254 protein-coding genes, 1 tRNA gene, 1 other RNA gene, 7 pseudogenes and 1 riboswitch (2 of these 264 only partly in view) are annotated in these 216,926 nt (G+C 70.7%); of the genes and pseudogenes, 104 read left to right on the top strand and 159 right to left on the bottom strand.

The features are described from left to right. On the top strand, window positions 1-1,886 hold the 3' portion of the coding sequence (locus tag OG594_RS09925; RefSeq protein WP_266597291.1) for a PIG-L family deacetylase. Its footprint begins 181 nt before the window's first position; 1,886 of the gene's 2,067 nt are visible here — the last part of the coding sequence; the start codon falls outside the window, past its left edge; the stop codon is at window positions 1,884-1,886. A 33-nt stretch (window positions 1,887-1,919) separates the two neighbouring features. Here the strand turns inward: OG594_RS09925 and OG594_RS09920 are convergent. Together OG594_RS09920 and OG594_RS09915 are read right to left on the bottom strand one after the other, a co-directional pair. After that, window positions 1,920-2,719, bottom strand: a protein-coding gene (locus OG594_RS09920; RefSeq protein ID WP_266602755.1) for an IS5 family transposase whose coding sequence is annotated in 2 segments (ribosomal slippage) — window positions 1,920-2,381 and window positions 2,384-2,719 — 798 coding nt in all. Because the reading frame shifts where the segments join, the coding sequence is not laid out codon by codon here. A 47-nt stretch (window positions 2,720-2,766) separates the two neighbouring features. Beyond that, window positions 2,767-3,306 carry a hypothetical protein gene (locus OG594_RS09915; protein ID WP_266597289.1) on the bottom strand — a complete coding sequence of 180 codons (540 nt, stop codon included), beginning with the start codon at window positions 3,304-3,306 and terminating at the stop codon, window positions 2,767-2,769. Between the two features lie 209 nt (window positions 3,307-3,515). Here OG594_RS09915 and OG594_RS09910 point away from each other — a divergent pair, with 209 nt between their 5' ends. Next, window positions 3,516-4,274 (top strand): hypothetical protein, encoded by a 759-nt coding sequence (locus OG594_RS09910; protein ID WP_266597287.1) that lies wholly within the window; start codon window positions 3,516-3,518, stop codon window positions 4,272-4,274. A 62-nt stretch (window positions 4,275-4,336) separates the two neighbouring features. Here OG594_RS09910 and OG594_RS09905 read toward each other — a convergent pair whose 3' ends face one another. Continuing rightward, window positions 4,337-5,698, bottom strand: coding sequence for a glutamine synthetase family protein (locus OG594_RS09905; protein ID WP_030717411.1), 1,362 nt, complete (start codon window positions 5,696-5,698; stop codon window positions 4,337-4,339). Between the two features lie 172 nt (window positions 5,699-5,870). On the opposite strand from OG594_RS09905, the gene OG594_RS09900 reads away from it, so the two are divergent. The 4 genes from OG594_RS09900 (at window position 5,871) to OG594_RS09885 (ending at window position 8,386) form a co-directional block, all read left to right on the top strand. Beyond that, window positions 5,871-6,275, top strand: coding sequence for a hypothetical protein (locus OG594_RS09900; RefSeq protein WP_266597285.1), 405 nt, complete (start codon window positions 5,871-5,873; stop codon window positions 6,273-6,275). Between the two features lie 58 nt (window positions 6,276-6,333). Continuing rightward, window positions 6,334-7,035 carry a DUF3105 domain-containing protein gene (locus OG594_RS09895; protein ID WP_266597283.1) on the top strand — a complete coding sequence of 234 codons (702 nt, stop codon included), beginning with the start codon at window positions 6,334-6,336 and terminating at the stop codon, window positions 7,033-7,035. Between the two features lie 125 nt (window positions 7,036-7,160). Next, window positions 7,161-7,805 carry a DUF305 domain-containing protein gene (locus OG594_RS09890; RefSeq protein ID WP_266602753.1) on the top strand — a complete coding sequence of 215 codons (645 nt, stop codon included), beginning with the start codon at window positions 7,161-7,163 and terminating at the stop codon, window positions 7,803-7,805. Window positions 7,806-7,966: 161 nt separating this feature from the next. Then, a complete protein-coding gene (locus OG594_RS09885) occupies window positions 7,967-8,386 on the top strand; it encodes a CBS domain-containing protein (RefSeq protein WP_030013439.1) in 420 nt (139 codons plus the stop codon). Here OG594_RS09885 and OG594_RS09880 read toward each other — a convergent pair. After that, the gene (locus tag OG594_RS09880; RefSeq protein ID WP_266602751.1) at window positions 8,371-9,225 is read right to left on the bottom strand and encodes an alpha/beta fold hydrolase; all 855 of its coding nucleotides are present in this window, start codon (window positions 9,223-9,225) and stop codon (window positions 8,371-8,373) included. The genes OG594_RS09885 and OG594_RS09880 overlap by 16 nt on opposite strands. A gap of 128 nt (window positions 9,226-9,353) precedes the next feature. Next, window positions 9,354-10,055, bottom strand: a complete 702-nt coding sequence (locus tag OG594_RS09875) for a DUF998 domain-containing protein (protein ID WP_266597280.1) — start codon at window positions 10,053-10,055, stop codon at window positions 9,354-9,356. Window positions 10,056-10,139: 84 nt separating this feature from the next. On the opposite strand from OG594_RS09875, the gene OG594_RS09870 reads away from it, so the two are divergent. From OG594_RS09870 to OG594_RS09855, 4 genes are all read left to right on the top strand, one after another. Continuing rightward, the gene (locus tag OG594_RS09870; RefSeq protein ID WP_266597278.1) at window positions 10,140-10,595 is read left to right on the top strand and encodes a hypothetical protein; all 456 of its coding nucleotides are present in this window, start codon (window positions 10,140-10,142) and stop codon (window positions 10,593-10,595) included. A gap of 92 nt (window positions 10,596-10,687) precedes the next feature. Further along, the gene (locus OG594_RS09865; protein ID WP_266597276.1) at window positions 10,688-12,301 is read left to right on the top strand and encodes a multicopper oxidase family protein; all 1,614 of its coding nucleotides are present in this window, start codon (window positions 10,688-10,690) and stop codon (window positions 12,299-12,301) included. A gap of 176 nt (window positions 12,302-12,477) precedes the next feature. After that, entirely contained in the window at window positions 12,478-13,860 is a 1,383-nt protein-coding gene (locus OG594_RS09860; protein ID WP_266597274.1) for a DUF4352 domain-containing protein, read from the top strand. A gap of 71 nt (window positions 13,861-13,931) precedes the next feature. Beyond that, the gene (locus tag OG594_RS09855) at window positions 13,932-15,686 is read left to right on the top strand and encodes an NAD+ synthase (RefSeq protein ID WP_266597272.1); all 1,755 of its coding nucleotides are present in this window, start codon (window positions 13,932-13,934) and stop codon (window positions 15,684-15,686) included. A gap of 107 nt (window positions 15,687-15,793) precedes the next feature. Here the strand turns inward: OG594_RS09855 and OG594_RS09850 are convergent, their stop codons facing one another. Next, window positions 15,794-16,822: an endonuclease/exonuclease/phosphatase family protein gene (locus tag OG594_RS09850; RefSeq protein WP_266597270.1), complete on the bottom strand. Its 1,029-nt coding sequence runs from the start codon at window positions 16,820-16,822 to the stop codon at window positions 15,794-15,796. A gap of 288 nt (window positions 16,823-17,110) precedes the next feature. Between OG594_RS09850 and panB the strand changes: the two genes are divergently transcribed. The 3 genes from panB (at window position 17,111) to OG594_RS09835 (ending at window position 19,973) form a co-directional block, all read left to right on the top strand. Next, entirely contained in the window at window positions 17,111-17,980 is an 870-nt protein-coding gene (gene panB, locus OG594_RS09845) for a 3-methyl-2-oxobutanoate hydroxymethyltransferase (RefSeq protein WP_266597268.1), read from the top strand. Between the two features lie 119 nt (window positions 17,981-18,099). Further along, on the top strand, window positions 18,100-19,125 hold the full coding sequence (locus OG594_RS09840) for an ATP-binding cassette domain-containing protein (protein ID WP_266597266.1): 1,026 nt from the start codon (window positions 18,100-18,102) through the stop codon (window positions 19,123-19,125). Beyond that, entirely contained in the window at window positions 19,122-19,973 is an 852-nt protein-coding gene (locus OG594_RS09835) for an ABC transporter permease (RefSeq protein WP_266597264.1), read from the top strand. Before OG594_RS09840 ends, OG594_RS09835 begins: the two co-directional genes overlap by 4 nt. Before the next feature lie 56 nt (window positions 19,974-20,029). On the opposite strand, the gene OG594_RS09830 is transcribed toward OG594_RS09835, so the two are convergent. Next, window positions 20,030-23,398: a BTAD domain-containing putative transcriptional regulator gene (locus OG594_RS09830; RefSeq protein WP_266597262.1), complete on the bottom strand. Its 3,369-nt coding sequence runs from the start codon at window positions 23,396-23,398 to the stop codon at window positions 20,030-20,032. 72 nt (window positions 23,399-23,470) lie between these two features. Between OG594_RS09830 and OG594_RS09825 the strand changes: the two genes are divergently transcribed. Both OG594_RS09825 and OG594_RS09820 read left to right on the top strand, forming a co-directional pair. Continuing rightward, window positions 23,471-24,271 (top strand): site-2 protease family protein, encoded by an 801-nt coding sequence (locus tag OG594_RS09825; protein ID WP_266597260.1) that lies wholly within the window; start codon window positions 23,471-23,473, stop codon window positions 24,269-24,271. A gap of 195 nt (window positions 24,272-24,466) precedes the next feature. Continuing rightward, on the top strand, window positions 24,467-26,134 hold the full coding sequence (locus OG594_RS09820; RefSeq protein ID WP_266597258.1) for a VCBS repeat-containing protein: 1,668 nt from the start codon (window positions 24,467-24,469) through the stop codon (window positions 26,132-26,134). Window positions 26,135-26,179: 45 nt separating this feature from the next. Here the strand turns inward: OG594_RS09820 and OG594_RS09815 are convergent, their stop codons facing one another. Beyond that, window positions 26,180-26,371 carry a hypothetical protein gene (locus OG594_RS09815; RefSeq protein ID WP_266597256.1) on the bottom strand — a complete coding sequence of 64 codons (192 nt, stop codon included), beginning with the start codon at window positions 26,369-26,371 and terminating at the stop codon, window positions 26,180-26,182. A 150-nt stretch (window positions 26,372-26,521) separates the two neighbouring features. On the opposite strand from OG594_RS09815, the pseudogene OG594_RS09810 reads away from it, so the two are divergent. After that, window positions 26,522-27,199 (top strand): annotated as a pseudogene (locus OG594_RS09810) (TerD family protein); the annotation flags it as partial. 68 nt (window positions 27,200-27,267) lie between these two features. Here the strand turns inward: OG594_RS09810 and npdG are convergent. Beyond that, a complete protein-coding gene (gene npdG / locus OG594_RS09805; protein ID WP_266597254.1) occupies window positions 27,268-27,972 on the bottom strand; it encodes an NADPH-dependent F420 reductase in 705 nt (234 codons plus the stop codon). A gap of 94 nt (window positions 27,973-28,066) precedes the next feature. Between npdG and OG594_RS09800 the strand changes: the two genes are divergently transcribed. Beyond that, window positions 28,067-28,678 (top strand): hypothetical protein, encoded by a 612-nt coding sequence (locus tag OG594_RS09800; RefSeq protein WP_266597252.1) that lies wholly within the window; start codon window positions 28,067-28,069, stop codon window positions 28,676-28,678. A 3-nt stretch (window positions 28,679-28,681) separates the two neighbouring features. Here OG594_RS09800 and OG594_RS09795 read toward each other — a convergent pair whose 3' ends face one another. Continuing rightward, window positions 28,682-28,936 carry a hypothetical protein gene (locus OG594_RS09795; RefSeq protein WP_266597250.1) on the bottom strand — a complete coding sequence of 85 codons (255 nt, stop codon included), beginning with the start codon at window positions 28,934-28,936 and terminating at the stop codon, window positions 28,682-28,684. Window positions 28,937-29,008: 72 nt separating this feature from the next. On the opposite strand from OG594_RS09795, the gene map reads away from it, so the two are divergent. Further along, complete coding sequence (gene map, locus OG594_RS09790) at window positions 29,009-29,866, top strand: type I methionyl aminopeptidase (protein ID WP_266597248.1); 858 nt, start codon at window positions 29,009-29,011, stop codon at window positions 29,864-29,866. 100 nt (window positions 29,867-29,966) lie between these two features. Here map and OG594_RS09785 read toward each other — a convergent pair whose 3' ends face one another. From OG594_RS09785 to OG594_RS09765, 5 genes are all read right to left on the bottom strand, one after another. Then, window positions 29,967-30,614, bottom strand: a complete 648-nt coding sequence (locus OG594_RS09785; RefSeq protein ID WP_266597247.1) for a heme oxygenase (biliverdin-producing) — start codon at window positions 30,612-30,614, stop codon at window positions 29,967-29,969. 128 nt (window positions 30,615-30,742) lie between these two features. Continuing rightward, entirely contained in the window at window positions 30,743-31,060 is a 318-nt protein-coding gene (locus tag OG594_RS09780) for a hypothetical protein (protein WP_266597245.1), read from the bottom strand. An 87-nt stretch (window positions 31,061-31,147) separates the two neighbouring features. Beyond that, on the bottom strand, window positions 31,148-31,813 hold the full coding sequence (locus tag OG594_RS09775) for a PhzF family phenazine biosynthesis protein (RefSeq protein ID WP_266597243.1): 666 nt from the start codon (window positions 31,811-31,813) through the stop codon (window positions 31,148-31,150). 19 nt (window positions 31,814-31,832) lie between these two features. After that, complete coding sequence (locus tag OG594_RS09770; protein ID WP_266597241.1) at window positions 31,833-33,284, bottom strand: HtaA domain-containing protein; 1,452 nt, start codon at window positions 33,282-33,284, stop codon at window positions 31,833-31,835. Between the two features lie 49 nt (window positions 33,285-33,333). Next, window positions 33,334-34,746 carry an HtaA domain-containing protein gene (locus OG594_RS09765; protein WP_266597239.1) on the bottom strand — a complete coding sequence of 471 codons (1,413 nt, stop codon included), beginning with the start codon at window positions 34,744-34,746 and terminating at the stop codon, window positions 33,334-33,336. 115 nt (window positions 34,747-34,861) lie between these two features. Between OG594_RS09765 and OG594_RS09760 the strand changes: the two genes are divergently transcribed. The 6 genes from OG594_RS09760 (at window position 34,862) to efeU (ending at window position 41,637) form a co-directional block, all read left to right on the top strand. After that, window positions 34,862-35,875 carry a hemin ABC transporter substrate-binding protein gene (locus OG594_RS09760; RefSeq protein ID WP_266597237.1) on the top strand — a complete coding sequence of 338 codons (1,014 nt, stop codon included), beginning with the start codon at window positions 34,862-34,864 and terminating at the stop codon, window positions 35,873-35,875. Continuing rightward, window positions 35,872-37,206, top strand: a complete 1,335-nt coding sequence (locus OG594_RS09755; RefSeq protein ID WP_266597235.1) for an iron ABC transporter permease — start codon at window positions 35,872-35,874, stop codon at window positions 37,204-37,206. Before OG594_RS09760 ends, OG594_RS09755 begins: the two co-directional genes overlap by 4 nt. Further along, window positions 37,203-38,054 (top strand): heme ABC transporter ATP-binding protein, encoded by an 852-nt coding sequence (locus OG594_RS09750; RefSeq protein ID WP_266597233.1) that lies wholly within the window; start codon window positions 37,203-37,205, stop codon window positions 38,052-38,054. Before OG594_RS09755 ends, OG594_RS09750 begins: the two co-directional genes overlap by 4 nt. A gap of 201 nt (window positions 38,055-38,255) precedes the next feature. Next, window positions 38,256-39,410 (top strand): iron uptake system protein EfeO, encoded by a 1,155-nt coding sequence (efeO, locus tag OG594_RS09745; protein ID WP_266597231.1) that lies wholly within the window; start codon window positions 38,256-38,258, stop codon window positions 39,408-39,410. Between the two features lie 35 nt (window positions 39,411-39,445). Further along, window positions 39,446-40,753, top strand: coding sequence for an iron uptake transporter deferrochelatase/peroxidase subunit (efeB, locus tag OG594_RS09740; protein WP_266597229.1), 1,308 nt, complete (start codon window positions 39,446-39,448; stop codon window positions 40,751-40,753). Between the two features lie 26 nt (window positions 40,754-40,779). Further along, window positions 40,780-41,637 (top strand): iron uptake transporter permease EfeU, encoded by an 858-nt coding sequence (efeU, locus tag OG594_RS09735; protein ID WP_266597227.1) that lies wholly within the window; start codon window positions 40,780-40,782, stop codon window positions 41,635-41,637. Window positions 41,638-41,678: 41 nt separating this feature from the next. On the opposite strand, the gene OG594_RS09730 is transcribed toward efeU, so the two are convergent. From OG594_RS09730 to OG594_RS09720, 3 genes are all read right to left on the bottom strand, one after another. Next, on the bottom strand, window positions 41,679-42,242 hold the full coding sequence (locus OG594_RS09730; protein ID WP_266597225.1) for a GNAT family N-acetyltransferase: 564 nt from the start codon (window positions 42,240-42,242) through the stop codon (window positions 41,679-41,681). A 70-nt stretch (window positions 42,243-42,312) separates the two neighbouring features. Continuing rightward, window positions 42,313-43,176, bottom strand: a complete 864-nt coding sequence (locus tag OG594_RS09725; RefSeq protein ID WP_266597223.1) for a PhzF family phenazine biosynthesis protein — start codon at window positions 43,174-43,176, stop codon at window positions 42,313-42,315. Between the two features lie 64 nt (window positions 43,177-43,240). Further along, complete coding sequence (locus OG594_RS09720) at window positions 43,241-44,002, bottom strand: SDR family oxidoreductase (protein ID WP_266597220.1); 762 nt, start codon at window positions 44,000-44,002, stop codon at window positions 43,241-43,243. A 109-nt stretch (window positions 44,003-44,111) separates the two neighbouring features. On the opposite strand from OG594_RS09720, the gene OG594_RS09715 reads away from it, so the two are divergent. Both OG594_RS09715 and OG594_RS09710 read left to right on the top strand, forming a co-directional pair. After that, window positions 44,112-45,443 carry a Bcr/CflA family multidrug efflux MFS transporter gene (locus OG594_RS09715; RefSeq protein WP_266597218.1) on the top strand — a complete coding sequence of 444 codons (1,332 nt, stop codon included), beginning with the start codon at window positions 44,112-44,114 and terminating at the stop codon, window positions 45,441-45,443. A gap of 87 nt (window positions 45,444-45,530) precedes the next feature. After that, window positions 45,531-46,529, top strand: a complete 999-nt coding sequence (locus tag OG594_RS09710; protein ID WP_266597216.1) for a small ribosomal subunit Rsm22 family protein — start codon at window positions 45,531-45,533, stop codon at window positions 46,527-46,529. A 7-nt stretch (window positions 46,530-46,536) separates the two neighbouring features. Here the strand turns inward: OG594_RS09710 and ddaH are convergent, their stop codons facing one another. After that, complete coding sequence (gene ddaH / locus OG594_RS09705) at window positions 46,537-47,409, bottom strand: dimethylargininase (protein ID WP_353962629.1); 873 nt, start codon at window positions 47,407-47,409, stop codon at window positions 46,537-46,539. An 81-nt stretch (window positions 47,410-47,490) separates the two neighbouring features. Between ddaH and OG594_RS09700 the strand changes: the two genes are divergently transcribed. Both OG594_RS09700 and OG594_RS09695 read left to right on the top strand, forming a co-directional pair. Continuing rightward, window positions 47,491-48,102, top strand: coding sequence for a TetR/AcrR family transcriptional regulator (locus tag OG594_RS09700; protein WP_266597212.1), 612 nt, complete (start codon window positions 47,491-47,493; stop codon window positions 48,100-48,102). A gap of 170 nt (window positions 48,103-48,272) precedes the next feature. Beyond that, complete coding sequence (locus OG594_RS09695; RefSeq protein ID WP_266597210.1) at window positions 48,273-49,022, top strand: bifunctional DNA primase/polymerase; 750 nt, start codon at window positions 48,273-48,275, stop codon at window positions 49,020-49,022. A gap of 161 nt (window positions 49,023-49,183) precedes the next feature. Here the strand turns inward: OG594_RS09695 and yaaA are convergent, their stop codons facing one another. Further along, entirely contained in the window at window positions 49,184-49,987 is an 804-nt protein-coding gene (yaaA, locus tag OG594_RS09690) for a peroxide stress protein YaaA (protein WP_266597208.1), read from the bottom strand. Between the two features lie 112 nt (window positions 49,988-50,099). Here yaaA and OG594_RS09685 point away from each other — a divergent pair, with 112 nt between their 5' ends. Beyond that, window positions 50,100-51,539 carry an RNB domain-containing ribonuclease gene (locus tag OG594_RS09685; protein WP_266597206.1) on the top strand — a complete coding sequence of 480 codons (1,440 nt, stop codon included), beginning with the start codon at window positions 50,100-50,102 and terminating at the stop codon, window positions 51,537-51,539. Here the strand turns inward: OG594_RS09685 and OG594_RS09680 are convergent. Together OG594_RS09680 and OG594_RS09675 are read right to left on the bottom strand one after the other, a co-directional pair. Then, window positions 51,536-52,375 carry a hypothetical protein gene (locus tag OG594_RS09680; protein WP_266597204.1) on the bottom strand — a complete coding sequence of 280 codons (840 nt, stop codon included), beginning with the start codon at window positions 52,373-52,375 and terminating at the stop codon, window positions 51,536-51,538. The genes OG594_RS09685 and OG594_RS09680 overlap by 4 nt on opposite strands. After that, the gene (locus OG594_RS09675; protein WP_266597202.1) at window positions 52,372-53,106 is read right to left on the bottom strand and encodes a MerR family transcriptional regulator; all 735 of its coding nucleotides are present in this window, start codon (window positions 53,104-53,106) and stop codon (window positions 52,372-52,374) included. Before OG594_RS09675 ends, OG594_RS09680 begins: the two co-directional genes overlap by 4 nt. 87 nt (window positions 53,107-53,193) lie before the next feature. On the opposite strand from OG594_RS09675, the gene rnpB reads away from it, so the two are divergent. Together rnpB and OG594_RS09665 are read left to right on the top strand one after the other, a co-directional pair. Then, an RNA gene (gene rnpB, locus OG594_RS09670) (RNase P RNA component class A) lies at window positions 53,194-53,595 on the top strand. 170 nt (window positions 53,596-53,765) lie between these two features. Next, window positions 53,766-54,113: a hypothetical protein gene (locus OG594_RS09665; RefSeq protein WP_266597200.1), complete on the top strand. Its 348-nt coding sequence runs from the start codon at window positions 53,766-53,768 to the stop codon at window positions 54,111-54,113. A gap of 80 nt (window positions 54,114-54,193) precedes the next feature. On the opposite strand, the gene OG594_RS09660 is transcribed toward OG594_RS09665, so the two are convergent. From OG594_RS09660 to OG594_RS09650, 3 genes are read right to left on the bottom strand one after another with little or no spacing between them, the layout of a single operon-like run. Next, on the bottom strand, window positions 54,194-55,513 hold the full coding sequence (locus OG594_RS09660) for a bifunctional RNase H/acid phosphatase (protein ID WP_266597198.1): 1,320 nt from the start codon (window positions 55,511-55,513) through the stop codon (window positions 54,194-54,196). Next, window positions 55,513-56,256, bottom strand: coding sequence for a zinc ribbon domain-containing protein (locus OG594_RS09655; RefSeq protein ID WP_266602749.1), 744 nt, complete (start codon window positions 56,254-56,256; stop codon window positions 55,513-55,515). The genes OG594_RS09660 and OG594_RS09655 overlap by 1 nt, the downstream gene beginning before the upstream one ends. Further along, window positions 56,253-57,113 (bottom strand): Nif3-like dinuclear metal center hexameric protein, encoded by an 861-nt coding sequence (locus OG594_RS09650; RefSeq protein WP_266597196.1) that lies wholly within the window; start codon window positions 57,111-57,113, stop codon window positions 56,253-56,255. Before OG594_RS09650 ends, OG594_RS09655 begins: the two co-directional genes overlap by 4 nt. 422 nt (window positions 57,114-57,535) lie before the next feature. Here OG594_RS09650 and OG594_RS09645 point away from each other — a divergent pair, with 422 nt between their 5' ends. Further along, entirely contained in the window at window positions 57,536-58,612 is a 1,077-nt protein-coding gene (locus OG594_RS09645; RefSeq protein WP_266597194.1) for a hypothetical protein, read from the top strand. Between the two features lie 50 nt (window positions 58,613-58,662). On the opposite strand, the gene OG594_RS09640 is transcribed toward OG594_RS09645, so the two are convergent. From OG594_RS09640 to OG594_RS09630, 3 genes are read right to left on the bottom strand one after another with little or no spacing between them, the layout of a single operon-like run. Next, window positions 58,663-59,604 (bottom strand): 3-oxoacyl-ACP reductase, encoded by a 942-nt coding sequence (locus tag OG594_RS09640; RefSeq protein ID WP_266597192.1) that lies wholly within the window; start codon window positions 59,602-59,604, stop codon window positions 58,663-58,665. 24 nt (window positions 59,605-59,628) lie between these two features. Next, window positions 59,629-60,705, bottom strand: a complete 1,077-nt coding sequence (locus tag OG594_RS09635; protein WP_189747839.1) for a Zn-dependent alcohol dehydrogenase — start codon at window positions 60,703-60,705, stop codon at window positions 59,629-59,631. Window positions 60,706-60,763: 58 nt separating this feature from the next. After that, window positions 60,764-61,618 carry a MaoC/PaaZ C-terminal domain-containing protein gene (locus OG594_RS09630; RefSeq protein WP_266597189.1) on the bottom strand — a complete coding sequence of 285 codons (855 nt, stop codon included), beginning with the start codon at window positions 61,616-61,618 and terminating at the stop codon, window positions 60,764-60,766. 253 nt (window positions 61,619-61,871) lie between these two features. Between OG594_RS09630 and OG594_RS09625 the strand changes: the two genes are divergently transcribed. The 4 genes from OG594_RS09625 to OG594_RS09610 all read left to right on the top strand — a co-directional run bounded on the left by OG594_RS09625 (window position 61,872) and on the right by OG594_RS09610 (window position 63,961). Beyond that, window positions 61,872-62,225, top strand: a complete 354-nt coding sequence (locus tag OG594_RS09625) for a DNA-binding response regulator (protein ID WP_266602747.1) — start codon at window positions 61,872-61,874, stop codon at window positions 62,223-62,225. A 208-nt stretch (window positions 62,226-62,433) separates the two neighbouring features. Further along, on the top strand, window positions 62,434-62,988 hold the full coding sequence (locus tag OG594_RS09620; protein WP_266597187.1) for an RNA polymerase sigma factor: 555 nt from the start codon (window positions 62,434-62,436) through the stop codon (window positions 62,986-62,988). Then, complete coding sequence (locus OG594_RS09615; RefSeq protein WP_266597185.1) at window positions 62,975-63,259, top strand: hypothetical protein; 285 nt, start codon at window positions 62,975-62,977, stop codon at window positions 63,257-63,259. The genes OG594_RS09620 and OG594_RS09615 overlap by 14 nt, the downstream gene beginning before the upstream one ends. 273 nt (window positions 63,260-63,532) lie before the next feature. Next, window positions 63,533-63,961, top strand: a complete 429-nt coding sequence (locus OG594_RS09610; protein WP_266597183.1) for a hypothetical protein — start codon at window positions 63,533-63,535, stop codon at window positions 63,959-63,961. Window positions 63,962-63,994: 33 nt separating this feature from the next. Here OG594_RS09610 and OG594_RS09605 read toward each other — a convergent pair whose 3' ends face one another. The 3 genes from OG594_RS09605 to OG594_RS09595 form a co-directional block, all read right to left on the bottom strand. Beyond that, the gene (locus OG594_RS09605; RefSeq protein WP_323185182.1) at window positions 63,995-64,510 is read right to left on the bottom strand and encodes a YcxB family protein; all 516 of its coding nucleotides are present in this window, start codon (window positions 64,508-64,510) and stop codon (window positions 63,995-63,997) included. Between the two features lie 180 nt (window positions 64,511-64,690). Next, on the bottom strand, window positions 64,691-65,878 hold the full coding sequence (locus OG594_RS09600) for a lipid-transfer protein (protein ID WP_266597181.1): 1,188 nt from the start codon (window positions 65,876-65,878) through the stop codon (window positions 64,691-64,693). Window positions 65,879-65,890: 12 nt separating this feature from the next. Then, complete coding sequence (locus OG594_RS09595; protein ID WP_266597179.1) at window positions 65,891-68,023, bottom strand: acyl-CoA dehydrogenase; 2,133 nt, start codon at window positions 68,021-68,023, stop codon at window positions 65,891-65,893. A gap of 109 nt (window positions 68,024-68,132) precedes the next feature. Here OG594_RS09595 and OG594_RS09590 point away from each other — a divergent pair, with 109 nt between their 5' ends. From OG594_RS09590 to OG594_RS09575, 4 genes are all read left to right on the top strand, one after another. Beyond that, entirely contained in the window at window positions 68,133-68,870 is a 738-nt protein-coding gene (locus OG594_RS09590; RefSeq protein WP_266597177.1) for a VOC family protein, read from the top strand. A 117-nt stretch (window positions 68,871-68,987) separates the two neighbouring features. Beyond that, on the top strand, window positions 68,988-69,611 hold the full coding sequence (locus OG594_RS09585; RefSeq protein WP_266597175.1) for a histidine phosphatase family protein: 624 nt from the start codon (window positions 68,988-68,990) through the stop codon (window positions 69,609-69,611). A 206-nt stretch (window positions 69,612-69,817) separates the two neighbouring features. Next, complete coding sequence (locus OG594_RS09580) at window positions 69,818-70,195, top strand: peptidase inhibitor family I36 protein (RefSeq protein WP_266597173.1); 378 nt, start codon at window positions 69,818-69,820, stop codon at window positions 70,193-70,195. Window positions 70,196-70,320: 125 nt separating this feature from the next. Then, window positions 70,321-71,148 carry a hypothetical protein gene (locus OG594_RS09575; RefSeq protein ID WP_266597166.1) on the top strand — a complete coding sequence of 276 codons (828 nt, stop codon included), beginning with the start codon at window positions 70,321-70,323 and terminating at the stop codon, window positions 71,146-71,148. On the opposite strand, the gene OG594_RS09570 is transcribed toward OG594_RS09575, so the two are convergent. The 6 genes from OG594_RS09570 to OG594_RS09545 form a co-directional block, all read right to left on the bottom strand. Further along, entirely contained in the window at window positions 71,149-72,126 is a 978-nt protein-coding gene (locus OG594_RS09570) for a hypothetical protein (RefSeq protein ID WP_266597163.1), read from the bottom strand. Next, the gene (locus OG594_RS09565) at window positions 72,123-74,654 is read right to left on the bottom strand and encodes a hypothetical protein (protein ID WP_266597157.1); all 2,532 of its coding nucleotides are present in this window, start codon (window positions 74,652-74,654) and stop codon (window positions 72,123-72,125) included. Before OG594_RS09565 ends, OG594_RS09570 begins: the two co-directional genes overlap by 4 nt. A 521-nt stretch (window positions 74,655-75,175) precedes the next feature. Then, window positions 75,176-75,637, bottom strand: a complete 462-nt coding sequence (locus tag OG594_RS09560) for a hypothetical protein (RefSeq protein ID WP_266597152.1) — start codon at window positions 75,635-75,637, stop codon at window positions 75,176-75,178. Between the two features lie 47 nt (window positions 75,638-75,684). Beyond that, the gene (locus tag OG594_RS09555) at window positions 75,685-77,319 is read right to left on the bottom strand and encodes a serine/threonine-protein kinase (RefSeq protein WP_266597150.1); all 1,635 of its coding nucleotides are present in this window, start codon (window positions 77,317-77,319) and stop codon (window positions 75,685-75,687) included. 34 nt (window positions 77,320-77,353) lie between these two features. Next, complete coding sequence (locus tag OG594_RS09550) at window positions 77,354-77,620, bottom strand: DUF397 domain-containing protein (RefSeq protein WP_266597148.1); 267 nt, start codon at window positions 77,618-77,620, stop codon at window positions 77,354-77,356. Beyond that, window positions 77,580-78,428, bottom strand: a complete 849-nt coding sequence (locus OG594_RS09545) for a helix-turn-helix transcriptional regulator (protein WP_266597146.1) — start codon at window positions 78,426-78,428, stop codon at window positions 77,580-77,582. Before OG594_RS09545 ends, OG594_RS09550 begins: the two co-directional genes overlap by 41 nt. Window positions 78,429-78,635: 207 nt before the next feature. Here OG594_RS09545 and OG594_RS09540 point away from each other — a divergent pair, with 207 nt between their 5' ends. The 6 genes from OG594_RS09540 (at window position 78,636) to OG594_RS09515 (ending at window position 85,184) form a co-directional block, all read left to right on the top strand. After that, the gene (locus OG594_RS09540; RefSeq protein WP_266597144.1) at window positions 78,636-80,474 is read left to right on the top strand and encodes a serine/threonine-protein kinase; all 1,839 of its coding nucleotides are present in this window, start codon (window positions 78,636-78,638) and stop codon (window positions 80,472-80,474) included. 94 nt (window positions 80,475-80,568) lie between these two features. Beyond that, a complete protein-coding gene (locus OG594_RS09535; protein ID WP_266597142.1) occupies window positions 80,569-81,210 on the top strand; it encodes a class I SAM-dependent methyltransferase in 642 nt (213 codons plus the stop codon). Between the two features lie 150 nt (window positions 81,211-81,360). Then, window positions 81,361-81,975, top strand: coding sequence for a hypothetical protein (locus tag OG594_RS09530; protein WP_266597140.1), 615 nt, complete (start codon window positions 81,361-81,363; stop codon window positions 81,973-81,975). Window positions 81,976-82,069: 94 nt separating this feature from the next. Next, a complete protein-coding gene (locus tag OG594_RS09525) occupies window positions 82,070-83,083 on the top strand; it encodes an N-acetylmuramoyl-L-alanine amidase (RefSeq protein ID WP_266597138.1) in 1,014 nt (337 codons plus the stop codon). Between the two features lie 153 nt (window positions 83,084-83,236). Continuing rightward, on the top strand, window positions 83,237-84,073 hold the full coding sequence (locus OG594_RS09520; RefSeq protein ID WP_266597136.1) for a hypothetical protein: 837 nt from the start codon (window positions 83,237-83,239) through the stop codon (window positions 84,071-84,073). Between the two features lie 100 nt (window positions 84,074-84,173). Beyond that, the gene (locus OG594_RS09515; protein ID WP_266597134.1) at window positions 84,174-85,184 is read left to right on the top strand and encodes an LLM class F420-dependent oxidoreductase; all 1,011 of its coding nucleotides are present in this window, start codon (window positions 84,174-84,176) and stop codon (window positions 85,182-85,184) included. Window positions 85,185-85,193: 9 nt separating this feature from the next. On the opposite strand, the gene OG594_RS09510 is transcribed toward OG594_RS09515, so the two are convergent. Both OG594_RS09510 and OG594_RS09505 read right to left on the bottom strand, forming a co-directional pair. Continuing rightward, window positions 85,194-85,580: a hypothetical protein gene (locus OG594_RS09510; RefSeq protein WP_266597132.1), complete on the bottom strand. Its 387-nt coding sequence runs from the start codon at window positions 85,578-85,580 to the stop codon at window positions 85,194-85,196. A gap of 774 nt (window positions 85,581-86,354) precedes the next feature. Further along, window positions 86,355-86,924, bottom strand: a complete 570-nt coding sequence (locus tag OG594_RS09505; protein ID WP_266602743.1) for a hypothetical protein — start codon at window positions 86,922-86,924, stop codon at window positions 86,355-86,357. Between the two features lie 191 nt (window positions 86,925-87,115). On the opposite strand from OG594_RS09505, the gene OG594_RS09500 reads away from it, so the two are divergent. Further along, window positions 87,116-87,418, top strand: coding sequence for a hypothetical protein (locus OG594_RS09500; RefSeq protein WP_266597130.1), 303 nt, complete (start codon window positions 87,116-87,118; stop codon window positions 87,416-87,418). Between the two features lie 13 nt (window positions 87,419-87,431). Here OG594_RS09500 and OG594_RS09495 read toward each other — a convergent pair whose 3' ends face one another. The 3 genes from OG594_RS09495 to OG594_RS09485 all read right to left on the bottom strand — a co-directional run bounded on the left by OG594_RS09495 (window position 87,432) and on the right by OG594_RS09485 (window position 90,630). Further along, the gene (locus tag OG594_RS09495) at window positions 87,432-88,514 is read right to left on the bottom strand and encodes a prenyltransferase (RefSeq protein ID WP_266597128.1); all 1,083 of its coding nucleotides are present in this window, start codon (window positions 88,512-88,514) and stop codon (window positions 87,432-87,434) included. Continuing rightward, complete coding sequence (locus OG594_RS09490; protein ID WP_030012203.1) at window positions 88,511-89,245, bottom strand: class I SAM-dependent methyltransferase; 735 nt, start codon at window positions 89,243-89,245, stop codon at window positions 88,511-88,513. The genes OG594_RS09495 and OG594_RS09490 overlap by 4 nt, the downstream gene beginning before the upstream one ends. 65 nt (window positions 89,246-89,310) lie before the next feature. Next, window positions 89,311-90,630, bottom strand: a complete 1,320-nt coding sequence (locus OG594_RS09485) for a glycosyltransferase family 4 protein (RefSeq protein WP_266597125.1) — start codon at window positions 90,628-90,630, stop codon at window positions 89,311-89,313. A gap of 228 nt (window positions 90,631-90,858) precedes the next feature. Between OG594_RS09485 and OG594_RS09480 the strand changes: the two genes are divergently transcribed. After that, a complete protein-coding gene (locus OG594_RS09480) occupies window positions 90,859-91,482 on the top strand; it encodes a TetR family transcriptional regulator (protein ID WP_030012830.1) in 624 nt (207 codons plus the stop codon). A gap of 39 nt (window positions 91,483-91,521) precedes the next feature. Here OG594_RS09480 and OG594_RS09475 read toward each other — a convergent pair whose 3' ends face one another. After that, window positions 91,522-91,893 carry an alpha/beta fold hydrolase gene (locus tag OG594_RS09475; RefSeq protein ID WP_266597119.1) on the bottom strand — a complete coding sequence of 124 codons (372 nt, stop codon included), beginning with the start codon at window positions 91,891-91,893 and terminating at the stop codon, window positions 91,522-91,524. Between OG594_RS09475 and OG594_RS09470 the strand changes: the two genes are divergently transcribed. After that, window positions 91,879-92,142, top strand: coding sequence for a helix-turn-helix domain-containing protein (locus tag OG594_RS09470; protein ID WP_266597117.1), 264 nt, complete (start codon window positions 91,879-91,881; stop codon window positions 92,140-92,142). The genes OG594_RS09475 and OG594_RS09470 overlap by 15 nt on opposite strands. Window positions 92,143-92,259: 117 nt before the next feature. On the opposite strand, the gene OG594_RS09465 is transcribed toward OG594_RS09470, so the two are convergent. Then, the gene (locus tag OG594_RS09465; protein ID WP_266597116.1) at window positions 92,260-92,685 is read right to left on the bottom strand and encodes a MarR family winged helix-turn-helix transcriptional regulator; all 426 of its coding nucleotides are present in this window, start codon (window positions 92,683-92,685) and stop codon (window positions 92,260-92,262) included. Between the two features lie 127 nt (window positions 92,686-92,812). Between OG594_RS09465 and OG594_RS09460 the strand changes: the two genes are divergently transcribed. After that, complete coding sequence (locus OG594_RS09460) at window positions 92,813-94,273, top strand: MFS transporter (RefSeq protein WP_266597115.1); 1,461 nt, start codon at window positions 92,813-92,815, stop codon at window positions 94,271-94,273. Window positions 94,274-94,415: 142 nt separating this feature from the next. Here OG594_RS09460 and OG594_RS09455 read toward each other — a convergent pair whose 3' ends face one another. Together OG594_RS09455 and OG594_RS09450 are read right to left on the bottom strand one after the other, a co-directional pair. After that, a complete protein-coding gene (locus OG594_RS09455) occupies window positions 94,416-94,649 on the bottom strand; it encodes a ferredoxin (protein WP_030011023.1) in 234 nt (77 codons plus the stop codon). Further along, the gene (locus OG594_RS09450; RefSeq protein WP_266597113.1) at window positions 94,649-96,127 is read right to left on the bottom strand and encodes an aldehyde dehydrogenase; all 1,479 of its coding nucleotides are present in this window, start codon (window positions 96,125-96,127) and stop codon (window positions 94,649-94,651) included. The genes OG594_RS09455 and OG594_RS09450 overlap by 1 nt, the downstream gene beginning before the upstream one ends. 194 nt (window positions 96,128-96,321) lie before the next feature. On the opposite strand from OG594_RS09450, the gene OG594_RS09445 reads away from it, so the two are divergent. The 7 genes from OG594_RS09445 to OG594_RS09415 all read left to right on the top strand — a co-directional run bounded on the left by OG594_RS09445 (window position 96,322) and on the right by OG594_RS09415 (window position 104,437). After that, a complete protein-coding gene (locus OG594_RS09445) occupies window positions 96,322-97,455 on the top strand; it encodes an MBL fold metallo-hydrolase (protein ID WP_266597111.1) in 1,134 nt (377 codons plus the stop codon). A 79-nt stretch (window positions 97,456-97,534) separates the two neighbouring features. Further along, window positions 97,535-97,614, top strand: a riboswitch (cobalamin riboswitch). Between the two features lie 129 nt (window positions 97,615-97,743). Next, window positions 97,744-98,997, top strand: a complete 1,254-nt coding sequence (locus OG594_RS09440) for a prenyltransferase/squalene oxidase repeat-containing protein (RefSeq protein WP_266597109.1) — start codon at window positions 97,744-97,746, stop codon at window positions 98,995-98,997. Continuing rightward, window positions 98,997-99,656 carry an SCO2322 family protein gene (locus tag OG594_RS09435; protein WP_266597107.1) on the top strand — a complete coding sequence of 220 codons (660 nt, stop codon included), beginning with the start codon at window positions 98,997-98,999 and terminating at the stop codon, window positions 99,654-99,656. The genes OG594_RS09440 and OG594_RS09435 overlap by 1 nt, the downstream gene beginning before the upstream one ends. Beyond that, window positions 99,653-101,080 (top strand): energy-coupling factor transporter transmembrane protein EcfT, encoded by a 1,428-nt coding sequence (locus OG594_RS09430; protein ID WP_323185301.1) that lies wholly within the window; start codon window positions 99,653-99,655, stop codon window positions 101,078-101,080. Before OG594_RS09435 ends, OG594_RS09430 begins: the two co-directional genes overlap by 4 nt. Beyond that, the gene (locus OG594_RS09425; RefSeq protein ID WP_266597105.1) at window positions 101,077-102,828 is read left to right on the top strand and encodes an ABC transporter ATP-binding protein; all 1,752 of its coding nucleotides are present in this window, start codon (window positions 101,077-101,079) and stop codon (window positions 102,826-102,828) included. The genes OG594_RS09430 and OG594_RS09425 overlap by 4 nt, the downstream gene beginning before the upstream one ends. Next, complete coding sequence (locus tag OG594_RS09420; RefSeq protein WP_266597103.1) at window positions 102,825-103,724, top strand: ECF transporter S component; 900 nt, start codon at window positions 102,825-102,827, stop codon at window positions 103,722-103,724. The genes OG594_RS09425 and OG594_RS09420 overlap by 4 nt, the downstream gene beginning before the upstream one ends. A 308-nt stretch (window positions 103,725-104,032) precedes the next feature. Then, entirely contained in the window at window positions 104,033-104,437 is a 405-nt protein-coding gene (locus OG594_RS09415; RefSeq protein WP_266597101.1) for a transglycosylase SLT domain-containing protein, read from the top strand. 125 nt (window positions 104,438-104,562) lie between these two features. On the opposite strand, the gene OG594_RS09410 is transcribed toward OG594_RS09415, so the two are convergent. After that, complete coding sequence (locus OG594_RS09410) at window positions 104,563-105,732, bottom strand: steroid 3-ketoacyl-CoA thiolase (RefSeq protein WP_030390693.1); 1,170 nt, start codon at window positions 105,730-105,732, stop codon at window positions 104,563-104,565. A 242-nt stretch (window positions 105,733-105,974) separates the two neighbouring features. Between OG594_RS09410 and OG594_RS09405 the strand changes: the two genes are divergently transcribed. Next, window positions 105,975-107,219 (top strand): cytochrome P450, encoded by a 1,245-nt coding sequence (locus tag OG594_RS09405; protein ID WP_266597099.1) that lies wholly within the window; start codon window positions 105,975-105,977, stop codon window positions 107,217-107,219. Between the two features lie 491 nt (window positions 107,220-107,710). On the opposite strand, the gene OG594_RS09400 is transcribed toward OG594_RS09405, so the two are convergent. Beyond that, window positions 107,711-108,316, bottom strand: coding sequence for a PaaI family thioesterase (locus tag OG594_RS09400; RefSeq protein ID WP_266597097.1), 606 nt, complete (start codon window positions 108,314-108,316; stop codon window positions 107,711-107,713). A 108-nt stretch (window positions 108,317-108,424) separates the two neighbouring features. Here OG594_RS09400 and OG594_RS09395 point away from each other — a divergent pair, with 108 nt between their 5' ends. After that, window positions 108,425-109,366 carry a GlxA family transcriptional regulator gene (locus OG594_RS09395; RefSeq protein ID WP_266597095.1) on the top strand — a complete coding sequence of 314 codons (942 nt, stop codon included), beginning with the start codon at window positions 108,425-108,427 and terminating at the stop codon, window positions 109,364-109,366. 89 nt (window positions 109,367-109,455) lie between these two features. On the opposite strand, the gene OG594_RS09390 is transcribed toward OG594_RS09395, so the two are convergent. Further along, a complete protein-coding gene (locus OG594_RS09390) occupies window positions 109,456-111,456 on the bottom strand; it encodes a bifunctional glycosyltransferase 87/phosphatase PAP2 family protein (RefSeq protein ID WP_266602741.1) in 2,001 nt (666 codons plus the stop codon). Between the two features lie 137 nt (window positions 111,457-111,593). Between OG594_RS09390 and OG594_RS09385 the strand changes: the two genes are divergently transcribed. The 3 genes from OG594_RS09385 to OG594_RS09375 all read left to right on the top strand — a co-directional run bounded on the left by OG594_RS09385 (window position 111,594) and on the right by OG594_RS09375 (window position 112,526). Beyond that, window positions 111,594-111,731 (top strand): hypothetical protein, encoded by a 138-nt coding sequence (locus OG594_RS09385; protein ID WP_266597093.1) that lies wholly within the window; start codon window positions 111,594-111,596, stop codon window positions 111,729-111,731. Between the two features lie 27 nt (window positions 111,732-111,758). Beyond that, the gene (locus tag OG594_RS09380; RefSeq protein ID WP_266597091.1) at window positions 111,759-111,962 is read left to right on the top strand and encodes an antitoxin; all 204 of its coding nucleotides are present in this window, start codon (window positions 111,759-111,761) and stop codon (window positions 111,960-111,962) included. A gap of 222 nt (window positions 111,963-112,184) precedes the next feature. Continuing rightward, the gene (locus OG594_RS09375) at window positions 112,185-112,526 is read left to right on the top strand and encodes an antibiotic biosynthesis monooxygenase (protein WP_266597089.1); all 342 of its coding nucleotides are present in this window, start codon (window positions 112,185-112,187) and stop codon (window positions 112,524-112,526) included. 150 nt (window positions 112,527-112,676) lie between these two features. On the opposite strand, the gene OG594_RS09370 is transcribed toward OG594_RS09375, so the two are convergent. Then, on the bottom strand, window positions 112,677-113,072 hold the full coding sequence (locus tag OG594_RS09370; protein ID WP_266597087.1) for a nuclear transport factor 2 family protein: 396 nt from the start codon (window positions 113,070-113,072) through the stop codon (window positions 112,677-112,679). 107 nt (window positions 113,073-113,179) lie between these two features. Between OG594_RS09370 and OG594_RS09365 the strand changes: the two genes are divergently transcribed. Then, entirely contained in the window at window positions 113,180-113,692 is a 513-nt protein-coding gene (locus tag OG594_RS09365; RefSeq protein WP_266597085.1) for a GNAT family N-acetyltransferase, read from the top strand. Window positions 113,693-113,731: 39 nt separating this feature from the next. Here OG594_RS09365 and OG594_RS09360 read toward each other — a convergent pair whose 3' ends face one another. Beyond that, on the bottom strand, window positions 113,732-115,801 hold the full coding sequence (locus OG594_RS09360; RefSeq protein WP_266597083.1) for an MFS transporter: 2,070 nt from the start codon (window positions 115,799-115,801) through the stop codon (window positions 113,732-113,734). Window positions 115,802-115,990: 189 nt separating this feature from the next. Between OG594_RS09360 and OG594_RS09355 the strand changes: the two genes are divergently transcribed. Together OG594_RS09355 and OG594_RS09350 are read left to right on the top strand one after the other, a co-directional pair. Continuing rightward, the gene (locus OG594_RS09355; RefSeq protein WP_266597081.1) at window positions 115,991-116,872 is read left to right on the top strand and encodes a peptidoglycan-binding protein; all 882 of its coding nucleotides are present in this window, start codon (window positions 115,991-115,993) and stop codon (window positions 116,870-116,872) included. Window positions 116,873-117,005: 133 nt separating this feature from the next. Further along, the gene (locus OG594_RS09350) at window positions 117,006-117,689 is read left to right on the top strand and encodes an HAD-IA family hydrolase (RefSeq protein ID WP_266597079.1); all 684 of its coding nucleotides are present in this window, start codon (window positions 117,006-117,008) and stop codon (window positions 117,687-117,689) included. A gap of 2,010 nt (window positions 117,690-119,699) precedes the next feature. Here the strand turns inward: OG594_RS09350 and OG594_RS09345 are convergent. Then, the gene (locus OG594_RS09345) at window positions 119,700-120,227 is read right to left on the bottom strand and encodes a DinB family protein (protein WP_266602739.1); all 528 of its coding nucleotides are present in this window, start codon (window positions 120,225-120,227) and stop codon (window positions 119,700-119,702) included. Window positions 120,228-120,424: 197 nt separating this feature from the next. Continuing rightward, window positions 120,425-121,006, bottom strand: a complete 582-nt coding sequence (locus tag OG594_RS09340) for a TMEM165/GDT1 family protein (RefSeq protein ID WP_266597077.1) — start codon at window positions 121,004-121,006, stop codon at window positions 120,425-120,427. Between the two features lie 731 nt (window positions 121,007-121,737). Between OG594_RS09340 and OG594_RS09335 the strand changes: the two genes are divergently transcribed. The 4 genes from OG594_RS09335 (at window position 121,738) to OG594_RS09320 (ending at window position 125,741) form a co-directional block, all read left to right on the top strand. Continuing rightward, window positions 121,738-122,382 carry an HNH endonuclease family protein gene (locus OG594_RS09335; protein ID WP_266602737.1) on the top strand — a complete coding sequence of 215 codons (645 nt, stop codon included), beginning with the start codon at window positions 121,738-121,740 and terminating at the stop codon, window positions 122,380-122,382. A gap of 95 nt (window positions 122,383-122,477) precedes the next feature. Further along, window positions 122,478-124,136 carry an alkaline phosphatase D family protein gene (locus tag OG594_RS09330; RefSeq protein ID WP_266597075.1) on the top strand — a complete coding sequence of 553 codons (1,659 nt, stop codon included), beginning with the start codon at window positions 122,478-122,480 and terminating at the stop codon, window positions 124,134-124,136. 244 nt (window positions 124,137-124,380) lie between these two features. After that, the gene (locus OG594_RS09325; RefSeq protein WP_266597073.1) at window positions 124,381-125,007 is read left to right on the top strand and encodes a DedA family protein; all 627 of its coding nucleotides are present in this window, start codon (window positions 124,381-124,383) and stop codon (window positions 125,005-125,007) included. 173 nt (window positions 125,008-125,180) lie between these two features. Continuing rightward, the gene (locus OG594_RS09320; protein ID WP_266597071.1) at window positions 125,181-125,741 is read left to right on the top strand and encodes a hypothetical protein; all 561 of its coding nucleotides are present in this window, start codon (window positions 125,181-125,183) and stop codon (window positions 125,739-125,741) included. A gap of 70 nt (window positions 125,742-125,811) precedes the next feature. Here the strand turns inward: OG594_RS09320 and OG594_RS09315 are convergent, their stop codons facing one another. The 3 genes from OG594_RS09315 to OG594_RS09305 form a co-directional block, all read right to left on the bottom strand. Next, a complete protein-coding gene (locus OG594_RS09315; RefSeq protein ID WP_266597069.1) occupies window positions 125,812-126,036 on the bottom strand; it encodes a DUF2277 domain-containing protein in 225 nt (74 codons plus the stop codon). A gap of 15 nt (window positions 126,037-126,051) precedes the next feature. Then, a complete protein-coding gene (locus tag OG594_RS09310) occupies window positions 126,052-126,711 on the bottom strand; it encodes a hypothetical protein (RefSeq protein ID WP_266597067.1) in 660 nt (219 codons plus the stop codon). Between the two features lie 337 nt (window positions 126,712-127,048). Continuing rightward, complete coding sequence (locus OG594_RS09305) at window positions 127,049-127,516, bottom strand: ArsI/CadI family heavy metal resistance metalloenzyme (RefSeq protein WP_266602735.1); 468 nt, start codon at window positions 127,514-127,516, stop codon at window positions 127,049-127,051. Window positions 127,517-127,687: 171 nt separating this feature from the next. Between OG594_RS09305 and OG594_RS09300 the strand changes: the two are divergent. The 3 genes and pseudogenes from OG594_RS09300 (at window position 127,688) to OG594_RS09290 (ending at window position 129,267) form a co-directional block, all read left to right on the top strand. Continuing rightward, window positions 127,688-128,029, top strand: a pseudogene (locus OG594_RS09300) (ArsR/SmtB family transcription factor). Window positions 128,030-128,082: 53 nt separating this feature from the next. Then, complete coding sequence (locus tag OG594_RS09295; RefSeq protein ID WP_266597065.1) at window positions 128,083-128,823, top strand: aquaporin; 741 nt, start codon at window positions 128,083-128,085, stop codon at window positions 128,821-128,823. Between the two features lie 27 nt (window positions 128,824-128,850). Next, window positions 128,851-129,267, top strand: a complete 417-nt coding sequence (locus OG594_RS09290; RefSeq protein WP_266597063.1) for an arsenate reductase ArsC — start codon at window positions 128,851-128,853, stop codon at window positions 129,265-129,267. 28 nt (window positions 129,268-129,295) lie between these two features. Here OG594_RS09290 and OG594_RS09285 read toward each other — a convergent pair whose 3' ends face one another. The 5 genes from OG594_RS09285 to OG594_RS47040 form a co-directional block, all read right to left on the bottom strand. Continuing rightward, on the bottom strand, window positions 129,296-130,093 hold the full coding sequence (locus tag OG594_RS09285; protein ID WP_266597061.1) for a hypothetical protein: 798 nt from the start codon (window positions 130,091-130,093) through the stop codon (window positions 129,296-129,298). Between the two features lie 358 nt (window positions 130,094-130,451). Then, window positions 130,452-130,925, bottom strand: coding sequence for a hypothetical protein (locus tag OG594_RS09280; protein ID WP_266597059.1), 474 nt, complete (start codon window positions 130,923-130,925; stop codon window positions 130,452-130,454). Between the two features lie 554 nt (window positions 130,926-131,479). Further along, a complete protein-coding gene (locus OG594_RS09270; RefSeq protein WP_266597057.1) occupies window positions 131,480-132,115 on the bottom strand; it encodes a hypothetical protein in 636 nt (211 codons plus the stop codon). A gap of 117 nt (window positions 132,116-132,232) precedes the next feature. Continuing rightward, entirely contained in the window at window positions 132,233-132,523 is a 291-nt protein-coding gene (locus OG594_RS09265) for a hypothetical protein (protein ID WP_266597055.1), read from the bottom strand. A 353-nt stretch (window positions 132,524-132,876) separates the two neighbouring features. After that, window positions 132,877-133,029 carry a hypothetical protein gene (locus OG594_RS47040; protein ID WP_323185181.1) on the bottom strand — a complete coding sequence of 51 codons (153 nt, stop codon included), beginning with the start codon at window positions 133,027-133,029 and terminating at the stop codon, window positions 132,877-132,879. A 431-nt stretch (window positions 133,030-133,460) separates the two neighbouring features. On the opposite strand from OG594_RS47040, the gene OG594_RS09260 reads away from it, so the two are divergent. Further along, complete coding sequence (locus OG594_RS09260; RefSeq protein WP_266597053.1) at window positions 133,461-133,910, top strand: hypothetical protein; 450 nt, start codon at window positions 133,461-133,463, stop codon at window positions 133,908-133,910. A 60-nt stretch (window positions 133,911-133,970) separates the two neighbouring features. Here OG594_RS09260 and OG594_RS09255 read toward each other — a convergent pair whose 3' ends face one another. Then, on the bottom strand, window positions 133,971-134,726 hold the full coding sequence (locus OG594_RS09255; RefSeq protein ID WP_266597051.1) for a GntR family transcriptional regulator: 756 nt from the start codon (window positions 134,724-134,726) through the stop codon (window positions 133,971-133,973). Window positions 134,727-134,804: 78 nt separating this feature from the next. Between OG594_RS09255 and OG594_RS09250 the strand changes: the two genes are divergently transcribed. From OG594_RS09250 to OG594_RS09235, 3 genes and pseudogenes are all read left to right on the top strand, one after another. After that, a complete protein-coding gene (locus tag OG594_RS09250; RefSeq protein ID WP_266597049.1) occupies window positions 134,805-135,083 on the top strand; it encodes a hypothetical protein in 279 nt (92 codons plus the stop codon). A 117-nt stretch (window positions 135,084-135,200) separates the two neighbouring features. Continuing rightward, complete coding sequence (locus OG594_RS09245; protein ID WP_266597047.1) at window positions 135,201-135,338, top strand: hypothetical protein; 138 nt, start codon at window positions 135,201-135,203, stop codon at window positions 135,336-135,338. Window positions 135,339-135,541: 203 nt separating this feature from the next. Then, window positions 135,542-135,676 (top strand): annotated as a pseudogene (locus tag OG594_RS09235) (GntR family transcriptional regulator); the annotation flags it as partial. 489 nt (window positions 135,677-136,165) lie between these two features. On the opposite strand, the gene OG594_RS09230 reads toward OG594_RS09235, so the two are convergent. The 6 genes and pseudogenes from OG594_RS09230 to OG594_RS09205 all read right to left on the bottom strand — a co-directional run. Then, window positions 136,166-136,567, bottom strand: a complete 402-nt coding sequence (locus tag OG594_RS09230) for a hypothetical protein (RefSeq protein ID WP_266597045.1) — start codon at window positions 136,565-136,567, stop codon at window positions 136,166-136,168. Window positions 136,568-137,429: 862 nt separating this feature from the next. Beyond that, window positions 137,430-138,098, bottom strand: coding sequence for a PspA/IM30 family protein (locus OG594_RS09225; protein WP_266597043.1), 669 nt, complete (start codon window positions 138,096-138,098; stop codon window positions 137,430-137,432). 22 nt (window positions 138,099-138,120) lie between these two features. Further along, window positions 138,121-138,528, bottom strand: coding sequence for a hypothetical protein (locus OG594_RS09220; RefSeq protein WP_266597041.1), 408 nt, complete (start codon window positions 138,526-138,528; stop codon window positions 138,121-138,123). A gap of 350 nt (window positions 138,529-138,878) precedes the next feature. Further along, a pseudogene (locus OG594_RS09215) lies at window positions 138,879-139,511 on the bottom strand (replication initiator); the annotation flags it as partial. Between the two features lie 56 nt (window positions 139,512-139,567). Then, window positions 139,568-139,693: pseudogene (locus tag OG594_RS09210) on the bottom strand (DUF2637 domain-containing protein); the annotation flags it as partial. Between the two features lie 78 nt (window positions 139,694-139,771). Continuing rightward, window positions 139,772-140,419 (bottom strand): annotated as a pseudogene (locus tag OG594_RS09205) (FtsK/SpoIIIE domain-containing protein); the annotation flags it as partial. Here OG594_RS09205 and OG594_RS09200 point away from each other — a divergent pair. The 3 genes and pseudogenes from OG594_RS09200 to OG594_RS09190 all read left to right on the top strand — a co-directional run. After that, window positions 140,406-140,996 (top strand): annotated as a pseudogene (locus OG594_RS09200) (replication initiator); the annotation flags it as partial. The pseudogenes OG594_RS09205 and OG594_RS09200 sit on opposite strands and share 14 nt — an antisense overlap. Continuing rightward, window positions 140,969-141,157: a helix-turn-helix domain-containing protein gene (locus OG594_RS09195; protein ID WP_266597039.1), complete on the top strand. Its 189-nt coding sequence runs from the start codon at window positions 140,969-140,971 to the stop codon at window positions 141,155-141,157. The pseudogene OG594_RS09200 and the gene OG594_RS09195, both read left to right, overlap by 28 nt. Next, on the top strand, window positions 141,157-142,308 hold the full coding sequence (locus tag OG594_RS09190; protein WP_266597037.1) for a site-specific integrase: 1,152 nt from the start codon (window positions 141,157-141,159) through the stop codon (window positions 142,306-142,308). Before OG594_RS09195 ends, OG594_RS09190 begins: the two co-directional genes overlap by 1 nt. 1,049 nt (window positions 142,309-143,357) lie before the next feature. Here the strand turns inward: OG594_RS09190 and OG594_RS09185 are convergent. The 4 genes from OG594_RS09185 to OG594_RS09170 form a co-directional block, all read right to left on the bottom strand. Then, the gene (locus tag OG594_RS09185; protein WP_266597035.1) at window positions 143,358-143,714 is read right to left on the bottom strand and encodes a hypothetical protein; all 357 of its coding nucleotides are present in this window, start codon (window positions 143,712-143,714) and stop codon (window positions 143,358-143,360) included. 54 nt (window positions 143,715-143,768) lie between these two features. Next, window positions 143,769-144,410, bottom strand: a complete 642-nt coding sequence (locus tag OG594_RS09180) for a hypothetical protein (protein WP_266597029.1) — start codon at window positions 144,408-144,410, stop codon at window positions 143,769-143,771. Window positions 144,411-145,093: 683 nt separating this feature from the next. Beyond that, window positions 145,094-145,771, bottom strand: a complete 678-nt coding sequence (locus tag OG594_RS09175) for an ATP-binding protein (protein WP_266597027.1) — start codon at window positions 145,769-145,771, stop codon at window positions 145,094-145,096. Next, a complete protein-coding gene (locus OG594_RS09170; protein WP_266597025.1) occupies window positions 145,768-146,526 on the bottom strand; it encodes a GntR family transcriptional regulator in 759 nt (252 codons plus the stop codon). The genes OG594_RS09175 and OG594_RS09170 overlap by 4 nt, the downstream gene beginning before the upstream one ends. A gap of 245 nt (window positions 146,527-146,771) precedes the next feature. Here OG594_RS09170 and OG594_RS09165 point away from each other — a divergent pair, with 245 nt between their 5' ends. From OG594_RS09165 to OG594_RS09105, 13 genes are all read left to right on the top strand, one after another. Further along, entirely contained in the window at window positions 146,772-147,041 is a 270-nt protein-coding gene (locus OG594_RS09165; RefSeq protein ID WP_266597023.1) for a DUF6284 family protein, read from the top strand. Then, window positions 147,038-147,364, top strand: coding sequence for a DUF6303 family protein (locus OG594_RS09160; RefSeq protein WP_266597021.1), 327 nt, complete (start codon window positions 147,038-147,040; stop codon window positions 147,362-147,364). The genes OG594_RS09165 and OG594_RS09160 overlap by 4 nt, the downstream gene beginning before the upstream one ends. 62 nt (window positions 147,365-147,426) lie before the next feature. After that, the gene (locus tag OG594_RS09155; RefSeq protein ID WP_266597019.1) at window positions 147,427-148,560 is read left to right on the top strand and encodes a conjugal transfer protein; all 1,134 of its coding nucleotides are present in this window, start codon (window positions 147,427-147,429) and stop codon (window positions 148,558-148,560) included. A 120-nt stretch (window positions 148,561-148,680) separates the two neighbouring features. Continuing rightward, window positions 148,681-149,073 carry a DUF3307 domain-containing protein gene (locus OG594_RS09150; RefSeq protein WP_266597017.1) on the top strand — a complete coding sequence of 131 codons (393 nt, stop codon included), beginning with the start codon at window positions 148,681-148,683 and terminating at the stop codon, window positions 149,071-149,073. 23 nt (window positions 149,074-149,096) lie between these two features. Further along, window positions 149,097-149,276: a hypothetical protein gene (locus OG594_RS09145; protein WP_266597015.1), complete on the top strand. Its 180-nt coding sequence runs from the start codon at window positions 149,097-149,099 to the stop codon at window positions 149,274-149,276. Between the two features lie 26 nt (window positions 149,277-149,302). Continuing rightward, the gene (locus tag OG594_RS09140; RefSeq protein WP_266597013.1) at window positions 149,303-149,680 is read left to right on the top strand and encodes a DUF6251 family protein; all 378 of its coding nucleotides are present in this window, start codon (window positions 149,303-149,305) and stop codon (window positions 149,678-149,680) included. Window positions 149,681-149,757: 77 nt separating this feature from the next. Further along, window positions 149,758-149,991, top strand: coding sequence for a DUF6257 family protein (locus tag OG594_RS09135; protein WP_266597011.1), 234 nt, complete (start codon window positions 149,758-149,760; stop codon window positions 149,989-149,991). A 92-nt stretch (window positions 149,992-150,083) separates the two neighbouring features. Next, on the top strand, window positions 150,084-152,210 hold the full coding sequence (locus tag OG594_RS09130) for an ATP-binding protein (RefSeq protein ID WP_266597009.1): 2,127 nt from the start codon (window positions 150,084-150,086) through the stop codon (window positions 152,208-152,210). A 295-nt stretch (window positions 152,211-152,505) separates the two neighbouring features. Then, the gene (locus tag OG594_RS09125) at window positions 152,506-153,390 is read left to right on the top strand and encodes a bifunctional DNA primase/polymerase (RefSeq protein WP_266597007.1); all 885 of its coding nucleotides are present in this window, start codon (window positions 152,506-152,508) and stop codon (window positions 153,388-153,390) included. 2 nt (window positions 153,391-153,392) lie between these two features. Next, window positions 153,393-154,868, top strand: coding sequence for an ATP-binding protein (locus tag OG594_RS09120; protein ID WP_266597005.1), 1,476 nt, complete (start codon window positions 153,393-153,395; stop codon window positions 154,866-154,868). A 460-nt stretch (window positions 154,869-155,328) separates the two neighbouring features. Continuing rightward, window positions 155,329-155,526: a helix-turn-helix domain-containing protein gene (locus OG594_RS09115; RefSeq protein WP_033225951.1), complete on the top strand. Its 198-nt coding sequence runs from the start codon at window positions 155,329-155,331 to the stop codon at window positions 155,524-155,526. Beyond that, the gene (locus tag OG594_RS09110; RefSeq protein ID WP_266597002.1) at window positions 155,526-156,674 is read left to right on the top strand and encodes a tyrosine recombinase XerC; all 1,149 of its coding nucleotides are present in this window, start codon (window positions 155,526-155,528) and stop codon (window positions 156,672-156,674) included. Before OG594_RS09115 ends, OG594_RS09110 begins: the two co-directional genes overlap by 1 nt. Window positions 156,675-157,234: 560 nt before the next feature. Beyond that, entirely contained in the window at window positions 157,235-157,429 is a 195-nt protein-coding gene (locus OG594_RS09105) for a helix-turn-helix domain-containing protein (protein WP_266597000.1), read from the top strand. 258 nt (window positions 157,430-157,687) lie between these two features. On the opposite strand, the gene OG594_RS09100 is transcribed toward OG594_RS09105, so the two are convergent. Next, window positions 157,688-157,876 (bottom strand): hypothetical protein, encoded by a 189-nt coding sequence (locus OG594_RS09100; protein ID WP_266596998.1) that lies wholly within the window; start codon window positions 157,874-157,876, stop codon window positions 157,688-157,690. A gap of 83 nt (window positions 157,877-157,959) precedes the next feature. Here OG594_RS09100 and OG594_RS09095 point away from each other — a divergent pair, with 83 nt between their 5' ends. The 4 genes from OG594_RS09095 (at window position 157,960) to OG594_RS09080 (ending at window position 159,521) form a co-directional block, all read left to right on the top strand. Beyond that, window positions 157,960-158,715 (top strand): helix-turn-helix domain-containing protein, encoded by a 756-nt coding sequence (locus tag OG594_RS09095; protein WP_266596996.1) that lies wholly within the window; start codon window positions 157,960-157,962, stop codon window positions 158,713-158,715. 9 nt (window positions 158,716-158,724) lie between these two features. Next, entirely contained in the window at window positions 158,725-158,871 is a 147-nt protein-coding gene (locus OG594_RS09090) for a hypothetical protein (protein ID WP_266596994.1), read from the top strand. 9 nt (window positions 158,872-158,880) lie between these two features. Beyond that, window positions 158,881-159,108, top strand: a complete 228-nt coding sequence (locus tag OG594_RS09085; RefSeq protein ID WP_266596992.1) for a hypothetical protein — start codon at window positions 158,881-158,883, stop codon at window positions 159,106-159,108. Window positions 159,109-159,281: 173 nt separating this feature from the next. Continuing rightward, a complete protein-coding gene (locus OG594_RS09080) occupies window positions 159,282-159,521 on the top strand; it encodes a hypothetical protein (protein WP_266596990.1) in 240 nt (79 codons plus the stop codon). Window positions 159,522-159,588: 67 nt separating this feature from the next. Here the strand turns inward: OG594_RS09080 and OG594_RS09075 are convergent, their stop codons facing one another. From OG594_RS09075 to OG594_RS08915, 34 genes are all read right to left on the bottom strand, one after another. Next, entirely contained in the window at window positions 159,589-160,389 is an 801-nt protein-coding gene (locus OG594_RS09075; protein ID WP_266596988.1) for a hypothetical protein, read from the bottom strand. Window positions 160,390-160,451: 62 nt separating this feature from the next. Then, the gene (locus tag OG594_RS09070; RefSeq protein ID WP_266596986.1) at window positions 160,452-161,468 is read right to left on the bottom strand and encodes a hypothetical protein; all 1,017 of its coding nucleotides are present in this window, start codon (window positions 161,466-161,468) and stop codon (window positions 160,452-160,454) included. Next, window positions 161,465-161,917 (bottom strand): DUF6221 family protein, encoded by a 453-nt coding sequence (locus tag OG594_RS09065; RefSeq protein WP_266596984.1) that lies wholly within the window; start codon window positions 161,915-161,917, stop codon window positions 161,465-161,467. Before OG594_RS09065 ends, OG594_RS09070 begins: the two co-directional genes overlap by 4 nt. Window positions 161,918-162,060: 143 nt before the next feature. Then, window positions 162,061-162,372, bottom strand: coding sequence for a hypothetical protein (locus OG594_RS09060; protein ID WP_266596982.1), 312 nt, complete (start codon window positions 162,370-162,372; stop codon window positions 162,061-162,063). Between the two features lie 16 nt (window positions 162,373-162,388). Then, window positions 162,389-162,721, bottom strand: a complete 333-nt coding sequence (locus OG594_RS09055; RefSeq protein WP_266596980.1) for a hypothetical protein — start codon at window positions 162,719-162,721, stop codon at window positions 162,389-162,391. Beyond that, on the bottom strand, window positions 162,711-163,145 hold the full coding sequence (locus OG594_RS09050) for a hypothetical protein (RefSeq protein ID WP_266596978.1): 435 nt from the start codon (window positions 163,143-163,145) through the stop codon (window positions 162,711-162,713). The genes OG594_RS09055 and OG594_RS09050 overlap by 11 nt, the downstream gene beginning before the upstream one ends. Continuing rightward, entirely contained in the window at window positions 163,146-163,505 is a 360-nt protein-coding gene (locus OG594_RS09045) for a hypothetical protein (RefSeq protein ID WP_266596976.1), read from the bottom strand. It abuts the gene before it with no gap. Window positions 163,506-163,507: 2 nt separating this feature from the next. Continuing rightward, a complete protein-coding gene (locus OG594_RS09040) occupies window positions 163,508-164,329 on the bottom strand; it encodes an N-acetylmuramoyl-L-alanine amidase (RefSeq protein ID WP_266596974.1) in 822 nt (273 codons plus the stop codon). Window positions 164,330-164,384: 55 nt separating this feature from the next. Further along, on the bottom strand, window positions 164,385-165,035 hold the full coding sequence (locus tag OG594_RS09035) for a hypothetical protein (RefSeq protein ID WP_266596972.1): 651 nt from the start codon (window positions 165,033-165,035) through the stop codon (window positions 164,385-164,387). 19 nt (window positions 165,036-165,054) lie between these two features. After that, window positions 165,055-165,657, bottom strand: coding sequence for a hypothetical protein (locus OG594_RS09030; RefSeq protein ID WP_266596970.1), 603 nt, complete (start codon window positions 165,655-165,657; stop codon window positions 165,055-165,057). Next, entirely contained in the window at window positions 165,654-166,754 is a 1,101-nt protein-coding gene (locus tag OG594_RS09025) for a DUF5047 domain-containing protein (RefSeq protein ID WP_266596968.1), read from the bottom strand. The genes OG594_RS09030 and OG594_RS09025 overlap by 4 nt, the downstream gene beginning before the upstream one ends. Then, window positions 166,754-168,985, bottom strand: coding sequence for a hypothetical protein (locus OG594_RS09020; RefSeq protein ID WP_266596966.1), 2,232 nt, complete (start codon window positions 168,983-168,985; stop codon window positions 166,754-166,756). The genes OG594_RS09025 and OG594_RS09020 overlap by 1 nt, the downstream gene beginning before the upstream one ends. 3 nt (window positions 168,986-168,988) lie before the next feature. Beyond that, window positions 168,989-172,348 (bottom strand): phage tail tape measure protein, encoded by a 3,360-nt coding sequence (locus OG594_RS09015; RefSeq protein ID WP_266596964.1) that lies wholly within the window; start codon window positions 172,346-172,348, stop codon window positions 168,989-168,991. 82 nt (window positions 172,349-172,430) lie between these two features. Beyond that, entirely contained in the window at window positions 172,431-172,763 is a 333-nt protein-coding gene (locus OG594_RS09010; RefSeq protein ID WP_266596962.1) for a hypothetical protein, read from the bottom strand. An 83-nt stretch (window positions 172,764-172,846) separates the two neighbouring features. Next, a complete protein-coding gene (locus OG594_RS09005) occupies window positions 172,847-173,191 on the bottom strand; it encodes a hypothetical protein (RefSeq protein ID WP_266596960.1) in 345 nt (114 codons plus the stop codon). Between the two features lie 4 nt (window positions 173,192-173,195). After that, window positions 173,196-173,543: a hypothetical protein gene (locus OG594_RS09000; RefSeq protein WP_266596958.1), complete on the bottom strand. Its 348-nt coding sequence runs from the start codon at window positions 173,541-173,543 to the stop codon at window positions 173,196-173,198. Window positions 173,544-173,615: 72 nt separating this feature from the next. After that, window positions 173,616-174,380, bottom strand: coding sequence for an Ig-like domain-containing protein (locus tag OG594_RS08995; protein WP_266596956.1), 765 nt, complete (start codon window positions 174,378-174,380; stop codon window positions 173,616-173,618). Window positions 174,381-174,443: 63 nt separating this feature from the next. Beyond that, window positions 174,444-174,653 (bottom strand): HNH endonuclease signature motif containing protein, encoded by a 210-nt coding sequence (locus OG594_RS47350; RefSeq protein ID WP_353962628.1) that lies wholly within the window; start codon window positions 174,651-174,653, stop codon window positions 174,444-174,446. 659 nt (window positions 174,654-175,312) lie between these two features. Continuing rightward, window positions 175,313-175,741 carry a hypothetical protein gene (locus tag OG594_RS08990; RefSeq protein ID WP_266596954.1) on the bottom strand — a complete coding sequence of 143 codons (429 nt, stop codon included), beginning with the start codon at window positions 175,739-175,741 and terminating at the stop codon, window positions 175,313-175,315. Continuing rightward, complete coding sequence (locus tag OG594_RS08985; protein WP_266596952.1) at window positions 175,738-176,019, bottom strand: hypothetical protein; 282 nt, start codon at window positions 176,017-176,019, stop codon at window positions 175,738-175,740. Before OG594_RS08985 ends, OG594_RS08990 begins: the two co-directional genes overlap by 4 nt. A 9-nt stretch (window positions 176,020-176,028) precedes the next feature. Then, the gene (locus OG594_RS08980; RefSeq protein ID WP_266596950.1) at window positions 176,029-176,373 is read right to left on the bottom strand and encodes a hypothetical protein; all 345 of its coding nucleotides are present in this window, start codon (window positions 176,371-176,373) and stop codon (window positions 176,029-176,031) included. After that, window positions 176,373-176,924: a mobile element protein gene (locus OG594_RS08975; protein ID WP_266596948.1), complete on the bottom strand. Its 552-nt coding sequence runs from the start codon at window positions 176,922-176,924 to the stop codon at window positions 176,373-176,375. The genes OG594_RS08980 and OG594_RS08975 overlap by 1 nt, the downstream gene beginning before the upstream one ends. Continuing rightward, window positions 176,914-177,147: a hypothetical protein gene (locus OG594_RS08970; protein WP_266596947.1), complete on the bottom strand. Its 234-nt coding sequence runs from the start codon at window positions 177,145-177,147 to the stop codon at window positions 176,914-176,916. Before OG594_RS08970 ends, OG594_RS08975 begins: the two co-directional genes overlap by 11 nt. A 113-nt stretch (window positions 177,148-177,260) precedes the next feature. Then, window positions 177,261-177,473 carry a hypothetical protein gene (locus OG594_RS08965; protein WP_030901014.1) on the bottom strand — a complete coding sequence of 71 codons (213 nt, stop codon included), beginning with the start codon at window positions 177,471-177,473 and terminating at the stop codon, window positions 177,261-177,263. 10 nt (window positions 177,474-177,483) lie between these two features. Continuing rightward, complete coding sequence (locus tag OG594_RS08960) at window positions 177,484-178,800, bottom strand: phage major capsid protein (RefSeq protein ID WP_266596943.1); 1,317 nt, start codon at window positions 178,798-178,800, stop codon at window positions 177,484-177,486. Between the two features lie 8 nt (window positions 178,801-178,808). Beyond that, a complete protein-coding gene (locus OG594_RS08955; RefSeq protein ID WP_266596941.1) occupies window positions 178,809-179,663 on the bottom strand; it encodes an HK97 family phage prohead protease in 855 nt (284 codons plus the stop codon). 2 nt (window positions 179,664-179,665) lie between these two features. After that, entirely contained in the window at window positions 179,666-181,633 is a 1,968-nt protein-coding gene (locus tag OG594_RS08950) for a phage portal protein (protein WP_266596939.1), read from the bottom strand. A gap of 1 nt (window position 181,634) precedes the next feature. Continuing rightward, window positions 181,635-181,847: a hypothetical protein gene (locus tag OG594_RS08945; protein ID WP_266596937.1), complete on the bottom strand. Its 213-nt coding sequence runs from the start codon at window positions 181,845-181,847 to the stop codon at window positions 181,635-181,637. A gap of 13 nt (window positions 181,848-181,860) precedes the next feature. Further along, window positions 181,861-183,603, bottom strand: coding sequence for a terminase large subunit (locus tag OG594_RS08940; RefSeq protein ID WP_266596935.1), 1,743 nt, complete (start codon window positions 183,601-183,603; stop codon window positions 181,861-181,863). Then, a complete protein-coding gene (locus OG594_RS08935) occupies window positions 183,572-184,027 on the bottom strand; it encodes a phage terminase small subunit P27 family (RefSeq protein WP_266596933.1) in 456 nt (151 codons plus the stop codon). The genes OG594_RS08940 and OG594_RS08935 overlap by 32 nt, the downstream gene beginning before the upstream one ends. 92 nt (window positions 184,028-184,119) lie before the next feature. Continuing rightward, entirely contained in the window at window positions 184,120-184,365 is a 246-nt protein-coding gene (locus OG594_RS08930; protein ID WP_266602732.1) for an HNH endonuclease, read from the bottom strand. 288 nt (window positions 184,366-184,653) lie between these two features. Next, window positions 184,654-186,342, bottom strand: a complete 1,689-nt coding sequence (locus OG594_RS47035) for a collagen-like protein (RefSeq protein WP_323185179.1) — start codon at window positions 186,340-186,342, stop codon at window positions 184,654-184,656. Between the two features lie 19 nt (window positions 186,343-186,361). After that, complete coding sequence (locus OG594_RS08920; RefSeq protein WP_266596932.1) at window positions 186,362-186,493, bottom strand: hypothetical protein; 132 nt, start codon at window positions 186,491-186,493, stop codon at window positions 186,362-186,364. A 121-nt stretch (window positions 186,494-186,614) separates the two neighbouring features. Next, window positions 186,615-186,848 (bottom strand): DNA-binding protein, encoded by a 234-nt coding sequence (locus OG594_RS08915; RefSeq protein ID WP_266596930.1) that lies wholly within the window; start codon window positions 186,846-186,848, stop codon window positions 186,615-186,617. Between the two features lie 130 nt (window positions 186,849-186,978). On the opposite strand from OG594_RS08915, the gene OG594_RS08910 reads away from it, so the two are divergent. Together OG594_RS08910 and OG594_RS08905 are read left to right on the top strand one after the other, a co-directional pair. Further along, window positions 186,979-187,419 carry a DUF6221 family protein gene (locus tag OG594_RS08910; protein WP_266596928.1) on the top strand — a complete coding sequence of 147 codons (441 nt, stop codon included), beginning with the start codon at window positions 186,979-186,981 and terminating at the stop codon, window positions 187,417-187,419. A gap of 48 nt (window positions 187,420-187,467) precedes the next feature. Further along, window positions 187,468-187,653 carry a hypothetical protein gene (locus OG594_RS08905; protein WP_266596926.1) on the top strand — a complete coding sequence of 62 codons (186 nt, stop codon included), beginning with the start codon at window positions 187,468-187,470 and terminating at the stop codon, window positions 187,651-187,653. A 1-nt stretch (window position 187,654) separates the two neighbouring features. Here the strand turns inward: OG594_RS08905 and OG594_RS08900 are convergent, their stop codons facing one another. The 15 genes from OG594_RS08900 to OG594_RS08830 all read right to left on the bottom strand — a co-directional run bounded on the left by OG594_RS08900 (window position 187,655) and on the right by OG594_RS08830 (window position 194,583). Next, window positions 187,655-187,828, bottom strand: coding sequence for a hypothetical protein (locus tag OG594_RS08900; protein ID WP_266596924.1), 174 nt, complete (start codon window positions 187,826-187,828; stop codon window positions 187,655-187,657). 58 nt (window positions 187,829-187,886) lie between these two features. Continuing rightward, window positions 187,887-188,027, bottom strand: coding sequence for a hypothetical protein (locus tag OG594_RS08895; RefSeq protein ID WP_266596922.1), 141 nt, complete (start codon window positions 188,025-188,027; stop codon window positions 187,887-187,889). Between the two features lie 14 nt (window positions 188,028-188,041). Then, window positions 188,042-188,506, bottom strand: coding sequence for a hypothetical protein (locus tag OG594_RS08890; RefSeq protein ID WP_266596920.1), 465 nt, complete (start codon window positions 188,504-188,506; stop codon window positions 188,042-188,044). Between the two features lie 233 nt (window positions 188,507-188,739). Continuing rightward, window positions 188,740-190,734: a sporulation protein SsgA gene (locus OG594_RS08885; protein ID WP_266596918.1), complete on the bottom strand. Its 1,995-nt coding sequence runs from the start codon at window positions 190,732-190,734 to the stop codon at window positions 188,740-188,742. Window positions 190,735-190,748: 14 nt separating this feature from the next. Further along, window positions 190,749-191,285: a plasmid transfer protein TraA gene (gene traA / locus OG594_RS08880; protein ID WP_266596916.1), complete on the bottom strand. Its 537-nt coding sequence runs from the start codon at window positions 191,283-191,285 to the stop codon at window positions 190,749-190,751. Next, window positions 191,282-192,583 carry a hypothetical protein gene (locus OG594_RS08875; protein WP_266596914.1) on the bottom strand — a complete coding sequence of 434 codons (1,302 nt, stop codon included), beginning with the start codon at window positions 192,581-192,583 and terminating at the stop codon, window positions 191,282-191,284. The genes traA and OG594_RS08875 overlap by 4 nt, the downstream gene beginning before the upstream one ends. 19 nt (window positions 192,584-192,602) lie before the next feature. Then, a complete protein-coding gene (locus tag OG594_RS08870; protein ID WP_266596912.1) occupies window positions 192,603-192,785 on the bottom strand; it encodes a hypothetical protein in 183 nt (60 codons plus the stop codon). Then, window positions 192,785-192,997, bottom strand: coding sequence for a hypothetical protein (locus tag OG594_RS08865; protein ID WP_266596910.1), 213 nt, complete (start codon window positions 192,995-192,997; stop codon window positions 192,785-192,787). Before OG594_RS08865 ends, OG594_RS08870 begins: the two co-directional genes overlap by 1 nt. Window positions 192,998-193,015: 18 nt before the next feature. Next, on the bottom strand, window positions 193,016-193,165 hold the full coding sequence (locus tag OG594_RS08860; protein WP_266596908.1) for a hypothetical protein: 150 nt from the start codon (window positions 193,163-193,165) through the stop codon (window positions 193,016-193,018). Between the two features lie 30 nt (window positions 193,166-193,195). Beyond that, window positions 193,196-193,411 carry a hypothetical protein gene (locus tag OG594_RS08855; RefSeq protein WP_266596906.1) on the bottom strand — a complete coding sequence of 72 codons (216 nt, stop codon included), beginning with the start codon at window positions 193,409-193,411 and terminating at the stop codon, window positions 193,196-193,198. 38 nt (window positions 193,412-193,449) lie between these two features. Next, entirely contained in the window at window positions 193,450-193,638 is a 189-nt protein-coding gene (locus OG594_RS08850; protein WP_266596904.1) for a hypothetical protein, read from the bottom strand. 9 nt (window positions 193,639-193,647) lie between these two features. After that, complete coding sequence (locus tag OG594_RS08845) at window positions 193,648-193,809, bottom strand: hypothetical protein (RefSeq protein WP_266596902.1); 162 nt, start codon at window positions 193,807-193,809, stop codon at window positions 193,648-193,650. Further along, window positions 193,809-194,021 (bottom strand): hypothetical protein, encoded by a 213-nt coding sequence (locus tag OG594_RS08840; protein ID WP_266596900.1) that lies wholly within the window; start codon window positions 194,019-194,021, stop codon window positions 193,809-193,811. The genes OG594_RS08845 and OG594_RS08840 overlap by 1 nt, the downstream gene beginning before the upstream one ends. Next, window positions 194,018-194,362: a hypothetical protein gene (locus OG594_RS08835; protein ID WP_266596898.1), complete on the bottom strand. Its 345-nt coding sequence runs from the start codon at window positions 194,360-194,362 to the stop codon at window positions 194,018-194,020. Before OG594_RS08835 ends, OG594_RS08840 begins: the two co-directional genes overlap by 4 nt. Next, window positions 194,359-194,583: a helix-turn-helix domain-containing protein gene (locus OG594_RS08830; protein WP_266596896.1), complete on the bottom strand. Its 225-nt coding sequence runs from the start codon at window positions 194,581-194,583 to the stop codon at window positions 194,359-194,361. The genes OG594_RS08835 and OG594_RS08830 overlap by 4 nt, the downstream gene beginning before the upstream one ends. Before the next feature lie 274 nt (window positions 194,584-194,857). Between OG594_RS08830 and OG594_RS08825 the strand changes: the two genes are divergently transcribed. Beyond that, complete coding sequence (locus tag OG594_RS08825) at window positions 194,858-195,619, top strand: GntR family transcriptional regulator (RefSeq protein WP_266596894.1); 762 nt, start codon at window positions 194,858-194,860, stop codon at window positions 195,617-195,619. A gap of 46 nt (window positions 195,620-195,665) precedes the next feature. On the opposite strand, the gene OG594_RS08820 is transcribed toward OG594_RS08825, so the two are convergent. From OG594_RS08820 to OG594_RS08645, 36 genes are all read right to left on the bottom strand, one after another. Then, complete coding sequence (locus OG594_RS08820; protein ID WP_266596892.1) at window positions 195,666-196,268, bottom strand: hypothetical protein; 603 nt, start codon at window positions 196,266-196,268, stop codon at window positions 195,666-195,668. Between the two features lie 31 nt (window positions 196,269-196,299). After that, window positions 196,300-196,572 carry a hypothetical protein gene (locus OG594_RS08815; protein ID WP_266596890.1) on the bottom strand — a complete coding sequence of 91 codons (273 nt, stop codon included), beginning with the start codon at window positions 196,570-196,572 and terminating at the stop codon, window positions 196,300-196,302. Next, window positions 196,569-196,784: a hypothetical protein gene (locus OG594_RS08810; RefSeq protein ID WP_266596888.1), complete on the bottom strand. Its 216-nt coding sequence runs from the start codon at window positions 196,782-196,784 to the stop codon at window positions 196,569-196,571. Before OG594_RS08810 ends, OG594_RS08815 begins: the two co-directional genes overlap by 4 nt. Beyond that, window positions 196,781-197,050, bottom strand: a complete 270-nt coding sequence (locus tag OG594_RS08805) for a hypothetical protein (RefSeq protein ID WP_266596886.1) — start codon at window positions 197,048-197,050, stop codon at window positions 196,781-196,783. The genes OG594_RS08810 and OG594_RS08805 overlap by 4 nt, the downstream gene beginning before the upstream one ends. After that, window positions 197,047-197,250, bottom strand: coding sequence for a hypothetical protein (locus OG594_RS08800; protein ID WP_266596884.1), 204 nt, complete (start codon window positions 197,248-197,250; stop codon window positions 197,047-197,049). The genes OG594_RS08805 and OG594_RS08800 overlap by 4 nt, the downstream gene beginning before the upstream one ends. Next, complete coding sequence (locus OG594_RS08795) at window positions 197,247-197,537, bottom strand: hypothetical protein (protein WP_266596882.1); 291 nt, start codon at window positions 197,535-197,537, stop codon at window positions 197,247-197,249. Before OG594_RS08795 ends, OG594_RS08800 begins: the two co-directional genes overlap by 4 nt. 114 nt (window positions 197,538-197,651) lie before the next feature. Continuing rightward, window positions 197,652-198,008 carry a helix-turn-helix transcriptional regulator gene (locus OG594_RS08790; protein WP_266596880.1) on the bottom strand — a complete coding sequence of 119 codons (357 nt, stop codon included), beginning with the start codon at window positions 198,006-198,008 and terminating at the stop codon, window positions 197,652-197,654. Then, the gene (locus OG594_RS08785) at window positions 198,005-198,139 is read right to left on the bottom strand and encodes a hypothetical protein (protein ID WP_266596878.1); all 135 of its coding nucleotides are present in this window, start codon (window positions 198,137-198,139) and stop codon (window positions 198,005-198,007) included. The genes OG594_RS08790 and OG594_RS08785 overlap by 4 nt, the downstream gene beginning before the upstream one ends. 179 nt (window positions 198,140-198,318) lie before the next feature. Further along, window positions 198,319-198,489, bottom strand: coding sequence for a hypothetical protein (locus OG594_RS08780; protein ID WP_266596876.1), 171 nt, complete (start codon window positions 198,487-198,489; stop codon window positions 198,319-198,321). A gap of 40 nt (window positions 198,490-198,529) precedes the next feature. Then, window positions 198,530-199,276, bottom strand: coding sequence for a site-specific DNA-methyltransferase (locus OG594_RS08775; RefSeq protein WP_323185178.1), 747 nt, complete (start codon window positions 199,274-199,276; stop codon window positions 198,530-198,532). 58 nt (window positions 199,277-199,334) lie between these two features. Beyond that, window positions 199,335-199,670: a hypothetical protein gene (locus OG594_RS08770; RefSeq protein ID WP_266596874.1), complete on the bottom strand. Its 336-nt coding sequence runs from the start codon at window positions 199,668-199,670 to the stop codon at window positions 199,335-199,337. Next, complete coding sequence (locus OG594_RS08765) at window positions 199,667-200,125, bottom strand: DUF4326 domain-containing protein (protein WP_266596872.1); 459 nt, start codon at window positions 200,123-200,125, stop codon at window positions 199,667-199,669. The genes OG594_RS08770 and OG594_RS08765 overlap by 4 nt, the downstream gene beginning before the upstream one ends. After that, on the bottom strand, window positions 200,122-200,442 hold the full coding sequence (locus OG594_RS08760) for a hypothetical protein (RefSeq protein ID WP_266596870.1): 321 nt from the start codon (window positions 200,440-200,442) through the stop codon (window positions 200,122-200,124). The genes OG594_RS08765 and OG594_RS08760 overlap by 4 nt, the downstream gene beginning before the upstream one ends. Continuing rightward, the gene (locus OG594_RS08755; protein WP_266596868.1) at window positions 200,439-201,176 is read right to left on the bottom strand and encodes an ATP-binding protein; all 738 of its coding nucleotides are present in this window, start codon (window positions 201,174-201,176) and stop codon (window positions 200,439-200,441) included. Before OG594_RS08755 ends, OG594_RS08760 begins: the two co-directional genes overlap by 4 nt. A 2-nt stretch (window positions 201,177-201,178) precedes the next feature. After that, window positions 201,179-202,054, bottom strand: a complete 876-nt coding sequence (locus OG594_RS08750; protein ID WP_266596866.1) for a hypothetical protein — start codon at window positions 202,052-202,054, stop codon at window positions 201,179-201,181. Between the two features lie 72 nt (window positions 202,055-202,126). Next, window positions 202,127-202,990 carry a hypothetical protein gene (locus OG594_RS08745; protein ID WP_266596864.1) on the bottom strand — a complete coding sequence of 288 codons (864 nt, stop codon included), beginning with the start codon at window positions 202,988-202,990 and terminating at the stop codon, window positions 202,127-202,129. Beyond that, window positions 202,987-203,670, bottom strand: a complete 684-nt coding sequence (locus tag OG594_RS08740; RefSeq protein ID WP_266596862.1) for a hypothetical protein — start codon at window positions 203,668-203,670, stop codon at window positions 202,987-202,989. The genes OG594_RS08745 and OG594_RS08740 overlap by 4 nt, the downstream gene beginning before the upstream one ends. A gap of 198 nt (window positions 203,671-203,868) precedes the next feature. Continuing rightward, complete coding sequence (locus tag OG594_RS08735; RefSeq protein WP_266596860.1) at window positions 203,869-204,690, bottom strand: hypothetical protein; 822 nt, start codon at window positions 204,688-204,690, stop codon at window positions 203,869-203,871. Continuing rightward, window positions 204,687-204,944, bottom strand: coding sequence for a hypothetical protein (locus tag OG594_RS08730; RefSeq protein WP_266596858.1), 258 nt, complete (start codon window positions 204,942-204,944; stop codon window positions 204,687-204,689). The genes OG594_RS08735 and OG594_RS08730 overlap by 4 nt, the downstream gene beginning before the upstream one ends. After that, complete coding sequence (locus OG594_RS08725; RefSeq protein WP_266596856.1) at window positions 204,941-205,309, bottom strand: hypothetical protein; 369 nt, start codon at window positions 205,307-205,309, stop codon at window positions 204,941-204,943. The genes OG594_RS08730 and OG594_RS08725 overlap by 4 nt, the downstream gene beginning before the upstream one ends. A 76-nt stretch (window positions 205,310-205,385) precedes the next feature. Beyond that, window positions 205,386-206,336: an AAA family ATPase gene (locus OG594_RS08720; protein WP_266596854.1), complete on the bottom strand. Its 951-nt coding sequence runs from the start codon at window positions 206,334-206,336 to the stop codon at window positions 205,386-205,388. 8 nt (window positions 206,337-206,344) lie between these two features. After that, a complete protein-coding gene (locus OG594_RS08715) occupies window positions 206,345-207,199 on the bottom strand; it encodes a YqaJ viral recombinase family protein (RefSeq protein WP_266596852.1) in 855 nt (284 codons plus the stop codon). Next, a complete protein-coding gene (locus OG594_RS08710; RefSeq protein WP_266596850.1) occupies window positions 207,196-207,447 on the bottom strand; it encodes a hypothetical protein in 252 nt (83 codons plus the stop codon). The genes OG594_RS08715 and OG594_RS08710 overlap by 4 nt, the downstream gene beginning before the upstream one ends. A gap of 105 nt (window positions 207,448-207,552) precedes the next feature. Continuing rightward, complete coding sequence (locus OG594_RS08705) at window positions 207,553-208,047, bottom strand: hypothetical protein (protein WP_266596848.1); 495 nt, start codon at window positions 208,045-208,047, stop codon at window positions 207,553-207,555. Next, window positions 208,044-208,427, bottom strand: coding sequence for a hypothetical protein (locus tag OG594_RS08700; RefSeq protein ID WP_266596846.1), 384 nt, complete (start codon window positions 208,425-208,427; stop codon window positions 208,044-208,046). The genes OG594_RS08705 and OG594_RS08700 overlap by 4 nt, the downstream gene beginning before the upstream one ends. A 116-nt stretch (window positions 208,428-208,543) precedes the next feature. Then, a complete protein-coding gene (locus tag OG594_RS08695; protein ID WP_266596844.1) occupies window positions 208,544-208,762 on the bottom strand; it encodes a hypothetical protein in 219 nt (72 codons plus the stop codon). After that, window positions 208,759-209,076 carry a hypothetical protein gene (locus tag OG594_RS08690; protein WP_266596842.1) on the bottom strand — a complete coding sequence of 106 codons (318 nt, stop codon included), beginning with the start codon at window positions 209,074-209,076 and terminating at the stop codon, window positions 208,759-208,761. The genes OG594_RS08695 and OG594_RS08690 overlap by 4 nt, the downstream gene beginning before the upstream one ends. Further along, the gene (locus tag OG594_RS08685) at window positions 209,076-209,603 is read right to left on the bottom strand and encodes a hypothetical protein (protein ID WP_266596840.1); all 528 of its coding nucleotides are present in this window, start codon (window positions 209,601-209,603) and stop codon (window positions 209,076-209,078) included. Before OG594_RS08685 ends, OG594_RS08690 begins: the two co-directional genes overlap by 1 nt. Before the next feature lie 93 nt (window positions 209,604-209,696). Next, complete coding sequence (locus OG594_RS08680; RefSeq protein WP_266596838.1) at window positions 209,697-209,879, bottom strand: hypothetical protein; 183 nt, start codon at window positions 209,877-209,879, stop codon at window positions 209,697-209,699. Continuing rightward, window positions 209,879-210,085, bottom strand: a complete 207-nt coding sequence (locus tag OG594_RS08675) for a hypothetical protein (protein WP_266596836.1) — start codon at window positions 210,083-210,085, stop codon at window positions 209,879-209,881. The genes OG594_RS08680 and OG594_RS08675 overlap by 1 nt, the downstream gene beginning before the upstream one ends. Further along, window positions 210,082-210,600, bottom strand: a complete 519-nt coding sequence (locus OG594_RS08670; protein WP_266596834.1) for a hypothetical protein — start codon at window positions 210,598-210,600, stop codon at window positions 210,082-210,084. Before OG594_RS08670 ends, OG594_RS08675 begins: the two co-directional genes overlap by 4 nt. Continuing rightward, window positions 210,597-210,848 carry a hypothetical protein gene (locus OG594_RS08665; RefSeq protein WP_266596832.1) on the bottom strand — a complete coding sequence of 84 codons (252 nt, stop codon included), beginning with the start codon at window positions 210,846-210,848 and terminating at the stop codon, window positions 210,597-210,599. Before OG594_RS08665 ends, OG594_RS08670 begins: the two co-directional genes overlap by 4 nt. Next, on the bottom strand, window positions 210,845-211,084 hold the full coding sequence (locus tag OG594_RS08660) for a hypothetical protein (RefSeq protein WP_266596830.1): 240 nt from the start codon (window positions 211,082-211,084) through the stop codon (window positions 210,845-210,847). Before OG594_RS08660 ends, OG594_RS08665 begins: the two co-directional genes overlap by 4 nt. Then, a complete protein-coding gene (locus OG594_RS08655) occupies window positions 211,081-211,455 on the bottom strand; it encodes a hypothetical protein (RefSeq protein WP_266596828.1) in 375 nt (124 codons plus the stop codon). The genes OG594_RS08660 and OG594_RS08655 overlap by 4 nt, the downstream gene beginning before the upstream one ends. Before the next feature lie 104 nt (window positions 211,456-211,559). Further along, a complete protein-coding gene (locus OG594_RS08650; protein ID WP_266596826.1) occupies window positions 211,560-211,856 on the bottom strand; it encodes a hypothetical protein in 297 nt (98 codons plus the stop codon). Beyond that, window positions 211,853-212,059, bottom strand: a complete 207-nt coding sequence (locus OG594_RS08645; RefSeq protein ID WP_266596824.1) for a helix-turn-helix domain-containing protein — start codon at window positions 212,057-212,059, stop codon at window positions 211,853-211,855. Before OG594_RS08645 ends, OG594_RS08650 begins: the two co-directional genes overlap by 4 nt. Before the next feature lie 210 nt (window positions 212,060-212,269). Between OG594_RS08645 and OG594_RS08640 the strand changes: the two genes are divergently transcribed. The 3 genes from OG594_RS08640 (at window position 212,270) to OG594_RS08630 (ending at window position 214,486) form a co-directional block, all read left to right on the top strand. After that, entirely contained in the window at window positions 212,270-212,755 is a 486-nt protein-coding gene (locus OG594_RS08640) for a helix-turn-helix transcriptional regulator (protein ID WP_266596822.1), read from the top strand. Between the two features lie 110 nt (window positions 212,756-212,865). After that, a complete protein-coding gene (locus OG594_RS08635) occupies window positions 212,866-213,072 on the top strand; it encodes a hypothetical protein (RefSeq protein WP_266596820.1) in 207 nt (68 codons plus the stop codon). Window positions 213,073-213,136: 64 nt separating this feature from the next. Beyond that, window positions 213,137-214,486: a hypothetical protein gene (locus tag OG594_RS08630; RefSeq protein WP_266596818.1), complete on the top strand. Its 1,350-nt coding sequence runs from the start codon at window positions 213,137-213,139 to the stop codon at window positions 214,484-214,486. Window positions 214,487-214,581: 95 nt separating this feature from the next. Here OG594_RS08630 and OG594_RS08625 read toward each other — a convergent pair. Continuing rightward, a tRNA-Val gene (locus tag OG594_RS08625) sits at window positions 214,582-214,656 on the bottom strand. A gap of 105 nt (window positions 214,657-214,761) precedes the next feature. On the opposite strand from OG594_RS08625, the gene OG594_RS08620 reads away from it, so the two are divergent. Both OG594_RS08620 and OG594_RS08615 read left to right on the top strand, forming a co-directional pair. Further along, complete coding sequence (locus tag OG594_RS08620; protein ID WP_266596816.1) at window positions 214,762-216,006, top strand: hypothetical protein; 1,245 nt, start codon at window positions 214,762-214,764, stop codon at window positions 216,004-216,006. A 400-nt stretch (window positions 216,007-216,406) separates the two neighbouring features. Further along, on the top strand, window positions 216,407-216,926 hold the 5' portion of the coding sequence (locus OG594_RS08615) for a DUF4383 domain-containing protein (protein ID WP_266602728.1). It continues 47 nt past the right edge of the window; 520 of the gene's 567 nt are visible here — the first part of the coding sequence; the start codon lies at window positions 216,407-216,409; the stop codon falls past the right edge of the window.

Below are 216,926 nucleotides of genomic sequence, written 5' to 3'. Positions count from 1 at the left end.
CCGACGACGACCTGTTCTTCATGAACCCGGACCTCAGCCGGTCCCTGCTGTCCGGCACCCAGGTCACCACCGCCTACCTCACCTCCGGCGAGTCCGACGGCCGCAACGAGGCCCGCGGCGGCGCCGCCTCCGACCCCGAACAGCCCGCCGACCGCGCCCACTACGCGGAGGCCCGGCAGAACGGCATCCGCTCCGCGTACGCACAGATGGCCACCGGGGACCGCACCAGCGCGTGGAAGCGTACGGTCATACCCACCGTCGGGGGCGGGCAGGCCGAACTCGACGTCCTCATGGCGAAGCCGCAGGTCAACCTGGTGTGGCTGATGCTGCGGGAGGCCCGCAGCACCGGTGGGGACACCCCCGAGAGCCTGCGCGGCCTGTGGAACGGGCGGATACCCGCGCTCGACGCCCAGCTCAGCTCCGGCACCCCGGTCAAGCAGCCGTTCACGTACACGAAGGACCAGCTCGTCCAGGCGATAGCCGAGGTCCTGGACCGCTACCGGCCGACGACGATACGGATGCAGGACCCGACGCCGAACCGGTACGGCGAGAACGGGACCGGCCGGTACACCGACCACCAGGACCACATGTACGGGGCCCGCTTCGTGCAGGCCGGCACCGCCGCCTACGCCGCCCAGGTCAGCCGACGCCCGCACTTCACGGTCCAGAGCTACCTCGGCTACCACAACAGCACCCTCCCGCACGCGCTGGACCCGCAGACCGCCGAGACCAAGACCGGCTTCCTGAAGACCTACGCCTGGCAGGACCACCAGGACTACTGCGGCAGCCCGTCGGGCTGCGGCGACCGCAAGGTCGCGGGCAACCCGACCGGGCGCAACTGGGCCCAGTCGCTGCGCTACACCCGCGCCGACCACACCTCCTGGCTAACCGAGGGAACGCCCGGCCGCCTGTGGGCCTTCGCGACGCTGGACGGCCAGGGCGCGTACTGGTCCCGCAGCGCCGGCGGCGACTGGGCGGGCCCGATCTTCATCCCGGGGACGGGCATCGACCCGGGCGCCACCGCCGCCCGCCTCCCCGGCGGCCGCATCGCCGTCCTCGCCACCCGCACCACCTTCGGCTCGACGCCCGCGGAGTACCGGCGCGAGGTCGTGTACGCCGTCCAGCCCGCGCCCGACGGCCCGTTCGGCCCGTGGCAGTCGCTCGGCACCCCGGAGCGCACCGACGACGAGGGCACCTCGGCGATCAGCGCGCCCGCGGCGTCCGTGGACGCGCGGGGCCTGCTCACCGTCTACCTCCGCGACTCGCGGCGCACCCTGCGCGCGAGCACCCAACAACCGGACGGCGGCTTCTCCCCGTGGGAGCGGCTCGGCGGCGAGGACCTGCAGGGCGACCCCGTGACGGCGATCGACGCGGCCGGGCGGCGCCACGTGTACGCGACCACCACGACGTCCGTCCTGGCCTGGACCCAGCGCACCCCGGACACCCCGCTGCTCGGCCCCGCACCGACGGGCCTGCCCGCCACCACGGTCCCCCTCTCGGCCGCCCCGGACGGCGCGGGCGTCCGCCTCTTCTTCCGCCGCCCGGACTCGGGCGTCGTCCGCACCGCCCTGGTCACGGCGGGCCCCTCGGTCCGGCCCCAGGTCTCCAGCGTCACGGAGGCGGGCGGCCGCGCGGGCTACGGCGCGGTCGGCGCGGCGGGCCGCCTCATGGTGGGCCGCGCGGACAGCGGCACCATCAGCACCACGGGCCTCGGCGGACCCCCGGCATGGGTCGAATCCGGCATGCTCTTCGCGGGCGCCCCGTCGGCCGTCCTCGAACCCTCGGGCACCATCACGTCGGCGGTCCTGGGCCTGGACGCCGAACTCCACACGACGACGACCCCCACCACCCCCAACCGCCCCACCTGGCGCCGCGCGGTCCACTGAGGCGGCCGGGGACCTCCGTACTAAGAGGTCATCTCATTTGGTGAGTCTTCGGTAGCAGATGAGGGTGCAGGCGATGCTGGCGAAGGCGAGGAAGTGTTCGGCTTTGCGTTCGTAGCGGCGGTGGAGGCGGCGGCAGCCGGCGAGCCAGGCCATGGTGCGTTCGATGGTCCAGCGGTGGCGGCCCAGTCGCTGTGAGGACTCGATGCCTCTGCGGGCTATGCGGTGCTTGATGCCGCGTCCGCGTAACCATCGTCGCAGGTGGGCGTAGTCGTAACCCTTGTCTGCGTGGAGCTTGGCGGGCTTGCGTCGTCGGCGTCCGCGGCGTGAACGGATGGGCGGTATGCCGCGGACGAGGGGTTCGAGGGCCTGGCTGTCGTGCAGGTTCGCGCCCGAGATTCCGACGGACAGGGGCAGACCGGTCCGCTCGGTGATCAAATGGATCTTTGATCCGAACTTGCCCCTGTCGACAGGATTCGGACCTGTCAGGTCCCCCTTTTCAGGGCCCGCATGTTCACCGAGTCGATCGCGCAGCGGGACCAGTCCAGCTCACCGCGGGCGCCGAGCTCGTCGAGGACCAGGCGGTGGAGCTTGGCCCACACCCGGGCCTTGCTCCACTCGGAAAAACGCCGGTGAGCCGTCGCCCCCGACGGCCCGAACGACGCCGTCGGCAACTGTTGCCACGTACAGCCCGACGTGGCAACGAACACGATCGCGGCGAGTACTTCCCGGTCGCCATGCCGACGCCGACCACCGCCCTGCGGTCGCGACGGCGCCTCCGGCACGACCCGCTGGAACAGTACCCACAACTCATCCGGCACCAGCCGGTCAACAATCCCCACCACGATCGACAGCCTACCCAATCCTCCAAATGAGATGACGTCTAACCGCGCGGGCCGCGGGTCGCTTCGGCGCGGCGGAAGGCCTCTTCACAGGTGCGGCCGGATCGGGTGGCCACCAGCGAAAAGTTGTCGAGGAGGCCGCCGTTGGTGAACTGCAGGCGCCAGGATCCGCTCTTGAGGGCCACCTTCGGAGCGGGCCCGCCCTGGCGGGCCGTGACCTGCCAGCCGCGTTCCTCCAGAGCGGTTTCGAGGGCCGCCAGCCGGCCGTCGTCGGCGGGGCCGTCGCCCCTCCAGTCAGCGATGCAGTCGGCGAGCTCGCCCTCCTCCGGGGGGAATGCGTCACCCGGGGCGAGCCCGGCCGCAGCCGCGGCGGCGGCGAGCTCCGCCGTGACCGTGCCCCGCGACGGATCTCCCCCGGCGCGGGCCGCGACCTCCGCCCCGGCGGGCTCCCGCACCCAACTGCCGTCGAGACCGTCCTCCTCCCCCGAAGCCAACACGGCCCCACCGACCACGAGCACCCCGGCGAACACCGCGACCCCCACGACCGCCGCCCCCACGCCCCAGCCCTTGCTCCTGCTCACGCCACCCCTTCCACCGCGCACGACCCGCCGCCAACCCGTCGCACCCGACGACAGCCACATGCTAGGCGCCGCCACCCCGGATGACGCACACGCTGACCTGCGGCTACAGCACCGGGAGAGGCTTTCGCGGACCTCGAAGGCCATGACCTCTGTCAGAGCCGGCGGATACGGTGCAGCCACGATGGGACATTGCGGATGGGGGAGGAACATTGGGAGCCAAGACCGGTCTGCTCGTGTATGCCGATGGAGATGTGCCGGCCCTGCTCCTCCAGGTGGGTGCGGCGGACTGGGAGCAAACGTCCCGCATGGTGCGGCGCCTGTATGCGGGCTGTGAGATCGAAGGAGCTCGGGGTTCGGTCCTGGGGGAGGGCGTCTATCCCCCCGAGGGAACGACGTATGCGGCGAGCTGGCCGGGCGTGGAGGTCATCTGCGATCGGCGCGTGATGATCGATTTCCCGTCACGGCTTCCCGAGCACCTCGTGGCAGCGAGTGCCGGCCGACGATTGGTCCTGCATGCCATGCACAGCGTGGTCGACTGGCTGGCGTTCGCCGTCTGGGAGGACGGACGCCTCATCCGCTCCCTGAGCTTGTCCCCGGACGACGGAATCATCGAGAACATCGGGGAACCGCTCTCCTTCGAGCTTCCCTACTGGGCCGGGGACCGCCCGGCGGACGTCATTCCTTGGCCTGGCGAGGAAGAGGAACCGTACGCATTGCCCTTCCACCCCCTGGAGCTCGGAGAAGACGCACTGCGTTCGCTCTGCGGCTTCATCCAAGAGGGCCTTCCCGAGCCCGCGGACGTCGACGCCGACAGCATCGAACTGCACGGCTTTCGCATATCGGACCCACACGCCCCCGACCCCGCCGAAAAGGAAGCGGCTCTGCGGCAGGCCACAGAAAGAATGGGCACGCCACGGATCTACACGCTGGCCCCTGACGGCTCACTGATAGAGCGCGACGGCCTCTGAGACGACTCCGGGCCGGTGGTCGTCGACCACCGGCCCGGAGTGACGCGCGCGCTGACCTGCCCTTACAGCACCGGGAGGTTCTTGCGGAGTTCGAAGGCCGTGACCTCGCTCCGGTATTCCTCCCACTCCTGCTTCTTGTTGCGCAGGAAGAAGTCGAAGACGTGCTCGCCGAGGGTTTCGGCGACCAGTTCGCTGCGTTCCATCAGGGAGATGGCCTCGCCGAGGTTCTGCGGGAGGGGTTCGATGCCCATCGCGCGGCGTTCGGCGTCGGAGAGGGCCCAGACGTCGTCGTCGGCGCCCGCCGGGAGTTCGTAGCCCTCTTCGATGCCCTTGAGGCCGGCCGCGAGGAGGACGGCGTAGGTGAGGTACGGGTTGGCACCCGAGTCGATCGAGCGGACCTCGACGCGCGAGGAGCCCGTCTTGCCCGGCTTGTACATCGGGACGCGGATCAGGGCCGAGCGGTTGTTGTGGCCCCAGCAGATGTACGAGGGGGCCTCGCCGCCCGCGCCGGCGCTGCGGGAGGAGCCGCCCCAGATGCGCTTGTACGAGTTGACCCACTGGTTGGTGACCGCCGCCGTCTCGGCGGCGTGCTTCAGCAGGCCCGCGATGAAGGAGCGGCCGACCTTGGAGAGCTGGTACTCGGCACCCGACTCGTAGAAGGCGTTGCGGTCTCCCTCGAAGAGGGAGAGGTGGGTGTGCATGCCCGAGCCGGGGTATTCCGAGAACGGCTTCGGCATGAAGGTGGCCTGCACGCCCTGCTCGAGGGCCACCTGCTTCATGACCAGGCGGAAGGTCATGATGTTGTCGGCCGTGGAGAGCGCGTCGGCGTAGCGGAGGTCGATCTCCTGCTGGCCGGGGGCGCCCTCGTGGTGGCTGAACTCCACCGAGATGCCCATCGATTCGAGCATGGTGATCGCCTGGCGGCGGAAGTCCATGCCCACGTTCTGCGGGGTGTGGTCGAAGTAGCCGGAGTTGTCGGCCGGGACCGGGCGGGTGCCGTCCAGCGGCTTGTCCTTCAGCAGGAAGAACTCGATCTCCGGGTGGGTGTAGAAGGTGAAGCCCAGGTCGGAGGTCTTGGCCAGGATGCGCTTGAGGACGTAGCGCGGGTCCGCGAAGGACGGCGAGCCGTCCGGCATCAGGATGTCGCAGAACATCCGGGCGGTCCCGGGGGCCTCCGCGCGCCACGGCAGTATCTGGAACGTGCTCGGGTCCGGCTTGGCGATCATGTCGGACTCGTAGACCCGCGCGAAGCCCTCGATCGCGGAGCCGTCGAACCCGATGCCCTCGTCGAAGGCCTGCTCCAGCTCCGCCGGTGCGACCGCGACGGACTTGAGGAAGCCCAGTACGTCGGTGAACCACAGGCGCACGAAGCGGATGTCTCGCTCCTCAAGCGTCCGGAGGACGAATTCCTGCTGCTTGTCCATGCCTTCATCCTCGCAGTTCAGACGGCCTGTGCACCACCGCCTCGACCGTCGGGGCACAGTCGGGCGCGCCCAGTATCGCCAGTCGTGGTTTCCGCCACATTACGCACACGGGAAAGCTCGCGGCACCCCCGCACTGACCTGGGAGCAGTCATGAGCATTACCATCTGCGCCCATGGGGGGCCGGCAGCACACGCAGTCGGGGCGTCGCGGACGTCCCGGGCTCCGGCGTGCCGTCCTGTTGGTCGTCTTCGCGGTGCTGGCCGGCACGGTGCTGCTGTGTACGCGATCGGGCGAGTCGCACGTCCCGTCGCCGGGTGCGCAAGTACAGCAGGCAGGGGCGGGAGCGGGGGCCGGGGCGCCGGCGCACGCCGTCTGCGTGTCTCCGTACGACCTGCCCGGCTGCTCGCCGCGCACGCGCATCACTCCGGGCGTGCTGCCCGTTCCGCCGCCCGCCGTGACCGGCCCCGTGGGTGCGCCGGCGCCCGCCGCGATCGCCTCCGGGGCATCGCGGATCCGGCTGTACGGGGCTCCGCCGCGCGCCCCTGACCTGTTTGCCCTCCAGGTGCTGCGGACCTGAGCGGTCCGGTTCGGTTTCGCGTTCATCCACCCCCCTCAGCAGAAGGAAACCAGGGCACATGGCCAGCAAGTCCGGCAGGACCAACCAGAACACCGACCCGAACTCCCGTCAGGCGCGCATAGCCGAGATGCGCCGCGCCGACCAGATCCGGGAGCGGCGCAACAAGGCCATCGCGATCACGGCCGCGTCGGCCATCGTCGTCGGCCTCGTCGGCTTCGGCGCATGGGTGCTGATCGAGCAGAAGCAGGACGAGCAGCGCAAGCAGGCGGCCGCGGAGAAGATCCGCAAGGAGGCCGAGGAGATCCGCAAGCAGCCGGTCGCGGGCGAGCAGCTCTGGGACGCGAAGACGCTGGGCCGCAACCACGTCGAGACCCCGGTGAAGTACGAGATGAACCCGCCGGTCGGCGGTGACCACCACCCCCGCTGGATGAACTGCAACGGTGACGTCTACAAGAACCCGGTGCCGGAGGTGAACGCCGTGCACTCGCTGGAGCACGGCGCGGTCTGGGTGACGTACAACGAGAAGGCCCCCAAGGCCGACGTGGACAAGCTCGCCGCGACCGTCGGCAAGATGCCGTACACGCTGATGAGCCCGGTCAAGGAGCAGACCGGCTCGATCGTGCTCAGCGCGTGGGGCAAGCAGCTGGCCGTGGACAGCGCGGACGACCCGCGGGTGTCGCAGTTCTTCACGAAGTACGTGCAGGGCGAGCAGACCCCGGAGCCGGGCGCGGCCTGCACGAGCGGGGTGGCCGGCAAGTGAGCCGCCCGGTCCCCCCGACCGACCCGGTCCCCCCGACCGACCCGGTCTCCACGGCCGAGCCCGTCCGCCCGGCACGCCCGGACCGTCCCGTCCCCCGTACGTACTGGGTCGCGGGCACGGCCGTCCTGCTGGCCCTGCTGTTCGCGGCGGCCGCCACGGTGGCCGCCGCGAACGGCGGCGGTTCCGCCGGTTCCGGACCGTCGGACCGTACGGCAGCGCCCCGCACTCCGGAGCTCCGGTCGCCGGACGCGGGCTTCGCCCGCGACATGGCGGTGCACCACCAGCAGGCGGTGGAGATGTCCTTCATCGTCCGCGACCGCACCCAGGACGAAGCGGTGCGCACCCTCGCCTACGACATCGCCAACACCCAGGCCAACCAGCGGGGCATGCTGCTCGGCTGGCTGGACCTGTGGGGGCTACCGAAGGTGGTGGCCGGCGAGCCGCCGATGTCCTGGATGGGGGCCGCGGGCGGTCACGGCGGCCACGCGGGGCACGACGCAGCGAAGCCCGGCGCGCTGATGCCGGGCATGGCCACCAAAGAGGAGCTGGACCAGCTGGGCGCCGCCTCGGGCCGGGACGCGGAAGTGCTGTTCCTCCAGCTGATGACCGACCACCACAAGGGCGGCGTCACGATGGCCGAGGGCTGTGCGCAGCAGTGCGAGACCCCGGTCGAGAAGGCGCTGGCGCAGGGCATGGTCGACGCGCAGCGCTCGGAGCTCACCTTGATGGCGGACATGCTGCGGCAGCGCGGAGCCGCGCCGCGCGGGTGACGGGACACGCCCGTACCGTGGTGAGAGGCGCCCTCTCACCCGTACGGGCGTGTGCTCGGCCGTGTGGCCGCCGTGGGGGACCCGTACCGGCCCGTGGGGGACCGCGCCGCGCCGGACGCGTCCGCGCCCGGTGTCGAACGGTGTGCTCAGGAGGTTCAGCGATGACCACTGCCGCAGACATCATGCACCCCGGGGCCCAGTGGATTCCCGCCACCGAGACCCTCGACCGGGCCGCCCAGCTGATGGCCCGGCTCAATGTGGGCGCCCTGCCCATCAGCGACGCCGAAGAGCGGCTGTGCGGCATCATCACCGACCGCGACATCGTCGTGAACTGCGTGGCGAAGGGCCACGACCCGGCGAAGGTCACCTGCGGTGACCTGGCCCAGGGCACCCCGCGCTGGATCGACGCGGGCGCGGACGTCGGTGACGTGCTGGAGGAGATGCAGAGCCACCAGATCCGCCGGCTGCCCGTGATCCGGAACAAGAAGCTGGTGGGCATGATCAGCGAGGCCGACCTCGCCCAGCACCTCTCCGACGACCAGATGGCCACCTTCGTGGAGAAGGTCTACGCGCGGGTCTGACCCTGCCGGGTCTGACCCTGCCCGGCCGTTGCCAGGACCGCCCGGGCCACCTGGCCCGGGCGGTCCAGCATGACCAGGTGGCCTGCGGGTTCGGCGACCTCGAAGCGGGCGCCGAGCAGGTCGGCGAGGTCCGCCTGCCGGGACAGCCAGCGCAGGGCCGGGCGCCCGGCCGAGCCGTCGTGACCGGCCAGGACGGTGGTGGGGGCGGCCAGCGGGTGCGTCCCGCGCAGGGCCTGTAGCTCGGCGGCCATGTCCAGGTAGCGGCAGTTCTCCAGCAGGGCGCCGCGCCAGACCCGGCCGGTGCGGTAGCAGCGGCGTACGAGCTCCCGTGCGGCCGGGTCGGAGCCGCCGGTGCGGGAGGCCCGTACGGTGACGCGGCGGGCCAGCGGTCCCAGCGCGGCCGGCAGTCCGGCGGCGGTCACAACCCGGCCGAGGGCACGGGCGGCCCCGGTGCGCAGTGCGACGGGCAGGGTCGTGTGCGGGGCCTCCTCGGTGCTGCCGTCGACCAGGACGAGCGCGGCGGTGCGCTCGGGGTACAGGCGGGCGAAGGCTTCGACGTGGAAGGCGGCGATGGAGTGCCCGACGACGGTGACGGGTCCGGCGGCGCGGGTGCCGAGCCCCAGCGCGTCCAGCAGTCCGGCGATGCGGTGGGCCTCCCCGGCGGTGGTGGGCGGCTCGGTGGCGGGGCCGCTGAGGCCGTGTCCGGGGCGGTCGAAGCGGACGACGGTGCGGCCCGCGGCGACGAGTGGTGCGACGACCTGGTCCCAGTCGAACCAGGCCATGGCGAGCCCGGCGCTGAGGACGCACACGGGCCCCCGGCCTTCGACGACGACGTGCAGCGGGACCCCGTCGACGCGGTGGACGCCCTCGCCCCCTTCGCCCCCGGCGACCCCTGAGACCCCCGAGACCCCCGAGACCCCTTGGACACAGTCGACGTGGTCGACGCGGACGAACCGGCCGGTGACGCTCACGTACGGCCTTCCTTGTGGACGGAGTAGGCGAGCAGGCCCAGCCAGAGCGCGACGAGGAGCACCTGGAGCCGCTGGCCGGCGCCGAGGGCCCAGGTTCCGCGCCCGGCCGTGAACAGGGCGATCGCAGACAGGGTCCAGACGGTGGCGAGCAGTTCGAGGGCGACGAGGGCGGGGCCGTAGCGGGCGAGCGGGGCGAACCAGCCGTAGCGGCGGGCGGCGACCGTGAGGGCCACCAGGCCGACGAGGGCCCCGGTCATGGCGAGGCTGCTGCTGACGGCGTGGGCCCGGTGGGTCGCGGGGACCAGCCCGGCGGTCTCCAGGGCGGCGCATTCGGGGTCCACGGTGGGCTGGCAACTCAGCGGCAGCCAGGCGTCGGCGGCGGTGGCCGCGCCGAAGAGGGCGACCCCGGCCCAGCCGATGACCGCCCAGGCGCGGCGGGACTCCGCGTACTTCAGCAGCCGGGAGAGCGCCAGGAGCCCTCCGGATAAGGCGAGCAGCCCGGCGGTGAAGTCGGTGGCCCGGAAGAGGCCGCCGAGCGGCTGGTCCTGGGCGGCGAGTTCACTGACGTACGTCTCGATGGGGTTGAGGCCCGTGGAGAGGACGACTTCGAGCACCCACGCCGTGTAGGCGGCCGCGGCGAGACCGATCAAGGTGGCGACCGGCCACGCGGTCCGCGGCGAGAGTCCATGTGGGGACACTTGTGGGGACATAGTGTGACTAATCCTAAGCAGATGCGGGGTCGGTCCTCCGATCGGATACCCACCCCCGGTAGGGTTCCCGGCATGACGCGCAGTGCTCAGCGAGGCGCCCCGGGGGCCCGGTTGCTGCTGCTCGCCGCGCTGCTGCTGGGCATCGTCACCATGCACACCCTGGGCCATCCGACTGAGTCCCACGTCGTGCAAGACGTGCCTGCGGCTCACTCCGTTGCCTCGGCGGGGCAGCCCGCCCCGGCCGAGCGGGGTGGCACGCGCCACACCTCGGCCCCGACCACCGACGCACCCTCCCCCACGGTCCCCTGGTGGGGGCACGCGGTGCCCGCGACCGAGGGGGACCCCACGTCGGTCTGCCTCGCCGTGCTGGCGGGGCTCGTCGTGCTGCTCATCGGCGCCGGCCGGACCGGATCCCGACGCACCGCGCCGCTCGGGGGCGCGGCCCGCATACCGGTCCGGTCCGGCGGTGGTCCGGACCCGCCCTCGCCCCGCGAGCTCCTCACCCGGCTGGCGGTCCTGCGGGCATAGGCCGACGCCGCCGCCCCGCATGCCCGCGCATGCCCGGGGCGGCGCCGATCCGAGCCCTTGCATCCGTAACACCACACCCATGAGGTGCTCCCATGCGCTCTCTTCCCACCCGTCGCACCGTGCTCGGCACATCCGCGGCCGTCCTCGGCTCCGGGCTGCTCGCCGCCTGCTCCGGCTCCGCTGGTTCGGCCGGCCCCGCCGGTTCCGGCCACGGCTCGATGCACCACGGCGGCTCCGCCGCGGACGTGCCCGAGGGGTACGTGGACCCGGCCGGGCCCGAGGTGCGGGCCGCCGAGGCCGCCCGCAAGGCCACCGGCCCCCTCACCGAGGTCAAGGTGACCGCCACCGCCACCCCGCTCGACCTCGGCGCCGGCATCACCGTCCGCTCCTGGGCGTACGGGGACAAGCTGCCGGGCCGGGAGGTCCGGGCCACCGCGGGCGGCACGCTCGCCCTCACCCTGGCCAACAACCTCCCCGAGGCCACCTCCCTGCACTGGCACGGCCTCGCGCTGCGCAACGACATGGACGGGGTCCCGGGGCTGACCCAGCGGGACATCGCCCCGGGGGCGTCCTTCCCGTACAAGTTCGCCGTCCCCCACCCGGGCACGTACTGGTTCCACCCGCACACCGGCGTCCAGCAGGACCGCGGCCTGTACGGCGCGCTCATCATCGAGGACCCCAAGGAACCCCTCTCCTACGACAAGGAGTGGGTGGTGGTCCTGGACGACTGGATCGACGGGGTGGACGGAGCCACCCCGGACGCCGTCCTCGCCGAGCTCCGCAAGGGCATGAACGGCAACGGCGGAGCCCACGCGACCCACCGCCGGAGCGCCTCCCCCGCTGCCTCCGCCTCCCCCGGCGGCGCCGGGAAGCGCTCCTACGTCGCCATGGGCGGCCACAGCGACTACCTCGGCGGGGACGCGGGCGACGTCGTCTACGCCCACTACCTGATCAACGGGCGGGTGGCGGACGACCCTTCGGTCCTCACCGCCGAACCCGGCGACCGGATCCGGCTGCGCATCGTCAACGCCGGCGGGGACACCGCGTTCCGGATCGCCCTCGGCGACCACGAACTGACGGTCACCCACGCCGACGGCTACCCGGTGGAGCAGACGAAGACGGGATCGCTGCTGCTGGGCATGGGCGAGCGGTACGACGTCCTGGTCACCGCCAAGGACGGGGTGTTCCCCCTCACCGCGCTGGCCGAGGGCAAGGAGGGCTCGGCGCTCGCGGTGCTGCGCACCGGATCGGGGACGGCGCCGACGGCCGCGACCCGGCCCGCCGAACTGGACGCCCCGCCGCTGATGGCGGACGCGCTCAGGGCCGCCGAACCGGTCGCGCTGACCCCGCGCGACCCGGATCGTACGGTGCGGCTGCGGCTCACCGGCAGCATGACCAACTACAACTGGGCCTTCGACGGCAAGCCCTACACGCCGGACCAGCGGCACCCGGTGAAGGCGGGCGAGCGGGTCCGGTTGGAGTTCGCCAACGCCACGCCGATGTGGCACCCGGTCCACCTGCACGGGCACACCTTCGCGCTGGGCGGGCAGGAGGGCGGGGCGCGCAAGGACACCGCGATCCTCCTGCCGGGGCGCAGGCTGACGGTGGACTTCGACGCGGACAACCCCGGGCTGTGGATGACGCACTGCCACAACGTCTACCACTCGGAGTCCGGGATGATGACGGTGCTCGGCTACCAGCGATAGACCACGCCCGGCCCGCCCGACCCCCGGCCCCGGTCCGGGAAGCGGGCGAGCCCAACCGGGCCGGGAAGCGGGCGAGCGAGCGGCACACGGGCGGGAATTGGGGCGGGCCCCCGGGCACGGGCATGGCACCCTTGCGGTGATCACGACTGCCGCGACAAAAGGACGCCCCCGCCGGTATGAGCACCCCGCCGAACCCGCCCAGCACTCCCGCCGGTCCGCCGGCCGAGCCGGCGGGCACCCCGACACCCGAGACGGACTCCATACCGGCGCCCGCGCAGCCGCTCTCGCTGGAGAAGGCCCCGACCACCCCGGCCGCTCCCGAGGCACCGGAGACCTCCGAAGCACCCACGGAACCGCTCTCACTCGACAAAACCCCGACCACCCCGGCCACTCCCGAGACACCAGAGACCTCCGAAGCACCCACGGAACCGCTCTCACTCGACAAAACCCCGACCACCCCGGCCACTCCCGAGACACCAGAGACCTCCGAAGCACCCACGGAACCGCTCTCACTCGACACGACCCCGACCATCCCGACGCCCCCCGAGACACCGGCGGCGACCCAGGCACCCCAGGCACCCCAGGCGCCCGCCGCAGCCGCCCCGGAGCCGGCTCGCGCCCCGTCGCCGTTCGCCCCGCCGTCACCGTCCGCCCCCACTCCCGCCCCGGCAGCCGCAGGCTTCGGCACACCCGGCGCGCCCAGCCACCCGTGGGGCGAGCCCACCCCCGGCTACCCCGGAACCACGTACCCCGGTTACCCCGGATACCCGCAGGCCACCCCGAACAACAACGGCCTGGCGGTCGCCGCCGTCATCACCGGCGGCTTCGGCATCTTCCTGGGCATCATCCCGTTCCTCTTCTGGGCCGGCACCCTGACCGCCGCCGTCGGCGTGGGCCTCGGCATCGGCGGCATCGTCCGCGCCAACAAGGGCGCCCCGAGGAAGTCGATGGCCGTCGTCGGCACCGTGCTCGCCGTGTTCGGCCTGCTCGCCTCGGTCGGCGGCTTCTTCCTCACCGTCCTGGTCGTCGATCGGGCCGACAGCCGCATCGACCGGCAGGTCGAGGAGGACTGGGGGCCGGACGGCGACTACCCCAGCAGCGAGCCCTGGCCCTCCAAGTCCTCTTCGCCGTCCAAGTCCCCTTCGCCCTCCCAGGTCCCCGGCCTGACCAGCGCGCTGCCGTTCGGCCAGACCTTCACCTACCCGAACGGCGTCAAGGTGAGCCTCGCGACCCCGACGAAGTACGAGGCGAAGGACGAGCTTTCCCGCAAGAGGTTCAAGAACGCGGTCCAGCTCACCATCACCATCACCAACACCTCGAACGCGCCGCACGAAGTGATCTACGCCATGCCCAGCGTCCGCGACGACCAGGGCATGACCGCCGACATGGTCATCGACAGCGGCGGCGTGCCGAAGATGATCAGCGGCGCGATCATGCCGGGCGAAACCGCCAGCGGGATCGTGGCCTTCGAGCTCCCCAAGGGCACCAAGAGCATCACCGCGGACATCTCTGCCGGGAGCGGGCTGAGCAACGTGAGGTTCGCGGGCCCGATCGGCTGACGGAACGTCACCGGGCAGGAAACAGGCGGGGTCCAGGACATCGCGTCAGAAAGACGATTACACTGGGCCCCGTGCCTCAACTTCGACTCGCTCTGAATCAGATCGACTCGCACGTCGGCGACATCGCCGCCAACGCCGACTCGGTCGTCCACTGGACCCGGCACTCCGCCGAGCAGGGCGCCCACCTGGTGGCGTTCCCGGAGATGATGCTGACCGGGTACCCCGTCGAGGACCTCGCCCTGCGCGGTTCCTTCGTGGAGGCCTCCCGTTCCGCGCTGCGCGAGCTCGCGGAGCGCCTGGCGGCCGAGGGCCTGGGCGAGCTGCCGGTCGTCGTCGGCTACCTCGACCGCACCGAGCGGGCCACGCCCCGCCTGGGCCGCCCGGCCGGCTCCCCCGAGAACGCGGCCGCCGTGCTGCACCGCGGGCAGGTCGTCCTGCGCTTCGCCAAGCACCACCTCCCCAACTACGGCGTGTTCGACGAGTTCCGGTACTTCGTGCCGGGCGAGACGCAGCCGGTGATCCGGGTGGGCGGGGTCGACGTGGCCCTGGCCATCTGCGAGGACCTCTGGCAGGAGGGCGGCCGGGTCCCCGCCACCCGCTCCGCCGGGGCCGGGCTGCTGATCTCCGTGAACGCCTCCCCGTACGAGCGCAACAAGGACGACCTGCGGCTCGAACTGGTCCAGAAGCGGGCCCAGGAGGCCGGCTGCACCCTCGCCTACCTGGCGATGATCGGCGGCCAGGACGAGCTGGTCTTCGACGGGGACTCGATCGTCGTCGACGCCGACGGGCGGGTCATCGCCCGCGCCCCGCAGTTCTCCGAGGGCTGCGTCCTGGTCGACCTCGACCTGCCGGCCGCCCGCGCCGACGCGCCCGAGGGCCTCGTCGACGACGGGCTGCGCATCGAGCGCGTGATCCTCTCCGAGGAGCCCGTGGAGCCGTACGAGCCGGTGGTCACCGGCGGTTACGCCGACCGGCTCGACGACGACGAGGAGGTCTACGACGCGCTGGTCGTGGGGCTGCGCGCCTACGTCAAGAAGAACGGCTTCCGTTCCGTCCTGATCGGGCTCTCGGGCGGCATCGACTCCGCGCTCGTCGCCGCCATCGCCTGCGACGCGATCGGCGCGCAGAACGTCCACGGCGTCTCGATGCCCTCGAAGTACTCCTCGGACCACTCCCGCAGCGACGCGGCCGACCTGGCCGAGCGCACCGGGCTGAACTTCCGGACCGTCTCCATCGAGCCGATGTTCGACGCGTACATGGGCTCGCTGGGCCTGTCCGGCCTGGCCGAGGAGAACCTCCAGTCCCGGCTGCGCGGCACCCTGCTGATGGCGCTGTCCAACCAGGAGGGCCACATCGTGCTGGCCCCGGGCAACAAGTCGGAGCTGGCCGTCGGCTACTCCACGCTGTACGGCGATTCGGTGGGCGCGTACGGCCCGATCAAGGACGTCTACAAGTCGGACGTGTTCCGGCTCGCGGAGTACCGCAACCGGGCCGCCGCCGAGCGCGGTGAGGTCCCGCCGATCCCGCAGAACTCGATCGTGAAGCCGCCGAGCGCCGAACTGCGCCCGGGCCAGGTGGACACGGACTCGCTGCCGGACTACCCGGTGCTCGACGCGGTCCTGGCCATGTACGTGGACCGCGACCAGGGCCTGGACGCGATCGTGGCGGCCGGCTTCGACCCGGAGCTGGTGGCCAGGACCCTGCGGATGGTGGACACGGCGGAGTACAAGCGCCGCCAGTACCCGCCGGGCACGAAGATCTCCGCGAAGGGCTTCGGCAAGGACCGCCGGCTGCCCATCACGAACGGCTGGCGCGAGCGGGCGTAGCCGCCACGGGACACCCCCGAACGCCCCGGGGACACCCCCGGCGGACACGGCGCGGCCCCGGTCGCCCTCCGAGGAGAGCGGCCGGGGCCGTCGTGCGACGGCGTCCGTCAGGGCTTGACGGTGACCCGGGCCGCAACGGGAAGGTGGTCGCTGCCGGTGCGGGGCAGGGTCCAGGAGGCCTCCGGCCGGATGCCGCGGACCATGATCTGGTCGATCCGGGCCATCGGGAACTGCGCCGGCCAGCTGAAGCCGAAGCCGTCGCCCGCCGCGCCCTGGGTGGAGCGCATCTGCGAGGTGACCTCGGACAGGGCGCGGTCGTTCATCGTTCCGTTGAGGTCGCCGAGCAGGATGACCTTCTTCAGCGGTTCGGCGGCGAGCGCGGCGCCCAGCGCGCCGGCGCTGTCGTCGCGCTGGTTGGCGGTGAAGCCGGCGTTCAGCTTGACCCGGACGGAGGGCAGGTGGGCGACGAAGGCGGCGACCGGCCCCTGGGGGGTGGTGACGGTGGCGCGCATGGCCCTGGTCCAGCCCATCCGGATGTCGACGGGCGCGCTCGCGCTGATCGGGTACTTGCTCCACAGGCCGACGGTGCCCTCGATGGAGTGGTGCTTGTACACGGCCGCGAGGGCCTTCTCGTAGACGGGGACGGCGCTGCCCTTGAGCTCGGTCAGGGCCAGGACGTCGGCCCCGGACCGGGCCACCGACTCGGCGGTGCCGCGCGGGTCGGCGTTGTCGGCGTCGACGTTGTGGGTGGCCACCACCAGGTTGCCGCCGGAGCCGGACTTGTCGCTGACCAGGCCGCCGAAGAGGTTCGCCCAGACCGCGGCCGTCAGCGTTACCGCGAGGAGCGCGGTGGCGGACTTCCGGTAGACGGCCCCGGCCAGCAGGAACGGGACGGCCAGGCCCAGCCAGGGCAGGAAGGTCTCGGTGAGGCTGCCGAGGTTGCCCACGTCGTTGGGCAGCTCCGCGTGGAAGATCATGACGAGCGAGATCACCACGGCGATCCCGGCGAGGACCCGGCCCCGCCGCCAGATTCCGGGGTCCTTGCGCAGTACGGTCAGCCGGCGCCGAAATCGGGTCCCGGAGGGCTCGGACTCCGAGCCGCCGTTCCCCGACTCCGTCATGTACGCCTGTGCCATACCACTGCCCTCACTGCCGTGCTCGCGCTCCGTCCCCGCCCCTTGACCCTAGGCGATGAACGGGAGCCTTCCGTGCCGTACGTCACGACCGTCGGTCACGGTCGTACGTCCGGGAGGACGAACGGTCGTGCGCAGAGGGTTCCGCTTGTCACGAAACGCGCACATTGGATCCCGTGGCCAGGCTCGCACTACGGACCACTTCCGCCTTTGCCCGCGTGGATGCCACCATGGGGGGTGAGTCCGGGGACGTCGTAAGGGCGCCTCGAGATGACACAAGGAGCAGTTGCAATGACGCCTGCCGTTTCGCCTGCCCGCGAACCCGCATCCGCGGCCTCCGCCACCCTGTACGGGGGCACGGGCACCCGGCGCATCACCGTCCGCGACCTGGCCCTCGCCAAGGAACGCGGCGAAAAGTGGCCCATGCTCACCGCCTACGACGCGATGACCGCCTCCGTCTTCGACGAGGCCGGCATCCCGGTCATCCTCGTCGGCGACTCCATGGGCAATTGCCACCTCGGCTACGACTCCACGGTCCCCGTGACGATGGACCAGATGACCATGCTCTCGGCGGCCGTCGTACGCGGCACGCGCCGCGCGCTGGTCATCGGCGACATGCCGTTCGGCTCGTACCAGGAGGGCGCGGTGCAGGCCCTGCGCAGCGCCACCCGCCTCGTCAAGGAGGCTGGGGTCGGCGCGGTGAAGCTGGAGGGCGGCGAGCGCTCGCTGGCCCAGACCGAGCTGATCGTGCAGTCCGGCATCCCCGTCATGTCCCACCTGGGCCTGACCCCGCAGTCCGTCAACGCGATGGGCTACCGGGTGCAGGGCCGCGGCGACGAGGCCGCGCACCGGCTGCTGCGCGACGCGAAGGCGGCGCAGGACGCGGGAGCGTTCGCGGTGGTGCTGGAGCTCGTCCCGGCCGAGCTGGCCGCCGAGGTCACCCGGTCCCTGCACATCCCGACGGTCGGCATCGGCGCGGGCGCGGAGTGCGACGCGCAGGTGCTGGTGTGGACCGACATGATGGGCCTGACCGGCGGGAAGATGCCGAAGTTCGTCAAGCAGTACGCGGAGCTCCGCGAGACCATGACCGGCGCGGCGAAGGCCTTCGCCGAGGACGTGGTCGGCGGAGCGTTCCCGCAGCCGGAGCACGCCTTCCACTGATGGGGTGAGCGACGGACCGACAGCCCGCCGACCGCGTGTCGGCGGGCTGTCGTACGTCTGTCGTACGTTTGTCGGTCGGCTGTCGGTGCTTTGTCAGTGGCGGCTGGTCCCATGAGGGCATGACGCGAAACGACAACAAGCCCAACGCCGTGGAGGTACGGGGGCTCGTCAAGCACTACGGCGAGACCAAGGCCCTCGACGGTGTCGACCTGGACGTACGGGAGGGCACGGTCCTCGGGGTCCTCGGCCCCAACGGCGCCGGCAAGACCACCCTGGTGCGCTGCCTCTCCACCCTGATCGTCCCCGACGCCGGCACCGCGACCGTCGCCGGCTTCGACGTGGTCCGCCAGCCGCGGCAGCTGCGCCGCACCATCGGCCTCACCGGCCAGTACGCCTCGGTCGACGAGAAGCTCTCCGGCTGGGAGAACCTCTACATGATCGGGCGGCTGCTCGACCTCTCCCGCAAGGACGCCCGCCGGCGTGCGGACGAGATGCTGGAGCGGTTCTCCCTGACGGAGGCGGCCAAGAAGGCCGCCATGAACTACTCCGGTGGCATGCGCCGCCGGCTCGACCTCGCCGCCTCCCTGATCGGCAACCCGGCCGTGCTCTACCTGGACGAGCCGACCACCGGTCTCGACCCCCGCACCCGCAACGAGGTGTGGGACGAGGTCCAGCGCCTGGTCGCCGAGGGCGCCACCGTACTGCTCACCACCCAGTACATGGAGGAGGCCGAGCAGCTCGCCAGCGAGCTGACGGTCATCGACCGCGGCAAGGTCATCGCCAACGGCAAGGTCGACGAGCTGAAGGCGCGCGTCGGCGGCCGCACCTTGAAGATCCGTCCCGTGGACGCCTCGGACCTGCCGGGCATGGCCCGCGCGCTGGCCGAGGCCGGACTGGACGGCGTGGCCGGCAGCCAGGCCGTACCGGACGAGGGCGTGCTGCTGGTCCCGATCCTGAGCGACGAGCAGCTGACGGCCGTCGTCGGTCTGCTGGCCGCCCGCGGGTACGCGATCGCCGACCTCGGCACCTACCTGCCCAGCCTCGACGAGGTGTTCCTGGCCATCACCGGCCAGAAGCCCGTCTCCGTCGAGGCGACGACACCTGCGGGCGTTCCCACCGAGAAGACCGAGGAGGTCGCGGCATGAGCACCGTAACCACGACGAAGCCCGCTCCCGCCGCGCCCGGTCGGGCCCCGGTGGCCGAGACGCACGGCGAGGGCCGGATCGGCCCGCGGGGCAACCTGCGGCACATCGGCGCCCTGGTGCGCCGCAACGCCCTGCAGATCAAGCAGGATCCCGAGTCGATGTTCGACGTCGTGTTCATGCCGATCATCTTCACGCTGCTGTTCGTGTTCGTCTTCGGCGGCGCGATCTCCGGCAAGGGGAACCAGTCGGAGTACGTCAACTACGTGGTCCCGGGCCTCATGGCCATGATGGGCATGAACATCGCCATGGGCGTCGGCACCGGGGTCAACGACGACTTCAAGAAGGGCGTCATGGACCGGTTCCGGTCGATGCCCATCGCCCGGTCGTCGGTGCTCATCGCCAAGATCGTCGTCGAGCTCGGCCGGATGATGGTGGCCATCGCCATCCTGCTCGCCGTGGGCTTCCTGCTCGGCCTGTCGATCAAGGGTTCGGTGCTGGGCCTGTTCCTCGCCATCGGGCTGTCGGCCGTCTTCGGCGCCTCGCTGATGTGGATCTTCGTTCTCCTCGGCCTCACCCTGAAGACCCCGCAGGCCGTCCAGGGCATGGCGATGATGGTCCTGATGCCGCTGCAGTTCGGCAGCTCGATCTTCGCCCCGCCCACCACGATGCCGGGCTGGCTCCAGTCCTTCACGGACTACAACCCGCTGTCGAACCTGGCGGACGCGGCCCGCTCCCTGATCAACGGCCTTCCGGTCGGCGACTCGGTGTGGATGACCCTGGTCTGGTCGCTGGCCATCACGGCGGTCACCATGCCGCTCGCGGTACGGAAGTTCCGCCAAAAGACCTGATCCGCGGACCGATCCGTTCGGATCGCGTCCCGGACGGACACCGGCCGGGGGCCGGATCAGATGAGGGCGGTGGCCTCCTCCAAGGAGAGGCCACCGCCTTCGGCGTACGCCTTCTCGTAGACGGCGTCGCCCAGCGCGGCCCGGATCAGCTCCTGCGCGAGGGCGTGGTCCTCGCGCTCCGTCGTGACCGGGAAGTGCGCGGGCGGCAGCTGCGCCCGGTAGGCGCCCAGCAGCCTGGCGGCGTCGTACTCCCGGCGCGGACCGCCGAGCGAGACCAGCGAGACGGCCGCTATCAGCAGGTAGACCGCGGGCATCTGCGGGGACACCATCCGCGCCATCGGGTCCATGACGGTGACCATGCCCCGGCGCAGCTGATCGAGGGCCTCCTCGTACAGCCCCTGCCGGTTGTCGAGCCAGGCCATCGTGCCGAGCAGGAAACCGTCGAAGATGGCGAACGCGCCGAAGGCGAACTCCTCCCGCAGGAGTTGCAGCTGGCGGCGCGCCTCGGCGAACCGTCCCGTGCGGCCGAGGACGCCCGCGAGGAACATCCGGGCGGCGGGCATGGCCTCGTTGCCGAACCGCTGCGTGGTCGCGCTGATCTCGGTGAGGATCTGCTCGGCCTCCTCGATCCGGCCGGCCTCGATCAGGCTCCCGGACATCCGTACGCGCAGCACCGTCACCTGGGCCATGGCGCCGAGGCGTTCGGCGTAGGCGATGGCCTCCAGGTAGTCGCGGGCGGCCAGTCCGTACTCGCCGCGCTTCTCCCGGGCCTCGGCGCCGGCGGACAGGGCCTCGGCGCAGCCCCAGGCGTCGCCGAGTTCGCGGAACAGGGCCAGGCTCTCGTCGGCGTCGCGCGAGGCGTCCCCGGCCCAGTCGGCGCGGTTCGCGAGGATGTTGGCGCGCAGCTGGAGCGCGGAGGCCAGCTCCCAGCGGTAGCCGAGCTCACGGGCGGTCGTGACGGTCGCGTCGATGACCCGCTGGAGCAGTCCGGGGTCGCCGGCGATCATGACGGCGTAGATCCACAGGGAGGCGGGGGTCCGGCAGGTCTGCGGCAGTCCGGGCCGGTAGGTGGCGAGGACCCCGTCGATCAGGGCACGGACCGAGGGGGTGCTCCAGGTCTCGTTGGTCTGGTCGCGGGAGGCGAGCAGGACCAGGTTGAGGGCGCGCCAGCCCTCGGTGCGCGTTTCCTCGGAGTAGGGCGGCGGCGTGTCGACGAGCCGTTCGTAGACCGGCTCGGCGGGGACGTAGGGCGGCTCGAAGGGGTTGGGGCCGAGCGCGGCGGCGGCCTCGGCCCAGTGCCGGGACTCGGAGCGCAGGTCGTGCATGTGCCAGTACCAGCCGAGCGAGTGGATCAGGCACAGGACCTCGTCGGCGTCGCGGACGGCGACGGCCCGGCGCAGGGCAGTGCGCAGGTTCTCGTACTCGGTGGCGAGCCGGTCGGTGGCCGCCCGCTGGCCGTGGCCGCGCAGCAGCGGCTCGGTGGTGCGGGCGAGCTCCCGGTAGTGGACGAGGTGGCGGTGCTCGGCGGCCTCGCGGTCGCCGGCGGCCTCGGCGAGGCGTTCGGCGGCGTACTCGCCGACCGTCTCGAGCAGGCGGTAGCGCATGCCGCGGCCGTCGGGTCCGGGGGTGGCCACGACGAGGGACTTGTCGACGAGGGAGCCGAGGACGTCGGCGGGGTCGTACGAGGCGTCGCGGGCGGGGAGGGACGGGTCGGACGGGTCGGACGGGTCGGCGCAGACGGCCTCGGCGGCGGCGAGGTCGCAGCCGCCGGCGAAGACGGACAGCCGGCGCAGGACGGTGCGCTCGGCCTCGTCGAGCAGCTCCCAGGACCAGTCGACGACCGCGCGCAAGGTCTGCTGGCGGGGCAGGACGGTACGGGCGCCGCTGGTCAGGAGCCGGAAGCGGTCGTCGAGGCGGTCGGCGATCTGGCGCGGGGTGAGCAGCCGCAGCCGGGCCGCGGCCAGCTCGATCGCCAGCGGCAGACCGTCGAGTCGGCGGCAGATCTCGGCGGCCGCGGCCGGGTCCTCCTCGATGGTGAACCCGGCGCGGGCGGCGGCCCCCCGGTCGCCGAGCAGCCGTAGCGCGATCGGGTCGGGCAGCGGTTCCACCGGGCGCAGGGACTCCCCCGGGACGCCGAGGGGTTCGCGGCTGGTGGCCAGGATCCGGACGTCGGGGCAGTGCGTGAGGAGGCGTTCCGCGAGGGCGGCGGCCGCGCCGATGACGTGCTCGCAGTTGTCGAGCAGCAGCAGGAGCCGGCGCCGTGCGCAGTGCTCGGCGAGCCGGTCGAGGGGGTCGTCCCCGGCGCGTTCGGTGAAGGCGCGCATTTCCTCGGCGGCGGCGCCGCGCAGTTTGGTCTCCCGCGCCCCGAGCGCGGCGAGGGCGGCTTCGGCGACGTCTTCCGGGTCGCCGGGTCCGTCGATGGGAGCGAGTTCGACGAGCCAGACGCCGTCGGGCCAGGCGCTCTCGTCCTGGGCCTCGGCGGCCTCCTGGGACAGCCGCGTCTTGCCGGCGCCGCCGGGGCCGAGGAGCGTGACGAGGCGGGCCCGCGCGAGGTCGTCCCCGATGGCGCGGATGTCGTCCTCGCGGCCGACGAAGGTGGTCAGGCGCGCCCGCAGGTTCCCCGCGGCCGCGGGGGCGACCGGGGGCGCGTCGGCGACGGCCGTGATGGTGGCGGCGGTGGCCGTCGCGGTAGCGGTAGCGGTCGGCGGCTGCGCGTCCGAGCTCAGCAGTTCGGCGTGCAGGGCCCGCAGTTCCGGGCCCGGGTCGGTGCCCAGCCGGTCGGACAGCTCCCGGCGGAGGCTGTCGTACTCGGCCAGCGCCTCCGCGGGGCGGCCCGCGTCGCGCAGGGCCCGGATGCGCAGGGTGTGCAGCGGCTCGTCCAGCGGCTGCTGCGCGCACAGCGCGGTCAGCTCCGGCAGGCACCGCTCCGCCTCGCCCATGGCCAGGGCCGCCGCGAGCCGTCCCCGGCGCGCGTCCATCCGTACGGCCTCCCAGCGCGCGGCCTCGGCGGCCGGGTCCGGCAGGTCGGCGAGGGCCGGTCCGCGCCACAGGGCGAGGGCCTCCTCGTACAGGGCCGCCGCCTCGGCCGGGTCCGACGCCCGGCCCCCGGCCCGGACCAGCCGCTCGAAGCGGTACAGGTCGACGTCCTCCCGTTCGGCGGCCAGTTGGTAGCCGCCCTCGGCGGACCGCACGGCCGCGTGCCCGAGCGCCCGCCGCAGCCGGGCGACCAGCGCTTGCAGGGCCGCCACCGCGTCGGCCGGCGGAGCGCCGTCCCACACCTCGTCGACGAGCAGCTGGGCGGGCACCACCCGCCCCGGCCGCAGCGCGAGCGCCGTGAGGAGCGCGCGAAGGCGTGCTCCGCCGACGGCGACGGGGGTCCCGTCGTCGTGGATGGCCTGGGCGGTTCCGAGGATCGCGTAACGCACCGGCCCATTGTCCCCGTACCCGGCCAGGGACCCGCACCGTTTTCCGTTCGGCCTGCGGGATAGGTTGCCCGCATGGGTCATCAGGGCAGCCGCGGAGAGCGGCAGATCAGTTCGGTATTCCTCGGCATCTTCGCGATCATGGCCGTCACCGGCTGGGCGGTGTGGACGGGGTACGCGGCGAGCCCCGGACTGGCCGTGTTCCTGTTCGTGACGTCGGCGTGGATCGTCTCCCTGTGCCTGCACGAGTACGCGCACGCCCGCACCGCCCTGCACGGCGGTGACCTCAGCGTGGGCGCCAAGGGCTATCTGACGCTGAACCCGCTCAAGTACACGCACGCCCTGCTCAGCATCGTGCTGCCGGTGATCTTCGTGATCCTGGGCGGCATCGGCCTGCCCGGCGGCGCGGTGTTCATCGAGCGGGGGCGGATCCAGGGCCGCTGGAAGCACAGCCTCATCTCGGCGGCGGGCCCGCTGACCAACGTGGCCTTCGCCGTGGTGTGCACGGCCCCGTTCTGGCTGGACGCCCTCGACGGGGTGCCGCTGGCGTTCCGCTACGCGCTCGCCTTCCTCGCCATGCTCCAGGTCACGGCTGCGATCTTGAACTTCCTGCCGGTACCGGGCCTGGACGGCTACGGGGTCATCGAGCCCTGGCTGTCGTACCGGGTGCGCCGCGAGATGGAGCCGCTGGCGCAGTTCGGCCTGCTGGCCGTGTTCGCCCTGCTGTGGATCCCGGGGGTCAACGCGTTCTTCTTCGGCGCGGTGGACGGTCTGATGTCCGCGCTCGGCGTGTCGGACCTGGAGACGTACTGCGGCCGCGACCTCTACAGCTTCTGGCGGGACACCGACGGCTTCTGCGCCGTCCCGCAGGACTGAGCACGCCGGGCAGCCGCACGGTCGAATGGCCGAATGGCCGAATGGCCGAATGGCCGAATGGTCGGAATTCTTGCCGTTCGACCGACCCCGCGCCGCTCGCCCGATCAAATGTCAGTGCGAACTGCTATCCCTTTCGGAAAGACTGCGACTGATCCGACCGGTCAACAGCAGTAGTCCCAGGGGGATTTCGCACACATGACACCCAGAACGCCCTTGCGCGCCCTGCCCGCGGCGGCCCTGTCGCTGGCGCTCGGCCTGGCCGCCGCCGCGCCGGCCTCGGCCGCCGCCGACCCGGCGGCACCCAAGGTCACGGCGCCCGTCACCAGCCCGGCCCCCGGTTTCGCCGGCGAGGAGCAGTACTCCGACTGCTACACCGACCCGCATGCAGGATCCGGAGCCGGCTGGATCGGCCTGAACGACGTCACCACCAAGGTCACCGCCACCTCGGCGTCCCATGCCCAGCTGCAGACGACGTTCCAGCTGTGGGACACCTCGTACGGGGGCGCGCGCACCGACTTCCCGACCTCCTGGTCCACCTACCCCCAGGCCGCCACGGTCTTCTCCCGCACCCTGCTGAAGGACGGCGGCCAGTACGCATGGCGGGCCCGGGCCACCGACGGGAAGCTGACCGGTCCGTACACGGCCTGGTGCTACTTCCGCGTGGACCACACCCGGCCCACCGCCGAGGTCACCACGGACGAGACCCCCAAGAAGGTCGGCGAGGAGGCCACCTTCACCCTGAAGGGCACCGACGGCGGCTCGGGAATCGCCTGTGCCCGCTGGCAGACGAGCCCCACCTTCCCGGTCGGCTGGAGCTGCGCGGACGGGGCGACCGACTCGCGCGTCGTCCGGCTGACGGACGGTTCGGCCGACATCAAGATCAAGCCCGCCACCTGGGGCAGCCAGGCGGTGTACCTCCAGACGAGGGACAACGCCGGCAACCTCGGCGAGGCGCAGGCGTACTACTACGCGCAGCCCACCACCAAGCCGGCCGCCTTCGGCGACATCGACGCCGACGGAAAGCCGGACGTCCTCGTCCCGGACGCCGCGGGCAACCTCCGCAAGTGGGGCGCGAACCCGCTGGACCCCGCGAACGCCCGCCACCTGGCCGCCCCGGGCGACGGCGAGAGCTGGGCCGGCGTCCAGTACACCCACCGGGGACCCTTGGGTGAGACGGCGGTCGACGACCTGCTGGCCCACGCCCCCGGCGGGGAGTACATCTACCGGTTCAACAACGACGGCGCGGGCCACTTCACGGACCAGAGCCCGATCCACATGAACAAGCCCGCCACGTGCCTGGACACGGCAGGTTCCGTCATCGACTGCGCCCAGCACGGGTTCGGTTCGGACTGGTCCAAGGTCACGCAGATCGCCGCGTACGGATCGCCCACCGGCGACAGCACGGTCGACGGCCTGCTGCCCCGCAGCTCCCTGTTGTTCGTCGAGAACGGCCGGCTGTGGCTCGCGAAGTTCAGCGGCATCCGACTGCGGACGGCCGTGCTCCTCTCCGGCGACGACACCTCCTGGGCCGGCTACGACCTGCTGACCCCGGGCCGGGCGCAGGGCACGGACTTCCCGACCCTGTGGGCCCGCTCCCGGGCGGACGGCGCGATCCGTGCCTTCTCCATCAAGGGCACCGCGGACGCACCGGACTTCGCCGCCTTCGCGGATCCGGCCGCCGGGCCGGTCCTGTCCACCCTGGCTCCGGCCGCGCACCCGCGCGTCGGCTCCGACGGCGACCTCACGGGTGACGGCCTGCCGGACCTGTGGTCCGCGGACGCCACCGGCCACGTCACCGTCTTCCCGGGTACGGGCACGACCACCCCGCACCCCACGGTCACCGGCTTCGGCCCGGCCGTCTGACCCACCGGACGCCCCCGGGGCGGCCCGGGGCAGCCCGGGCCGTTCCTAGCCGACCTGGCGCGCGGCGGAGGCCTTCTCGGCCTTCGCCTTGCGCAGGTAGTACCAGGCCATGTTGGACGTGAGGCCGGCCAGCAGCACCCAGACGATCCCGAGGAAGCTGCCCTCGACGAAGGCAACGACGGCCGCGGCCACCGCACAGGCGCAGACGACAAGGGCGAAGACGGCAAGGCGGGGCATGGGACGAGCTCCTCGAAAACACTGAACGGGGTCGAGCCCCTCCAGTGTCCCCCATGCCCCGCAGTGCTGCCGTAAGGGCGTCCGGGATCGCATCCGGTTCGTTTTCGACTTCACCTGATCTCCCGCACCCCGCGGCATTACCGTTCGGCGGGTACGCGCCGTATTGGCCCCGCCTGGGTGCCCGTGCGCAAGGGCATCGAGGACGAGACCATCAGCCCCGACGACGAGCGCGCCGTCGACGTCGTCGAGAGCTGGGAGCGGCTGATCCGCCAGGTCTGCCTGCGCCTGGGCGGCGAGTTGGGGCGGAAGGCCCTGCCCGTGCAGCGCACCCGGCGCGACAGCGACCCGCGGGCCCGCCGGGTCGCGGCGGCCGCCGCGCTGTGCGCCGACGGGAAGCTGAGCGCCGAACTGCGCATCGACGGGACGAGTTCCGTCATCGCCGTCACCGCCGATCTGCGGACCGGCAAGGTCCGGACCGCCGTGGACATCCCCGCCCCGGAGGGCTCGTACCCGCTGGCCACGACGAAGCGGCTGCTGCGGGCGCTGGCCGAAGCGCCGGCGGACCTGCACGTCCAGACCCTGGTGGAGGGCGAGAACGGACCGCGCGGCACCCTGGAGCGGCTGCGCCCCGAGCCCGGCGACCTGCTGCCCAGGGACGGGGCCGCGCCGGGCGGGTTCCGGCTGTCGCTGATCAAGGGGATGGGCAACACCCGGGGCCATACGGAGTCCGGTTTCATCCGCGGCGTCGACGCCGCGGTCGACCGCTTCTACCACGGGGTGGTGGCCCACCTGGGCGCCTTCGAGGCGCGCGGCGGCCGCCGCGGCTGATCCGGTCCCGGCGGTCCGGTCCTGGGGCCGGGCCGCCGGGTGCGGCGTCGGGGGCGTCGGGACCGCGGTCAGAGGTCCGTGACGCGCAGGCCCGCGTGGGCCTTGTAGCGGCGGTTGGTGGAGATCAGGTTGGCCACCAGGGACTCGACCTGGTGGGCGTTGCGCAGGCGGCCGGCGAAGACGCCGCGCATGCCCGGGATGCGCGCGGCCAGGGCCTGGACGACGTCCGTGTCGGCGCGGGCCTCGCCGAGGACCATCACGTCGGTGTCGATCTCGTCGATCGACTCGTCCTGGAGCAGGACGGCCGAGAGGTGGTGGAAGGCGGCGGTGACGCGGGAGTCCGGGAGCAGGGCGGCGGCCTGCTGGGCGGCGCTGCCCTCTTCGACCTGGAGGGCGTAGGCGCCCTGCTTGTCGAAGCCGAGCGGGTTGACGCAGTCCACCACGAGCTTGCCCGCGAGGTCCTCGCGCAGTGCTTCGAGGGTCTTGGCGTGGCCCTCCCACGGCACCGCGATGATGACGATGTCGCTGCGGCGCGCGCACTCGGCGTTGTCCGCGCCCTCCACGCCCAGGCCCAGTTCGTCGGCCGCGGTCTGCGCGCGGTCGGCGGCGCGGGAGCCGATGATCACCTTCTGGCCGGCCCTGGCGAGCCGGTAGGCCAGCCCCCGGCCCTGGTCGCCGGTGCCGCCGAGGACGCCGACGACGAGGCCGGATACGTCCGGCAGCTCCCACGGGTCCTTGACCGGCGGCTTCTGCGTGTTGTCTGAGGAAGTCATGGGGGCGAGGGTACTGCCGGGTAGCCCGCAGTCGAAGGGTGGTGAAGGGGAAGGAACCGCTCCCCGTGTCGCCCGCATGGTGCAGGATGCCGATATGGACGCCGTGAGGGTCGCGCTGCTGCGCGAGGTGCTCGCCGGTACGCAGTGGCCGGGAGAGGCGCGCCGCTTCGCCGGCTCGCTGCGCCGGTCCGTCGTACCGGCCGGCGGTCGCCTCCTGCTGGTGGGGACCGAGGGCTACGAGCCCTGGCATCTGGCGGCGCACCTGGTGGACGAGGCCGCCTGGTCGGGTCTGCCCGAGCTGGCGCCCACCCTCGTACGCCACCACGTGCGGCCCGGCGAGCCGCCGCACCTGTCGGTGGGGCTGGGCCGGCTGGCGGCGGCCCGGGGCGGACACACGCTGCTGGTGGTGGCGCCCGGAACGCCGGGTGAGGGGCTGCTGGAACGCGTCCACGACGCGCGGCGCGCGGGGGCGACCGTACTGTCCCTGAACAACGGGGATCCGGATCTGGGCGCGCTCGCCCACGAGGCGCTGTCGGTACCGGCATCGGCGCCGGACGACGGGATCGACCTGGACACCGTGCAGCACCTGGTCAGCGCGGCGGCCGGGGAGAACAGCGGGCCGGTGCGGCGCGGACCGCGCCGGTTCAGGGACCGGCTGGCGCGGCTGGCCGACCACCTGACCGCACCGCCGCCCAGCCGCTGGTGAGGACTACGCCCCGCCGGTGCCGGTGCCCGTGGTGCCCTCTTCGTCCTCGCGGGTCCGGTCGTTCCACTTGGGGTCGTTCTGCCATTCGAGGTTGCGTTCCTGCGCCGTCTCCATGGCGTGGTTCGCCTCCTCCGGGGTGCCGTAGGGCCCGAACCGGTCCTTGGCCGGACAGTCCGGGCCTTCCTCGACCTTCTTGTGGACCAGGCAGTAGTACCACTCGCCGGGTTTGCCCACCTGACGCTTCTTGAACAGGGCCATCGTCGTCGGGACTCCTCTCGTACCGCTCTATCCCGCCATGCTGCCCCATCCCCGCTGGATACACTCGTTCGCATGTCTGGCCAGTCGCTGCTCGTACCAGGCGAGCTCTCCCCCGTCCGTTCCGTTCCCGGAAACATCCGCCGGCCCGAGTACGTGGGCAAGCCCGCACCGACTCCGTACACCGGACCGGAGGTGCAGACGGCCGAGACCATCGAGGCCATGCGCATCGCCGGCCGGATCGCCGCCCAGGCGATGGAAGAGGCCGCGAAGCTGATCGCGCCGGGGGTGACCACCGACGAGCTCGACCGGGTCGCCCACGCGTACATGTGCGACCACGGGGCCTACCCCTCGACGCTCGGCTACCGGGGCTTCCCGAAGTCGCTGTGCTCCTCCGTGAACGAGGTCATCTGCCACGGGATCCCCGATTCCACCGTCCTGCGCGACGGCGACATCGTGAACCTCGACGTGACCGCGTACATCGGCGGCGTGCACGGCGACAACAACGCGACCTACCTGTGCGGAGACGTGGACGAGGAGTCCCGGCTGCTGGTGGAGCGCACCCGGGAGGCACTGAACCGGGCCATCAAGGCCGTCAAGCCGGGCCGCCAGATCAACATCATCGGCCGGGTCATCGAGTCGTACGCGAAGCGCTTCGGGTACGGCGTGGTCCGGGACTTCACCGGCCACGGCATCAACTCGTCCTTCCACTCGGGCCTGATCGTCCCGCACTACGACAGCCCGCACGCCACCACCGTCATCGAGCCCGGCATGACCTTCACCATCGAGCCGATGCTGACGCTGGGCACCCACGAGTACGACATGTGGGAGGACGGCTGGACGGTCGTCACGAAGGACCGCAAGCGGACCGCGCAGTTCGAGCACACGCTGGTGGTCACGGACTCCGGCGCGGAGATCCTGACCCTCCCCTAGGGCACGTCGCCTCCACCGAGGCGGGGGCGAACGGGGCCGGGCCCGGTGCACAGCTGCACCGGGCCCGGCCCCGTTCCCGTTCCCGCGGACTCCCCGGGGGTCACGCGCTGAGCGGGAACTCCTCGCCCAGCTCCCGGAAGACCGCGCCGTTGAAGTCGAAGGCGCGCTTGCACTCGTCGATGATGCGCTGCTTCTCCAGGTCGTCCGCCGCTATGGCGTCCAGCAGCTCGCGGTAGGTCCGCTTGAAGGCCGCCGGGTTGGAGATGTCCGCGAAGACGTAGAACCGGACGCCGTCGCCCTTGCGCTCGAAGCCCCAGGTGCGCTCCGCCTTGTCGCGGATGATCTGGCCGCCGGAGAGGTCGCCCAGGTAGCGGGTGTAGTGGTGGGCGACGTACCCGCCCGGCCACTGCGCCGCGCAGTGGGCCACCCGGTCGGCGTACGCACGCGTCGCGGGCAGGGCCACCACGCTCTCGCGCCAGTCCGGACCCACCAGGTGGGCGAGGTCGCGCTCGATCTCGGCGACGCGCATGAGCTCGGGCTGGATGAACGGGCCCGCCACCGGGTCGTCCTTGAGGGATTCGGCCGCGTCCTCCAGGGCCCGGTACACGAACCACAGTTGCTCCGTGTAGCGCGTGTACGCCTCCACGCCGAGCCGGCCACCCAGCAGATCGCTCATGAAGGTCGACGTCTCGGCCTCGGTGTGCTGCTCGTGCGAGGCGACGCGGATGACCGTAGAGAAGGCGTCCAAGGCGGACCTCCAGGAAGAGGAAACAGGCGTGACGGCATCACCGTCACGCCCGATCCTCCTACTTAGGCATGCCTAAGTCAATGAGTTCCCGACGCCTTGTCGGTAAAAAAATCCGGCCCCGCGCCCGGTCAGCCGCCCGAGAACGCCCAGAGCGTGAGCCACGCGACGAGGAGCACGTGGGGGTAGAGGAAGGCCAGGAGGCAGCCGGTGCTCCCCAGCGCGAGGCGCCGCCTGCGCTGCGCGTCGGTCCGGGGCGGGATCCAGGTGAAGGCCACCATCGCCAGCGGCAAGGCGTAGAAGAGGACGAACCCGGGCGGGAATCCGGGCAGGTAGGAGCTCGCCCGGCCGCACCACACGGCCGCCGGGGCCAGCGCGGTGAAGAGCGCCGCCACCGGCAGCCACTGCTGCCGTTCGTCGGGGCGGCGGGTCGCCGAAGTCTTCGTCATGGCGCCATTGCACCGCGACGACCCGCGTCCGCGTCAGCGCCGGAGTACTCACTTCCCCCTGCGCGGGGTACTCAGGGCGGGGGAGTCTCAGATCCTGTCCGGGGTCGGGGCGAAGCGGACGCGGCCGCCGATCTCCACCGTGCCGTCCGGGCCGGGAGCGGTGAGGATCTGGGATCCGGCGCCCTGGGTGATGTTCAGGGCGCGGTTCAGCTCGGCCGTCAGCAGGATCGCCGCCGAACCGGTGGCCTCGTCCTCGGTGATGATCCCGTCGGGGCGGCGCGGAAAGCCCCGGGCCCGCACGCGGCCCGCGGCCTCGTCCTCCCAGGCCCAGGCGTACAACCAGCCCTCGCCGGGCGGCGGGGCGGGCAGCGCCTCGACCTCGGCGACGGATCCGTACTGCTCGGTGCGCTTGCCCTCGACCCACTCGGGGCGGGCCGTGATCCAGGTGAACTCCCCGTCGTCACGGGCCCATACGGATCCGGCGGGCGGCTGGAGCTCTTCGATGTCCAGCAACCACGCGGCCCCGACCAGCGGATGCCCCGCGAAGGACATGCGCGTGCCGGGAGTGCGGATGTCGACGACCCCGCGCTCGGGGTCGTCGACGAACACCGTCTCGCTGTAGCCGAGTTCGGCGGCCAGGGCCTGCCGCGACGCGTCGTCGGGGCAGGTCCTGCCGTCGCGCACGACACCGAGCAGGTTGCCGAAGCGGCCGTCACCCGCGCAGAAGACCTTCAGGACGTCGAGATCGTTCACGCGGGAATTCAAGCACGGCTCAGACCTGGGCCGTACGGCGCCTGCGCGCGAAGTACACCGCGCCCGCGCCGGCCGCGATCACCACGCCGGAGGTGGTGAGCAGGGCCCCGGCCGGGATCTCGGCGCCGGTGTTGGCGAGGTTGCCGCCGACGGTGGAGGAGCCGCCGCCCACGGTGCCACCCGTACCGCCGGTGGTGCCACCGGTCGTACCGCCCGTGGTGCCGCCCGTGGTGCCGCCGTTCGAACCGCCGGTGGTGCCGCCGTTCGAGCCGCCCGTCGAGCCGCCCGTCGTACCGCCGGTGCTCGGCAGGGTGGCGTCCTTGTCCACCGCCACGGCGAAGGTGAGCGGGTCGATCGCGTCGCCCGCCTTGTACATGGAGCTGGCGCCGTTGGCGAAGGCGGCCGCGCCCTCGGCGGTGAAGACCGCCGGGACCGCGTTCAGCGCCAGGACGCCGTTCTTGGTCTTGTAGTCGGTCTTCGACAGGTCGAGCGTGGCGAAGCGGAGGCCCGTCTTGGTGCCGGAGGCGTTCTTGACGTCCACGTAGAGGGTGCCGGTCTTGCCGGTGGCCTCGACGCGGGGGCTGCCGAAGGTCAGGTCGATGCCGTGGGCCGTGTACTGGAAGCGGAGGTTGCCCTGGAAGGAGGCGTTCAGCTTCTGCTTCTTGACGTCGAGGTCGCCCTTGCCGAAGGCGAAGTCGAAGGTGTCGCCGTTCTTGGCGGCGCCGCCGGCCGGGGTGATCGACCCCGCGCTCAGCACGTACTTGCGGAAGGACTCCTTCACGCCCCACGTCAGCTTGCCGCTGAGCACCTTCTGCACGTCGTCGGCCGGAGGCGTCGGGTTCTTGGTGGTGTTCTCCGGGGTGGGCTCGGGGTCGGGCTTCTTCTCGAGCTCCAGCTTCGCGGTGAGCGGGTCGCCCTGCTTGTCCTTGTAGCCCGGCGAACCGAGCACGTCCGCGGCCTCCTGGGTGAGCGTGGTCACCAGGCCGTTCATCTCCATGCCCGCGAAGGCCACGGTGGCCATGGGCACGTCCTGGGTGGTCGTGCCGCCCTTGGTGACGTCCGCGGTGAGCTTCTTGGTGCCGGTGTCGATGCGGATGTCCGAGAGCTTGACCTCGAAGCCGTGGCCGGTCGGCGGGGCGGGCGAGGAGAAGGTGACGCTGCCCCTGAAGGCCGCCTTCGCCACGTGCCCGTTGGCCGGCTCGTACGCGCCGGTGGGCTTGACGAAGCGCAGCGTGCCGTCCGCGTTCTGCTGGGCGCCGTCCGCGACGGTGATCGTGCCCTTGGCCCCGTTGGTGACGTAGGCGCGGTAGCTCGCGAGCACGCCCCAGTCGAGGGTGCCACCGGTGATCTTCTGCGGATCGGTGGGCGGGCCGCCCGCGGCGGTGGCCGGCAGGGCGAAGGCGGTGGCGCCGAGCGCTGCGGCGGTCAGGACTGCGGCCGCGAGGGAGATCGGACGTCGGATGGACGACATGGCTGGGAACTCCTGGAGGAACAGGGGGAAGGGAGCGAGGAAGGTGTGCCTACTGGGGTGCGTCGGTCGGCGTGGGCGGGGCAGCTGCCGTACGGCGCTTGCGCACGACCAGGAAGGCAGCGCCGCCGGCCAGGACCAGGACGGCCGCGGCGAGGGCGATGAAGAGCCCGGTGTTCGAGGACTCCGCGGCCTTCGCGGCGGGGGCGGGCTCGGCGGACGGCGCCGCGGACGCGGCGGCGGGGGCGGGGGCGGGCGCCCCGCCCAGGTCGGGCAGGGCGGGCAGCTGGGCGGTGGCGTCCAGAGCGACGGCGAGCGAGACGGGGTCCATCTCGGTGCCGGCCTTGTACATGGAGTTGAAGGCTTGCGAGCCGCCTTCGGTGAGGGTGGCCGGGGCTTCGGTCAGGGTGGCCAGCTTGCCCTCGGTCTTCAGGCCCTTGGCGTCGAACTCCACGAGCGGGACGGCGTTCTTCGTCGCGCCGCCGGCGGTCACGTCCGCGGACAGGACGCCCTTGCCGTTCTCCACCTTCACGCTCATCTTGCCGAGCGTGAGGTCCAGGTGGGCGCCGGTGAACTGGACCGTACCGGCGAAGGCGGCGTCAAGCGTGCCTTTCTCGCCATCGAACGAGCCCTTGCCCTGCGGGAAGCGGAACAGCGCGCCGCCGTCCTGGGCGCCCTCGGCGAGGACCCACTTGCCCTGGCCGATCGAGCCGGTGACGTACTCCCGGAAGGTGCGGCGCACCCCCCAGTCGACGGCGGCGTCGACGAAGGCGCCCGCCGGCTGCGGGGTCTGCGCGGTGGCGCTCGGCTGCGCGGTCGTCGCCGACGGCGCGGGCTCGGCGGCCGGGGCGGCCTTGACGTCTGCGGAGAGCGAGATCGGGTCGAGCGGGGTGCCGGCGCCGTAGTAGCCGGAGAAGGCCTTGGCGCCCTCCCCGGTGAGGGTGGCCGGGATGTTCGTGAGGGACAGCGGGCTGGCGCCGCCCTTCATGTTGATGCCGCCGACGCCGAGCGAAGCGAAGGCGACCTGCGACTGGTTGGTGACCGCGCCGCTGTCCTTGGCCTTGCTGGAGACGTCGACGTACAGCGTGCCCTTGCCGCCGGAGATCTTGACGGTCGGGCGGCTGATGGTCATGTCCAGCTCGTAGACGCCGTCGGGCTTCTGGTGGCCCTGGAAGCTCACCCCGCCCGAGTAGGAGGCCTCGAAGGTTCCGGAGTCGGGGTCGTAGGAACCGGCCGCGGAGTGGAAGCGGAAGAGGCTGCCCCCCACGGTGGCTGCGCCATTCTTCAGCTTGAAACTGCCTTTTGCCACCGGACCCGTGACATAACTCTGGAAAGACGATTTGATGCCCCAGTCGAGTCGACCCCCCTGTACGGTGCCCGCCCGGGCGGCGGTCGCCGGGAGCAGGGCGCCCAGCAGGGCCGCCAACAGGGCGACGGCGAACGTACGGGCGGGTCTCGTGGGCATGAATGCCCCCTCCTCGGGTCTAGCAGGCAAGGTTAGGCTAACCTAAGCTAACCCCGGCCGGATGAACACCCCCCGGTCTCCAGAACCTCAGTCGGACGATCAGGACGGTGCCTTCGTGCCTACGCCCGCCGCGTCATACCGCTATCCCCGTCTCGCAGTTGCCGTGGCAGCACTGGCACTCGCGCTGACGGCCTGCGGAGGTACGGCCACCACCTCGGGCTCATCCGCCCCCAGCGCAGCCGCGGTCCCGGACCGGTTGGAACCGCTCCCGGCGCCACGGCCCGCCCTGCCGGTCACCGTGCCCTCGGCCGACGGCACCCAGGTCACGATCACGTCGGCGGACCGGGTCGTCCCGCTGAGCGGGAGCCTCAACGAGATCGTCCACACGCTGGGCCTCGGCCAGCAGGTCGTCGCCCGGGACATCACGGCCACTTTCGAACAGGCCGCCCAGCTGCCGGTGGTGACGCGCGGCCACGACGTGTCCGCCGAGAGCGTCCTGTCCCTGCGCCCCACCCTCGTCATCGCGGAGACCACCAGCGGCCCCGGAGAAGCGATTCAGCAGATCCGCGACGCCGGCATCCCGCTCCTGGTCATCGACCCCGCCAAGGGACTGGACGACGTCCCGAAGCGCATCGACGCCGTGGCCGCCGCGCTCGGCGTCAAGGAGGCCGGCGCGCAGCTGAACCAGCGCACCGCCGACCGGATCGCCACCGTGCGCAAGGACATCCCGGCCACCTCGGGCAAGAAGCCCCGGGTGGCCTTCCTCTACCTGCGCGGCACCGCCTCCGTCTACCTGCTGGGCGGTTCGGACTCCGGCGCCGCCTCACTGCTGGAGGCGGCCGGCGCGGTCGACACCGGCAAGGACTCCGGACTCGGCAAGGACTTCACTCCGATCACCAGCGAGGCCCTGGCGGCCGCCGCGCCCGACGCGATCCTCGTCATGTCCAAGGGCCTCGAATCGGTCGGCGGCATCGACGGCCTGGTGAAGATCCCGGGCGTCGCCCAGACCCCGGCCGGCATGGACCGCCGGGTGGTCACGGTCGACGACGGCGTCCTCCTCAACTACGGCCCCCGCACGGACCAGGTCCTCTCCTCCCTGGTCACCCAGCTCTACGGCCACCTGCGGTGACCCGCTCCGACCCCGAAGCGAGGACCGCTCCCGAGATGGACTCCGGCGAGCCGGCCACCGCGGCGGCCCCGCACGCGTCCGACGGGGCCGGGAGCGTGCCGGTGCAACCCCCGCGGGGCGCCGACCGCACCGCCACCGCGCCTTCCGGCCCCTCGTCACGTTCGGCGTCCGAGGAGACGCCCCGGCGGGCACCCGCCCCCGGCGCACCCCGCGTGGCCGCCGCCCCCGGCACCCCCACCGACCCCGGCACCGCCGCCGGGCCCCGCACCGCCCGGGTCCGGCCCGCACCCGAGCCGCGCAAGCGGAGCCGCAGGCCCGCCCTCCTCACCACCGCCCTCGTCACGACCCTCGCCCTCCTCGCCCTGCTCTCCGCAGGGGTCGGCGCCTACGACATCCCCCTCACGGACGTCCTCGCCTCCGTCCAGCACCACCTCGGCCTCGGCGGAGCCCCCCTCGACCGGGTCGGCGAGAGCGTGCTGTGGAACGTCCGCCTCCCCCGCGTCGTGCTCGCCCTGCTCGTCGGCGCCAGCCTCGGCTGCGCGGGCGCCCTCATGCAGGGCGTCTTCGGCAACCCCCTCGCCGAACCGGGCGTCATCGGCATCTCGGCCGGCGCCGCCGTCGGCGCGGTCGCCGCCATCGGCCTCGGCCTCAGCTTCTTCGGCAACTGGACCATCACCGTCTGCGCGTTCATCGCGGGCCTGATCACCGTCAGCTCGGTGTACCTCCTCTCCCGCAACGGCGGGAAGACGGAGGTCGTCACCCTCATCCTCACCGGCATCGCCGTCAACGCCTTCGCCGGCGCCCTCATCGGCCTGTTCGTCTTCTTCGCGGACAGCGGCCAGGTCAACCAGATCACCTTCTGGCAGCTCGGCTCCCTCGCCCAGGCCACCTGGCCCAAGGTCCTCGCCGTCCTGCCCTGCGCCGTCGCCGGGCTGCTGGTCGCCCCCTTCTACTCCCGCCGGCTCGACCTCCTCTCCCTCGGCGAACGCCCGGCCCGCCACCTCGGCATCGACGTGGAGCGGCTGCGCCTCTCCCTCATCCTCGTCGTCGCGCTGCTGACCGCCGCCGCCGTCGCCGTGGCCGGCGTCATCACCTTCATCGGCCTGCTCGTCCCGCACCTGCTGCGCATGGCCAACGGCCCCGGCCACCGCTTCCTGGTCCCCGGCAGCGCCCTCGCCGGCGCCGTCGTCCTGGTCGCGGGCGACCTGGCCGCCCGTACCCTCGCCCAGCCCGCCGAGCTGCCGCTCGGTGTGCTGACCGCCCTGCTCGGCAGCCCGTTCTTCTTCTGGCTGCTGCGCCGCACCCGCCGCAAGCAAGGAGGCTGGGCGTGACCAGCAAGCTGACCGGGCCACTGGCCGGGCTGCTCACCCGCTCGCGCAAGGCCGTCCCCGCCCGCCCCGCCCCGGGCGACGCGGTCGCCGAGGCCGTGGACCTGCACCTGCGGCTCGGGCAGCGCGAGGTCCTCGCCGGGATCGACCTGACCGCCCGCGCCGGCGAGGTGCTGGCCCTGGTCGGCCCGAACGGTGCCGGCAAGTCCACGCTGCTGGGCGCGCTCGCCGCCGACCTGCCCGCCGCCTCCGGGGTGATCCGGATCGACGGCCGCCCGGTGGGCGACTGGAGCGCCCCGGACCTCGCCCTGCGCCGCTCCGTACTTCCCCAGTCGGCCGCGCTGTCGTTCCCCTTCCCGGTGGAGGACGTCGTACGGATGGGCCGCGCGCCCTGGGCCGGCACCCCCCTCGCCGAGGCCGACGAGGAGGCGGTGGCCGTGGCCATGGCCGCCACCGAGGTCACGGACTTCGCCGCGCGCCCCTTCTCCGCCCTCTCCGGCGGAGAGCGGGCCCGGGTCGCGCTGGCCCGCGTACTGGCCCAGCGGGCCCCCCTCCTCCTGCTCGACGAGCCGACCGCCGCCCTCGACCTGCGCCACCAGGAGCTCGTCCTGCGCATCTGCCGGGAGCGGGCGGCGGCCGGGGACGCGGTCGTCGTCGTCCTGCACGACCTGGGGCTGGCCGCCGCCTACGCGGACCGGGCCGCCGTCCTGCACGACGGGCGGATCGCCGCGGACGGCCCGCCGGCCGAGGTGTTCGAGGGCGAGCTGCTGAGCCGGGTCTACCGGCAGCCGGTGGAGGTCCTCCCGCACCCGCGCACCGGGGCCCCGTTGGTGGTTCCCGTACGGGCTTGAGCTACGGCTTGACCTCCGCTTGACCGTGCCATGGGGGTGTCGTGGAGGGGCCGTGACAGGGCCGTGTCCGGGACCCAAACGTATGAGCTGAATCACGGTACGAGGGGGTATGGGTGAGGTAAGCCTCGGTTAAGTTAGGTCCGCCTCATCGGCCTTTCCCTCCTCGGGACGGCCCCTTCGTCCGACGCCAGGAGCCTCCATATGCGCCCCGCTCGCCTCACTGTCATCGCCGCGGCCTCCGTGGCGGCCGCACTGACCGCCGTCACCGGCTGCTCCCAGAAGAGTGACGCGGGCGGCGACGACGCGATCAAGGTGGCGGCGTCCGACAGCGCTTGCGACGTGTCGAAGACGGAGTTCCCGGCCGGCAAGGTGCAGATCGACGTCGAGAACAAGGGCTCCAAGGTCACCGAGGTCTACGTCCTCTTCCCGGACGCCCGCATCGTGACCGAGCGCGAGAACATCGGCCCCGGCACCAAGGCCTCCATCACCGCCGAGATCAAGGCGGGCGACTACGAGATCGTCTGCAAGCCCGGCATGAAGGGCGACGGCATCTCCCAGAAGGTCAAGGCCACCGGCAAGGGTGGTGCCGAGGAGAAGCGCAGCCCCGAGATGGACGCCGCGGTCGCCGCCTACCGCGCGTACGTGGTCACGCAGGCCGAGGAGACCCTCCCCAAGGCGCAGGCCTTCGCGGACGCGGTGAAGGCCGGTGACGTCGAGGGCGCGAAGAAGCTCTACGCCGCCTCGCGCATCGGCTGGGAGCGCACCGAGCCGGTCGCCGAGTCCTTCGGCGACATCGACCCGAAGGTGGACGTCCGCGAGGACGGCCTGGAGGCCGGCCAGGACCTGGAGAAGGACTGGACCGGCTGGCACCGCCTGGAGAAGGCCCTGTGGGTCGACAACAAGATCGGCGACCGGGAGAAGCAGCTCGCCGACACCCTGATCGCGGACCTCACCGACTGGCAGAAGAAGGTCGGCCAGGCGGAGATCACCCCGACCTCGATCGCCAACGGCGCCAAGGAACTCCTCGACGAGGTCGCCACCGGCAAGGTCACCGGTGAGGAGGAGCGCTACTCGCACACCGACCTGGTCGACTTCAAGGCCAACGTCGAGGGCGCGCAGAAGGCGTACGAGCTGCTCAAGCCGATCGCCGCGAAGAACGACCCGGAGCTGGTCAAGCAGCTGGACACCCAGTTCGCGGCCCTGACCGTGCTGTTGGACAAGTACCGCACCGACAAGGCCGCCTACGAGTTCACCTCGTACGACAAGGTCGGCGAGGCGGAGCGCAAGGAGCTCTCGGACGGCGTGAACGCGCTGGCCGAGCCGCTCTCCAAGCTCGCCGCCGCGGTCACCAAGTAAGCAGGACGAAGAGAAGAAGCAGGCGGGAGAAGAGGATGACCGAGTCGGACTCGGCTGCACAGCAGCCGGAGCGGCAGTCCCAGCAGGACGGCGACGGTTCGGTACCGACTTCCGCCGCGGCGCCCTCACGACGTGCGGTGCTGGGCTGGGGCGGGGCCGGGTTCGCGCTCGGCGCCGCCGCGGCCGGCGGTGCGGTGACGGCCTTCGGCGGCAGCTCGGACATGGTGTCGGCGGCGGCCTCCGGGGCGTCCGTGCCGTTCCACGGCGAGCACCAGGCCGGTATCGCGAGCGCCGTGCAGGACCGCCTGCACTTCGCGGCCTTCGACGTGAAGACGAAGGACCGCGAGGAACTGGTCAAGCTCCTCAAGGAGTGGACGGTGGCGGCCCGGCTGATGACGGCCGGTCTGCCGGTCGGCGAGGGCGGCTTCGGCGGCCTCCCGGAGGCCCCGCCGGACGACACCGGCGAAGCGCTGGGCCTGAAGGCCTCCCGGCTCACCCTGACCATCGGCTTCGGGCCGGGCCTGTTCGCCAAGGGCCGGTTCGGGCTGGAGGGCAAGCGCCCCGAGGCACTGGTGGACCTGGAGCTGTTCCCCGGCGACAACCTGGACCCGGCCCGCTCCGGCGGCGACCTCTGCGTCCAGGCCTGCGCCGACGACCCGCAGGTCGCCGTGCACGCGATCCGCCAGCTGGCCCGCATCGGCTTCGGCCGCACCGCCATGCGCTGGTCGCAGCTCGGCTTCGGCAAGACCTCGTCGACCACCCCCGACGAGCAGACCCCGCGCAACATGATGGGCTTCAAGGACGGCACCCGGAACGTCTCCGGCACCGACGAGGCGGCCCTGGACAAGCACGTGTGGGTCGGTGCGGGCGACGGCAGCGACTGGCTGACCGGCGGCTCGTACTTGGTGGCGCGCCGGATCCGGATGAACATCGAGACCTGGGACCGCACCCCGCTCCAGGAGCAGGAGGACATCTTCGGCCGTGACAAGGGCGAGGGTGCCCCGGTCGGCAAGTCCAGGGAGCGCGACGAGCCGTTCCTGAAGGCGATGAAGCCGGAGGCGCACGTGCGCCTCGCGCACCCGGACACCAACAACGGTGCGACGATCCTGCGCCGCGGCTACTCCTTCACCGACGGCACGGACGGCCTGGGCCGCCTGGACGCGGGCCTGTTCTTCCTCGCCTACCAGCGCGACATACGCAAGGGCTTCATCCCGATCCAGCGCAACCTGGCCCGGTCCGACGTCCTCAACGAATACATCCAGCACGTGGGTTCGGCCGTCTTCGCCGTCCCGCCGGGCGTCCGCGACAAGGACGACTGGTGGGGCCGGACGCTGTTCGCGTAAGTATCCGCCGGAGAGGAACCACCGCCGTGTTCGGCAACTATCTGATCGGCCTGCGCGAGGGGCTGGAGGCCAGCCTGGTCGTCTGCATCCTCGTCGCGTACCTGGTGAAGACCGACCGTCGGGACGCCCTGCGTCCCGTGTGGCTGGGCATCGCGATCGCCTGCGGGCTGTCCCTCGCCTTCGGTGCGATGCTCGAATTCGGCACCCAGGAGCTGACCTTCGAGGCGCAGGAGCTGCTCGGCGGCACCCTGTCGATCATCTCCGTGGGTCTGGTGACGTGGATGGTCTTCTGGATGAAGCGCACCGCGCGGCACCTGAAGGCCGATCTGCACGGCAAGCTCGACACGGCGCTGGCCATGGGCACCGGCGCGCTGGTGGCCACCGCTTTCCTGGCCGTCGGCCGGGAGGGCCTGGAGACGGCGCTGTTCGTGTGGGCGTCGGTGCGGGCCAGTGGCGAGGGTTCCTCGGCGCCGCTGATCGGTGTGCTGCTGGGCATCGCCACGGCGATCGCGCTCGGGTACCTCTTCTACCGGGGCACGCTGAAGATCAATCTGGCGAAGTTCTTCCGGTGGACCGGCGCCATGCTGGTGATCGTGGCCGCGGGTGTGCTCGCGTACGGGGTGCACGACCTCCAGGAGGCCCGTTTCCTGGGCGGCCTGGGCGACAAGGCCTTCGACATCAGCGAGACGATCCCGCCGGACAGCTGGTACGGGACGCTGCTCAAGGGCGTCTTCAACTTCCAGCCCGACCCGACCGTCCTCCAGCTCACGGTGTGGCTGCTGTACCTGGTCCCCGTGCTGACGCTGTTCCTCCTCGACCGCGGCCGCCCGGCGCCCGCGCCGAAGGTGCGGCCCGCTGACTCGGACTCCACGCCCGCCAACTGAGGGCGGTCGGCCTCAGGCTGTGGTGAGGGGCCCGGGGCCCGTCACCACAGCCTGTCGGTGTTTCCGGGGTGGAGCGGGACGCGCACGCCCGTGAAGGCGGCGCGGTCCCGGCCCGGGTCGTCCGTGAAGAAGGCTGCGAGCACCACCTTGTCGAAGCCGGGGTCGTCGGTGGACAGGGGATCCTCGGGGGTCCCGCCCACCAGGACCGTGCCGGGCAGCACGTCGAAGCCGGCCGCCCCGTAGAAGGCGGCCAGGGGCCGGTCGCAGCTGAACAGCGCCAGGTCCACGGCCGGGTCGGCCGCCAGCTCGGCGCGGGCCGCCGCGACCAGCCGGCCGCCGAGCCCGCGGCCGCGCAGCTCCGGCAGGGCGACCACGGAGCTGAGTCCGGCGGCCCGGTACGTGCGGTCCGCGAGCGGGACCGGCTTGTACAGCAGCGACAGCGCGGCGGTCACCGTGCCGGCCGCGTCCACGAGCAGCATCGTCCTCGGATGGAGCGCCGGGTCGTGGCCGGGGGCGGAGCCGGGCCACGCCCTCGCCTCCAACTCCGCGACCTGCCGGGCGAGCCCTGCAGGCAGGTCCGCCTCGGCGCATCCGATCACCCTCACGGGCGCACCTCCTGATTCGGCCGCAGCACCGTTGCCGGGGGCGCTGCCCCCTCGCGGGGCTGGACTGTGCTCACGGGATGCGGACGCCCGCGCCGGCCACCCTGACCCGGGGGTCACCGGCGCGCAGTTCCACCGTGAGCACCCCCGGGCGGCCCATGTCCGCTCCTTGGTGGAGGGTGAGCACGGCGTCCGCCGGGACCAGGCCGCGCTCGCGGGCGTACGCGCCGAAGGCGGCCGCGGCCGCTCCCGTGGCGGGGTCCTCGACCACGCCGCCCACCGGGAAGGGGTCGCGCACGTGGAACTCCGCCGGCCCGGCCCGGTGCACGAGCTGGACGGTGGTGAGGTCCAGGCGCCGCATCAGGGCTTCCAGCCGGGCGAAGTCGTAGGCCAGGTCGGCGAGCCGGGCCCGGGTGCGGGCGCCGATCACCAGGTGCCGGGCCCCGGCGTAGGCGATGGCGGGCGGGAACGCCGGGTCCAGGTCGGCCCCGGGCCAGTCCAGCGCGGCCAGTGCTTCGGCGAGGTCCGCCGCGCCGATCTCCTCGGTGTGCGGCTCGACGCTGGTGAGCGTGGCCCGCAGCTGCCCGCCCTCGGAGGTGACGGACACCGGTACCGTCCCCGCCCGGGTGGCGAAGAGGAGCTCGCCCGGCCCGATCCGCTCCCCCAGCGCGATGGCCGTGGCCACGGTCGCGTGCCCGCAGAAGGGGACCTCCGCCTTCGGGCTGAAGTAGCGCACGGTGAAGGACCGGCCCTCCTCGCCGCCGAACCCCTCGGGCGGGGCCGTCAGGAAGGCCGACTCGCTGTAGCCCAGCCCGGCGGCGATCTCCAGCATGGCGCGCTCGTCCAGTCCGGCGGCGTCCAGCACGACCCCGGCCGGGTTGCCGCCGTCCGGGTCGTGGGAGAAGGCGGTGTAGCGCAGTACTTCGGTGTCGGTCATGCGGTCATGATCGGCCGCGTCCCCACGGCCTGGCAATGTGATTGCGGCGGGGAATCCGCGTGGCTCAGCCTCGGCCGATGTACGGCATCGAGGTCGCCATCACCGTCGCGAACTGTACGTTCGCCTCCAGCGGGAGCTCCGCCATGTGCAGGACCGTGCGGGCCACGTCGGCGGCGTCCATCACCGGCTCCGCGGCCAGCTGCCCGTTGGCCTGGAGGATTCCGGTCTGCATCCGCTCGGTCATCTCGGTCGCCGCGTTGCCGATGTCGATCTGGCCGCAGGCGATCCGGTACGGCCGCCCGTCCAGCGACAGGGACTTGGTCAGGCCGGTCATGGCGTGCTTGGTCGCGGTGTAGGCGATGGAGTGGGGGCGCGGCACGTGCGCCGAGATGGAGCCGTTGTTGATGATGCGGCCGCCCTGCGGGTCCTGCCGCTTCATCTGCCGGAAGGCGGCCTGCGCGCACAGGAAGGAGCCGGTGAGGTTGACGTCGACGACCGAGCGCCAGGCCTCGTAGGTGAGGTCCTCCAGCGGGACCCCGCCCGGTCCGAAGGTGCCCGCGTTGTTGAAGAGCAGGTCGAGGCGCCCGTACCGGGCCCGGACCGACTCGAACAGCGCAGTCACGTCGGCCGGGTCGCTCACGTCCGCCCGTACGCACAGCACGTCGGCGTCGGGCCCGGCCGCGGCGGCGGTCTCCTCCAGCGGTTCGGCCCGGCGGCCGGCGAGGGCCGTGCCCCAGCCCGCGGCGGCCAGGGTCAGGGCGACGGAGCGGCCGATCCCGGAACCGGCGCCGGTCACCACGGCGATCTTCTTCGTAGGTTCGTCCATGGGGCCGCAGGGTACGTCACAGCACGCTCCTGTCCCGGGACGTTCCGATTGCTGAGAACATGGGTCGGTCAGGGGTGCATAAGAGCAGATGAGAAGACTGGAGTTCCGCATGTCGGAGAGAGGCCCCGCGACGGCACCCTCGCACGACTCGTCGCCCGAATCGCCCTCCGCCCGCACCGACACCGCCACCGCGTCCCTGACGCGCGCACGCCGCACGAGCCTGCTCGTGACCTTCATACTCGGCGGGCTCACCGCCCTCCCCCCGCTGTCCATGGACATGTATCTGCCGGCCCTGCCGCAGGTCACCGACGCCCTGAACAGCCCCGCCGCGACGATCCAGCTGACCCTCACCGCCTGCCTCGCCGGCATGGCCCTCGGCCAGCTCGTCATCGGCCCGATGAGCGACCAGTGGGGCCGCCGCCGGCCGCTGCTCGTCGGCATGGTCGTCTACGTCCTGGCCACCGCGATCTGCGCCCTCGCCCCGACCGCCGAGCTGTTGATCGCCTTCCGGCTGCTCCAGGGGCTGGCCGGGGCCGCCGGTGTCGTCATCGCGCGCGCCGTCGTGCGCGACCTGTACGACGGCGACGAGATGGCCCGCTTCTTCTCCACCCTGATGCTCATATCCGGGGCCGCCCCGATCGTCGCGCCGCTCATCGGCGGCCAGGTGCTGCGCTTCGCCGACTGGCGGGGCGTCTTCGTCGTCCTGACCGGCGTCGGCACGGTCCTCACCCTGATGGTCTGGCGCGGCCTCGGCGAGACCCTGCCGCCCGAGCGGCGACACACCGGCGGCGTCGGCTCCGCGCTGCGGACCATGCGGGGGCTGCTCGGCGACCGCGTCTTCGCCGGCTACACCCTGACCGGCGGCTTCGCCTTCGCCGTCCTCTTCTCCTACATCTCCGCCTCCCCCTTCGTCGTGCAGGAGATCTACGGGGCCTCGCCCCAAACCTTCTCCCTGCTCTTCGGCCTGAACTCCGTCGGCCTGATCCTCGTCGGCCAGATCAACGGCAAGTTGCTGGTCGGCCGGGTGCGCCTGGACAAGGTGCTGGCCGTCGGCCTCGCGGTCGTCCTGGTCTCCGCGGTGTCCCTGCTGCTGATGGCGACCGGCGTCTTCGGCGAGGTCGGGCTGACCCCCATCGCCGCCGCGCTGTTCGTCCTCATGTCGGCGATGGGCATCGTGCTGCCGAACACCAATGCGCAGGCGCTGATGCGGACCCCGCACGCGGCCGGATCGGCCTCCGCGCTGCTCGGTACCTCCTCCTTCCTGGTCGGCGCGATCGCGTCGCCGCTGGTGGGCATCGCGGGCGAGGACACGGCCGTGCCCATGGCCGTGGTCCAGCTGGTGTGCGCACTGCTCGCCCTGAGCGCCTTCCTCGGCCTGTGCCGCCCCTGGCAAACCAGCAACCCCAGCCCCGCCGACAACTCCAGCCCCGCCGGCGTTTGAGGCGCGGGGTCCGGGGCGGAGCCCCGGTCCTTCAGGCCGCACCGGACCGGCGGCCCGGCCCCCGCACCGGCGGCATAAACTTCGCAGGTGAACGCCTCCGCCCCCACCTCCGCCGAGACCCTCCGCAGCACGCTCGGCGGGCTGCTCGACGGGCTCCCGCCGAAGCAGGCCGCGGCCGCCGTCGAGCGGCTCATCGCCAGCTACCGGGGGCAGACCCCGACCGACGCACCCGTACTGCGCGACCGCTCCGACGTGGCGGCGTACGCGGCGTACCGGATGCCCGCCACCTTCGAGGCCGTCCGGAGCGCCCTCGACGGGCTGGCCGAGGCGGCACCCGACTGGGCGCCGGGCTCGCACGTGGACGTGGGCGGCGGAACGGGCGCCGCGACCTGGGCGGTGGACGCCACCTGGGACGGCCCGCGGGAGACCACGGTGCTGGACTGGGCGGAGCCGGCCCTCGCCCTCGGCCGGGAACTGGCGGCCGCCTCGACCTCCGACGTGCTGCGGGCGGCCACGTGGCAGCGGGCCGTCATCGGTTCGGGGCTGAGCCTCCCCGAGGCGGACCTGGTGACGGTGTCCTACGTCCTCGGTGAACTGACCCCGCAGGCGCGCACGGCCGTCGTCGCCGAGGCGGCCCGGGCCGGCCGGGCCGTGGTGCTGATCGAGCCGGGCACGCCGGAGGGGTACCTGCGCATCCGCGAGGCCCGTGACCAACTGATCGGGGCCGGACTTCAGATCGCCGCCCCGTGCCCGCACGACGGGACCTGTCCGATCGAGGTCGGCAAGGACTGGTGCCACTTCTCGGCGCGGGTCAGCCGGTCCTCCCTGCACCGGCAGGTCAAGGGCGGCTCCCTGCCCTACGAGGACGAGAAGTTCAGCTACGTGGCCGCGACCCGCTTCCCGACGGAGCCGGCCGCCTCCCGGATCACGCGGAAGCCGCAGATCCGGAAGGGGCTCGTCCTGCTGGAGTTGTGCGGCCCCGAGGAAGAGGGCCTGAACCGGGTCAACGTGACCAAGCGCCACGGCGACCTCTACAAGGCCGCCCGGGACGCCGACTGGGGCCGGGCCTGGCCCCCGGCGCCGTAACCGGTCCCTAGGGCCGCAGCTCCTGGGTGCAGCACTTCACGCTGCCGCCGCCCTTGAGCAGCTCGCCCAGATCCATCGGGACCGGCTCGAACCCCCGGTCCCGCAGCGGCTCCAGCAGTCCGGTCGCCGCCTGCGGGAGCAGGACGTGCAGGCCGTCGGAGACCGCGTTCAGACCGAGGGCAGCCGCGTCCCGGGCGTCGGCGATCAGGGCGTCCGGGAAGAGTCGCCTGAGCACGCCCTGGCTGCCGGGTGAGAAGGCGTCCGGGTAGTACATGATCTCGTCGCCGTCGAGGACGCTGAGCGCCGTGTCCAGGTGGTAGTAGCGCGGGTCCACCAGGTCGAGGCCGATGACCGGGCGGCCGAAGAACTCCTGGGCCTCGTCGTGCGAGAGCGGACTGGAGCGGAAGCCCCGGCCGGCCAGGATGTAGCGGTCGGTGACCGCGAAGTCCCCCTCGCCCTCGTTGACGTGGGACGGCTTGTGGATGTCCCGGTAGCCGTGGGTACGGAACCAGTCGAGATGGATCTCGGCTTCGGCGGCCCGTTCCGGATGGGCGAACCGGGCCCCGAGGACCCGGCCGTCGACGACGAGGGCCCCGTTCGCCGCGAACACCATGTCGGGCAGCCCGGGATCGGGTTCGAGGGTCTCGACGACGTGCCCGAGGGAGCGGTAGCGGTCCCTCAGGTCTTCCCACTGGGCCAGTGCGAGGGGCAGGTCCACCGGTTTCGTGGGATCCATCCACGGATTGATGGAGTACGTGACCTTGAAGTGTGCGGGTGGGCACATCAGGTAGCGCCGGGGTGTGGCGTCTCTGCGCAAAGAAGGCTCCTCACGACTTACACGACTCGGGACGAGTGCTGGAGAGAATCGTCTCTCCTCCACCTGGACAGCACAGTGAACTGATTGGGTGGTTTACGCAAACCTATGGAAAGACGAGACGTCTCGCTTTGATAGTTTCGGGCCATGCCCAAGACCCCTGACGCCACCCGCCGCAGCGACCGCTCCCGGCGCGCCATCCTCGACGCCGCGCTCGCCCTCGTCGGGGAGGTCGGCTACAACAAGCTGACCATCGAGGCCATCGCCGCCCGCGCGGGCGTCGGCAAGCAGACCATCTACCGCTGGTGGCCGTCGAAGGCCGCCGTCCTCCTCGACGCCTCGCTGGCCCTCTTCGGCGACGCCGAGACGGAGGCCGAGTGGACCGGCTTCCCCGACACCGGGGACCTCGCCGCCGACCTGAAGCACGTCCTGCGGGTGACCGTCGACCAGTTCAACGACGAGAAGTACGACGCTCCCACCCGCGCCCTGACCGCGGCCGGGGCCACCGACCCCGAGCTCGGCGCCCGCTTCACCGAGCAGCTGCTGGAGCCCCAGCTCGCCCTGTACGAGGACCGGTTGCGCGCGGCCCGGGAGGCCGGCCAGCTCGCGCCGGACGCGGACCTGCGCCTCACGGTCGAGATGCTCGTCGGACCGCTCACCTACCGCTGGCTGATGCGCACCGCGCCCCTGACGCACGCGTACGCCGACGCGCTCGTGGACCGGGTGCTGGACGGGGTGGCCAACGTCACCGCCCGCTAGCGGGCAGGGAATCGAAGATCGCCCGAGAACATTTGGCCTGATTCTATGGTTATGTGGGGGTTTCCGGTCGCGCATCGCCAACCCCCCGGTCGTCAAGAGCGGTCACCCGGGGCTCAGGATGGTGGGACCATGGTGTGGTCCGCCGGGGATACGGTGAGGTGAGGGGATAGATGGGGTCTGAGTCCGGCCGCGTCAAACGCGGCGAGCAGAGCAGGATTTCCCAGTGGCTGCGCCGGCGGCAGAAACCCACCGCCGAGGACCCCGGAGCGGAGCGCGAGGCGCTCCTCCTGGCCGTCGCCGCCGCGGGCCTGCCGCTCGCCCCCGCCGCCCATCCCGCCGGATACCGATGTTCGTGCGACCGGATCGGCTGTCCGACGCCCGCACGGCACCCCATCTCCTTCGCCTGGCAGACCCAGTCGACCACCGACCGCGCACAGGTCGAACGCTGGGCGCGCAACCAGCCCCAGGCCAACTTCATCACCGCGACCGGCATGGTCCACGACGTGCTCGACGTCCCGCTGGAAGCCGGCACCGACGCCCTCGACCGGCTCCTGCTCGCCGGCATCAAGGTGGGCCCCGTCGCCGAATCGGGCGGCACCGACGACCAGGCCCGGATGCTCTTCTTCACCGCCACCCGCGGCACCCCCGAGGACGAGGACGAGTGGTGGCCCTGCGCACTGGACTGCCACCCCGAGACCATGGACGAACACCCGGGCCTGCGCTGGCACTGCCGCGGCAGCTACGTCCTGGTCCCGCCGGCCGCCCTCCCCGGTGACCGGGCGGTGACCTGGATCCGGGGCATGGAGCACCCCCTCCCGGACCCGCTCACCCTCCTCGAAACCCTCACCGACGCCTGCGCCACTTACGCGGGTACCGCGAACCTGACCCCGGCCACGGTCGCCTGGCCCCTGGGCCAGTAGCGGCGGCGCAAGCGACCTGGGCTCCGCCCAGGCCCCGCGCCTCAATCGCCGGCGAGGCTGAAATTGCCCTGCGGGCGCAGCTCAGCCCAAATGCAGCCCCGCCGGCGATTGAGGCGCAGGGGTCCGGGGGCAGCGCCCCCGGCAACGGCGCCGCGCCCGGCTCAGTGGTGGATCTGCGTCACGACCACGTCGAGGGACCAGGCCTTGCCCGCCTTCACGGGGGCCTCGGCCTCGACGACGTAGCCCAGGTCCCGCAGGGCCGTGACCAGCTCGGCGGGCGACGCCGGCGCGGCCCCGGCCAGCAGCAGGTCCCGTACCAGCCGCCCCTTCGTCGCCTTGTTGAAGTGGCTCACCACCGACCGCTTCTCCACCCCGTCCACCAGCTGCGAGTGCAGCACCCGGACGGTCGCGGTCCGCGCCGCCACCTCGCCCTTCGGCTTCCACGCGGCCCCGTACGCCGCCGACCGCAGGTCCAGCACCAGCCCGTCCCCGGCCGCCTCCGGCATGACCTCCGCCATCGGCCCCCGCCAGTACGCGCCCAGCGCGCCCAGCCCGGGCAGCTTCACCCCCATCGAGCAGCGGTACGAGGGGATCGCGTCGGTGACCCGCACCGCGCCCCACAGCCCCGAGAAGACGAGCAGCGCGTCCTCGGCCGACGCCCGCGCCGCCGCGGGCAGGTCGGCCAGGCCCAGCGCGTCGTAGAGCACGCCCGTGTAGACCTCGCCCGCCGGACGGGCCCCCGCCGTACGCAGCTCTGCGTTCTTGGCGACCTCGCCGCGCAGGCCCTCGCTCAGGCCCAGCACCTCGCGCGCCTTCGTCTCGTCCGCCGCGCACAGCTCGACCAGCTCCTCCAGCACCACCGCACGGGCCGGGGCCAGACCGGGCAGCGACAGCGCCTCCGGCTTCAGGGGTGCGCCGGAGCCGCCGGCGGCCTTTCCTTCGGACGGCGGCAGCAGCACGAGCACGGTGGTTCTCCTTCGGTACGACGTCGCAGGGGGTGCGGCCCCCGAGCCAGGGTAGACGTCCGCCGCCCCCGCTCGCCGCGCCGTCTCGGCCCGCCGCCCCTAGGCTCGACGCATGCCACGCCGTCAGATGCACATGACCGGCGCAGACGGGGCTGCCCTGCGGGCCGCGCTGCGTGAACTGCGGACCGAGCTGGACGTGCCCGGGGCGTTCCCGCCCGCGGTCCTCGCCGAGGCCGAGCACGCGGCGGCGCACCCCCGCCTCCCCGACCTGGACAGTACGGACGTCCCCTTCTTCACGATCGACCCGCCGGCCTCCGTCGACCTCGACCAGGCCATGCACCTGGCGAAGCGCTCCGGCGGCGGATACCGGGTGCACTACGCCATCGCCGACGTCGCCGCGTTCGTCACCCCCGGCGGCGCGCTCGACGCCGAGGCCCACCGGCGCGTGACCACCCTCTACTTCCCCGACGGGAAGGTCCCGCTGCACCCGGCCGTCCTCTCGGAGGGCGCGGCCAGCCTGCTACCCGACCAGGTCCGCCCGGCCCTGGTGTGGCGCTTCGACCTGGACCCCGACGGCCGGGTCGAGACCGTCGACGTCCGCCGCGCACTGGTCCGCAGCCGGGCCAGGCTCGACTACGACGGCGTCCAGAAGGCCATCGACACCGGTACGGCGGAGGAACCGCTCGCCCTCCTGAAGGACATCGGCCGGCTCCGCGAGGCCCTGGAACAGGCCCGCGGCGGCATCTCCCTCAACGTGCCCGAGCAGGAGATCGTCGCGCACGACGGCACCTACTCCCTGGCCTACCGCGCCCCGCTGCCCGCCGACGGCTGGAACGCGCAGCTCTCCCTGATGACCGGCATGGCCGCGGCCGATCTGATGCTGGCCACCGGCATCGGCATCCTGCGCACCCTGCCCAGCGCCCCCGACGGCGCGGTCGGCCGGCTCCGGCGGACGGCGAAGGCCCTGCGGATCGACTGGCCGCACCACGTGCCGTACGCCGAACTCGTGCGCTCCCTCGACCCGCACCGCCCCGCCCACGCCGCCTTCCTCCAGGAGTGCACGGCCCTGCTGCGCAGCGCGGGCTACACGGCGTTCGCCGGCGGCGAGCGCCCCGACCCGGCGATCCATTCCGCGGTGGCGGCGCCGTACACGCACTCCACGGCGCCGCTGCGCCGCCTCGTCGACCGGTACGCCGGTGAGCTGTGCGTGGCGGCGGTGGCCGGGACCGAACCGCCGGAGTGGGTCGTGGCGGCGCTCCCCGCGCTCCCGGACGAGATGGCGGAGGGCGGGCGGCTGGCGAACACGGTGGAACGGGAGTCCGTGGACCTGGTCGAGGCCGCCGTGCTGAAGGACCGGGTCGGGGAGACCTTCGAGGCCACGGTCATCGACGTCAAGGACGGGGAGCCGCTGGTGGGCACGGTCCACCTGGAGGACCCGGCGGTGGTCGGCCGCGTCCGGTCCACCGCGCTCGACCTGCCCCTGGGCGAACGGATCCGGGTCCGCCTCGCGGAGGCCGACCCGGGCACGTCGAAGATCCTCTTCGCTGTCTAGGCCGGGGCGGCGGGCTGTCGGCGCAGGGCGGTGACCAGCGCGCGCGGGTCGTCGGCGTGGAAGCGGACGGTCCGCGCCTCGCCCGTGGCGCCGAGCGGCCGGGTGAAGGGGAGCGGCCGGTTCAGTTCGACGGTGACGGAGGTCTGGCTGCCGACGATCAGATCGAGCACCCCGTCCTCGGACAGCGTGACCAGCCGGCCCTCGGGATAACGCCGGTCCACCCGTACGGAGGCCACCGCGTCCGCCGGTACGGCCAGGTCGAACAGGGCCCCGTAGCGGATCCGCAGGGACCCGTCGGGGCGGACCACGTGCGGCCGGGTGACGCACGCGGCGTGCAGGGCGAGGACGAGGAGGATCCCGTACACGTCCAGCACGAGCACGATCCGGTGCACCGCCGGCCAGGGGATGAGCAGGGCCAGGCCGATGGTCTCGATCACCGACACGAAGAGCAACCCGTACATCATGGCCGTCTGCGGTCCGGTGTACGCGGCGGCGAGGTCGCCGGTGCGCACCCCGTGCTTCCCGCGCACCACCCACCGGCCGAGGGAGGCGATGGCGCGGAGCTCGTGCAGCACCAGCCGCCGCACCCGCACCGGGACCACGGCGCGGACCGCCGCGCGTCCGGCGGCCCGGCGGCCTGCGCCGCGGGCCCGCTCGGCGGCGTAGAGGCCGTGCAGCACCCGGGCCTCCAGCAGCAGCACGCCGACGAGGAGCGCCTCGGTGACGGCGAGCGCCCACCCGGGCGGGCGCACCCCCGCCGCCAGGCACACCACGAGCACCAGCTCCGCCGGAACGACGGCGGTGGCGGCGATCCGTGCCGCCCGTATGCGGGTCATCCCCGCCCCCTCTCGATGAACGCCTCCATGACGAGGCGGACGACTTCGGCCTGCGCGGGCGCGTACTCGGCGAGCAGCGCCTCCGTGAACCCGGTCACGACCACCCCGTCGGTGGGGATCGCGGCGAACACCTCGTCGGGTACGGCCGCCACCAGCTCGGCCGCCAGGGGCGGGATCCGCGGATCGTCCACGGGCGCGTCGGCGAGCTCGTCGAGGCGCACGTACAGGGCGAGCACGGCGGGATCGGTGGCCAGCGGCCCGAGCGCGGCGTACATCTCCTGGCCGCCCGCGCCCGTCGCGTCGAGGAGGGTCAGGTGTTCGCGGTCCTTCGCGGCGGACGGCGAGTCCGTCGGCGGCGCCTTCGCCAACAGTGCGGCGAGCCCGGGCGAGAGCGGTTCGGCCTCCCCCGGTCCCGCGGCGAGGAGCACGGCGAGGCGGCGCCGCCGCTCCTGGATCTCGGCCTCCTGCCGGGCGAGGTCGGCGTCGAGTTCCGTGAGGACGTCGGCGAGTTCGCGCCCGGCGTCGTCCGCGAGGACGTCCCGCACCTCGTCGAGGCTGAGCCCGAGCTCGGTGAGCCGGCGTACGCGGGCCAGCAGGACGGCGTCGCGGAGGCTGTAGGCCCGGTAGCCGTTGGGGCGCCGCTCCGGTTCCGGGAGCAGGCCGACATGGTGGTAGTGCCGGATCGCCCGGGTGGTGAGCCCGACGACCGCGGCGATCTCTCCGATCCGCATGCCCCCAGTAGAAACCCTGCCGTTGCGTCAAGGTCAAGGGAGGTCAAGTGCGACCGTCGCCGCGGGTAACATGGTCGCCACGGCAGACGAGTCGGCCGGGCGGCCGCGTCGGGATCCTCGGATCCCGCCGAGGAACGTCCGGGCTCCACAGGGCAGGGTGGTGGCTAACGGCCACCCGGGGTGACCCGCGGGACAGTGCCACAGAAAACAGACCGCCAGGGGCTTCGGCCCTCGGTAAGGGTGAAACGGTGGTGTAAGAGACCACCAGCGCCTGAGGTGACTCAGGCGGCTAGGTAAACCCCACCCGGAGCAAGGTCAAGAGGATCCGTCCCCGGACGGGTCTGCGCGAACGCTCGAGGGCTGCCCGCCCGAGTTCGCGGGTAGACCGCACGAGGCCGGTGGCAACACCGGTCCTAGATGGATGGCCGTCTCCCCGGCGACCGCGAGGTCACCGGGCGACAGAACCCGGCGTACAGGCCGGCTCGTCTGCCCCTTCCACTCCCGTTCGGGACAGTGGCCCCCCACAGTGGCCCCGCCCCGGCGCCGCTGAGCGGTAGCCCGGCCCGGGCCCTCCGGCCGGTGGCGGCTCCGCAACCGGATCCCGGCAGTCGGTGCGCCGTGCCTTCCCGCGGTCCGGCCGATGCGGCACTCTCACCAACATGACGGATCACCCTGCCCGCGCGGCCACGGCCGCCGCGTGCATACGCGAACTCGCCGAAGCGACCGCCGACCCCCGCAATGCCTACGCGAACCCCGCCGAAATCGCTGCCGTGACCGGAAACCTGCGCGAACTCGCCCGCCATCTCGAAGACGCGTTGAACCATCTGGAGGTCCACATCGGACGGCGGGACGCCGTCGACTGGGCCGCACCGGACGGGGCACCGCCCCGCCCGTACGCAGGGCAGGCGCGCGGCGCCGTCCAGTCCGCCCGGGCCGAGGCGCGCAACCTGGGCCGCGCCCTCGGCCGGGCCGTGGAGGTCCTCGGTCCCTTCAAGCCCGCGCCCTGACGGGGACGGGGACGCAGGAGCGGTGACGATCCGCCCCCGCCGGCGGGCTGCCGTCGGCGGGGGCCTACACCAGCGCGGGTCTACCGCAGGTGGGACGTGTCGTTCAGGAGGCGGACCGAGGCGTTGCCGTCCGCGTAGTAGGCCACCGCCGAGAGGGAGGCCGCCGAGAGCTCCATGCGGAACAGGGCTTCCGGCGGGGCGCCCAGGGCGAGGCGGACCAGGATCTTGACCGGGGTCACGTGGGTGACCAGCAGGACCGTGCGGCCCGCGTGAGCGGACAGCAGGCGGTCACGGGTGGCCGAGATCCGGCGGGTGGCGGACATGAAGCTCTCGCCGCCGCCCGTGGGGGCCGCCTTCGGGGAGTCCAGCCAGGCCTGGAGGTCGTCCGGGAAGCGCTGCTGGACCTCGGCGAAGGTCAGGCCCTCCCAGGCCCCGAAGTCCACCTCGCGCAGGCCCTCTTCGACCGTCACGGTCAGGCCGAGGCGGTCCGCGACCACCTGGGCGGTCTCGCGGCAGCGGCGCAGCGGGGAGCTGATGACGCTCTGGATGGTGCCGCGGGCGGCGAGCGCCTCGGCCACCGCGGCGGCCTGCCGCAGGCCTGCCGGGGACAGTTCGGGGTCGCTGCCGCCGCTGCCGGAGAAGCGCTTCTGCGGGGTGAGGGCGGTCTCGCCGTGCCGCAGCAGCACGAAGGTGGCCGGCGCCCCCATGTCGGGGCCCCAGCCGTGGCTGCCCGCGGCGACCGCCGGGGCATCGGCGTCGAGGCAGGGCTCGATCGCGTCCGCCAGGGCCTCGGCGTCGGCGAACAGGGAGTCGGCGACCTCCTGGGCGGCCGTGGCCGCGGCTCCGGAGGCCGAGACCAGGGCGGCGCGGACGGCCGCGGCGCCCTTCGCCGCGTCCCCCGGCGGGCCGGCCGGCGCCGGCGGGGTGGCCAGGGCGCGCGCCGCACCGTGGTCGAGGGCGGCCGTGGACGCCGACGGCTCCCACTGCTCGCCGCGCTTGCCCGCGTCCATGGCCTCGTTCGCGAGCCGGTCCGCGTGCTTGTTCCGCTCGCGCGGGATCCACTCGTACGTCACCTGCGCGCGCGGCAGGATCCGCGCGGCTTCGGCCGCGAGCGGCTTCATGTCCGGGTGCTTGATCTTCCAGCGGCCCGACATCTGCTCGACGACGAGCTTCGAGTCCATGCGGACCAGGACCTGCGCGTCGGACGCCAGGTCACGGGCCGCCGCGAGCCCGGCGATCAGGCCCTTGTACTCGGCCACGTTGTTCGTCGCGACGCCGATGTACTCGGCGCGCTCGGCCAGCGTCTCGCCGGTCGCCGGGTCGAGCACCACCGCGCCGTAGCCGGCCGGCCCCGGGTTGCCCCGGGACCCGCCGTCGGCCTCCACGACAAACTGCGGCATCAGATGCCCGAGTCGGCCGTACGGACCAGGATGCGGCCGCAGTTCTCGTGACGGACGACCTGGTCGCGGGCCGCGGCCTTGATCTCGTTGACCTCGGCCATGTCGAGCTCGAGCCGGCAGCCCTCGCAGCGGCGCTGGTAGAGGCGCGCGGCGCCGACACCGCCCTGCTTGGTGCGGATCTTCTCGTACAGCGCCATCAGGTCGGCGGGCATGGACGCGACGATGACCTCGCGGTCCTTGGTGATCTTCGCGACCTCGGTGTCGATCTCGGAGGTCGCCGCGTCACGGCGCGCGGTGGCGTCCGCGGTCTTGACCTCCAGGGCCGAGACGCGCTCGGTCAGCCCGGTGACGCGCTCCTGCGCACCCTCCAGACGCTCCATGACCTCCAGGACCACGTCCTCCAGGTCACCCTGGCGCTTGGCGAGGGAGACGACCTCGCTCTGCAGGTTCGCCAGGTCCCGGGCCGAGATGCCCACGCCCGAGTCGAGCCGCTGCTGGTCGCGGACGGCGCGCTGGCGCACCTGGTCCACGTCCTGCTCCGCCTTGGTCTGCTCGCGCGCGGTGTCGCTCGCCTGGGTCTGGGCGGCGACGAGCAGGTCGCGCTGCTGCGCCAGGTCCTTGGTGAGCGAGTCGAGCTCGGCGTGCTCGGGCAGCGACTTGCGCTTGTGGGCGAGCTGAGACAGCCGGACGTCCAGCGCCTGGACGTCGAGAAGTCGGATCTGGTCGGCGGGCTCGGCGTTCAGTTGGGGGCTCCAGAGATAGAAGGGGGTGTGACGGACGGCGCGTGGGCCGTCCACGGGTCGGTGACCGTGCGCGAGACGTGGGTGCGCAGACCCCAGCCGTGGCGCTCGGAGATCGCGTCGAGCTGGGCTGCGGCCTGCTCGCACCAGGGCCACTCGGTGGCCCAGTGGGCGGCGTCGACGAGGGCGAGCGGACGGCTCGTCTCGCGGGCCTCGGAGGCCGGGTGGTGGCGCAGGTCGGCGGTCAGGAACACGTCCACACCGGCGGCGCGGACCTGCTCGAAGAGGCTGTCGCCGGAGCCGCCGCTGACGGCGACGCGGCGGACCAGCGCGTCCGGGTCGCCGGCCACGCGGATGCCCTGGGCGGTCGGCGGCAGCCAGGCCGCGGCGCGGGCGGCGAACTCCCGCAACGTCTCGGGGTGGTCCAGTTCGCAGATCCGGCCGAGGCCCCGGCGGCCTTCCGGGTCGCTCGGGTCCGCCACCAGCGGGCCGGTGATCCGCAGGCCGAGGGCGCCGGCGAGGGCGTCGGAGACTCCCGGGTCGGCGGTGTCGGCGTTGGTGTGGGCGACGTGCAGCGCGATGTCGTTCTTGATCAGCGTGTGCACGACGCGGCCCTTGAAGGTGCCGGCCTCGACGGTGGTGGTGCCCCGCAGGTAGAGGGGGTGGTGGGTGATGATCAGATCGGCGCCCAGCTTCACCGCCTCGTCGGCGATCTCCTGGACGGGGTCGACTGCGAACAGGACCCGGGTGACCTCGGCGTCCGGGTCGCCGCAGACGGTTCCGACGGCATCCCACTGCTCGGCCCGCGAGGGGGGCCAGAGAGCGTCCAGCGCGGCGATGACTTCAGAAAGACGGGGCACGGGCCAAGGCTACCGTCCGGGGCGACCGTCCCGGTCAGGCCAGCCCCGCCGGACGGAGCCCCGCCCCTCCGGGTCGGACAAACCGGCAGATTCCATCCTGCGCTTGCCCCCACCCGGCCCCCACCCGGCCCCTGCACGTGCCCGCGGAGCCGCGGGGACCGCCCGGGCCCCACCTCCGGCCGCGTCGCTCCTCGGCCGTGTCCGCGAAGTGGCGCCGGAGCCCGCAGGCGGGACTTCGCGGACACGGCCCGGGCGGGGCCCGGCCCCGGGGTTGCGGAGGGTCCCTCGGCGGCCGCGCAGCACAACCGCCTCGTCCAGCACGCGCGAATCGCCGAGCGGACACCCGTATGTGTGAAGCGCTGTTGGTGGTGTTGTTCGCCGGGAACCCCGAAAACTAGCTTCCCCCCCGGAGGTGACCACGGATGACCGTCTGTGCCATCGAAATGACGACCACGGCCGCGTTCAGCATCGCCGCGGACGGGTCGTACGCCGCCCGGCTGGCCGGGGAGGGCGACGCCCTCTATGCGGAGCGCTGGACCCTCGCCGGGCCCGAGCCGTACGCGGTACCGCTGCCGCTCGCGCAGCCCGAGGAGGCGGACAGCGAGGTGCTGCCGCTGACCGACGGGCGGGTGCTGATCCACCGGCGGGTGGCGGAGCGCCACGCCTTCGCGCTGCTGTACCCGACGGGGGCCGGTGCCGGGCCGAGGACCGGGGAGCTCCAGCTGGGCGGGGTGGATGCGCGGGAGGGCGTACGGGTCCGCCTGCTCCCGCCGTGTCCGGCCGGATCCGGAGCCTTCGTCCTGGCCGCGGAGGACACCGTGAGCACGGTCTGGCAGGTGGCCGGGGGCCCGTCGGGGCCGCAGCCCGTCGCCCGGATCCCGGGGCGCTGCTCGGGCGGCGTCTGGCTGGACCGGGCGGGCCGGCTGCTGGCCCTGGACCGCGAACTGGACGGCATCACCAAGGCCGTCGCCGTGGACCTGGGGCGCGCCGAGGTGTCCCCGCTGCTGCAGATCACCGAGGACAGCGACGACCGGCTGCTGCTGGCCGACCCGGACAGCGGGCTGCTGCTGATCCGCTCCGACGCCCCGGGCACCTCGCGCCTGGGCTGGGGGGTGTCGGGCAGCTCCCGGCCGGTCCGCTTCCCGGAGTGCCTGGCCCGGCTGGGGGACGCGTACCCGTTCGCGGCCCAGCCCGGCCAGTCCCTGATGCCGGAGACCTGCGGGGTGGCGCTGCGGCTGCCCGAGGGCGACATCGGCCTGTGGCGGCCCGCCGACCGGCGCGTCTTCCGGCTCGGCGCCCCGGCGGGCTGGCTCGGCGGAACCGGCCTGTGGAGCCCGCAGGGCCGCCTGCACCTCCCGTACGCGACGCCCGAGGTGCCCTGCGGGATCGTCGGCCTGGACCTGCCCGCTCCCCCTCCCCCGCCGGTGGTCCTGGATCCGCCCGCGCCGACCGCCCCCCGCCCGGTCCCCCTCCAGCAGGCACCGCTGGCCGGGCGATAGGGGCGGGGGGGGTGGCCGGCGGCGGGCAGTGGCCTCCTGCGGTCTGCGGCCTAGGCGTGCTTGAGGCCCAGTACCTCCGTCGCGGCGAAGGTCTCGTTCGCCGGGCGGGACGCGTAGTGCGGGGTCAGGAGCTCGTCGAGCTCCTCGAAGGAGAAGGACTCCTTGGCCGTGTCGAACTTGGCGGCCACCTTCGGGCGCTCCATGACGACCACGATCCCGCCGTGGACGACGAACAGCTGGCCGTTGGCCCTGGCGGAAGCGGGCGATGCCAGGTACCCGACGAGCGGTGAGACGTGCTCGGGGGCGAGGGCGTCCAGCTTGCCCTCCTCGGGGACCTGGAAGCCGGCGAAGACGTCCTCGGTCATCCGGGTACGGGCGCGCGGGCAGATGGCGTTGGCCGTCACCCCGTACTTCGCGAGCGCCAGCGCGGTCGAGGTGGTCAGGCCCACGATGCCGCCCTTGGCCGCCGCGTAGTTCGGCTGGCCGGCCGAGCCGCCCAGGAAGGCCTCGGAGGAGGTGTTCACGATCCGGCCGTAGACCGGGCCGCCCGCCGCCTTCGCGCGCTCGCGCCAGTGCACGGACGCGAAGTGGGTGGTGTTGAAGTGGCCCTTGAGGTGGACCCGGATCACCGAGTCCCACTCCTCCTCCGACATCGAGAAGACCATCCGGTCGCGCAGGATGCCCGCGTTGTTGACCAGGACGTCCAGCTTCCCGAAGCTGGACACCGCCAGCTCGACCAGCTCCCGCGCCTGCTCGAAGTCGGCCACGTCGCCCAGGTGCGCCACCGCCCGGCCGCCCGCGGCGCGGATCTCCGCGGCGACCTCTTCCGCCGGGGCGGCCGAGGCCTCCCCGGTGCCGTCGCGGCCCGGCTGGCCGAAGTCGTTGACGACCACGCTCGCGCCGAGCCGCGCGAGCTCGATCGCCTCGGCCCGGCCCAGACCGCGGCCCGCACCCGTGACGATGGCGGAGAGCCCCTCAAGTGGGAGTGACATCCGTAGCGTTCCTCTCAGAGCGGGTCAGAGTTCGATGCAGGTGCGCAGGGCGACGCCCGTACGCATCTGGTCGAGCGCGTCGTTGATCTCGGCGAGCTGCACCCGGTGCGTGATCAGGCTCGCCAGGTCCACCCGGCCGGCCCGCCACAGCGCGATGGTGCGCTCGTAGGAGCGGAGCACGTCCCCGCCGCCGTACATCGACGGCAGGATCTTCTTCTCGTCGAAGAACAGCGAGAACATGTCGATCTGGAAGTTGTCGTCCAGCGCGCCGGCGCCGACGATCACCACGCTGCCGCCGCGGCGGGTCATCTTGTAGGCGGTCTGTGCGGTGGCGGACTTGCCGACGACCTCGAAGACGTAGTCGAAGCCCTCGCCGCCGGTGATCCGGTTCTTGGCGTCGTCGAAGGCCTCCGGTCCCACGGCCTCGGTGGCCCCGAACCGCAGGGCCGCCTCGCGCCGCGACTCCACCGGGTCGACGGCGATGATCTGGGCCGCGCCCTGGACCTTGGCGCCCTGGATGACGGATATGCCGACGCCGCCGCAGCCGATGACGGCGACCGAGGATCCGGCCTCCACCTTGGCGGTGTTGATGGCGGCGCCGAGGCCGGTCGTGACGCCGCAGCCGATGAGCGCGGCGATGTCGAAGGGCACGTCGTCGGGGATCGGGACGGCGCAGGCGGCGTCGACCACGAGCTCCTCGGCGAAGGTGCCGGTCGCGGCGAAGCCGAAGATGTCACCGCCGGCGCGGCGGAAGTTGGGGGTGCCCGCGTTGACCAGGCTCGCCAGGCACAGGTGGCCCTGGCCGCGCTTGCAGGACGGACAGTGGCCGCACGGCGGCAGCCAGCAGACGAGGACCCGGTCGCCCTGCTTGAGGGTGGTGACCCCGTCACCGACGTCGGAGATCACCCCGGAGCCCTCGTGGCCCGGGACGAAGGGGGCGGGCTGCGGCAGGACGCCGCTCATCGCGGAGAGGTCCGAGTGGCACAGGCCGGTGGCCTTGATCCGGATCTTCACCTTGCCGGGGCCGAGGCCGACGGCCTCCATGTCGTCGACGACCTCGAGCTTGTCCTGACCGATCTCGCTCTGCAGTGCTGCGCGCACGGTGCGGCTCCTTGTGTGGTCGGGCGTGAGGGGGCGTCTCGTCGGGGCGAGACACGGCCTAGGCGTGTTCGACGACGGTGTCGGCGAGGACCGGCGCGTCGTCGCGTTCTGCGGCGGTCACCGAGATCTGGACCCGGCCGGGCTCCTGCCACATTCGGATCCGCAGGGTCTCGCCCGGGTAGACGATCCCGGCGAAGCGCGTGCGGTAGGCGCGGACCCGGGAGACGTCCCCGCCCAGGGCCGTGTCGACGACGGCCTTGAGGGTCATCCCGTACGAGCACAGGCCGTGCAGGATCGGCTGGTCGAAGCCGGCCGTCTTGGCGAACTCGGGGTCGGCGTGCAGCGGGTTCCAGTCGCCGGAGAGGCGGTACAGGAGCGCCTGGTCCTCACGGATGTGCCGCTCCTCGGTACGGTCGGGCGCGCGCCCGGGGAGCTCCTCCTTGGCGGAGGGCCCGCGCTCGCCGCCGAAGCCGCCCTCCCCGCGCACGAAGATCTGTGCGTCGCTCGTCCACAGCGGCCCGTCGGCGTCCGCGACCTCCGAGCGCAGCACGATCACGGCCGCCTTGCCCTTGTCGTAGACGGCGGCGACCTTCGAGCGGGAGGTGGCCCGCCCCTTGACAGGGATGGGCCGGTGCAGCTCGATGGAGTGGCCGCCGTGCAGGACGGCGGCGAGGTTGACGTCGATCCCGGGTGCGGCGAGGCCGCCCAGCATGGCCATGCCGGCGCCGGCGACGGTCGCGAAGCTGGGCAGGACGTGGAGCTTGGATTCGAGGGTGTAGCGCAGCTCGTCCGGGTCGGTGGCCGGCAGGCCCGCGCCGAGGCCGAGGTGGTAGAGCTGGATGTCCTTGTGGTCCCAGCCGATGTCCCCCAGGCGGGGGTCGGCGGCGAGGGCCTTGGCGGCATCGATCGGCATGGGGATGCTGCTCCCTGTCGTTGGAGAACCGGGGCCGTGGAAGACCTCGGCGCGGCCGTCCGCACCGTCGGCCGCACCGAGGTCGTATGCGGGGGCCGGTTCTAGAACGCGTTCTAGGCCCGGCCGGTGAGGGAATGTATAACGCACGCCCCCACACTTGGGAAGACTCTTGACTTCACGTCAGATCCGCTGCGTGCAGGGCGTGTTGCGTGCCCGTCGGGAGGCGGGGCAATACCCTGCCCGCGTGGACGAAATGCCTGTTGATCACCGCGAGGGCCGCGCCCTGCGCGTCCTGCTGGAGCCGCCGAATCCGGCCCTGGCGCTCCAGCTCGGCCTCCAGCCGGACATCGAGGTCGTCCGGGACCCCATGGCCCGGCCCGCGGTGGCCCTGGTGGAGGAGCTCGCGGCCGTGACGGCCCTGCTGGCCGACGACCCGGAGTGCCGGGTGCTCGTCCTGACGGGCTCGGCGCACCCCGGCCTCGCGGAGGCCGCCCTCGCCGCGGGCGCGGTGGGGCTGGTGCTGCGGGACGGCCCGGTCGGGGACCTGGCGGACAGTGTCCGGCGCGCCTCGATGGGCGAGACGGTGGTGGACCCGGCCCTGGGGTGACGCCCGGCGGACCGGGCCGGCCCCGGTGAAGTACGGCCGGCCCCGGTGAATCCTTTCGCGGCTCCCCCGCCTCTTATGCATGTGTCGGCGCAGAGGCCGGCACCTGACCTGGAGGTTGTCGTGATCACTGCTGTCGCCGTCGGCGCCGTCGTCCTGCTCCTGCTCTGCACGTGCACCGTCCTCGTGGCGCGCCGACGGAGCCGCTCCCGTGGCTGAGTCGACCTGGCCCGCCGAGCCGCTGATCCTCGCCGCGCAGGGCGGGGACCTCGATGCCGTCACCGCGCTGGTCTCCGGATCGCACCCGAACGTGCGGAAGTTCGCGTACTCGCTGTGCGCCTCCCCCGAGGACGCCGAGGACGCGGCCCAGGAGGCCCTGATCATCCTCTACCGGAAGATCGGCATGCTGCGCGCTTCCGGCGCCCTGGCCTCGTGGATGTTCCGCATCGTCCGCAACGAGTGCCTGCGCCGGGCCCGACTGGTGCCGCGCGAGCGCGCCCCGCTGCCCGACTCCGCCGTGATGTCGGCCGAGGACGAGGTACTGGAGCACCTGGACGCCGCCCGGGTGGCGCGGGCGATCGCCGCCCTCCCCGCCGACCAGCGGCGGGTCCTGATCATGCGGGACGTCCAGGGCTACAGCGGGCGGATGGCGGCGGACGCGCTCGGGCTCAGCCCCGCCGCGATGAAATCACGGCTGCACCGGGCCCGCGCGGCCCTGCGGCACTCCCTGTACCCGGCTCCCGGAGGCAACGATGAAGCTCACTGACGGACCCGACTTCGCGAGTTCTTCGCTGCCCCGGCACCTGCTCCGCGGCGCGCTCGGCATCGGCTCCCTGGTCGGCGCCTTCGCCCTCGTCCCGTTCTACGGACCGATCGCCCTGGCCCTCGCACCCCTCGGCCTGGTGGCCCTGCGCGGCTGCCCGATGTGCTGGGCGATCGGACTGGCCCAGACGCTCTCCCGGGGCCGACTGCGCCGGGAGTGCACGGACGGCCGCTGCGAACTGAAGCCGGCCGGTGCCACCCCGACCGGCGCGTGAGGCGCGGAGCCCCCGCTCTCCCAGCCCCGCCGGCACACCATCCAGCCCCGCCGGCGATTGAGGCGCGGGGTCCGGGGCGGAGCCCCGCTCTCTCAGCCCCGCCGGCGATTGAGGCGCGGGGCCCCGGCAGCGCCCGGCAGGGCCAGGCGGCGGCCCGACACGGGCGCAACCGTGCGGTCCCGGCCACCGATTGACGGATTCCGCAGCAGCGCGCGTCCACGTACTGGGACCAGGATGAGACCCCCTTCAACCTAGCTTCGTGGAGACGGAACCATGCGCTTATCCGCCCTGTCCGCCACCGCCGCACTCGTGCTCGCGACCCTCGCCGGAGGCGCGGCCCCGGCTGCTGCCGACACCCCGGCCGGCCCGGTCCTCCAGGTCGACCTGGACGCCGGCAAGGGCCTCCACCACAACAAGGGGACGGTGGTCTACGAGCGCGTCGACGGCGCGGCGAACGCGGTCCGGATCATCTCGGTGTCGATCACCAGCGGCGAACGCGACTGCGCCTGGGTGTCGTGGAACGACCCGCACAACTTCAACGGCTGGACCAACCTGACCACCGAGCCCTCCTGCAACGGAGGCGACATGGGGGAGCACCCCGACATCATCATCAAGGCACCGGTCGGCCACCCGCTCAAGGTGCGCCTGTACGCCGACCACCCCGGCTCCGACGTGGTGCACAAGGACATCCAGAAGCTCTGACCGGGCCGGTCCGGGCGGGGTCGGGCCGGGGCGCTACGAGCCGTCGCCGGCCTGCTCGTGCCCGAAGGCGGCGAGGAGCTCGCTCTCGCCCGGGTCGGTGAACAGCCGCTTGGGCACCGCCACGAGACACGTCCGGCGGCGCGAGTGGCCCACGAACACGTGCAGCCGGGGCGTCTCGTGGTAGTAGCGCATCTCGTCCCACACGATCCGCTGCGACTCCCCGCCGCGGAACACCTCGATGCCCGTGCCGTCCACCACGACCCGCTTCTCCTCGGCGGCCCGGCCGCTGCGGAAGCCCCGGCCCACCGCCCACCGCGGCAGGAACAGCAGCACGACGAGGCCGTACGCCACCGCGATCCCGAGCGGGACGGGGTACACGGTGAGACCGTCGGACGACAGCTTCACGCTCGCCGCGGCGAGGAGGACCGTACTGAGGGAGGCCACGATCCGGCCCCGCCGGAACAGCCCCGCCGCCTTGGCGGCCTCGTCGTACTCGTCCCTGGTCAGGCTGCCGGTGGCACTGAAGGACACCTCACGCATCTCGCTCACGGGAGCGGAGCCTAGCGCTCCGCCCCCGTGGCGCGTGAGCCCTTTCCGCCCCACCGGCACACCATCCAGCCCCGCCCGGGGGCACCTCCCAGCGGTAGCTGGGGGAGTTTGAAGCGCGGGTCCGGGCAGCGCCCGGCGGGGTCCGGGGCGGAGCCCCGGGAGCGGCGCCCCGCCCGGCGGCTACCTCCGCAGCAGCGTCACCACCGCCGCACCGCCCAGCCCGATGTTGTGCGCCAGCCCCACCCGCGCCCCCGCGACCTGCCGCGGACCGGCCTCGCCGCGCAACTGCCACACCAGCTCCGCGGCCTGCGCCAGCCCCGTCGCCCCCAGCGGGTGCCCCTTGGAGATCAGCCCCCCGGAGGGGTTGACCACCCACCGCCCGCCGTACGTGGTCGCGCCCGACTCCACCAGCTTCCCCGCGGCGCCGTCCTCGCACATGCCCAGCGCCTCGTACGTCAGCAGCTCGTTGATGGAGAAGCAGTCGTGCAGCTCCACCACGTCCACGTCCTCGATGCCGAGCCCCGAGGCCTCGTACGCCTGCCGGGCCGCGGCCGCCGTCATCGGCTTGCCGACCACGTCGATGCAGGAGCCCGAGGCGAAGGAGGCTCCGGTGTCCGTGGTCATCGACTGGCCGACGATCTCCACCGCCTTGTCGTGCAGCCCGTGCCGCACCAGGAACCGCTCGGACACCACCAGCGCCGCCGCCGCGCCGTCCGAGGTCGGCGAGCACTGGAGCTTCGTCAGCGGCGCGTGGATCTCCTTCGCCGCCAGGATCTCCTCGACCGAGTACACGTCCTGGAACTGCGCGTTCGGGTTGTTCGCCGAGTGCCGGTGGTTCTTCGCGCCGACCGCCGCGAGCTGCGCGGCGGTGGTCCCGTACCGCTCCATGTGCTCCCGCGCCGCGTTGCCGAAGATCTGCGCCGTGGGCGGGGACATCTCGAAGCCGTGGCCCGCGGCCATGATCCCGTAGTGCCGGGCCACCGGCGAGGTCTTGAAGTCACCTCCGTCGGCCCCGCCACCCAGCGCGCCGCGCTTCATCTTCTCGAAGCCGAGCGCCAGCACGCAGTCGCTGATCCCGCCCTGCACGAACTGCCGCGCCATCATCAGCGCCGTCGATCCCGTCGCGCAGTTGTTGTTGACGTTGTAGACCGGCACCCCGGAGAGCCCCAGCTCGTACACGGCCCGCTGGCCGGCCGTGGAGGCCTGGAAGCAGTACCCCACAGGGACCTGTTCGACCAGCCCGTAGTCCACACCCGCGTCCGCGAGCGCCGCCGTTCCGGCCTCCTTCACCATGTCCCAGTACTGCCAGTCCCGCGACTCCGGCTTCTCGAACTTCGTCATGCCGACGCCCACGATGTACGACTTCATGCCCGACAACTCCTAGTCCCTGGGTAAGCCGAGGATCCGCTCGGCGACGACGTTGAGCTGGACCTGCGTGGTGCCCCCGGCGATGGTCAGGCAGCGGGACATGAGCATCCCGTGGACCGCCCGTTCCCCCGCCCCCTCCCGCACCGCGCCCGCCGGCCCCAGCAGTTCGAGCGCGAGCTCGGCGGTCCGCTGCTGGTGCGGGGTCTGGACGAGCTTGCGCACGGAAGCGCCCGCGCCGGGTTCCAGCCCCGACACCTGCTGGAGGGTGGTGCGCAGCCCGATGCAGGCCAGGGCGTGCGCCTCGGCGGCGAGTGCGCCGATCCGCGCCCGGTACGTGCCGTCGAGATCGGCGGCGCGGGCGAGGAGCGCTTCCAGGCCGGTGTCGAAGGTCATCTGGTCGGCCATGTGGACGCGTTCGTTGCCGAGGGTGTTGCGGGCCACCTTCCAGCCGCCGTCCGGCGCGCCGACCAGTGCGTCCGCCGGGAGCTCCACGTCGTCGAGGTACACCTCGTTGAAAAGGGCCTCGCCGGTGATCTCCTTCAGCGGCCGGACGTCGATGCCGGGGGTGTTCTTCATGTCGACGACGAAGTAGCCGAGCCCCTTGTGCTTGGGGGCGTCCGGGTCGGTGCGGGCCAGCAGGATCCCGAAGTCGGCGCTGTGCGCGGAACTCGTCCACACCTTCTGGCCGTTGACCTTCCAGGAGCCGTCCTCCAGGCGCTCCGCCCGGGTCCGCAGCGAGGCCAGGTCGGAGCCGGCGCCCGGCTCCGAGAAGAGCTGGCACCAGGTGACGTCGCCGCGCAGGGTCGGCAGGAGGTGGGCCTCCCGCTGGGCGGGCGTCCCGTAGGCGAGCAGCGAGGGCACCACCCAGGTGGCGATCCCGAGGTCGGCGAGCTTCACGCCGGCCGCGCTCAGCTCCTGCTGGACGACGAGCTGCTCGACGGGGCCCGCGCCGATCCCGTACGGGGGCGGCAGGTAGGGGGCCGCGTAGCCGGTGGGGGCCAGGGTCCGGCGGGCGGCGGCCGGTCCCTGCCCGCGCGCGTCCGCGATGGCGGTACGGGCCTTCGCGCGGTACGCCTCCGCCTCCGCGGGCAGTTCCAGGCGCAGTTCGCGCCGTGCCCCGCCGGCCGCGCACCGCACGGCCCGGACCCGGTGCTCGTCGCCGGGCCCCAACAGCTGGCGGGCGACGAGCGCCCGCCGCAGGTAGACGTGGGCGTCGTGTTCCCAGGTGAAGCCGATCCCGCCGAGGAGCTGGATGCAGTCCTTGGCGCAGGAGTAGGCGGCGTCCAGGGCGGTCCCGGCGGCGAGGGCGGCCACCAGTGAGCGCACGTCGGCGGGCTCGTCCATCGCCTGCGCGGCGTCCCAGGCCAGCGCCCGGGCCTGTTCCAGTCGGATCAGCATGTCGGCGCACAGGTGCTTGACGCCCTGGAACTGCCCGATGGGCCGGCCGAACTGCTCGCGCACCTTCGCGTACTCGGCGGCCGTGTGCAGCGCCCAGGCGGCGGTGCCGCAGGCGTCGGCGGCGAAGAGCGTGCAGGCCAGGTCGCGGACCAGGGCGGCGTCCAGCGCCAGGCGCCGGTCCGGGCCGGCGGTGACCCCGCGCGCCCGCACCTCGGCGGTGGGGCGGGTGGGGTCGGCGCTGTCGTGCGTACGGATGTCCAGCGCGGCGGCGTCCACGGCGAACCAGCGGGTGCCGTCCGCGGCCTCGGCGGCGAGCAGCACGAGGTCGGCCTCCCCGGCGCCGAGGACGGGCGGGGCGAGTCCGTCGAGCAAGTGGCCGCCGCCCTCGACGGCGACGGCGGTCAAGGTCCCCGACCCGAGCGCGACCGCCCCGACCCGGCCTTCGAGCGGCTCGGCGCCGGCCCGCTCCAGCAGTACGGAGGCCAGCGCGCTCGGCAGGTACGCCCCGGGCAGTGCGGCCCGGGCCGCCTCCTCGACGACGACGGCCAGGTCGAGCAGGGTGCCGCCGTCCAGGTGCGGGTCGAGCAGCCCCTGCACGGTCAGTGCGTCCCAGTAGGCGGGTCTCGCACCGGTCTGCGGCGGGGTGTCGAGCAGCTTGCGGACCTCCTCGGGAGGCACGGCCCGCGCGATCCAGCCGCGCACCGCCTCGGCCAACTCGCGCTGCTCCTGCGTGATTCCGATGCCCATGCGCGGCAGACTAGAACACGTTCCAATCTGACGGAAGGTCAGATGAAGGATGATTCGGAGCGGGAGCCGGCCCCGGCCCGGGACGGCGGCGGCTTCTAGGATCTGCGGCATGGCAACACGACTTGTGCAGATCAACATGAAGGCCCAGGACGACGCCGCGCTCGGCCGGTTCTGGGCGGAGGCGCTCGGCTGGGGCCTCGACAGCGAGGGCCCCGGCGTGACCAACCTCGAACCGGTGGGGTTCTCCTACCCCGACCCCGTGGCCGTCTGCATCGACATCATCGCCCGCCCGGAACCCAAGACGGTCAAGAACCGGGTGCACCTCGATCTGGCCACCACCTCGACCGCGCACCAGAAGGAGCTGGTCGGGCGCCTGAAGGACCTCGGCGCGACGCTCACCGACGTGGGTCAGGGCGACGTCCCCTGGACGGTCATGGCCGACCCGGAGGGCAACGAGTTCTGCGTCCTGGAGCCCCGCCCGATCTACCGGGACACCGGGCCGATCGCCGCGGTGGTGGTGGACTGCGCCGACCCGCGAGGAATGGCCCGGTTCTGGGACGGGGCGATGGACTGGACGCTGCACGAGGTCACCGACGAGCACGCGACCATGCGGTCCGCCCAGGGCGTCGGCCCCTACCTGGAGTTCCTCCGCACCCCCGACACCAAGAGCGTGTGGAACCGCGTCCACCTCGACGTCCGCCCCTACCCCGGCGACGACCTGGCGGCAGAGGCGGCCCGACTGCGCGCCCTGGGAGCCACCGACCCCGGTATCGACCAGTCCGCCATCTCCTGGACGATTCTGGCCGACCCGGAAGGCAACGAGTTCTGCCTGCTCAGCCCGCGCTGACCGCCAGGTCGATTCGATCGCCCGGACTCCTGACGAACCGCCGCTCCTGCAACCCGCACGGAAGGGGGCGGCGTCCATCGATGCACAAGATCGATTGATGGTTCGAAGGAGTCTTGAATGACCGCCACTGCCACCCGATACCTCTATCTCGCCCGGCACGGCGAGGCGTCACCCGACGAGAGCGAGCTCACCGAGGCCGGCCGCCGACAGGCCGTCCTGCTCGGCCGGCGCCTGCGGGACGTCCCCCTGGCAGCGGTCCACCACGGACCGCTGCCCCGTGCCGAGCAGACGGCGCGCCTGATCGGCGACCAGCTGACCGGCGTCCCCCTGCACCGCTCGGACATCGCGGGCGACTACGTCCCCCACGTGCCGCAGCGGGATGAACTCCCGCCGGAATCAGCCGACTTCTTCCTCCGCTTCCTCGCCGGCGCCAGCGCCGAGGAGCGGGAGAACGGACCCGGCCTGGCCCGCCGGGCGCTGGACCTGTTCACCGGGCCGGTGGACGGCGAGGAGGACCGCCACGAGCTGGTCGTCACGCACAACTTCCTCGTCGCCTGGCTCGTCCGGGAAGCCATGTACGCGCCGAAGTGGCGCTGGCTCGGCCTCAACCACTCCAACGCCGCCCTGACCGTCATCCGCTACGCCCCCGACCGACCCGCCACCGTCCTCTTCTCCAACGACATGCGGCACCTACCGGCCGAACTGCGCTGGACCGGCTTCCCGCCCGAGTTGCACATCTGAGTACACCCGCACATAAGGGGTCCAGTGAGCCCACTTCACGCCAACTCAGGCTCATATACCGGCTGTTGAGCGCAGATGGAGCGTTCACTATAGTCGGCACGGACACGGCCGGGCTGGGTCCGAGCGTGCCGCATTTGGGAACCAACTCCCCTTCGTGGCGCCCGATTTGGCGCCGGCAAGAGCACCACTACGTAGGGGGATGAACCATGCGCATGAAGCGGACCCTGGCACTCTTGGTCGCCGCAGCTGGTGTCACGATCGGAATGGCCACCCCGGCCAGCGCATATGCGTGCCAGACCGGCTATTTCTGTCTCTACTACAACTCCAACCAGGGCGGCGCCCGATGGTTCACGGACGGCGACGTACCCAATCTCGCCGGGGAAATATTCACCACGTGGGCCACGGGTGAGGGCGAGCCGGTGAAGAACAATGCCGCCTCGACCCAGAACGCCTCGAACTACTGCTACCGGGTCTACTACAACTCGAACTACGCCGGCCCGTACGACACCGTTCCGGCCCACACGTCCCGGAACCTCGTGAACACGTACAACAACAACGCTTCCCTCCGGGACATGATCTGCTGAGCATCGGCACCTGAACCGGGAAAGGGTGCTCCACGACCGCCGTCGCGGCTGCGGAGCACCCTCCTTGCCACCCGTAGAGGAATCCAGTGAACGTGACCGCCCCTTCCTCCAGAGCGTGTGCCGGCATGGCGGTGCTGCTGCTCCCGCTCCTGTCCGCGTGCTCGGCCGGCACCGCCGGCCCCGGCGAAACCCCGGGCCGGACGGCGGCGCGCCAACTCACCGACAGCAAGGCCCTCAAGCTGCCTCTGGACGAATACCTACTGACAACGGTCGACGCGGGCGCTCTCGCCCGCGGGCGCGATTCCCTCATGCAGCGGTGCCTCAGCAAACTGGGCGCCCCATATACCCCCAAAGCCCTGGGAAGCACTGATATCGAAACGAACGAGCGGCGCTACGGCCTGGCCGATGCGGAGCTCGCGAAGCAACACGGATATCACGTGCCAGACATGAAGAAACCGGCCGAAGACTACCCGTCGTCGATCATGCCGCTCGTCAGGGGCGAGGTGACCACGCACAACGGCGCGCCCGTACCGGAAGGCGGATGCATCGGAGAGGCGCGGAGGGAACTCCACGAAGTCGAGCTCCAGGACGCCTTGAACCTCCCCCACAAGCTCAACATGGAAAGCTACAAGAAGTCCCAGAAGGCTCCTGCGGTGGTGAAAGCGACCGAGGAGTGGTCGAACTGCATGAAGGAGTCCGGGCACGCCTACCCCGACCCGCTCGCCGCGATCAACGACAAAGAGTTCAGCGCCGAAACTCCGGGAACCCGCGAGAAGGAAGTGGCGCTCGCCGACGTCCTGTGCAAGCAGAAGGTGAACCTGATCGGCGCATGGTCCGACGCCGAAAGCGAATACCAGCGGTTCCTGATCGAGTCCAATTCGGCCGCTTTGGCAGGGCCGTTGCTCGCCAAACAGAACACCATGTCCGCCGCGAAGGCGGCGACCGGCCAGTAGTCAGGCGGAGTCGGAGTCGGAGTCGTCGCTGGGGTGGGCGACACCGACCGAGCGCACCGGACCGGTGCGCCATGGCGGGTCCCAGCGCGGTGCTCGTGGCGGCGTCGGAGAGGCGTGCCGAACCCTGATCTCGATCTGATGGCGTTCGGCGCCGTATTGCAGGGACACGGTGTGCTCTCCGGAGCTGGGGCGGGCGACGAAGGCACGCGGTCCGTGACCGACCGTCTCGGCGTCGAGCAGCCATTGCAGGGCGGCGGGGTCGCCGTCGCCGTCGAGCCGCCCTTCCAGCAGGAGCAGTCCGTCCTCGAAGAGCGCGGTACCCGGTTGCGGTGTCTCGATCTCTGGCCGTGCGGGTCGTCGTTCGACCGCCAGGACCGGGCTGGACACGGTGACCGTGCGCGACCCGTCGCTGTAGCTCACCGTCAGCCGGCACAGGTCGGCGACGGGAAGGTCAGCAAGGTCGAGCCGCACCACCGCGGGCTCGCCGCCACCGACGTCGATGAGTCCGAGCGGCACAGCGGGATGGCCCGAACCCGGTGCCTCCCACCGGACGACGAGGTGCGCACCGGGCGGGGGCTGGGGGCCGTCGATGCGTACGGGTACTTCGACGACCACGTCACGTGGCAGACGCTCGTCCTGTACGGCGCTGAGTTCGAGGCTGACGGTCGCGGGTGCGGGCACCGTGCGGCGGAACACCTCCGCGCCATGGTGACGGACGGCGATGGCTGCCGCTCCGTCGGCGAGCGGCAGGAACGCGGTCAACCGGGCGGCGGACTCGCCACTGCCCGGGCAGACCGGGACGGTCTGGAGGTGTGCCGGAGCTAGCGCGAGGGTTCGCCCGGTGTCGTCGACCGCGACGGCCGCCCAGCCGGAATCGGGGCCGGGGGGCGCGGTGACGCCCTCCGGGGCGGTGCCCCACCAGCCGGGGGTGAAGTGGCCGTCCGGCTGGATCACGCCGGTGACGTGCACGATGTTCATGATCGACCGACCTGCAAGAATTCGCGGCGCCAGCGCTCGGGGCTCGGCCACGTGGGTTCGGGGCAGTAGGTGCGGACCATGACGTCGCGGGCGTTGCGCACGAACGCGCTGTTCCACATGTCGAAGCCGGGCACGACCACGTTCCCGCCGTTCGGGAAGGACGAGGGCGGGTCGCCGACGATGCCGCAGAGCGCCAGATGGTTCTGCGCGAACAGATGGCCCACCTCGTGTGCGATGGTGACCTCGGTGGCGTCCGAGGCGCCCACCCAGGGCCCCGGAGCATAGCCGCCCATACCGACCGGTCCGATGACCAGCCAGATCTCGTCACGCCACGACGGCGTTTCGGTGCCGCCGCGCTCGGCGATCAGGTCTTCGATCAGGTGACCGTTCTGCTGGGTGGGCGAGCCGGACAAGACGAAGATCTCCGGGTCGGGCATGGGGAGCAGACTTCCGGCGGCCCGCAGGGCAGCTCGGCAGACCTGGTCGGTGGGAGCCGACTGTGTCGACGTGCCCCAGGCGCGGTAGCGGATCCTGACTTTGCGCCGGGGGTAGAACGTCACGTTGGTGCCGGGCTTCACCGTCCAGCTCGGTCCGTCTTCGCTGCTGACGCGCACCGTGGCGTCGAGCCGCGTCCACCCCTGCACATGTGTACCAGGGATCTCTCCGCCCCGGCACACCTCGGCAGGTAGCACCACGTTGAACGTCTGCGGGTTGTTCCCCATCGCGAGCCACTGCTGATAGGCCGTCAGTGAGGTGAAGGCCGGTCCGGACGGCAGCTCGAGCGGCGGGTCCGGCGGTGCCGGGTCGGCGGTCGACACGCTCGGCCTCAGGGTCACCCCCGGGAAGCTGAGCAGCGGGCCGTGGACCTCGAGCGTGGCCTTCGCAGTGAGCGTCTCGCCGGGCGGCATTTGCGGTACCGCGCTCCACCAGTCGATCACCGCCACGCTGCGTTTAGCAGCGACCAGCGGGATCGACGACCCCGTCGCCGGGTTCAGGACTTCACCGGCGCCCCCGACGGTGACCGAGACGTCGCCCCCGGCGACGGCCTGGTACACCGCCACCGACGCGGATTGGAGAGCCGGGCCGGTCACCATCACCGCGACGCGAGCCTGCGAGGTGCCGCACGAGTTGCCGGCCTCGACGGCGAACGTGGCACGGACCGGGGTGGCGGGGGCCGTCAGGACCAGCTTTCCGCTCGACGCGTTCAGCCCGGTGACGGGGCCGCTGTGGCCGGCGTTGGCGAGGACCGTCTGCGCACCCGAGTCGAGTGCGCGCAGCGTCATGGTCTTGGCACCGAACCCCTGCCAGGCCACCCGGAACGCCTGACCGGTCTGGAGGTGCAGGGTGCGGGCGTTCCACTGCTCGGAGGAGCCGCTCGTCGGGGCCACATCGGCAAGGACCCGCGGCATGCCGGCGCTGTACCGCGCTGCTGGCACGGAGCCGGGGGTCTCTGCGTAGGGCAACTCGGGCTTCCAGTCACCCGGGCAGCCGTGGACGTGCATGGCTTCGGTGACCCTCTTGTTGCGGAGCTGGACCCACTTGTTGTACCTGGCAATGAAGTCGAGGTCGGCGAATGCCGCGTAGCCCGAGATCACATTGCCCGGCAGCTGCGCGACGACCTTGGTGTCGGACCAGCTGGACACCGACACGGTGCGGTACACCACCTGCGCTGTGGCACCCTCCCAGCCTGCCGCGATGACGCCTCCCCCGCCCGAGTGCGCGCTGCCGAAGCCGTGACCGTGAATCGTCATGACGGGCGACGCGCCACACGGCTGTGTGACCTCGACCTGCTCGATACCGGCCGTGGACAGGGCTTCGCCCTCGGGCGGCGGGTGCAGGACCAGATCGTTCTCGTCCACCTGGAGGTACGTCGTACTGCAGTGTGGCGGTGCGGCCCGCACGAGGGCGACGACGTCCGTCCGGTCGCGCGGTGACCACCAGGTCCGTTCGGTCTGGTCGTCCGTGGCCGGGCTTGCTGCTGTGTCGCGCTCGGCAGCGTTGCCGGTCAAGACCGAAACATCGGCCAGGTAACCCGCGTCCTGCGGATATCCCTTACCGGGTAGGCGGCGCTCGGCCATGACCGCGACTTCCGACAGTCGTCGGATCGTGTGCGCGCCGAGTCTCCCGGCCAGCCGAAGTGCCACTTCCACGACGTTGTTCACCCCGTCAACATCGATGAGGCTGCCCGATGTTGACGCAGCGGACGCCGCGGCCGGCTTGTCGTCCACGTCGTCCACGGCGAGTGTCGTACGCAGCGAAGCGCCGGTCGGCCTGAGCTCTTCCCCGGACATGCCCGGGGCCAGGTCCGGGACGGTACGGCGCAGTTCGGTGAGGGCGTCGACGAACGCGTCGGTCGCACCGAAGGCGCCGTCGACGGCATCGAACGCCATCGCCGCCAGCCGGTCGAGAACGCGGTGGGCCGCGAGCAGGGGACTACGGGCGAGTTCATCGGCTTCGCGCTCTGCCCCCAGCGCCGTCGCAATGTCCCAGCGGACGGGCCAGGCGAATGTCGAACTGAGGTGCGTCATCCCAACAAGCCCCCTCGGCCTGCCTTCGGCGGTGGTCTCGCTCCTCGACGGGCGACCGGTCCTACCGGTCCCACCGCAAACCCCAGGCGTCGGCTTTGCCATTCCCACGGGGCACGATCGGCTGCGCGCCGCGTCGCTCTTCAGCGGCGCCTTTCGACTCCAGCCGTGTAGGCGCGAACACCTACACTCCGATCGTCACCCTTGCTCGCCGCGGCAGCAAATCGCGAGCAACTGGACACGGACTCGCCTCGAACGGCGGGCGGTGCCGTCGACGCCCACACCACCGCGGCCGTGCACGCGGTCAGGTTCGCCGCCACCGTCCCGTGGCCGACCGGGCCGGCACTCCGCAGCCCGGCTCCCGCCACGACGGAGTGATGTGGTGCGGGACCGGCACCCTCCGTCCCCGCCCGGTCCAGGGTGTACGCGGCCACGCCGACGCCCGTCGCCACCAGCACCCCGGCGACCACCAGGACCACGGCCCGCGACCGCCACCGCGGTGGGGTGCCGTCCGGCCCCTCGGATCACGCCGCCCGGGCGATGCTCCACAGGGCCGCGCTCTTGCGCAGAACACCGGGGACCCCGGCGCGGATCGCCTCGATCACCAGCCGTCGGTCCCCCGGCCGCATGGCGATCAGCGGGACCTTGAGCTCCGGTACGCCGGCCCGGTGACAGCGGATCACGTACCCCTGGCGCTCCAGGCCCTCCACGACGACGCGGTCGAGGTCGACCAGCGGCAGCCGCCGCGTGGTGAGCCCCCGGCGCACGGCGACGCACCCGTCCGCCACCGAGACGGCGACGAACCAGTAGAGGGCGAAGAAGAACACGAGCGCCGCGGCCCCGAAGGCGAGCCAGACCGGCCTCGACATCACCCTGCCCTGGCTGGTGAGACCCTCCGTGAGCGCCACGAGGAGGGTGGGCACGGCGAGGAACAGGAGGCGGCGCGGGTCGGAGCGGACCAGCACCGACGCGCCGTGTGCAGACAAGGGAAGGGCTCTTCTCTCGGTGATCTGGTGCGGGACCGGGGCGGTTTTCAGCCGGATTTGACCGGCACGGGCTTCAGCGCGGCCTTGGCGATCTCCTTGGCCTTCTGCTCACAGCCCCCGGGTTGGTAGAGGCCGACCCAGACGACCAGGTTGCCGTGCCGGACGGAGAGCGCGCAGGTCCACTCGGTGGCGCCGGCGGACTCCCAGTACGCCCCGTCCCCGAACCCGAGGTTGTTCACCCGCCTCCCGTCGACCGCCTCTGCGGCGAAACCGCCCTGCTGGAGCTTCGCGTTGGCGCTGTCGTCACCGCCCCGCTTGACGTCCCACCGGACCAGCGCGGTCCGCCTGCCGGCCAGCTTGTCGTACCAGGAGCACATCGTGTGCACCTGGTTCTCGCTCGCGCTGTGGAAGTCCTCCTGGGGATCCCGCGCGGCCAGGGGGAGGGGCTGGGTGGCCTTCTGGCAGGCCGGTACGTCGGCGTAGGCGGCGGGACCGGCACCCTCCGTCCCCGCACGGTCCAGGGTGTACGCAGCCACACCGACGCCCGTCGCCACCAGTACCCCGGCGGCCACCAGGGCCACGGTCCGCGACCGCCTCCGGGGCGGGGTCGGCGACGGCTCGGTCGGCGGGCTCACCGGCCGGGGAGGAACGACGGACGGCGGGGCGGACTCCGGCACCGCGGGCGCCCGCTCCACCACCTCATCGAGCTCGGGTTCGGGAACCGGCTCGGGCTCCGGAGCCAGCTCGGGGAGCGGTTCCGGCGGCGCCACCGCGGTCGCCGTGTCGGCGGACAGCAGCCGGTCGATGTCCGCCCGTTGCGCGGCCAGCATCCGGTACACGGCGGGCGGCCACTGCCGGCCGGCCGGGGCGACCGGCCCCAGGAGTTCGAGCAGCTGCGCCGGGGTGGGCCTGGCTGCCGGGTCCTTGGCCAGGCAGCGCTCCACGATCCCCCGCAGCCCCTCGGGCACCGCACTCAGGTCGGGGGTGGAGTGCACCACGTCGTAGAGCGTCCGGAGGGTCGAGGCCCCGGTGAAGGGGCTGCTGCCGGTGAACGCCATGACCAGCATCGAACCGAGCGAGAACACGTCGCTCGCCGGGGTCAGCGGCTTGCTCTCGGCCTGCTCGGGCGACATGAAGGAGGGCGAACCGATCACCCAGCCGGTGCGCGTCAACCCGGTGTCGCCCTCGACCTCGCCCTCGGTGACCCGTGCGATGCCGAGGTCGATGACGCGGACCCCGTCCTCGGTCAGGAGCACGTTGTCGGGCTTGAGGTCCCGGTGGATCAGCCCCGCCCGGTGGATCTCCGCGAGCGCCGACGCGAGCCCCGCCGCCAGCCGGTGGACGACGGCTTCCTCCAGCACGCCGTCCGCCTTGACCACGGCCCCGAGCGAGGGCCCGGACACGAACACCGAGGCCAGCCACGGTGTCGGCGCGTCCGGGTCGGCGTCCATGACGGCCGCCGTATAGGCACCGGAGACCTTGCGCGAGGCCGCGACCTCGCGCCGGAAACGGGCCCGGAAGCCCTCGTCGTCGGCGAAGTGCGCGAGCACCTGCTTGACGGCGACGAGCCGCCCGTCAGGCCCCGCGCACAGCAGTACCCGCCCCATGCCTCCCTGCCCGAGCACGCCGGCCACTTTGAACGGCCCCACGTGCGTCGGACCGGCCGGTCCTACGCGCTCCATCCCCCCGACTCCCTCCCCGTCGTCAGGGAGCGGATCATACCGAGACGGACCTCACGAAGGCTTCGAACGCCGCGGGGTGGACGGTGAATACGGGACCTTCGGGGTTCTTGGAGTCCCGTACGGCGACGCGGCAGGGCTGCGCGGCGATCTCGACGCAATCACCGCCGGTGTCACCGCTGTACGAGGCCTTGAGCCAGCCGGTGTCACCGAGCGGCGCGCACTCGACGCACTGGCCGCCCGTGTCGGAGCTGTACGAAGACTTACGCCACTGCGCGCCCGTCAGGTTCCGGATGGTGTCCATAACGCTCCTCCATTACGCGGGCGATCCGTGCCACCGAGTCCTCCAGGGACAGGGCGGCTGCCTGCAAATGATCGTATCGGAGCGAACCCTCCCTGAGAGCGGGCGGATTGGCCGTCATATGGCCCTGCACGAAGTCCTCGGTGTAGACGATGTCGGGGTCGTCCTCGAACCGCAGAAGGTTGAACGAGCCCATCACCCCCGCGTGGGCGCCTGCCTCGAACGGCAGGATCTGCACCTTCACCCACTCCCTCCTCTGCAGGGCCAACAAATGGGCGAGCTGGTTCCGCATCACCTCGCGGCCACCGATCTCCTGGTGCAGCACGCCTTCGCCCACCACCACCCAGATCAGTGGCGGGTCTTCGCGGTCGAGGATCCGCTGCCGGTCCATCCGCGCAGCCACCTTCGTGTCGAGGTCCCCCTCGGTCCGCACCCCGAGCACGGCCCGCGCGTAGGCGGGCGTCTGGAGCAGCCCGTAGACCAACTGCGCCTGGAAGGTGGAGATGTACGAGGCCCGGGCCTCCATCTCCGCGTACGGCTGGAACCAGGTCGGCAACTGGCTCCGCAGCACGAGTCCGATCAGCCGCGAGAACACCCCGCCGGTGCCCAGCGCCGCGTCCACCCGCTCCGAGAAGTCCCGGGTCGGGACGCGCTTCGTCGTCTCGATCTGACCGATCAGGGAGCCCGTACAGAAGATGATCTCGCCCAACTGGGCCTGCTTCAGGCCGGCCTGTTCCCTCAGGCGCCGCAGTTCGTACCCGTAGAAGTCCAGCGGCGAGGCGCTGGGATCGAGCTCGCGGATCTTGACCATGAGGTGGTCACCCCCAAGTTCACGCTGTGCGTTCGGCGTTCGTTTCGCCCTGTCGCCGAGCGTAATCAGCCGGATGCGCTCCGGTAGTGCGAATCAGGCGATCGGTCACGGTCGGTCAGAAGCGGTCGGCAGCCGCTCCACTCGCATGCGGCGATAATGCTCTGCCGAACTGATCTTGTGGTGACGGGGGCCTGGCAGGTGCGGGAAGTGATCGAAGGCCGGTACGCGCTGGCCGAGTTGCTCGGCCGGGGCGGCTTCGGCGAGGTGTGGCGGGCCGAGGACAGCCGGGTGGGCCGCCAGGTCGCCGTCAAGATCGGATATCCGCAGACTCCGGAGGACACCCGCCGCTTCGAGCGGGAGGCCAGCCTCGCCGGGAACCTCGCGCACCCCAACATCGCCATCATCCACGACTTCGGCCGCACCGAGCGCGAGGGCCGCGACGCCGTCTACCTCGTCATGGAGCTGCTCCGCGGCCGCAGCCTGGCCGACGTGCTGGAAGCCGGCGTACCGCTGCTCGCAGACGCTCTGGAGTGGGCCGGGCGCATCGCGGACGCTCTGGGGGCGGCCCACGCCGCCGGCATCGTCCACCGGGACGTCAAGCCGGCCAACGTCATGGTCACCGACGGCGGGCTGACGAAGGTGCTCGACTTCGGCATCGCCAAGGCCGGGGGCGGCAGCGGCGCCGTCACCACCACGACGGGGCTGACGGCCACCGGCATGATCATCGGCTCCTTCCCGTACATGGCTCCCGAGCGGTGGACCGGCGGGGCGAACGGCGTGCCCGTCGACGGGCGGGCCGACCTCTACGCCCTGGGCTGCGTGCTGACGGAACTGCTGACCGGCACCCGCCCCTTCGCCGCGCGCGAGATGCACGAGCTGCTCGCCCAGCACCTCACGACCGCGCCGCCCGCGCCGAGTTCGCTGCGGGCGGAGCTGCCGGCCGCACTGGACTCCCTCGTACTGGAGCTGCTCGCGAAGGACCCGGCGGACCGGCCCGCGGACGCGGCCGAGGTGTCCCGGCGGCTGGCGGAGATCGCCCGGAGCGAGACCCCCGCACCCGCACCCGCGCCCGCGCCCGAGCCCGCCCCCATGCCGGCGGCGGGCTCCTTCCCGCCCCCACCCTCGTACGCCCCCACCGTGCACACCGCGACCGTCGATCCGGTCCGCGCGATGCTGGAGCGCCGGCTGACGCAGCTGCTGGAGGACGAACCGGCCGACGTCGTGCAACGGCTGCGCATGCTGACCGACGACCTGACCGAGGAGCTCGGCGCGCAGGACGCCCTGACGGTGCGGGCCGCCTACCACCGCGCGATGCGGGTCGTCGGACCGTCCAGGACGATCGATCTGGAGCGCCTGCTGCCGCGGATGGTGCGGGTGCTGGGCCTGGATCACCCGGACACGATCACCGGGCGCGCCGCCTGGGTCGGCGAGGCGGCGGCCTTCGGGTCCGGGGACGGCCGCCGGCACGAGCAGGAGCTGCGCGAGCTCGTCGAGCAGGCGACGCAGGTGTTCGGCACGCACGCCCTGGTCACGCTGACCGCCCGCTACCACCTCGCGTCGGCCATGCACCGGGGCGCCCACGCCCGCGACGGCCAGTGGGACGCGCGCAGTCGGGAGCGCGCGCTGAGCGAGCGGGCCTGGCTGGGGCCGCTGCTGCCCGACCTGGAATGGGCCCTGACCGCCGACAGCCCCGTCCTGCTGGACGTGCGGCGCAGGCTGGCCCACGACGCGTGGCTGGTCGGTGACGTCGCCGGCGCCGCGCTCCTGTACTGGCGGCTCTTCCCGAACCTCGCCGAACTCGCCGAGCGCGGCGATCCGGAAGTGGCCCACCGGGTGCTCCGCACCATCGGCGAGGCGGGCGATCCGGCGGCCGCCCTGGCGCACCTGAACCCGTTGCTGCGCCGGCTCCCCTTCCTCCCCGGCATGCAGGACCTGGCCCAGGAGGTCTCGGACGCCCGGGCGGACTTCCGGCGGGCCGTACGGGAGCAGCGGCGGGCCGAGGGGACGGGCGGGGCGGGCGGTCTGTCCCGGCTGTTCGGCCGCTGACCGGGCGGCGGCGTACGAGCGCACCCCGGCCGTAGCGTCCTACCAGCGGGTAGGGCACGATGGGCCGCCACACACGATCACCGCCGGAGGAACCATGGCCACCCCCAAGCCGGAGACCCTCGCCGCCTTCGAGGCCGCCAAGGGGTTCATGCCCGTACGCGAGGGCCTCGCCCTGTACGAGGCGGCCACCGCGGCCGGGGCACTCGGGCTGCCGCTGCTGGAGGTTGGCACGTACTGCGGCCGTTCCACCATCCTGCTCGCCGACGCCGCCCGCGGGGCCGGCGTGCCGGCGATCACCGTCGACCACCACCGGGGCAGCGAGGAGCAGCAGCCGGGCTGGGAGTACCACGACCCGACGGTCGTGGACCCGGAGGTCGGGCTGATGGACACCCTGCCGACCTTCCGCCGGACCCTGCACAAGGCCGGGCTGGAGGACCACGTGATCGCGATCGTCGGCCGGTCCCCGCAGGTCGCGGCAGCCTGGGGCGGAAAGCTCGGCTTCGTCTTCATCGACGGCGGCCACACGGACGAGCACGCGAGCGGCGACTACGAGGGCTGGGCCCCGCACGTCGCGGAGGGCGGCACGCTCGTCATCCACGATGTCTTCCCGGACCCGGCCGACGGCGGCCAGGCCCCGTACCGGATCTATCTGCGGGCCCTGGCCTCGGGCGCCTTCGAGGAGATCTCCGTCACCGACTCGCTGCGCGTGCTGCGGCGCACGGGCGCCGGAATCTAGCGCCGCCCGCGTCGCACCAGCGGCGGTTCGCCGTGAGCCGGACGGTTCTGGCCAACCTGTCAGAAATCACTTCACAGGGGGCCAGAACTCGCAGATGATCACCTCTGGCCGACCGCTGCTACCGGTGACCCGCGGACAGGGAAGCACGACGTGAATTTTCTGCGCACTCGCACCACGTCCGCATTGTTGACCCTCGGAGCGGGTGCGCTGATCGGCGCCCTTGGTGCGCTCTCGGGCAAATCCGAAAGCCCGATTCCTCACGTCGTGAACATCGTGTTCTCCGGAGGATGGTCGTGGGCGTGTTTCGCCTTCCTCGTCGGGTACACCAGGAAATCGAAGGTGGAGTCCGCCTGGCTGGCGTCTTCCGCGTTGGCCGTCGGCGTGGTCGTCTACTACCTGCTCAAATGGTTGAGCCCCGCCGCACCCATCGGGATGACGTCCGACGGGACGGTCGGGGACGGCGTCTCGTCGGGGATCCTGTTCTGGGGAATTGCCGCTTTCTTTTTCGGCGCCCCGATGGGCCTCTTCGGGAATCTGGCGCGGATCCCCGGAATCGGCGGGCTTTCGTTCCGTCTCCTCGTTCCGCTCATCGTCTACGTCGAGACGTCTGCCCGCCTGAAAGTGGAAGCGGCCACTGCGGGAAGATTCGTCGAACTGACCTGGAGCGCGATCCGTGTGATCGCGGTCCTCACCGCCCTGGCTCTCGTGGGGCACATGGCGTGGGCGTGGGTGCGCTCGGCGCGCGGGCGTGAAGGCCGGGCCTGATGCGTCCCGATGAACGCCGGGCATACCATCGCACCACGCCTTCGGATGGCCTACGGTCCGGACGGGCGACGGGAGGCGGGTCTAGCATCGCGGCGTGCGCAACGACAACAGCCCCCCGCCCCCCGAGGCCGGCTCCTCCATCGACCCGGACCGGCCCTGGTTCACCCGACGCGCCACGCTCGTCGTCGGGGTTGCCGCGCTCGCCCCGGCCGCTCTGGCGGGCTGGGTCCTGACCCAGGCGTTCGCCGGGACGGGGTCCGACGGGCCGTCCCGCTCGACGCCGCTGTCCGCCTCGCACTCGACCCCGTCGCCGGGCCAGCGGGACGCGAAGCCGGGCTCCACGCCCGGCGAGGGCGCGAGCGCGAGCGCGAGTACGAGCCCCAGCGCCAGTCAGAGCACCACCGCGGCCGCACCCGCACCCGCACCCGCCCAGGGCCCGCTCGCCGGCAAGACCGTGGTCGTCGACCCCGGCCACAACGCCGGGAACTTCGCGCACACCGACGAGATCGACCAGCAGGTCGACATCGGCACGGGCCGCAAGGAGTGCGACACCACCGGCACCACCACCAACGCCGGCTACAAGGAGGCGGACTTCACCCTCGACGTCTCCAAGCGCCTGCGGACCGCCCTGGAGGCCCAGGGGGCCAAGGTGGTCCTCACCCACCAGGCCGACCGCCCGTGGGGGCCCTGCATCACCGAGCGCGCCCGCATCGGCAACGAGGCGAAGGCCGACGCCGTCGTGTCCGTCCACGCCGACGGGGTCTCGGCGGGCAACCGCGGCTTCCACGTCATCCTCCCGGCCAAGGTCAAGGGCGGCGCCGCGGACACCGCGAAGATCGTCGGACCGTCCCGGGAGCTGGGCGAGCGGATCGCCGGCAACTTCGCCCGCACCACCGGCTCCGCCCCCGCCAACTATCTGGGCAGCGGTACCGGTTTGGTCGTCCGCGACGACCTCGGCGGACTGAACCTGTCAACCCAGCCCAAGGTGTTCATCGAATGCGGCAACATGCGTGATGCCAAGGACGCGGCGCAGCTGACGAGTCCGGAGTGGCGGCAGAAGGCGGCTCAGGGGATCGCGGACGGCATCGTCGGCTTCCTCGGCGGGTAGTCCCCTTCGGGAGTCCGGCGGGACCACCCGCCGCCCCGATCATCTCGGCCGTCGGAAACCTCCGTACCATGGTCCCGCCCGCCCTGCTGCAGGCACGTTCTGCGACCGCGGCACCACGAGACGACGACCGAGACCGAGAAGGACACCTAAGACGTGAACATCCGCTCCCTCACTCGAGGCGACGGCGTGGTGATCGGAGCAGCGGCGCTGCTGTTCATCGCCTCGTTCCTCGATTTCTACTCCGCGACCGGTATCGACCGGCCGAGCGTGTGGGACCTTGACTCCAACTACCTGGCGCTCCCCAGCATCTTCCTGCTCGCCTTCATCGCCGCCGGCCTGCTGATCGCCTCCCGCTTCCAGCCTGAGCGCAAGCTGGCCGGCCTGCCGCTGACGGCGTGGGGCACCGTGCTCGCCGTCTCCGCCGCCTGGTCGTCGCTGTGGGCGCTCATCGCCTGCCCGGACGTGCTCGACCTCGGCGCGGGCTCCATCCTCGCCCTCCTGGGCACGCTGGCCCTGGCCGGTGTGGCCATCGCCGGTGCGAAGATCCCGGCGCTCGCCGGCCAGCTCGTTCCGGAGCCGCGTCCCGCCGCCGTCCCGCCGTACGGTGGCCAGCCGGGCCAGCCCCAGCCGGGTGCCGGGTACGGCTACCCGGGCGCGCAGCAGACGCCGTACGGTTCCACGCCGCAGCCGGTCCCGCCGTACGGCGGCACGCCGAACCCGACCCCGACCCCGGGTCCCGGTCCGCAGGACTCCCCGCACACGCCGGCCCCGACCCCGGCCCCGGCGGCGGACTTCACGCCGTTCTGGTTCGCGGTGCCGGTGGCCCGTCCGCTCTACGCGGAGGACGGCTCCCCGACCCCGATCGCCGAACTCGCCCCGGGCACCTGGTACCTGGCCGTCGAGCAGCGTGGCGCGGCCAACCTGATCGCCCAGACCCAGGACGGCCGCCGCGGCGTGCTGAACGACACCTCGGGCATCCAGCGCGGCTGACCGCCGCCCGGACCCGAGCCGACGGCCCCCCGCCCTTCCGGGCGGGGGGCCGTTGCTCTACAGTCACCTGACGCCTCGTCAGATTCTGGAGGGACCGTACATGCGCCTCGGACTCGCACTCGGCTACTGGGGCCGCGGCCCCTCCCCCGCCCACCTCGACCTCGCCACCGAGGCCGAGAACCTCGGCTACCACTCGGTGTGGACCGCCGAAGCCTGGGGCTCCGACGCCTTCACCCCGCTGACCTGGATCGCCGCGCACACCTCGCGGATCCGCCTCGGCACGGCCATCGCGCAAATGGCCGCCCGCACCCCGACCGCCACGGCCATGCACGCCCTGACCCTGGACCACCTCTCGGGCGGCCGGATGATGCTCGGCCTCGGCCTGTCCGGACCGCAGGTCGTCGAGGGCTGGTACGGGCGCCCCTTCCCCTCCAGCCCGCTCACGGCCACCCGCGAGTACGTGGACGTCATCCGCCAGGTACTGCGCCGCGAGGCCCCGGTGGAGCTGGACGGCAGCTTCCACAGCCACCCGTACCGAGGCGAGGACGGCACCGGCATCGGCAAACCCCTGAAGCCCATCACCCACCCCCTCCGCGCGGACGTCCCCCTCCTCCTGGGCGCGGAGGGCCCGAAGAACATCGCCCAGACCACCCGGATCGCGGACGGCTGGCTCCCCCTGTACTGGTCCCCGACCCGCACCGACGTCTACCGGGCCTCCCTCACCGACCTCCCCGAAGGCTTCATGATCGCGCCGATGGCCCGCGCCAAGGTCTGCGACGACGTCGCGGAGGGCCTGCTCCCGGTCAAGGCGATGCTCGGCTTCTACATCGGCGGCATGGGCCACGCGGCCCGCAACTTCCACGCCGACCTGATGGCCCGCATGGGCTACGAGGAGGAGGCCCGCCGCATCCAGGAGCTGTTCCTCGCGGGCCGCAAGGAGGAGGCGGTCCTGGCGGTACCGGACGAGTTCGCCGACGAGATCTCGCTCATCGGCCCCCGGGAACGGATCGCGGAACGCCTGGACCTCTGGCGCAAGGGCCCGGTGACCGACCTCCTCCTGACGGCTCCGGACCCCCACACCCTGCGCGTCCTGGCGGAGCTCAACGGCTGAGCCCGGTCGTCAGGATTCGGCCTGCGGCACTGCCTCCAGCAGCTCCCGCACGTCGAACGGCATGACGGCGATCTCGATGCTCCCGCCGTCGTCGTAGGCGCAGGTGACGATCCGCGAGCCGGGGTTGATGGAGATCCCCTCCTTCACGGACGGCACCCGGATCCCGGTGGCCCGCCCGCCGGGCAGCGCCACGGCCTCCCCGCGCCGCGGAACCCACCGGGCAGCGCCCTGGTCCCCGTACACGCGGCCCACCCGCCAGCGGCCCTCACCGGCCGGAATCCGGACCATGCAGGGAATCCCGGGCACGGGCCCGGCGGCCGTCCGCGCACGATGCTTGCGCCGCAGCAGCCACCCGGCCCCCACGGCGCCGAGGACCACCACCACGATCTCGATCACCCCCCCATTGAAACAGCCACTGCCCTGGCCGGGCGGGTGCGGGTTCTACTCCGGGTGCGGCCCTTGCCCTGGCCGGGCGGGTGCGGGTACCACTCCGGGTGCGGCCCTTGCCCTGGCCGGGCGGGTGCGGGTACCACTCCGGGTGCGGCCCTTGCCCTGGCCGGGCGGGTGCGGGTACCACTCCGGGTGCGGCCCTTGCCCTGGCCGGGCGGGTGCGGGTACCACTCCGGGTGCGGCCCGGTGGCCGCGCCTCAAACGCCGGCGGGGCTGGGGTGTGTCGCCTGGGCGGGATTGGGATGGGGGTGCGGTCCCGGCGGCGGGTATCTCCTCGGCTTGCGGAGCGGCGCGGTGTGGAAATGCGGGGCGGTGGCGGATCCGCGTCGCCTGCGGGGACACCCCCCGCCGTCCCCGCCCCCGGCCGTGCCGCCTCGTACGGGGGCCGCGGGGGCGGGGACACTGCGGGGGCTCCCCGCAGGACGAGCGCGCAACCCAGGCCGTACGGCAGGACCACGGCCGCCTGGCGCGAGCCGAGGAGAGCCCCCGGAGGGGCACCGCCCGACCCGACGGACCACACCCCCGGCCGGGGACACCAAACCCAGCCCCGCCGGCGCTTGAGGCGCGGCCACCGGCCCGCACCCGGAACAGGACCCGCGGCCACCAGACCGCACCCGGGACGGGATCCGCACCCGCCCGGCCAGGGCAAGCGCGCGGCCACCGGCCCGCACCCGGAAACGCCGCCCGGCCAGGGCAACGGCAACGGCCGGGCCCTGAACGCTAGCCGCCCAGCTCGGACGTGCTCGGGACCTTGTCCGTCACCACCGCGCCCGCGCTCTGGCCCGCTTCCTTCACGCTGTTGATGACGCTGTCGAAGGAGTCGATGTCACCGTCACCCGCCTGCCCCTTGCGCAGCTTGCTGCCCAGGCCCTTGAGGGACTCGATGCCCGCCGTGAGCGGGGCCACCGCCTTCGCCAGCAGCGGGTCGCCCTTGGCGTTCTGGGCCGCCGCCTTGAGCCGGTTGTACGCGAACGCGCCCGCGAGGCCCGCCTTGATCAGCGCGAAGGTGCGACCCTTGGCACCCTTCTTGAACTTGCCCGCGCGGTACGGCTTGACGATCCACTGGTACGTCGCACCGGCGGCCAGGCTCGCGTTGGCGACGAACCGCGTCTTGGCGAACTTCTGCTTCTCCGCGGACGTGCTGGGCGACGGCGTCGGGGCGGCCAGTTCGTCGGCCTCGACGGCGGCGGGCTCCGCCGCCGCGAGGGCGGCCAGCTCCCCCATCGACGCGGCGGAGAGCTCCTCGCGCGGGCCGTTACCGCCACTGCCGCATGCGGTGGCGCCGACCATCAGCGCGGTGGACAGGACCACCGCCGTGAGGGCGCGGCGGAATCGGACGGTCGTGGGTACGCGTACGGGCACGGGCACGGTTTCCTCCGGGTGCTGAGGCGTCTCCCGCAGCCTCGCCCCGCTCCCCCGGCTCCACCAGCCGGGGGGACCCGTTCGGGTTTAGGACACCCCGGGGCGGCAACACGCGCCGCATGAGCACTCACACACGAGTACGCACCCGGGGAAGCAGTCAAGCAGGCCGCGCCGTCGCGCTGGTGGCGGACGTGCTCGCCTTCGTCATCGGACTCTGGATCCTGCTCTTCCTGCTGGAGGCCAACCAGGGCAACGCCCTGGTCGACCTCGTCCACGACGTCGCCTCCTGGCTCGCGGCCTGGTCCTACGACCTGTTCACCTTCAGCCGCGCATGGGTCCAGGTCGTGATCGGCTACGGCATCGCCGCCGTCGCCTACCTGCTCGTCGGCCACGCCATGGCCGGCTGGCTCTACCGTCGCTGAGCCGGCCACCCGGTCAGCCGCAGCAGTCGGGCTCCAGCCCGGCCGGGAGCGAGGTCCCGCCGAACACCTCGGTGGTGGCCTCGTCCCCGCCGAGCGCCGCGACGGCGAGCAGCAGCGACCCGGCCGTCCAGGTGGTCTGCTCCACCGGCCAGACGGCCTCGTCCTGGAACACGTACCCCGTCCAGTACATGCCGTTGTCCGCGCGCAGGTGGGTGATCGAGCGCAGGATCTCCAGCGCCCGGTCCGACTCCCCCGTCGCCCACAGCGCGAGCGCCAGCTCGCAGGATTCGCCGCCCGTCACCCACGGGTTGGGCAGCACGCAACGCACGCCCAGGTCCGGGACCACGAACTCGTCCCAGCGCCCGTCGATGCGCGCCTTGGCCTCGGAGCCGGTCAGTGCCCCGCCGAGGACCGGGTAGTACCAGTCCATCGAGTAGTGGTTCTTGTCGAGGAACCGCTCCGGGTGGCGCCGGATGGCGTGCCGCAGCGCGCCCGCCGCGAGCTCCCAGTCGGGCTGCGGCTCCTCGCGGTGCTCGGCGATGGCCAGCGCGCAGCGCAGTGCCTGGTGGATGGAGGAGGAGCCGGTGAGGAGGGCGTCGGTGACGGCCGTGCCGTCCGCCTCGCGCTTCCAGCCGATCTCGCCGCCCTGCTGCTGGAGCGTCAGGACCCACTCCACGGCCGCGTAGACGGTCGGCCACATGCGGTCGAGGAAGATGTCGTCGCCGGTGGAGAGGTAGTGGTGCCACACGCCGACGGCTATGTACGCGGTGAAGTTGCTCTCGCGGCTCGCGTCCTGCGGCTCCGCGGTGTCCACGCCGTCGGGCCGGTCGGCGTAGGCCGCGTACCAGGAACCGTCCTGGTTCTGGTGCCGGGCCAGCCACGCGTACGCCCGCTCGGCCGCCTCGTGCTCGCCGGCCGCGTCGAGCGCCATCGCGGCCTCGGTGTGGTCCCACGGGTCGAGGTGGTGCCCGCGGAACCACGGTATGGCGCCGTCGGCGCGCTGCGCGGCGAGGATCCCCGCCACCGTCAGGGCGGCCTCCTCGGCCGTCAGTACGCCGTCCAGGACCAGGTGTTCGGTGCGCCCCGGCGAGCTCACTGGGCCGCGCTGACGGGGAGGTGGGGCTTGGTCGCGTACGCCACGAAGCTCTTGCCGATGAGCGGGTTCAGGGCCTGCTCGGCGAGCCGTGTGGCCAGCGGCTTCTTCATGATGTCCCAGACCAGGAGCTTGTGGTACGCCTTGACGGGCAGTGCCTTGTCGTTGTCGACGCCGAAGGCGCACTTGAGCCACCAGTACGGGGAGTGCAGCCCGTGCGCGTGGTGGGTGCCGTACGGCTTGAGGCCCGCGGCCTTCATCTTGCCGAGCAGCTCGTCCGCCTTGTAGATGCGGATGTGGCCGCCTTCGACCTCGTGGTAGGCGTCGGAGAGCGCCCAGCAGATCTTCTCGGGGCCGTAGCGCGGCACGGTGATGGCGATGCGCCCGCCGGGCTTGAGCACGCGCACCATTTCGGCGAGCACGCCCTTGTCGTCGTGGATGTGCTCCATCACCTCGGAGATGATGACGACGTCGAAGGAGTCGTCGGGGAAGGGCAGTGCGAGCGCGTCGCCCTCCATGGCGGTGGCGGTGGCCCCGGCGGGGGCCTCACCGGCCTCCTTCATCGCGGCGAACCACTTGGCGACCTCGCGGATCTCCTCGCCGTTGCGGTCGACGGCGACCACCTGGGCGCCTCTCCGGTAGCACTCGAAGGCGTGCCGGCCTGCGCCGCAGCCCAGGTCGAGTACGCGGTCGCCTGCGGCGAGCGGGAACCGGGAGAAATCGACGGTCAGCACGGGGTCCTGCCTTCGCGGTCGCGGGGGTTGTTCGGGGATGGGAAGGAAGCGGAAGGAGCAGGAGGTCAGCGCGCCCGGTGGGTGCGGCCGGCGGCGGCCTGCTCGATGGCGGCGCGGTAGTGCGCGACGGTTCCGCGGGCGGCCGCGGCCCAGGTGAACCGGGTCAGGACCCGTTCGCGCCCGGCGGCGCCGAGGCGGGCCCGCAGCTCCGGATCGCCCAGCATCCGGCCCAGTGCGCCGGCCAGCGCGCCCGCGTCGCCCGCGGGCACCGCGAGGCAGGTCTCGCCGTCGGGTCCGGCGACCTCGGGGATCGCGCCGCCGGTGGTGGCGACGAGCGGGGTGCCGGTGGCCATGGCTTCGGCCGCCGGGAGCGAGAAGCCCTCGTAGAGGGAGGGCACGCAGGCGACCTGGGCGCTGCGGACGAGGTCGACGAGCTCGGCGTCGGTGATGCCCTTGACGAAGCGGATCGCGTCCTGGAGGCCGTACGTCTCGATGGCGCGGGCGACGGGACCCTGCTCGGCGCGCTTGCCGACGACGACGAGGTGCGCCTCCGGCTGCTCGGTGCGCAGCTTCGCGAGCGCCTCGACGAGGTACACGAGCCCCTTGAGCGGCACGTCGGCGCTGGAGGTGGTGACGATGCGGCCGGGCACCTCGGCGACGGACGGGTCCGGCGACCACAGGTCGGTGTCGGCGCCGATGTGCACGACGTGGATGCGCTCGTCGCGGACGCCCAGGTGCTGGGCGATCTCCTGCTTGGAGGAGCCGGAGACGGTGAGCACGGACGGCAGTCGGCGGGCGACGCGGCCCTGCATGCGGGTGAAGCCGTACCAGCGGCGCACGGAGGCCCGCTTCAACCAGCCCTGCGCGGCGTCGAGGTCGAGGCCCCGGTCGACGGTGATGGGGTGGTGGATCGTGGTGACCAGCGGGGCGCCGAGGTCGGCGAGGAGGCCGTACCCGAGCGTCTGGTTGTCGTGGATGACGTCGAAGTCACCGGCGCGCGCGGCCAGGTGACGGCGGGCGCGCAACGAGAAGGTCAGCGGCTCGGGGAAGCCGCCGGTCCACATGGTGGCGACCTCGAGGGCGTCGATCCAGTCCCGGTACTCGTCGCGCCCCGGCGTGCGGAAGGGGTCCGGGCTGCGGTACAGGTCCAGGCTCGGGAGTTCGGTGAGCGTGGCGCCCGTGTCGAGCACGGGGTAGGGCTGCGCGCCGATGACTTCGACGGAGTGCCCCAGTCGTACGAGTTCGCGCGCGAGGTGGCGGACGTAGACGCCCTGGCCGCCGCAGAACGGGTTCCCCTTATAGGTGAGGAGTGCGATGCGCAGCGGGCGGTCGCCGTCGGCGGCGGAACCCGCGAAAGGGCTCGTCACCATGGCCTCAGCGGTCACTCTCGGCCCCCTTCTCCCTGCAACTTTCGCCGGAGCGTAACCGCTCGGATAATGTAGAACAAGTTTCAGACTTGATCCGTCGAAGACCATTGAATCTACCGGCCGGAAACTACACCGTAAGAGGCGGAGCAGGTGATTCGCGCCACGGCTCCGGCGCCTGCCATGCTGGCCGCGGACCAGCCCGGATTCAGCCCGCGCAACGACACGGAACGACACGGAACGGGAGCCATGACAGCGGAAGTGAAGGCCGTCACCACACCGGCGTCGCCTCCCCTGACGGAGCGCCAGGAGGCCCGCCGCCGCCGGATCCTGCACGCCAGCGCCCAGCTGGCCAGCCGGGGCGGGTTCGACGCCGTCCAGATGCGCGAGGTCGCGGAGGCGGCGGGGGTGGCCCTGGGCACGCTCTACCGCTACTTCCCCTCCAAGGTGCACCTGTTGGTCGCCACCATGCAGGACCAGCTCCAGCACATGCACACCACGCTGCGCAAGCGCCCGCCGGCCGGGGACGACCCCGCGACGCGGGTCGCGGAGACCCTGATGCGGGCCTTCCGCGCCCTCCAGCGGGAGCCGCAGCTGGCCGACGCGATGGTGCGGGCGCTGACGTTCGCGGACCGGAGCGTGAGCCCCGAGGTGGACACGGTGTCCCGGCTGACCACGGCGATCATCCTGGACGCGATGGGCCTGGAGAAGCCGCCGACGGCGGAGCAGCTCTCGGCGGTCCGGGTCATCGAGCACACCTGGCACTCGGCGCTGATCACGTGGCTTTCCGGCCGCGCGTCGATCGCCCAGGTCAAGATCGACATCGAAACGGTGTGTCGCCTGATCGACCTGACGTCTCCGGAAAAGGCCTGAAGCCGCCGCTCCGGGGCCGGGCCGCGGCGGTCGCCCGCCTCACTCCGCCAGGAAGCGGAGGACCTCGCCCCCGAACTCCTCGGGGTGCTGGAACAGGAAGCCGTGACCGGCGTCCCCGTAGATGACGACCTTCGAGTCCGCCAGCCGCTGGGACATGGCGTACGTGGCGAACGCGTGGACCATGACGTCGTGGGCCCCGGCCGCCGCGAGCACCGGGTGCGCGATCTCCCCGAGCCGCTCCCAGGCGGCGTCCTCCCCCCGCCCCCACCGGCCCAGCGCGGCGGCCTGCGCCCCGACGCTCTCCGGGCGTACGGCGGCCGCGGACGCGCCGAGCCTGGTGTCGAGGCGGCGCAGCGAGGCCAGACCGACCGGCTGCGCCGACTGGAGGCCGAGGGCGTGCTGGAGCGGCACCCGTACCAGACCCGGCCGGAGCGCTTCGACTACGTACTGACGGAGAAGGGCCTGGCCCTGTGGCCCGCCCTGAACCACCTGATGCAGTGGGGCGACCGCTACTACCCGGAGGCGGACGGGCCCCCGGTGACCATCGAGCACACGGGCTGCGGCGGCGGTCCCGACACCCACCAGCTCTGCGACCGCTGCGGAGCGCGCCTGGACCCCACGAACATCACGAGCCGCCCGGGCCGGACGACCCGCCCCTGAGCGGGCCGCGGGGGCACCGGGGGCGTCGATAGGGGCAACGACGCCGCCGACACCGGCGCACGGGCCTACGCGCAAGCGCCGATCGGCAATCACCGGTCGGCGGCCGACGGTCAGCGGTCAGCGGTCAGCGGTCAGCCCCATGACGTCCCGCACCTCTGCGCTGCTTTCGGCCACCTCGCCCAGCACCGTTTCCATGGTGACGACGGACTGCGAGAAGAGCTCCCGGCCGGACGCCGTGAGCCGGACGTCGAACCCCCGCCGGTCGCTGGAGCACGGCTTCCGCTCGACATAGCCCGCTCCGACCATCTGCGCCACGAGACGCGAGACCTGCGGCTGGCTGCGGGACGCCCGGGAGCTGAGCTCCCCCGCCCGGATCCAGCCATCGGCCCGCGCCATCACGTCCATGATCTCGAAGGCGCTGGCGCACAGGCCGTGGCGCTCGGCCAGCACGCGCTCGGCGGCCTGGTTGATCTGCGCACAGGCGCGGGTCACGGCCACCCAGCGGTCGGTGAGAGCTGCTGCTTCCGTCACGTTCCTCGTCACGTTCCTCATCGTAGGTTCGCCACGCGCCCCTTGTCGATGCATACGCATACATGTACTGTCCGGCTCAATTGATGCATGCGCATAAATCATTTGGTGCGGACGACAAGACGAGGACGAAGGAGACGTGGTGACCGAGCAGACGCTGGTGCCCCAGCCGGCCGAGCAGGACGCGGCAGGAACACCCGCACGGGCCCCCGGCAAGGCCGCCTGGACCACTCTGGTGGTGGTCGGCGTCGCCCAGTTGATGGTCATGCTGGACTCGACGGTCGTGAACGTGGCCCTGCCCTCGATCGGGGCCCAGCTGCCCGCCGATCAGGCGGCCTTGCAGTGGACGATCAGCGGGTACGTCCTGGTGCTCGGCAGCCTGCTGCTCTTCGGCGGCCGCGTCTCCGACGTCCTCGGACGCCGCCGCACCTTCCTCACCGGCCTCACCGTCTTCGCCGTGGCCTCCGTGCTCTGCGGCATCGCGGGCAACCAGGAACTGCTCGTCGCGGGCCGCGCCGTCCAGGGCGCCGGGGCCGCACTGCTCTCCGCGGCCGCCCTGTCGATCATCTTGGAGGTCTACCAGGACGAGGAGCAGCGAAAGATCGCACTGACCGCCTGGAGCGGCCTCGGAGTGATCGGCGCGACCATCGGCGTGGTGCTCGGCGGGCTGATCGTCACGGCGATCAGCTGGCGCTGGGCCTTCCTCATCAACATCCCGGTCAGCATCGCTGCCGGCATCGGCGCCCTGCGCAGCATGCCCGCCCTCGACACGAGCAGCGACCGCACGCTGCGGCTGCCGTCGGCGGCCGTGTCCACCGCCGGACTCGCCGCCCTGTCCTTCGGACTGATCCGGCTGCACGAGGGGTTCGGCGACCGGAACGCCTGGATCAGCATCGGCGCCGCCGCGGTCCTGCTCGCCGCGGTCACGTTCATGGAGATCGGCCGGGTCGACCCGCTGCTCCCGCTGCACCTGCTGCGCAAGCCCACCTACTGGCTGTCCAGCGTCGGCCTGCTCCTGGTGGCCGCCGTAATGATCAGCAGCTCCTTCCTGGCCAGCATCTACTTCCAGCGGGTCCACGAGATGAGCGCCTTCGTCACCGGCCTCGCACTGCTCCCCATGGGCCTGGCCGCCCTCGCGGTCGCGCTGGTCGCGCCGTCGCTGGCACGCGCCCTGGGCCTGGGCGGAACGTACGCGGCCGGAGCGGCCCTGCACCTGGTCGGCACGGGCGTCCTGGCGACCGGCACCGACAGCGTCGCGCTCACCGTCGTCGCGCTGGCCGTCATCGGTGCCGGTCTGCCCGCCTGCTTCGTCCCGCTCTTCGGCATCGGCACCTCGCACGTCAAGGTGGCGGAGTCCGGTGTCGGCTCCGGCCTGCTCAACACCTTCAACGAGACCGGCGCCGCCCTCGGCATCGCCGTCATCGGCACCGTCCTCGCCACCTCGGTCGACAGCCGTCTGGCCGACGGCGGTTCGGTCGCGGACGCGACCACCGCGGGTGTCGGCAACGGCTTCCTGGCCCTGACCCTGTGCTCCGGCATCGCCATCGTGATCGCGCTCGTGCTGCGGTCGCTGACCCGCGCTCCCGAAGGCGCCGACGGCTGAGGACGGCCGCAGGACCGGTGGTCCCCGGCGACACCCGGCGACACCCGGCGGCACTCGCCGGCCCCGCGGGCCCCGGCGGCGAGTCGGGGCCGGCGGCCGGGTCACCGGCTGCCGGGGGCCCGCCCCCGCCCCCTGTCCGCGGTCACTCCTCCGGCGGGAAGACCGGTTCGCCCGTCGCCGCCAGGGTGATCATGATGGCTTCCACCGGGCAGCCCTCCGCAGCCGTCAGGATCGGCTCGTTCGCGTCCGACTCGGCGGTGCGCGGGTGGGACTGGCGCGCCGTGTCCAGGACGAAGCCGTCCGGGGCGTGGTTCACGCACATGCCCGAGCCGATGCAGACCCCCCGGTCCACCTCGACCTGCCAGCGGTCGCCCATCAGGCACCCGCCTCGGCGGCGTCCGATGAGTACGTCGTCGGGAGGTGGATCATCTTGTGTTCCAGGTACTCGCTCAGGCCCTCCGGGCCGAACTCCCGTCCCAGACCGCTGTTCTTGTAGCCGCCGAACGGCCCCAGCATGTCCAGGCTGAAGGTGTTCACGTTGAAGGTGCCGGTGCGGATCCGGCGGGCGAAGTCGATGCCGCGCTCGACGTCGGCGGTCCAGACGCTGCCGCTGAGGCCGAAGTCCGAGTCGTTGGCCACCCGTACCGCCTCGGCCTCGTCCCCGTAGGGGATCAGGCAGACCACCGGGCCGAAGATCTCCTCGCGCGCGATCCGCATGGAGTTGTCGACGTCGCCGAAGAGGGTGGGCTCCACGTACCAGCCCTGCTCCAGGCCCGCCGGGCGGCCGCCGCCCGCCAGGACCTTCGCACCCTCCTCCTGCCCGATCCGGATGTAGTCCAGGGAGCGCTGCTGCTGCCGCTTCGCGACGAGCGGGCCGAGCTGGGTCGCCGGGTCGAGCGGGTCGCCGACGACCAGCGCTCCGGCCGCCGCCGCGAGGGCCTCGGCCACCTCCTCGTACCGGCTGCGGGGAGCGAGGATGCGGGTCTGGGCGACGCAGGCCTGGCCGTTGTTCATCCAGGCCGCGGGCACGATCCCGGCGACCGCGGTCTCCACGTCGGCGTCCGGGAGGACCACAGCGGCCGACTTGCCGCCGAGTTCGAGGGTGATGCGGGTGAGGTTGCGCGCGGCGACCTCCATCACGCGCTTGCCGGCCGCGACCGAGCCGGTGAAGGCGACCTTGTCGATGCCGGGGTGCCCGACGAGGTACTCGCTGACCTCGCGGTCGGCGGGCAGGATCGACAGCACGCCCTCGGGGAGCCCGGCCTCGCGCGCGATGTCGGCGAGGATGTAGGAGTCGAGCGGCGCCTCGGGCGACGGCTTGAGGATCACCGTCGAGCCGGTCAGGAGGGCCGGCGCCAGCTTGGCCGCCGCCACGAACTGCGGGACGTTCCACGGGATGACGGCGGCGACCACGCCCACCGGCTCCCGGCGCACCAGGATCGGGCCGAGCACGCCCTGGCGGTGCTCCTCGTACGGGTAGGCGCGGGCGACCGTGATCGCGGCGTCGTAGACCATCATCGGGCCGAGTGCCTGGGCGAGGACGCTCCAGGAGTACGGGGACCCGTTCTGGGAGCTGATCGAGCGGGCTATCTCCTCGTGCCGGACGGCGATGGCGTCCTTGATCCGGGAGACGACGGCGATCCGCTCGTCCAGGCTCATCCGCGGCCAGGGCCCCTCGTCGAACGCCGTGCGCGCGACGGCGACGGCACGGTCGACGTCCGCCTTGGAGGCGTGCGGGACGGAGCCGATGACCTGCTCGGTGTGGGGGGAGACGATCCGGATCGTGTCGGTGCCCAGCGGATCCGTCCACTCCCCGCCGATGAACAGCTTTCCGTGTTCCACGAGCTCGGTCATGGCTGAGGCCTCCTGCGGCTTGGGTTCCAGAACTGATACCAGTTCTAGTTAGAGGAGTCCACGGCCAGGACTGAACCTCCGTCAGTGCGGCGGAGAAGATCGAACGACTAGTCAGGGAGCTCAGAAAGTGGTCGACTTGGGCTACTACTGGAACACGTTCTCGTCCGAGGGCGGCGACAGGGGAGGGCGGGCGCATGCCGGAGGACACGCCACAGGTCACGGAGGACGCATCGCCGGTCACGCAGGACGCGCCACAGGTCGAGGAGGACGCGTCACCGGTCACCGGCGACACCCCGCACGTCACCGATCACGGCGGCGGCGTATGGGGAATCAAGGTCCCGATCCCCGACAACCCCCTCGGACACACCCTCGTCCACGTCCTCGACACCGACCGCGGCCCCGTCCTCATCGACACCGGCTGGGACGACCCCGCCTCCTGGGACACCCTCGTCGCCGGCCTCACCGCACTCGGCACCGCCGTCACCGACATCCACGGCGTGGTCATCACCCACCACCACCCCGACCACCACGGCCTCTCGGGCCGGGTCCGCGAGGCCTCCGGCGCCTGGATCGCCATGCACGCCGCCGACACCGAGGTCGTCGTACGGACCCGCGCCTCCGAACCCGGCGTCTGGTTCGACTACATGAGCGCCAAACTCGCCGCCGCCGGAGCCCCCGAGGAGCACATCGCCCCGCTGCGCGCCGCCCGCGCGAGCGGCCGCATGCGGACCCTGCCCGGCCTGCGCGCCGCCGTCCCCGACCGGGAGATCGTCCCCGCCGAGCTGCTCCCCCTCGCCGGGCGCCGACTGCGCGCGATCTGGACCCCCGGCCACACCCCCGGCCACGTCTGCCTGCACCTGGAGGAAGCGCACCCGGCGAACCTCCCCGGCCACGGCCGCCTCTTCTCCGGGGACCACCTGCTGCCCGGGATCTCCCCCCACATCGGCCTGTACGAGGCCCCGGAGGACACCCGCGTCACCGACCCCCTCGGCGACTACCTCGACTCCCTCGAACGCATCGGCCGCCTCGGACCCGCCGAGGTGCTCCCCGCCCACCAATACGCCTTCACCGACGCACCCGGCCGCGTACGGGAGCTCCTCGACCACCACGAGGAACGGCTGAGGGGCCTCTTGGCGCTGCTGGCCGAGCCGCTGACTCCGTGGGGGCTGGCGGAGCGGATGGAGTGGAACCGGCCCTGGGAACAGATCCCGTACGGCTCCCGCAACATCGCCGTCTCCGAAGCGGAGGCCCACGTGCGGCGGCTGGTCAAACAGGGCCGCGCCGAGGCGGTACCGGGCACGGACCCGGTGGCGTACCGGGCCGTGTAAGGGGCGCCCGGCCCCTGCGCCCCGGGGCCCGCTGGTTACGGGCCGGTAGAGTGAACGTGTCGTCCACACCTCTGTACGGGGGGAAGCCGGTGCAATTCCGGCGCTGACCCGCAACCGTGACCACCCCCGGCACCGCCCGGGCGGGGAGCCGGAATGCCCCGTACCGAAGGTGCGCGGCTCGTGCCGCCGGAGCCCCCGGCGGCCGGCACCGTCGAGGTAAACGGAGCCGGAGCCCGGTGCCTGTGCGTGCCTGCTGCCGGTTCCCCCGTACGAGAGGCACCGCCCCCTATGAACGTCCGTCGCAGCGCAGCCGCGCTCGCCGCCTCCGCCGTGCTCTGCGTGGGCGCCGCCCCCGCAGCCCTCGCCGACACCGCGCCGCCCGCCTCCCCCTCCGCGCCCCCGGTCATCCCCGACGGCCTCTACGGCAAGGGCGACCCCACGTACGACGGCGTGTGGCGGCAGTCCTTCGCGCTGCTCGCCCAGCACACGGTCGGCGTCAAGCCCTCCGTCAAGGCCGTGGTCTGGCTGGCCGCCCAGCAGTGCGACAACGGCGGCTTCGCCTCCTTCCGCCCGAACGCCGCTGTGGCGTGCGACGCGCAGACGATGTACGACACGAACGCCACCGCGGCCGCCGTGCAGGCGCTCAAGGCGCTCGGCGGCCAGGACGCGGCCGTCAAGAAGGGCGTCGACTGGCTGAAGTCCGTCCAGAACGAGGACGGCGGCTGGAGCTACGTCCCCGGCTCCCCCAGCGACGCCAACTCCACCGCCGTGGTGATCAGCGCCCTGGCCGTGGCGGGCGAGAAGCCGGCCGAGGTCAAGTCCAAGGCGGGCAAGTCGGCCTACGAGGGCCTGCTCCCCTTCCAGCTGGGCTGCACCGCCGAGCCGGCCGCCGACCGGGGCGCCTTCGCGTACCAGCCGGCCGACGGCAAGCTCCTCGCCAACGCCGACGCCACGGCCGCCGCCGCCCTGGCCGGCCTCGGCAAGGGCGCGGCCGTCGTCCCGTCCGCCGAGAACACCCCCGCCGCCCCGCTGGCCTGCCCGGCCGCGAACGCCGCCGACCCGGTGGCCGCCGCCCAGGGCGCGGCCGGCTACCTGGCCGAGGCCCTCAAGAAGGACGGCCACCTCATGGCCGTCACCCCGGGCGCGGACCAGCCCACCCCCGACACCGGCAACACCGTCGACGCGGTACTGGCCCTGGCCGCCGCCGGCCACAAGGAGTCGGCGGCGGGCGCCCTGAAGTGGCTGGAGACCAACTCCGCCGAGTGGGCGAAGGGCAGCCCGGCCGCGCTGGGCACCCTCGTCCTCGCCACGCACGCGACCGGCAACGACCCGAAGTCCTTCGGCGGCACCGACCTCGTCGCCGCGCTGAACGCGACCGGCCCGGCCCCGCAGGGCGCGGACACCGAAGCGACGAAGGTGGACGGCGAGAAGGAGGAGCCCTCCGGCGGCCAGAACGTCTGGTGGATCGTCGGTTCGTGCGCCGCTGCCGGTGTCGGCATCGGCATCCTGCTGAGCGGCCGCCGGAAGAAGAACCAGTCCTGATGCGCCGCCGCCTGCCCGCCGTGGCCCTCGCCCTCGGGATCGCCCTGGCCCTGCTGGCCGCCTCCCCGGCGCTGGCGGCCGGCTACCGCTACTGGTCGTTCTGGGACGGCTCGGCGGGCGGCCGGTGGTCCTACGCCACCCAGGGCCCCTCCCTGGCCCGCCCCGCGGACGGCGCCGTCCAGGGCTTCCGCTTCTCGGTGAGCAAGGACGCGGCGGCGCAGGCGGCCCAGCCGCGCGCGGCGGCCGACTTCGAGACCGTCTGCGGGGCGACCGCCCCGACGGAGGGCAGCAAGCGGGTGGCGCTCGTCATCGACTTCGGCGTCCCGGCGGACGCCCCGACGGGCGACGCCCCGCCGGAGGCCGCCCCGCGCACGGCCTGCGCGCAGGTGGCCCCCGAGGCCACGACGGCCGAGGCGCTGGCCTCGGTCGCCAAGCCGCTGCGCTACAACAGTGCGGCGCTGCTGTGCGCGATCTCCGGCTACCCGAAGCAGGGCTGCGGCGACCAGGTCGCCGACAGCGCGGCCGGGACCCCGACCCCGGCACAGTCCGCCGCTCCGGAGTCCGGCGGGGGCCCGTCCGCGGGCCTGCTCGTGGGCATCGCCGCCGTGGCCGCCCTGGCCGCGGCCGGCGTCTGGCAGTCCCGCCGCCGCACGCGATGACCGGCCCCGGCGCCGCGGCGCACCCCGGCAACGACGCCGAGCCGACCACCACGGACACCGGCGCACCCCGGACCGCGCCCACCACCGGTGCCGGCAACGAGCGCACGCCAAGCACGCGGGCGCCCCTCACCCCCGGCGGCGAACCGGCCGCCGGGACGACCCGCACCACGGGCACGGGCACGGGCACCGGTACCCGCCGGGCACGGCCGCAGTCCCACAGCGCCCCCACCGGAGCCGCACCCACCGGAGCCGCACCCGGCGACCTGCCCCCGGCCCGCCGGAGCCCGGCCGCGGCGCAGGTCCCCGCGCACCGGTCGACGTACGAAAAGTGGAAACCCCCGCAGGCCGCCCGGGCCACCGCCCTGCACGCGGGGGCCTGGTGGCTGTGGGCCCTCGGCCTCGCCACCGCCGCCTCCCGCACCACCAACCCCCTCCTCCTCGGGCTGATCATCGGCGTCGCCGGGTACGTGGTCGCGGCCCGCCGCACCGACGCGCCCTGGGCCCGTTCCTACAGTGCCTTCCTCAAGCTCGGCATGTTCGTCATCGGCCTGCGCCTGCTCTTCTCCATGCTCCTCGGCTCCCCCATCCCCGGCTCGCACCTCCTGTTCACGCTCCCGGAGGTCCCGCTCCCGGCCTGGGCCCAGGGCATCCGCTTCGGCGGCCGGGTCACCGGCGAGCAGCTCGTCTTCGCCTTCTACGACGGCCTGAAGCTGGCCACCCTGTTGGTGTGCGTCGGCGCCGCGAACGCCCTCGCCAATCCGGCGCGGCTGCTGAAGTCCCTCCCGGCCGCCCTGTACGAGGCCGGGGTCGCCGTCGTCGTCGCCATGACCTTCGCGCCGAACATGGTCGCCGACGTCGCCCGCTTGCGGACCGCCCGCCGGCTGCGCGGCCGGCCCACGGGCGGGGTGAAGGCCATCCTCCAGATCGGTCTGCCCGTCCTGGAAGGCGCTCTGGAACGCTCCGTCGCCATCGCCGCGTCGATGGACGCGCGCGGATACGGCCGCACGGCCGAGGTGCCGCCCGCCGTCCGGCACACCACCAACGCCCTCACCCTCGGCGGCCTCATCGGCATGTGCGCGGGCACGTACGGCCTGCTCGCCGCGCAGGGCGCCGCGTACGGGCTGCCCGTGCTCGGCGGCGGCGCGGCCCTGGCCGTCGCGGGCCTGCGCCTGGGCGGACGCCGGTCGGTGCGGACCCGCTACCGGCCCGACCGCTGGGGGCCGCGCGCCTGGCTGGTCGCCGGATCGGGCGCGGCCGTGGCCGCCCTGCTGATCCACGCCGGTTCCGTCGACCCCGCCGCCCTACACCCGGGCGTGGTCCCGCTCGCGGCCCCCGCGCTCCCGCTGTGGCCGGCGGCCGCGATCCTGATCGGCCTGCTGCCCGCCTTCGTGGCACCCGTACCGCCCAAGGAGGCGTCGCAGTGATCCGCTTCGAGCAGGTGTCGGTCACCTACGAGGGCGCGCCCGCCCCCTCCCTCCAGGGCGTCGACCTGGTGATCCCCGAGGGGGAGCTGACGCTGCTGGTCGGCCCGTCGGGCGTCGGCAAGTCCACCCTGCTGGGGGCGGTCTCCGGACTGGTCCCGCACTTCACGGGCGGCACCCTGCGCGGCCGGGTCACGGTCGCCGGCCGGGACACCCGCACCCACAAGCCGCGCGAACTCGCGGACGTGGTCGGCACGGTCGGCCAGGACCCCCTCGCACACTTCGTGACGGACGTGGTCGAGGACGAGCTCGCCTACGGCATGGAGTCGCTGGGCCTGCCACCTGCGGTGATGCGCCGCCGGGTGGAGGAGACCCTGGACCTGCTGGGCCTGAACGAGCTGCGCGACCGGCCGATCGCGACGCTGTCCGGCGGCCAGCAGCAGCGGGTCGCGATCGGCTCGGTCCTCACCCCGCACCCCCGGGTGCTGGTGCTGGACGAGCCGACGTCCGCGCTCGACCCGGCGGCGGCGGAGGAGGTCCTCGCGGTCCTCCAGCGCCTGGTCCACGACCTGGGCACGACCGTGCTGATGGCGGAGCACCGGCTGGAGCGGGTCGTCCAGTACGCCGACCAGGTCCTGCTCCTGCCGTCGCCGGGCGCGACCGCGGTCATCGGCACCCCGGCCGAGATCATGGCCGTCTCCCCGGTCCACCCCCCGGTGGTCTCCCTGGGCCGCCTCGCGGGCTGGTCCCCCCTCCCCCTCTCGATCCGCGACGCCCGCCGCCGCGCCGCGCCGCTCCGCTCCCGCCTGTCGACTGCGTCGGGCTCGGCACCGTCGAACCCGACGGGCCGCCCCACCGCTTCCCGGGGGTCCGGGGGCGGAGCCCCCGTCGCCGGAGCCCCCGGGCTCCTCGCGCGCCTGCTCCGCCGCCGCGGGCCGAGCCCCGACCCCGCCGAGGCCGCACCGCAGTGCCCGGCCACGGTCCGCAACCTCTCCGTCCGCCGCGGCCGCGTACAGGCCCTGCACGCCGTCACCCTCGCCGTGGCCCCCGGCGAAACCATCGCCCTCATGGGCCGCAACGGCGCCGGCAAGTCCACCCTCCTCTCCGCCCTCGTCGGTACGGTCACCCCCACCACCGGCGAGGTGACCGTCGGCGGCCGCACCCCCCACCGCACGGCACCGCCCGAGATGGTGCGCCGCGTCGGCCTCGTCCCGCAGGAACCCCGCGACCTCCTGTACGCCGACACGGTCGCCGCCGAGTGCGCCGCCGCCGACTCCGACGCCGCCGCGCCCCCCGGCACCTGCCGGGACCTCGTCTCCGCGCTGCTCCCGGACGTCCCCGACGACATCCACCCGCGCGATCTCTCCGAGGGCCAGCGTCTCGCCCTCGCCCTGGCCCTGGTCCTCACCGGCCGCCCCGCCCTCCTGCTCCTGGACGAGCCCACCCGCGGCCTGGACTACGCCGCCAAGGTCCGCCTGGTCGAGATCCTGCGCGGGCTGGCCGCCGACGGCCACGCCATCGTCCTGGCCACCCACGACGTGGAGCTCGCCGCCGAGCTGGCCCACCGCGTGGTGATCCTGGCCGGCGGGGAGATCGTCGCGGACGGTCCGACCGCCGAGGTCGTCGTCTCCTCGCCCGCCTTCGCGCCGCAGGTGGCGAAGGTCCTCGCCCCGGACCCGTGGCTCACCGTGCGCCAGGTCGCCGAGGCCCTGGGCGCGACCGAGGCCCTCGACGCGGCGGAGGCACGGTGAACAGCCCCAGCCGCCCCAACCGCGCCTCCTGTCCCGCCCGTCCCGCTCGTCCCGTCCGGATCGGCCCCCGCGCCGCCGTCACCCTGGTCCTCGTCACCCTCATCGGCATCGCGGCCTTCGGCTGGCCGCTGCTCGCCGACCGCCGGTCGGGTCTCGCCCACGCGCAGGACGCCCCCTGGCTCTTCGCCGCGCTCCTGCCGCTCCTGGTGGCGGTGGTCGTCGCGACCATCGCCGACAACGGCATGGACGCGAAGGCGGTGGCGATGCTCGGTGTGCTCGCCGCCGTCGGGGCGGCGCTGAGACCGCTGGGCGCGGGTACGGCCGGGCTGGAGCCCATGTTCTTCCTGATGGTGCTGAGCGCGCGGGTCCTCGGTCCCGGCTTCGGCTTCGTCCTGGGCGCGGTGACGATGTTCGCCTCCGCCCTGCTGACGGGCGGGGTCGGTCCGTGGATGCCGTTCCAGATGCTGGCGCTGGGCTGGTTCGCGCTGGGGGCCGGGCTGCTACCCGGCCCGGAGAGGATCCGGGGCCGGGCGGAGCTGCTGATGCTGGCCGCGTACGGCTTCGCGGGCTCCTTCGCGTACGGCACGGTCATGAACCTGCAGGGCTGGGTGCTGCTGCAGGGCCGGGGCGAGGGCGTCTCCTTCCATCCGGGCGAGCCGGTGGCGGCGAACCTGGTGCGGTTCGCCGCGTACTGCCTGACGACCTCGGTGGGCTGGGACCTGGGCCGGGCGGCGCTGACGGTCGTACTGACCCTGACCCTCGGCGCGACCTTGCTGAAGGCGCTGCGCCGGGCGACCCGTAGAGCTGCGTTCGACGCCCCGGTCTCCTTCGATCCCGGGGCCGGAATCGAGCGCGAACCCGCCCTGAGGAAGGGTACGAACGGCAGCGGAGCGTGACATTCGGGGCCTCCCCCGGTGACCCGCCCCATAGGACCTGGGTCACATACGAACCCGGGTAGGAGGCCTCGGAGCCCCGGAACCCACCCCTACGGGGGGTCGGTGGAGCACCTCCTGCGAGGACCACTAGTACGCGGGACCTTTGCCAGGGCGTCGGGGCGTCTGTAGAACTGGATGAGTCGCAAGGCGGCAGGGGTACTTCAGGTACTTCACCCCCCGCCGACGAACCCCTCTCCACCGCGTGAGTGGCTCACGCACGTCCTCGACGTGCCCGCGACCGCCCTTGTCCCCGTCGGAAGGTCCCCTCCGTGTCCAACGCCATCATCCGCCGCATCGCCACCTCCAAGAAGGCCCTCGCGGGCACCGTCGTCGCCCTCGGTGTCGCCGGCTCCATGCTCGCCACGGTTCCCGCCCAGGCGGCCCCGATGAGCGCCAAGGCGATCGCGCAGCAGATGATCAAGGACCCGGCCCAGTTCGCCGCCTTCGACAAGATCATCTCCCACGAGAGCGGCTGGAACCACACCGCGACCAACCCCTCCTCGGGTGCGTACGGTCTGGCCCAGGCCCTGCCGGCCTCGAAGATGGCCTCCGCGGGCGCCGACTGGAAGACCAACCCGGCCACCCAGATCAAGTGGGGCCTGGACTACATGAACGACCGCTACGGCAGCCCGGTCGGCGCCTGGAACTTCTGGTCCGCCAACCACTGGTACTAAGCCGCGGCACGCAGCACGCAGCACGCAGCACAGCGCAGCAAACATACGAAGGCCCCGGTGGCCGGCCTCCCCAGGTCCGGCCTCCGGGGCCTTCTGCATCCCATCCCACGGGACTCAGGGGCGCCTCACAGGCGCTGGATGATCGTGCCGGTCGCCAGCGCGCCTCCCGCGCACATGGTGATCAGCGCGAACTCCTTGTCACGGCGCTCCAGCTCGTGCAGCGCGGTGGTGATCAGCCGGGCGCCGGTGGCGCCGACGGGGTGGCCGAGCGCGATGCCCCCGCCGTTGACGTTGACCTTCTCCAGGTCCTGGTCGAAGACCTGCGCCCAGGACAGGACCACGGAGGCGAAGGCCTCGTTGATCTCGACGAGGTCGATGTCCCGCAGTGACATCCCTGCCTTGCCGAGCACGGCGCGCGTCGCGTCGATCGGTCCGTCGAGGTGGTAGTGGGGGTCGGCGCCGACGAGCGTCTGGGCGACGATCCGGGCGCGCGGCTTGAGCTTGAGGGCGCGGGCCATCTTGCGCGAGGCCCACATGACGGCGGCGGCGCCGTCGGATATCTGCGAGGAGTTCCCCGCGGTGTGCACGGCGGTGGGCATGACCGGCTTGAGCCGGGCCAGCGCCTCCATGCTCGTGTCGCGCAGGCCCTCGTCCCGGTCGACCAGGCGCCACATGCCCTGCCCGGCGGCCTGCTCCTCCTCGGTCGTCGGCACCTGCACGGCGAAGGTCTCGCGCTTGAACCGTTCCTCGGCCCATGCCGCCGCGGCCCGCTCCTGGGAGAGGAGCCCGAGCCGATCGACGTCCTCGCGGGACAGGCCCCGGTGGCGGGCGATCCGCTCGGCGGCCTCGAACTGGTTGGGGAGGTCGACGTTCCACTCGTCCGGGAAGGGCTTGCCCGGGCCGTGCTTGGATCCGGAGCCGAGCGGCACGCGGCTCATGGCCTCGACGCCGCAGGCGATGCCGATGTCCATGACCCCGCCGGAGATCATGTTGGCGACCATGTGGTTGGCCTGCTGCGAGCTGCCGCATTGACAGTCCACCGTCGTCGCGGCGGTCTCGTACGGGAGCCCCATGGCGAGCCAGGCGTTGCGGGCGGGGTTCATCGACTGTTCGCCGGCGTGCGTCACCGTTCCGCCGACGATCTGCTCGACGCAGTCGGGCTGGATTCCGGTACGGGCCAGCAGTTCGCGGTAGGTCTCACCGAGCAGGTAGGCGGGATGGAGGTTGGCGAGAGCGCCCCCGCGCTTACCGATGGGGGTGCGTACGGCTTCGACAATGACGGGTTCCGCGGCCATGAGCTCGTCCTCTCCTGCACTGCGTCAGCACGGCGGGCCGTCCCGGCGCCCCGCCCCGAACTAGTACGCGTTCTAGTTCTCCCCGCAGTCTTATGACCTGAGGCCCCGGCACGCAAGGGTCTTGCACGCGCCCTGCACGGATTCCACACGCAACAGTTGGCGCCACGACCCTTGTCACTTCTAGAACTCGTTACTACCTTCAAGCCAACTTCTGATGGTCCGTCAGACTTTGGAGTTGCCCGATGTCCTGCCCCGCACTGCCCGAAGGCTTCGACGCCACCGACCCAGACCTGCTCCAGAGCCGCGTCCCCTTCCCGGAGTTCGCGCAGCTGCGGCAGACCGCGCCCGTGTGGTGGTGCCCGCAGCGGCGGGGCGTCACCGGCTTCGACGACGAGGGCTACTGGGCCGTGACCCGGCACGCGGACGTCAAGTACGTCTCCACGCACCCGGAACTGTTCTCCTCGACGACCAACACCGCGATCATCCGCTTCAACGAGCACATTCCGCGTGATGCGATAGATGCCCAGCGTCTGATCATGCTGAACATGGATCCGCCGGAACACACGCGCGTACGCCAGATCGTGCAGCGCGGCTTCACCCCGCGGGCCATCCGTGGCCTGGAGGAGGCGCTGCGGAACCGCGCCCGGAAGATCGTCGAGGAGGCCGCGGCCACGGCGGCCGACGGCAGCTTCGACTTCGTCACGCAGGTGGCGTGCGAGCTCCCGCTGCAAGCCATCGCCGAACTGATCGGCGTACCGCAGAAGGACCGCGCGAAGATCTTCGACTGGTCGAACAAGATGATCGCCTACGACGACCCGGAGTACGCGATCACCGAGGAGGTCGGCTCCAACGCGGCGATGGAGCTCATCGGTTACGCGATGAACCTCTCCGCCCAGCGCAAGGAATGTCCGGCCAAGGACATCGTCACCCAGCTGGTGGCGGCCGAGGGCCAGGGCAACCTCGGCTCGGACGAGTTCGGCTTCTTCGTGCTGCTGCTGGCGGTCGCGGGCAACGAGACCACGCGCAACGCCATCAGCCACGGCATGCACGCCTTCCTGACGCACCCCGAGCAATGGGAGCTCTACAAGGCGACGCGGCCGTCGACGGCCGCCGAGGAGATCGTCCGCTGGGCCACCCCGGTGGTGTCGTTCCAGCGCACCGCCACCCAGGACACCGAACTGGGCGGCGCGAAGATCAAGGCGGGCGACCGGGTGGGGATGTTCTACTCCTCCGCCAACCACGACCCCGAGGTCTTCACGAACCCGGACGTCTTCGACATCACCCGCGACCCCAACCCCCACCTGGGCTTCGGCGGCGGCGGGCCGCACTTCTGCCTCGGCAAGTCCCTCGCCGTGATGGAGATCGACCTGATCTTCAACGCCCTGGCCGACGCCCTCCCGAACCTCCACCTGACGTCCGAACCCCCACGCCGCCTCCGCGCGGCCTGGCTCAACGGCATCAAGGAACTCCGCGTCACCCACCCCTAGCCGGACCACCTCCCCCTCCAGCCCCACCGACGTTCGAGGCGCCCCTCCCAACCCCGCCTCCCCCTGCACCCTTTCCAGTCCCGCCGCCTCCCCTTCAAGCCCCGCCGGCGTTTGAGGCGCGGGGCCCGGGGCGGAGCCCCGCTCTCCCAGCCCCGCCGGCGCTTGAGGCGCTCCCCCCAACCCCGCCTCCCCCTGCACCTTTCCAGCCCTACCCCCTCCAGCCCCGCCACCTCCCTCTCCAGCCCCGCCGGCGCTTGAGGCGCGGGGTCCGGGGCGGAGCCCCGCTCTCCCAGCCCCGCCGGCGTTTGAGGCGCGGGGGCCCGGGGGCAGCGCCCCCGCAACGGCGCCGCACCCGTTCGAGTGGCGGACCGACCCGAACGGGGCGATCCTGACAAGCAGCGGCGATCCAGCCGAAGGGGCGCCGGGGCGATGCACGCCCCGGCGCCCCTTCGGCCCGGGCCGGGCCGACCGCGGCCCGGACACGGCCCCGGTCACCCCATGCGCAAGATCGCGCACGTCGTGGTCGCGTGAGCGTAGAGCTTCCCGTCATGCGTCCCCGTGACCCGCGCCTCGGCAGTGGCGGTGGTCCGCCCCACGTGCAGGGCGGTGCCCTCACAGCGCAGGGTGGGGGTGTCCGCCATGACCGGCCGGATCATGTGCACCCCGAGCTGCACCGTGGTGTAGGCGGTGCCGGCCGGGAGCAGGGTCATCACGGACGAGCCGAGCGCCGAGTCGAGCAGGGTCGCCAGAAAGCCGCCGTGCACCGTCCCCATGGGGTTGAGCAGGTGGTCGCCCGGGTCGCCCTCGAAGACGGCGATGCCCTCGGCGGCCTCGGTGAGCCGGAAACCCAGGGTGCTCATCATCGACGCGCCGGGCAGTTCGCCCTTGAGGCTGGCCCGGAGGATCTCCAGTCCGCTCATGCCGAGGATCTCCGGGGTCATCTCCGGCCGCGGCTGCCAGGTGTGCGTACGGCTGCGCAGCGCGGCGCCGGCCTCGGGCGCCCCGGCCTCGTGCGCGCCGGCCTCGTGCGCGCCGGCCTCGGACGCCCCGGCCTCGGACGCCCCGGCCTCGGAGGCGCTGGTCTCATACGTGGTCATGGCAACGACCCTAGGCACGGCCCGGCCGGATTGGGAGTGTCGGATCCGGCAGCTTCCGTACGGATTCCGACAGCCCCTCACCGAGCCGCGCGGCGCTACGGTGGCACGGTGAAAGTCGCCGTACTGGCCCTCGACGGGGTCTTCGACTCGGGCATCTCCGCCGTCCTGGACGTGCTGCACACCGCCGACGTGCTGCGCGGCCAAGTGGCCGGAGCCCCGCCGCCCGCCTTCGACATCCGCACCGTCGGCGTGCGGCGCCGGGTCCGCACCGGGCTCGGCCACCGCATCGACACCGAACCGGCCGCCGTGGCCGACGACGCGGACCTGCTGGTGGTGCCCGCGCTGATGGAGCGCCGCCCGGACGCCCTCGTCGAGGCCGTCGCGTCGGCCGCGCACCGCCCGGCCCGCCGGATCCTGGCCGGGGCCCGCGAGCGCGGCACCCCGCTGGCCACGTCCTGCACCGGGACGTTCCTGCTGGCCGAGGCCGGGGTGCTGGACGGACAGCGGGCGACGACCAGCTGGTGGCTGGCCCCCTTCTTCCGGGACCGCTACCGCGGGGTCACGCTCGACGAGACCCGGATGGTCGTCAGCTCCGGCGGGGTCACCACGGCGGGCGCCGCGTTCAGCCATCTCGACCTGGCCCTGTCGATCGTCGGCACGCGCAGCCCCGCCCTCGCGGATCTGGTCCGGCACTACCTCGTCGTCGACGACCGCGCCTCACAGGCGGCGTACGCCATCCCCAGCGCCCTGGCCCGCCACGACCCGCTCGTCGCCGCCTTCGAGCAATGGGCGCGGACCCGACTCGCGGAACCGGCGCCGATCGCGGAGGCGGCCCGGGAGCTCGGCGTGAGCGAGCGCACCCTCCAGCGCACGGTCGCCCGTACGCTCGGCCGCACGCCCGTCGGGCTGGTGCAGGACCTGCGGGTGGAGCAGGCCGAACACTTGCTGCGCACCACGGACCTGCCGCTGGCGGCGGTCGCCCGGCGGGTCGGGTACGAGAGCCCGGGACCGTTGCGCACGCTGCTGCGCAGACGGCGCGGCGGCGGCTGACGCGGACGCGTTCCGGGGCGCTTCCGGAGGCGCGCCCCCGGAAGCGCGCCCACGAAGACGCGCCCCCGGGCGGGGCGAAAGGAGACGGCCTAGGAACGCGACCCCGCGACGGACTCGGCGGTGGTCGTACCGGGCGCGGCGGCCGGCTCCGCCCGTTCCGCGTCGTCCCTGCGCTGTTGCGCCGGGAGGCTCACCTGGAGGCCCCGCGGCCCGGACAGGGCGTACACGAGCCCGAAGCCTGCGGACACGACCACGGCCCCGCCCACGGCGTCCAGCACCCAGTGGTTGGCGGTGGCCACGATCGCGCACACCGTGATCAGCGGGTGCAGCGCCCCGAGCAGCTTCTGCCAGCCCTTCGGCGCCAGCACCACGATCACGATCCCGCACCACAACGACCAGCCGAAGTGCAGCGAGGGCATCGCCGCGTACTGGTTGGAAATCGCGGTCATGGCCCCGTACGAGGGGTTGGCCAGGTCCTGCGGCCCGTGCACGGTGTCGATGAAGCCGAGGCCGGGCATCAGGCGCGGCGGCGCGAGCGGGTAGAGCCAAAAACCTATGAGGGCCAACACCGTGGCCAGCCCCAGCGAGGCCCGCGCCCACCGGTAGTCGCCGGGGCGCCGCCAGTACAGGACTCCCAGGATCGTCAGCGGGACCACGAAGTGGAAGGAGGTGTAGTAGAAGTTGAAGAACGCCTCCACCCAGGGCGTGTTCACCACGGCGTGGTTCACGGCGTGTTCGATGTCGATGCCCAGCGCACGCTCGATCCCGTGGATCTGGCTGCCGTTGCCCTCCGCGAGGCTGCGGCTGGTGGGTGCGGCGGCCCGGATGTGCGAGTAGATCGAGTAGCCCACCCGTATCAGCAGGAGTTCCAGCAGCAGGTTCGGGCGGGACAGCACCCGCCGCCAGAACGGCATCAGCGGCACCCGCGCCCAGCGGGCCGCCGCGGGCCGCCCGTAGTCGGTGGGTACGGGCTCGCGCCAGTACGCCGACGAGCGCGGCAGGAACGGTACGGCGCAGGCCGCGGCCACGGCGGCGAGCAGCAGCACGTTGTCGCGTACGGGGGCGAGTGCGGCCAGGTTCGGCAGCAGCATCGTGCTCGGCAGGGTCATGGCCAGGACCACGGCCACCGGCCACACCGGCCGGTCGGCGGCCCGCTTGCCCACCTTGCCGGCGACGGCGAGGAGCACCCACAGCAGCTGGTGGCGCCAGCCGGTCGGGGACACGGCGACGGCCACGCAGCCGGTGACGGCGACGGCGAGCAGCAGCTGGCCGTCGCGGGCGTAGCGGACCGCGCGGCGCAGGCCGATCCAGGCGATGGCGGCCGCGAGGGCGGCGTACAGCAGGATTTCGAGCGGTCCGGTCAGGCCGAAGCGCAGCAGCGCGCCGTGCACGGACTGGTTGGCGAGGCCGTCGGGGGCTCCGCCGAGGCCGGTACCGGCCAGGTGCTGGACCCAGTACGTCCAGGAGTCGCGCGGCATGGCCGCCCAGGACAGCACGGTGGCTCCGGCGAAGGTCGCGGCGGCGCTCCGCGCGGTGGGGCGGCGTCCGGTCAGCCACAGCAGCGCGGCGAACAGCAGCAGCGCGGGCTGGAGCGCGGCGGCGAGGCCGACGAGGAAACCGGCGGGCCGGTCGCCGGGCACGCGGAACACGGCGAGGAGCACCAGCAACACGGGCAGGACGGCGGTCTGGCCGGGGGAGGCGGCCTCGCGCACGGGCAGCGAGACCATCATCAGGGCCGTGAGCACGGGCGCGGCGAGCAGCGCGGTGCGCCGCGGCACCGGGTCGGGCAGGCCACGGGCGGCGACGAGCCCGATGGCGGCGACGCACAGCAGCGTCACGAGGGTCCAGGCGACCTCCAACGACGGGGTGGCGAGGCCGACCAGCGGCTTGAGGACCAGTCCGGCGAAGGGGGTGTCGGAGAACTGGCCGGTGTCGTAGACCGACCCGGGCAGGCTGCCGGGGAGGTGGAATCCGCTCAGCCACTCGACCGGTGGCACCCGCAGCACGGCGGCGGCCTGTCTGACGGCGAGCGCACCGGCAAGCGCCCATAGGAGAAGGCGAGCCGCCCCGAGCCTGCCGTGACCGCCTATGACTCCGGCATGTCCGTTCGCACCGCTGTGCTCTGCCGCGTTAGCCACGCCTCGCCGGCCTCCCGCCCTGTTGACCGCAACCCTGACTTCGCCTGGCTGCCGCGCTCCATTACCCGCACGACGATATCCCCCGCGGGATGCGTTGGAGGGCCCTCACGGGCATCGCGAAGACCGACACGCGCGCCGACCTGCGAACCCTCTCCCCGACCGACCGGACCGGGGAGCTGCGGGCTCTCCAGGTGCGGACACCGGACTTCGTGGCGAAGCTGAGGTGAACAGGCATTCCGTGGAGAGGACGGCTCATGTCCATGCTTGACAAGCTCAAGGACCTCATCAAGGGACACCCCGACCAGGCCCGCCAAGGCGTCGAGAAGGCCGGAGACGCTTTCGACGCGAAGACCGGGAACAAGTACCAGAGCCAGGTCGACACGGCGCAGCAGAAGCTCAACGAACAGATCGGCAAGAAGCCGCCCATGCCCGGGGAGGGCAGGCCGCCCCAGACCTGAGACGTCGACTTCGACGCAGGGGCCGCACCGCAGTGCGGCCCCTGCGTCCACGCGTCCCTGCGTCCCGCGTCCCCGCGTCCCCGCGTCTACGGTCCGGCGGCGGGGTCCGTTACGAGCCGGGCCGGATCACCGGCGCCTTCCGGACGGGCGGGTGTAGGAAACTGCACCCATGTCGTCAAGGCCGGGCGTACGGCCCGGCCGGTGTTTCATGAGAGGTGTCCTGTGCCTAGCGTCGTAAAGATCAACGTACTGACGGTTCCCGCGGAGCAGCGGGAGATCCTGGAGCAGCGCTTCGCCTCCCGGGCCGGGATGGTGGAGAACTCGGACGGGTTCGAGTGGTTCGAGCTGCTGCGCCCGGTGGAGGGCACGGACCAGTACTTGGTCTACACGCGCTGGCGTTCGGAGCAGGATTTCCAGGCGTGGATGGAGGGCCCGATGAAGGCCGCCCACCAGGGCGGCGGCCAGGGCGGCGAGGGCGGCGGCGAGCGGCCGAAGCCCGCGGCTTCCGCCTCGACGGTGTGGTCGTTCGAGGTCGTGCAGCAGGCGGCGCCTAAGCAGGCCTGACGCGCTGCGCGCCGCGGGCCCGGGTCGGGCCCGCGGCGTGGCGGACGAAGAGGCGGAGAGGCGAAGAGGCGAAGAGACGGAGAGACGGAGAGACGGGCAGACGGGCAGACGGGCAGACGGGCAGACGGAGGAGCCTCAGCTTGAGGAACCTCAGCTCCAGAAAACGTCTTCCTCGTCGATGTCCGCGGTGCACTGGTCGACATCGGTGATCTTGTTCCCGATGATCGTGAAGAAGAGCCCCTGGCGGATCTCGATGCCGCGGTCACCGCGGTCGGCTCGTACCGTGTGGAAACTCATCACGTGCCCCCGCCCGTCCGCCAGCACCGATTCCAGATCCACCTGGAAGGTGCCCTTCGTCTCCTCGCCGAGGCGGCGGTAGAGGTCCAGGACGTTCTCCCGCCCCTTGTGGTGCCCGGACAGCGGGTTGTCGCCCGGCACGTGGTGGATGACATCGGCCGTCAGCAACGTGCTCATCGTCTCCATGTCGCCCCTGCCGAAAGCCTCGTAACCACGGCGGACCAGGGCACAGTCGGGATGCTCTGACATGGCGTTCCCACCCTCCGGGTACGCAGGGAATGTCCTTTTTCCTATCATCGGCCCGGCCTTGTGGATATTCCACGCGGGAGATCCGCCGCGAACTCCACAATGACGCCATGACCACTCACAGCGAACACCGCACCCCCACCCTGTCGTGGACCGTGACCCCCGAACCGTTCACCACCCGGGACGCCACCGCCCTGCGCCGCGCGTACTACGCCGAGGTCGCCGGCCGTTACTGGAACCGGCAGGTCACCGAGGCCGAGATCGACCAAGGGCTGCTGGACTTCCCGGACGACGGGCTGACCCCACCGACGGGACGGTTCGTCGTCGGCAGACTCGACGGCGAGCCCCTGGCGTGCGGCGGGATCCGACTGCTCGCCCCCCGGACCGCCGAGCTCACCAGGGTGTACGTCGACCGGCGCGCCCGCGGAACCGGCGGCGGGGCGGCTCTCTTGAAGGCCTTGGAGGCGCACGGCCGTGCGCTGGGCGCCGAGCGGGTCCGGCTGGACACCCGGTCGGACCTCGTGGAGGCCCGGGCGTTGTACGCGCGGCACGGGTACGCAGAAATACCGGCCTACAACTCCGGTCCGTACGCAGACCACTGGTTCGAGAAGCGCCTGGCCTGAGCCCGCGCCCCGGCGACCGGGCCGCACACCGCAGACGGTCTAGGGGGCGGCGTGGTCCCGGCGCGGCAAGGCGTCGTAGGGCTCCTCGGCGTCGGAACCGCACAGCTCCATGTTGATCTGCCGCACCAGTTTCACCAGGTCCGTCGGACGGTCCGGGCCCCACCAGTCGCCGAGCAGCTCGGCGAGGGACTCTTGCCGTGCCTCGGCGAGCTTCGTGGCGCACGCGCGCCCCTGGTCGGTCAGGACCAGCGGCAGCCCCTCCCGGACGGCGAGCCCGCGCTCCTCGATCTGGCGGGCGGCGTCCGTGACGACCTTCAGCGGCACGTTGACGCGCTCGGCAAGCACCGCAGGCTCCGCGGAGCCGTACCTCTTGATCCGCAGCAGCAGCCAGCTGGAGGCGGGCAGCAGGTCGTAGCCCGCCTTCTCGGTGATCTTCTCGTAGACGTGCCGGCGGCCCTCACGGGTACCGAGGACCGACAGGGCACGGGCGACCTCGTCGTGGGAGGAGCGCTGGACCGGGTTGGAAGCCAGGGTCTCCGTCACGTCCGGGGCGGTGACCGAGCCGCGGAGCTTGTCCTCCTTCAGGAACCAGGCGATCACGAAGGCGATCAGGACGATCGGCACCGCGTAGAGGAACACGTCGGTGATGGCGGTCGCGTAGGCGTCGAGCACCTGCGGTTGGAGCTCGGCGGGAAGTGCACCGATGGCCCGCGGGTCGGCCTCCAGCTGCGCGATGCTCGCACCGGCCGGCAGCGTCACTCCCGCGAGGGAGGCGGCCAGCTTGTCATCGAGCTGGTTGGTGAAGACCGTACCGAAGATGGCGACGCCGAAGGAGGCGCCGATGGATCGGAAGAAGGTGGCACCGGAGGTGGCGACGCCGAGGTCGGCATAGCTGACCGCGTTCTGCACCACCAGGACGAGCACCTGCATGACCAGGCCCAGTCCGGCACCGAAGACGAAGAAGTAGACGCTCATCTCCCAGGTGGAGCTGGTGCGGTGCAACTGGTGCAGGAGGAGCAGACCGAGCGCGGTCACCGCCGTGCCCGCGATCGGGAAGACCTTCCAGCGACCGGTACGGCTGACGATCTGGCCGGAGACGGTGGAGGTGAGCAGCATGCCGATCACCATCGGCAGCATGTGGACGCCGGACATGGTCGGTGAAACGCCCTGGACGATCTGGAGGAAGGTCGGCAGGTAGACCATCGCGCCGAACATCGCGAAGCCGACGACGAAGCTGATCGCCGAGCAGAGGGTGAAGGTGCGGATGCGGAACAGACCCAGCGGCAGGACGGGTTCGGCGGCCTTGCGCTCCACGAGGAGGAAGCCGACGAGCAGTACGGCGCCGAGGACGGCGACGCCGATGATCTGGGCCGAACCCCAGCCCCAGGTACCGCCGAGGGAGGCGACGAGCACGAGACACGTGGCAACGCAGGCGATGAGGAAGGTACCGAGGTAGTCGATGGTGTGGCGCGAGGAGCGCGCCGGAATGTGCAGGACGGCGGCGATGACGACGAGCGCGACGAGACCGATCGGGAGGTTGATGTAGAAGACCCAGCGCCACGACAGGTTGTCCACGAACAGGCCGCCCAGCAACGGGCCCAGCACGCTGGTCGCGCCGAAGACCCCTCCGAAGAGGCCTTGGTACTTGCCGCGTTCGCGCGGCGGGACGATGTCGCCGACGATCGCCATCGACAGCACGATCAGTCCGCCGCCGCCCAGGCCCTGCAGGGCGCGGAAGCCGATGAGCTGGGGCATGTCCTGGGCGATCCCGCACAGCGCCGACCCGATGAGGAAGAGGACGATGGCGTACTGGAAGAGCTTCTTGCGTCCGTATTGGTCGCCGAGCTTGCCCCACAGGGGGGTGGCGGCGGTGGAGGCGAGCATGTAGGCGGTGACGACCCAGGACAGGTGCGCCATGCCGCCGAGGTCGCTGACGATGGTCGGCAGGGCGGTGGAGACGATGGTCTGGTCGAGGGCGGCGATCAGCAGGCCCAGCAGCAGGGCTCCGATGGAGACGAGGACGTCTCGGGAGGCGTGCTCGGCGGCGGGGCCGGCCTTCTCCGGGTCGAAGACGGGGCCCGGGCCCTGCGCGCTCACATCCTGGGCCATCGATACCTCCTCAGGCCGGATCAACATCTCCATCCTGAGCGGTGTGTCCGGTTATGGCCTCTCGGACGGTTGGGAGGTCCCCTGCGGGTCTGCATAATCGCAGGCAATAACCAGGGAGGGAGTCCAGTGAGCCGTCAGCACTGTCCAGAATGCGGTGCCGCCGGCGCCGGCTGCGGGTGCGTGCCGGGTGTGGGTTTCAACCCCTTGCGCATCCGCCCGTACGTGACGTTGTCCGACCCGGCCGAGCCGGACAGCCCGGTGTCCCCGCAGCCCGTGTCCGGGGCGGTGGCCCCGGAGCCGCAGGCGCCCGCGCCGGACGACACCCCGGCGTACGGGATACCCGTACCGCCGCAGGACGGGCCGTGGCCTGCGGGGCCCGCCGGACCCGCGCACGCCGCGCACCCGGCCGAGACGGTCCGCCTCCGGACGATCCCGTCAGCGGACCACACGTACGACAGCGAAGCGGGAGGGGGTGGGGGCGGGGGCGGGGGCCCGAAGAAGCGAACCGGCCCGGCCGCCCGCAAGCCACTCGCCCTGCTCATCGGCGCCGCGGCGGCGGTCGCCCTCAGCGGGACGGCGGTGGCGGTGTGGGCGCTCCCGGGTTCCCCCGAGAACAACGAGGCCGTGCTGCTGGACGCGAAGGCGTCGGCGCCCGTGACGAGCGCCGCCCCGGCCGCGCCCTCCGCGAGCCCGTCCCCGAGCAAGGGCAGCCCCTCCCCCTCGGCCTCCCCGTCGCCGAGCGCCTCGAAGTCGGCGTCGCCGTCGCCGTCCCCGTCGCCGAGCGCTTCCCGCACATCGGCGCCCCCGTCCCCCAGCCCGTCTCCGAGCGCGACCCGCCCTTCCAGTCCGCCGCCCTCGCAGGCCCCGACGCTGCGGCACGGGGATTCGGGTTCGGAGGTGGAGAAGCTCCAGCGGCTGCTGGCGGCGCAGGGCCTGTACCGGGGCCGGATCAACGGCCGGTTCGACTGGCGGGTGGAGGAGGCCGTGTCGGAGTTCCAGTACGACAGGGGCATCGACGATCGGGAATGGGGCTTCTACGGGCCGGTGACCCGCAAGGCCCTGGAGGGATGAGCGTCACATGTCCGCTGGTGGCGAGGACTGCCCTTTGTTTTGTATCGTGAGGGAACAAAGTGGTTCCGTCCTCACTCCCTGACCGGTGGACGGAACCACTTGTTCTCTTTCCCGCCCCGTCTGGAGTCCCCCGATGCCGGCCAGCACCACCACCGCACCCGTCGCCCTCACCGCCAAGGCCCTGCTCCTGGACATGGACGGCACGATCGTCAACTCCGACGCGGTGGTCGAGCGCTGCTGGCACGACTGGGCGGTCTCCCACGGGCTGGACCCGCAGGAGGCCATGAAGGTGGTCCACGGCCGCCAGGGCTACGCCACCATGGCCGTACTCCTGCCGGACCGCCCCATGGAGGTCAACCACGCCGAGAACGCGGTGATGCTGGCCCGCGAAACGGCCGACACCGACGGAGTGGTTCCGGTCCCGGGCGCCCCGGAGTTCATGGCCGCGATCGACGGGCTGCCGCACGCCCTGGTCACCTCCGCCGACACCGCCCTGGCCACGGCGCGGATGACCGCCGCCGCCCTGCCGATGCCCGACGTACGGGTCACGGCCGAGTCCGTCCAGGCCAGCAAGCCCGACCCCGAGGGCTTCCTCATGGGCGCCGCCGCGCTGGGCGTGGATCCGGCCGACTGCATCGTCTTCGAGGACTCGGCCGCGGGCATCACCGCGGGCCGGGCGGCGGGCATGCGCGTGATCGGCGTGGGCCCCCGCGCAGCCGCCCACGCCCCGACGGCCCACGTCCCGGACCTGACGGCACTCCACGTCACGACCACCCCGGACGGCTCGATCACCATCACCCTCCACCCGGCGGCCTAACACCCGAACCCCAGCACGCCGCCCCCGCGCCGCCGGACCTACAAGGCCCAGCCGGGCGAGGTCGGAGGGCGGGGCGGCGGGGGCTTCGGAGGGCGGGAGCCGGCGGCGGCTTCGGCAGTCGGGAGCCTCTCGGCCGGCATCAGGGACGGGTATGTGGGTTTCCCGTCAGTCTCATCGTCCCTCCGTGTCGGGCCGGTCCCTCAAGGGCGCTCCTTCGTCGCGTCGCTACGCGACGTCGCTGCGCTCCACCCTTGACCGACCGTCCCGCCCCGGAGAACCGAAGACCGCCGGGAACCCCCCAAAAGAACGGGCCGGGGGATGCTTTCCAGGGACGGGCAGGTCGGAGACACCCACCCCTGTCGGACGCGAAGAGCCACGACCGAGAGACGGGCCCATCCAGACCCGGCCCCCGGGTCGGTGGGCGCACCCAATCGCTACGCGCTCCTCACCTCTCAGCGTCCGACGACCGTCTTGGGCCGGACATAAGCCGCCCACGGCCCCAGACATTCCCACCGAGGGCGCCCGACGACCGTCCGCGGCTGGACATAAGCCGCCCACGACCCGCAGGCGCTTCCCATGGGAGGCGTCTGACGACCGTCTGGGGCTGGCCATCGGCCGCCCACGGCCTCGGTCCGACGCTCGGCCTGCGCCCGACGACCGCCTTGGGCCGGACATAAGCCGCCCACGGCCTCGGGGGTTCCCATGGAGGGCGTCCGACGACCGTCCAGGGCTGGCCATAGACCGCCCACGACCCGCAGGTGCTTCCCTCGGGAGGCGTCTGACGGCTGTCCGGGGCGGGCCAAAGGCCGCCCACAGCCTCGGTCCGACACTCGGCCTGCGCCCGACGACCGCCTTGGGTCGGACAGCGGCCGCCCACAGCCTCAAGCGTTCCCACCGAGGGCGCCCGACGACCGTCCGTGGCAGGCCATAAGCCGCCCACGACCCGCAGGTGCTTCCCTCGGGAGGCGTCTGACGGCTGTCCGGGGCGGGCCAAAGGCCGCCCACGGCCTCGGTTCGACGCTCGGCCTGCGTCCGACGGCCGTCTTGGGTGGGACATAGGCCGCCCACACCTCAGGTGTTCTCGCTGAGGGCGCCCGTCGACTGTCCGGGGCTAGCCATAGGCCGCCCACGACCCATAGGCGCTTCCCTTGAGAGGCCTCTGACGCCCGTCGAGGGTGGAGGGGCGTGGAACAGCGGCTATTTCGTAGTGGATGCGGGTCAGCGCGCGTGGGCGGCCCGAAACGCTGGCAGTTTGCATCAAATGACCCTGTTTGGGGGTGGGTTTGTGGTGTCGAGTCCGCGCTGACTCGGCTCCACTACGGAATAGCCGAGCTGCCGGCCGGCCGTCCCTCCCATCGGCTCTCATCAGCCCCTGACGGCCGCCGGTCGCGGGCACGGAGCAGCGCGTAGCGATCTGAGGCGGCCCGCGCCCGCCCCCAGACGGCCGTCGGACGCGTGTCGGGCGTCGGATCGAGGCCGTGGGCGGCCTATGCCCAGCCGCGGACGGTCGTCGGGCGCCCTCGGTGGGAACGCCCGAGGCCGTGGGCGGCTTATGTCCGGCCCAAGACGGTCGTCGGACGCTGAGAGGTGAGGAGCGCGTAGCGATTGGGTGCGCCCACCGACCCGGGCCCGGGCCTGGATGGGCCCGTCTCTCGGTCGTGGCTTTTCGCGCCCGACAGGGGTGGGTGTCTCCGACCGCCCGTCCCTGGAAAGGAAAGCCCGGCCCGTTCTTTTGGGGGGTTCCCGCCAGTCTTCGGTTCTCCGGGGCGGGACGGTCGGTCAAGGGTGGAGCGCAGCGACATCGCGAAGCGACGCGACGAAGGAGCGCCCTTGAGGGACCGGCCCGACACGGAGGGACGATGAGACTGACGGGAAACCCCCATACCCATCCCTGATGCCGGCCGGCAGGCTCCCGCGCACCTCGACCCCGCCGCGCCCCCTGACACGGACGGCTACGGCACCACCCGGGCCCCCGCTCCCGCACCGCACCACCCCGCCCCGCTCCGCTCCTTACTGCCCCACTCGCCCGTCGATGCGTTCCCGTAGGAAGTCCGCGTGGCCGTTGTGGCGGGCGTATTCCTCGATCATGTGGACCAGGACCTCGCGGAGCTCCATCGGCTCGTCGCCGTGCCCGCTGTCACCCGTGACGTCCAGGTCGGCGGCCTCCGCGACCAGTTGTTCCGCGAAGGCGACTTCGGCACGCCAGGTGGCCCACGCGTCTGCGACCACCTCGGGGTCGGCCACCGCGCCGGTGAACTCCCCCGCGCGGTCTTCCTCCGTGCGGTAGTGCCGACGTATCTTCTGGCCCGCCATGACCTGCCGGAACCAGTACTGCTCGACGCCCGCGAGGTGGCGCACGAGACCCAGGAGGGACAGGTTGGACGGTTCCACCGAGCGCCGCGCCAGGGCCTCCGCGTCGAGGCCCGCGCACTTGAGCTCCAGCGTCAGGCGCTGGTCGCGCAGGTAGCCGGCGAGTACGGCGCGCTCGCCCTGGAACCCGCCGTCGGTCCGGGTGTCCTCGTCGGGGTGGACGAACATGTTGGACCAGCCGAACTGCCGCTCCTCGGCGGACACCGGCGGGGACACCGGCGCGGACGCGGATCGAGGTGCGGGCTCGACGGCGGGGCCGGTGGAGGCGGTAAAGGTGGTCGCGTCTGTCACGCGCACGAGCGTGACCCGTACGTCTCCTCTCCGCAAGGAAATATCCGCCACCGCCGACCCACACCTGCGACGCGTCAGCCCGCGATCGCCTCGTAGAGCGAGAACGCGGCCAGTGCGGCCATCACGGCAGCCGCGATCTTGGTGATCAGTCGCAGCGGCACGTACTTCATCAGGGTGCGTCCGCCCAGGATGCCGATGCCCGCGACCGCCCACAGGGCGAGCACGGCGCCGATGCCGACTGAGACGGGGTTGTCGTACCGGGCGGCGAGGTTGGCGGTCATGATCTGGGTCAGGTCACCGAACTCCGCCACCAGGATCAGCATGAAGCCCGCCCCGGAGACCTTCCAGAAGGACTGGTCGGAGGGCGGCTTGACCTCCTCGTCCCCGTCGTCCTTCTTCAGGAGCAGCATGGCCGCGCCCAGCAGGAAAAGGATGCCGACGACCGCCTGGACGAGCCGGTGCGGGAGCAGCGTGAGGACGCTGCCTGCGGCGATGGCGAGTGCGACGTGTACGGCGAAGGCGGCGGCGACGCCCGCGAAGACGTAGGAGGCGCGGTAGCGCGTGCCGAGCATCAGGCCGGCGAGGGCCGTCTTGTCGGGGAGTTCGGCAAGGAAGACGACGCCGAAGGCGATCGCCGTGATGCTGAAGCTGAACACGGGGGTGAAACCTCGATCGGTCGGGCAGGGCGCCATCGGGACCGAGAGACCTGGGGTGTGTCAGGAGTCGCTTCGGCTCGGCGGCGCCCTGGCTTGCGCGTGCGCGTACGAAACGCGCCTGCACTGAACAGGACACTGCGGCCGAAGGTCTCGCTGGCCTGCCGCTGTCCGCGACCTGCCTCCGGGCGCCGGCTGGTGTGACCCAGCAGTATGTCGACGGTCCGGCGAAGAGCTACTCCCCTTCTGCTCCGAACAGAATACGCGACGCCCGCGACGGGCCGGAATAGGCCTTTGGTCCCGTCCGGACGGTCCAGGACGGTCCAGGACGGGGCGCGGCGCGCAGGCCGGGGCGCGCAGGCCGGGGCGGTGCGAGGCGGTCGTGCCGGCGGACGGTGGCCAGGCCGGCGGGCAGCGCTCGGACCGGCGACCGACAGAAGGGCGAATCCGACAGACGCCCGGGCGAGTCCGGCCCCCTGCCGAACGGGAGCGCGGGAGGGCGGGAGCGCGGGAGCGCGGGGCGGGGCCGCCCCGGGCGGCATGCGAGCCTCCCCCCTGCGGAATATCAAACTCCGTTTAAATCAAGCGTGTTGGCGACTTGATGTGACGTGCTCATGTCGCCAGGCTGTCACCTGGCGCCCATCCCCGCGATACCCGGCGCCGCCACGATGGCCACGCCCCGCCGGGGCCCGCACGGCCACACCCCCCGCACCCAGGGAGCCCCCATGGCACTCATACCCAGCATCTACGCGCGTCGAATTGGCGTGCTCGCGTCAGCCGCTGCACTGGCCGCGCTGACCTCCCTCCTCAACGCCCCCGCCGCCCAGGCCGCCCCGCCCGCCCCCATCAGCGCCTCGGCCGCCCGCGCCTACCTGGCGACGGTCACCCCGAAGACCGAGGGGTCCACCAGCGGCTACAGCCGCGACCTCTTCCCGCACTGGAGCACCGTCTCCGGCAGCTGCAACACCCGCGAGACCGTCCTGAAGCGGGACGGCGTCAATGTCGTCCAGGACTCCGCCTGCGCCGCGGTGAGCGGAAGCTGGTACTCCGAGTACGACGGCGCCACCTGGACCGCCGCCTCCGACCTCGACATCGACCACGTCGTCCCGCTCGCCGAGGCCTGGCGTTCCGGTGCCAATTCCTGGACCACGAGCAAGCGCCAGCAGTTCGCCAACGACCTCACCCGCCCGCAGCTCATCGCGGTCACCGACAACGTCAACCAGGCCAAGGGCGACCTCGACCCCGGCAAGTGGCTGCCTTCGCGGACGTCCTACCGTTGTACGTACGCACGGATGTGGGTCAACGTGAAGCAGTACTACGGTCTGAGCATGGACTCCGGCGAGAAGACGGCCCTGGTCAACATCCTGAACGGCTGCTGACCCAAGCCGGCCGATCTTTCCCCCGCCAGGGGGAGGCGTGGCTCCCCCCACCCGTCGTACCGTGATCGAAGGGGCTACGGAGGAGGGGGAGTTGCATGGCCGGACTGCGTCTGGGGCCGCTGCTGCGCCACGTCGACTGGGACACGGGCCGGTCGGCCACGATATGGGTCGAGGTGGACCGCCCGTGCACGGCCGAGGTGCGGTGCGCGGACGGGGCGGGCGGCAGCGCGCCCACGTTCCAGATAGCCGGTCACCACTACGCGCTGGTGCCGGTGACCGGCCTGACCCCGGGCGCGACCACGGCGTATGAGGTACTGCTCGACGGCCGGCCGGTGTGGCCGCTGCCGGAGAGCGGTTTCCCGCCGAGCACGATCACCGCTCCGGCCGTGACGGGACCCGGCCGACCCTCGCCCGGGCTGCGCGTGACCTTCGGTTCCTGCAGACAGGCGGCGCCGCCCGCCGGCCGGCACGGGCCGCACGGCGCGGACGCACTGGACACCCTCGCGGCGCGGCTGGCCGCCGACCCGGAGGCGGTGCGTCCGGACGTCCTGCTGCTCCTCGGCGACCAGGTGTACGCGGACGCGCTGTCCCAGGAGACCCGGCAGTGGCTCGCGGCCCGACGGGACCTGCGGGAGCCGCCGGGCGCCCAGGTCGCAGACTACGAGGAGTACACCCGGCTCTACTACGAGTCCTGGCTCGACCCGGAGATCCGTTGGCTGCTGTCGACGGTCCCCAGCCTGCACATATTCGACGACCACGACGTCATCGACGACTGGAACACGAGCGCGGCGTGGCTGGCGGAAATGCGGGCGACGCCGTGGTGGCGCGAGCGCGTCCTCAGCGGGCTGATGTCGTACTGGGTGTACCAGCACCTGGGCAACCTCTCCCCCGCCGAACTGGATGCCGACGCGGTGTACGGGGCGGTACGGCAGACCCCCGACGGCACGGACGCGCTCCAGGCCTTCGCGTCCTCGGCGGATGCCGATCCCGGCTCGGTGCGCTGGAGCTATCGGCGCGACTTCGGCCGGACGCGGCTGCTGATGGTGGACACCCGGGCCGCGCGGGTGTTGGCCGAGGACGGGCGGGCGATGCTCGATCCGGCGGAGCAGCAGTGGCTGCGGGAGAACGCCCTGGCCGGGCACGGCGGTTACGACCATCTGTTGATCGGGTCCTCGCTGCCCTGGCTGATGCCTCCGCTGATCCACGATGCCGAGACGTGGAATGCCGCGCTGTGCCGCGGGGAGCGGGGGCCGCGGTGGGCACGGATCGGGGAGGATCTGCGCCGGCGCAGCGATCTGGAGCACTGGGCGGCGTTCCCGGCTTCGTTCGCGGCCCTGACGGATCTGATCGAGGAAGTGGGGACGGGGCCGCGGGCGCCGGCGACGGTGTGCGTGCTGTCCGGGGACGTGCATCACGCGTATGTGGCCGAGCCTCGAATACCGAGTACGGCACGGGTGTTCCAGCTGACGTGCTCGCCGGTTCACAATTCCATCCATACCGCAGTGAAGTGGGGTTTCCGGCTGGGCTGGTCCCGGACGGGGCGGTGGCTGGGGCGCGGCTTCTCCCTGCACGGACGCACGGGTCGGCCGCCGCTGAACTGGCGGCGTACGGGTGGGCCCTGGTTCGGGAACCAGCTGATGACGCTGGCCCTGTCGGGGCGGACGGCGCGGCTGCGACTGGACCAGGCGCGCAAGAAGCGCGAGGGGGCCGTGTTGGTGACGGTGCTGGACCGGGATCTCACGGCGGCGGAGTAGGGGATGTGGCGGGCCCTAGCGGTGTGGGGCGGTGGAGTTGGCGTGGCGGCGGTGCGGGCGTCCTTGGCGGGCGGGCGCTCCCGGGAGGCGTCGGTTCCCGGCGGGCGGACCGGGCAGGCGCCCCGGGCATCCGGGGTGCGAACGCCGGGCGTACGCTGTCTGGCTGTCAGGCCGCTCCTGCCGCTCCCCGCGACGTCGCGGCGCTTCGTGTCGCAGCACGTCAACCGGACTGGGGACTCCCGTTTTGTTTGAGACGCTGGGATCGCTGACCGCGAGCCCATGGATCTACGCCCTCGTGGCGGTGTCCATCGTGCTCGACGTCTTCCTCCCGGTGCTCCCGAGCGGGGTTCTGGTGATCACTGCGGCGGCGGCTGCGGCGGCCGCCGGGGCGGCGGGCCCGGTGCCGGTACCGGAACAGGTGCCGGACATCCTGCTCCTGCTCGTGATCGCCACGACCGCCTCGGTGTTGGGCGACATGGCCGCGTACCGGCTGGGCCGGCGCGGCGGAGCCCGGCTGGACCGGGCCATCGCCCGCTCCCGTCGGCTGACCCGCGCCCACGAGCGCCTCGGCACGGCTCTGGCACGCGGTGGCGGTGCTCTGGTGGTCATCGCCCGCTTCGCCCCGGCGGGACGCTCGGTGGTGTCCTTGGGTGCGGGCAAGACCCAGCGCAAGGTGGCGGAGTTCCTGCCCTGGTCGGTCCTGGCGGGCATGGCCTGGGCCGGTTACAGCGTGGCCCTCGGCTACTTCGGTACGCAGTGGCTGGGCACCCAGTGGCTCGGCACCGCCCTGTCCGTCGTCGCCCTCTTCGCCGCCGGCGCCCTGGCGGCCTTCCTGGTGCGCCGCCCGGAGGCGGCCGCGGCGGCGACGTAGGTCGTCCGGCGGGGCTCGGCTCCCCCGGGTGGAGCAACGGGCTCACCCGTTCACCCGGCCCCGATCGCCGCTCCAGGGCTGGGCTCCTAGCGTCCACAGCACGGTGCGCAACCGAATCCGCGTCACATCAGTGGCCTGGCCGCGCCGTTTCGACGAGCCGAGGAGTCCTCTCCATGCCCGCCAAACCGCCCGCCGCACCGCTCGCTGCACCGCCTGCTGCACCGCTCGCCGCACCGCCCGCCACGGTGCTCGCCACGGCCCGCCGCCGCCTGATGACCGTCGCGGCCGCGACCCTCATCGCCGCTGCCGCCGCTCCCGCCACCCTCGCGTACGCGGCCCCCTCCGCCACCGTCTCCCCCACCGCCGTCGCCCCGGGCGGCCGGGTCGCGCTGAACGTCTCGGGCTGCGGAACACAGGTCGCCAGGGTCACGTCGACCGCCTTCGGCGAGGCCCGGCTGACCCCGGGCAGCCAGACGGCCGCCAGCCTGATCGGGAGCGCCACCGTCTTCAGCAACGCGAGCTCGGGCACGCACCGCGTCGTCTTCGAGTGCGGCGGCCCCGGCGGCGAGCGCGTCACCTTGTCCCTGCAGGTCAGCTCGGGTGCGGCTCGCGGTGGCACGGGCGGCAGCATCGGTTCGATGAGCCCCGGGCAGATCGCCGTGGGCAGTGCCCTCACCGCGGGCGCACTCGGTGCCGGAGTGTGGGTGATGCGTCGCCGCGCGGCGGCCTCGTAGGCGCCGACCGGGTCCGACCGGGTCCGACCAGGTCCGACCAGGTCCGACCGGGTCCGACCAGGCGACCGGGTCACGCCGGGGTGACCTGCCCCCGTACGTGCACCCCGTCGAGCAGTGCCGCGGTGGCCTCGGCGACGGCGTCCACGGCCGCCTCGAACACCTCGCGGTTGTGCGCGGCGGGCGCCCGGAACCCGGACACCTTCCGTACGTATTGCAGGGCGGCGGCGCGGATCTCTTCCTCGGTCGCCTTCTCGGGGATGGCGGGCGGGCGCAGGGTCTTAATGGAACGGCACATACCCCTACTATCCCGCTACCGGGGAAGCTCGGCCCCGGAAAGTTTCATGATCAGACCGGCTTGTAGGCGGGCCCTGAGCCCCGGGTCCTCGACCGCGTCGAGCAGTTCGATGGCCTGCTGGGTCGTCTCGGCGGCCCGCCGGTCGTCGCGCAGCGAGGCGGTCTGGTCGGCCATGTGCTTGAGCGCGATGTCGGCCCGCCGGTGGAAGAGCTGCCCGATCAGGGTGGTGATCAGTCCCGCCGAGCTCGTGACGATCCCCAGGTAGAGCTCCCCGCCGCCCTCGGCCTTCCAGACGGCCAGCCCGATCCCGAAGAGCAGGATCGCCGCTCCGACCCCGGCGAACCGCTGGCTGGTCGCGAAGCTGCTCCGTGCCTGGGTCAGTCCGTAGGCGTAGTACTCCACGAGGATCGGCGTGAAGTCGTCCCGCCGGTCGCCGAGCTGCGCCGCGGGATGCGGGATCCCGCCGACGTCCTGGAACTTCCCCCCGCCGGCCACGACGGCGGACGGCCCGTCGGCCTCGGCATCGGCCGCGCCCGGTTCGGCGAGGTGCGCGAGCAGCCGTACCCGCTCCTCGTCCCGCTTCCGCTCGAAGCCCGCCCCCAGGGACCGCTCCATCAGTGCCAGTGCCACGGCGACCGCGGCCACGACCAACCCACCCCACGCGAGCTCGCCCATCCCCCGACGATCCCACGCCCCGAACCGGGGGCCAAGAGAGCGTCCACCTCATCAAATGCGGATGAACCACACCGAACCTAGACTGACCGAGGCATGAACCAGTCACCTACGAGGGAGACCACGACCATGGCCAAGCGAGGCAACAAGCGTCGGGCCCGCAAGAAGAAGAAGGCGAACCACGGCAAGCGCCCCAACGCCTGAGCGAACCACCCGAAAGACCCCCGACCGCGACCGGCCGGGGGTCTTCGCAGGTCGTTCCCCCTTCCCCTACATACGGGGACGGAGGCGCCCCGGCACACGTCGGCGCCGGCACCGAGCCCGTCAGGCGGCGGACCCGTCAGGCGCCACAGGAGCAACCGGCGGCGCTCGGGGCGAGGTTCCCCGCCCGGGCGGTGCAGCAGGCGTCCGGTGCACCCTCGACGCCCTTGTCGAGGACGTCGGCATCTCCCTTCACCACGTAGACCTCCCAGGGCTCCTTGCCGGGGCCGGTGACCCAGACCTTGTCCTGGAGGGCGTAGCAGCACGAGGTGTCGTTCTCTTCGAAAGTGGCCAACCCCGCGTCCTTCAACCGGGTGGTGGCTGCGGCGACCTGTTCGGCGGCCTCCACCTCCACACCGAGGTGGTCGAGCCGGGTCTCCTCGCCGGCCTCCCCTTCGATCAGGACGAGCTTGAGCGGCGGCTCGGCGACGGCGAAGTTCGCGTATCCGGGGCGGATCTTCGCGGGTTCGACGCCGAAGAGCTTCGAGTAGAAGGCGATGGATCCTTCGAGGTCGGCGACGCGCAGGGCGAGCTGAACACGGGACATGGCGGTCTCCCTGATCTTCACGATCTCATTCTGTTTCGACATTCATCGATACAAGCTGATGCCCTCGAGGTTGCCTCTGAAATAGATGGCTGTCAACATAGACAGATGTCGATGTCGAATTCAGGGCTTCCCGTGATCGGTCAGGACGATCAGGCCGCGTGCTGCTCGCCGATGGTCCGCGAGCCGCTTGACGAGGAGGCCGCCGCCGCTCTGGCGAAGATGTTCAAGGCCCTGTCGGACCCGGTGCGACTGCGCCTGCTCTCGTTGATCGCCTCGCACTAGGGCGGGGAGGCGTGCGTCTGCGACCTCATCGGCCCGTTCGACGTCTCGCAGCCGACGATCTCCCACCACCTGAAGGTGCTGAGGGAAGCGGGCCTGGTGGGCTCGGAGAGACGGGGCACCTGGGTCTACTACTGGGTGCTGCCCGCCGCCCTCGCCCAGCTCTCCTCGCTCCTCCAGGCCACCGACGAAGCCGTAGCGGCCGGAGTGGACCGAGCGGCCGGGGTGGCCTGAGTAGCCGGGGTGGTCGGAGTGGCCGGAGTGGCCGGAGTAGCCGGGGTGGCCGGGTGACCGCACCCCTACGGCGTCGCGCACTGGGCGAGCTGGTCGGGACGGCCGCCCTGGTCGCGGTCGTGGTCGGCTCCGGCATCCAGGCCACCGAGCTGACCGACGACGTGGCCCTGCAACTGTTGGCCAACTCCCTGGCGACGGTCTTCGGCCTCGGCGTGCTGATCACCCTCATCGGCCCGCTCTCCGGCGCCCACTTCAATCCGGCCGTAACCCTGGCCGCGTGGTGGACGGGGCGCCGGGGTGAGGACGGACCCGACCTGCGCGACGTGGCGGCGTACGTAGCCGCGCAGGTGGCCGGAGGCGTCAGCGGCACGATCCTGGCGAACGCGATGTTCGGCGAACCCCTCGCCCGGCTCTCCACCCACGACCGGTCAGCCGGTCACCTCTGGCTCGGCGAGGTCGTCGCGACCGCCGGCCTGGTCCTTCTCGCCCTCGGACTGGCCCGTACCGGTCAGCAGCGACTCGGCCCGCTCGTCGTGGCGTCCTACATCGGCGCGGCGTACTGGTTCACCTCCTCCACCAGCTTCGCCAACCCGGCCGTGACGATCGCGCGCGCCTTCTCCGACTCCTTCGCAGGCATCGCCCCGGCCTCCGTACCGCCGTTCGTCGCCGCCCAGTTCCTCGGCGCCGCCGTCGGCGTCCTCCTGCTCGCCGCCCTCTTCGGCCGCCTCCCGGCGCCGAAGGACCGCGCGCGCATCTCCACCGGCGAGCACGAACTCACCACCACCGGCCGCTGATCCACCTCGACACAGAAAGCCCCCACCATGACCACCACCGCCCCCTCCGTGTTGTTCGTCTGCATCCACAACGCGGGCCGGTCCCAGATGGCCGCAGCCTTTCTCACCCACCTGGGCGGCAACCGGGTCACCGTCCGATCGGCCGGTTCCGCCCCCGCCGACACCGTGAACCCGGCCGTGGTCGAGGCCATGCGCGAGATCGGCATCGACATCTCCGCCGAAACCCCCAAGATGCTGACGGCCCGGGCGGTTGAGACGTCCGACGTCGTGATCACCATGGGGTGCGGCGACGCGTGCCCGTACTTCCCCGGCAAGCGGTACCTCGACTGGACGTTGGACGACCCCGCCGGCCAGGGCGTGGACGCGGTCCGGCCGATCCGCGACTCGATCGAGGAGCGGATCCGCGGCCTGCTCACCGAGCTGGGCATCGAGGTCCGGGCGTGAGCGCCGGCGTGACGGGTCGCGCCTCCCGTCACTGCCGGGCGAGGAACCAAACGGTGCCGTTCGGGCCGGTCGCACTCAGGACGGGCTTGTCCACGGTGCCGCCGGCGACGTGCAGCATGACGTTGTCGGGGCCGGGTATGCAGCGTGCGGTCCCGCTGCCCCGGAGCAGCCAGACCTGGACCGACGTCGACATCTGCGGGTGGTCGAGGGTCCAGTCGGCTTCCTCCGAACACGTTGCCGACCTCAGGGTGTAGCCCCCCCGCCCGCCAGGTGAGCCGCTCAGCGTGAGGATGACGTCGCGCTCGCGGGTGGTCCAGGTACCGGAGTAGTCGACGTCCTCCGCCCCCGCCCCCGAGAACATCGAGACCGCCAGCGCGACGACGGACAGGGCGACCGCTGCCCGGCCGGCCCCGTACGCGGCCCCCGCGCCCGTACCTTCCGGCTCCGGCCGCTCGCACAGGAGGCTCACGAACATGCCGATGAGCGGCGCGCAGAGGGCAACGGCACACCAGGCGAACCAGGTGCCCATCCCGGCCGACGGCAGCATCAACAGGACCGCCGGGATGGCCGTCGCGGAGGTGGCTGCCCACCAGGCCGCCCCGGACTTCCGGCGCACCAGCGCGATCACGAGACCCACGATCGCCCCGGAACCGGCTATGAGCAGTACGCACATCGCAACAAGGACGTTGGTGTAGTCCGGCGTCAGGCTGGTGGGTTCGGCGAGTGCGAACCCGACCCCCAGCCCCACCGCCTGGGCACCGAAGACCGACCACTGCGCGATGCCCGGCCGAGTCCGTGCTGGAACGCCTTTGCCGAGCCCGTCCACGGCACCCCCCGTTTGAACAAGTTCAATTGACGCGCGCCACACTACCGCCCCACACCCGGCCCCCACGATGACCCGCCCGGGCAGACCCCCGAACTCCGCGACACAAACGGCCGCCGAGGACGCCCGCAGGCGCTCGCGGACGCCCGCGGACGCCCGCGGACGCCCTACAAGCGCGCCCAGCCTTCGCCGGACGCGAAACAGTCTCAGCCTGCGGACCTCCGCGATCCGTTGCCGCAGGACGTCGGTGATACGGAGATGAGGAGGCGGCCGGACTGGGACGGGGTGCAGGCAGGAGCGCCGGCCCGGGCGGCGGGGCCCGCAGCGAGTGCCTTGATGAAGTGGGGGACCCCTTGGCGTGCTAATTGCCCGTGGATGCGAGGGCGATGCGGTTGGCGGCGATGCGTTCCGATAGATCGCTCAGTAGACAGGTGATCCGGGCTTCAGGGAGTGGACTGAAGTCCGATACCTCGCGGGCTTCGGGGATGTAGTTGAAGGGGTTGACGTCCCATCCGGGGATCTCGCTCCAGCCGGCTTGAACCTCGGCCGCATGCCCGTCCACTGAAGACACGCGTAGCCATGCCGTGCACTGGTCTGCGAAGTCGTAGGGCAGGTAGGCGGTGCCACCCAAGCTGCGAAGCCCATCAACCTGAGTGATCCACTGCTCGAGCAAGCGCGCGAGTGCTCCGCCCAGGTCGTCCGTGTCCGTCGGATAGAGGTTTATCGAGAGATAGGACGAATCGCATATGTACTCAAAGGTGTCGATGGTCAACTTGAGGTCGTCATAGGAGCGTGCCTCGGGGAGACGATCGAATCTCAGGGCAACTTCAGGCACAGCCGGTCCCTTCGTTGTGTGCTCGTGGTGAGAGGGCGGCCGTCGTGGCTGCGGACGTGCGGGCCCGCGCCATCCAGGGCGCCGAGGAGGCCGATCGGAGCGCCTCGGGCATCTGGGCCACGACCTCGTCGGGGGATCGGTCGGGCAACCGCGGCCGGTTCTCCCGACCGTGTGCTCGGTCCGGTCGGACGGCTTGCAGCGGAAGACCAGGGCGACGATACCGGGGGCGGTGTGCATGTGAACCCCGTGAGTTCGTCCACCTCGTCGTCGATGCCCGGCCCTTCCCGGCCCTTCCCGGCCCTCGCGGCGTACGCCGGCCTCCGGGAACCCGGTGAGTTCGATGACTCCGCCGCCCGGAAGTCCCAAGCCCCTTTGTCCGCACGACGGATCGCCGGGAGCCGGCCGTCCTCGCGGAGCCCGTACTCATGTTTCCGTCCCGGATCGTGGTGGAGATCTTCGGGCACGCGCAGATCGCCGTCACGACGAACGAGTCCGCGGACATCAGGCACATGGACCCGCTGCTGCGGCAACGTGGCGAGGACCGGCCCACGAGGTCAGCGCGGGGATTCGACCAGGCCGGTCGCGATGAGTTCCTTGGTACGGGCGACCGCTTCCGCGATCTCGAGGTGCCGGCCCGCAGGCGGATAGAAGTCGACCGCGCCGACCGCGCCGTGGTTCGCCCACAGGCAGGTGGTCATGGGGAAGGTCTCGAAGACGTTCTTCTGGCAGGTGATCGCGGCCGTCTTGGTGGTGACCGTCTCCGCCTCGCCGACCAGGGTGCGTTCGTGGTCCTCCGCCAAGGATTCGGTGTACACGGTCTTGACGGTCTTGAGCGGGTCCGGAACGGCTCCGTAGAGGTCGTACTCGGCCGCGATGTGCGGTGCCGCTACCGTCCGCCCTCCGACGGCGAGACTGATCCGGTCCGGCCCGTGGCAGACATAGTCCTCGGAGTCCTTCTCCCCCTTGTGCTCGGACAGGGAATCGTCCTTGTGGGCGTTGAGTCCGTACCGGATCGAGCCGCGCTTGCGGTCACAGGTCATGTTCTGGACCGTCGGCACCTGGGACTTGTCGTACCGGATCCCGGTGTCCTTGCCGAGCGGCTCCGACTCCGGCTTCGATGCGTCACCGCCGCACCCCGCGAGCAGCAGAACCAGTCCGACGGACCCCACGGCGCCCTTCAATCCGCGCACGTTCGCGCCCCCTCGCTGCTCACACCATCTGATGATCAACTTCAAACCATAGGCGAGCACCGCCGGTTGTCCGGCATTCGGCTCCGGGGACGGGCGAGCAGCCGGCGTCGGGTGCCCTCACTCGCCGTCGCCGCGCTCCAGGACCAAGCCGACGGAGCCTTCCTCCAGACCGTTGCCGTCTTCGAGGTGCAGGTGGCTCCCCTCGGGAACGCCGTCGCCGGCAAGCACGAGCAAATGCGCCGCAAGCGTCCTGAGACCCGCGGCGTTCGCCTCGATGACGACCTCACTCCCGAGGCTCCGCACCTCGATCCGCGCGTCCGCCTCCCACGTGAAGACGTGCGCGACACCATCGGTCACGACCGTGACTTGGGTGCTCTCGACGGGTGTGCTGTTGGATCCAGGGCTCATGGAGCCCATCGTGCCGCCCGTACGCACAGCTCCGGAAACCCGGTGCCTGCCACGCGTTTCAGCAGGTCAGGGGCCCTCCGATGTCAGCAAGGGGCTCAACTCCTTCACCCGGGTGCGCAAGGACGCCGTCCTTCGGGTGGTCCGATTGCACGACGTGCAGCGCGCGGACATAAGGCACGTGGGCCGAGCACTGCGCCGTCGGCGGCCGACGGGGTGGGCGACTGCCGTCACTTGGAACCGCCAAAGGCCCCCAACCGTGATCGGTTGGGGGCCTTTGCACTGGTGGGCGCGGACGGTTTCGAACCGCCGACATCTGCTCACCCGTGGATGTCAGGGGCAGGCCGCCCACCAGCTCACTTCTTCTTGCGAAGCTTCCACATCTTGGCTTCGGCTTCCTTCTTCTTCCGCTGCGCCACTCCATAGCTCGACCAGCCGCCCTGGTGTAACTGACACCGAGAGCTGTTCATGATCGCGGGCTTGGTGCACGGCCGCCCCTTGCTTGTCATCGCCCCACACCTAGGCTGAGTCATCCGCCCCCACCTGCTTCCAGCGTCGTCGACCATCGGACCCCGGGATGGTCTCGCCAAGGAAAACCTCTGGGAAGGCGCAGACAAGGCGGACAGGAGCACCGCCGGCACACGACGACGGAGGCCTCGCGCGTCTCACTCGTTTCACCAGGTCAGGGGCCCAGGAGCTGCGTCGTTCGCTCCTTCAGTCCACGAATAGGCCGCAGCTGGCGCCGAAGCTGGGGACGGCTATGCCCGTCACTGAAAGCCCACTTCGGGCGCAATCAGCCGCATCTGACCCGTTGCTCTAGGCAGGGCGGCTGCTGTCGGGCGCAGGCTACGCCGAGGCTCCGCTAGAGATCTCAGTTCGGCTGTGGCTGCTGGCACCTCGCTGCTGTACTGCTACTGGCAGCGGGACCTGAGGGGGACAGATGCAGTGGTCGACGATTGCGGCGACAGGGGTGGGCGCAGTGCTCGGAGTACTAGCCACCCTCGTCGCTGATCAAGTGCGATGGCGTCGCGACTTGACGGAGAGGGATCGCGAAACGCTGCGTACCGCGTTTACGGAGTACCTGACTGCCCTATCTGAAGCCAGAGACGCATTCACCCGAGCGGAACCATCTCCCGAACGTGTGGGTATCGGGCACATCGCAATGGGTGAGCACGGCGTCTACACGGCACAGCATCGACTGGAGCTGGTGGCTGAAAAGCCGCTGGTCGACAAGGCTGGTCTCGCGATCCTTAGCGTGCTCGATTTCCATGACGTGGTGGTGGCCGGCCACGCCTCGGACTCGGGCGAGTACGTGCATGCTTGGCGGGCCGTCCGCCAGGCTCGCTCCGCCTCGATCGAGGAGATGCGCAAGGTTCTGAAGCGGCGTTGAAGGCGAGACCCTGCTGTCTGGTGCTCGCCCGCGACCGCCCCCTCTTGGGCATGCCAGCGATTAGCGGCTGACGGGGATCTCATAGACGACCTCGCACAGCGCGGCGGGGATGACAATATCTGCCGTCTCCACAGGCTGCCCCTCGTCGCTGTAGTACGTCCGCCGGATGTGCGTGACCAGAGCGGCCTTCTGGATCCCAAGGAGCGATGCCTCCTCGGCGGTCGCCTGTCGCGGCTCCGGCTGTTCCACCGCATGGCTCACGGTGATCCCGATCGCGGCCATCCGGTTCACGACGCCAACGCCCGCGTGCGGTCCACCCTCCGGAAGGACGATGAGCGTGCCTCCGGTGAGCTCGTACGGCTCCCAACTCGTCGACAGCTGCACTGGCCGTCCATTCGCGAGGAACTCATAGATCGTACGCACGCACAGGTCGCCCTCGGCGATTCCGAGCCGCGCCGCGATCTCGGCCGGGGCCGGCACCTTCGCTTCGGTCCGGCTCTCCCAGTTGCCCTGTTTGCCTAGGGCGTGCATGTCCGCCCGGAACGGAGAACCACCGGGCTGCCCACGAGCCGCGGACCGAACGATCCGTACGCGCCGACGAGCCTCGGCGACGTATGTGCCCGAACCCGCGCGACCCTCCAGCACTCCTTGGGAGATCAGTAGCTCCTGCGCCCGCCGGACCACGTTCTCGCCCACGCCGCACTCCTCGGCGATCTGGGAGCGAGAGGGGAGACGATCGCCGGCCGTCCACACGTGCTCCGCGATCCGCTGCCGCAGGACGTCGGCGATGCGGAGATAAGGCGGCAGCTCAGGCATGTGGAAAATCTAGTCCACTAGCTCTAATCTAGTTAACTAGCTTCACTCAACGTGTTGGATTGGTGACGGAGGCCCTCTGTGCCCGCTTCGGAAGCAAGGGCCGAGGACCTCGCCGCCCGGTTGTCGGCCCTCGGGCTGGCCACGCGCGTGGAGCCGCACACCACGTACACGTCGATCGAGGCGGAGGTACCGGAAGCGCTGCCCGCCGAATCGTGGCGGGAGGTCCTGGAAGTCGTGGCGGAGGCCGATCGATTCGGGCTCCTCGCCAGCAGCCTGACCGGCCGCACCCTCTGGGCCGCCGTAAACAAAGCGGTCCCCGCGACGGGCGATGTCCGGGGACCTGGCCATCAGCGATAGGAGCTGATCAGCGTGCACAACCGTATGGGCCCCACCACCGCCCGCACCAGTGGGCAACACCTCCCCACATCCCCACCTGCAACGCCCGCGGCGACGACTTTCCGTTCGAGCTCGTGCGTGATCGGCACACACCCCAAATGCGCCCTGTCGTCCCCCGCCACCGCGCCCGTCGGCGTCCCCGTGATCTACGAGGCCTGCGACTGCTACTGCCACACCCCGGGCGCTGCGCCGACACTGCGGCAGGTGAACCAGTGAGGGGCTGGGCTCCCAGCGGCGCGCTCGCCGCCAACATCGAGATCACTTCGATCAGCGTGCAACGTGGCGATGTCATCCAGATCGGCGGCCAACCGTGCCGTGTGGCCAACCTCGTTCAGCTTCCCGCCGGCGCCAAGCGACTGTTCTTCGAGTCGGGCGAGGTGCTGACGATGCATGCGCGGAGCCGACTCATCGCCCTTCGAATGATCCGCCTTATGCCCTCACGCCGCCACGTCATCGCCGACGACCTCCGTCACCAGATCTCGTCGGGCCAGCTCAAAGCTGGCGAACGTCTCCCCTCGGAGGCCCAACTCGCCACCCGCTACACGGTTAGCACGGCTGTCCCGCCTGGCCGACAACACCGAAGAGATCCAAATCGGATTGGGATCTGAGCTCCTGGCCCGCGCCAGCGACGTCCTCGCCGACTTGGACTCGGATCCCAGGGAACTCCGTCTTCTGGCACAGGAGCTGACCGAAGCTCTCCGAAACGCAGTCCGCGTAGCGACCAGCCGCGGACACCGCCTCCCGCGCCCATCCCCGTCCATCCACGAAGAACCGCTGTCGCACCCTAGCTAGCAAGAACTCTCACGAGATACAGGAAGCGGCCCCAGACCCAGTCAGGGGCCGCTTTAGTGCACACGGCTCCGGGGGCCCCGTGCGTCTCACGTGTTTCAGCAGGTCAAGAGCCTAGAAGCTCTCTATTACGTCCCGCCGGTCCACAAATAGGCCGCGAGCCCTGCCGTCCTGCGGTCGGCGACAGCTGATTTGTAAGCCGCCCTCTCCCCCCGAGCAACGGCGAGGCCCGTCGTGACGTACTCAACATGCATCTATGCATTGGCGCGCCGAAGCACCATCTGCGCCTTGCGCCTATCGAGTTGCGCCACAACTTGTTGATATTCAGCCTTAACGTCCGCAGGCGTATCCTGGCGATTGATCATTTTTACCAGAATTCTACGAGATCGCCAGAGCTTGAAATCTTCAGCCCAGTGCTCAAATTGTAGCTGCACCATCGGCGTCAGAATGCCAGTGATGGCGGCAACGCTAGGGGACGCCCATTTCAGAACCTGAGCCAGAATACTTTGCGGGGGGAGGCTCTGCGCTATCGATAGCAACAATGTCCCTCCACTCGCCCCGCCCACCGTGGCAACCCCCTTGGTTTTTTTCTGCGGCCTTCTTTGGGGGGGCCTTGCCGCAGTCTTTTTGGCGGGTTCAGGGAACGGCTCGGTCATGGCTACCCCTTTTTGAGTTTCGTACCCTCACCCTCATCGGCCAGCCACTGCTGGATCACCTGCATTGCCTGCCGTCCACCCTCTTCCGTGACCCTGAGGTGGTGTGACGCAGGCGCAGATTTCTGCCCATAGCGCTGATTGACGTGAGCCACTGCGCGCCTAAAGAGGGTGAAGGTCGCAGCGGCAAACCCCAAAGCAGAGGCAATTGAGGCTGCATAAATCCACCAGGACATTCACCCACCACCTTCACTCGAGTATTTTCACGAAACCAGAGTACCGGCCATTCGTTCCATTCGCCACTTTTTCATTCATTGATCCGGCAACCTGTGAATTTTGAACAGTCCCGAGAGGGTCAGGCACCTCGCAACCTCCACCAAAATCAATCACTCGCTACACATTCGCTATTCTGAGCGGGTCGACACGAGCCCCTCCAACTTGACGGCCGGATGAGCCCTCAGAAGATCCCGATGGCGATCAGGGGGCAGGCCATGCCAGCCGCATTGGCGGTCTCCTGCCATCGAATCCGCACTGTCTGGCGTGCGGTCGGCGGTCGGGTCGGAGAGGGGTCGGAGACAGGAGCGCAGGCTCGGGCGACGGGCGCGCTCGCCGCGCTGTGCGTGGCGGATGCCTTGATAGTGCAGGTCATCCAGCGGCCCATGCAGGCTGCGCCTGCCCGGCCAGGCCGCCCGAAGTCGCGGCCGTCTACCCTCGTGGTGTCAGCTGTCAACTGGGGGCGCCTCGAGCCGGCGTCGTCTGCCCGCGTGCGCTGGACGCAGCCGTCCACACGCAGACGCTGGAAGCGTACGGACGCGGGCTATGCGCGGCGCAGTACGAGGAGCTCATCGGATCGGCTTGATTAGCGTCAGGATCGGTCCGTTTCAGATGGGCTTGCACACTCCCTCTTCAGTCGTTGAAGGTGTTCCTCTACCCACCTACTCTCAGCGCGCTGCTCTGTCCGAACCCGCCGAATACCCTCGTCTGTGTGCGCAGTAGCAGCTTGCGTGGCCTCCTGGGCTATAGAGGCGTCCTGGACTTCACGAACCAATTGATCAAGAAGTCTCCGAACCTCTCCCGCCATGCTCTGCGCATCCATAAGAGTTGCCCTGACTGTCATTTTTTGTCGACTCTGCCGGAGCTGTCCTGACTTCCGTTCAAGAAATTTCTTCTGCTGCTCCAAGTGATCGCTCGCTTCTCGGAGTTCTGGAAGCAGCTCTTGGTACGGTGCGACCTCTGCCTCGACATCCCGCATGTCCTCAATATACAAGGAGGCGGCGTCCTCATCCCCTTCACGGACTGACGCCTTGGCCTTCTCGTTTAGATCGGCCAACCGCTCCTGAGCATTCGCAATTCTGATTTCACACTCCTTGAGGGCCACCAGTGTCTTAAAATGCTCGTTCTTGACCGACTCGACACCCTGGTCAAGAATGCTCAAGGCTTCAGTGACTTGGTCCTGCGGCTTGCCGTCGCTTACTGCCAATGCAGTATTGATCGACGCCAGTACACCTTTCAGGTATGCCTTCATGTCGTCCATTGAGCGAGCTTTCTTGTCCACGCTAGCTGCGGTTTGGGTGAGACAGTTGCTGGATGGCTTGACGGACATTATCGAGCGCCATGGCGGCATCCGCCGATTGGCTGGCTGATGTGCCATGGCCAGCGGCGATGGCGATCGTCAGCCCTTCGTGCGCCTCCTTGGCTGCTCGGGTAATCGATGCGAGATGGGCAGAGTCGCGATCGAACAACTCTTTAGCCTCAGGGGGAAGTTTCTTGTGCTGCCTGGAGATTGCTAGATTGGCTACAGCGGCGACCCGTTGAGCCGTCGACCAGACGAACTCTTCGCTTTGGTTTATTCCGTTCTCCAGCCCCTCGATCGCAGCCTCTAGAACGCCGACTTGAGGTGCATATGGAAGCCCCCTCTGGAGCATGAAAAGGCTGCTAGCCGCTTCAATCAGGGCCTTTCTCACTGGCCAGTTTGGGAGGGCTCGGAGAAGCTGCTCTACTTTCGAGTACTCTCTACTGGCGGCCCACTTTCGTAGGTCCTCATCAAATTTCGTAGGATGCTTGACTGCAGCCCTAGGGGAATTTTGAGCAGCTACGAGCGCAATGATGACGGCCACTAGGATGACTGCGGCCAGGAGTGCAAATTCCATCGATATCGCCCCCCTACCCAAGAGGCAGGTTTCCCCTAATTTCAAGCTAGCAGCAGTGGGTGAGCTCCGCGTGTTGATCATCCAGTCGCGCCTTCACGTGGTTCGGGGAACTGCATACGGGATTGGGAAACGTCAAGCCGTGGAGTCTCACCGAGCTGGGTGGCGGCGGCCGGGACCGTGACCGACGTGTAGGCGTGGGCAACGGCCGCCCGGATCGAGCGGTCGAGTAATCCGGTCGTGGCCCAGGGCGGCGGCGGGGTGTCTGGGCCGTCGGGTCCGTCGATGCGGATCACGGCATGGAAGTGGACGGCGCCGCGCTTCTGGAACTCGGCGACCTTGCCGTAGCAGACCCGGGCGACCTCCTTCAGCTCCCGTTGGGTGAGCCCGGCACAGGCGGCGATCTCGCGGCGCAGGCGGGTGGTGAAGCGCTGCCAGAGCTGTCCGGCGTGGTTGTTGAAGAGGACGGCGGCGGCGTAGTCGTAGGTGGCCGGGTCGAAGGCAGTGCCGAGTTCGGGGGCGTCCTCCTGGTGGTGCTTGCCGCAGCGGCACGGGCGGCCGGTGGGGCGGTTGTGGACCAGGCCGAAGGACGGCGCGGTGAGGGTGGCGAAGACGCGGGGGTGCTCGCGGACAGTGGCAGGGATGTCGCGGCGGTCGTCGCCCGCCAGCCCGGCCCGGATCAGGTGGTACGTGTCCCCGGAGTAAGTCCAGGCGCAGGCCGGACAGCGGGAGGCGCGGCGGTTGCCGCAGGCGATCCGGAGCCGGGCGCCGGGTTCGTTCTCGGTGGAGTAGCGGTGCAGCCCTGGCGGACAACCCGGATGCCGCGGCTGACCTGTTGGCGGCTCTCGTCGCCTACATGGCCCCAGGCTTTCCAGCCGTGCTGTCCGGCGGCTTCGGCGAGGTCGTGCAGGTGGGCGAAGGAGAGTGCTCCGGCGATGACGGCCTGGACGAGGACGGCGTTCGGACGGACCAGGCGGGGCATGGGGTTCACCTCCTTTCAGGCATGGGTGGGGTAGGGACTTGGCGCGTGAGGCCGCGCCGACCGGGTGGGGCCAAGTGCTTAGAAGGCAGTTGCCGTAGTGGGCTTCGGCTGGACCTTGCCGATGAGGACGCGTACCGGGACGGCGGGCCGGAAGGGCTCCAGCTCCGGGATGCTCGGGGTGCGGTGCGCGTGGGCGTTGAAGGTGTCTACGACCTGTCGGAGCGTGGTGTGCGGGGCCCGGATGCGGGACCAGCCGCCGGAGGAGTCGCCGGCCACGGCCGTGCCGGGGCGGTCTTTGTCGATCTGTACGGCGGCGAGGACGGCGTCCGGGGAGATGTCCCCGAAGGCCATGTTCGCCGAGGTCTCGTCGTTGACGCGGTGGGCGGTGCGGCCGGTGAGTTGGGCGCGGAGCATGGTGATGCCCTTGCCGAGCTCGGAACCGAAGCGCTGCCCGCAGATCTCCAGGTAGATGCCAGCGGCGCGGCCGAGTTGGGAGAGCCGTACGAGGTGGGTGACGATCTGATCCCGCCGAGCCTCCTCGGCCTTGCTCGCGGCGAGAGCCAACTCCGCGACTTCATCGACCAGGAGCACGACTGGAACAGGCCTCAGGTGCGCGGGCAGGTCCCAGATGTCTGCGGTGATCTGCGCGTCAGGCAGCGCGACGCTGATCCGCTGCTCGGTACGGATGAGCTCGTAGACGCGCCCCATGTCCGCCCGAACCTTCAGCTGGGGCACGCAGCTCGACGTACGCCCCATCAAGGCCTTCGGAGACGGCTCCGACATCACCGAACAGGCCGTGGCCTCGTACCTCGCCAAGTACGCGACCAAAGCCGCAGAGAACAACGGCACCCTCGACCGCCGCATCGGCAACCGTGAAGCACTCGTGCTCCTCAACGTCCCGGACCACGCCGCCCGTCTCATCGCGGCCTGCCTTGATCTGGACCCGCTCTACCCGGACCGTCGCCTCGCCGCCTGGTCACACATGCTCGGCTTCCGCGGCCACTTCTCCACCAAATCCCGCGAGTACTCCACCACCCTCGGCGACCTCCGTCAGACCCGCGCCGACTACCGCGCTGCCCAGGAACGCGAAGCCCGCGGCCTCGGCGACGTCGAGCCGGACACCGTGCTTGTCCTGGCCTCCTGGCAGTACGCAGGCCACGGCCACTCCCCCGGTGAATCCGTCCTCGCCGCCACCATCGCCCGCGATATCCAGCTCAACCGCCAGACCGCCCGCGAAGCCCTCCCCGATCAACTTGCCCTGGAAGGAGACCCGTCATGGCCACCGCCGCCCCAGAGCTGCTGACCGTGCCGGAGGTCATGGTGCTGCTCAGGCTCGGGCGCTCGACCGTCTACGGCCTCATCCGCTCCCGGCGGCTGGTGTCCATCACCATCGGCCGCGCACGCCGGATCCCTGCCGATGCCATCCGGGAGTTCATCCAGTACGAGATCGAGGAGGCTGCCTGATGGCGACGCAGCGGAAGCGCAACCCCAACGGTGCCGGCACCATCACGCAGCGGAAGGACGGGCGCTATCAGGCGGCTGTGTACGTCCTCCAGCCCGATGGCACCCGTGCCCGGAAGTTCGCCTACGGCAAGACCTGGACGGAGTGCGACACCAAGCGCCGCGAGCTGCTCGCCAAGGTGGACCAGGGCGTGCCCGTGCCCACCCGGTCGGCCAAGCTCACCGAGTGGCTGCCGTACTGGCTGGAGAACATCGTTCGGCCGCACCGCAAGCGCACGACCTACGCCAAGTACGAGACCCATGTCCGGCTCTACCTGGTGCCGTTGCTCGGAAAGAAGCGGCTGGAGTCCCTGAGCGTCGCCGATGTGCGACGGGCCCTGGTGCAGCTCCAGAAGGAGACCAGCGCAGCCACTGCCAAGGAGTCGCACCGCGTACTGCGGACTGCCGTCGCCGCCTGTCGGGAGGAACTCGTCAGCCGCAACGTCGTGTCGCTCGTCGAACCGCCCAAGGTGCAGGTGCGGGAGATGTCGCCGTGGGAGTTGGACGAGACCCTCGACTTCCTTGCCGCCGCCCGTAAGGACCCGCTCTATCCGGCCTTCGTGCTCGCCATCGCCCTCGGTCTGCGGCGCGGTGAGTTGGTCGGGCTGCGGTGGGAGAACGTGGACCTGGACAAGCGGGAAATCAGGGTGCGGAGTCAGCGGCAGCGCGTGCGTGGTGAGGCGTACGAGGACGACCCCAAGGGACGTCGCCGCCGGCAGACCCTGCCACTGCCCGGGATCTGCGTCGCTCCCCTGCGCTGGCAGCGGATGAAGCAGGCCGCTATGAGGAAGGCCGCCGGGGAGAAGTGGGAGGAGACCGGCTACGTGTTCACCACCCGGACCGGGCGGCCCATCGAGCCGCGGAACGTGTACCGGTCCTTCACCCGCGTGGCCAAGGACGCCGGCCTCCGCGTCGTCCGGCTGCACGACGCTCGACACGGGACAGCGACTCTGCTGACCGCCGCCGGCGTTCCGCCCCGGGTCGTGATGGAGATCCTCGGGCACTCGCAGATCGCCGTCACCATGAACGTCTACGCCCACGTCGTCCAGGACACGCAGCGCGAGGCGATCGGGCACATGGACCGGCTGTTGAGGGGACGGCGCGTTCGTTCCTGACCGTCCCCGTTGATGTCAGATGTAGATGCAGAAGACCCCCCGCCATGATCGGCGGGGGGTCTTCGTGCTGGTGGGCGCGGACGGTTTCGAACCGCCGACATCTGCTTTGTAAGCTCGCCCAACCGGGCACATGACGACGGGAATAGCTACCTCCCCCGCGTAGGAGGCACTCACAGGGTCAGCGCTGACCTGCTCGCGTCTGCTGGTATTGCCGTCAAAGGTTGCCGTCAAGCCCCTCGTCGCAGTGCACACGGCTCCAGAGGCTCTGTGCAAAGCGGGCATCGACGACCTCGAACGACTCCAGCGCCGCGCGGCTCGCCTCTTCCGTATTCAGGCTGCCCGCCCGAAGACAGCCTGACCTCCAGCACCGAGACCACCGGTATTGGGGCACCGGGTGGCATGTCGCCCACCAGTGAGCCAGAGCATCTCGTAGAGATACGCCGCATCATAGAAGCGTTCTCCAATAAAATAGAGAAGCCGTAACGAGGAGCAGTGACGTTTTATAGAAGGCAACCGTACAAAAGGTACCGAGGTTGTGTATATAGATTCTCGGAGACGCCCAAAACGAATTGTAAACGAATCGCACACGCGCCCTGGATTCTTTATGGGGAGTCAGTCGCCATATGGGCATTGGGCGATTTAGATTATTCTTGACAAGCTCGCCGCGATGGATCTTCCATGAAAGCACGAACGCCCACACGAATATAACCGCCGCCTCTACGGCTACAATCCACCCAACCAAGGCATTCCGTGCATTGAATGCGAGCGCAACGAAGAGGATCAGAATGATAACGGTAACCACAGACGAAGCCAGCACGGATGCACCACTACAAGATATGGCGGAATGAGAGAAGAGCGCATCCAACAGCTTCCTTCTCTCATCATCTGAGGAGGGAAGCGATGCGGTGCATTTAGCGGAATCGTTGGCCTTCTTCTCGAAATGCGCCTTTCCTATAGGCCGCATAAGCAGTGTCGCCAGCTCTGTGGCCAATACTTGACAGATGGCCATAGCTGGCAGCACCCATGAGAGGGCCGTTTGAGACACATCACTACCCTACGTCTACGGTGTAGTCGCACTGGCGAGCAGAGTACTCCTCCGGATTGTCCTCATCGAAGACAATATCGCTCGCATTGTCGGTCCAAGCCGCCGTTGTGGTGACCACCTCGGAGCCTTTGGCGGCATCAACTCGCTGCAGCAAGAATTCGAGCTTTGCCGAGCTATATTCGGAAAGCACGCCCTGGCGCGATGAAGTGAGCCTCAAGAATTGTCCACCGTCAGAGGATATTCTTAGCGAGGTGTCCTGTGAAGCACCTACCGAGACCACAAAACGCAGGTTATGGAGCCTCTCGTCCGTGTGATTGTCTACCACTGCCGTATGGGTTCCGTCTGTGCGTATCTTCTTCACGGAGCATCGGGTGAAGAGGTTGACATCATCACGGCAGTCGAATCTAGGCATTATCTACTCTTCCGTGAATCCCCAGAGTGGGCAAATTTGATGCGCCACCTGCCCGATGGAGTCTGGGGTGCAGTTGGTGATATAGAATTGACTGCCCGTAAAAAGACTTATCAATGACGGATTAGGGGAGCCAAGGTTCTCGCAGAGATACAGGCTCATCGCCGATATAGAATCGGTCCGCGGCAGTTCGGTCAGTTCAATAGGGTTGGAGTACTTTTCAAGTCGAAAGCCTAGGTCTTCTCTATATTTAACCGACGCCACTCTAGCTTTCACGCACCTGTCTATAGCGTCCGGCTCCAGAGTTGTAGATATGGGCTCCGGTTCTTCCTCCGGCGCACAAATTTTCAGCAACTCGTAGTGCAGTACACTCAGTGTTTCTTCAGGAAAAATGGAAGCCACACCAAAAGCTTTACCTGCAGTGTCCCGTCGCGCGCCACAGATGACCTCGTACACCGCAATTCGATGCGGACAATTAACGCGCCCGACTATCCACTGTTCGGGTCCGATGCTTGGCGAGTCTGTGGATTCCCACAGCCACATGTGCCCCCACGAGAAAGTCTCCTTATGGGCGCTGCTGGGAATAATCTTTGATGCGACATCGGCGCTATTCGGCAGAGCTGCCCAGGTCGTGTGAATGGCCGTCATGTCGCACCTCTCAGCTCGCTCCTGCGACCACTCCAAGAGTTAAGATCGCTACTGCAGTGAGCCCGACAGCTTCACAAAAAGCATAGAACCGGCTGCATGGGCTGTCGAATCGTAGCCATTGTCGGCTGAGCCAAATCGGAGGCGCGACACCAGTAGCCCTGCGAGGGTCCCGGGGACTTCGCGGGTGGCGGAGCGGCTTTGGGCGGGAGCTGCCGTTAGACGAGAGGTCGGGGGGCCGTAAGCTTCCGCGACTCGGGCAGTCTCTGATCCTGCCCGCAATAGCCCGAGGTGGGCTCCCCATCTTCGAGGCTCGCCCCATGGTGGCTGCCTACTGCCGTGGAGCCGACGGCCCCGGCCACAGCGGCTTCGCCACGAACGACGCGAGCCATTGGGCGTGCGGCCGCGCTGGGGCGAGCGAAGAGGGGTGCGGCGCCGCGGACGACGGGCCGCGTGCGCGACGGGTGCCTTGGCGAAGTATGGAGAGTCATATCACGCTCGTTATGGGACGCCTCGCTGCGAAGTTGTCCGAGCCTGCTCCTGCGTGGTGCGAGCCATTCGGGTCGCCCTGCCATCCCGAACCACCAAGTAACCGGGCCACACGACAGCGGTAGGGCAGCGCGCACGCCCCCAACCGCATCGCAGGAGGCATCTGCCGAACTCCTTGTGGCCCACGGGGTCCAAGGTCAGGGGCGAGAAGCTTCCACAGCAGCGAGCACGGCAGCGAGGTCACCGTCGTAGGTCACGTGCGGTTCGCCGGCGCGCGGAGGAACGAACCGGGTGCGGTAGCGCTGTAGGTCGCTCTCAGAGAAGTAGATCGAGTTGGGGTCGTCGGCGTGGTCCTTATTGCGCTTGCTGATTCGCGCCCAAAGCTCATCGTGGCTGGCTGCGAGATACACCAGTACCGGAATGGCGCCTGCACTGATAGCGATGCCTCGCCATTGGGCCCGATCCTCTGGGGTCCAGAAGCCGTGGTCCACGACGACATCGCGCCCCGCTTCTAGCTGCTCCCTGAGTTCCGCAGCAATGTCCTCCAGGACGGGCCGCTCAAGTGTGGGGAAGGTGCCTCTCGGAAAGTCCACCCCGTAGACGCCGTGCCGGCGGTACATCTCCTCGTCCGGGCACAACCGCGCGAATCCGCGGTCGGTGAAGGCGCGCGAAAGTGTCGTCTTGCCGGAGCCGGGGAGTCCGGCCATAAGGACGCAGAACGGGGGGCACTGTGACAGCAGTCCGGTCATGGCCTGGGAGATCGTGGCAATCTCTGCCGCTCCTGCGGGCGTGATCGTGCCAGCCCTGCGGGCGGCGACCAGTACCCCCAAGCGGTCTTCAAGCACCCTCTCAAGCGTGTCATCCACGACCGTCACGCGGAGACCTCCGATTCTGTGCGCCACCTGCGGCCCGGGCCTCCGAGATCCACGCCGTACTCGACGACGTTGCCCTCGCTGTCTACGAACCTCGCCGTCATCACGACCACGGGCTCGGTCGACGGGGTCCCGGGATCCAGCTCCAGGAGCCGTGCGTACTCGGCGGTCAGCAAGCTCGCTGAGGCGGTGTCGATGCGGTGACTGATCGGGTGGCCGGTGACCTGGGCAATGAGCTGGAGCGAAGTCCCACCCGTCAGGCGCTCGCTCGTCGCCAGCTCCGGAATCAGCTGCCCGTATCGCGCAGGGATCCATGACGTGCTGTGGGCGACAATGCCGTGCCGGTCCCTGTAGACGCGGCTTCGCCGGATCACGTCGGAGCCAGGTTGGACGTCGAGCGCTTGAGCAACTTCGGCGGGTGCGGGTACCACCGCTGCCTGATGGGAGTCAGAACTTTCGCCTGCACCCCAGCTAGACCCGGTTCGGCGCCCTCGATCCTGGCGTTGAGACCCGGAAGACATCGGAGCCGGCCGGTCCAAGACCTCCGTTCCGATGCCGTGGATTCCTCGCACAAGCCCCTCGTTGCGCAGCTTGCGCAGAGCCTTCTCAGCCGTCGCGGTACTGACTTTCCACTCTTCCGCGAGGTTCTTGATGCTCGGCAAGAGTGAGCCCGGCTGAAGCTGACCGGAAGCGATCAGCTCACTGTAGTGTGCGGCGATTTTCGCGTACGGGGCCCGATTGTCGGCCTGGCCTGCCATGTCGCCCGCTCCTCGCGTCGCTTCCCTGAGGTTCCCTAGCTTACCGCTTGACACCGCAGGGAACCCTAGGGAACCTTAGGGATGTGCCCGCTGGTCCTCGGACCGGCGGATATGCCTCGGGGGGCTTACTTGGCCTGCCCTGAGACCGCCTCGACTTCGTGTTGCACCCCAACGCAATGCAGCCCCGGTGCTGGAACACCGGGGCTGCTGTTGGGTCCCGTTCCTCTACCGAAGGAGCAAGACCCGTGAAGTCCATCGCTGCACTTCAGAAGCGCGTTACCCCATGGTCCGACGGCTTGGAGCCGTCGGCCGCGGAGCTGGACGCGATCGAGCAGGAGATGCCGCTCATCCAGGCGCGCGTCGACCTGCTCGACGCACAGATCATGACGATCGACCGGACCCCGTCCGAGCTGGACGAGCGGCGGATCCGCCGGGCTCACAACCGGGTCCTGGCGGCCCGCCGGGACCTGGCCAACCGCACCACCGGCTCGACGGTCTCGGGTGATGCGGCATGAGCAAGCAGATCTTCGGAGCGCAGCTCTCCCTGCGCTGCTGCGGTACGACCGTCCCGGAGTGGATGGACGGTCCGTGCTGGCAGTTGTACGTGGCGATGTCCGGTCTGGTCAGTGAGTGGCCCACCTTCACCTGGCCGACCACCACCGAGGTCCCGACCTTCGACCAGCGCCGGAACGCTCTGGCGTACCTCGGGTTCGTTCTCGACGATGGCGCTGAGTGGGAGTGGACGGAGTGCACCGGCCCGGACTACCACCCCCACCCGGTGCAGGTTCTTCTCCTGGGTGCGGTGAAGGTCCGGCCGCTGGAAAACGGTGCGGCATGACGCCGGCCGCCCCCGCCCGCGCTGACCGGCCTGATCAACACCCCCGCGCCTCGGAGTGCGTTGTGAACGCCGATGGGAAGGGCCTCAGTCGGGCCCAGAAGACCGTGTTGACTGCGGCGTTCGTGCCGATGGTCGCCACCGGTGTGGCGGGCGGGTTCGGCACCTACTCCAACATCTCGACCGCCTATGGGGCGGGGACGGCGTTGGGTGCGGTCGCGGCCGGTGAAGGCGCGACCGCGGTGCTGGCGCTGGTGCTGCTCGGGCTGACGATGCTCGGGCAGTCCTCGCCGGGTGTGATCCGGGCCGGGCTGTGGGCTCTTCCCGCCGCAGCGTCGGTCATGTCCGCGATGGCCGCCACCAGCCCTGGCGAGACCGTGATCTATGCCCTGACCCCGATGGGCATGACCACGGCAGCCGAGGGCGCGGCGTTCCTCGCCCGCCGGATCGTGGTCCACCGCGACGGACGCGACGCCGAGGCCGACCGGAAGGCCGCCGCGGTCGTCCAGGCCCTGGCCTACCGGCAGGCGATGGCAGCGAGCCACCCCGACGAAAAGGTCCGGCAGAAGTCCGAGCTGAAGGCCTGGAAGCTGGCCGGGAAACTCGGCGCAGGAGACCTCGCCCTCGGCGATCGGCTCCTCGATGTTCAACGTGCCAGGGTCACCGCCGGCGCCGACTCCGCGCTTGCCGCCATGTTCGGGGGCACGGCCGCCCCGGAGCTTCCTGCTGAAGTCATCGCCCCGATGGTGGAGCTGGAGATCGATCGGTCCACCCGACCGATCCACTCCGCAAGTGCGCATGAACTAGACCAGACCGGTATGGAACGGTCTACCTCTGAGCAGCCGCTGCGGGCCCTGGAGTCCACTCCAGTCGACCCCGATCCCGTCCCGGCGGAAGAGACCACCCCGTCGCCTGCCGCAGTGCTGGTGAAGTCGGCCGATCCGTCGACCGTCCGGGCGATCGCGGCCGACGGTCCGGTCCGTCGGCGGGCCACCGGCCGGGTACCGGAGATTGCCCGAACCAGCGTTCCGCGCCGGACGCGAGAGGAACTCCTGGGCGAGGCCCGGCAGCTGACCGAGTCGTGGCCGGCCGAACATCTGACCGGCGACCGGATCCGCAAGGCGCTCCACACATCGCCGGTCAACGCCCGCTGGCTCCGGGAAACGCTGCGGGCCGAACGCGACACCCCGACCGGCTGATGGCCACCGTTCCCATCTACCGCTGGTGCCTCGCCTCGCACGAGCCTCGCTCGGCATGTGCGTCCCCTGCGCCTACTCCGACACCGACCAGCACGTCTGACCTGCCCGGAAGGGGCTGTCATGTTCGCTGAGATCGCGTTCCTGCTCTACATCGGTCATCTGCTGGCCGACTACCCGTTCCAGACCGACCACCAGGCCGCCCACAAAGCCGGATGCGGCCGCCAGGGCTGGACGGCCAACGTCTCGCACGCCGCCACCCACGTCCTGATCTGCGCCCTGCTGCTGGCCGTCGGATCCGCCCTGCTGGGGTGGCACCTTCCCGTTCTGCCCGCCGTTGCGGCGGTGCTGTGGATCGGGGGCACGCACGGGTTCATCGACCGCCGCTGGCCGGTCGCCGCGTGGATGCGGATCGCCCGCCAGGCCGGATGGGCCGCCCACGGGGGCGCCGCTCACGTCGACCAGACCGCCCACGTCCTCGCTCTGACGCTCGCCGCACTCTTCCTCGCCGCCTGACCCAACTCCCAGGAGACCTTCACATGCCCAGCAACGACATCAACGTCCGCTACCGCACCGCCGGTGGAGCCATCGTCACCGTCTACGGCCGCATCTGCGCGTACCGGGCCGAATGCGGCGGCTGCCGCGAAAGGTCCAACAGCTTCGACTCCAAGCACTGGGCCCAGAACCACGCCGCGCGCTGCCTGGCCCTGCCCCGCTGAACACCTGACGACAGGAGAACTGTGCGGTGAACCACCTCCCCGAACCGTCCCTGCACGCCAACATCGTCCGCCTCCCCGACGGCACCCACACCTACACCGAGAACCTGCCCGCCACCTACACAGGGCCGCAGGTCGTACACCAGCACATCCACCAGGCAGCCCCGGACAAGACCATGCAGCGCATCGCACTCGGCTCCGGAGTCGGCGCCGGCGCGGTCGCCGCCGGGGTCTACTTCGGCCCGCTGCTGATCGGGGCACTGACCGCGATCGCCGCGAACATCGCGATGCTCGCGTTCCTCGCGCTGGTCCTCGGTTGGGGCGTGCACACGGTCGTGAAGTCGATCGGCAGCCCCGAGGCCGCATCGGCAGTGAAGAACGTTCGCAAGGCCCGCCGCCGCGGCTGACGGCTGCCCGATCCACCCACTCCTGGTGGGTGGTGAGGGGAGCCGGACAGCCCGGTCTCCAGAGATGGAGTCCCGTGATGGGCAAGGACCCGAAGTTCACCGCCAAGGAAACCGCCAAGATCGGCTGGTACATGGCCCGAATGGCCAAGCGCGGCATCGCGAGCGAAACCGTCTACCAGGGCGATCTGGAGCGCAAGGTGGAGCGGATCATCGACGGCGCCCGCGAACGCGAGGCCCAGCAGGCCGCCGACAAGGCCGCCGCCGAGAAGGCCGCCCGCAAGGCCGCGGCAAAGGCCAAGAACCGCAAGTAGCTGTGCCCCCGGAGCGGCCGTCCCGGCCAAGGAAACCGCGCCGCTCCGGGGCCCTACCCACCCGCTTGTCAGCGAGAGCAGGAGTTCTCAGCATGACCGACAACGTCGTCCCCCTCTTCAAAGACCCCACAACCGGCACCTACACACTCCCCGGCGACACCCCCGACACCCCGGCTGCAGCCGCTGCCCCCGATGAGGGGCGGCCGGTACGGCGGTGGAATCGCACCGCCCGCGGCCTGCGTGCGGCCGTCACCAGCGAGCGGACCCGTACGGCGGCCCGGCTGGTGGCCCGCCACGGCCTGTACGTGATCGGCGGGACCCGGATCACGGCCAAGCGTGCATGGGACGGGCGGACCGGATCACGGTACGAGCGGATGATCCGAGCTGCCGAGGCTGCGGGGAACTTCGAGGAGGCCAAGGAATGGGAGGACCGCCTCACCCGCTTCCGGGCCGCCCGCCACCACCGCCGCATGGACCTCCTCAAGGCCCCGCAGGACGCGGTGAAGAGCGCCGGTTACGGCGCCGGCCTCACCGCCGGCGGGTTGCTCTTGCTGGGGATCGTGCTGGCCATAGCCAACAAGGACGCTTCCTGGATCCTCGCCCCGATCAATGCGGTGATCGGGGTAATCGGAGCGATCGTCTACGTCGCCACCATCGTGTGGGGACCCGTCGTCACGATCGGCCCGTGGCTGGCCCTACTCACCCTGTGGCAGGTTGGTCGGCAACGGCAGACCGCACCCCAGTGGGCCCTGCCCGCGCAGCAGCGTGACGACTCCGGCGCGCCGATCACCCCGTCGATCGTCGTCACCGCCCTACGTGACCTGGGCATCGCACCGATGCGCAAGGCCATCAAGGAGATGGGCGACGCCGGGGCAGCGATGCTCGGGCCGATCCGGATCGCCGGATGCGGCGTGGAAGTCGACGTCACCCTGCCGTCCGGGGTCTCGACCAAGGAAGTCCAGGGGCGCCGGCGGAAGCTGGCGGAGAACCTGGGCCGGCACGAGCACGAAGTGTTCATCACCCTCCCCACCGCCGCCCGCACCGTCCGGCTCTGGATCGCCGACTCCGGCGCCCTCGACGAACCGATCGGCCCCTCCCCGCTCACCACGGACGACACCCTCAAGGCCGACTACAAGTCGGGCCGCGCGCCGTGGGGTCAGGACCTGCGCGGCGACGCCGCCCTGATCAGCCTCTATCAACGCATGCTGCTGATCACCGGTCTCTCGAACCAGGGCAAGACCGCCGCCCTGCGCGCGCTCGCCCTGTGGCTGGCACTGGATAGGACGGTGGAGTTCTGGATCGCCGACCTCAAGGGCGTCGGGGACTGGGACATGTTCGACGGCCTCGCCACCACCCTCATCCAGGGGCCGACGGACGAGCACGTCATCGACGCGACCGAGATGCTCGAAGCTGGGGTCGCGGAGATGGAACGCCGCATCCAGGCACCTCCCGGCACCACGTTCCCGCCGCTCGTCCTGGTCGTGGATGAGGCGCAGGTCGCGTTCATGTGCCCGGCCGTCGGCGACGACAAGCGGCCCTACGGCGGATTCAAGGCCACCTCCCGGTACTTCATGGCCGCGCGGAAGATCCACAACCAGGGTCGGGCGGTGGACGTGCTGCTGTGGGAGGGCACGCAGGACCCCACCGACCAGAACCTCCCCAAGCTCGTCCGGGAAGGCGCCCACACCCGCATCAGCCTCGCCCTCGGCACCGAGTCACAGGCACGCATGGCCCTGGGGGACAAGGCCGTTAACGGCGGCGCCGCACCCCACCTGCTCCGCCAGGGCCTCGACAAGGGCACCGTTGTCGTCGCCTCCGACGGCATCACCATCCCCGCCGGGCAGGCGTCCATCACGGTGCGGACGCACTACATCGACACCGACACCGCCGGCATCATCGCCGACCGCGCCAAGGCCCTGCGCTCCGGCATCGTCACCACCCACGCCGTCCCCGACGCGGACGAGCACGACCCACTCGCGGACATCCTCACCGTCCTCGGCACCGACACCCGCGTCCTCACCCAAGAGGTCCTCAAGCGGCTCGCCGCCCTGAACGGCAAGGCGTACGGGCCGTGGTCGTTCATCGACCTCAAGCGCGTCCTGGACGGCACCGGCGCCGAGCCGTACAAGTCCGACGGCCGCATGGTCATCGGCCGCGACCGCATCACCCGCGCCCTCACCAACCGCCCCGACACCGGTTCCGCTTCCGCCGCCGAGTAGAGGGAGCCGACCCCGCACCGGTCAGGGAGGCAGGGAGAACTCCCTGACCGCCTCCCTGACCCCCCTCCCTGGACCTGACCTGCGGAAATGATCTGCCAGGGAGGCAGGGAGGCACCGCAGGTCAGACCCCCGAAACCCCCGCCACACGCACCACCACTGGGGGTGTTCTAGCCTCCCTGACCCGCCATCGGCAGAGATTCCGCATCCCCCGTCCGACATGCCGAGAGCGGCCCCCATTCACGCCAATGACCGGGGCCGCTCTCATCCAGAACACTCAAGAACTGGAGAGACCAGCATGACCCAGACCGCCGACGTCGCGCGAGACCCCGCCAGCTCGGCTTCACCTGCCCACCTGCGCACCGCGCTCCAACTCGCCGAACTCGGCCTGCCTGCGATGCCGCTCCGGGAGGGCAAGAAGCCCTTCGGGAACTGCCGAAGCTGCAAGGACTCGGCGTGCGGGGACCGGCCGCACATGCTGGCCGCCGGACCGTGCGAGTGCCCCGCCCCCTGCCACGGCTGGGCGGCCGCCACGACCGACCCGCACATCCTCACCTCGCCCGCATGGGCCAGGGCGTGGAGGCAGGCCGCGGCCGTCGCCTACCACCCCGGCGGCGCGGCACTCACCGTCGTGGACCTTGACAACCGCGACGCGGTCATGTGGGCCCGCGAGAACATGCCGGCGACCAAGACCGTGACCACGACCCGCGGGGAGCACTGGATCTACCTCGGCACCATGACCTCGCACAACGGCGTACGGCCCGGCGTGGACATCAAGTCCGCGTGGTCCTACGCCCGCTGGCTCGGCCCCGGCACCGGACGCATGGCCCTGCTGCCCGATTCCGTGCGCGCACTCGCCGTGAAGGAGGTCGCCGCGGTCGCACCGGCACCGTCCAACGTCGTAGCGCCCGCGCCGTCCGGGGACGCGGTGTGTCGCCACCGCACGCCCACCTACCTGGAACGCGGTATCGCCATGGCCGAGCAGCGCATCAAAGAGGCGTCCGAAGCCATCCACAGGACCGTGTACCGGACGTTCCTTGCTGTGCTGTCCGCGCACGGCTGGTGCGGCTGCCTCACCGAGAACCACATCGATCGGCTGTTCACCGCCGCCCAGGCCAAGGGCGAGTCCCTGCGGCACTGCGAGATCGCCTGGACCAACGCCCGCACCAAGCTGGGGATGTAGCGATGTCCGAGGACGAGAAGAACCCGGCCCGGCAGATCATCACCGACTACGCACAGGCCCACTTCCGGTACTTCCGCACCACCGAAGGCACCGTCTACGCGCAGAAGAACGGCCACCCCGTCGCCCGCCCGATCCGCTCCCAGGGCACGACCGGCAGCCACCGACAGGAACTCATGGTCGGCCTCTACAACGACGGGATCGGCTCCTTCAACGGCTCGGCACTCAAGGAGGCATTGGACTTGATCGAAGCACTCGCGCTCAGCCAGGACGTACAGGCCACCCACATCCGCGTAGCGCCCGGGTTCGACGGCGCGACCTGGCTCGACCTGGGCCGAGACGACGGCCAGTCGATCCGCATCCACCCCAACGGCTGGGACATCCTCACCCCCGACCCGCGCGAGGTCTGCTGGCGGCGCACCCAGCTCACCGGCGAACTCCCCCTCCCGGAGAAGGACACCGACGGCAAGGGCATCGACCTCCTGATGCGGCTGTGCAACTACGCCAGCGCCGAGAGCGAGTGCCTGGCCATCGCGTGGCTGATCGGCTGCCTGGAGCCGACCGTACCCGTCCCCGCCCCGTTCCTCACCGGCCCCCAAGGCGCCGGCAAGTCGACCGCAGCCCGCATGCTGATGCGGATCATCGAAGGCATGACCGGCGACCTGCGCCGCGCACCGAAGGACGAAGAGAACCTGATCACGGCCGTCGCCGCCGGATGGGTCACCGCCCTCGACAACCTCTCCCACCTCCCCCCGGACCTCTCCGACCTCATGTGCTGCATCGTCACCGGCGCCGAAAGCATCAAACGCGCGCTGTTCAGCGACGGCGACGTCTACCGCTCCCGCTACCGCCGCCCCCTCCTCCTGACAGGCATCGACGTCGGCGTCATCCGCCCCGACCTCGCCGAACGCCTCCTGACCCTGCGCCTGGAACGGCCCCGCGTCCGGCGGACGGAGGCGGAGCTTTGGGCGGAGTTCGCACAGGTGCTGCCCGTCATCCTCGGCTCCCTGCTGGACCTGACCGTTAAGGTGCGGGCGACCCAGGCCGACATCCCCGCCGACCTGCGGATGGCCGACTTCGCCCACCTCTGCGCGCAGCTCGACGCGGCCAAGGGGCTCGGAGTGCTGAACGCCTACCGGGCGACCCTGGACGAACTCAATGACGACGTCATCGAAGGCGACCTCCTCGCACAGACCACCCTCAAGCACGCCGCCGGCCTAGACCCGGGCGCCGAGGTGCGGATGACGTCCACCGAGTTGCTGCACGCCCTCACCCAGCTCTACACCGGAGACGACTTCCGCACCCTGCCCAAGGGGTGGCCCACGACCGGCAAAGTCCTCTCCGACCGCCTCAAGCGGCTCCAGCCCACCCTCGCTGCACGCGGCGTCCTCGTCGACTGGGGCCGCACCAGTACCGCCCGCTACATCGAGATGACCCGACCCGCCGCCCCACCGCCCGGCCAGCAGCAGGCCGCGTTCTGACCGGCGCCGCCACACCCCCGCGTTCAAGCAAGAAGAGCACCCGCCACCCGGGGGTGCGTGCTCCTCTTGCTGTTCCGGCGGCTTGCCGCCGCTGCAAGGGACGTGCCGCGCAGCGGCTCCCTCTTCACGCTCGAAGACGCACCGCACCACAACAGAAACCACCCCTCTATTTTTCCTAAGAGAAGAGACGCTGCGTCACCCACGTCACAACGAGGCTCCAAACGGCCCATGACCTGCGGCTACACCGGTGACGCAAGCGGCCAACGGCTGCGTCACCACACGTCACCCACGTCACCGGCCCGCGTCACCCCGGTGACGGTGACGCAAGCCGGTGACGCATGGCCCCACCCCCGAGTCATCGAAAGCCGCAGGTCAGACCTGCGAGCGACGTAGACAACGCGATGACGCAGAAATCCCCACCTCGGACACACGCGCTCTTACCACGCCCACGGAGGCCGCAGTGAGTTCAGCCCTGCCCACCACGCACCAGGCCTTGACCGTTCCCGAGGTCATGGCCGCCCTGCGGCTCAGCCGCTTCACCGTCTACAACCTGATCCGCTCCCGCGCCCTCCCGAGCTTCACCGAGGGCCGCTCGCGCCGGATCCCCGCAGACAGCGTTCGCGCCTATCTGGAAGCCAAGTTGGAGGAAGCAGCCTGATGGCACGCAAGAGGAACCCGAACGGCGCCGGCAGCATCTGGCTGCGCAGCGACGGTCGATACGAGGCGCGCGTCTACGTCCCGCAGCCCGACGGCACCCGCAGCCGGAAGACCGTGTACGGCAAGACGTGGGAGGAGTGTGACACCAAGCGTCAGGAGCTGGTCCTCCGCGACCGGCAGGGCGTGCCGACGCCTACCCGCTCGGCCAAGCTGTCCGAGTGGTTGCCGTTCTGGCTGGAGACGTTCGTCAAGCACGACCGCAAGAAGACGACGTACGCCAAGTACGAGACCCACGTCCGTCTGTACCTCATCCCGCATCTGGGCTCGAAGCGTCTGGAGACCCTCGGGGTGCGGGACGTGCGGCGGATGGTGGCTGCCGTGACCGCGCAAGCTTCCGCCGCGACGGCGAAGGAGTCGCACCGCGTGCTGCGCAGCGCGCTCACGGCGGCGAACCGGGAGGAGCTGATCAGCCGCAACGTGGTGATGCTCGTACCGGCGCCGCGCGTCGTCCAGCGTGAGTTGAAGCCGTGGGATCTCGACCAGACGCTCACGTTCCTGGAAGCCAGTCGGCGCGACCCGCTGTACGCGGCGTTCGTGCTGGCGGTCGCCCTGGGGCTGCGTCGGGGCGAGATCCTCGGGCTGCGCTGGTCCGACATCGACCTCGATCGTCGGACTCTGACCGTGCGGAACCAGATCCAGCGGGTACAGAAGGAGCTGTACGCGGACTCCACCAAGAACCGGCGGAGCAGGGTCATCCCCCTCCCCCAAATGTGCGTCGCGCCCCTGCGGTGGCAGCGGATGCGGCAGGCCGCGTTGCAGGCTGCGGCCAAGGACAAGGAGTGGGAGGAGAGCGACTACGTGTTCACCACCCGCACCGGCCGGCCGGTCGAGCCGCGCAACATCAGCCGGTCTTTCGAGCGGATCGGGCAGGATGCCGGCCTGCCGCGGATCCGGCTGCACGACGCGCGGCACGGGTGCGCCACCCTGCTGTTCGCGGCCGGGGTGGCACCGCGGGTGGTGATGGAGATCCTGGGTCACTCACAGATCGCCGTCACGATGAACATCTACACCCACGTGGCTGACGGCGGCAGGCGCGAGGCCATGGGACACATGGACCGGATGCTGCGCCGTCGGCGGCCGACCGAGTAGGCCACTGCCGTCACTTGGAACCGTCAAAGGCCCCCAACCAAGATCGGTTGGGGGCCTTCGTGCTGGTGGGCGCGGACGGTTTCGAACCGCCGACATCTGCTTTGTAAGAGGCGCCTCACCGGTTGGATGTCACCTGATCAGAGGTCCGCACGTTGCGTGACCTGCGAAATCTCCAACACCTCAGGTCGTTTGCGGTCGCTTGCGGTTACCTCAAGTCGTTACGAGTCGCAAGGTCCGCTCCCATCTCGCTCCCACTCGCCCTGTTCATCGCTGCAGGTGAGAGGCCAAATGGCGCGTCCCCCGATCCACGGTAGCGGATCGGGGGACGCAGTGCCGGGCACCCGCGAGGGGGGCAAGTCCACGGGGCACGTCCCCGACACGTTGCGCGAGCGGCTCGCCGCACCTGGCGGCGATCCACCCAAGTAGGTTGCCTGTCGGCCGACCGATCGACCTAGATCAGACAGTGCTTCAGTTCTGCTGCTGACAGAATGATCTTGTTGAGCTGACCTGGGTTGGTGTCAGCAGAACAAGATCCGTGGATCCGCGAAGCCCAGAGAGCCGTGGGCGACCGCATCCGCGTAGCCCGGATTCACGAGGGCCTGACACAGGAGCGCCTGGCTCAACATGCCGGCATCGACCGTTCGACGATCCAGCGCCTTGAGGGCGGCACGACAGACGCGAAGATCAGCCACTTGTTGCGCATCGCCTGCGTCCTCCGTGTGTCGGTAAAGAGCTTGCTGCCGCCAAATTCATAGGTGCCCTTTCGGCCACCCTCTGCGGTTGCCCCAGTCTGCCTGGCCCATGCACGGGTCCGCCAGTGGGTCGGTAGATATATGCGGGCGCTATCGCGCCTGCCACCTGCGCAAACGTCACGAACTGTCAGGTTCTACCTAGCGGTTGACTAATGTTTGCTCGAACATACGACCGATAAATTCTGTCAAACCTACTGTCCGGTTTCGATTGCATTGCATACCCGCCCGCCCCGTAGCCGCCGCATCGGGACGGGCGGGGGCTCATGGATGCGGCAGCCGGCAGGCCCGCGGGAACCACCGGACCGTGTCGCCAGCCCGGCGAGTCCGACGCTCGCCGAGGTCGACCGCGGGCGCGCCTTCAAGGCAGATCCCGCAGTAGACGCAGGCGGCGCCGCGGACCTGCTGCTCGGACAGGTCGCCGACCGGCGGGAGGGGTGGGGGCTGGTTCATGCCCGTACTCTGCCCGGCCACGGGGGACGCTTCTACCGTCCTTTGTGGGACACCTGGGACGCATCGCCGGTAGCGTCGGGCCCGTGAATGTCGCGCTGAGAGATGCCCTCACCGACGCCCGTATGACCAGGGCCGAGCTGGCCCGTAAGGTCGGAGTGTCAGGGAAGACGGTCGACCGGTGGCTGTCGTCGCCGGAGAGGGCCCCGCATCCCGGGACGCGCACGGCCGTCGCAGAGGTATTGGGAGTGGGTCCGGAGATGCTGTGGCCGCGGGCGGTCAGGTCGACCATCAAGCTGGGGACCGACCGGGAGATCGTCGCCAGCTACCCGTACAGGAACGCGTGCCCGACGTCGCTGTGGGCGGCCCTGATCGACGGGGCGAAGCGACGTCTCGTCTTCGCCGGGTACACGAACTACTTCCTGTGGCAGGACCATCCGCGGGTCGCGGCCAGGCTGCGGGCGAAGGCCGAGGCCGGTTGCCAGGTCCGGTTCGTCGTCGGTGATCCGGAGTCGGAGGTCACCCGCCGGCGGGAGCAGGTGGAGGGCGTGCCGCTGACAGTCGGCACCCGCATCCGGATCACCTTGGATCAGCTGGCGAAGATTGGGCCCGTGCCGGGTCTGGAGGCCCGCTTCTCCGACGATCACATCGCCCTGTCCGTCTTCGTCTTCGACGAGCAGATGCTGGTCACCCCGCACATCGCGAACCTGCTCGGGCATGAATCACCGATGCTGCACCTGCGTCGACTGGAGCCGGACGGCCTGTTCGACCGGTTCGCGCACCACGTGGATGCCTTGTGGGCTGGTGGCCGACCCGTTCCGGATGTCGGTGCCGGCTCGTAGGATCGGTGCATGATCCGGTCCGCCGAGCAGGTGAACGAGGAGATCCGCCGCCTGTGGGCCGGCGGGATGCTGGCGTCCGAGGATGTCGACCGCTACCACCGGCTGATCGTCGAGTGGGCTGCGGCGGTGCGCGCCGAGCAGGAGCTGGCGGCCTAGGATCCCTGGGTGGCTATCGAACCTACCGACGAATTGATCGAGCTCCAGCGTGCAGCGAACCAGGCGCGGGAGCGGGCGCTGGCTGGCCCGTACAGCCGGGAGGCGTGGCGACCGTGGCTGGAGGCGGCCTCCGCCCTGCAGGTCGCGGTGACCGACTACGCGACGGCGTCCGAGAAGAACCGGTACGAGGTCGAGAAGGCCGTCAAGGACGCAGCCCGCGAGCCGGTCGAGGCCTGACGCGCTTCCGCCCCACCGGGCGCTGTCCCCGGGGCCGGGGTCCGGTAGGGCGGGAACGAGTGCGAGGCAGCCCGCCTCAACCCTTGAATGGGATGCTCTGACTGTACGACGGGCCACCGACAGTGAGGCTGTCCCGGGATGCCGCCTCGCCCGCCCTCGCGCAGGCTGGAGGGATGGAGCATGCGCCGATCCTCGTGCACCGGATCTCCCCTACCGGCGGCCGGCGGGTCGTCATCCGGATCCACGGCGTCGACACCGTCCTCGGCGTGGCGTACAGCGACGCGGACCTGATCGAGTTCCTGCGGCGCATCGACCTACCCGACCCCGAGGACATGGTCCACGGGGACTCGTCGGCGATCGCCTGGCAGGGCGGGCAGCCGCACGTGTACCAGCCCGAGGACGAGGAGACGTGAGCGCGGTCGGTAGGCTTCCGCAGCGATGCCCCCGCCACTTTCCCTGGCGGGGGCATCGTTCATGCGGTCAGACCCCGGCGCCAGCCAGGCACCAGCAGCCCTGCACCACTGAGCCGCCCCGAGGGTGATGCCGGGTGAACATCTTGTGCTCGACCCAATCCGTGAGCGGCCCCGTACCGAGGCACGCCGGGTTCGTGCACTCGGTGCTCTTGTCGTGGTGCTCGGTCATGGAGCCCTTGCAGTAGAAGAACCGCTGCCGATCGGGCTCCGCTCCAGCCCAGCGCCGGTCGTAGGCCTTGACCGAGTCCATGCAGCCGCGGCGGGTATGGAAGACGGCGGAACCGTTGCCCAGGTCAGGACGGATCAGGTTGGGGCCGGGGAACGTGAACGACCTCTGCCGCGCGGTGATGGGCTCGCGGCATCCGTGGCACACGCCGGGGACGAGGGCCATGTCCTTGGACATCCGCTCAGAGGCGCGGTCCATGATGCCCTCGTTGTGGACGTGGCGGCACGGCGGGATCTCGTTGCACTGGCGGCAGACCCAGTAGTGCTCAGGCAGCGTGTACCAGTTCGCGTTGTTCGGCGCCTGCAGGTGAAGCGGTTTGGCGTTGGGCTGGTCGTCGTGGCGGATGACGACGACGCGGGGACGGTAGTACCAGGAGCTGGGTTCGGGCATGCCGTGCTTGACCCAGGCCGCGCGGTAGTTCTCGGTCCAGTCGGCGTGGTCGCGTTCGCGGACTTCGATGACGCGGTACGGCTGGCGATCCCAGACGACCAGCTGGTCGGGCTCCAGTCCGCCGGTCGACCTTCGGCTGCGGGTGTTGCTCTGGGTGGGTTTCCATTCGTCGGGGTCGAAGCGGATCAACATCTACTTCTCCTTCGTTTGGCGGGGCAAGAGGATGCAGCGCATAACGTTCCCTTAAGTCCTGGTCAGAGCCCGATGTCCTCGGACGCGGCGTCGGTCCAGGCGTCGGCCTCCTGGATGTACCCCCAGAAGACCGGCGAGTTGGCGGCGTGGCCGGACTGGGCGCGGATCTTCTCCTCCCGCTTGCCAGCTTGGCGGGCGGTGGTGATGAACCCGGACCGCATGGAGTGTCCGGTGAGGCGGACTGCGAGTCCGGCGCGTTCTGCGCCGCGGGAGATGATCTCTTGACAGCCGGACGCGGTGAGGCCGTCGGTGCCAAGCTGTCCATGGACGCTGATCGGACGGAAGGCGGGGCCAGCGGTGAGTCCGGCGGCGGCTCTCCAGACGAGCCAGGCACGGACGGGGCAGGTGTCGGGGTTCTTGCCGTAGGCGACGCGAACCTTGCGGGCGGGGAGGCCCTTGACGGAGGGCACGTGGACGTCGAGGCCCTTGCCAACGAGCGCGATGCTTTCGGTGCGGAGGGCTGCGACTTCTGAGGATCGTCCGGCCATGCCGAAGGCCATGAGCCAGAGGGCACGGTCGCGCAGCCCGGCCAGGCCGGCAGGTGCGGCGTCGGCCATCTGCTGGAGCTGCTGGAGCGTGGCGGCTGGAGCTTTGCCGCGGCCTCGGGCGATCCGGTCGGGGTCGAGCTTGAGCGGCTTGAGCGCCTTCCGCGCAGCGACGGTGGCATCCTTCGAGACCTGGACGCCCAAGGAGCGGGCGGTGACCGTGACTCCGGTGATCCGCCGGTCGATGCTGGCGGGTGCTGCGATCTTCACCGTGTCGAGCCAGATGACGAACCCGACGAGCGTCCCCTTGGTGACATCGGTGAGCGCCAGCGGGTGGCCGGTGCGTTCGGCCAGCCAGCTGTGGAACTCGGCCCAGAGGTTCCAGTCGTTCTCGTACCCGCGTTTGGTGTTGTGGGGGCGGATCCGGTCGAGGTGTTCCTCGGCGGCTTGTTCCATGGCGGCGAGGACGGCGAGGGTCGCCGGGTCGTAAGCGGCCGGGGACGTGCTGGGCTGATACGGCGCGAGTTCGCTCACGGCCGCCACTCCTGCCGGTAGTACGGGTGATCGGCGTAGGGCAGGGCGAGAAGGCGAAGGGTGGTGCAGGCGTCGTCGCCCCTGACTTCCGCGTAGTTGAGCTCGTAGCCAGTCTCGTCGGCGATGGAGCAGCTGTGTCCTGTTGCATCAGAGTGCAAGGCCAGAATCCGCCGCTTCGCCTCGACCTCGGCGAGGATCCGCTCTGGGTTATGGCGAGCGATGTGCTCGGCGTCGACCATGGCTTGCCGGTCTCCTCTGGCACCCGTCCTCGCGATGCAGGTGCAGCCGCGGTCAGGCGGCGCAGCAAAGACCGCCTCGCAAGGCCCGGCAACGTCTTCATGGTGGCGACTGGTCCCAGCGTTTCGCCACGGTCCTACGGTCGCCTCTCGGGCCACGTGCTCCTCTACCGAGAGGCGATCGCGGAGGAAGTTGATCAGCTCGGCTGTCATGCTCAATTGTACCAATTCTGGGCGCCGATATGGCATCTTATCTGGGTCGCAGCGGTCCAACTTGGGCCTCGGTGCGTGGGGGTTATCGCGACTGCTGCCGTCCGGGCATGACGAAAGCCCCCACCCAGAAGGGTGGGGGTCGCCTACTTCTCCTCGGTCAGCTCGGGATCTCGCTGGACCCACTTGGCGATCGCGTCGATGACAGCCGGGTCGAGCTTGGCGAGCTCGGCGATCGCCTCGGCGTCCGCAGTGTCGGGTGTGATGCCGGCTCCGGCGAGCGCCTCGTCAAGGGCGACCGTGTTCGCCTGCTCCTCGGCCGGCGGCTTCGGAGGTTCGTCGGGGGGCGGCTGGGGCTGTTCCTCGAGGACGCCCATGTCGATGAGCGTCTCGGCGTCGGCCATCGGCTGCTGCCGGCGCGGTGCCGCAGGCCGCGGCGCGGGGTCTTCGTCGCTCACGCTCGCACTCCAGTTCTCACACGTCGATGTGATGGAGGTAGTCGCGGACACGATCCGACATCGGGGGCGGCTGCGGCGGTTCCATGCCGGCCTTGCGGATGTACGCGACGAGGGACCGAACGCGGATGACGAGGTAGCCAAGCGCCTCGGCCTGGTCGCCGACGAGCTTGCGCTGGTCGTCCATCTCCGACTTGAGGTCGTCGATCCGCTCGTTCAGGGCGTCCTTCACCGTGGTGAAGTCGTCGCGGTTCTCCTGCCGCCTCGTCCTTCGCGCCGCCCGGCCCACGAACGCGGCGGCGACGGTTGTCGCCGTGCCCGCTCCGATCTGCACCCAGGTGTCAGCATTCATAGGGAGGGTCCGCTCTCTTACGGCGGGGAGCCTCGGGCCATCCCGCCACGACCATGACCGGGATGCAGATCAGCATCCAGATCGCTGCTGCCACCCAGCCGCGGGGCGAGTCCCCCGTGATCCAGGCGGCTAGGTAGGTCGCCATCCATGGCAGAACGATCAGTACCAGGGCGGCGAATCCAGCAGCGTCGCGGCCCGGCGGAGCCCACGCGCACGCTATTGCGATGATCCCGGCGACGATCCACAGCCATCCCCAGGTGTCGAGCGGGAAGAGCGTCAGGGCGAGCTTCAGCCCGCGCTGGTCCGGTTGTGGTGTCACCAGTTGGCCGAAGCCGTAGAGGATCCAGACGATGCCGTAGCAGCTGAGGATGGTGCCGCGGCGGCCCAGCTGACGCCTGAGCCGCCGGACCGCACGGCACCGCATCTACACGCCCGAGAGGGGGCGGGGTGCCGCAGCGACCGGGGCGGGCGCGGTGATCTGCGTCCGATCCCACATGGCGACGACAGCAGCCGCGGCAGCGAGGACGACGGCCTGCTGCTCAGCCGACCAGTCCAGACCGAATCCCACGGCCAGGGCGAGGGCCGCCTGGGCGAAGCCGAGGACAGCGGCGCCGATCGCGTCACCCGCGACGACGGCCAGGATCAGACCGACGAGGGCTGCAGCGACCGCGTTGATGACGGCCTGCTGCTCGGCGGACACGTCCATGCCGAACGCGGCAAGGAGCTTCACGCCGATCGCGACGAGGCCGAGCCACAGCGCGGGTTCGCGGTTGAAGAGCTTCATCTTCAGACCGCCTTCGGGGTGGCGGCCGGCTCGACGGTGACCTTCACCTTGAGGGTGCCGTCGGCGAGTGCCGCCGTAATCTGGGCGGGGGTGAGCTTGGAGGCAGCGATGGCATCCATGAGCTGCTTGTGGGCGTAGTCCTGCCAGACCAGCAGCCAGAACGCGGCCTTGGTCTGACCGTCCTCGACGCCGGCGGGGGTGATGTTCGGCAGCGGGTGGTTCCACACGGCGGTGGCGATGGCCTGGATTTCTGCGGGGGTCACGATGTCCTCCTGCTGAGGGGGTTCGGGGGTCTGCCCGTTGGCGCGGGCGACGATCGCGGGGAAGATCACGTTCTTGAATTGGGCGACGCGCGCGTCGCCGGGGCAGTCGGTACCACCCACCGCCCAGTCCGCATGCAGCCGGTGGTAGCCGTAGCCGGGGTCGGACGCGGTGCGGCAGATCCGCAGCGGGATGCCGTGCTGCTGGTGCAGCCACACGCCGAGCTTGATGAGCTCCTCGACCTGCGAGCTGCTCCACGGGTCGGTGTGCTTGTCGTTAGAGGCGGTCTCGATGGACACGGCGCCGGTGCCGTCCGGCCTGAGGTTGGCCTTGTAGTTGGCGTCGGCGCGGGTCTGGGTTCCGATGTACTGGCCGGGCTGGCCCACGTAGTCGAGGCCGAAGTGCGACTCCAGGTTCGTGGAGTCGCGCCAGTACTCGTAGGTCCGCCGGACACTCCAGGGCGCGGCAATCGAGTGCATGATGAACTGCGTCGGCTTGATCGCGGGCTGGTTGTCCGACTCGGGCTGGAGCTCCATCCGGATCGCTCCGGGGTACCAGGCCATGAGGCCTCCTGGGCATGAGGGAGCCCCGGCCGGTACGGTCCGGGGCTGGGGTCAGTCAGGCGTGCAGGAACTCGAACTCGATGGATCCGGCGACATTCCCGGGGAGGTCCGTGCTGAGGGCGCCGCCGGACTGCTGCAGAGCGACCAGAGATATCTGCCGTCCGGCGGCCAACGTGGCCACGCAGGTGCGTTCCTGCGTGGTGCCGACGGTTGAGCCGACGGATCCGCCCTGAGACCCGACGATCTGCGTGCCATTGCTGGTCAGCCACAACGTGCGCCAGCCGCCTCCGCCGCTGCCTACCCAGGAGACCATCGCGGTCATCCGGTACACGCCGGCCATGGGGGTCAGCCAGTAGTGACCGCCGACATTCAGCCCGGCCGTGTCATCAACAATGGCCGCATTGATGTTGATCACGGTGGCCGTGTTGTGGAGCACCGACTGCACAGCTGACGCGTAGACGAAAGCGTTCGTGTTCTGGATGATCCACGCGGTGCCGTCGTAGTAGGTGAGCCGCTTCTCGGTCACGAGGTAGGCGTGCATGCCCGCGACCGGGCTGGTGATGGCGGCGGCGCGGGCCGCGGCGTTCGTGAACCGCATGACCGTCTGACCGGCCATCAAAGCCAAATTCGTCGCGAGCGTCTGAGCGTTCGGCGGGTCCGTGAGGGCTGCGACCTGGAAGCCCTGCCCGTATGAGTCGGTCGCCACGGGGCGCCCTCCTTATTTTCTATGAAATACGGAACGTGGCGCCGTCGAGGGCGGCCCAGAGTGCTGTGCCGACGAAGTCGGCGACGAGCATCGCGCCGGCTGTGGAGATTTCGAGTGCGGCGTGCAAGCCCGAGTTGACGGTGATGTCGAGGCGGACCGTCGCGGTGGGTCGCGCGCCTACTGGCAGCGTGGCCATCGTCGACGCGCTGGTCGTGGAGGCCGGGGCTTTGGCCAGACCACACAGGCTGACGGTGTTGTCGCCGTTGATGCGGTAGCCAGGTGTGAGATACCCGCCTCCCCACGCCGACCAGGTGCCGTTGTAGGTGAGGGCCTGCCAGGTGCCGGCCGTGGACACCGGCGCCGTCCGGCAAAGTGCGAGCCAGTTCCCGGACCCGGAAACCGTGAGGACGATCGTGTCTCCGACGACAGGCGTGACGTACAGGTCGGTACGGCGGGCGACGATGCCGTCGGTGGTAGTGACGGTGCCGGTCGTTTGGATCGACGCGACGACGGCCATCCGCCAGTCGGCCCCACGGATGCTGGGGTCCTGGTCGGAGGCCTGCCGCACCTGGCCGTGGAGAACGTTGGCGAGGTCCGAGGCGGCTTGTTGGACGGAGCTCACGCGTCCTCCTTCGCGGAGATCGTGCGGATCGTGAACGAGCCGCCAACATCCAGCGGGACAGGGAACGCCGAAACCTGGTGGAGCTCTGCCGTGCCGTCCGCGTAGACGACCCGCAGGACATCGCCCGCCTCCAACGCAGGATTGGGCAGCGTCTCCAAGTCCGCGGACGCGTTCGCAGCCTGAGCCTGCCGCAGCCGTAGCGTTCCTGCAGCGGTCGCCTGGATCGTGTCGAGGATCGCCGGCGAGGTTACCGGCTGCGGGGCGAGGCGGTGCCCGTAGGGGCCGTCCCAGTAGGTGGGGCTGCCCGGGTCGGAGTCGACGACGAGGACCTGGAACGGGGCGGTTCCGGACTCCGAGTTCTCGCCGCCGGCAAGGATGCCGTTGAACACGGCGTCGCTGTTCATGCCCCTGCTGGCCTGGATGTAGGTGCCGCCCTCTGCCGCCGCGACCGTCCATACGGGGCTGGTGGTGAGGATGTCAGGCAGTTCGGTGATGACGAACGCACCGGACCCGTCGGCGTACACCTCGGCACCGACGACGGACGCGAGCTCACCGACCGCCGCCCATGGATCGGCCCCAACGTCCCAGGTGCGGGGTCCGATTGCAGCGTCGACGATCGACCCGATGACCACCGAGGCGGTCGGGATGGAGCGCTGGATCAGGGCGGTGACAGCGCTGACCGCGGTGCCGGACGCCCGGTAGGGGGCGGTGAACCGGTCGGCGGCGATGACTACTTCAAGGCCCTTCCCGCCGATGGTGGTGGGTCCCTCGTCAACGTCGCCACTGACACTGTCGATCCGGAAAACGCCGAGCGGGACCAGCTCTTGAGAGCCGTCGCTGTACTGGACTCCGCGGCTGATCCGCAGCCGGGCACCGTAGATGGACACCTTGTCGGCGGCGGTTCGCGGGATCAGCGTGGGGTCGGCGAGCGTGACCGTGCAGGTGCGGCGCACGGATGCGCTCCGGTCGACGGACACGCTGCCGCCGGTGATATCGAGAGTCTCCGAGGTGCCGTCGGTCCGGATGAGGACGACCTCGACGGCGACGTCGTGGGACTCGGAGATGGTCTGCAGGAAGCGGTCGGAGACGGGATACATCAGGCTCCGATCTTCCGGTCCAGGAACACGTCCTCCCACGTGAGGTACTTGGACAGCACCTCAGCCCAGGTGGCGTTCTCGGTGAGGACGTCCTGCCAGGTGCGGCCGGCGGAGCTTGCGACGCCTACCGTGACGGGCATGTCGACCTGCTTGACGGGCAGCTGCCAGGTCCGCCACGTGTCGGTCGCCATCCCCTGGCGGCCTTCCGCTGCGGCGCCGACGGCGATGTACATGTCGTCGACGCCATGGCCGGGGGCGGCCTGCCAGAGCAGCGTCGACCCGGAGTCGAGCAGCCGGTGAAGGGCCTCCCGTTCCTCGTCGGTCTGCGTGTAGACGGCGAGAGTCCCCTCGAGGCCGGCCCGGACGTCGCTGAGGATCACGCTGTTGCGGCGGCGACGGACCCGGTACTCGGCCTGCGCGACCGGCCGGCTCCACGATGGAGGCTCCGCCATCATGATCCGCATGTTGCGGTCCGGGCGGCCCGGGTCCTTCAGCCACGCGTACTGGGTGTCGCCCGGATCGAGCTCCACGGGGTCGCTGGTCCGCGTCTCCGGGACCGCGCTGACGTCGGCCACGATCTCCACGTAGTAGGTGACGGGCACCCCGAGCGGGGCCTCGGCATCCTCGATGATGAGCTGGTCACCAGCGATCACCTCGTACTGGATCAGCCCGGAAGCGCCACGGACCAGGGTTCGGGCTCCGTCGGAGGTGACCCGCCACACCGTCAGCAGATAGCCGAGGGTCAACTCCCGCAGCGTCAGCGTGACCACAGCCGTCGTGTCGTCGGCGTCCACCTCGATGAGGGGCAGGGCCTCCCAGATCTGCACTGCGTCGACCCGCAGTGCCGACGACGTCGACGTCGCAGTCAGCGACAGCTCGACCGCGGCCTGCGTGGCGAGAGCCGGCGCTGTCCCGCTGTGGGTGAGCACCCACCAGTTCGGCGTCGGCGCCGTGGCCGACGTCGAGGAGGTGAGGCCGAGGCTGTTGTTGGCGGCGTCGTACCAGCGGATGTGGCGCTGGATCGTCCAGCCGCCGGCGCTGACGTTCGTGTACAGCTGCAGCCGGAAGCTCAGCCCGGCCGCCGCGCCCGCGGGGAAGCGGGCGCTGCGGATCGTGCTGGCGGTGGCCGTTGCCGACGACACGGTCAGCGCGTAGGCGCCGTCGATGCCGTAGGTCCCCCACGGCGTGGACCGGGCCAGCGTCGCGACACCGCTGGTTACCGTCCAGCCGGCCACGTCCGCCTCGAACGATGCGTCCGCATAGGGGACGATGCTGCCCTCGCGGATCACCGGGGCAGTCGCAATGACAGCACCGTCGATGCGCATCACCTGCGCGGCCGTACCGGAGGTGATGCCGACGGCGAGCGTCGCATAAGCCGTGGTCGCCGGGGCGACCGCGGACACGCGCTGCTGGTAGTAGCCGGTCCCCGGAGCCGCCAGGTTCGCGCGCGTCGCCGTCAGCAGGACGTCAGCGGCTGTGTAGAAGCGAAGTTCAACCCACGTCGTGCTGCCCGAAGTGGGCGGGCTGAGGTAGCAGTAGCCGACGTACTCAGTACCCGCCGTCGCCGCTGGCTTCTCGGTGACCTTCGCCGCCGCATTGCCGTTCGCGGTCACGGTCAGGGCCAGCACCTGGCCGCCCGCCAGGTAGTAATCGACCGGCCACTGCACCATCGGCGCCTGCCGGGCGATGCTGCAGTTCGTCTCCGCCACCCACTTCAGGGTGGCGTGCTCGATGCCCTCCGCGTCCGCCGACAGCAAGTTGCCCTGCGTGCGCATCGGAACACCCAGGTAGACGTTCTCGAAATGGCTGATCACCGACCCCGCGGCCGGGGTCGCCGACACCACCACCTGCGCCGAGGCCGCCGTCGCAGGGGCAGTCCCCGAAACGGCGATCCGGTGCCAGGTCGCCGAAGCGGTCGCCGTCGACAGCGACCAGGTGATGCTGATCTCCGCGTTCGCCGCAGTCATCCAGCGGATGCCGATCCGCTCCGGCACCGTCGCACCAGAAGCATCGGCGAATGCTTGATACTCCTGGCCGACGGTCACCGGATACGAGGAGGCGGTACGGGCCTGCATCTCGCCCGAGGCCGTCGAGGACAGGCGGAGCGTCCCGTCGCCGTTCCGGCCGCCCGTCCCCTTGCTGATGGTGCAGTTGAGCTTGGCGAGCCAGCCCGACGTGTTCGGGTCTACGGACTCTGTGACGGCGGACAGGAGGTTGCCGGGGATCGCCATGCTCTACCCCCTTCGTCCAGACGTCACAGTGTTCCGAAGGTCCCGCATGCCTGCCGTCACGCGGCCGTCAGCCCGGTCGTCCACGTAGGCATGGAACTCCTGCCCATCCACGACGAGCGTGAGCTGGTCACCGGGGCCGAGCCCGCGAGCCGAGCCCGCGAGCGCGCTTTCGGCGAGCCGCCACTGAGGTGCGGTGAGGATCGCCTCGGGTCGACCGCTGGCGTTGACCGCAGTGGTGACCCCTGGCTGGAGCCAGCCGCCCGAGTCGTACTTCTTGAGGGCAGGCGCGAAGCCGTACCGGGTCTGGAAGAGGGCATTGTCAAAACCGCGGGCGCGCGGGCCCACGATGACGCCGTCGCCGCCACGGCTCTCGACGTTCATGCCGGCCAGGGTTCCGGCGGTGTGGCCGACCCCGTTGTTGGTGATGCCGATCATGAACGGGCTCTTCAGGTTGCGATGCCAGCCTGCCGGGGCCGTGTCCCCTTGGAAGGAGAACGTGCTCCAGAGGCGGCCGCCAGGAGCCAGCCCCTGGATGACCTTCTGGATACCGGACATGAAACCCGAGCAGTCCCAGGAGGGATCGCCGGCGCCGCCCCACTGGTACGGCTTACCGGCCTGCGACCGGGCAAAGCCCATCGCCGCGGCGACACTGCCACTGGCCGAGCCCCCGATCAGGCCCTCGGCGGCCGAGACGACCTTCTCCTTCAGGCTCTGCAGCATCCGGATCGGGAACTGGCTGAGCGCCTGAGCCCACTGCGAGCCGGACAGGCTGGAGCCGACCTGATCCCGAATGAACTTCGTTGCCGCGTCCCATGCCTTGCTCGGGCTGGTCATGAACTCGATACCGTCCATGAGGGCGCCGCCGATCTGGCGGGCCTTCCCGGAGAGCCAGTCGACGACGCCACCGTCCGCGTACCGCGGGATGCCGACAGCCCCGCCGTTGGCGAAGGCCGAGCCGCCTCGTGCGGCCCGCGCCCGGAGTGCCTCAACCGCGGCGTGGCCGCCTGCTCCGTTGACCTCGCGCGCCGTCCACACGTGCTCCCCGTTGGAGAGTAGAGCGGGGATGCTGTCCGAGGTGGCAGTCCCGGCGCCGAACACGCTGCCGCCGGAGGCGAAGGTCAGGACGCCGAGCTGCTTGGAGCCGGTGAACTCGGCCACCATGTTCCAGACTTTTCGGATGCCGTTGTTGTAGACGGTGTCGATGATGAACTGGACCGGCTTGCGGGTGATGTCCTTCAGGCCATCCCAGATCCGGCCGATCGCACTGACGCCCATATCGAAGGCGTCCTTCACCACGTCGACACCTCGCGACACACTGTCGAACGCGCGCTTGATTACATTCGTCCACACCCACTGGATCGCAGCGCCGAGGCCGTCCCACGCAGGCTTGATCCCTTCTTGCCACAGCCACATGGCCGCAGCGCCGACTACCCGTCCGCCCGCAACAATGTTGTCGAAGATCGGCTTGATGCCGTTCGTCCACAGCCATTCGACGCCTGCGGTGATGTTGTCCCACGCGGGCTTGATGGCGTTGGTCCACAGCCACATGGCGCCATCGCCAACTGCCTTGACGCCAGCCATGATCAGATCGAACGCGGGCTTGATGCCGTTGTTCCACAGCCACATCGCGCCTGCAGCGATCAGGTCGAACATCGGCTTGATCGCCACATCCCACAGCCATCCGAAGATCGCCCCGAGGAGCTTGATCGCCAGGTAGACGGGCGTGATCAGGATGGTGAGAATGATCGTGGCGAGGATCCTGGCGGCCTCACCGATGAAGCTGAAGACCGGCTGCAACGCGCCCCACAGCCAGACCGCGGCCTCGCCAACCGCACGGAGCCCGATCATGAAGCCCTCGAACAGCGGCTTGAGAGCATTCTCCCAGACCCACATCGCCGCCGTTTTGATGGCATTCCACACCGCGAGCACGACGGTACGGAAGGCTTCGGAGCGCTGCCAGGCAATGTAGACGGCTGCCGCCAAGGCCACCAAAGCGATCACCACGAGGGTGATTGGGTTCAGCGCCATGACGGCATTGAGGACCGCTTGGGCTGCGGCGAACCCGTTGGTGACCGCGGTCCCGAGCAGGATCGCCCCACGGTAGATGGAGAACACGGCCGTGACCGCAGCGGTCGCGATGGCCTGCGCGTTCAGGGCAATCGTCAGCCCGCCGACCAGAATGGCTGCGGGAACGAGCCAAACACCCCACTCCCGCAGCCAGTTGACGACCGGACCGATGGCGTCTCCGGCGAACCGGATAACCTCGATAAACTTGAGGAGGGCAGGGAGAACGAACGTGTCGACGATAACGCCAATGCCGCTCATGAACTGGCGCTGGAGAACTTCCAGTTGTGTCGAAGTGTTGCCGCGAATGGTGTCGCCGACGGCTTTTGCCGCGCCGTCCACCTCTGAGAGCCCCGCTGCTGCGGTGGACGGGTTCATCGCCAGCAACGCCGAGCCCAAGTCCTCGGCCTGAGTGCCGAAAAGGGCGACCGCTGTCTGCGCCTGCAGAACCGGGTCCTTGATGTCCCGCAGACGGGACAAGGTGATGTCGAGAACCCCGGTCGCGGCGCTACCGCCCTGGGCGAACTTCGCAGCCATATCATCGGCAGACAGGCCGAGAGTCTTGAAGCCGTCGATGCTGGTCTTCGACCCGTCGACAGCCCGGATCGAAAACTCCTTGATGGCATCCGCGGCCACATCGCTGTCGCGGGCACCCGCGCGGATCGCCTGGTTGAGCAGACCGATCGAGGTCGCCCCGTCCAGGCCCGCCTTGCGGAACTGGGTCCCGTACTCATTGACCGTGTCCAGGAAGTCGCCAGCCTTGTCCGCGCCGGACTGGAGCCCGCGGGTCAGAAGGTCGAGTGCCTGGGTGCCATCCTTGGCCAGCCCCGTGCGGATCATCTGGGCAGCGGCGTTCGCCGTGCCTGTCAGATCCTGATCGAAAGTGCTGGCGAGGTCGGAGACCTTGGTGGTGATCTCCTCGATACTTTTGGTGGTGGCCTTCTCCGGGATGAGTCCGGAGCCCATGACGGCCCGCACCGCGGCGGCCCCGTCCTCGAAGGAGCCGACGACTGCCTTCGAGTACAGGGATCCCGCGAGCTTCCCGGCCTGCTGGGCGCCCTTGCCGGACAGGCCAAGCTGGGCGGACAGCTTGTCCGCCATCTTCTCCTTCTCGATGGCGGAGATCGTCGCGGCGACGAGCACGGCGCCCGCTGCCGCGCCGCCGGCGGCGAGGGCCGCCTTCCAGCGGTCGGAAAACCGGCTGCCGGACTCGCGCCCGGCCTGATCGCCGGCATCTGCGGCCGGTCCGCCCAGCTGACGCCGCAGCTCCTCGGATATACCCCGGACAGAGGGAATCACCTGGATTGTGGCATAGCCGATATTAGGCACTAGGTGACCCCCGTATTCGGTTATGGAATGACGCCTCGCAGGTCCTGACACTTCACGCGATAAGGCCAGCCGCAATTGCTTCCGCACGCTCGCGCCTGCGGGTACGGCCAGCCTCAAGCCGCGCGAGCCGGTCGCCGCCCTTGGCCTTGCCCGTCGCGGATGCTAGCCACCATCGCGGATACGGCTTGGGCGACTTGGGCAGCTGCTTCTTGGGGTCGCTGTTGACCGCCTGCAGCGTCCAGTTGACGCGCTGGAGCATGTCGAAAACGTCAGCCAGGAGGAGTTGTTCGCCCGTGGGCTCCGGGCGGCCGCCGTTGAGCGCTGTCCGCACCCGGGAGTCGGGCGGTAGACCCTGGACGTAACTGGCCAGTTCGCGCCAGGTCATCTCGCCGGTGTAGATGTGCCGTAGGCGGACGCCCGGATAGGTCGCTGCGAGGTCTGCCTCGAGGGCTCTGCCGTGCCTCCGGATCAGTTCCCGGAGGCCGCGGATTCCCCCGACTCGACTCCGCAGTACGCGCGGTACGCCTCGAACAGCTTCGTCATCTTGAACTGGGCGAGCTTGACCTTGCGGAAGTCTTCGAAATCGTCGCCGAGGGCGACCCGGAACAGGCCCAGGGTTGCCCCCAGGTCGCCGGTCTCGGCGGCCCCCACCAGGTCCCACACGTCCAGGCCTTGGAGGTGGGCGAACTCCCACCGGCGGCCGCCGTGGTGGACTCGGAACGGGGTGAGGTCGACCTCCGCCTGCACGGTGTCGAGGTTGAAGTCGAACGGCGTGCTGTCGGACGGCTTGCTGGTCGCGGTTCGGGTGGTCATGTCGCTACTCGCTCTCGTGTCGCGGTTCGGGCTGGACAATCTGGACAGCGGCAGCCATCACGGTCAGCCGCACGGTGCTGGTGCCGTCGGGATCCAGACTGATCTCCATGGGCTGCCTGGTCAGAAGCCAGGGGAACGGCTGGCCGTCGATCAGGACGGCTCCGCCGGGCTGGATGACGATCTCCTGGGCGAGCCAGGGTTCGGTCGGGTCGGCCCGCTCTGCGGTCTCCGCGTGGGCCATCGCCGCCACGACCCTGCTGCGCAGGTGACGCGGCAGCTCGGCGCCGTCCTCGATCAGACCGAGGAAGGCGGCCTTCTCACGGATCTGCTGGTCGGTATAGCTGATCGGCACGGGGCCTCCTCGCGGTTCGGGTGGTACACCGGGGCGCGGCCGAACCGCGACGAACTTCCGCGCCCCGGCGTCTCAGGTGACCGTGACGGCGCAGGTGTCGGACTGGCCGAGGTAGGTCGCCGTGATGGTCGCCGAGCCCGGGTCGACGCCGGTGACGAACCCGGCGCTGACGATGGCCTTGGCTGCGTCGGAGGTACCCCACGAAGCGAGAGCGGTGACGTTCGCCGTGGAGGCGTCGTCGTAGGTGGCCGTGGCGGTGAGGCTGCCGATCGCTCCGTCTGCCACCGAGAGGGTCGTCGGGATAGAGATGCTGACCAGAATCGGCGTGGTCTGCCGGTCGAACAGCTCGCCGTCGGCGGTGGGGAAGATCGTGGCGACGAACGTGGCCGACTCAAGGTCGGTCTCGTTCTCACCGTGGTCGCCGTCGAGCGTGATCTCTGCGTAGTTGGAGGTGATCAGGCGGCGCTTCTTCGTGCCTTCCCTCACCTCGAAGGCCACCAAGACCTTCGCCGGACGCGGCACCTTGATCTTGGTGGCGGTCGAGCCCGGCCACAGCAGGGAGAAGGTCACGTCATTGTCTTCGAGAGCGGTGAAGCTCTTGGTCAGCTTGAAGTGAGACCTCGACGTCCTAACGAGGACCCCGCCCCACGCGTACTTGTCGTCGGTGTCCTCGTCACGGGACTCCGGGAATCCGTCGTCCCCGTCCAGGAGACCGACGAGATCCCAGTCCACGCCGAACGCAGTGTTCGCGTCGGCGGGCAGGGTCGCGGACAGGTTCGTGGAAATGTAGACGTCGGCGTCAGTCCACAAGTTGGCGGCAAGACTGTTTCCGGACACACTCTTCTCTCTTTCTGGCATGGAAAAGGCCCCTCACATGGAGGGGCCTTTCGCGGTTGGAGGCTAGGCGGGTAGGCGCGCGCCCTTGCTGATGTTGCAGAACAAGTGCGCCAACGCGACGTTGCCCGGAACGTCCAGCCCGCCTCGCGCCCGGGGAACCACGTGATCGATGCTGGGGGACAGCAGGTTGGGGCGCTTCAGAGTGAGGTCCACTGGGAGGTCGCAGATGGAGCAGTCACACCCGTCGCGGAGTGCCACTTGATGCACGGTCATGCACCACCTGCCGCGCGGGCGTGAAGCAAGGCAGGTAAGGCAGAGCAGGGGTCTGTTCGGCCGGAGCCGACCGTCCGAGCGCCTCAGGTCGACCGTCACTCCACAAGCCGGGCAAGAGGTCCAGACCGCCGCCTCAGATCCATTTACACGCAGGAACTGGTAGTGGGCTACACACATCCAGCGGGACTGAGCCCTCCGGTCGCAGCCGGATATCCGGCAGCGCAGATCCCCGTATCGCTGGTCGGTGTACCCGGCTCGCCCGACATCGCCGCCCAGCTTGCGCCAGTGATGCATCCCGCACATCCCCGCCTGCTCCCACGGCTTGGCGCATCCCTCGACCGCGCAGGTCTCGCGTTCGGAAAGCAGGAGTACACGGTAGTGCTTGCGGCAGCGTCCCCGCCTTGCTGCCGGCGAAGCACATGCTTCCTCTTGACACTCGGCGCCCATGTTCCTTGCTCGGCGTGAACCCGTTTCGCCTGGATCTCCACCGCGAAGGAAGCGCGTGTGGTGCATCGAGCACATCCGGCGAGAGATGACCTTCAGTGGCAGGATGCACCCGCCGATGGAACAGGTAGCATCGGTCACTGTCAGCCTGCTTTCGTCAGGTTGGCCATGACCCCGGGGTGTTAGCGCACCGCCGGGGTTCTCTTCTGCCCAATCTACGCGGTGGCTACGACAGTTGGCTTGACGTTGGCGAGGACCGTGAACGTGGCCAGGTCGACATCACTGTCCGGATCCAGGGCGGCGATGGGCCCGGTTCCGGGGCGTGTACCCCGGATGACGGGCCCGGAGTGCACCAGCAGCAGGGCCTGGCAGAGCATCGCCAGGTCGTGGGCCTGATCGGCATCCTCGTGCCACACGGTGACGCGGATCGTGCAGCGGGAGTTCGCCATCGAGTTGTGAGGCAGGTCGCTGTCCTTACGGACGAGGACGTAGGGAAGCTCGGGGGTCTCCGGTGACCGGTCCCCTGGCACTCGCGTGCCGACCGTCGAGCCGTCCGCATACGGCTCAGACCTGGCGGCCAGTGCCGCCCGCAGCACCCCGGCGGCCGCGGCCTGTACGTCTCCGAACGCGGTAAGCGGCTTCACCGGTTCCAGGCCTTGACCTCAAGGCCGGCGAATCCGGCCGCCCGGGTCAGAATGCCGTCCCGCGCCTGCCAGGCCATGGCCTGCACATGGGCGACGACGACAGTCGCGGCACCGCGGTCCGTGGTGTACTTGCGGACCTCGATCGGGGTGCCTCCCGGAACTAGGGCTTTCACGTTGTCCGCGACGTTCTGCGCCAGGCCGTCCACGAGTTCCCGCACCTCCGGGCCGCGCAGCACTTCCCTGACGCCGGCCGCATCCAGCCGCCAGTCGATGAGCATCACGGCCTCCTATCCGGTGGCGCGGACCATGACGAAATCGATGTGGTGGACGGTGTCAGAGAACAACTCAGGCCAAACGCCCACCTCGCCCTCAACCTCGTACACCAGCCCGGCGTATTCGATCCGGTCCGCCGCCGTGATATCGGGCGCGGTGCCCTCCGCGGACTGGACCCGGTAGCCGGTCACAACGGCGGTGCGCTCCTCGTCCGCCCGCTCGCTCTGACTGTTGGGCTGAATGTTGAGACCGGTCACGGTCAGCTCGGTCACGGCTCCCGGTGACCAGTCGGGGATGGTGTTGCCGCCCCGGTCGAGGCGGGTACCGGCCCGGACACGGACGGCGGTCTGGTTGAACATCACGGCCGGTCACCTCGGTTGAGCTGGTGGCGTTCGACTGCCGCGGTCCACTGGGCGGTTACGCCGGTGGCCGCCTGCACCCCGAATGTGACGGACTGGGCGCCGATGGTCTTCTGCTGGACTCCGGGCTGGATCGCGTAGATCGCGCGCGCCTGGTCGAGGACCGCGCCCTGAATGTCCTCGGGGACGGTCTCGTGGCCGTGGGAGTAGGTGACCTGGACGGACCGGAGTGTGGCGGGCCACACTCGGCAGCCGAGCCGGCGCAGGTATCCGTCCGCCGACCAGGCGTAGTCGGTGACCGCGGTCAGCTCCTCGCCGTCGACTTCGACAGCAGTGACCTCGAGGACGGGGGCAGCCGGGAGGAGCAGGGATGCGGATCCGTTGCCGTCGAGGGTGATGACGTCGTCCTCGATGAGGGTGACCGGGTGCCGTACTGCCCCGCGGAAGCGTCGGGACGCTGCCCGCAGTGCGGCGAGGAGTTTGGTGTCGCTCGCGTCGACCCCGAGCCATTCGGCGAGCTCCTCAGGGTCGGCGAGAAGGTCAGTCGCCACCGGGGGCGGCCTTGCCGCGGGCCGTTCGGGACTTGTTGGCCGGTGTCCGGGACTTGGCCGGCGCCTCCGCGGTCTTCGCTTCGGCCTCCGGCGCTTCCGGCTCGGGGCCGGCCGGGCCGTTCACGAGGGTGCCCCCGTAGCGCTCGGCGTCGGCCTCGTTGAGCTTCATGCGAGTCGGTACGCCGTGCATGACGACGTCGTACAACCTCAGGGGCCCGCCCACGACGGCCACCTCCAGATTCTCGTCTACCGGGGTGCTGGCCGAGGGCGGGCCGCACGATGCGTGAAGCGCACCGCATGGGCACCGCCCTCGGACCATCCGTGAGTTGACCAGCGTCACGACGCGAGCTGGCCGGACGTCCGCATCGCGGCGAGCAGCGCGTTGACCTTGGTGCGGAGTGCCAGATAGTCGGCGCGCAGGGCGTCGTACTCCGCCTTAGTGGGGTTGGCGCCCGCGGCGACAACCGAGGTGGCCGCTGCCGCATCCGCGACAGCCGCGGTCTGCTTGCCTTCGCGGGCAGCGCCCGCACCGGCGTTCAGGTATGCCATGTCAGCCTCCTCAGGCAGTCAGGTCGACCTCAACGAAGGCGGACGGCTGAATGACGCCAAAGGCAGCACGCATCTCTGCCAGAATCGCCACCAAATTTCGCACAAAGAAATCGGCATGCGAGTCGGTGACGGTGATGGAGGCCTGTTCCCTATCCCAGAGAATAGCCTTTCGGAAATCCCCGACATAGGCGGTACCGGCGGGGACAGCCTCAGTCTCAATGACCGGCAGACCCCACAGGACCGACGCCGAGCCGACGCCGGCCGGGCCGCCGAAGTAAAAGCGCCCCTCGTTGTCCTGCAGGAGGTCGACCGTTTCGAGGTCGGACGGGTGCAGAAGGTAGGCGTTGGCGACGGAGCGGCCGACCGTGCGGACCTTCGTCTTCGCCTTGCGCAGCGTGGTGAGAGCGTCGGTGTCCCAGGCCTGCGCCTGGACGCCGCTGACGTTGCCGAGACCGTCGAAGTTCTCGCCGGTACCGTCACCGGCGATCATCTGGTCTTCGAGCTCCTCCTCGAGGCCGTACTTGAGGAAGCTGTCGATGAGGGTGCGGATCTGCGAGGCGTCCGACAGGGCACGCTTCGTGATGGGGATCCAGTGCGCGATCGTCCGCACCGGCGTGGTGACCTTCGCCGCGGCCAGCGCGCTCTCAGGCTTGTAGCCGCCGCCGGCGACCGGGATGAGCGCGCCCGCAGCTTCCGGTGCGGTGGGCGGCGCCGAGGACGTCGCCTCAGCGACCGGGGCCGCGTTGTTGGTGACGCTGGTCAGGCGGACGTACTCGACCGTGTCCGAGGTCGTCCGGCCGTTGGTGACGACGTCACGCAGTCGGAGCGGCCGCTGGAACAGGTCCAGGCCGACCCGCTGGCCCATGTAGTCGTTGGTCACCCAGGCGCCGGCAGAGGTGTCGGAAGCTCCGGTGACCAGGGACTTGTAGCCGACGGGCAGGGACTGCACGCGGGACTTCGCTCCGAAGCCGCCGCGCGGTGCCTGCGACATCAGGCCTGCGTACTCGGTGGACTCGGTGAAGTGCTCGCCGAGCGACTTCCCGGCCGGCGGGACAACGAGGCCGGACGGGGTGCGGCGCTCGCCGGACTTCTCGTTGAGTTCGATGCCGTCACCCAGGTCGGCGAGGGCCTGGCGCATGGTGCTGGTCGCCTTGGCCTTCTCCAGGCCGGTCTTGGCTTCCTTGGCCTTGGCCATGTGCTCATTGAGCTGAGTGCGCTCGACGTCCGTGAAATCGCGGTCCTCGGCTTCGGCCTTGGCGGCGATCTCGCGGGCTTCCTTCAGGTGGTGTACGAGCTCATCGGTGAGCTCCTCGGTCTTGACAGTCATGGGGGTCCTCATCCCGTAAGCGTGGAGAGAGCCTCGACCTCGAAGGTCGTGAGGCGATCGATATCGCGCTGACGGAGCGAGGCGGGGCTCGGACCGGCCGGGGCCTCCTTGGCCGCAGGGAGCTGCGGCGAGGACTGCACGGGCGGAGTCGGCGTGGCCTTCTCATCGTCATCAGTGCTGGAAGACAGGGAGTCCAGCAGCTCCTTGGCGAGGCGCGCGATGTCCTTCACGCGCTGCTCGTTCTTCTGGCTGAGCGTGCGCCCAGCCTTCGCCGCCATGGCCCCCGTCAGGGCCTGGCGAAGCTCTTCTGTCTGCGCTGCGGAGGCTCCCTCGACCGAGACGCGCATGGTGGCGCCGTCGGCGGACTTCACGTCCAGCAGCTCTGTGGCCTGGTTGGCGCCGATCAGAGTGGGGCCGACCTCGTACAACTTCAGCTTGCGCAGCTCGAACGAGTCGGACTCGCCGTCGTCGGCCTTGCTCTTCGAAGGGCCGCCGTCCAGGACGTCGTAGGCGAAGGAAAACTGCGTCACCCGGCGGCCCTTCAGCAGCTTGTAGACCTGGGCCGCTTTCGGCGAGTCGAGGTCGATACGGGCCTTCACCCACAGCCCCTCCGGCCGCTCCTCCGCCTCCAGGACTTCGCCGATGTGGTAGTCGGGGTCGTGAGACATGTGGGACCACAGGACCGGGATCGGGTTCCCGCTGCTCTTCCACTCGTCCAAGGTCTCCCCGAACGCGCCCGGCATGATCTTGTCGCCGACGCTGTCGACGTTGTACGCAGCGACGATCGCCTCGAACACGCCGTCGTCGGTTCCCTCGTTTTCGCCCGCCGCCTTGATGCGCACGGGGCAGCTCTTGATTCGCATCGTCACTCCGTTGCGTAGTCGAGACGGCACTTGCAGCCTGCGGTTTCCTTGGCTTCGCCCTTGCCGTCGCCGGGCCACCGCAGGCCGTTGGAGAAGACGTCATCGAGGCTGACGGACTCGCCGTTCTGCGCCCGGTGGGAGGCGCGCGGGTTGGTGCCGCCGGTGCGCCAGATCTTCTTCTTCAGGCCCGAGGCGCCGGCTGCGTCATGCGAGCCGAACCCGCGGCCCTCCGCGGAGGCGGTCGCCGCCCGAACGGCAGCAGCTGATACCCAGACTTCGCCGGCGTGGCGGAGGTTGGCCTGCCAGCCGTCCCCGCTGTCGTCGACCTCGGCAACAGCTGTCCGGCCGGCGTCCTCGTGTTGGGCTGCGTGGGATTCCGCCGCGGCAAGGAGCCAGGGCAGCATCACCTCTGGATCCCAGCCCGATGCCTCAGGGTTCACTTCGTCCAGGACGCCCCACGCTCCGAGCTGCGCAATGCGGTAGCCGTGCTCGGAGATCAGGGCGGCCAGCTCTGCGAGGCGGCCCTCGCTGCCCTCGCCCCACAAGGCGAGCAGGTCCGGCACGGAGTCCGCCTTGCCGGACGCTTGAGCTTCCAAGCGTGCGAAGTGGCGGGCTGTCCAGCGCTCCAGTGCTGCGGCGAACGCCGCGGCCTCCTCTTCGAAGTCTCCGAGGTCATCCGGCCGTGCTGGAGCGGCCGCCTTCATGAGAACCAGGCGGCCGCGCGCTTTTGGGAGAGCGGCGGCCTCCGCCGGATCGGGTGCTGTGTCCGTCGGGGAGGCCATGCCACCCACCAGCACGTTCAGCGGGGTGATCATCTCGTCCCCGCCGTCGATCGCCGGCAGGTTCATTCGGGCCCGCGCTTCGTTGCGGAGCAGCCACGGTGCGCCGACCGCGGTCTGCAGCATCGACGCCTGTTCCTCGAAGGATCCGCGCAGCTTCTCCGACAGGTTGAACTCGACGTAGACATTGTCGGAGTCGGGCAGGTCCGGAATCAGCTGCAGGCCGATCTCCTCCTGGATCATCGACAGCCACGGGCCGAGAGTGTCCTGGTAGAGCTGCTGATGCTGTTCCTTGATGTTCGAGAACGTCGCGTTGTCGAGGATCCCGACCATGGGCAGCGGGATGTGATAGGCGGCGGCGACCTCTTCGCGGGTGAGCTTGCGGGCCTCGATGTACTGGGCCTTCGCCGGATCGAGAGCGATCTGGTCGTACTCCATGCCGTCCTCGAGGATCGGCGTACCGCCCGCCTGGCCCCCGCCCGCGGTGAATGCCCGCCACGATTCCCCGAAGCGCGCCCGAGCGGTGGGATCCCACTTCGGCGCATCCGCAGGCCGCTTCAGCACGCCGGACATCCGGCCGCCGTTGCGCCACATCTGCTCCCGCGACCTGGTCGCCTCGAACTCCTCGGCCAGCAGGGCGCGGAGCGACTCGATCGGAGATGAGCCCTGCCGCAGATCCTCGGGGTCGTACCCGTGAAAGTGCACGACCTGATCCGGCTTCAGCTCGAGGTCTCCCTTCGAGCCGTGGACGACGAACTTCTCCGGCTCGAGCCAGTTGTCGCCCTTGATTTCCATCCGCGCCGGCGGGATCGGGATCACCCCGAGCAGCTCGCCGGAGTCCATGCGGACCTTCACCCAGTACGCGACGTCGTAGATGGCGTAGTCGCAGACCAGGCGCTCGATCAGCCGGTAGCGGGTCAGCTTCGCGCCCGGCGCCGCAAAGATGCTGGCCAGAGGATGGTTGGTCAGCCGCTCCCGGTCGGTATCCGACACCCGGCGGTACGTGTGGAGTCCCAACTGGGCGATGTTCCTGGCCAGGAAGCTGACCACGGTACGGATCTGCGGCTGCTGGCGGTACAGCTGCCCGTACTCGCGGTACACGTCATCGGCCAGGCGGACATAGGCAGGGGCGACCAGAGACGGTGAGATCGAGACTGCGGCCAGCTGGCCCTGCGAGACGACGAAAGCCACGTCAGCCTCCCGCCACCTGGATGAACTCGACCCGTGCCCGCTCGATGACGACTTCGCCGTCCATGGGGGTGTCCGCGGCGCCGTGCTGCATCAGCACCGCGTCACGGAGCACCAGGAGCGGGCCCCGCTTGGCCCACAGCACGCCGGCGAAGGCCTTGTCGGTCAGATTCACCACCACCCGCTTGCGCAGGGCGGTACGACGCCACCAGAACACGGCAGACCTCCTGTCACAGGACCATCAGGTCGCCGTCGTCGTAGGCGCTCTTCACGGGCGCCTCGCGCGTCAGTGCTTCGGACAGTGCAGTCACCAGGGCGGACACCCCGTCGATCTTCTCGGCGCTGCGAGCCTTGTCCGGCTTCACGTTGCCTGCCGGGTCCATGGCCACGGCCAGGTTGTCGACCATCCACGTGACCGCCGGGTTCCCGCCGTGCCGCAGCTGAGGAACCTCCGGGGTTCCCTTCAGGAGCAGGCGCTGGAGCTCCTTCAGCGGCGGCGACATAGTGATGAAGCCCTGCCGGACCTTGACCATCGGGGCCTCGGACTCGGCCAGCTTGTTCGTCAGCGGGACTGCCGACCACGGGTCGAAGCCAATCGAGCGGACGTCGAATTCGTTCAAGTCCCGCTCGATCTGCAACTGGATGTAGTCATAGTCGGCGACGTTGCCCGGGGTGGCGACGAGGAGACCCTCGCGGACCCAGACGCTGGCCGCGCCCGCCGTCCGCTGGTCCAGGACGGCGATGTTGTCCTCCGGCGTCCACAGCCGCCATAGCGCGTCGAAGCCACCGTTCTCGTCATCCGGGAACAGCCAGCACAGGGCGCACAGGTCGGACGTGGCAGCGAGGTCGAGGCCGCCGTAGGCCTCCCGGCCAGCCATGCGCGCCTCGTCGACCATCCCGGCGTTGCGGTGCCAGGACTCCAGCGTCAGGAACTTCGTCTCCTGCTTCGTCCGGCGCCCGAGATGCAGGCGCAGGAACTTCGCTAGGTCCGCGGGCGACTGCTTGGCCTCGTCGGACTTGGCCTGCAGGTAAGAACGGGTCGGCGAGACACCATAGCCCGGGTTCGCCTTCCGCCACGTCGCCTCGACGTGCGGATCGTCCTCACGCTCGGCCGCCCACACCACGCCGTACACCGACGGGGCCGCGAACACCCGGCGGGCCAGCTGCTCGACCCGCTTGCGCTTGCGGTCGTACACCGACTCCCGCTTGCCGGAGTCAGCGGTGGTGATAATGACGACCAGAGGCTGCCGGCGCGAGCCGGTACCCGTCTCGATCGTCTCCACCAGCTCCGGCGTCTTGTGCTCGTGCAGCTCATCGACGATCGCGCAGTGGATGTTCGCGCCGTGCTGGGCGCCGGCCACCGACGCGATCGGCTTGAAGTATGAGCCGGACCGCTTGTGCAGGATCTTGTCCTTCAGCGGCAGGACGTGCTTCTTCAGTGCGGGCGCCGCCTCCGCGAGCTTCTTCACCGGCTCGAAGACGAAGCCTGCCTGCTCCTTGGTCGTCGCCGCAGTGATGACCTGGGCGCCCTGCTCGCCGTCGGCGCACGTCATGTAGATGGCGAGGCCGCCGGCCAGCGTGCTCTTGCCGTTCTTGCGGGGCACGTCCACGTACAGCTCGCGCACAACCCGGACGTAGGACTCGGAGTCCTGGTCCCAGCGGACCCAGCCGAAGACCGGCGCCAGGATGTACGCCACCTGCCACGGGTCGGGGCGAAGAGGCTGCCCCGCCCACTGGCCCTGCGTGTGCCGCAGCTTCGAGAAGGCGCTGATCACCTTGTCGACGCGGTCCGGGTCGAAGACCGCGCCCGCCGCCTCGCCAGGGGACGGGGTCTGGATCAGCGGCGGACAGTCCGGCAGCGGAAAGCCGCGGTCCTTCAGGTACCAGGCCACCTCCGGCGACAGCCGCAGCCGCTCCAGATCCGCGCCCGCCGGTGCCCGCTTACGCGAACGGGTTGTCGTCCTCGTTGCCATCGTCGGCCCCCCTCGCGAGGGCCTGCTCCGACGAAGGGGTCAGGCCGAAGTGGGCGGCGAAGGAACGGAGCTCACGGCCCGCGGCGCGGGCGATTCCGACGGCCGGGTGCGCGAGGGTGCCCTGCCTCGCCTCGATGGTCAGGCCCTCGCTGTGCTGCTGGCGGATCGCGTCCACGAACGTCGCCCAGGTCTCGCAGTACGCGGCGAGGACCGCGCGGTCTTCCTGCTTGAGGATGTCCAGCCGCTGGAGACCAGGCACCACCCGCCGCCACTCAGCAGCCGCCTCGGCGGACAGCCAGTCCGGAGGCTCCGGGGCGATCCGCCGGAAGGCGGGCCCCAGGTTGACCTCCCGGCCGCCCGAGTCCTTGCCGGGGCCCTGCCCCTTGAGGAGCTTGAGGGCCGCGGGCTGAGCTGTACGGGCCATGATCAAGACCCCCTATCCCAGGATCTGAGTTCGCGTCTTTTTCTCTGACCGCGGCGGGCCCCCAGACGATCAAGTTAAGGATCTGGACTCCCCTACCCGTCTGACCTGCGAGATCTTCCCGATCTTGATCGATTCGCTTGGGCAGCTTCAGCCTTGGACTTGATCGCATGGTCTTCGGCGCAGATCAGGCCGAGGTTGTCCAGGTCCCGAGCTGATCCGCCTCGGCTGATCGGAGTGATGTGCTCAAGATCGAACGTCTCGTCCTCTTGCCTCTCTCGGCCGCAGACGTAGCACGTGTCGTTGTCACGGACCGTGACCCGCTTCTTCAATGAGCGCATGGTTCCCGAGCTCATGCCGTACCGGTCCTGCTTACGGGCCCGGTTCGCCCACGCTGCAGGCTGATGCTCGGCGCATCGGCCTCGATTCGTCGCGAGCTCGGCGCATCCCGTGCTGCTGCATCTGCTGGGCGGTGACATGGGCATGGGCTGCGGTCACCTCCTTCAGGACCGACAGGACGTCTGCGGCAAGAGCGTGAAGGGCCTGGCCCGCACCCCCCTGGTTAACCCCCTGGGCTTACCCCCTGGGCTCGACCCCCGGGGGCTGTTGGGGGGCGTTGACCAGAGGGGTCAGCTGACGCCGTACCACTGGCTTCCCCAGCCCGTATTGATGATCGAGGTGAGCTGGCCGGACATGGTCAGTGACGTGGGTAGCGACGTTTGGCCGGTCAGCATGTTGGCGTAGCGCAAGTTCGGCGCCGCGAGGTTCGCATTGACCGAGATGCCCGCGCCTGAGGCCTTGAAGGTGAGCGAATTCGTCGCCCAGGCCCCATTGAGCAGCATGGCGATGTAGTAGTAGCCGGGCGCCGCCACGAAGGGCGTGATCAGCGGCAGGGCTTTGGCGGTCGCCCCCGTCATCAGCGACGAGGAGATGTCCGCGGTGGCGCCCTTCCGGGTGCCGGACGCGTCGTACACGCCGAGGTAGCAGTTGCTGAGCGAGGCGCCCGCGTCGATCCCGGACAGGCCGAGCCAGATGTTCGACCATGTGATCTGCTCACGGATCGGGATGCGAACGAGCGTGATCCGGCCCGCGACGCCACCCGATGACTGGGCGGTGACGTGGCCGGCTTCGTTGGGGTCGTAGGTCCAGGTGATCAGTCCCTGATCGGACGGCCGGTCGTCCCAGCTGCCGGCTGCTGAGCCGCCTACGGGGCCGATGTTCGTCAGCATCATCCGCCACGGGTAGGTGGCGTTCGCGTAGACCTTGCCGGAGGTCGTCCCGCTGTGAACGAGGGCGACCGTGACGTTGCCGGAGCCGTCGATGTGGCTGGCCTGGACGGTGAACTTCTCGTTGGCGACCTTGGAGAAGCTGGTGCTGGGGTACAGCCAGGGTGCGCCCTCGGACAGCGGGGTGCTGGTCCCTGATCCTCCGTAGACGGAGATGGCGCCGGCGCTCGTCAGCAGGGCGATGTCCATGAAGTGGCCGCCGACGTACATCATCGCCATGTCGACGCGGATGCGGTCTCCGGCGGCTGCCGGGATCGAGCACTGGAGCGGCGTGCCCACGGACGTGGTCGCGATGATCCACGGGGTGGAGGACGTTAGGTCGACGATCGCGCCGTCGGTGATGCGGGCCTCGGCCTCACGGATGACCGTGCCGGACGCGCCGATCGCGCCCTGGGCGCCCGTTGCGCCTGTTGCCCCGGTCGCGCCCGCTGGCCCGGGGTCACCCTGGGGGCCGGTTGCTCCAGTCGCACCCGTGGCTCCGGTGGCCCCCGTTGCTCCGGTAGCCCCGGGGGATCCGTCTACGCCGTCGGCGCCGTCTGCTCCTGCGGGGCCTGTCGGGCCTTGCGGTCCGGTTGCCCCGGCGGGGCCAGTTGCTCCCGTAAGGCCCTGAGGTCCGGCTGGCCCCGTGGGCCCTGCCGGTCCGGGGACGGTTACGTAGTCGCCGTTGGCCGGGTCGGTGGGCGCGAGATCGGACAGTTCTACGCTCACGCCGAGGCTGGTCGTCAGCAGGATCGAGTAGCTGCGGTGGGCGGCGTCGTAGGGCTGCTCGATGATCCGGTACGTCCAGCCGGTGGGCACGCAGTCGGCCGCATTGGACGCGAGGAGCTTGACGCCTGTCGACCCGTCGGCCGCCTTGAGGACCCCGTCGACCCAGGTTCCGATCGCGTCGCCCATGACGATGGTGCCGTACAGGGCTGAGGTGATGGTGGGCACCTCGGGCCGGAAAATGACTCGGCCGCGCATGGGGCCGCCGTCTGGGTGGGCCCGGTTGTCGTTGACGGTGATCGTTTGGAGGCCGGCAGGCAGCGGCATGACGGCCTCCTCGCGTAGGTCACTCCGGTGCGGTCGCCTCGCCGTTCACGAGGGTCGCGAAGATGCGGGCCTGGGGCTCTTTGGCGGCCGCGACGGGCTGGACGAGGATTTCGCCGCCCGCGCCTTCGATGGTGATGAACAGTTTCGTCATTGCTGTTGCGGGCCGCGGCGGCCTTCTCTTCGGGGGTCTTCTTGCTGCCGAACATGGGCGTCCCTTGGTCGCGGTTCTGGGGCGCCTCATGCTGCCGCAGATACCGCGAGCGCGCAGGAGTTCAGGCGGTTCGGACTCGGACGGGCAGTGGCGGCGGGTCGCCGAGGGTGGTCTCGCCCGTCCAGTCGTCGACGACCTTCCGGGGCAGTTCGAAGACGTTGTAGCGGACCTTGCCGCGTCCGCTGCCGTATCGCTGGATGCGGCCTTCGTGGGCCCAGCGGCGGATGGTGACGCCGGGGCGGCCTGTCCAGTGGGCGGCGGCTTCTTCGTCGACGAGGGCGATTCCGGCGGCCATGTCCACCTCCGGGGTACGACAAAGGCCCGCCGGGTGGGCGGGCCTCAGAGTCACACGTGTCCAGTGAGACCGACGATACGTTCGCCCAGGTCGCGCGTCAACCTGCGCTGACAAGGCGATGGTTCGGGCCATGTTCGACGATCTCGGCCACAATGGCGTCATGGACGATCTCGTGCAGTTCCTTCGCGACCGCCTCGACGAGGACGAGCAGGCTGCGCAGCAGGCCATCGCGTGCGAGTTCCTGACCTCTGGGCAGTGGCTGGCGCGCGGGCCTTACGGCGATGACGACCGCTTCGGGAACATGCAGTCGGAGCAGAACGAGCAGATCATCGAGGATGGCCTGCTCTGGGGAACCGTCGCCCACATCGCCCGCCACGATCCAGCGCGCGTCCTCGCCGAGGTCGACGCCAAGCGGCGGCTTCTGGCGATCCACCGTCGCTTTGTCGATGAGCCCGGCCAGGCGTGTCTCGGATGTGCAGGAGGCATCGAGTGGGAGGCCTGTCCGGTCGTCCGCCTCCTTGCCCTCCCCTACGCCGATCACCCGTATTTCCGCGAGGAGTGGCGGCCGTAGATCGCCATCCCGCGCTATCCGGGGCGCCTGTGACGGCATCATGTCGTCATGGGCGTTTCGTACATGGTCCGCGCGTCGTCGGCCGTCGAGTGTCAGCGTGAGCTGGACCGTCTGTGCCGTCTGTTGGGTGCGGTGGCGACGACGGCGCCGATGCGGGCAGCAGGTCCGGGGTGGATGGCGCGCGCGGTCATGCCGAAGGCCCCCGCGAACGGCGAGGGCCCGATCGAGCGGTAGGTCAGTCTTCGCAGTCGCAGTCCTCGAAATCCTGCTGACAGTAAGGGCAGCGGGGGCAGTCGCAGCCGCACGCGTGGCCGTGGTCGCAGCTGCACTGGCACATGCCCTCGCCGCAGGGCCAGTCCTCTTCGGCCTCGGGCTGGGCTTCCGGCTCGTTGGTGGTCTGCTGGGTCATGCGCTTCTCCTTCAGGTTGGGTGGCGTGTGGCAGTCGGGTCTGTCAGGCCGCTCGCGGTCAGGCGTCGGTGACGGTGACGCTGACGATGTGGTCAGTCTCGAATGGCAGGTTCTCGTAGTGGCGGGCGGTGTCGTCGTCGGCGACGGCGGTCTCGGTGGTCGTGCCGTTGGTGTCGGTGATGGTGATGTGCTTGGCCATAGCCTGGTCTCCGTTCACTGCTTGTTGATCGTCTTGGCGATCAAGCCGCGGGTCTGCGTGTTGACCGTGCTGTGTTCCTGGTGCACGGGCCCGTTGTAGTGGTGGTGGTGTTCGGCGCCGATGCCCTGTACGCCGCGGCTGGCGGCCCGAATGAGCGCCCCGATCGCGAGGACGAGGGCTACGGGAGCCGCTGCTCCGATGGCGAGGGCGGCAGGGTCGACGTGGCCGAGCGTGTATAGGACGAGGGCGGTGCTGCCGCCGATGGGGAGCGAGGCGGCGCCGGCGGCGAGCATGACCATGCTGGCATTGGTGGCCTTCTGCGACATCGGGGGGCGGCCAGGCTGGGGTACGGGCGTTGCGTTCCCGACAGCAGGCAGGAGGCTGGTGTCGCGGTAAGAGGTGGGGGCGGCGAGGACTTCATTGACCGCATTGACGAGTCGCTCGGCGTCCTTGCGTTCCGCCTGGCTACTGTCGGGCATGAGGGGACTCCTGAAGGGGATTTGCCGTGTTTGCGAGGGGGTGTGCGGCCCGCTGTGCAGGCTGTGATCGGGCTGGCGTTCCCTTGCCGCTATCTACCGATTGGTGCAGATTGCGCCTGTGTCGCACACCTGCACACCTCACGCGCCCGCACAGCGCGTCTGCCCAGGTAGACGGGGGTGTGACTAGATCGGCACACCCTCCGCACACTTGGGCCGCACAGCGGCCTACTACGTCAGACTCCGGCGAGGACGGGCAGGACCCGATAAACACCGGTCTCGCCGGTCGGCGCGAGCCGTTCACCCCTCTCGCCGATCTTCTTCAACTCCTTCGACACCCAGGAACGGTCCCGCTGTAGCTGTTCGAAGTAGGGGGCGAAGTCCTTGACGGCGACGGTGCCGGGACCGACGGAGGCGAGCGTGTCGATGAGCTCGTCGAGGAGCTCGCGGGCCGCCTCCGTACTGGGCTTGTCCCGCGGCAGGTCCACTACGGATTCGACGGGAGGGAGTTCCTGCTGCAGGGCGGCCAGCTCCTGCTCGGTGGCTTCGTCAGTCATGTCGTCCTCGATGTCGATGGGTTCGGCCTGGACGCTGCCCGGGTCCAGGGCGCGGGCCTTGCGGTTCGTGTACAGCTGGCCGGCGACCTTCTCCGCGGCGGCGCTGGTGACGTGGTCGACGGCGGCACGAATTCCTGCGAACTCTTGGACGAGCCAGGCCGCCGCCTTCTCATACTCGCCGGACGGCCCGGTCCAGAACGTGCGGGCCGGATTGGCGTACATGTCTTCGTCGATGCCAGCAGACACCAGGTACACGTAGCCCTTGCGTTTGTTGCCCCAGGCAGCGGGGTTGGCGCCTGCGTCGAGGACTTCCTCGGGCAGTGCGAACGAGGCGTCGTCGCCTCGGACGCCGAAGCAGGCCGCGGCGGGCAACGAGGCGCGGGTGTCGGTGGAGAGCTGGTAGCCGGAAGCGCGCTGCATGGAGACGACCAGGGAGACGCCGGCGGAGCGGGCTTCCTGGGCGATGCCGGTGAAGGTGTCGTCGCCGAGCTCCCGCAGAAGCTTGGCTGCTTCCTCGAACCAGGCGATGAGGTACTGGATTCCGGGGCAGCCGCAGGCGCGGCCTTTCTGGCAGGAGTGTGCGGGGTCGTTCTGCGGTTCGGCGGCTGCGGGCTCCCATGCACGGTAGCCGTGGTCGCGGAGCCAGGCGGTGCGGGCGGGGATGACGGCCTGGACGGCGGCGACCATCGCGGCGGCGGACGGGGTGTCGAGTGCGGCCCAGTCCATTGCGGGCACCAGGGGCAGGAAGTCCTGGCCGGCCTTAGCTGCGTCGGCGAGCCAGACGACGACGTCCTTGCGGGTCAGCAGCTCGAACATAACGTCGAGGGCGCCTTCGGTTTTCCCGGAGCCGGTCATTCCCATGATCAGAATGTGGATGGCTTCGAGGAGCGGTAGCAGCAGTGCGCTGCCGTCGTCATACACGCCGATCCGCAGAGCAACGGCCACCGACTGGGCTGCCGCATAAGGGCCGGGCCAGCGTGTCGGGGTCTTGAGCATGTCTTCGGGAACGATGACGATCTGGCCCTTGCGGGCCGAGTCAGGGTCGTGCTGGACGCGGATCGCGGTGGTGGGGACGTCGAGCGCGGAGGCGATCCGAGGGATGGAGCGTGCGACGTCGTCGTTGGTGAGTTCGCCGGCGGGCAGTTCGTAGGGGACGGTGACCCGGTTCGGCTCAACCTTGACGTTGCGCAGCAGGGTGCGGGCCAGGCCGACCTTCTCCAGGAGGCCCTTGTCGGCAGCGTTGCCGGTGCTGTCGTCGGCGCCGCACATCATCTGGCGCAGGTTCCAGGAGAGCGCAAGTCCGGCGCCGCCCATGAGGTACATGTCATTGAGGGGCCCGGTGAGGGGTCCGGCGAGCGCGGCCGCGGTGGTCCAGGACGCTCCTGCGGCCACGGTGATAGCGGTGTGTAGGCGCCGTTCCCGGCCGGTGGGCTTACCTGCCCACCAGGCCGCGGCGGTCAAGCCCACCGAGACGAGCGTCAGGCCGACGCCTGCCGGGGCGGAGTTCGCCCACATCAGGTTCCCGCCGGTGCCGGCGATCCCGACAACTCCGGTGGCGATCCACGGCGGGGTGTACGGCTTGGCCCGGTGCCACAGCCAACCCTTGAGGCCGGCTGCCGAAGAGCCTCCGTTCAGGCGGTCCTCGTGGCGTTGGGCCACTTCGTTGCTCGTCATGGCGGGCTCTCCTCTCAGAACGTGAACGGGTTGGTGCTGGCGGCCTGCTGGGGTCGGGGGCGCATGAGATCGGCGTACTCGCGGGTGAATGCGGCGTAGGCGGCGACGGCCGCCTTGGCGGAGGATGTGGCGCCGCCGCTGGCCTTCTTCAGCTGGCGGCCGACCTTGCGTGCCCGTAGGCGGCCCTGGATGGGGTTGTCTCCGGGCAGGGACTGGGCCTGTCCGAGGCGGGCTTCGAGGATCTTGGCAGCCATGGCCAGCTCGATCGCGGCGTGGACCATGACGGCTCGGACGTGGTTGCAGTAGGCGCGGACCTCGTCGGTGGTGTTGAATGACGGCTCGCCGAGCATGAAGTGCGACGGCTGGTTACCCCCGGACATCTGGCCGCTGCCGCCGGAGGCCGACTGCTGTCCGTTGCCGCTGCCCTGGACGTTGATGTTCAGGCCGAAGCTGGGGGCGAACCCGGCGAAGTGGTTGGACGAGTTCTTGGTCATGTTCTTCTTGGCCTGGGCGCCGTGAGCGCCGGACTGCGGCGGGACAGTGGTGGTCATCGGATGGTCCTCTCGTCGGAGTCGCCTGCGGCCTTGCGGGTTGTCTGCTCAAGCACGGCCTGCTTGCGGGCGATGGGGCTGTTGGGAGGGGTGTCGCCGGGCACGCGGCGGGGCGGAGTGCCGCCGTTGGAGCGGCGTCCGTCGACACCGTCGGACTGGGGCCCCTTTTGGGATTCGACCTGCATGAACGGGCCGAATATCGGCATCTCGGAGGCGGCCTTCATGCGGGCCTGAGCGGCGCGGCTGCTGGCCTCGAGCTCGGGCCACACTCCGACGACCTTGGAGCCGGTGACCCGGTACCAGGCCTCACCCCAGATCTGGTCGGTGACGTACTGCAGTCCGCGGGCCGAACGCATGGCTTCGGCAACGTCCCACACCTTCTTGTGGGCGCCTTGGCGGTCGGCGTCCTTGCGCTTCTGCTCGGCCAGCGCGGCCTGCTCGGTGTCCCACTTCTCCTGGGCCCGAAGGTTTTCGGCGGCCTTCTTCTCCGCCGCTTTGTCGGCTGCCTCCTTGGCCGCGGCCGCGGCAGCCTTCGCCGCGTCACGGCGCTCGCGCCAGGAGGGGATGCCGTCACGCTTCTGTGCGATGCCGTGCTCGTAGGCCATGAGCACCACGGGCCCGCCGAGGGAGGCGAGGGCGCCGACGATGCCGGCCTCAATCCCGATGGCCGGGTCGACGTTGCCGTGCCAGAGGTTCACGCCGGCGGCAATCGCGGCGGCGGCCATGATGCCGATGCGGTAGGGGCGGACGTTCCGGCGGTGGGCGATGGCCCAGGCGCCACCGAACGCGAGGACCAGGGCCAGGCCTTCGAGGAGCAGGGGGGCGGCGACCATGAAGGGCTTGTCGTCGCTGTAGAAGGCCTTCAGCTGGAGCGGCAGGGCGATGATCAGGCTGATCAGGTAGATGCCGCGGGCGGACCACTTCCAGGTCGCTTCGGTCCGACGCTCCTCGCCGGCCCGCCCTTCGTCTTCTCGGGCCTTCCGCTCGGCTGCCGCGTCCGCCTCGTCGGCTTCGGCTTTGGCCTTCGCGGTGGCCGCGAGCAGCTCGGCCATCTTCTTGTCGTGGGCGGCCTTGTCCGCTTCCGCCCTCAGGGCCGCCCGGTCGTTGAGGATCCGCTGCTTATCGGCCTCGACCTGCGCAGCAATCTCGGCCGCCTTCGCTTCACCCTCAGCCTTGATCTGTAGCGCCTTCGCCTCGGCTTCGGCCTTGGTGCGGATGGCCTCCGCCTCGGCAAGTGCCACTGGGTCGAAGCGCGGCACAGCGGCGATGCCGTTGACGTGGTCGAGCTGGGCGGTCATGGCGCTGTCTTCCTCTCTGCTAGCTGGCCCGGACGTGGGCGCGGCGGTACATGCGGGTGTCCTCGTTGGCTCGGGCGTTTTGGCCTGCGGGCCGGCCGGGTTCCATGAACTTGTCGTCGGGGGCGACGACGCGGTCGTAGCGGGCGCGGGGTCCGGCGGCTTCGTCACGGGCGGAGCGCCAGGCCCCGTTGAAGCGGGCCATCAGGCGGCCCTGCTGGCACGATCGTCGAGCTGATCGGCGAGCTTGGTGACGCCAGGGTTGGCCATGTCGTAGGAGAGGACGTCCCAGCGTGCGGCGGCCCGGCCGGCTCGAGTGGCGGCCTGCTCGTAGGCGGTAATGAGCTGCTCGCGGAGGTCGCGCTCTGCCCAGGCGGCTTCGACGTCGGACGGCTGCTGAAGGGTGGCGGTGTTCACTGTGATTCCTTCCGGTGGTCAGGCGGCGGTGGCGGCGAGGGCGAGGATGGCCCACACCTGCGCTTCGGCAAGTTCGGCGTCGCGGTCGGCCTGCGGGGCGTCTTCGTTGTGGGAGCGGCGGATGGCGGCGGCTGCTCGCTTGGCGTAGTCGTCGGAGGTTTCGAGCACGGCTGGCTCCTCTTTGGTCAGGCGGGATGGCTAGCGGGCGACGATCGTGAACGCGACGACCTCGACGAGGCCCGGGTGAACGCCCATCCGTCCCGCGGAGAAGATCCGGACGGCCTCCTTGGCCTCCGCGACCGTCTCTCCGTTACCGACGGTGTCGCCTGCCAGGTCCATGCGGGCCGGGCCCGACTTGATCGTCACCTTCCAGGCGTAACGGGCACCACGGGTCAAGCGCTGCTTCAAGTCCATGAGTGATCTCCTAGCTGGTCAGGCGGGAGTGGTGAGGTTCAACGGTCGGTGACGGTCCAGCCCCGTTCGGGCTGGCGCCGGATCACGCCGGCGGGAGTGTGGAGCTGGCCGACCGTGACGCCGATGCCGAGGTCGTCGAGGTTGTCGAGCAGGACCACGATGCGGGCGGCGAGTGTGCGGGCCTGCTCCTCGCGGCGGGTCAGGTTTTCAGGAGTGCTGGTGAGCATGGGTGCTCCTCAGCTGCGGTGGGTGTGCTGCTGGCCGGTGCCGAGGGCGCCCACGTTGTTCCGGGCGTCAGCCTGCGCCTGGGCGGCCTGAGCCGGCGGCCTGTAGTCGGCGTTGCACGCGGCTGGGGTTGCCGGCTGGTCGACGATGCTGTGGCTGGTCTGGGCTGCCATCACTGCACCTCGAAACGAAGTACGGCCTGCATCCGGGCGGCGTCGGCGCGGTAGCCGGCGGCGTAGTCCGGGGCGCCGGCCTCATCGGCCAGGGCGGCGGCCTGTAGGGAATGGGCGATGGCCTGCTCGCGGCGGGCGCGGCGCAGCGCCTCGTTCATGGACGGGGACGAATCGACGGGACGGACCTGGGAGAGCTGCGGCTGACGGTTCACGCCGATGCCCCCTCAAGCATGGGGCTGACCTCGACGTCGAACGGCGTCGGCAGCGGCGACATCTCAAGCTTGTACGCCTGCGCCGTCAGGTAGCGGGTGAAGAAGTCCGCCTCGAACTCGCCGAGGTTCGGGTTCAGCATCACGACGATCCGGGACCCGCGAACGACCACGCAGCCGAAGAACTCGGCGTCGGTAATCTCGGAGGTGATGACCTCGACGTGCAGCTCGGCCGTCATCTCGGCGAGCGGAGCGTCGAGCACGTAGTCGAGGGTGGGTCGCTGGCCGGGAAGCAGGCGGAGCGCGGGCTGGGCGGGCTTCAGTGCGAGAGAGGTGGCGTTCACAGCGCCACCGCCAGCTCGCTCGCCGGGATCCCGCGGTCGTCGAGGTACTGCATGAACGCGGCCCGGCTGACGCGGATGGTCCCGCGGCCGGAGCCGACGCGGTACGAGGGGAGGCGGCCGGCGCCGATCTCGCGGTAGATGGTGGCCCGGTCGAGGCGCATCGCATCCGCGATGATCCTGACGTTGAGAGGGCTGCCCTGTCCCTTCGTGGGGGCAGGCACGGTACGCTTGTGCTGCATCTCTGAGACCCAATCTCTGATGCGCTGGCCCTGGCGGGCCCGGTGTTGGTAGCACCGGGATCACCCCGCTGGGGCCTTTGCGCGTTCCAGGGCGTTGCAGAACCTGCGGCTTCTGTCGAAGCTGCCGATGGCTAAAGGTTATGACGAATGTTGAGTCAGATGCAAGAGCGTGAGCGTGTCGTCACTCAATCCGCTGTGGTCGCGCAGGTCAGTCGCGTGGTTCACTTGTTGTGACCAATAACCAGGAAGGGACAAAGTGGCACATCAGGGCAAGCCGGCTTACCAGCAGATCGCCGACGACCTCCGGCGGCAGATCCAGGACGGCGTCCTTCAGGCGCAGGATCCGCTGCCCACCGAGGCAGCCCTCATGGCCGAGTACGGCGTGTCCCGCATCGTGATCCGCGGCGCGATGGATGCTCTTCAGAATGAGGGCCTGATCATCAAGCAGCAGGGCAAGGGGACGTTCGTCCGCGAGCAGCGGCAGCTGGAGAAACGAATCTCGGGCGACCTCTACGGCAAGCGGCCTGTCGGGTCTCCCGTACAGGCAGCGACGGAGGCTGGCGGGCGGCGCTCCGAGTGGGAGTCCTCGACACGCCGGACCGCTGCAACGAAGGCCATCGCCGAACGCCTGGCGATCCAGCCGGGCGATGAGGTCATGAGGACCACGTACAAGTTCTTCGCTGACACCGACGTCATCAAGTTGTCCGTTTCGCATGAGCCGCTCGCCCTTACTGGGGGGACGCCCATCGAGCACCCCGAAGCGAGTCCCGTCTCGGGCGTCGTGCCTCGGTTCGACCTGATCGGTCTCCACATCACCAAAGTGGTCGAAGAGGTCAGTGCCCGGGCGCCGCGGCCCCAGGAGGCCGAGAGTTTGGAACTCCCTCCCGGCGTCCCGGTCATCGTCGTCACGCGCACCTACTACGTCGACGATCTGCCGGTCGAGACCTGCGACATCGTGGTTGCCGCGCATAGGTACGCGCTCTCCTACACGATTCCGATCCCGCCCCACGCTGCCTGACCCCGAACGCACGAAGCGCCCCAGCCGAGTCGGCTGGGGCGCTTCTTCATGCCACGGCTCGGACTGGCGAGAGCTGGAGCGCTTCGGTGTGTCCGTACTGGTGGCCGCATCCGTGGCAGCGGACGCCGGGGGTGTCGATGGTGACGCTGAGGACGGCGTAGCAGGCGGGTTGGGCGCAGCCGACGGGGATGCGGCGGGCCGGCTTCTCGCCGGTGACGAGCCGGCTGGCCTGGCCGGCGATCCGCCGTATCTCAGAAGCGAATTCCCGGACGGCCGGGTGCTCGTCGCAGATCATCTTCAGGTTGTCGAGCAGGAGGTCGGCGTATCCCTGAACGGCGGCTTCGACGGTGCCGTACTGCGGGAGCTCCCACTTCTCGCCTTCGCACAGGTCGGCGGACCAGGTGGCGAGGACACCTTCGATTCCTCCTCGGGCGCGGAGATCCAGTGCTTCGAGGTTGCACGGGATGGGTGCGGTCCGTCCCGCGCTGGCGCGTCCTCCGTCGCCGCGGCGGGTCGGCTGGAGGGCGTCGACGAGGGCCGCGTACAGGCCGGGGAGGTCGAGCAGGTTCTGGCGGATCTTCTGCTGGCAGCCGTCGTGAACTCGGCTGGTGGCGGGACGGAAGCAGAGCTCGCAGTACGTGTCGTTCACGGCGTGTCTCCTGGTGCGGCGTGCGGGCAGGTCAGGCGGTGGTTCGGCGTGCTTGCTTGGCGCCGGTGGTGACGCCGCTGAGGTAGAGCCAGAGTTCGTGGTGGCTGTATGGGCCGCTGGTTGAGCTGCCGACTGTCACTCCGTAGACGCCGGCCTCGGTTTGCTCGTGCACGTTGACCGTCAGGCCGGTGTCGTGGGTGACGACTGCGGCTTTCCATTGGAGGCGGGTCAGCGAGGGCCAGTTGGTGTCGAGTGCTGGCTCGATGTGGCTGCCTCGCTCGTGGTGGATCCGGGTGACGATCACGGCTGCCCGTCCTCGAGTGCGGCATTCCAGCAGTCGGGCCGGTCGGTGTGCCAGGCGTGGAGGCCGTCGGCGTGCTGCTCGTAGTAGACGGCGTCGCGGATGGGCTTGCCGCAGTGCCGGCAGGGCGGGACCTGGCTGGCGGGGCGGGGACGGCGGATCCGGAGGAGTGCGGCGATGGCGCGGGCGGCGTTCCTGAGGGTCTGGGCGGTCACTGGAGTCCTTCGCTGATCTCGTGTCGGATGCGGCTGATCTCCTCGAACAGGGGCATGGCCTGCTCGCGGGTGTCGGTGGTCTGGATCTGCTCGTACAGGTCGGCGATCTGCTGCTCGACCGCGGGCCGGCTGCTGATGGCGTGTTCGATGCGCCACAGCCGGACAAACGCCTCGGTCGGCGCGCGGTCGGCGAGGTGTCCGTCGAAGTCGTCGAGGCGGTGGGGGCAGTCGGCGGCTATCGCGGCACGCAGCTCGTCGGGGGTCACAGGTACACCTCGGCTGGCTTGATTGTCTGGATGCGCCGTAGCCGGCTGTACGTCCCACGCCCTGCCGGCCGTCCGTGGTCGCCGGGGATGTGCCGGACGGCGTGAAGGTCGGCGTGCGCCTGTTCGTCGGGGTCGGGGTCGTTGTGGCCGCAGGGCTCCACCTCCCAGCCGGGCGACCACAACTCCAGCTGGCCGGTCACGGTGTAGATGGCAGGTCGAGGGCGTACTGCACGGCAGCCGCGATCTCCGCGTTGTGGTGGTCGAGGTCCGACTGGGTTCCCGCCTGCTCCGCCGCGCAGTTCATGCAGAGCAGTCGCGTGCTGTCGGTGACGTCGCGGGCCCAGCCCCAGCCGAAGGCCCAGGCGCGGGCTTCCTCGGGAGACTCGAAGTAGAGGCGGCCGTCGCCGTCGATGTCGGCGAGGTAGCAGCAGTCGTCGTTGTCGCAGGTGAGGCTGTAGACCGGCTTCGGGTGCGGGGTGATCGGCATGGTTCCTCCAGGTGTCGTGTCGGGCGGCGGGGCTGTACGGGGCTTCTGAGCGCCCCTCAGGGCGCTGGAGGTGAAATGGGTCAGGTTTCGGCTGCAATCGCGCGAGAGGCGGCCTCAGGCGGCTTCCTGGGCGTGCCGTGCGGCCTTGAGTCCGTCGCGGTACGCCTTCTCGCCCTCACGGCAGGCGTCGCACAGCGGGATCCGGCGCCGGATGTGCGTCTCGTAGCCGGCGTGATCGCCGTGGCGGAGGAACGGGCGGCCGTCGAGGATCCCGGCCCGGCAAGCGAGGAACACGGCATGCGGGGCGCTGTTGGCGCCGAGCTTCGGGAACATGCGGCTCGCAACGCTGGTGATCCCCGACGTCGTGTACGTCAGCCGCGTAGCGATCTCGGCGTAGGTCCAGCCGTCCGCGACCATCCGCAGGACCGTGGCCTCGAGCGCGGTCAGCTCCGGCCGGGCGGGCGCGGTCACGACCGGTCCAGGTCGCTGGCGAACTCGGCGGCGTACTTCAGGTCGCCGAGACTGGTCTGCTGGTCCCACCAGTCCACGGACCGGTAGCGCTCATCACGGTGGCCGGTGACGGCGCGCAGATGCCAGTACATTTCGGGTCGCCGGTTCGGGGCAGGCTGCCCGCAGGGGGTGCACAGGACGTTGCTGCGGGGCTGGGTTATGACGCCCCAGGTACGGCCGCAAAGGCTGCAGGTCTCCATCGTGGGTCTCCTCGGGTGGTGGGATGCTGTCGGTTGGCCGCCTCCGCTAGCCCCGGAGGCGGCCGTCCACGTCACGGGGTGGGGCGGGGCTTCTCTCCCGTGCCGTAGCAGTCGGGCAAACCCCGAACGACCTCACCGGTAGCGGTGCGCGCCCAATGGGCTGGGATGCGGCCGAAGCCGGTGAGCACGAACTTGCGGCCGCAGACGGGGCACAGGCCCGTCACCTTGGGCTGGTCTGTCATGGGGTCCTCCGATGCTGGGGCTGGCTGTTGTCGCGGCGGGTCAGGTGGCGAGGGTGAGTGGGGCTGCGGCCAGCCGGAGCGCGGCGGCTTCGCAGTACCGCTCGTCGGCCTCTATGCCGATCGCCCGGCGGCCGAGCGTCCGGGCGGCATCCAACGTGCTGCCGGAGCCGGCGAACGGATCGAGGACGGTTCCGCCGGGCGGGCAGGCGTACTCGATGAGCGGGGCCAGCAGCTCGACCGGCTTCTCCGTCGGGTGCCGCCGCTGGTACCGGACCGCCCCGGCCTTGATGACCGAGCGGGCGAGTCGGGTGCCGGTGTCGACGTAGGTGTGGGGGCCGATCGCCCCCGTGTGTGGGGTGCGGGATTCCCGGCCGCGGGCGGACTTGTCGGGCCCGCTGTACGCGGTGCGCGGGGTGTCGTGGTGGATGTCCCGCCAGTCGCCGCGATACCAGTGCGTGGCGATCTCGTGGACCCGGCGGAACCGGTCGCGGGCGAAGCCGGAGCCGTTGGACTTCTCCCAGACGACGTCCTGGGACAGCTTCCAGCCGTCGAAGTCGTGGCGGCGTTCGAGAAGCATTCGCATGCTGCCGAAGCACCACATGCTGGCCGAGGCCTGAGCGACGAGGGCGGGCCACCCGTCGGGCCAGGAGTCCCAAGCAAGCGAGGTGCACTGGTACGGCGGGTCGGTGACGACGAGATCGGCCTGCAGCTCGAGGGCTGGCAGCACCTCCCGCATGTCGCCGAGGTAGAGCTCGACGTGTTCGTCGCGCCAGTAGGGCTCGGTCACGGTGTGTCCTTTCGGTGTGTGCTGGTCTGGCCGGTACGGGGGCGGCGGGCGGGGCGGGTCATGCGGCGGCGGCCTGGGTGGGTGGTTGGCCGCCGCCTTGGCACGGTCCGGGGTTGCCGTGGGTGGGGAAGCGGTGGGCGCGGATGGTGCCGTCGCCGTTGAGGGCGCGTTCCTCGTAGCACCAGCTGCAGATGCCACGCGGTGTACGGGGCTTCGGTTTGGGTCGGGGGGTGCGGGGCCGGCGTTGGGCTCCGACGACGGCGGCGAGGGCGTTGTAGTTGGCGGTCTGGTCGTGCGGGGTGCAGCGTTCGGCGGGGGTGGCGGGTCGGGGGCCGCCGAAGAGGCCGGTGGGCCATTCCTCGGCCAGCAGCCGCTCGAGGGCGGTCGCGGTCACCGGTCGGCCTCGACGGAGTTGGCCACCTCGAGGAGTACGTCGGCGTGGCAGAGCTGGTTGAGGGCGCAGCGGCAGGCAAGGTCCTTGCCTGCCAGCTCGGTGCGGACATCCTCGACGGTGATCCGCCGCAGCGTGCCCCGCTGGAGGCGGAGGTCGACGGTCGGCTCGAGGAGTGCCTGCCGGTACAGGTCGACGCATTCGCGCCGGGTCATGTAGCGGATCTTGTGGCCGGTGATGCGGCCGTCGGGGTGCTTGTAGGCGTGGTGCATGCCGTCGGCGCTGATCCTGGACTCGTACTCCCAGTCGCTGCCGTCAAGGGCAGGGACCCGGGCGAGGGCCTCGCGGCTGCGCCAACGGAACGGGTTCTCCCAGTCGCTGCCGCGGCCGACGTAGATCGCGTTCTCGGGGGCCTTCCAGCCGCGGACGGCGGGGCGGTGGATTCGCTGCGGGCTCATGCGGCTGTCTCCGTTGCTTCGGTGTAGCGCTGGGCGTGGACGGGGCTGCTGTCGGGGCGTTGGATGCCGCTGTCGTGGCAGGGGGTGCCGGGTGCGACCTGGCAGTGGGGGCAGACGGCGGTGGTCTGGGCCCAGTCGGCGAGTCGCGCGGGGCAGGGGTCGAGCCGCTGGATGCGGGCCCTGCCGGCGCGGGTAGTGCAACGCATGTCGGGGGCGGCTTGGCAGTGCGGGCAGCGGACGGTGAGCGCGGGGTGGCGGGGCGGCCGGCCCTGACGCAGGGAGGCGGGCATCGGGGCTTGGCGGGGGCGGTCGGTCATGCGACACCTCGCCGACGGTCTGGGCCGCGCATGTCAACAGCAGTCGTCATCTGGCGAAGTCGGCTGACGATGCGTTCGCCGAGGGTGCTCGTGAGGTCGGGGCCCTGCTTGTTGCCATCGCGGTCGCGGGAGTCCGCAGGCAGGTTGCTGGTGATGATCAGCGGGCGGCATTCGTTGTACCGCTCGTTGAGGAGCCGGTAGGTGGCCTCCTCGGTGAACTCGCTGATCTTCTCGGTGCCGAGGTCGTCGATGAGGAGCAGCGGCACGTTCGTCAGCCGCTTCAGCTCGTACTCGGCGCCCTTCTCGCTGCCGCCAGGACGAAGCAGGGCGTACATGTCAGGGGCGGTGACGGCGATGACCTCGTAGCGGTAGGGGCCGGCGTCGGCGATCCGCCTGAGGGCGCCGTAGGCCTCATGGGTCTTGCCGGTGCCGAAGGGTCCGGTGAGGAGGAGGAAGCCAGCCTTGCGGGGGTCTTCGACCACTGCGTCGGCCCAGCGCTGGATGGCGGGGTGGCTGCTGGTGGCGTCCTGGTACCGATACGGGGTGGCAACTTCCCAGCGGCGGATAGCCCACTCGGCACGGCGGCGCTGGTGGTAGGCGGGGTGGCCGGGTTCGTTGATGTCGGGGCTGTCGTCGATGGGGCCGGGCTCGATGTGGTCGAGACCTCGCGCTTCGAGGGCGGCCTGCAGGCGGCGGGCGAAGTGCTCGCTGCCGAGGCGGGCAGGTTCGGGCATGGTCAGAGTCCGTTCGCGTAGACGTCATCGTTCGCGGGGGGCTGGTATGGCCGGTGCTTGCGGCTGTCCACGACGTGGAGATCGGGCCGGCCAGGGGGCGCGGGCTCGGGGTACTCGTCGTGGTAGCGCTCGAGGCGGAGCCAGTTCGCGGGGTAGCTCGTGAACTGCGGGTCCTTGCCCGCGACAGATCGGGCGTAGGACTGAGCGGCATCGACGATTTGCTTCGGGTCGGCACCCTTGCGGATCTCTGCGATCCACTGCTCTTGGGCCTTGCCCCTGTTGATCTTCTTCGGGTAGGTCAGCCAGAACGCGCCGAAGGCTTCGAGGCAGACATCAGCCCGCGAAGAAGAATCTTCTTCTTGAGGGGAGTGAGGGGTTGAGGGGAAGGGGTCCGGGGTTTCCGGACCCTTTCCATGTGGTTCCCGGACCCTATCGGGGTCGTTCCCGGACCCTTTCTCGGAGTTAGGGTCCGGATTCTCCGGACCCTTTTTCCCGGTTTGGGTCCGTGAATCCCGGACGCTATCTCCGTCATTGGGTCCGGAGTTCCCGGACCCTGTGGGCTCGTTAGGGTCCGAGGTTTCCGGACCCTGTGCGGGCGCCAGGAACGGGATCCGATACACGGCTCGACTGCCTCGACGGCCCGCGCTGACGGTCTCGAGGGCCTTCTTCAGCCGCAGCGCCTTCATGACCTCGTACCGGCTGGAGCGGGCTGGCAGGCGCATGCGCTGGGCGATGGTCGGATCGTCCTCGATGCCCGGCCAGCACTCCCGGGTGCCATCGTTGGCGGTCTCGGCGAGGACGCTCAGGGCGTACCGCTCGCGCCAGGTCAGCTCGGCCGGCGCGTAGTCCAGCACCTCGACGAACAGGCGGATTCCCACGGGGCGTCTTCTCTCTGGCTGGTGCGGGTGGGGAAGGGGTGGGGGCCGGACACGCCGACCCCCACCAGGGCGCTACCTGGGGAGCGGGAAGTTGCTGTTCCTCAGGCCGCCCTTAGGCATCTGGATCTTCGAGAGGCTGCGGCCGGTCCGGTACGCGTTCCAGGTGATGACGAACGCGGCGAGCATTTCCGTCTCGTCGGCCCGGCCGGATCGCTGGCTGGCTTCGCCGGTCAGCTTCTTGTGCAGGGCCCAGATGGGGTGTCCGTCGGGGAGTCCGACCGGCTTGACGATGTGGTCGAAGAACCACTTGGCGTCGCCGCCGTCGACTCGCGAGGTCACCCAGTGGGCGATGGCGACGACGGACATCGGCGCCAGGATCCGGCGGCGGGCCGAGGCGGCGAAGTCTGCGGACCAGAGGACGCCAGGGTTGTCTTCGAGATACGTGTACATCTCGGAGGGGCTGGGGGATGCGGCGCCAGCGTTGCTGTAGAAACCGCGGTCCCACATGTGGGCTCGGCGGAGCAGGGCGGCGAGGATGCTGGAGTTGCCGCTCGTCTCGTCGATCTTGAGGCGGTCTCCCATGGTTCGCTTGGCGCCGCCGTCGATGGTCCGCTTGGCTGTCTCGATGACGCCGCGGACGACGATCAGGGGGAACGAGGCGCTGGCGATGGAGCAGCCGGCGATGGCGTTCAGGCGGTGCTGTCCGTCGATGAGGGTGCCGTCGTCGCCGAAGACGATCGTCGAGCCGTTGATGGCCCACTCGCCGGCCATCATGTCCCGGCCGTACTGGGCGACGACGCCCTTGCGCAGGTTGCGGTTCTTGACGTTCTTCGTCAGCCACTCCCGTGCCAGCTCGGGGGTGACGTCGACGAGTTCGATGGTGATGGGCGGGAGGTTGTACTTGGAGAGCGAGAGGGAGACGATGTTGTTGGTCACTGCGAGTTCTCCTTGATCAGTGCCTGGTAGAAGCCGTGCAGGGCTTCCAGTTCGGTGTTGAGGCGCGCCGCCCAGATGCGGCGCGTCTCTTCGTCTTGACGGGCAAGGTGCGCGGGCGTCAGGGCCTGCAGGGACTCGCTCGTCTGGCGAAGTTCGGTGAGGGCCGATAGGACCGTGCGGGCGACGTCCAGGCGCGGCTGCCGGTCGGGGGCGCGGGGCGGGGCTGGAGGAGGGGTGACGGTGGCTTCGAAGCCGGGGCCCTCGGGCTGCTGCCAGTCGTCGCCAGCGAGGAGGTCCGGAGCCTGCGAGCGTGACTGCGCGTATACGCGGCCGTCGGTCCCGACTACTGAGGGTCGATCAGGTGCGGCAAAAGTCGCACCTGCAAGATCCCTGCGAACCTGCCGATCGCTCTGTCCTGTTGCCGAAGCGATCGCGCGAGTGCTCAGCCCGGACTCCCGAAGCGAGGCGACGACTTCTTGGCGTTCCTCCCGCGGCAGCCTCAGGCGGGTCTCCCCGAACTCGGCGGTGCAGTAGGCGTCCCAGGTGTCGTAGCCGAGGACCGCCCAGGTGCGGCTGGTGTAGGCCTCGCGGATGAGTTGCCAGGTTCCCTCGACTGCGATCTTGATGCGGTCGGTCAGGGTCCGCGCCTGCTCGGTGCTCGGCAGCGTCACGTCGTTCACTCGCTGCTCCTTTCTCGGGTTGGTAGGTCGACTTGCTGGCCCTCGATGCAATGGCGCCACCAGCCGGGGCGGCCGGGGATGGCAATGGGCGGCCAACCGGGTGTTGCTGCGATCGGACGGGGCGGGGGGTCGGGCTCGTCGGGGACTATCCGCAGGTGGCGCACGGCGGCCTCTCTGGCTGGTGCGGGTGGTGGTCGGCTAGGCCGCGGCGGTGTAGGCGAGGGCGTCGTCGACTTCGCCGAAGGTCATGCCGAGTCGCGCGGCGACCTCGTTGCGCGGGACGCCGGCGGTGGTGACGAGCCAGCGGGCCTCTTCGGCGCGGAGCTCGGGCTTGGTCATGCCGTACTCGGGCGTGAAGTGCGGGTCGTCGATCGCGTCGGGAAACTTCGCCCAGTACTTGGGCGGGGGCCACCCTTCTGCGGCAGCCCAGTTCCGGGCTCGCTTGACCTGAGCTGCGCTGATGTTTGCCGGTGGGTTCCTCTTGCTGATGTGGTCGTATGTGTCGGCGACGGCCTTCGCTGTTGAGCCGAAGATGACGTCGCGGCGCATGAGGACCGAGATGTACGCCTGGCTGATTCCGGCGTGGGCTGCGATGTGGTTCATGGGCCAGCCGACCCTTACGAGGGCCTGGATGCGTCGCCTGGTCCCCAGCCCGTCGACACGTCCCCGGAGGTGGTTCTCTTCGGTGACGGCGAGGATCTTGGCGGCCGTCTCGGGGCTGGTCCGCTGCTTGCGTCCGCGGTTCCTGTTGGGGTGGGGCTGGACGAAGTCGCGGAGTGTTTGGATGGAGAGTCCGGTGGTGGCTGCGATCCAGCCGGGCCGGATGCCTGCGGCATGGAGTTGCAGCAGGTGCTGGCGGACGGGCTCGGCGTCAATGAGCTGGATCCAGGTTCCGGCCTTGCGGGCGCGGATCCGCTCCATGTTCCGGGCGTTGTAGCGCTCAACGCATTCGAGCTGGCGGCAGCGGTACTCCGTGTAGCACGTGGAGTTGTTGTGGTGGGGGGCTTCGCGGCTGGTCACTGGTTGTCCTCCGTCCGGCGGATCTGGGGCTGGATGGTGTTGCGGGGCTGCAACGGGAGCCGCAGCCAGGCTTCGAGCTGGGCTATCTCGCGCTGCTTGCGGTGTTCGGCGACGGTCTGCGGGTTGTTGCCGGTGGACTGCTGCCAGCGGCGCCGGGTGCGGCCCTTGTGCCAGGCGTCCCAGCCGTAGGTGGCGATGAGGAGGAGGCCGGTCGCGACGCCGATGCAGGCCCACACGGTTTCGGAGGCGTTCATGCGGCCTGCTCCGTCCGCGCGGCTGCCGTACCGATCCAGTGGTGGCAGATCGACCGGTGGACGGTCGCCCGGCTGGACTTGCCGTACTCGACGTGGCGGATGGTGCCGCGGCGGGCCGCCTTCGCGAAGCGGGGGCCCCAGCAGTTCGGGTGCGGGGGTTCTCCGACGAGCTCCAGCCGGATCAGGTCGGCGGCCTGGAAGACGACACCGCGGCGGGCCATCTCGGCTATCGCGTTGTCGCAGTCGGCGGCCCACTGCGGGTCGAGGAGGCCGATGCGCCTCATGCCGCGCTCTTTGGCGGCGTCTCCGCCGGCGGGGTTGATGACGGTGCGGACGGGAGTGGGGATCTGCAGCTGACCAGACATGACAGGTACCTCTCGCGTGTGCTGTTCTTCTGGGGTGGGCCGGTCCCGATTGCTGCGGGACCGGCCCCGAGCACTGCTACTGCTGTGCGGTGGCCCTGAGGGCGGTGCCGCGGGTCCGGATGTAGTCGCCGAGGCTGGTCGGCTGGCCGGTCTCCGGATGCATGAGCGGAGTGGCGAGCGCGCTGGCCGCCTCCACCTCGCGGTACAGGGCGAGCAGGCTGTCCGGGGTTGCGGCGGCGGAGCTGGCCGCGTCGACCCAGGTGGTGGTGTCGATCTCTTTGGCGCCGGCGCGCAGCCAGTCGAGGTAGGGCTTGGCGATGTCGCGGGCACCGTCGGGGCGGTCGAGCTCCAGTCCGCGGAAGGCCGGGCAGCGGGCCTTGATGAAGCGCAGCTGGTTATCGACGTTCATCTCGGCTGCGACGCCGAACTCGAACTCGATGCCCTTGCGCTGCTCGGCCTTCACCCCCATGTTCACGGGTGCCTTGTCCACCAAGACCCACTTGGTGGAGGCCCGCATCGTGGCGACGACGTGGCCGGGGTAGGCCATGAGCGCCTCGATCATTTCGTTCTGCAGATCGCCCGCAGGCCCCCAGCCGGCGAAGGTGTTGCCGCCAAACTTGGCCTTAGCGAACTTGTCAACCTGATCGAGGGTCCCGTCGGTGCCCTTCCAGTAGTGGCTGAGCGAGTCGACCATCACGGCCGGGTAGTTGGCCTGTGCCGCGGCAGCGAGGGCTTTGATCAGGTCGCGCGGGTTGTAGCGGTGCATGGGCAGGGTGTCGAACTCGGCGTCGATGTCGTTGACGTAGAGGGCGGCGGCGCCTCGCTCGGTGTCGATGACCGCGAACCGCTTCCCCTCCGCGAATCCTGCGGCGGCCTGGAGTCCGGTCCAGGTCTTGCCGGATCCAGACGGCCCCTGGATCGACAGGCGGGCCTTGTGGCCGTCCTTGGTGGCGGGGCGGAAGGCGAACGGGCCATCGTCGTATTCATTCCCAGCGGGCTGGCTGCTGTTGCCCTGAAGGCGGGACATGGTGGCTCCTATCGGGCGGGCTGGAGGGCGATGGTCGAGCCGTCCTCGCGGGCGGTGCGGTAGGCGATCCGCTGGTCGCCGACGACCGCGTTGCGGCCGTTGCCGAGGGCGTCGAGGAGGAGGGATTTGGCTTCCGTGTACTCGGCGTCCGCGGCCTTGGCGTACTCGCGGCGGGACATGTACAGCTCGGCGAGGTCGTCGGGGATCTCGACGTCGATCGCGTCGTAGCGATCGGGCTGGACGCGGATCGTGTTGTAGGTGATCTCGCTGTCGTCGATGGCGGGCCGCTGTCCGTTGAGGACGGTTGCGAGGAAGTCCTCGGCCGCCTGTCGCATGGTCGCCGCGTCGTCGGCGTCGTACTCGACGACGTACTCGCGGTAGTCGTGGCCGGCGATCAGGACCGCGACGTGGCACCGGTCCAGGCCGAGGGTGTCGAGCTGCCACTGGACCTGGCAGTAGTAGTGGAGGGGGACCCCTTGGTCCCATTCGTGGGCGACGGGGCTGGTCTTGATCTCGACGAGTTCATGGCCGAGGAGGTCGGGGGTGGCGCGCTGCCACGGTCGGTCCTGGTGCTGCCAGGTGCCGGTCGGTGCGAGGGCCATCTCCGGGTGCTCGTCGGCGAACTTGGTGCCGACGGCCGGCTCGAGGCGGTTGCCCCATTCGACCTGCGGGGTGACGACGAACGGCGGGACGCGGAGACCGGACTTCTTGTGCCAGAGGTTGAAGCGGTTCGACCACGGCGAGCAGCCCATGACCGCAGCGATCTGAGTGGCCGTGATGCACAGGCCAGCGCGCGCCTCGTCCCACTCCTTCGTCCCGGGGGTGAACGTCCCGAGGAGTACGCCGGTCGGGGTGGTCGTCACGCTGCGGCCTGCCCGTTCGCGATGGCCTGCAGCTTGGCGATGCCGTCCTCGTCGTACTGGGCCATGCGGACCGCTTCGGCTTCGGCGGGGAAGCTGTCGGCGAGGCGGGCCGCGTTCTGCTGGTCAGCTCCAGCAATCAGGGTGATCAGCTGCTCGCCGAACCGGCCGGGCTTGACGCCTCCGTGGCCGAAGTGGGCGAGGACGTGGCGGGCGGTCTCGGCGGGGATGGTGGGTGTTCCGGTGCTCATGGGTCCTCGTTTCAGAAAATGGCGGCCCGTCGCTCTGCGGGGGGAAGTGGAGCGACGGGCCCTAGGCCGGAGCGCGGTGCGCTCGAACGGCCGGTCTGGGATGGGTCAGTCGTGCTCGTAGAAATCGACTTGGATTCCGTCGCGGCGGACAGTCACTGCCGCGTGGTCGCCGAACGCGGCGAGGAGGACGGTCTCGAAGCGGCCGCCCTCGACCGCGCCGCCCAGCGCGCGGCACCGGTCGTAACGCGCTTCGTCTGGGCCTTCGTAGGGCTGGACCGCGTACTCGCCGTCGGGCTGGCGCCGGTACGGGCGCTTGCCGAGGGTGCGGTGCGAGTCGACTTCCAGCTCGTAGTCGTCTTCGACGTCCTTGTCGTCGGTGGTGCGGACCCAGGTGCCGTAGGCGCTGAACTCGCACGGCTCGCCGTCGTTGAAGTACGGGGTGTACTGGCGCCACCCGAACTCGACGATGGTCGGGTCGTCGAGCATGGCCTGCAGGGTGGGCTGGAACTCCTCGATGGGCTTCTGCTCGACCCGTGTCGAGCCTTCGGTGATGTCGCCCTCGACCGGGATTCCAAGGAAGTTGCGGGTCGTGCTGGTCACTGGGTGCCTCCGGGCTGGGTGAGGAGAAGGTGCGAGAGCGGGACGGTCTTGCGCCGGCTGCCGGACATCCACGGCTTGATCGGCATGCCGTCGATGTAGTCCGCGGGGCTGGGGAGCCAGCCGAGGTCTTCGAGGACGTGCTGCTCGGCGACGAGCCGGACCGGGACCTGCGTGATGCTGCGCGCCTTGGGGATGTCGAGGGTGACGCCGAAGATCCGCTGGCAGAGCCAGACTCCCTCGGTGTGGTGGTAGAGGGAGCGGTGCCGGGAGTCGCCGATGATCCGCTTCGAGCTGTCGATGAATTCGTGGACCGGAAGGTAGAGCTGCGGCTCCCCGCCCCACTTACGGGCCGACGACTGGGCGTGATGCCAGGAGTTCATGGGATTCCCTGGGATGCTTGGGGTGCGCCCCTGCCGCATTTGCCGCGGCGGGGGCGTCCTGCGTGTGGTTGGTGGCCGGGCTCGGTGGCCGCTGTCATCCACCGGCCCGGCGGTTCTTAGGCGGCCTGGCCGGTGCGGGCCTGGCGGTGTGGGAGGTTCTCCCGCGAGCAGACCGTTCCGGCGTCGGTCTCGACCCAGCCGGCCGCGTCAGCCTGCTCGGCGGCCTCGGCTTCGGTGGCGAACCGGCTGACCCAGTCGCCGTCTTCGAGGGACTCCGGACAGATGTCGCAGTCGACGACCAGCTCCTGATCCGCGCCGACGGTGCGGTAGCTCACTGGAGGGCTCCCTTCGCGGCGGCGTCCGGCAGGGTGATGACCCGTATCGGCTGCGTCTCGGTCAGCTCGGGTAGTGCGGTGAGGGAGGAGACGGCCTGCTGGTTTTGTCGCGTGGCCTCGACCGCCCGGTCTCGTTCGTCCCGGTACTGGCTGGCCTTCGCGTTGGCCTTGTCCCATCCGTCCTTGGCGGTGTCGAGCTGCCGGCGCAGGTCCGCGCTGCGGGCCCGTTCCTGGTCCAGCTCGGCGCGGAGGCGGATGACCTCATCGACCGCGCGATGCCGACCGCCGGGGCGGGGTATGCCGAGGAGGCTCATCAGGCTGCCTCGTTCAGGCCGAGTCCGGCTTCGAGGTCGGCGTTCTCCTTGCGGAGGCGGTCGACCTCGGCCACCGGCGTGATCAGGTCCAGGGCGTTCTGCCATGGGCAGTTGTGGGACGAGTGCTCGCCGATGACCTCGATCGGAGCGATGGCGTAGGCCAGCTTGTCGGCCATGTCGTCGGCGAAGTCGCGCTCTCGGATCGCGTCGCTGAGCGCCCGATCCAGCTCGCGGGCCTGCCGCTCGGCGATCTCCAGCTTGGCGTGCGTCTCGGCGAGAGCGGCGACTAGCTGGTCGACCGCAATCTCGGCCCGGGAGCGATGCCCCGCCTCGGTCTCCTTCTGCCACCCCTTGTAGGCGTCGCAGGCGAAGGTGCCATCGCCCTCCTCGTTGGCCTTCTCGCAGGGAGCGCACTCTTCCCAGCCGCTGAAGACGTGGTGCAGGTGGGAGCCCTGTTCGTGGCTGGCGTGGATTGCGTCGCGTAGCAGTGTGATCTCGGCTCGGGCGTCGAGCGGGGCTTCAGGCACTTCGGCCTCCGGTCTGGATGCGGCGCCCGAGGGCGATGAGCAGGAGTGAGGCGGCAGCAGCGAGGCCGTCCAGCACGGCGATGCGGCGGAGGGTCACGGCGCCTCCCAGTCGGGCAGGTCAACGAACCCGGCTTTGATCGACTCCCGCAGGTCCGGATCGGCAATCCAGGCCGGCGGCTCGCGGTCCGTCAGCCCCAGGCCCCGCAGCAGCGCCGGGGCGACCAGCACGGGCGGCGGGTCGGACAGCAGGACCGACATGACGGTCTCGGTGGCCATCACGCCGCCTGCTTCGCGTCGGCGGCCAGCATCCGCAGGGCCCGCATGGTCGCGTCGGCCCGGCGGACGTGGCAGGCCGGGCACAGGCAGCCCCGGCCGTGCGAGCGGCCGTCCTGCGACCGCTCCCGGGCCAGGCAGCGGATCAGCGCGGCCTCTTCAGCCGGCGACAGATCCGACGTCCGCGCGTCGTGCGCGGCCCAGTTCATGACGCCGCCACCTCGGACTGGCGGACGGAGAAGGAGCGGTCGCCGTGCCAGATGATCGTGTCGCCGAACTTGGCGACAACGTGGCCCGGCTTCTCGCCGATGCGCAGGCCGGTGGTGATGAGCTTCCCGTCAACCTCCTGCCAGTAGCCCTTGGCGAAGATGCCGATGTCGTCGAGCCATCGGTCGATCCGCCCGTAAGTGGCTTCTGTCAGTACGTGGGCGAGGAGCTCGCCTCCAAGGAGTGGGCTGTCGTGGTCGATGTCGATGTGTTCGAGGGTGATCCCGCCGGCGTACCCGTGAACGGACACGACCGGTTCGCCGTGGCCGAGGATCCAGGCCGGGGTGCGCGTCGTCGTGACCAGGCGAGTGTTCGCCGCAAGGTTCGCGTCGTATTCGGGGCGGACACTCGGGTAGGCGATGACGCGAGTGCCGACGGGGTGCGCAGCGTTCCACGCGTCGGCCTGCCGCTGCCCCTCGGCCTTGGCCCTCTCGAGCTTGGCGCGGTAGTTGCTCACGACTGGCCTCCGTCCTCGGCGAGGACGTACATGACCGCTCGGGTCTGCCAGGCGTTCAGCGGTTCCCGGTAGTCGTCGCCGCGCGGGGTGATGAGCCCGGGGTCGTAGATCGCGGCAGAGATGCGACGCTGGACGGGGAGTTCGAGGAGGTTGCCGCCGGAGAGGCGGACCCGGCGGGCACTCTCGCGACCGCGGAGGAGTCGCAGACGTTCGGTCCGCTCCTCGCGGGACAACTGGCGGGGCTTCACGACTGGCCTCCGTCGATGAGTCGGGCGGGGGTGCCCTTGCCGAGGTAGGGGAACGGGCGGGTGAACGCGTCCGGGTCGGCGTCGCACTTCAGGTGGGCAATCTCGGCGCGGATGCCGTCACGGATCCGGGCCTCCTGGGCGTCGGCCTCACGCTTCAGGCGAAGGAACTGCAGGTCCGCGTCCAGCTGCGCCAGCGGCACGTCCAGGCGGGCGATCTCAGGCGTCGGCGTGGTCATCGCGGGTCACCGCCCGCCGGCGCCGTGATCTCCAGGCCCTGCTTCTCCGCCCACTTGCGGGCCCGTCGTTCGTCGTCTGCCGCGCAGTGCGCGTCGAAGTCGACGTAGCCGTATGCGTGGTACTCGATCGGCCCGAACAGCCTGGAGGCCGAGGCGTTGCCCTCGCCGTCGTAGACGACAGGCCAGCCCTGTGCTGCGGCGAACTCCTCGACGTCGGCATTCTTGGAGAGACATAGAAGAATGCGCTGGTCCGACAGGCGCGGCAGAGTCGGGTTGGCGTCGAGCCAGTCCGCGAGGCCACGCAGGCCGGCGGCGGCGCTGTGGGCGGTGGGGTTGGTGGGAGCCGGATCACCGGCGATGATGTCGGTCACGGGTCCTCTTCTCCTTGCATGTAGGCGTGCAGGTGAGGGGTGGATCTGGTTGAAGCGGTCCTGGCCGGCGGTGTAGAGACCGGCGGTCGGGGCCGCATAGCCGCTTAGGCGGCGGACAGCGCTGCGGCCTTGGCCCTGTGGGGGCGACTCGCCTGTCGTACCGGGCTCCGCGAGGTTCCGTGGCTGGGGGTGTGCTTCACGCCAGCCGTGATGTCGCGGATGTTCTTGGCGCTCCATCGCACCGACCGGCCGACCCGGGTGTGCTGGATCTCGTCGGCACCGCCCGCACGCTTCAGCCAACGGGCGCTCTTCTTCACGTACAGGCTGGTCTCGTCGGCGTCGTAGAGCCGGTCGTCCTGCAGGGGCGGGAGCTCTTCGATTGCAGTCGGCGGGCTGCTCACTGTTTGTCCTCCTTGGTGATGGCGGTCATCGGGATGTTGAGCGCTGTTGCGATGAGCTGCAGCGTCGAGGGGGAGGCGCCGCGGGTTCCGCGTTCGAGTCGAGAGAGGAAGGGCCTAGTTAGGCCCGTTCTTCGTTCGAGTTCCCGCAGGCCGCAGCCGCTCCTCTCTCGTATCGCCCGGAGCGCTGCGCCGTTGGGCTTCACATGACTTACGTTAGGCATTGGATTGGCAAGACGCAAGCGTTCGGCCGCATTGAATCGACTTCAATTGACATTGGATTGACTCAAGGGGCGTGAACCGGCGCAGAAGGAAGCAGTGGGCAACCGCTGGGAACCTGAGCGCACCCTTAAGCGCAGGTCAAAAGGCCGGAACCATGCGGGCGTGGTTGCCTATCCGTGCGGCATCATGTGCGCATGGACCGTGACTGGAAGCGACTCGGCCGCGCCATCAAGGCGCAGCGCGAACACCTGGGCATGGCAACCCAGCAGGACCTGGCCAACAACGCGGGCGTTACCCGTCAGACGGTGCAGTCCCTGGAGGCCGGCACCGAGCGGAAGCGAACGCCCCCGACCATTGGGAAGGTCGAGAAGGCGCTGGGCTGGGAACCAGGCACAGCCACGCGGATCCTGTCCGAAGCGGCCCCCGAGGCGGCCCCGCGATTCGCCGAAGGCATGCCCCTGCGAGTTGCGCGCGAACTGTCGGAAGGACAAGTTGAAGACACTGAGGTCCTCGACCTAACCCTTCCTGGATCCAAGTCGCGTCTTGTCGTCGTCTTCAAGCACGACAGCGAGGCCGCGGACATGGCCCCGGACGAGCTGCGGGCAGCGCTCCAGGAGTGGACTCGCATCCAGCGGGCGCTCCGTCAGATCACGGCGGGCGATGAGGCTGACGAGGCCTAGCGGGTTTCCCTATTACTTCTGACGCGATGCTCCACATTTCACCTAACTGTGTGACATCGTTTGACTACCTGCGAGGGGGGCTACCGCGTCAGGTGATGTGAGGGGGCCGCATGTTGGTCCGCGTTATCCGGGTTGCCTCCATGCCCGGAGGGCTGTCACTCGTCGTTGACGATCAGCCCGACTGCCCGGTCGTCTGGGTCCTCAAAGAGGACTACAGTGCCGCCGCCGCGAGCATGCTCGAGGCCGCGATGAACGTGTCCGTCTGGTACTGGGACCGCAAGCCTGCCGTGTCCCGTGCCAACCTCCGGGCGGTGTAGCTGGCTGGCTGCCGCACCCGTTGCTGTCTCGGGATGGACCGCCCACCAACTACCGAGGGGTGCCATGGCGTATGGAGAAAAGCGCGGGACGGGGAAGACCCCGTGGCGCGCCCGCTACAAGAGGCCGGACGGGACTCTGGGGTCCGAACCCGGCTTCCGAACCAAGAAGGCGGCAGAGGACTGGGGTGAGGATCAGGAGGCTGCCATCCGGGCCGGCCGCTGGCAGGACCCGGAGAAGGCCCGGACGCCGTTCGCGGAGTTCGCCCCGATCTGGATGGCCGCGCAGAAGGTGGCTCCCGCCACCGTCATCAAGCGGCAACGTCTGCTCACCCGGCATCTGATCCCTGGGTTCGGTACGACGAAGCTATGTGAGATCAACATTTTCACGGCGCGCGCCTGGGGCAACAAGCAGACCTGCGCGCAGTCCACTGTGGGACATGCCCTGACCCTGCTCAGCATGATCCTGACGGGAGCGGCAGACGCCGGCTACCTGCTGGCCAATCCGATGTACGGCCGCCGTCGGCAGAGCGACCGTGCAGTCCATGACGTGACGCAGCAGCAGGGCGCGGTCGGCCACGAGGAAGATGACGACGAAGAGGTCTGGGCGCAGCCTGAAGAGGCGTACCGGCTGTACCAGCGACTGGGCGGCGTGGAAGGGCTGATGGCTCTGTCAGCCTGCTACACGGGTCTACGTTGGGGCGAGCTAGCGGGACTGCATCGCAGCAACGTTCTCCTCAAGCGGGCCGATGAGCTGGATGGAAAGCCCTTTGAGCGGACCGTGCTTCGGATCGATCCGAAGGTCGGCGCCCTGCACGAGGTGGAGTTCGCCCTCGACGAGAAGGAGCTGGAGGGCTGGCGCAAGGCGGAGGACGAGCGGCTGGCCCAGTGCGTGGAGAAAGGCTGGAAGGCCAACCGACGTAAGGAGCCCAAGGGGCAGGTGCGCCTGTACCTTGGGCCTCCCAAGAACAAGACATCAGGTCGCGAGGTCGACTTGCCTCCCTTCCTGGCCCGCCTTTGGGAAGAGCACCTGAAGGAGTGGCCGCACGAGTACGTGTTCAGTACGCCCGGACCAGAGGGGGCCTGGTGGCGGCGCGGAAACTACAGCCGAGTTCTCCGACCGGCGGCCGACGGACGCAAGGCGATCCCCAGGAAGCGCGGCTACGCCGGCCGCGGCGAATGGAAGCCGATCCTGCCGGAGTTCACGATGCGAGGCGCCCGGCACACGCATGACACGTGGATGAAGGAAGACCGGGTGGACCGGGCCTTGAGGTTCAAGACGATGGGCTGGGCGGTCACCGGCGACATCGAGGGTGTGTACGAGCATGTGACGCCGCAGATGCGGAAAGAGCGGTTGGACGCGCTGGAGGCCCGATGGGAGCGGGGCCGGAGGACGGCGATGGCGCAGGTCGGCTAAGCGTTCCAGAGAAGTGGATCTCCCAATCCACTCCCATCGAGCATGAAAAGAGCCCCGGACCGATCATGGTCCGGGGCTCGATGCCTGGTCAAACATGGTGGGCGCGGACGGTTTCGAACCGCCGACATCTGCTTTGTAAGAGCAGCGCTCTACCCCTGAGCTACGCACCCGTGGATGAGTGGACAGCCTACATGGCGCGCACACCCCCCACGCAAACCCGATCCCGTGGGAGAGAATGGACCGGGGCATGGCGGACGCGGTACGGGAGAGGGATTGTGACGACGGCATCCCGGCGGTGGTTCGGCGGGCGGGACGAGAGTCGGCGGGCGGATGCGCAGGCGGCGAAGGATGCCGCCGCGGCCGCGTTCTACGAGCTGGACACGGCGCAGCGGGACCTGCGGATCTCGATCGAGACGATCGCCGCGGCGGACGGGTCTCCCGCCGCGCGGCAGGCGACCGAGGGGTTCGCCGCGCTGGGGCGGCGGATCGACGAGGTCAGTCACGTCTACATCGAGGCGGTCGACGCGCACGACCTGGACCGGGCGGAGTTGGAGGCCTCGGTCGCCACGCGCGCGCGGGAGCAGCTGACCCGGGCGCGGGACGAGCTGGTGCGGGTCCAGGGGGAGCTCGAGCGGTTCGCGCAGGGGCTGCAGCCGCTGCTGGACAAGGCGGAGACGCAGCTCGCGAGGGTGGCGCCGGCGCGGGAGCGGGCCAGGGCCGCGCTGATCGGAGCCAGTGACGCGCTGGACGCCGTACGGGCCAAGGGGATGCGGGCCGATGACCTCGCGGCGCGACTGGCGGCGCTCGGCCCGGAACTGACCAAGCTGAACCAGGGCGCGGCCCAGCACGGCGTGCAGGAGACGGTGCAGCGCGCCGACCGGATCCTGCGTGACGCGGAGGCCGTACGGGCCGAGGCGGCGCGACTGCCCGAGCGGGCGGCGGAGATCGACCGGCGGCTGGTGAGTCTGCGGACGCGGGCGCAGGCGTTGCGCAACCGGGCGGACCGGGTGGATCCGGTGCTCAGTGAGCTGCGGCGGCGGTTCAGTGCGGCCTGCTGGCAGGACTTGCAGCACGTGCCGGAGCAGGCGGTACGGGACGTGGCGCGGGCCGAGGAGCAGCTGCTGGAGGCCGGCCGGGCCCGGGACGAGCAGCGCTGGGCCGATGTGGGGGCGCTGATCGAGGCGGTCCGCGGCTCGCTGGACGCGACGGACGAGGCGGTGTCGGCGGCGCAGGACCGGCTGACGCGGCTGGAGGCGGTGGCGCGGGATCCGCAGGCGGAGGTGGACCGGACCCGTTTCGCGATCCGGGACGCGCAGCGGCTGGCGATGGCGGGGCGCAGTGTGCCGGATCCGCGGCACGCGCGGCCGCTGGACGAGGCGGTGGCCCGGGTGACCCGGGCGCTTTCGGCCCTGGAGGAGCGGCATCCGGACTACTGGGCGTTCTTGCTGGAGATGGCGGACGTACGGGCTGGCGTGAACCGGGTGGTGAGCGGGATCCGGGCCGAGCGCGGGCACGCCTAGGCTCTCTCTTTCGGCTCTTGCTGGATGAGCCCGGCGCTTTGGTGCTGGACGTACTCGAGTGTGTCCCGGCAACGCCGCGAGGTGCCGTGCCGGGCGGCCCGGCCGGGCCCGCCCGGCAAGATCCGGAAGGGACGGCCCAGCCCCGGAGGGCATCCGGTTGTGCACCCGGTTGTTTCCTTGCCGCCTGCGGCGGATGCTGGGAGGTGCCGGGAACGGAGCAGAGGAGGGCACCATGGCTGCCCACACCACCCACGAGCCTCCCGTGGCCCATGAGCCCTACGTGGCTCACGCGGCGTACGGGTGCACCGAGCCGCACGAGCACTACGCGCCCTACGTCGCCCATGAGCCCGATCCCAACGCGCCCGCCCCGCCGCGCTTCGCCGACACGGCCTCGCGGCGCATGGCACGCGTGCTGCATCCGGTCAACGCGCAGCTCGACGATCATCTGCCCACCGACCACAAGCTCGGCCAGGTGTACCGGGTCGGGGCGGGGCTGATGGGCCTGCTGCTGGTGGTGTTCGGGATCCTGGGGCTGGTGAATCAGATCGGGTTCTTCGACACCGGCGGGGACACGGTGCTGGCCCTGAACACGAACGGTGCGCTGAGTGTCCTGTCGATCTGCATCGGCGCGCTGCTGATCTACGGGATGGTGGTGGGCGGCACCTTCGCCTCGACCCTGAACATCGTGCTGGGCGTGCTGTTCATCGCGAGCGGCTTCGTGAACCTCGCGCTGCTGGACACGGAGCTGAACTTCCTGGCCTTCAAGATCCAGAACGTGCTGTTCAGTTTCGTCGTCGGCGTGATGCTGATGTGGTTCGGGATGTACGGGCGGGTGGGCAGCGCCCTGCCGCACGACAATCCGTACTGGCGGGCCCGCCACCCCGAGCAGGCGGCCCGGGAGGACCGGGCGCGGCGCGTTC

Source organism: Streptomyces sp. NBC_01214 (assembly GCF_026340975.1).
In the GTDB taxonomy this organism is placed as follows: domain Bacteria; phylum Actinomycetota; class Actinomycetes; order Streptomycetales; family Streptomycetaceae; genus Streptomyces.
The sequence above is the reverse complement of the archived record's forward strand: the minus strand, read 5'-3'. Positions and strand labels throughout refer to the sequence as shown.

Excerpts from the sequence above, each read along its gene's own strand:
- OG594_RS09905 (WP_030717411.1), bottom strand. The coding sequence starts at position 5,698 with ATGGACAAGCAGCAGGAATTCGTCCTCCGGACGCTTGAGGAGCGAGAC.
- OG594_RS09900 (WP_266597285.1), top strand. The coding sequence starts at position 5,871 with ATGGGGGGCCGGCAGCACACGCAGTCGGGGCGTCGCGGACGTCCCGGG.
- OG594_RS09895 (WP_266597283.1), top strand. The coding sequence starts at position 6,334 with ATGGCCAGCAAGTCCGGCAGGACCAACCAGAACACCGACCCGAACTCC.
- OG594_RS09885 (WP_030013439.1), top strand. The coding sequence starts at position 7,967 with ATGACCACTGCCGCAGACATCATGCACCCCGGGGCCCAGTGGATTCCC.
- OG594_RS09870 (WP_266597278.1), top strand. The coding sequence starts at position 10,140 with ATGACGCGCAGTGCTCAGCGAGGCGCCCCGGGGGCCCGGTTGCTGCTG.
- OG594_RS09865 (WP_266597276.1), top strand. The coding sequence starts at position 10,688 with ATGCGCTCTCTTCCCACCCGTCGCACCGTGCTCGGCACATCCGCGGCC.
- OG594_RS09860 (WP_266597274.1), top strand. The coding sequence starts at position 12,478 with ATGAGCACCCCGCCGAACCCGCCCAGCACTCCCGCCGGTCCGCCGGCC.
- OG594_RS09850 (WP_266597270.1), bottom strand. The coding sequence starts at position 16,822 with ATGGCACAGGCGTACATGACGGAGTCGGGGAACGGCGGCTCGGAGTCC.
- panB (WP_266597268.1), top strand. The coding sequence starts at position 17,111 with ATGACGCCTGCCGTTTCGCCTGCCCGCGAACCCGCATCCGCGGCCTCC.
- OG594_RS09840 (WP_266597266.1), top strand. The coding sequence starts at position 18,100 with ATGACGCGAAACGACAACAAGCCCAACGCCGTGGAGGTACGGGGGCTC.
- OG594_RS09835 (WP_266597264.1), top strand. The coding sequence starts at position 19,122 with ATGAGCACCGTAACCACGACGAAGCCCGCTCCCGCCGCGCCCGGTCGG.
- OG594_RS09825 (WP_266597260.1), top strand. The coding sequence starts at position 23,471 with ATGGGTCATCAGGGCAGCCGCGGAGAGCGGCAGATCAGTTCGGTATTC.
- OG594_RS09820 (WP_266597258.1), top strand. The coding sequence starts at position 24,467 with ATGACACCCAGAACGCCCTTGCGCGCCCTGCCCGCGGCGGCCCTGTCG.
- OG594_RS09815 (WP_266597256.1), bottom strand. The coding sequence starts at position 26,371 with ATGCCCCGCCTTGCCGTCTTCGCCCTTGTCGTCTGCGCCTGTGCGGTG.
- npdG (WP_266597254.1), bottom strand. The coding sequence starts at position 27,972 with ATGACTTCCTCAGACAACACGCAGAAGCCGCCGGTCAAGGACCCGTGG.
- OG594_RS09800 (WP_266597252.1), top strand. The coding sequence starts at position 28,067 with ATGGACGCCGTGAGGGTCGCGCTGCTGCGCGAGGTGCTCGCCGGTACG.
- OG594_RS09795 (WP_266597250.1), bottom strand. The coding sequence starts at position 28,936 with ATGGCCCTGTTCAAGAAGCGTCAGGTGGGCAAACCCGGCGAGTGGTAC.
- map (WP_266597248.1), top strand. The coding sequence starts at position 29,009 with ATGTCTGGCCAGTCGCTGCTCGTACCAGGCGAGCTCTCCCCCGTCCGT.
- OG594_RS09780 (WP_266597245.1), bottom strand. The coding sequence starts at position 31,060 with ATGACGAAGACTTCGGCGACCCGCCGCCCCGACGAACGGCAGCAGTGG.
- OG594_RS09770 (WP_266597241.1), bottom strand. The coding sequence starts at position 33,284 with ATGTCGTCCATCCGACGTCCGATCTCCCTCGCGGCCGCAGTCCTGACC.
- OG594_RS09765 (WP_266597239.1), bottom strand. The coding sequence starts at position 34,746 with ATGCCCACGAGACCCGCCCGTACGTTCGCCGTCGCCCTGTTGGCGGCC.
- efeO (WP_266597231.1), top strand. The coding sequence starts at position 38,256 with ATGCGCCCCGCTCGCCTCACTGTCATCGCCGCGGCCTCCGTGGCGGCC.
- efeB (WP_266597229.1), top strand. The coding sequence starts at position 39,446 with ATGACCGAGTCGGACTCGGCTGCACAGCAGCCGGAGCGGCAGTCCCAG.
- OG594_RS09725 (WP_266597223.1), bottom strand. The coding sequence starts at position 43,176 with ATGACCGACACCGAAGTACTGCGCTACACCGCCTTCTCCCACGACCCG.
- OG594_RS09720 (WP_266597220.1), bottom strand. The coding sequence starts at position 44,002 with ATGGACGAACCTACGAAGAAGATCGCCGTGGTGACCGGCGCCGGTTCC.
- OG594_RS09715 (WP_266597218.1), top strand. The coding sequence starts at position 44,112 with ATGTCGGAGAGAGGCCCCGCGACGGCACCCTCGCACGACTCGTCGCCC.
- OG594_RS09700 (WP_266597212.1), top strand. The coding sequence starts at position 47,491 with ATGCCCAAGACCCCTGACGCCACCCGCCGCAGCGACCGCTCCCGGCGC.
- OG594_RS09695 (WP_266597210.1), top strand. The coding sequence starts at position 48,273 with ATGGGGTCTGAGTCCGGCCGCGTCAAACGCGGCGAGCAGAGCAGGATT.
- OG594_RS09685 (WP_266597206.1), top strand. The coding sequence starts at position 50,100 with ATGCCACGCCGTCAGATGCACATGACCGGCGCAGACGGGGCTGCCCTG.
- OG594_RS09680 (WP_266597204.1), bottom strand. The coding sequence starts at position 52,375 with ATGACCCGCATACGGGCGGCACGGATCGCCGCCACCGCCGTCGTTCCG.
- OG594_RS09675 (WP_266597202.1), bottom strand. The coding sequence starts at position 53,106 with ATGCGGATCGGAGAGATCGCCGCGGTCGTCGGGCTCACCACCCGGGCG.
- OG594_RS09665 (WP_266597200.1), top strand. The coding sequence starts at position 53,766 with ATGACGGATCACCCTGCCCGCGCGGCCACGGCCGCCGCGTGCATACGC.
- OG594_RS09660 (WP_266597198.1), bottom strand. The coding sequence starts at position 55,513 with ATGCCGCAGTTTGTCGTGGAGGCCGACGGCGGGTCCCGGGGCAACCCG.
- OG594_RS09645 (WP_266597194.1), top strand. The coding sequence starts at position 57,536 with ATGACCGTCTGTGCCATCGAAATGACGACCACGGCCGCGTTCAGCATC.
- OG594_RS09640 (WP_266597192.1), bottom strand. The coding sequence starts at position 59,604 with ATGTCACTCCCACTTGAGGGGCTCTCCGCCATCGTCACGGGTGCGGGC.
- OG594_RS09630 (WP_266597189.1), bottom strand. The coding sequence starts at position 61,618 with ATGCCGATCGATGCCGCCAAGGCCCTCGCCGCCGACCCCCGCCTGGGG.
- OG594_RS09625 (WP_266602747.1), top strand. The coding sequence starts at position 61,872 with ATGCCTGTTGATCACCGCGAGGGCCGCGCCCTGCGCGTCCTGCTGGAG.
- OG594_RS09615 (WP_266597185.1), top strand. The coding sequence starts at position 62,975 with ATGAAGCTCACTGACGGACCCGACTTCGCGAGTTCTTCGCTGCCCCGG.
- OG594_RS09610 (WP_266597183.1), top strand. The coding sequence starts at position 63,533 with ATGCGCTTATCCGCCCTGTCCGCCACCGCCGCACTCGTGCTCGCGACC.
- OG594_RS09600 (WP_266597181.1), bottom strand. The coding sequence starts at position 65,878 with ATGAAGTCGTACATCGTGGGCGTCGGCATGACGAAGTTCGAGAAGCCG.
- OG594_RS09595 (WP_266597179.1), bottom strand. The coding sequence starts at position 68,023 with ATGGGCATCGGAATCACGCAGGAGCAGCGCGAGTTGGCCGAGGCGGTG.
- OG594_RS09590 (WP_266597177.1), top strand. The coding sequence starts at position 68,133 with ATGGCAACACGACTTGTGCAGATCAACATGAAGGCCCAGGACGACGCC.
- OG594_RS09585 (WP_266597175.1), top strand. The coding sequence starts at position 68,988 with ATGACCGCCACTGCCACCCGATACCTCTATCTCGCCCGGCACGGCGAG.
- OG594_RS09580 (WP_266597173.1), top strand. The coding sequence starts at position 69,818 with ATGCGCATGAAGCGGACCCTGGCACTCTTGGTCGCCGCAGCTGGTGTC.
- OG594_RS09575 (WP_266597166.1), top strand. The coding sequence starts at position 70,321 with ATGGCGGTGCTGCTGCTCCCGCTCCTGTCCGCGTGCTCGGCCGGCACC.
- OG594_RS09570 (WP_266597163.1), bottom strand. The coding sequence starts at position 72,126 with ATGAACATCGTGCACGTCACCGGCGTGATCCAGCCGGACGGCCACTTC.
- OG594_RS09565 (WP_266597157.1), bottom strand. The coding sequence starts at position 74,654 with ATGACGCACCTCAGTTCGACATTCGCCTGGCCCGTCCGCTGGGACATT.
- OG594_RS09555 (WP_266597150.1), bottom strand. The coding sequence starts at position 77,319 with ATGGAGCGCGTAGGACCGGCCGGTCCGACGCACGTGGGGCCGTTCAAA.
- OG594_RS09550 (WP_266597148.1), bottom strand. The coding sequence starts at position 77,620 with ATGGACACCATCCGGAACCTGACGGGCGCGCAGTGGCGTAAGTCTTCG.
- OG594_RS09545 (WP_266597146.1), bottom strand. The coding sequence starts at position 78,428 with ATGGTCAAGATCCGCGAGCTCGATCCCAGCGCCTCGCCGCTGGACTTC.
- OG594_RS09535 (WP_266597142.1), top strand. The coding sequence starts at position 80,569 with ATGGCCACCCCCAAGCCGGAGACCCTCGCCGCCTTCGAGGCCGCCAAG.
- OG594_RS09515 (WP_266597134.1), top strand. The coding sequence starts at position 84,174 with ATGCGCCTCGGACTCGCACTCGGCTACTGGGGCCGCGGCCCCTCCCCC.
- OG594_RS09505 (WP_266602743.1), bottom strand. The coding sequence starts at position 86,924 with ATGGTCGGCGCCACCGCATGCGGCAGTGGCGGTAACGGCCCGCGCGAG.
- OG594_RS09500 (WP_266597130.1), top strand. The coding sequence starts at position 87,116 with ATGAGCACTCACACACGAGTACGCACCCGGGGAAGCAGTCAAGCAGGC.
- OG594_RS09480 (WP_030012830.1), top strand. The coding sequence starts at position 90,859 with ATGACAGCGGAAGTGAAGGCCGTCACCACACCGGCGTCGCCTCCCCTG.
- OG594_RS09455 (WP_030011023.1), bottom strand. The coding sequence starts at position 94,649 with ATGGGCGACCGCTGGCAGGTCGAGGTGGACCGGGGGGTCTGCATCGGC.
- OG594_RS09450 (WP_266597113.1), bottom strand. The coding sequence starts at position 96,127 with ATGACCGAGCTCGTGGAACACGGAAAGCTGTTCATCGGCGGGGAGTGG.
- OG594_RS09445 (WP_266597111.1), top strand. The coding sequence starts at position 96,322 with ATGCCGGAGGACACGCCACAGGTCACGGAGGACGCATCGCCGGTCACG.
- OG594_RS09440 (WP_266597109.1), top strand. The coding sequence starts at position 97,744 with ATGAACGTCCGTCGCAGCGCAGCCGCGCTCGCCGCCTCCGCCGTGCTC.
- OG594_RS09435 (WP_266597107.1), top strand. The coding sequence starts at position 98,997 with ATGCGCCGCCGCCTGCCCGCCGTGGCCCTCGCCCTCGGGATCGCCCTG.
- OG594_RS09430 (WP_323185301.1), top strand. The coding sequence starts at position 99,653 with ATGACCGGCCCCGGCGCCGCGGCGCACCCCGGCAACGACGCCGAGCCG.
- OG594_RS09410 (WP_030390693.1), bottom strand. The coding sequence starts at position 105,732 with ATGGCCGCGGAACCCGTCATTGTCGAAGCCGTACGCACCCCCATCGGT.
- OG594_RS09405 (WP_266597099.1), top strand. The coding sequence starts at position 105,975 with ATGTCCTGCCCCGCACTGCCCGAAGGCTTCGACGCCACCGACCCAGAC.
- OG594_RS09400 (WP_266597097.1), bottom strand. The coding sequence starts at position 108,316 with ATGACCACGTATGAGACCAGCGCCTCCGAGGCCGGGGCGTCCGAGGCC.
- OG594_RS09385 (WP_266597093.1), top strand. The coding sequence starts at position 111,594 with ATGCGTTGGAGGGCCCTCACGGGCATCGCGAAGACCGACACGCGCGCC.
- OG594_RS09380 (WP_266597091.1), top strand. The coding sequence starts at position 111,759 with ATGTCCATGCTTGACAAGCTCAAGGACCTCATCAAGGGACACCCCGAC.
- OG594_RS09370 (WP_266597087.1), bottom strand. The coding sequence starts at position 113,072 with ATGTCAGAGCATCCCGACTGTGCCCTGGTCCGCCGTGGTTACGAGGCT.
- OG594_RS09365 (WP_266597085.1), top strand. The coding sequence starts at position 113,180 with ATGACCACTCACAGCGAACACCGCACCCCCACCCTGTCGTGGACCGTG.
- OG594_RS09360 (WP_266597083.1), bottom strand. The coding sequence starts at position 115,801 with ATGGCCCAGGATGTGAGCGCGCAGGGCCCGGGCCCCGTCTTCGACCCG.
- OG594_RS09350 (WP_266597079.1), top strand. The coding sequence starts at position 117,006 with ATGCCGGCCAGCACCACCACCGCACCCGTCGCCCTCACCGCCAAGGCC.
- OG594_RS09345 (WP_266602739.1), bottom strand. The coding sequence starts at position 120,227 with ATGTTCGTCCACCCCGACGAGGACACCCGGACCGACGGCGGGTTCCAG.
- OG594_RS09330 (WP_266597075.1), top strand. The coding sequence starts at position 122,478 with ATGGCCGGACTGCGTCTGGGGCCGCTGCTGCGCCACGTCGACTGGGAC.
- OG594_RS09320 (WP_266597071.1), top strand. The coding sequence starts at position 125,181 with ATGCCCGCCAAACCGCCCGCCGCACCGCTCGCTGCACCGCCTGCTGCA.
- OG594_RS09315 (WP_266597069.1), bottom strand. The coding sequence starts at position 126,036 with ATGTGCCGTTCCATTAAGACCCTGCGCCCGCCCGCCATCCCCGAGAAG.
- OG594_RS09310 (WP_266597067.1), bottom strand. The coding sequence starts at position 126,711 with ATGGGCGAGCTCGCGTGGGGTGGGTTGGTCGTGGCCGCGGTCGCCGTG.
- OG594_RS09305 (WP_266602735.1), bottom strand. The coding sequence starts at position 127,516 with ATGTCCCGTGTTCAGCTCGCCCTGCGCGTCGCCGACCTCGAAGGATCC.
- OG594_RS09290 (WP_266597063.1), top strand. The coding sequence starts at position 128,851 with ATGACCACCACCGCCCCCTCCGTGTTGTTCGTCTGCATCCACAACGCG.
- OG594_RS09265 (WP_266597055.1), bottom strand. The coding sequence starts at position 132,523 with ATGAGCCCTGGATCCAACAGCACACCCGTCGAGAGCACCCAAGTCACG.
- OG594_RS47040 (WP_323185181.1), bottom strand. The coding sequence starts at position 133,029 with ATGACAAGCAAGGGGCGGCCGTGCACCAAGCCCGCGATCATGAACAGC.
- OG594_RS09260 (WP_266597053.1), top strand. The coding sequence starts at position 133,461 with ATGCAGTGGTCGACGATTGCGGCGACAGGGGTGGGCGCAGTGCTCGGA.
- OG594_RS09255 (WP_266597051.1), bottom strand. The coding sequence starts at position 134,726 with ATGCCTGAGCTGCCGCCTTATCTCCGCATCGCCGACGTCCTGCGGCAG.
- OG594_RS09230 (WP_266597045.1), bottom strand. The coding sequence starts at position 136,567 with ATGACCGAGCCGTTCCCTGAACCCGCCAAAAAGACTGCGGCAAGGCCC.
- OG594_RS09225 (WP_266597043.1), bottom strand. The coding sequence starts at position 138,098 with ATGGACGACATGAAGGCATACCTGAAAGGTGTACTGGCGTCGATCAAT.
- OG594_RS09195 (WP_266597039.1), top strand. The coding sequence starts at position 140,969 with ATGGCCACCGCCGCCCCAGAGCTGCTGACCGTGCCGGAGGTCATGGTG.
- OG594_RS09190 (WP_266597037.1), top strand. The coding sequence starts at position 141,157 with ATGGCGACGCAGCGGAAGCGCAACCCCAACGGTGCCGGCACCATCACG.
- OG594_RS09180 (WP_266597029.1), bottom strand. The coding sequence starts at position 144,410 with ATGACGGCCATTCACACGACCTGGGCAGCTCTGCCGAATAGCGCCGAT.
- OG594_RS09170 (WP_266597025.1), bottom strand. The coding sequence starts at position 146,526 with ATGGCAGGCCAGGCCGACAATCGGGCCCCGTACGCGAAAATCGCCGCA.
- OG594_RS09160 (WP_266597021.1), top strand. The coding sequence starts at position 147,038 with ATGAGCAAGCAGATCTTCGGAGCGCAGCTCTCCCTGCGCTGCTGCGGT.
- OG594_RS09150 (WP_266597017.1), top strand. The coding sequence starts at position 148,681 with ATGTTCGCTGAGATCGCGTTCCTGCTCTACATCGGTCATCTGCTGGCC.
- OG594_RS09145 (WP_266597015.1), top strand. The coding sequence starts at position 149,097 with ATGCCCAGCAACGACATCAACGTCCGCTACCGCACCGCCGGTGGAGCC.
- OG594_RS09135 (WP_266597011.1), top strand. The coding sequence starts at position 149,758 with ATGGGCAAGGACCCGAAGTTCACCGCCAAGGAAACCGCCAAGATCGGC.
- OG594_RS09130 (WP_266597009.1), top strand. The coding sequence starts at position 150,084 with ATGACCGACAACGTCGTCCCCCTCTTCAAAGACCCCACAACCGGCACC.
- OG594_RS09125 (WP_266597007.1), top strand. The coding sequence starts at position 152,506 with ATGACCCAGACCGCCGACGTCGCGCGAGACCCCGCCAGCTCGGCTTCA.
- OG594_RS09120 (WP_266597005.1), top strand. The coding sequence starts at position 153,393 with ATGTCCGAGGACGAGAAGAACCCGGCCCGGCAGATCATCACCGACTAC.
- OG594_RS09110 (WP_266597002.1), top strand. The coding sequence starts at position 155,526 with ATGGCACGCAAGAGGAACCCGAACGGCGCCGGCAGCATCTGGCTGCGC.
- OG594_RS09100 (WP_266596998.1), bottom strand. The coding sequence starts at position 157,876 with ATGAACCAGCCCCCACCCCTCCCGCCGGTCGGCGACCTGTCCGAGCAG.
- OG594_RS09090 (WP_266596994.1), top strand. The coding sequence starts at position 158,725 with ATGATCCGGTCCGCCGAGCAGGTGAACGAGGAGATCCGCCGCCTGTGG.
- OG594_RS09080 (WP_266596990.1), top strand. The coding sequence starts at position 159,282 with ATGGAGCATGCGCCGATCCTCGTGCACCGGATCTCCCCTACCGGCGGC.
- OG594_RS09075 (WP_266596988.1), bottom strand. The coding sequence starts at position 160,389 with ATGTTGATCCGCTTCGACCCCGACGAATGGAAACCCACCCAGAGCAAC.
- OG594_RS09065 (WP_266596984.1), bottom strand. The coding sequence starts at position 161,917 with ATGACAGCCGAGCTGATCAACTTCCTCCGCGATCGCCTCTCGGTAGAG.
- OG594_RS09055 (WP_266596980.1), bottom strand. The coding sequence starts at position 162,721 with ATGAATGCTGACACCTGGGTGCAGATCGGAGCGGGCACGGCGACAACC.
- OG594_RS09050 (WP_266596978.1), bottom strand. The coding sequence starts at position 163,145 with ATGCGGTGCCGTGCGGTCCGGCGGCTCAGGCGTCAGCTGGGCCGCCGC.
- OG594_RS09045 (WP_266596976.1), bottom strand. The coding sequence starts at position 163,505 with ATGAAGCTCTTCAACCGCGAACCCGCGCTGTGGCTCGGCCTCGTCGCG.
- OG594_RS09040 (WP_266596974.1), bottom strand. The coding sequence starts at position 164,329 with ATGGCCTGGTACCCCGGAGCGATCCGGATGGAGCTCCAGCCCGAGTCG.
- OG594_RS09025 (WP_266596968.1), bottom strand. The coding sequence starts at position 166,754 with ATGTATCCCGTCTCCGACCGCTTCCTGCAGACCATCTCCGAGTCCCAC.
- OG594_RS09020 (WP_266596966.1), bottom strand. The coding sequence starts at position 168,985 with ATGGCGATCCCCGGCAACCTCCTGTCCGCCGTCACAGAGTCCGTAGAC.
- OG594_RS09010 (WP_266596962.1), bottom strand. The coding sequence starts at position 172,763 with ATGACCTGGCGCGAACTGGCCAGTTACGTCCAGGGTCTACCGCCCGAC.
- OG594_RS09005 (WP_266596960.1), bottom strand. The coding sequence starts at position 173,191 with ATGACCACCCGAACCGCGACCAGCAAGCCGTCCGACAGCACGCCGTTC.
- OG594_RS47350 (WP_353962628.1), bottom strand. The coding sequence starts at position 174,653 with ATGACCGTGCATCAAGTGGCACTCCGCGACGGGTGTGACTGCTCCATC.
- OG594_RS08985 (WP_266596952.1), bottom strand. The coding sequence starts at position 176,019 with ATGCTCATCGACTGGCGGCTGGATGCGGCCGGCGTCAGGGAAGTGCTG.
- OG594_RS08980 (WP_266596950.1), bottom strand. The coding sequence starts at position 176,373 with ATGTTCAACCAGACCGCCGTCCGTGTCCGGGCCGGTACCCGCCTCGAC.
- OG594_RS08965 (WP_030901014.1), bottom strand. The coding sequence starts at position 177,473 with ATGGCATACCTGAACGCCGGTGCGGGCGCTGCCCGCGAAGGCAAGCAG.
- OG594_RS08960 (WP_266596943.1), bottom strand. The coding sequence starts at position 178,800 with ATGACTGTCAAGACCGAGGAGCTCACCGATGAGCTCGTACACCACCTG.
- OG594_RS08955 (WP_266596941.1), bottom strand. The coding sequence starts at position 179,663 with ATGCGAATCAAGAGCTGCCCCGTGCGCATCAAGGCGGCGGGCGAAAAC.
- OG594_RS08940 (WP_266596935.1), bottom strand. The coding sequence starts at position 183,603 with ATGGCAACGAGGACGACAACCCGTTCGCGTAAGCGGGCACCGGCGGGC.
- OG594_RS08935 (WP_266596933.1), bottom strand. The coding sequence starts at position 184,027 with ATGGCCCGTACAGCTCAGCCCGCGGCCCTCAAGCTCCTCAAGGGGCAG.
- OG594_RS08930 (WP_266602732.1), bottom strand. The coding sequence starts at position 184,365 with ATGCGCTCATTGAAGAAGCGGGTCACGGTCCGTGACAACGACACGTGC.
- OG594_RS47035 (WP_323185179.1), bottom strand. The coding sequence starts at position 186,342 with ATGCCGCTGCCTGCCGGCCTCCAAACGATCACCGTCAACGACAACCGG.
- OG594_RS08920 (WP_266596932.1), bottom strand. The coding sequence starts at position 186,493 with ATGACGAAACTGTTCATCACCATCGAAGGCGCGGGCGGCGAAATCCTC.
- OG594_RS08915 (WP_266596930.1), bottom strand. The coding sequence starts at position 186,848 with ATGGCCGCCGGAATCGCCCTCGTCGACGAAGAAGCCGCCGCCCACTGG.
- OG594_RS08910 (WP_266596928.1), top strand. The coding sequence starts at position 186,979 with ATGTTCGACGATCTCGGCCACAATGGCGTCATGGACGATCTCGTGCAG.
- OG594_RS08905 (WP_266596926.1), top strand. The coding sequence starts at position 187,468 with ATGGGCGTTTCGTACATGGTCCGCGCGTCGTCGGCCGTCGAGTGTCAG.
- OG594_RS08900 (WP_266596924.1), bottom strand. The coding sequence starts at position 187,828 with ATGACCCAGCAGACCACCAACGAGCCGGAAGCCCAGCCCGAGGCCGAA.
- OG594_RS08895 (WP_266596922.1), bottom strand. The coding sequence starts at position 188,027 with ATGGCCAAGCACATCACCATCACCGACACCAACGGCACGACCACCGAG.
- OG594_RS08890 (WP_266596920.1), bottom strand. The coding sequence starts at position 188,506 with ATGCCCGACAGTAGCCAGGCGGAACGCAAGGACGCCGAGCGACTCGTC.
- OG594_RS08885 (WP_266596918.1), bottom strand. The coding sequence starts at position 190,734 with ATGACGAGCAACGAAGTGGCCCAACGCCACGAGGACCGCCTGAACGGA.
- traA (WP_266596916.1), bottom strand. The coding sequence starts at position 191,285 with ATGACCACCACTGTCCCGCCGCAGTCCGGCGCTCACGGCGCCCAGGCC.
- OG594_RS08875 (WP_266596914.1), bottom strand. The coding sequence starts at position 192,583 with ATGACCGCCCAGCTCGACCACGTCAACGGCATCGCCGCTGTGCCGCGC.
- OG594_RS08870 (WP_266596912.1), bottom strand. The coding sequence starts at position 192,785 with ATGGCCCGCTTCAACGGGGCCTGGCGCTCCGCCCGTGACGAAGCCGCC.
- OG594_RS08855 (WP_266596906.1), bottom strand. The coding sequence starts at position 193,411 with ATGGACTTGAAGCAGCGCTTGACCCGTGGTGCCCGTTACGCCTGGAAG.
- OG594_RS08850 (WP_266596904.1), bottom strand. The coding sequence starts at position 193,638 with ATGCTCACCAGCACTCCTGAAAACCTGACCCGCCGCGAGGAGCAGGCC.
- OG594_RS08845 (WP_266596902.1), bottom strand. The coding sequence starts at position 193,809 with ATGGCAGCCCAGACCAGCCACAGCATCGTCGACCAGCCGGCAACCCCA.
- OG594_RS08795 (WP_266596882.1), bottom strand. The coding sequence starts at position 197,537 with ATGCCGATCACCCCGCACCCGAAGCCGGTCTACAGCCTCACCTGCGAC.
- OG594_RS08785 (WP_266596878.1), bottom strand. The coding sequence starts at position 198,139 with ATGTACTGGCATCTGCGCGCCGTCACCGGCCACCGTGATGAGCGCTAC.
- OG594_RS08780 (WP_266596876.1), bottom strand. The coding sequence starts at position 198,489 with ATGACAGACCAGCCCAAGGTGACGGGCCTGTGCCCCGTCTGCGGCCGC.
- OG594_RS08765 (WP_266596872.1), bottom strand. The coding sequence starts at position 200,125 with ATGAGCCCGCAGCGAATCCACCGCCCCGCCGTCCGCGGCTGGAAGGCC.
- OG594_RS08760 (WP_266596870.1), bottom strand. The coding sequence starts at position 200,442 with ATGACCGACCGCCCCCGCCAAGCCCCGATGCCCGCCTCCCTGCGTCAG.
- OG594_RS08755 (WP_266596868.1), bottom strand. The coding sequence starts at position 201,176 with ATGCCCGAACCTGCCCGCCTCGGCAGCGAGCACTTCGCCCGCCGCCTG.
- OG594_RS08730 (WP_266596858.1), bottom strand. The coding sequence starts at position 204,944 with ATGAACGCCTCCGAAACCGTGTGGGCCTGCATCGGCGTCGCGACCGGC.
- OG594_RS08725 (WP_266596856.1), bottom strand. The coding sequence starts at position 205,309 with ATGTCTGGTCAGCTGCAGATCCCCACTCCCGTCCGCACCGTCATCAAC.
- OG594_RS08720 (WP_266596854.1), bottom strand. The coding sequence starts at position 206,336 with ATGTCCCGCCTTCAGGGCAACAGCAGCCAGCCCGCTGGGAATGAATAC.
- OG594_RS08710 (WP_266596850.1), bottom strand. The coding sequence starts at position 207,447 with ATGAGCACCGGAACACCCACCATCCCCGCCGAGACCGCCCGCCACGTC.
- OG594_RS08700 (WP_266596846.1), bottom strand. The coding sequence starts at position 208,427 with ATGAACTCCTGGCATCACGCCCAGTCGTCGGCCCGTAAGTGGGGCGGG.
- OG594_RS08690 (WP_266596842.1), bottom strand. The coding sequence starts at position 209,076 with ATGAGCCTCCTCGGCATACCCCGCCCCGGCGGTCGGCATCGCGCGGTC.
- OG594_RS08680 (WP_266596838.1), bottom strand. The coding sequence starts at position 209,879 with ATGGCCACCGAGACCGTCATGTCGGTCCTGCTGTCCGACCCGCCGCCC.
- OG594_RS08675 (WP_266596836.1), bottom strand. The coding sequence starts at position 210,085 with ATGAACTGGGCCGCGCACGACGCGCGGACGTCGGATCTGTCGCCGGCT.
- OG594_RS08660 (WP_266596830.1), bottom strand. The coding sequence starts at position 211,084 with ATGACCACGCCGACGCCTGAGATCGCCCGCCTGGACGTGCCGCTGGCG.
- OG594_RS08640 (WP_266596822.1), top strand. The coding sequence starts at position 212,270 with ATGGACCGTGACTGGAAGCGACTCGGCCGCGCCATCAAGGCGCAGCGC.
- OG594_RS08635 (WP_266596820.1), top strand. The coding sequence starts at position 212,866 with ATGTTGGTCCGCGTTATCCGGGTTGCCTCCATGCCCGGAGGGCTGTCA.
- OG594_RS08630 (WP_266596818.1), top strand. The coding sequence starts at position 213,137 with ATGGCGTATGGAGAAAAGCGCGGGACGGGGAAGACCCCGTGGCGCGCC.